Annotated in this window: 206 protein-coding genes, 3 pseudogenes, 1 riboswitch and 1 other annotated feature (2 of these 211 only partly in view); of the genes and pseudogenes, 34 read left to right on the top strand and 175 right to left on the bottom strand. The window is 60.7% G+C overall.

Going from position 1 to position 230,686, the window contains the following annotated elements; all coding sequences use genetic code 11:
- The 11 genes and pseudogenes from FE782_RS05490 to FE782_RS05440 form a co-directional block, all read right to left on the bottom strand.
- Positions 1 to 1,666: the 5' portion of an ABC transporter substrate-binding protein gene (locus tag FE782_RS05490; RefSeq protein ID WP_138193037.1), read on the bottom strand. 89 nt of this gene lie to the left of the window's left edge; 1,666 of the gene's 1,755 nt are visible here — the first part of the coding sequence; its start codon is at positions 1,664 to 1,666; the stop codon falls past the left edge of the window.
- A gap of 75 nt (positions 1,667 to 1,741) precedes the next feature.
- On the bottom strand, positions 1,742 to 2,638 hold the full coding sequence (locus FE782_RS05485) for a carbohydrate ABC transporter permease (RefSeq protein WP_138193036.1): 897 nt from the start codon (positions 2,636 to 2,638) through the stop codon (positions 1,742 to 1,744).
- 11 nt (positions 2,639 to 2,649) lie between these two features.
- The gene (locus FE782_RS05480; protein ID WP_138193035.1) at positions 2,650 to 3,609 is read right to left on the bottom strand and encodes an ABC transporter permease; all 960 of its coding nucleotides are present in this window, start codon (positions 3,607 to 3,609) and stop codon (positions 2,650 to 2,652) included.
- Positions 3,610 to 3,627: 18 nt separating this feature from the next.
- Positions 3,628 to 4,609: pseudogene (locus tag FE782_RS05475) on the bottom strand (beta-xylosidase family glycoside hydrolase).
- Positions 4,610 to 4,806: 197 nt separating this feature from the next.
- Complete coding sequence (locus FE782_RS05470) at positions 4,807 to 6,333, bottom strand: ABC transporter substrate-binding protein (protein ID WP_138193034.1); 1,527 nt, start codon at positions 6,331 to 6,333, stop codon at positions 4,807 to 4,809.
- Between the two features lie 56 nt (positions 6,334 to 6,389).
- Entirely contained in the window at positions 6,390 to 7,988 is a 1,599-nt protein-coding gene (locus FE782_RS05465) for a response regulator (protein WP_138193033.1), read from the bottom strand.
- The gene (locus FE782_RS05460) at positions 7,981 to 9,768 is read right to left on the bottom strand and encodes a sensor histidine kinase (protein WP_238392354.1); all 1,788 of its coding nucleotides are present in this window, start codon (positions 9,766 to 9,768) and stop codon (positions 7,981 to 7,983) included. Before FE782_RS05460 ends, FE782_RS05465 begins: the two co-directional genes overlap by 8 nt.
- Before the next feature lie 273 nt (positions 9,769 to 10,041).
- On the bottom strand, positions 10,042 to 12,579 hold the full coding sequence (locus FE782_RS05455; RefSeq protein ID WP_158299265.1) for a DNA internalization-related competence protein ComEC/Rec2: 2,538 nt from the start codon (positions 12,577 to 12,579) through the stop codon (positions 10,042 to 10,044).
- Between the two features lie 111 nt (positions 12,580 to 12,690).
- Positions 12,691 to 13,200 (bottom strand): deoxycytidylate deaminase, encoded by a 510-nt coding sequence (locus FE782_RS05450; RefSeq protein WP_138193031.1) that lies wholly within the window; start codon positions 13,198 to 13,200, stop codon positions 12,691 to 12,693.
- Complete coding sequence (locus FE782_RS05445; protein ID WP_138193030.1) at positions 13,197 to 14,492, bottom strand: homocysteine synthase; 1,296 nt, start codon at positions 14,490 to 14,492, stop codon at positions 13,197 to 13,199. The genes FE782_RS05450 and FE782_RS05445 overlap by 4 nt, the downstream gene beginning before the upstream one ends.
- 68 nt (positions 14,493 to 14,560) lie before the next feature.
- The gene (locus FE782_RS05440; protein WP_202914477.1) at positions 14,561 to 15,100 is read right to left on the bottom strand and encodes a ComEA family DNA-binding protein; all 540 of its coding nucleotides are present in this window, start codon (positions 15,098 to 15,100) and stop codon (positions 14,561 to 14,563) included.
- Between the two features lie 135 nt (positions 15,101 to 15,235).
- On the opposite strand from FE782_RS05440, the gene comER reads away from it, so the two are divergent.
- Positions 15,236 to 16,066: a late competence protein ComER gene (gene comER / locus FE782_RS05435; protein ID WP_138193029.1), complete on the top strand. Its 831-nt coding sequence runs from the start codon at positions 15,236 to 15,238 to the stop codon at positions 16,064 to 16,066.
- Positions 16,067 to 16,069: 3 nt separating this feature from the next.
- Here comER and leuS read toward each other — a convergent pair whose 3' ends face one another.
- From leuS to spoVAC, 15 genes are all read right to left on the bottom strand, one after another.
- Positions 16,070 to 18,514 (bottom strand): leucine--tRNA ligase, encoded by a 2,445-nt coding sequence (gene leuS, locus FE782_RS05430; RefSeq protein WP_138193028.1) that lies wholly within the window; start codon positions 18,512 to 18,514, stop codon positions 16,070 to 16,072.
- A 63-nt stretch (positions 18,515 to 18,577) separates the two neighbouring features.
- Positions 18,578 to 18,798, bottom strand: a binding site (T-box leader).
- A gap of 61 nt (positions 18,799 to 18,859) precedes the next feature.
- Entirely contained in the window at positions 18,860 to 19,660 is an 801-nt protein-coding gene (locus FE782_RS05425; RefSeq protein WP_138193027.1) for a class I SAM-dependent DNA methyltransferase, read from the bottom strand.
- Positions 19,657 to 20,601: a CvfB family protein gene (locus tag FE782_RS05420; RefSeq protein ID WP_138193026.1), complete on the bottom strand. Its 945-nt coding sequence runs from the start codon at positions 20,599 to 20,601 to the stop codon at positions 19,657 to 19,659. Before FE782_RS05420 ends, FE782_RS05425 begins: the two co-directional genes overlap by 4 nt.
- Positions 20,598 to 20,945, bottom strand: a complete 348-nt coding sequence (rsfS, locus tag FE782_RS05415) for a ribosome silencing factor (RefSeq protein ID WP_138193025.1) — start codon at positions 20,943 to 20,945, stop codon at positions 20,598 to 20,600. Before rsfS ends, FE782_RS05420 begins: the two co-directional genes overlap by 4 nt.
- Complete coding sequence (yqeK, locus tag FE782_RS05410) at positions 20,946 to 21,533, bottom strand: bis(5'-nucleosyl)-tetraphosphatase (symmetrical) YqeK (RefSeq protein ID WP_439116418.1); 588 nt, start codon at positions 21,531 to 21,533, stop codon at positions 20,946 to 20,948.
- Entirely contained in the window at positions 21,514 to 22,122 is a 609-nt protein-coding gene (locus FE782_RS05405) for a nicotinate-nucleotide adenylyltransferase (protein ID WP_138193024.1), read from the bottom strand. Before FE782_RS05405 ends, yqeK begins: the two co-directional genes overlap by 20 nt.
- Positions 22,119 to 23,012: a shikimate dehydrogenase gene (locus FE782_RS05400; protein WP_238392353.1), complete on the bottom strand. Its 894-nt coding sequence runs from the start codon at positions 23,010 to 23,012 to the stop codon at positions 22,119 to 22,121. Before FE782_RS05400 ends, FE782_RS05405 begins: the two co-directional genes overlap by 4 nt.
- 46 nt (positions 23,013 to 23,058) lie before the next feature.
- Positions 23,059 to 24,183, bottom strand: a complete 1,125-nt coding sequence (gene yqeH, locus FE782_RS05395; protein ID WP_138193023.1) for a ribosome biogenesis GTPase YqeH — start codon at positions 24,181 to 24,183, stop codon at positions 23,059 to 23,061.
- Positions 24,184 to 24,696: a YqeG family HAD IIIA-type phosphatase gene (locus tag FE782_RS05390; protein WP_138193022.1), complete on the bottom strand. Its 513-nt coding sequence runs from the start codon at positions 24,694 to 24,696 to the stop codon at positions 24,184 to 24,186.
- A 114-nt stretch (positions 24,697 to 24,810) separates the two neighbouring features.
- The gene (locus FE782_RS05385) at positions 24,811 to 27,063 is read right to left on the bottom strand and encodes a transglutaminase TgpA family protein (RefSeq protein WP_138193021.1); all 2,253 of its coding nucleotides are present in this window, start codon (positions 27,061 to 27,063) and stop codon (positions 24,811 to 24,813) included.
- Entirely contained in the window at positions 27,060 to 28,295 is a 1,236-nt protein-coding gene (locus FE782_RS05380) for a DUF58 domain-containing protein (RefSeq protein ID WP_138193020.1), read from the bottom strand. Before FE782_RS05380 ends, FE782_RS05385 begins: the two co-directional genes overlap by 4 nt.
- 3 nt (positions 28,296 to 28,298) lie before the next feature.
- On the bottom strand, positions 28,299 to 29,258 hold the full coding sequence (locus tag FE782_RS05375; protein WP_138193019.1) for an AAA family ATPase: 960 nt from the start codon (positions 29,256 to 29,258) through the stop codon (positions 28,299 to 28,301).
- Positions 29,259 to 29,555: 297 nt separating this feature from the next.
- Positions 29,556 to 29,906, bottom strand: coding sequence for a stage V sporulation protein AE (gene spoVAE, locus FE782_RS05370; RefSeq protein ID WP_138193095.1), 351 nt, complete (start codon positions 29,904 to 29,906; stop codon positions 29,556 to 29,558).
- A gap of 14 nt (positions 29,907 to 29,920) precedes the next feature.
- Positions 29,921 to 30,937, bottom strand: a complete 1,017-nt coding sequence (gene spoVAD, locus FE782_RS05365; protein ID WP_138193018.1) for a stage V sporulation protein AD — start codon at positions 30,935 to 30,937, stop codon at positions 29,921 to 29,923.
- Positions 30,937 to 31,422, bottom strand: coding sequence for a stage V sporulation protein AC (spoVAC, locus tag FE782_RS05360; RefSeq protein ID WP_138193017.1), 486 nt, complete (start codon positions 31,420 to 31,422; stop codon positions 30,937 to 30,939). Before spoVAC ends, spoVAD begins: the two co-directional genes overlap by 1 nt.
- A 124-nt stretch (positions 31,423 to 31,546) precedes the next feature.
- Here spoVAC and FE782_RS05355 point away from each other — a divergent pair, with 124 nt between their 5' ends.
- The gene (locus FE782_RS05355) at positions 31,547 to 32,152 is read left to right on the top strand and encodes a pterin-binding domain-containing protein (protein ID WP_138193016.1); all 606 of its coding nucleotides are present in this window, start codon (positions 31,547 to 31,549) and stop codon (positions 32,150 to 32,152) included.
- A 19-nt stretch (positions 32,153 to 32,171) separates the two neighbouring features.
- On the opposite strand, the gene FE782_RS05350 is transcribed toward FE782_RS05355, so the two are convergent.
- Both FE782_RS05350 and FE782_RS05345 read right to left on the bottom strand, forming a co-directional pair.
- The gene (locus FE782_RS05350; protein ID WP_138193015.1) at positions 32,172 to 33,077 is read right to left on the bottom strand and encodes a polysaccharide deacetylase family protein; all 906 of its coding nucleotides are present in this window, start codon (positions 33,075 to 33,077) and stop codon (positions 32,172 to 32,174) included.
- Complete coding sequence (locus FE782_RS05345; protein WP_138193014.1) at positions 33,074 to 33,964, bottom strand: ROK family protein; 891 nt, start codon at positions 33,962 to 33,964, stop codon at positions 33,074 to 33,076. Before FE782_RS05345 ends, FE782_RS05350 begins: the two co-directional genes overlap by 4 nt.
- Positions 33,965 to 34,145: 181 nt before the next feature.
- Between FE782_RS05345 and FE782_RS05340 the strand changes: the two genes are divergently transcribed.
- Both FE782_RS05340 and FE782_RS05335 read left to right on the top strand, forming a co-directional pair.
- Positions 34,146 to 34,610: a MarR family winged helix-turn-helix transcriptional regulator gene (locus FE782_RS05340; protein WP_138193013.1), complete on the top strand. Its 465-nt coding sequence runs from the start codon at positions 34,146 to 34,148 to the stop codon at positions 34,608 to 34,610.
- A complete protein-coding gene (locus FE782_RS05335) occupies positions 34,603 to 36,129 on the top strand; it encodes a DHA2 family efflux MFS transporter permease subunit (RefSeq protein WP_138193012.1) in 1,527 nt (508 codons plus the stop codon). Before FE782_RS05340 ends, FE782_RS05335 begins: the two co-directional genes overlap by 8 nt.
- Before the next feature lie 19 nt (positions 36,130 to 36,148).
- Here the strand turns inward: FE782_RS05335 and FE782_RS05330 are convergent, their stop codons facing one another.
- From FE782_RS05330 to FE782_RS05270, 13 genes are all read right to left on the bottom strand, one after another.
- Complete coding sequence (locus FE782_RS05330; RefSeq protein WP_138193011.1) at positions 36,149 to 36,865, bottom strand: cyclase family protein; 717 nt, start codon at positions 36,863 to 36,865, stop codon at positions 36,149 to 36,151.
- Between the two features lie 148 nt (positions 36,866 to 37,013).
- On the bottom strand, positions 37,014 to 41,576 hold the full coding sequence (locus FE782_RS05325; protein WP_138193010.1) for a chitobiase/beta-hexosaminidase C-terminal domain-containing protein: 4,563 nt from the start codon (positions 41,574 to 41,576) through the stop codon (positions 37,014 to 37,016).
- Positions 41,577 to 41,864: 288 nt separating this feature from the next.
- A complete protein-coding gene (locus FE782_RS05320; RefSeq protein ID WP_138193009.1) occupies positions 41,865 to 43,649 on the bottom strand; it encodes an extracellular solute-binding protein in 1,785 nt (594 codons plus the stop codon).
- A gap of 66 nt (positions 43,650 to 43,715) precedes the next feature.
- Entirely contained in the window at positions 43,716 to 44,636 is a 921-nt protein-coding gene (locus tag FE782_RS05315) for a carbohydrate ABC transporter permease (protein ID WP_238392351.1), read from the bottom strand.
- 23 nt (positions 44,637 to 44,659) lie between these two features.
- Positions 44,660 to 45,601: an ABC transporter permease gene (locus FE782_RS05310; RefSeq protein WP_138193008.1), complete on the bottom strand. Its 942-nt coding sequence runs from the start codon at positions 45,599 to 45,601 to the stop codon at positions 44,660 to 44,662.
- Positions 45,602 to 45,824: 223 nt separating this feature from the next.
- On the bottom strand, positions 45,825 to 47,669 hold the full coding sequence (locus FE782_RS05305) for a cache domain-containing sensor histidine kinase (protein ID WP_238392350.1): 1,845 nt from the start codon (positions 47,667 to 47,669) through the stop codon (positions 45,825 to 45,827).
- Positions 47,639 to 49,258, bottom strand: coding sequence for a response regulator (locus FE782_RS05300; protein ID WP_138193007.1), 1,620 nt, complete (start codon positions 49,256 to 49,258; stop codon positions 47,639 to 47,641). Before FE782_RS05300 ends, FE782_RS05305 begins: the two co-directional genes overlap by 31 nt.
- A gap of 98 nt (positions 49,259 to 49,356) precedes the next feature.
- Positions 49,357 to 50,187, bottom strand: a complete 831-nt coding sequence (locus tag FE782_RS05295; protein ID WP_138193006.1) for an MBL fold metallo-hydrolase — start codon at positions 50,185 to 50,187, stop codon at positions 49,357 to 49,359.
- A gap of 123 nt (positions 50,188 to 50,310) precedes the next feature.
- Positions 50,311 to 50,820: a hemerythrin domain-containing protein gene (locus FE782_RS05290; protein ID WP_138193005.1), complete on the bottom strand. Its 510-nt coding sequence runs from the start codon at positions 50,818 to 50,820 to the stop codon at positions 50,311 to 50,313.
- A gap of 82 nt (positions 50,821 to 50,902) precedes the next feature.
- Positions 50,903 to 53,338 carry a glycoside hydrolase family 95 protein gene (locus FE782_RS05285; protein ID WP_138193004.1) on the bottom strand — a complete coding sequence of 812 codons (2,436 nt, stop codon included), beginning with the start codon at positions 53,336 to 53,338 and terminating at the stop codon, positions 50,903 to 50,905.
- Between the two features lie 15 nt (positions 53,339 to 53,353).
- Complete coding sequence (locus FE782_RS05280) at positions 53,354 to 55,759, bottom strand: glycoside hydrolase family 31 protein (protein ID WP_138193003.1); 2,406 nt, start codon at positions 55,757 to 55,759, stop codon at positions 53,354 to 53,356.
- Between the two features lie 16 nt (positions 55,760 to 55,775).
- On the bottom strand, positions 55,776 to 56,636 hold the full coding sequence (locus FE782_RS05275; RefSeq protein ID WP_138193002.1) for a creatininase family protein: 861 nt from the start codon (positions 56,634 to 56,636) through the stop codon (positions 55,776 to 55,778).
- 19 nt (positions 56,637 to 56,655) lie between these two features.
- On the bottom strand, positions 56,656 to 57,624 hold the full coding sequence (locus FE782_RS05270) for an aldo/keto reductase (protein ID WP_138193001.1): 969 nt from the start codon (positions 57,622 to 57,624) through the stop codon (positions 56,656 to 56,658).
- Between the two features lie 239 nt (positions 57,625 to 57,863).
- Between FE782_RS05270 and FE782_RS05265 the strand changes: the two genes are divergently transcribed.
- From FE782_RS05265 to FE782_RS05250, 4 genes are all read left to right on the top strand, one after another.
- Positions 57,864 to 58,793 (top strand): phytanoyl-CoA dioxygenase family protein, encoded by a 930-nt coding sequence (locus FE782_RS05265; protein ID WP_158299264.1) that lies wholly within the window; start codon positions 57,864 to 57,866, stop codon positions 58,791 to 58,793.
- A gap of 134 nt (positions 58,794 to 58,927) precedes the next feature.
- Entirely contained in the window at positions 58,928 to 59,509 is a 582-nt protein-coding gene (locus FE782_RS05260) for a TetR/AcrR family transcriptional regulator (RefSeq protein WP_138192999.1), read from the top strand.
- 13 nt (positions 59,510 to 59,522) lie between these two features.
- Positions 59,523 to 59,873 carry a DMT family transporter gene (locus FE782_RS05255; RefSeq protein ID WP_138192998.1) on the top strand — a complete coding sequence of 117 codons (351 nt, stop codon included), beginning with the start codon at positions 59,523 to 59,525 and terminating at the stop codon, positions 59,871 to 59,873.
- Positions 59,873 to 60,187: a DMT family transporter gene (locus FE782_RS05250; protein WP_138192997.1), complete on the top strand. Its 315-nt coding sequence runs from the start codon at positions 59,873 to 59,875 to the stop codon at positions 60,185 to 60,187. The genes FE782_RS05255 and FE782_RS05250 overlap by 1 nt, the downstream gene beginning before the upstream one ends.
- Before the next feature lie 54 nt (positions 60,188 to 60,241).
- On the opposite strand, the gene FE782_RS05245 is transcribed toward FE782_RS05250, so the two are convergent.
- Both FE782_RS05245 and FE782_RS05240 read right to left on the bottom strand, forming a co-directional pair.
- Positions 60,242 to 60,439 (bottom strand): hypothetical protein, encoded by a 198-nt coding sequence (locus FE782_RS05245; RefSeq protein WP_138192996.1) that lies wholly within the window; start codon positions 60,437 to 60,439, stop codon positions 60,242 to 60,244.
- On the bottom strand, positions 60,432 to 60,842 hold the full coding sequence (locus tag FE782_RS05240; protein WP_138192995.1) for a MerR family transcriptional regulator: 411 nt from the start codon (positions 60,840 to 60,842) through the stop codon (positions 60,432 to 60,434). Before FE782_RS05240 ends, FE782_RS05245 begins: the two co-directional genes overlap by 8 nt.
- 235 nt (positions 60,843 to 61,077) lie before the next feature.
- Here FE782_RS05240 and FE782_RS05235 point away from each other — a divergent pair, with 235 nt between their 5' ends.
- Positions 61,078 to 61,593 (top strand): SRPBCC family protein, encoded by a 516-nt coding sequence (locus tag FE782_RS05235; RefSeq protein ID WP_138192994.1) that lies wholly within the window; start codon positions 61,078 to 61,080, stop codon positions 61,591 to 61,593.
- Between the two features lie 66 nt (positions 61,594 to 61,659).
- On the opposite strand, the gene FE782_RS05230 is transcribed toward FE782_RS05235, so the two are convergent.
- From FE782_RS05230 to FE782_RS05215, 4 genes are all read right to left on the bottom strand, one after another.
- Entirely contained in the window at positions 61,660 to 62,526 is an 867-nt protein-coding gene (locus FE782_RS05230) for an AraC family transcriptional regulator (RefSeq protein WP_138192993.1), read from the bottom strand.
- A gap of 30 nt (positions 62,527 to 62,556) precedes the next feature.
- On the bottom strand, positions 62,557 to 63,378 hold the full coding sequence (locus tag FE782_RS05225) for a carbohydrate ABC transporter permease (RefSeq protein WP_138192992.1): 822 nt from the start codon (positions 63,376 to 63,378) through the stop codon (positions 62,557 to 62,559).
- A gap of 2 nt (positions 63,379 to 63,380) precedes the next feature.
- Positions 63,381 to 64,253: a carbohydrate ABC transporter permease gene (locus tag FE782_RS05220; protein ID WP_138192991.1), complete on the bottom strand. Its 873-nt coding sequence runs from the start codon at positions 64,251 to 64,253 to the stop codon at positions 63,381 to 63,383.
- Between the two features lie 108 nt (positions 64,254 to 64,361).
- A complete protein-coding gene (locus FE782_RS05215) occupies positions 64,362 to 65,744 on the bottom strand; it encodes an ABC transporter substrate-binding protein (RefSeq protein ID WP_158299263.1) in 1,383 nt (460 codons plus the stop codon).
- Between the two features lie 226 nt (positions 65,745 to 65,970).
- On the opposite strand from FE782_RS05215, the gene FE782_RS05210 reads away from it, so the two are divergent.
- Both FE782_RS05210 and FE782_RS05205 read left to right on the top strand, forming a co-directional pair.
- Entirely contained in the window at positions 65,971 to 67,821 is a 1,851-nt protein-coding gene (locus tag FE782_RS05210; protein WP_158299262.1) for a sensor histidine kinase, read from the top strand.
- Between the two features lie 29 nt (positions 67,822 to 67,850).
- Positions 67,851 to 68,633 carry a response regulator transcription factor gene (locus FE782_RS05205; protein WP_138192988.1) on the top strand — a complete coding sequence of 261 codons (783 nt, stop codon included), beginning with the start codon at positions 67,851 to 67,853 and terminating at the stop codon, positions 68,631 to 68,633.
- A gap of 397 nt (positions 68,634 to 69,030) precedes the next feature.
- Here the strand turns inward: FE782_RS05205 and FE782_RS05200 are convergent, their stop codons facing one another.
- Positions 69,031 to 70,050, bottom strand: a complete 1,020-nt coding sequence (locus tag FE782_RS05200; RefSeq protein WP_138192987.1) for a zinc-binding alcohol dehydrogenase family protein — start codon at positions 70,048 to 70,050, stop codon at positions 69,031 to 69,033.
- Positions 70,047 to 71,018 carry an aldo/keto reductase gene (locus FE782_RS05195; RefSeq protein WP_138192986.1) on the bottom strand — a complete coding sequence of 324 codons (972 nt, stop codon included), beginning with the start codon at positions 71,016 to 71,018 and terminating at the stop codon, positions 70,047 to 70,049. The genes FE782_RS05200 and FE782_RS05195 overlap by 4 nt, the downstream gene beginning before the upstream one ends.
- Positions 71,019 to 71,121: 103 nt before the next feature.
- Here FE782_RS05195 and FE782_RS05190 point away from each other — a divergent pair, with 103 nt between their 5' ends.
- The 3 genes from FE782_RS05190 (at position 71,122) to FE782_RS05180 (ending at position 73,625) form a co-directional block, all read left to right on the top strand.
- Positions 71,122 to 72,060, top strand: a complete 939-nt coding sequence (locus FE782_RS05190) for an AraC family transcriptional regulator (RefSeq protein ID WP_238392349.1) — start codon at positions 71,122 to 71,124, stop codon at positions 72,058 to 72,060.
- Between the two features lie 76 nt (positions 72,061 to 72,136).
- Entirely contained in the window at positions 72,137 to 73,141 is a 1,005-nt protein-coding gene (locus tag FE782_RS05185; protein WP_138192985.1) for a DUF3231 family protein, read from the top strand.
- 16 nt (positions 73,142 to 73,157) lie between these two features.
- Complete coding sequence (locus tag FE782_RS05180; protein ID WP_238392348.1) at positions 73,158 to 73,625, top strand: hypothetical protein; 468 nt, start codon at positions 73,158 to 73,160, stop codon at positions 73,623 to 73,625.
- A gap of 91 nt (positions 73,626 to 73,716) precedes the next feature.
- On the opposite strand, the gene sigK is transcribed toward FE782_RS05180, so the two are convergent.
- A complete protein-coding gene (gene sigK / locus FE782_RS05175) occupies positions 73,717 to 74,415 on the bottom strand; it encodes an RNA polymerase sporulation sigma factor SigK (RefSeq protein WP_138192983.1) in 699 nt (232 codons plus the stop codon).
- 296 nt (positions 74,416 to 74,711) lie between these two features.
- Here sigK and FE782_RS05170 point away from each other — a divergent pair, with 296 nt between their 5' ends.
- The 5 genes from FE782_RS05170 to FE782_RS05150 are packed head-to-tail and all read left to right on the top strand — an operon-like array spanning position 74,712 to position 77,261.
- Positions 74,712 to 75,020 (top strand): PadR family transcriptional regulator, encoded by a 309-nt coding sequence (locus tag FE782_RS05170; protein WP_274388705.1) that lies wholly within the window; start codon positions 74,712 to 74,714, stop codon positions 75,018 to 75,020.
- The gene (locus FE782_RS05165; protein ID WP_138192982.1) at positions 75,017 to 75,364 is read left to right on the top strand and encodes a DUF1048 domain-containing protein; all 348 of its coding nucleotides are present in this window, start codon (positions 75,017 to 75,019) and stop codon (positions 75,362 to 75,364) included. Before FE782_RS05170 ends, FE782_RS05165 begins: the two co-directional genes overlap by 4 nt.
- A 9-nt stretch (positions 75,365 to 75,373) precedes the next feature.
- Entirely contained in the window at positions 75,374 to 75,724 is a 351-nt protein-coding gene (locus FE782_RS05160; protein ID WP_138192981.1) for a DUF1048 domain-containing protein, read from the top strand.
- Between the two features lie 14 nt (positions 75,725 to 75,738).
- On the top strand, positions 75,739 to 76,497 hold the full coding sequence (locus FE782_RS05155) for an ABC transporter ATP-binding protein (protein ID WP_138192980.1): 759 nt from the start codon (positions 75,739 to 75,741) through the stop codon (positions 76,495 to 76,497).
- Positions 76,498 to 76,499: 2 nt separating this feature from the next.
- A complete protein-coding gene (locus tag FE782_RS05150) occupies positions 76,500 to 77,261 on the top strand; it encodes an ABC transporter permease (protein WP_138192979.1) in 762 nt (253 codons plus the stop codon).
- A 160-nt stretch (positions 77,262 to 77,421) separates the two neighbouring features.
- Here the strand turns inward: FE782_RS05150 and FE782_RS05145 are convergent, their stop codons facing one another.
- Positions 77,422 to 80,757 carry a hypothetical protein gene (locus FE782_RS05145; protein WP_138192978.1) on the bottom strand — a complete coding sequence of 1,112 codons (3,336 nt, stop codon included), beginning with the start codon at positions 80,755 to 80,757 and terminating at the stop codon, positions 77,422 to 77,424.
- Positions 80,758 to 81,027: 270 nt separating this feature from the next.
- On the opposite strand from FE782_RS05145, the gene FE782_RS05140 reads away from it, so the two are divergent.
- Positions 81,028 to 82,431, top strand: a complete 1,404-nt coding sequence (locus FE782_RS05140; protein ID WP_138192977.1) for an extracellular solute-binding protein — start codon at positions 81,028 to 81,030, stop codon at positions 82,429 to 82,431.
- Positions 82,432 to 82,497: 66 nt separating this feature from the next.
- On the opposite strand, the gene FE782_RS05135 is transcribed toward FE782_RS05140, so the two are convergent.
- The 13 genes from FE782_RS05135 to FE782_RS05075 all read right to left on the bottom strand — a co-directional run bounded on the left by FE782_RS05135 (position 82,498) and on the right by FE782_RS05075 (position 106,076).
- Complete coding sequence (locus FE782_RS05135) at positions 82,498 to 84,177, bottom strand: extracellular solute-binding protein (RefSeq protein ID WP_138192976.1); 1,680 nt, start codon at positions 84,175 to 84,177, stop codon at positions 82,498 to 82,500.
- 4 nt (positions 84,178 to 84,181) lie between these two features.
- On the bottom strand, positions 84,182 to 85,846 hold the full coding sequence (locus FE782_RS05130) for a response regulator transcription factor (RefSeq protein ID WP_138192975.1): 1,665 nt from the start codon (positions 85,844 to 85,846) through the stop codon (positions 84,182 to 84,184).
- A 1-nt stretch (position 85,847) separates the two neighbouring features.
- Positions 85,848 to 87,668 carry a sensor histidine kinase gene (locus FE782_RS05125; protein ID WP_138192974.1) on the bottom strand — a complete coding sequence of 607 codons (1,821 nt, stop codon included), beginning with the start codon at positions 87,666 to 87,668 and terminating at the stop codon, positions 85,848 to 85,850.
- A gap of 50 nt (positions 87,669 to 87,718) precedes the next feature.
- Positions 87,719 to 88,603, bottom strand: a complete 885-nt coding sequence (locus FE782_RS05120; RefSeq protein WP_138192973.1) for a carbohydrate ABC transporter permease — start codon at positions 88,601 to 88,603, stop codon at positions 87,719 to 87,721.
- A 13-nt stretch (positions 88,604 to 88,616) separates the two neighbouring features.
- On the bottom strand, positions 88,617 to 89,513 hold the full coding sequence (locus FE782_RS05115) for an ABC transporter permease (protein WP_138192972.1): 897 nt from the start codon (positions 89,511 to 89,513) through the stop codon (positions 88,617 to 88,619).
- 72 nt (positions 89,514 to 89,585) lie between these two features.
- Positions 89,586 to 91,295: an extracellular solute-binding protein gene (locus tag FE782_RS05110; protein WP_138192971.1), complete on the bottom strand. Its 1,710-nt coding sequence runs from the start codon at positions 91,293 to 91,295 to the stop codon at positions 89,586 to 89,588.
- 114 nt (positions 91,296 to 91,409) lie between these two features.
- Entirely contained in the window at positions 91,410 to 93,644 is a 2,235-nt protein-coding gene (locus FE782_RS05105; RefSeq protein ID WP_138192970.1) for a glycoside hydrolase family 2 protein, read from the bottom strand.
- Positions 93,645 to 93,719: 75 nt separating this feature from the next.
- Positions 93,720 to 98,078, bottom strand: coding sequence for a golvesin C-terminal-like domain-containing protein (locus tag FE782_RS05100; RefSeq protein WP_138192969.1), 4,359 nt, complete (start codon positions 98,076 to 98,078; stop codon positions 93,720 to 93,722).
- Between the two features lie 241 nt (positions 98,079 to 98,319).
- The gene (locus FE782_RS05095) at positions 98,320 to 99,915 is read right to left on the bottom strand and encodes a glycoside hydrolase family 3 protein (RefSeq protein ID WP_138192968.1); all 1,596 of its coding nucleotides are present in this window, start codon (positions 99,913 to 99,915) and stop codon (positions 98,320 to 98,322) included.
- Positions 99,909 to 102,371: a hypothetical protein gene (locus FE782_RS05090; RefSeq protein ID WP_138192967.1), complete on the bottom strand. Its 2,463-nt coding sequence runs from the start codon at positions 102,369 to 102,371 to the stop codon at positions 99,909 to 99,911. Before FE782_RS05090 ends, FE782_RS05095 begins: the two co-directional genes overlap by 7 nt.
- A 17-nt stretch (positions 102,372 to 102,388) precedes the next feature.
- Positions 102,389 to 103,831 (bottom strand): L-fucose/L-arabinose isomerase family protein, encoded by a 1,443-nt coding sequence (locus FE782_RS05085; RefSeq protein WP_138192966.1) that lies wholly within the window; start codon positions 103,829 to 103,831, stop codon positions 102,389 to 102,391.
- A gap of 254 nt (positions 103,832 to 104,085) precedes the next feature.
- A complete protein-coding gene (locus FE782_RS05080; RefSeq protein WP_138192965.1) occupies positions 104,086 to 105,075 on the bottom strand; it encodes a Gfo/Idh/MocA family protein in 990 nt (329 codons plus the stop codon).
- Positions 105,072 to 106,076: a Gfo/Idh/MocA family protein gene (locus tag FE782_RS05075; protein WP_138192964.1), complete on the bottom strand. Its 1,005-nt coding sequence runs from the start codon at positions 106,074 to 106,076 to the stop codon at positions 105,072 to 105,074. The genes FE782_RS05080 and FE782_RS05075 overlap by 4 nt, the downstream gene beginning before the upstream one ends.
- Before the next feature lie 133 nt (positions 106,077 to 106,209).
- Here FE782_RS05075 and FE782_RS05070 point away from each other — a divergent pair, with 133 nt between their 5' ends.
- Positions 106,210 to 107,100 carry a helix-turn-helix domain-containing protein gene (locus tag FE782_RS05070; RefSeq protein ID WP_138192963.1) on the top strand — a complete coding sequence of 297 codons (891 nt, stop codon included), beginning with the start codon at positions 106,210 to 106,212 and terminating at the stop codon, positions 107,098 to 107,100.
- Positions 107,101 to 107,157: 57 nt separating this feature from the next.
- Here the strand turns inward: FE782_RS05070 and FE782_RS05065 are convergent, their stop codons facing one another.
- Positions 107,158 to 108,105, bottom strand: a complete 948-nt coding sequence (locus tag FE782_RS05065) for a nucleoside hydrolase (protein ID WP_138192962.1) — start codon at positions 108,103 to 108,105, stop codon at positions 107,158 to 107,160.
- A gap of 68 nt (positions 108,106 to 108,173) precedes the next feature.
- Between FE782_RS05065 and FE782_RS05060 the strand changes: the two genes are divergently transcribed.
- Positions 108,174 to 108,362, top strand: a complete 189-nt coding sequence (locus FE782_RS05060) for a hypothetical protein (RefSeq protein ID WP_138192961.1) — start codon at positions 108,174 to 108,176, stop codon at positions 108,360 to 108,362.
- A gap of 281 nt (positions 108,363 to 108,643) precedes the next feature.
- Positions 108,644 to 109,693 (top strand): LLM class flavin-dependent oxidoreductase, encoded by a 1,050-nt coding sequence (locus FE782_RS05055; protein ID WP_138193090.1) that lies wholly within the window; start codon positions 108,644 to 108,646, stop codon positions 109,691 to 109,693.
- A gap of 244 nt (positions 109,694 to 109,937) precedes the next feature.
- Here the strand turns inward: FE782_RS05055 and FE782_RS32220 are convergent, their stop codons facing one another.
- The 27 genes and pseudogenes from FE782_RS32220 to FE782_RS04935 form a co-directional block, all read right to left on the bottom strand.
- Positions 109,938 to 110,099 (bottom strand): hypothetical protein, encoded by a 162-nt coding sequence (locus tag FE782_RS32220; RefSeq protein WP_158299261.1) that lies wholly within the window; start codon positions 110,097 to 110,099, stop codon positions 109,938 to 109,940.
- A complete protein-coding gene (locus tag FE782_RS05050; protein WP_138192960.1) occupies positions 110,096 to 112,267 on the bottom strand; it encodes a Sip1-related alpha-galactosidase in 2,172 nt (723 codons plus the stop codon). The genes FE782_RS32220 and FE782_RS05050 overlap by 4 nt, the downstream gene beginning before the upstream one ends.
- Before the next feature lie 33 nt (positions 112,268 to 112,300).
- On the bottom strand, positions 112,301 to 115,465 hold the full coding sequence (locus tag FE782_RS05045; protein WP_138192959.1) for an alpha-mannosidase: 3,165 nt from the start codon (positions 115,463 to 115,465) through the stop codon (positions 112,301 to 112,303).
- 21 nt (positions 115,466 to 115,486) lie between these two features.
- Entirely contained in the window at positions 115,487 to 116,452 is a 966-nt protein-coding gene (locus FE782_RS05040) for an ROK family protein (protein WP_138192958.1), read from the bottom strand.
- On the bottom strand, positions 116,449 to 117,087 hold the full coding sequence (locus tag FE782_RS05035) for a D-sedoheptulose-7-phosphate isomerase (RefSeq protein WP_138192957.1): 639 nt from the start codon (positions 117,085 to 117,087) through the stop codon (positions 116,449 to 116,451). Before FE782_RS05035 ends, FE782_RS05040 begins: the two co-directional genes overlap by 4 nt.
- Entirely contained in the window at positions 117,084 to 117,884 is an 801-nt protein-coding gene (locus FE782_RS05030) for a DeoR/GlpR family DNA-binding transcription regulator (RefSeq protein WP_138192956.1), read from the bottom strand. Before FE782_RS05030 ends, FE782_RS05035 begins: the two co-directional genes overlap by 4 nt.
- Positions 117,885 to 117,901: 17 nt before the next feature.
- On the bottom strand, positions 117,902 to 119,191 hold the full coding sequence (locus FE782_RS05025) for a four-carbon acid sugar kinase family protein (RefSeq protein WP_158299260.1): 1,290 nt from the start codon (positions 119,189 to 119,191) through the stop codon (positions 117,902 to 117,904).
- A complete protein-coding gene (locus FE782_RS05020) occupies positions 119,188 to 119,850 on the bottom strand; it encodes a class II aldolase/adducin family protein (RefSeq protein WP_138192954.1) in 663 nt (220 codons plus the stop codon). The genes FE782_RS05025 and FE782_RS05020 overlap by 4 nt, the downstream gene beginning before the upstream one ends.
- 207 nt (positions 119,851 to 120,057) lie before the next feature.
- Positions 120,058 to 120,981 (bottom strand): aspartate carbamoyltransferase, encoded by a 924-nt coding sequence (gene pyrB, locus FE782_RS05015; RefSeq protein ID WP_138192953.1) that lies wholly within the window; start codon positions 120,979 to 120,981, stop codon positions 120,058 to 120,060.
- Positions 120,982 to 121,123: 142 nt separating this feature from the next.
- Positions 121,124 to 121,294, bottom strand: coding sequence for a hypothetical protein (locus FE782_RS32215; protein WP_158299259.1), 171 nt, complete (start codon positions 121,292 to 121,294; stop codon positions 121,124 to 121,126).
- A 66-nt stretch (positions 121,295 to 121,360) separates the two neighbouring features.
- Positions 121,361 to 121,447: riboswitch (cyclic di-GMP riboswitch) on the bottom strand.
- Between the two features lie 286 nt (positions 121,448 to 121,733).
- Positions 121,734 to 122,882 (bottom strand): galactonate dehydratase, encoded by a 1,149-nt coding sequence (gene dgoD, locus FE782_RS05010; protein WP_138192952.1) that lies wholly within the window; start codon positions 122,880 to 122,882, stop codon positions 121,734 to 121,736.
- The gene (locus FE782_RS05005; RefSeq protein ID WP_138192951.1) at positions 122,883 to 123,560 is read right to left on the bottom strand and encodes a FadR/GntR family transcriptional regulator; all 678 of its coding nucleotides are present in this window, start codon (positions 123,558 to 123,560) and stop codon (positions 122,883 to 122,885) included.
- Positions 123,561 to 123,690: 130 nt separating this feature from the next.
- A complete protein-coding gene (locus FE782_RS05000) occupies positions 123,691 to 124,365 on the bottom strand; it encodes an MgtC/SapB family protein (protein WP_138192950.1) in 675 nt (224 codons plus the stop codon).
- Between the two features lie 51 nt (positions 124,366 to 124,416).
- Positions 124,417 to 126,294, bottom strand: coding sequence for a bifunctional diguanylate cyclase/phosphohydrolase (locus tag FE782_RS04995; protein ID WP_138192949.1), 1,878 nt, complete (start codon positions 126,292 to 126,294; stop codon positions 124,417 to 124,419).
- Positions 126,295 to 126,780: 486 nt separating this feature from the next.
- Complete coding sequence (locus FE782_RS04990) at positions 126,781 to 127,371, bottom strand: DUF5317 domain-containing protein (RefSeq protein WP_138192948.1); 591 nt, start codon at positions 127,369 to 127,371, stop codon at positions 126,781 to 126,783.
- Positions 127,372 to 127,606: 235 nt separating this feature from the next.
- Positions 127,607 to 128,371: a sugar phosphate isomerase/epimerase family protein gene (locus FE782_RS04985; protein WP_138192947.1), complete on the bottom strand. Its 765-nt coding sequence runs from the start codon at positions 128,369 to 128,371 to the stop codon at positions 127,607 to 127,609.
- Between the two features lie 120 nt (positions 128,372 to 128,491).
- Complete coding sequence (gene corA, locus FE782_RS04980) at positions 128,492 to 129,445, bottom strand: magnesium/cobalt transporter CorA (RefSeq protein ID WP_138192946.1); 954 nt, start codon at positions 129,443 to 129,445, stop codon at positions 128,492 to 128,494.
- A 16-nt stretch (positions 129,446 to 129,461) separates the two neighbouring features.
- A complete protein-coding gene (locus FE782_RS04975) occupies positions 129,462 to 131,168 on the bottom strand; it encodes an ATP-binding protein (RefSeq protein ID WP_158299258.1) in 1,707 nt (568 codons plus the stop codon).
- An 87-nt stretch (positions 131,169 to 131,255) separates the two neighbouring features.
- A complete protein-coding gene (locus FE782_RS32210; RefSeq protein ID WP_158299257.1) occupies positions 131,256 to 131,429 on the bottom strand; it encodes a hypothetical protein in 174 nt (57 codons plus the stop codon).
- Positions 131,426 to 132,715, bottom strand: a complete 1,290-nt coding sequence (locus FE782_RS04970; protein WP_138192944.1) for a Ger(x)C family spore germination protein — start codon at positions 132,713 to 132,715, stop codon at positions 131,426 to 131,428. The genes FE782_RS32210 and FE782_RS04970 overlap by 4 nt, the downstream gene beginning before the upstream one ends.
- The gene (locus tag FE782_RS04965) at positions 132,624 to 133,748 is read right to left on the bottom strand and encodes a GerAB/ArcD/ProY family transporter (protein ID WP_138192943.1); all 1,125 of its coding nucleotides are present in this window, start codon (positions 133,746 to 133,748) and stop codon (positions 132,624 to 132,626) included. Before FE782_RS04965 ends, FE782_RS04970 begins: the two co-directional genes overlap by 92 nt.
- Positions 133,745 to 135,403 (bottom strand): spore germination protein, encoded by a 1,659-nt coding sequence (locus FE782_RS04960; RefSeq protein ID WP_138192942.1) that lies wholly within the window; start codon positions 135,401 to 135,403, stop codon positions 133,745 to 133,747. Before FE782_RS04960 ends, FE782_RS04965 begins: the two co-directional genes overlap by 4 nt.
- 60 nt (positions 135,404 to 135,463) lie before the next feature.
- Positions 135,464 to 135,856 carry a spore germination protein GerPE gene (locus FE782_RS04955; RefSeq protein ID WP_138192941.1) on the bottom strand — a complete coding sequence of 131 codons (393 nt, stop codon included), beginning with the start codon at positions 135,854 to 135,856 and terminating at the stop codon, positions 135,464 to 135,466.
- Positions 135,857 to 135,915: 59 nt separating this feature from the next.
- Positions 135,916 to 136,092: pseudogene (locus FE782_RS04950) on the bottom strand (spore germination protein GerPD); the annotation flags it as partial.
- Positions 136,089 to 136,721 carry a spore germination protein GerPC gene (gene gerPC, locus FE782_RS04945; protein WP_158299256.1) on the bottom strand — a complete coding sequence of 211 codons (633 nt, stop codon included), beginning with the start codon at positions 136,719 to 136,721 and terminating at the stop codon, positions 136,089 to 136,091. The pseudogene FE782_RS04950 and the gene gerPC, both read right to left, overlap by 4 nt.
- 59 nt (positions 136,722 to 136,780) lie before the next feature.
- Positions 136,781 to 136,996, bottom strand: a complete 216-nt coding sequence (locus FE782_RS04940; protein ID WP_138192939.1) for a spore germination protein GerPB — start codon at positions 136,994 to 136,996, stop codon at positions 136,781 to 136,783.
- Positions 136,993 to 137,232 (bottom strand): spore germination protein, encoded by a 240-nt coding sequence (locus tag FE782_RS04935; RefSeq protein WP_138192938.1) that lies wholly within the window; start codon positions 137,230 to 137,232, stop codon positions 136,993 to 136,995. Before FE782_RS04935 ends, FE782_RS04940 begins: the two co-directional genes overlap by 4 nt.
- 167 nt (positions 137,233 to 137,399) lie before the next feature.
- On the opposite strand from FE782_RS04935, the gene FE782_RS04930 reads away from it, so the two are divergent.
- A complete protein-coding gene (locus FE782_RS04930) occupies positions 137,400 to 137,879 on the top strand; it encodes an Hsp20/alpha crystallin family protein (protein ID WP_138192937.1) in 480 nt (159 codons plus the stop codon).
- Between the two features lie 4 nt (positions 137,880 to 137,883).
- Here FE782_RS04930 and FE782_RS04925 read toward each other — a convergent pair whose 3' ends face one another.
- A complete protein-coding gene (locus tag FE782_RS04925) occupies positions 137,884 to 138,693 on the bottom strand; it encodes an aspartate dehydrogenase (protein ID WP_138192936.1) in 810 nt (269 codons plus the stop codon).
- Between the two features lie 104 nt (positions 138,694 to 138,797).
- Between FE782_RS04925 and FE782_RS04920 the strand changes: the two genes are divergently transcribed.
- A complete protein-coding gene (locus tag FE782_RS04920) occupies positions 138,798 to 139,118 on the top strand; it encodes a 2Fe-2S iron-sulfur cluster-binding protein (RefSeq protein ID WP_138192935.1) in 321 nt (106 codons plus the stop codon).
- A gap of 135 nt (positions 139,119 to 139,253) precedes the next feature.
- On the opposite strand, the gene FE782_RS04915 is transcribed toward FE782_RS04920, so the two are convergent.
- The 27 genes from FE782_RS04915 to cymR all read right to left on the bottom strand — a co-directional run bounded on the left by FE782_RS04915 (position 139,254) and on the right by cymR (position 166,175).
- On the bottom strand, positions 139,254 to 139,556 hold the full coding sequence (locus FE782_RS04915; protein WP_138192934.1) for a hypothetical protein: 303 nt from the start codon (positions 139,554 to 139,556) through the stop codon (positions 139,254 to 139,256).
- Between the two features lie 31 nt (positions 139,557 to 139,587).
- A complete protein-coding gene (locus FE782_RS04910) occupies positions 139,588 to 139,875 on the bottom strand; it encodes a 2Fe-2S iron-sulfur cluster-binding protein (RefSeq protein ID WP_138192933.1) in 288 nt (95 codons plus the stop codon).
- A 38-nt stretch (positions 139,876 to 139,913) separates the two neighbouring features.
- Positions 139,914 to 140,594 (bottom strand): GntR family transcriptional regulator, encoded by a 681-nt coding sequence (locus FE782_RS04905; protein ID WP_138192932.1) that lies wholly within the window; start codon positions 140,592 to 140,594, stop codon positions 139,914 to 139,916.
- 86 nt (positions 140,595 to 140,680) lie between these two features.
- Positions 140,681 to 141,154 (bottom strand): GlcG/HbpS family heme-binding protein, encoded by a 474-nt coding sequence (locus tag FE782_RS04900; RefSeq protein WP_138192931.1) that lies wholly within the window; start codon positions 141,152 to 141,154, stop codon positions 140,681 to 140,683.
- Positions 141,155 to 141,200: 46 nt separating this feature from the next.
- Complete coding sequence (locus tag FE782_RS04895; RefSeq protein WP_138192930.1) at positions 141,201 to 142,688, bottom strand: aldehyde dehydrogenase family protein; 1,488 nt, start codon at positions 142,686 to 142,688, stop codon at positions 141,201 to 141,203.
- A gap of 40 nt (positions 142,689 to 142,728) precedes the next feature.
- Positions 142,729 to 143,439, bottom strand: a complete 711-nt coding sequence (locus FE782_RS04890; protein ID WP_138192929.1) for an iron-containing redox enzyme family protein — start codon at positions 143,437 to 143,439, stop codon at positions 142,729 to 142,731.
- 71 nt (positions 143,440 to 143,510) lie between these two features.
- On the bottom strand, positions 143,511 to 144,896 hold the full coding sequence (locus tag FE782_RS04885) for a hypothetical protein (RefSeq protein ID WP_138192928.1): 1,386 nt from the start codon (positions 144,894 to 144,896) through the stop codon (positions 143,511 to 143,513).
- A gap of 2 nt (positions 144,897 to 144,898) precedes the next feature.
- Entirely contained in the window at positions 144,899 to 145,645 is a 747-nt protein-coding gene (locus FE782_RS04880) for a creatininase family protein (RefSeq protein WP_138192927.1), read from the bottom strand.
- A gap of 37 nt (positions 145,646 to 145,682) precedes the next feature.
- Positions 145,683 to 146,540 carry an ABC transporter permease gene (locus tag FE782_RS04875; RefSeq protein ID WP_138192926.1) on the bottom strand — a complete coding sequence of 286 codons (858 nt, stop codon included), beginning with the start codon at positions 146,538 to 146,540 and terminating at the stop codon, positions 145,683 to 145,685.
- On the bottom strand, positions 146,521 to 147,300 hold the full coding sequence (locus FE782_RS04870) for an ABC transporter ATP-binding protein (protein ID WP_138192925.1): 780 nt from the start codon (positions 147,298 to 147,300) through the stop codon (positions 146,521 to 146,523). Before FE782_RS04870 ends, FE782_RS04875 begins: the two co-directional genes overlap by 20 nt.
- A 4-nt stretch (positions 147,301 to 147,304) precedes the next feature.
- Positions 147,305 to 148,390, bottom strand: coding sequence for an ABC transporter substrate-binding protein (locus FE782_RS04865; RefSeq protein WP_138192924.1), 1,086 nt, complete (start codon positions 148,388 to 148,390; stop codon positions 147,305 to 147,307).
- 24 nt (positions 148,391 to 148,414) lie between these two features.
- A complete protein-coding gene (locus FE782_RS04860) occupies positions 148,415 to 149,458 on the bottom strand; it encodes a Nif3-like dinuclear metal center hexameric protein (protein WP_138192923.1) in 1,044 nt (347 codons plus the stop codon).
- A gap of 356 nt (positions 149,459 to 149,814) precedes the next feature.
- Positions 149,815 to 150,168, bottom strand: coding sequence for a Na-translocating system protein MpsC family protein (locus FE782_RS04855; RefSeq protein ID WP_138192922.1), 354 nt, complete (start codon positions 150,166 to 150,168; stop codon positions 149,815 to 149,817).
- 146 nt (positions 150,169 to 150,314) lie between these two features.
- Positions 150,315 to 151,670, bottom strand: coding sequence for a polysaccharide deacetylase family protein (locus FE782_RS04850; RefSeq protein WP_138192921.1), 1,356 nt, complete (start codon positions 151,668 to 151,670; stop codon positions 150,315 to 150,317).
- A gap of 132 nt (positions 151,671 to 151,802) precedes the next feature.
- On the bottom strand, positions 151,803 to 153,599 hold the full coding sequence (locus FE782_RS04845) for a peptidoglycan D,D-transpeptidase FtsI family protein (RefSeq protein WP_138192920.1): 1,797 nt from the start codon (positions 153,597 to 153,599) through the stop codon (positions 151,803 to 151,805).
- Positions 153,600 to 153,723: 124 nt separating this feature from the next.
- Entirely contained in the window at positions 153,724 to 155,748 is a 2,025-nt protein-coding gene (locus FE782_RS04840) for a methyl-accepting chemotaxis protein (protein ID WP_158299255.1), read from the bottom strand.
- A gap of 232 nt (positions 155,749 to 155,980) precedes the next feature.
- Positions 155,981 to 157,042, bottom strand: a complete 1,062-nt coding sequence (gene mltG / locus FE782_RS04835) for an endolytic transglycosylase MltG (protein ID WP_138192918.1) — start codon at positions 157,040 to 157,042, stop codon at positions 155,981 to 155,983.
- A gap of 68 nt (positions 157,043 to 157,110) precedes the next feature.
- Entirely contained in the window at positions 157,111 to 157,434 is a 324-nt protein-coding gene (locus tag FE782_RS04830) for a DUF1292 domain-containing protein (protein ID WP_138192917.1), read from the bottom strand.
- A 9-nt stretch (positions 157,435 to 157,443) separates the two neighbouring features.
- Positions 157,444 to 157,758: a DUF1292 domain-containing protein gene (locus FE782_RS04825; RefSeq protein ID WP_138192916.1), complete on the bottom strand. Its 315-nt coding sequence runs from the start codon at positions 157,756 to 157,758 to the stop codon at positions 157,444 to 157,446.
- A 51-nt stretch (positions 157,759 to 157,809) separates the two neighbouring features.
- Entirely contained in the window at positions 157,810 to 158,223 is a 414-nt protein-coding gene (ruvX, locus tag FE782_RS04820; protein WP_138192915.1) for a Holliday junction resolvase RuvX, read from the bottom strand.
- Entirely contained in the window at positions 158,223 to 158,483 is a 261-nt protein-coding gene (locus FE782_RS04815; protein ID WP_138192914.1) for an IreB family regulatory phosphoprotein, read from the bottom strand. The genes ruvX and FE782_RS04815 overlap by 1 nt, the downstream gene beginning before the upstream one ends.
- Positions 158,484 to 158,558: 75 nt before the next feature.
- The gene (gene alaS / locus FE782_RS04810) at positions 158,559 to 161,192 is read right to left on the bottom strand and encodes an alanine--tRNA ligase (protein WP_138192913.1); all 2,634 of its coding nucleotides are present in this window, start codon (positions 161,190 to 161,192) and stop codon (positions 158,559 to 158,561) included.
- A gap of 909 nt (positions 161,193 to 162,101) precedes the next feature.
- Positions 162,102 to 162,773: a DNA-binding response regulator gene (locus tag FE782_RS04805; protein WP_138192912.1), complete on the bottom strand. Its 672-nt coding sequence runs from the start codon at positions 162,771 to 162,773 to the stop codon at positions 162,102 to 162,104.
- 265 nt (positions 162,774 to 163,038) lie between these two features.
- Complete coding sequence (locus tag FE782_RS04800) at positions 163,039 to 164,112, bottom strand: AI-2E family transporter (RefSeq protein WP_202914475.1); 1,074 nt, start codon at positions 164,110 to 164,112, stop codon at positions 163,039 to 163,041.
- A 134-nt stretch (positions 164,113 to 164,246) separates the two neighbouring features.
- The gene (locus FE782_RS04795) at positions 164,247 to 164,447 is read right to left on the bottom strand and encodes a YrzR-like zinc ribbon domain (protein WP_138192911.1); all 201 of its coding nucleotides are present in this window, start codon (positions 164,445 to 164,447) and stop codon (positions 164,247 to 164,249) included.
- 120 nt (positions 164,448 to 164,567) lie between these two features.
- Entirely contained in the window at positions 164,568 to 165,728 is a 1,161-nt protein-coding gene (locus tag FE782_RS04790) for a cysteine desulfurase family protein (protein WP_138192910.1), read from the bottom strand.
- Between the two features lie 21 nt (positions 165,729 to 165,749).
- Positions 165,750 to 166,175: a cysteine metabolism transcriptional regulator CymR gene (gene cymR, locus FE782_RS04785; protein ID WP_138192909.1), complete on the bottom strand. Its 426-nt coding sequence runs from the start codon at positions 166,173 to 166,175 to the stop codon at positions 165,750 to 165,752.
- Positions 166,176 to 166,449: 274 nt separating this feature from the next.
- Between cymR and mnmA the strand changes: the two genes are divergently transcribed.
- A complete protein-coding gene (gene mnmA / locus FE782_RS04780; protein ID WP_138192908.1) occupies positions 166,450 to 167,601 on the top strand; it encodes a tRNA 2-thiouridine(34) synthase MnmA in 1,152 nt (383 codons plus the stop codon).
- Positions 167,598 to 168,536 carry a DNA-3-methyladenine glycosylase family protein gene (locus FE782_RS04775; RefSeq protein ID WP_138192907.1) on the top strand — a complete coding sequence of 313 codons (939 nt, stop codon included), beginning with the start codon at positions 167,598 to 167,600 and terminating at the stop codon, positions 168,534 to 168,536. The genes mnmA and FE782_RS04775 overlap by 4 nt, the downstream gene beginning before the upstream one ends.
- A gap of 63 nt (positions 168,537 to 168,599) precedes the next feature.
- Here the strand turns inward: FE782_RS04775 and FE782_RS04770 are convergent, their stop codons facing one another.
- From FE782_RS04770 to FE782_RS04760, 3 genes are all read right to left on the bottom strand, one after another.
- The gene (locus FE782_RS04770) at positions 168,600 to 169,742 is read right to left on the bottom strand and encodes an RCC1 domain-containing protein (protein WP_138192906.1); all 1,143 of its coding nucleotides are present in this window, start codon (positions 169,740 to 169,742) and stop codon (positions 168,600 to 168,602) included.
- A gap of 196 nt (positions 169,743 to 169,938) precedes the next feature.
- Positions 169,939 to 172,062: a YhgE/Pip family protein gene (locus FE782_RS04765; protein ID WP_138192905.1), complete on the bottom strand. Its 2,124-nt coding sequence runs from the start codon at positions 172,060 to 172,062 to the stop codon at positions 169,939 to 169,941.
- A gap of 48 nt (positions 172,063 to 172,110) precedes the next feature.
- Positions 172,111 to 172,680, bottom strand: a complete 570-nt coding sequence (locus FE782_RS04760; protein WP_138192904.1) for a TetR/AcrR family transcriptional regulator — start codon at positions 172,678 to 172,680, stop codon at positions 172,111 to 172,113.
- 204 nt (positions 172,681 to 172,884) lie between these two features.
- Here FE782_RS04760 and FE782_RS04755 point away from each other — a divergent pair, with 204 nt between their 5' ends.
- Positions 172,885 to 174,051: an RCC1 domain-containing protein gene (locus tag FE782_RS04755; RefSeq protein WP_158299254.1), complete on the top strand. Its 1,167-nt coding sequence runs from the start codon at positions 172,885 to 172,887 to the stop codon at positions 174,049 to 174,051.
- A 68-nt stretch (positions 174,052 to 174,119) separates the two neighbouring features.
- On the opposite strand, the gene FE782_RS04750 is transcribed toward FE782_RS04755, so the two are convergent.
- The 10 genes from FE782_RS04750 to FE782_RS04705 all read right to left on the bottom strand — a co-directional run bounded on the left by FE782_RS04750 (position 174,120) and on the right by FE782_RS04705 (position 185,829).
- A complete protein-coding gene (locus FE782_RS04750) occupies positions 174,120 to 174,491 on the bottom strand; it encodes a hypothetical protein (RefSeq protein WP_138192902.1) in 372 nt (123 codons plus the stop codon).
- Between the two features lie 68 nt (positions 174,492 to 174,559).
- Complete coding sequence (locus FE782_RS04745) at positions 174,560 to 175,876, bottom strand: replication-associated recombination protein A (RefSeq protein ID WP_138192901.1); 1,317 nt, start codon at positions 175,874 to 175,876, stop codon at positions 174,560 to 174,562.
- 74 nt (positions 175,877 to 175,950) lie between these two features.
- Positions 175,951 to 177,126, bottom strand: a complete 1,176-nt coding sequence (locus tag FE782_RS04740) for a copper amine oxidase N-terminal domain-containing protein (RefSeq protein ID WP_138192900.1) — start codon at positions 177,124 to 177,126, stop codon at positions 175,951 to 175,953.
- Between the two features lie 90 nt (positions 177,127 to 177,216).
- Positions 177,217 to 177,528 (bottom strand): DUF2642 domain-containing protein, encoded by a 312-nt coding sequence (locus FE782_RS04735; RefSeq protein WP_138192899.1) that lies wholly within the window; start codon positions 177,526 to 177,528, stop codon positions 177,217 to 177,219.
- Between the two features lie 129 nt (positions 177,529 to 177,657).
- Positions 177,658 to 178,413 carry a tRNA threonylcarbamoyladenosine dehydratase gene (locus tag FE782_RS04730; protein ID WP_138192898.1) on the bottom strand — a complete coding sequence of 252 codons (756 nt, stop codon included), beginning with the start codon at positions 178,411 to 178,413 and terminating at the stop codon, positions 177,658 to 177,660.
- A 66-nt stretch (positions 178,414 to 178,479) separates the two neighbouring features.
- On the bottom strand, positions 178,480 to 180,270 hold the full coding sequence (gene aspS, locus FE782_RS04725; RefSeq protein WP_138192897.1) for an aspartate--tRNA ligase: 1,791 nt from the start codon (positions 180,268 to 180,270) through the stop codon (positions 178,480 to 178,482).
- Positions 180,271 to 180,303: 33 nt separating this feature from the next.
- Positions 180,304 to 181,548, bottom strand: coding sequence for a histidine--tRNA ligase (hisS, locus tag FE782_RS04720; protein ID WP_138192896.1), 1,245 nt, complete (start codon positions 181,546 to 181,548; stop codon positions 180,304 to 180,306).
- A 538-nt stretch (positions 181,549 to 182,086) separates the two neighbouring features.
- Positions 182,087 to 184,048: an FAD-dependent oxidoreductase gene (locus FE782_RS04715; RefSeq protein WP_138192895.1), complete on the bottom strand. Its 1,962-nt coding sequence runs from the start codon at positions 184,046 to 184,048 to the stop codon at positions 182,087 to 182,089.
- Positions 184,045 to 185,595, bottom strand: coding sequence for a coproporphyrinogen III oxidase (locus FE782_RS04710; RefSeq protein ID WP_138192894.1), 1,551 nt, complete (start codon positions 185,593 to 185,595; stop codon positions 184,045 to 184,047). The genes FE782_RS04715 and FE782_RS04710 overlap by 4 nt, the downstream gene beginning before the upstream one ends.
- Positions 185,596 to 185,649: 54 nt before the next feature.
- On the bottom strand, positions 185,650 to 185,829 hold the full coding sequence (locus FE782_RS04705; RefSeq protein WP_138192893.1) for a hypothetical protein: 180 nt from the start codon (positions 185,827 to 185,829) through the stop codon (positions 185,650 to 185,652).
- 378 nt (positions 185,830 to 186,207) lie between these two features.
- Here FE782_RS04705 and FE782_RS33260 point away from each other — a divergent pair.
- Both FE782_RS33260 and FE782_RS04700 read left to right on the top strand, forming a co-directional pair.
- Positions 186,208 to 186,336, top strand: a pseudogene (locus FE782_RS33260) (transposase family protein); the annotation flags it as partial.
- A gap of 36 nt (positions 186,337 to 186,372) precedes the next feature.
- Positions 186,373 to 187,014, top strand: coding sequence for a hypothetical protein (locus tag FE782_RS04700; protein WP_238392347.1), 642 nt, complete (start codon positions 186,373 to 186,375; stop codon positions 187,012 to 187,014).
- A gap of 234 nt (positions 187,015 to 187,248) precedes the next feature.
- Here FE782_RS04700 and dtd read toward each other — a convergent pair whose 3' ends face one another.
- Both dtd and FE782_RS04690 read right to left on the bottom strand, forming a co-directional pair.
- Positions 187,249 to 187,692, bottom strand: a complete 444-nt coding sequence (dtd, locus tag FE782_RS04695; protein ID WP_138192891.1) for a D-aminoacyl-tRNA deacylase — start codon at positions 187,690 to 187,692, stop codon at positions 187,249 to 187,251.
- An 11-nt stretch (positions 187,693 to 187,703) separates the two neighbouring features.
- Complete coding sequence (locus FE782_RS04690; RefSeq protein ID WP_138192890.1) at positions 187,704 to 189,926, bottom strand: RelA/SpoT family protein; 2,223 nt, start codon at positions 189,924 to 189,926, stop codon at positions 187,704 to 187,706.
- Positions 189,927 to 190,126: 200 nt separating this feature from the next.
- Here FE782_RS04690 and uraA point away from each other — a divergent pair, with 200 nt between their 5' ends.
- Positions 190,127 to 191,395 (top strand): uracil permease, encoded by a 1,269-nt coding sequence (uraA, locus tag FE782_RS04685; RefSeq protein ID WP_138192889.1) that lies wholly within the window; start codon positions 190,127 to 190,129, stop codon positions 191,393 to 191,395.
- 74 nt (positions 191,396 to 191,469) lie between these two features.
- Here uraA and FE782_RS04680 read toward each other — a convergent pair whose 3' ends face one another.
- From FE782_RS04680 to FE782_RS04655, 6 genes are all read right to left on the bottom strand, one after another.
- Positions 191,470 to 191,988: an adenine phosphoribosyltransferase gene (locus FE782_RS04680; RefSeq protein ID WP_138192888.1), complete on the bottom strand. Its 519-nt coding sequence runs from the start codon at positions 191,986 to 191,988 to the stop codon at positions 191,470 to 191,472.
- Positions 191,985 to 194,390: a single-stranded-DNA-specific exonuclease RecJ gene (gene recJ / locus FE782_RS04675; RefSeq protein WP_138192887.1), complete on the bottom strand. Its 2,406-nt coding sequence runs from the start codon at positions 194,388 to 194,390 to the stop codon at positions 191,985 to 191,987. Before recJ ends, FE782_RS04680 begins: the two co-directional genes overlap by 4 nt.
- A 29-nt stretch (positions 194,391 to 194,419) precedes the next feature.
- Positions 194,420 to 195,379 (bottom strand): cation diffusion facilitator family transporter, encoded by a 960-nt coding sequence (locus FE782_RS04670; RefSeq protein WP_138192886.1) that lies wholly within the window; start codon positions 195,377 to 195,379, stop codon positions 194,420 to 194,422.
- Positions 195,376 to 196,266: a protein translocase subunit SecF gene (gene secF, locus FE782_RS04665; RefSeq protein ID WP_138192885.1), complete on the bottom strand. Its 891-nt coding sequence runs from the start codon at positions 196,264 to 196,266 to the stop codon at positions 195,376 to 195,378. Before secF ends, FE782_RS04670 begins: the two co-directional genes overlap by 4 nt.
- Positions 196,256 to 197,488 carry a protein translocase subunit SecD gene (gene secD, locus FE782_RS04660; RefSeq protein WP_138192884.1) on the bottom strand — a complete coding sequence of 411 codons (1,233 nt, stop codon included), beginning with the start codon at positions 197,486 to 197,488 and terminating at the stop codon, positions 196,256 to 196,258. Before secD ends, secF begins: the two co-directional genes overlap by 11 nt.
- Before the next feature lie 126 nt (positions 197,489 to 197,614).
- Positions 197,615 to 197,902 (bottom strand): post-transcriptional regulator, encoded by a 288-nt coding sequence (locus FE782_RS04655; RefSeq protein ID WP_238392346.1) that lies wholly within the window; start codon positions 197,900 to 197,902, stop codon positions 197,615 to 197,617.
- A gap of 168 nt (positions 197,903 to 198,070) precedes the next feature.
- Between FE782_RS04655 and spoVB the strand changes: the two genes are divergently transcribed.
- Positions 198,071 to 199,630 (top strand): stage V sporulation protein B, encoded by a 1,560-nt coding sequence (gene spoVB / locus FE782_RS04650; protein ID WP_138192883.1) that lies wholly within the window; start codon positions 198,071 to 198,073, stop codon positions 199,628 to 199,630.
- Between the two features lie 2 nt (positions 199,631 to 199,632).
- On the opposite strand, the gene FE782_RS04645 is transcribed toward spoVB, so the two are convergent.
- Complete coding sequence (locus FE782_RS04645; RefSeq protein ID WP_138192882.1) at positions 199,633 to 200,322, bottom strand: DUF421 domain-containing protein; 690 nt, start codon at positions 200,320 to 200,322, stop codon at positions 199,633 to 199,635.
- 198 nt (positions 200,323 to 200,520) lie between these two features.
- On the opposite strand from FE782_RS04645, the gene FE782_RS04640 reads away from it, so the two are divergent.
- Positions 200,521 to 200,913, top strand: a complete 393-nt coding sequence (locus FE782_RS04640; protein ID WP_138192881.1) for a TIGR04086 family membrane protein — start codon at positions 200,521 to 200,523, stop codon at positions 200,911 to 200,913.
- Between the two features lie 72 nt (positions 200,914 to 200,985).
- On the opposite strand, the gene yajC is transcribed toward FE782_RS04640, so the two are convergent.
- The 16 genes from yajC to FE782_RS04560 all read right to left on the bottom strand — a co-directional run bounded on the left by yajC (position 200,986) and on the right by FE782_RS04560 (position 215,776).
- Positions 200,986 to 201,282, bottom strand: a complete 297-nt coding sequence (gene yajC / locus FE782_RS04635; protein ID WP_138192880.1) for a preprotein translocase subunit YajC — start codon at positions 201,280 to 201,282, stop codon at positions 200,986 to 200,988.
- A 30-nt stretch (positions 201,283 to 201,312) separates the two neighbouring features.
- Positions 201,313 to 202,452, bottom strand: a complete 1,140-nt coding sequence (gene tgt, locus FE782_RS04630) for a tRNA guanosine(34) transglycosylase Tgt (protein WP_138192879.1) — start codon at positions 202,450 to 202,452, stop codon at positions 201,313 to 201,315.
- A gap of 28 nt (positions 202,453 to 202,480) precedes the next feature.
- On the bottom strand, positions 202,481 to 203,533 hold the full coding sequence (gene queA / locus FE782_RS04625) for a tRNA preQ1(34) S-adenosylmethionine ribosyltransferase-isomerase QueA (protein ID WP_138192878.1): 1,053 nt from the start codon (positions 203,531 to 203,533) through the stop codon (positions 202,481 to 202,483).
- Between the two features lie 5 nt (positions 203,534 to 203,538).
- On the bottom strand, positions 203,539 to 205,653 hold the full coding sequence (locus FE782_RS04620; protein WP_138192877.1) for a SpoIID/LytB domain-containing protein: 2,115 nt from the start codon (positions 205,651 to 205,653) through the stop codon (positions 203,539 to 203,541).
- The gene (ruvB, locus tag FE782_RS04615; RefSeq protein ID WP_138192876.1) at positions 205,650 to 206,663 is read right to left on the bottom strand and encodes a Holliday junction branch migration DNA helicase RuvB; all 1,014 of its coding nucleotides are present in this window, start codon (positions 206,661 to 206,663) and stop codon (positions 205,650 to 205,652) included. The genes FE782_RS04620 and ruvB overlap by 4 nt, the downstream gene beginning before the upstream one ends.
- Positions 206,664 to 206,684: 21 nt before the next feature.
- Positions 206,685 to 207,332 carry a Holliday junction branch migration protein RuvA gene (gene ruvA, locus FE782_RS04610; protein ID WP_138192875.1) on the bottom strand — a complete coding sequence of 216 codons (648 nt, stop codon included), beginning with the start codon at positions 207,330 to 207,332 and terminating at the stop codon, positions 206,685 to 206,687.
- Positions 207,329 to 207,838, bottom strand: coding sequence for a crossover junction endodeoxyribonuclease RuvC (gene ruvC / locus FE782_RS04605; protein ID WP_138192874.1), 510 nt, complete (start codon positions 207,836 to 207,838; stop codon positions 207,329 to 207,331). Before ruvC ends, ruvA begins: the two co-directional genes overlap by 4 nt.
- Before the next feature lie 132 nt (positions 207,839 to 207,970).
- The gene (locus FE782_RS04600; protein ID WP_238392345.1) at positions 207,971 to 208,603 is read right to left on the bottom strand and encodes a BofC C-terminal domain-containing protein; all 633 of its coding nucleotides are present in this window, start codon (positions 208,601 to 208,603) and stop codon (positions 207,971 to 207,973) included.
- Between the two features lie 146 nt (positions 208,604 to 208,749).
- Positions 208,750 to 209,847: a hypothetical protein gene (locus tag FE782_RS04595; protein WP_138192872.1), complete on the bottom strand. Its 1,098-nt coding sequence runs from the start codon at positions 209,845 to 209,847 to the stop codon at positions 208,750 to 208,752.
- 154 nt (positions 209,848 to 210,001) lie between these two features.
- Positions 210,002 to 210,379, bottom strand: a complete 378-nt coding sequence (gene mnhG, locus FE782_RS04590) for a monovalent cation/H(+) antiporter subunit G (RefSeq protein ID WP_238392344.1) — start codon at positions 210,377 to 210,379, stop codon at positions 210,002 to 210,004.
- Positions 210,351 to 210,647 (bottom strand): Na(+)/H(+) antiporter subunit F1, encoded by a 297-nt coding sequence (locus FE782_RS04585; protein WP_138192871.1) that lies wholly within the window; start codon positions 210,645 to 210,647, stop codon positions 210,351 to 210,353. Before FE782_RS04585 ends, mnhG begins: the two co-directional genes overlap by 29 nt.
- Positions 210,647 to 211,123, bottom strand: coding sequence for a Na+/H+ antiporter subunit E (locus FE782_RS04580; protein WP_138192870.1), 477 nt, complete (start codon positions 211,121 to 211,123; stop codon positions 210,647 to 210,649). Before FE782_RS04580 ends, FE782_RS04585 begins: the two co-directional genes overlap by 1 nt.
- A gap of 6 nt (positions 211,124 to 211,129) precedes the next feature.
- Positions 211,130 to 212,602: a Na+/H+ antiporter subunit D gene (locus FE782_RS04575; RefSeq protein ID WP_138192869.1), complete on the bottom strand. Its 1,473-nt coding sequence runs from the start codon at positions 212,600 to 212,602 to the stop codon at positions 211,130 to 211,132.
- A complete protein-coding gene (locus tag FE782_RS04570; protein ID WP_138192868.1) occupies positions 212,595 to 212,933 on the bottom strand; it encodes a Na(+)/H(+) antiporter subunit C in 339 nt (112 codons plus the stop codon). Before FE782_RS04570 ends, FE782_RS04575 begins: the two co-directional genes overlap by 8 nt.
- Position 212,934: 1 nt before the next feature.
- Positions 212,935 to 213,357, bottom strand: coding sequence for a Na(+)/H(+) antiporter subunit B (locus tag FE782_RS04565; protein WP_202914474.1), 423 nt, complete (start codon positions 213,355 to 213,357; stop codon positions 212,935 to 212,937).
- A complete protein-coding gene (locus FE782_RS04560; protein WP_238392358.1) occupies positions 213,347 to 215,776 on the bottom strand; it encodes a Na+/H+ antiporter subunit A in 2,430 nt (809 codons plus the stop codon). The genes FE782_RS04565 and FE782_RS04560 overlap by 11 nt, the downstream gene beginning before the upstream one ends.
- Positions 215,777 to 215,903: 127 nt before the next feature.
- On the opposite strand from FE782_RS04560, the gene FE782_RS04555 reads away from it, so the two are divergent.
- Positions 215,904 to 216,152 (top strand): hypothetical protein, encoded by a 249-nt coding sequence (locus tag FE782_RS04555; RefSeq protein WP_138192865.1) that lies wholly within the window; start codon positions 215,904 to 215,906, stop codon positions 216,150 to 216,152.
- A 58-nt stretch (positions 216,153 to 216,210) separates the two neighbouring features.
- Here FE782_RS04555 and ilvE read toward each other — a convergent pair whose 3' ends face one another.
- The 17 genes from ilvE to FE782_RS04470 form a co-directional block, all read right to left on the bottom strand.
- Positions 216,211 to 217,089: a branched-chain-amino-acid transaminase gene (gene ilvE / locus FE782_RS04550; RefSeq protein WP_138192864.1), complete on the bottom strand. Its 879-nt coding sequence runs from the start codon at positions 217,087 to 217,089 to the stop codon at positions 216,211 to 216,213.
- A 24-nt stretch (positions 217,090 to 217,113) separates the two neighbouring features.
- Positions 217,114 to 217,989, bottom strand: a complete 876-nt coding sequence (pheA, locus tag FE782_RS04545; RefSeq protein ID WP_138192863.1) for a prephenate dehydratase — start codon at positions 217,987 to 217,989, stop codon at positions 217,114 to 217,116.
- A complete protein-coding gene (gene thrB, locus FE782_RS04540; protein WP_338016881.1) occupies positions 217,986 to 218,978 on the bottom strand; it encodes a homoserine kinase in 993 nt (330 codons plus the stop codon). The genes pheA and thrB overlap by 4 nt, the downstream gene beginning before the upstream one ends.
- Complete coding sequence (gene thrC / locus FE782_RS04535; RefSeq protein WP_138192862.1) at positions 218,971 to 220,041, bottom strand: threonine synthase; 1,071 nt, start codon at positions 220,039 to 220,041, stop codon at positions 218,971 to 218,973. The genes thrB and thrC overlap by 8 nt, the downstream gene beginning before the upstream one ends.
- Before the next feature lie 48 nt (positions 220,042 to 220,089).
- A complete protein-coding gene (locus tag FE782_RS04530) occupies positions 220,090 to 221,376 on the bottom strand; it encodes a homoserine dehydrogenase (RefSeq protein ID WP_138192861.1) in 1,287 nt (428 codons plus the stop codon).
- 52 nt (positions 221,377 to 221,428) lie between these two features.
- Positions 221,429 to 221,908 (bottom strand): ACT domain-containing protein, encoded by a 480-nt coding sequence (locus tag FE782_RS04525; protein WP_238392343.1) that lies wholly within the window; start codon positions 221,906 to 221,908, stop codon positions 221,429 to 221,431.
- 134 nt (positions 221,909 to 222,042) lie between these two features.
- Positions 222,043 to 223,350 (bottom strand): GTPase ObgE, encoded by a 1,308-nt coding sequence (gene obgE / locus FE782_RS04520; protein WP_138192859.1) that lies wholly within the window; start codon positions 223,348 to 223,350, stop codon positions 222,043 to 222,045.
- A 10-nt stretch (positions 223,351 to 223,360) separates the two neighbouring features.
- A complete protein-coding gene (locus FE782_RS04515) occupies positions 223,361 to 223,969 on the bottom strand; it encodes a Spo0B domain-containing protein (protein WP_138192858.1) in 609 nt (202 codons plus the stop codon).
- 183 nt (positions 223,970 to 224,152) lie between these two features.
- Complete coding sequence (rpmA, locus tag FE782_RS04510; RefSeq protein ID WP_138192857.1) at positions 224,153 to 224,464, bottom strand: 50S ribosomal protein L27; 312 nt, start codon at positions 224,462 to 224,464, stop codon at positions 224,153 to 224,155.
- A 14-nt stretch (positions 224,465 to 224,478) separates the two neighbouring features.
- Positions 224,479 to 224,814: a ribosomal-processing cysteine protease Prp gene (locus FE782_RS04505; RefSeq protein WP_138192856.1), complete on the bottom strand. Its 336-nt coding sequence runs from the start codon at positions 224,812 to 224,814 to the stop codon at positions 224,479 to 224,481.
- A 12-nt stretch (positions 224,815 to 224,826) separates the two neighbouring features.
- Complete coding sequence (rplU, locus tag FE782_RS04500) at positions 224,827 to 225,138, bottom strand: 50S ribosomal protein L21 (protein WP_138192855.1); 312 nt, start codon at positions 225,136 to 225,138, stop codon at positions 224,827 to 224,829.
- Positions 225,139 to 225,272: 134 nt separating this feature from the next.
- The gene (locus FE782_RS04495) at positions 225,273 to 226,517 is read right to left on the bottom strand and encodes an Rne/Rng family ribonuclease (protein ID WP_138192854.1); all 1,245 of its coding nucleotides are present in this window, start codon (positions 226,515 to 226,517) and stop codon (positions 225,273 to 225,275) included.
- A gap of 44 nt (positions 226,518 to 226,561) precedes the next feature.
- Positions 226,562 to 227,443 carry a M50 family metallopeptidase gene (locus FE782_RS04490; protein ID WP_138192853.1) on the bottom strand — a complete coding sequence of 294 codons (882 nt, stop codon included), beginning with the start codon at positions 227,441 to 227,443 and terminating at the stop codon, positions 226,562 to 226,564.
- Positions 227,427 to 228,221, bottom strand: a complete 795-nt coding sequence (locus FE782_RS04485; RefSeq protein ID WP_138192852.1) for a peptidoglycan DD-metalloendopeptidase family protein — start codon at positions 228,219 to 228,221, stop codon at positions 227,427 to 227,429. The genes FE782_RS04490 and FE782_RS04485 overlap by 17 nt, the downstream gene beginning before the upstream one ends.
- 135 nt (positions 228,222 to 228,356) lie before the next feature.
- A complete protein-coding gene (locus tag FE782_RS04480) occupies positions 228,357 to 229,517 on the bottom strand; it encodes an FtsW/RodA/SpoVE family cell cycle protein (protein WP_138192851.1) in 1,161 nt (386 codons plus the stop codon).
- Positions 229,518 to 229,541: 24 nt separating this feature from the next.
- Positions 229,542 to 230,330: a septum site-determining protein MinD gene (gene minD / locus FE782_RS04475; RefSeq protein ID WP_138192850.1), complete on the bottom strand. Its 789-nt coding sequence runs from the start codon at positions 230,328 to 230,330 to the stop codon at positions 229,542 to 229,544.
- An 18-nt stretch (positions 230,331 to 230,348) separates the two neighbouring features.
- Positions 230,349 to 230,686 carry the 3' portion of a septum site-determining protein MinC gene (locus FE782_RS04470; RefSeq protein ID WP_138192849.1) on the bottom strand. Its footprint extends 319 nt past the window's final position, so the window shows 338 of its 657 coding nt (coding positions 320-657); its start codon lies off the right edge, out of view — the gene reads right to left on this strand; the stop codon is at positions 230,349 to 230,351.

Here is a 230,686-nt window from a genome sequence, read left to right as displayed (position 1 = left end):
GCAATTCTTGCTGATATTCGTCCCAGATTTTGTCGAATTCCTCCGGCTTCGCCATGACGGCTTGCGGGATCCGCTTCCATGTAATATCCTTCATGCGTTCCGCAAGGATAGAAACTTCGTCGCTGCCTGGAATCTGGATGTTCCAACCTGCCCCGTAGGTTTTCTCCTTGAATTCGTCCTCTTTCGGGAACAGATCCTTCCATGTCGTCGCGCCGTAAGCCGCCAGCACTTCCTTCTCGACATCGCTGTATCCGAGCGGAATTTGATCCGGGTTGTTCTTCGTGTAGTAGTTGCCGGTCGGGTCCTTCGCGCCGTCGCCGTAATGAACCATCATGTTCCAGTAGAACCCTATTCCGGATTCCTTCGTGAAGGCCGTATTGTCCTTGTTGATGCGCTCCTGCACTTCCGCCGGAACGACGCGTTTGCCGTTTTCCATTACATAATGCTTGCCTTCGACGCCCCAGTTGTTGAGGATCTGGAACTCGTCGGAAGCCATGTAGTCCAGGAACTTGATGATGCGGACCGGATCCTTCGCCGTGCTGGAGATCGAGATGCCGTACCCGCCCATGAAGCCCGTCGGCCAGAAGTCGCCTTGCTTGAAATCCTTATTCAGGGTAACCGGATAATTGCCGTACGTCTGCTCGAACTTGCCTGCCGACGCCAACGCCTTCTCGCCGTCGCCGTAATCCCAGTCTTGGTCGATTAAGCCGAGGACCCGACCGGAAGCGATCTTCGCTAGGTATTGGTCATACTTATGGACGAAGCTGTCCGGATCGAGCAGCCCTTGAGCGTTCATGCCGTTCAACCAGCGGAAGTATTCCTTCTCGACCGGACGGCGGAAATGATAGATCGCTTCATACGTCTCTTGGTCGACATAGTACTCGCCGTCGTAGGTACCGCCTGTAGCGGCAGCCGCCGGGTCCGTGACGGAGATATACATGCGCCAGTCGTCGGAGTTGAGCGAGAGGCCGATGTTCTTGTTCCCGTTCTCATCGGTCGGATACTTGGCGAGATAGTCCTTGATGGCCTTCTCGAAATCCTCGACCGTGCGGATTTCCGGGAAGCCGGCTTCCTTCACGACGCGGTGCTGCAGCTGGAAGCCGCCGCCTGCCACGAATTTCGTCTCGTTCACGGCCGCCCAGGTCGGAATCGAATAGATGGACTGATCTTCCGTCGTGTACTTCGCTCGGTTCAAGTACGGACCGAGAACGCGCTTGATGTTCGGCGCATGCTCGTTGATCAGGTCCGTCAGGTCGATCACGCCGCCGGCGTCCACCAGCTTGCCGATATCGCCCTTCGCGGAGATGATGTCCGGGTACTGGCCGGAAGCCGCCATGAGCGATATTTTCTGCGCCGGATCGGAGATGCCGAATTCCGCCTCGAGCGTGACGCCCGTCTTTTCTTTAAGTATCTTAGAAACATCGTCCTGCATGTTGCTCCAGTTCGGGTTCGGATCCGAGAAGAACGCCGTGAACGTCACGGGTTCGAGCGTTTCGGGCGCCGCATTCGTTCCCGTATCGGCGGTTGCGTCGGAACCGGCAGCATTGTCGGGTGGCGTTGTTTCGTTACCGCTGTCTTGGGCGCCGCCGCAGCCGGCCAGGAGCCCGATCCCGAGCGCGGATGCCGTCAGCAGCGCTGCGGCTTTGCTTTTCTTACCTTGGAACATATTGTAGACCTCCCTTAAAATGTAAGGCTTTATTGTATGAACAGGAAACCTGTCGATACCGAGTGGGTTGCCCGGCTACGCCTTGACGGCGCCGAGCGTCATGCCTTGCACGAAATACCGCTGCAGGAACGGATAGACGACGAGGATCGGCACGGTGACGACGATCGTGATGGCCATTCGGACCGATTCCGGCGAAATCCGGCGCATGACCTCGTTCATGTTCTGGCCGCGGAACTGGTCGACGTTCAATTGCGTGCTCTGCAGCACTTTCATCAGTTCGAATTGCAGCGTCGTCAGGTGGTGCGCCATCCCGTTGTACAGGTACGTGTCGAACCAGGCGTTCCATTGCCCGACCGCGAGGAACAAGGCGATCGTCGCGAGCGCCGGCTTCGTCAGCGGCAGGATCACCCGCCAATAGATCGTCCAGTCGTTCGCTCCGTCCAGCTTCGCGGATTCCTGCAGCGCGAACGGGATGCCGTCGATGAACGAGCGGATGATGAATACATTGAACGCGCTCACAAGGCCGGGCAGTACGTACACCGCGAAGGTGCCCATCATGTTCAGGTCCCGGATCAGGATGTAGAACGGTATTAACCCGCCGGATACGTACATGGTCATCGCCAGGAACGTCGAGACGAACCGGCGCGCTTGGAATTCGACCCGGCTGATCGTGAACGCCAGCATCGAAGCGGCGATCAAGCCGAGCAGCGTGCCGACGACCGTTCGCAGCACCGAAATCTTCAGGCCCGTGATCAAGCCGCTGAAGGCGAAGATCGTCTCGTAATTGTTCAGCGTGAATTGCCGCGGGAAGATCGTGAGGCCGCCTCGCACGCTGTCGGTCGAATCGTTGAGCGAGATCGCCAGCACGTTCAAGAACGGGTACAGCGTAATTACCGTTACGAAGGCGAGGACGACGTAGACGACGATGTCGAATAGGGACCAGCGCGCGGATAACATTTGCCGTATTGTCATGTGCGTCCCCCTTAGAAAATGCTTTCTTTCGTCATACGCTTGAATATTCCGTTCGCCGCCAGCAGCAAAGCGATGCTGATCGCGGAGTTGAACATGTTAATCGCCGTACCGAACGAGAATCGGCCCATGCTGAGGCCATAGTTCAGCGCATATAGATCAAGCACCTGAGAATAGTCGCTGACCAGCGTATTGCCGAGCAGGAACTGCTTCTCGAAGCCGATGCTGATCAGGTGGCCGATCGACATGATCAGCAGGATGATGAACGTCGTGCGGATGCCCGGCAGCGTGACGTGCCAAATCTGTTGTATCCGGTTCGCGCCGTCGACTTTCGCCGCCTCGTACAGTTCGGGCGAGATGCCGGCGATGGCCGCCAGGTAAATGATCGCGTTCCAGCCCATCTCTTTCCACAATTCCGCTCCCGTGACGATAAACCAAAACAGGTTGCCCTTCGCCAAGTATTGGATCGGCTCGTCGATCAGGCCCAAGCTCAGCAGCAGGTCGTTCACTGTGCCGTCGGTCGCCAGCATCTTCGAGACGATGCCCGCCACGACGACCCAGGAAACGAAGTGCGGCAGGTACGATATGGTCTGAACGAACCGTTTGACCGCCATCTGCCGGACCTCATTGAGTAAGATGGCGAACAGGATCGGAACGGTGAAGCCGGCGATGAGACCTAGGACGCTCATGGCCAGCGTATTTCGCAGCACCTGGTAGAACATCGGATCCTCGAACAGCATGCGGAAGTTGTCGAACCCGACCCACTCCTGCTCGAAGAATCCCCGACCCGGCCGGAATTTCTGGAAAGCCATCGTCCAGCCCCACAGCGGCAGGTAACTGAATACGAACGCCCAGATGACGAAGGGGATCGACATAAAATACAGGTATTTCTGCTGGGCCATGACCCGGAAGAAGCTTCCCTGCTTTATCTTCTTGGGTGGATCGGTTGAAACCCTCGCGGTTACGTTGGTCATGTTTTTATAAACCTCGCTTCATAAATCGTCGTCACGCGAATATTCAAACCAGTCGAAGTGCGCAGGCGACATCGACCAAGCGCCGTTCCCCGTTGCATACATCGCGATCATGACGCCGGTAAAGCCGCCGGCGACTTCCGTAGCCAGCATGGCGCACTCCCCGAACCCCAGCCAGATCGGCTCCGACTCGCCGACGGAGAAACCGAAGCTGTAGGTCGTCTCGTCCGCTTTCACGGTCAAAACGACCTCTTCCGAGGCCCAGGGGATCTCGTGGTCGACCTTCCACAACGAACCCAGCCTTCTGCGAAACAACAACTTTCGCTCGCCGACCGTCTGCGCGATCGCGATCTCATAGTGGAACTTCTCGTTCATGTACACGGTAAGCCCGGCCTCTTCCCCGTCGCGGCTCGGGGCGAACGACAGATGCGCCGAAGCCTGACACGCGAAATGTTGCTGCCGCCTGCCGACGAACGCGGGAGCGCCGCCGTCGTTCAACGTGACCGGCGTACCGCGCAGTGTGAGGCAACTAGCCTTCTCGTCGAGCGACCAGCGCTCCCGGTCGGGCGTACGCAGGAAGTTCCATTCCGATGCAAGCGCCGCCCCCTCGAACTCGTCTCTGGTCGGATGCGCTGACGTCGATTTCAGCGGCAAATGACCGGAAGGCATCGTTTCGGCGACACGCCCGTTATCGCCGATCGACGGCCACCCGTCATCCCTCCACGCGACGGGGGCTAACAGTGGTATAGTAGAACGTTCCGTCGCGGAACCGAATCGTCGGCGCGTAAATGCCTGCCGAGCTGCGCGCTTCGGACAAATCCAGCTGCGATACCCGCGTCAGGCAATGTCCGACCTGCCGCCAATGGACGAGGTCCTTGCTATGGAACAAGGGAACGCCAGGAAAATATTCGAACGAACTCGTAACCAAGTAATAGTCGTCGCCGACCCTGCATACGCTTGGATCGGGATGAAATCCGGGAATGACCGGATTGCGATACTTCATAGGAATCTACTAGCCCCCGTCTGTGAAAATTGTCGAATCTGACTTCATTGTACGATTCGACCTAGCCGATCACTACCCAGAACTCGACCTGTTTGTTGCACCTGTTCGACTTTACGGCCGCACGTCTGTAAGACGAAAAAAGCCGGCCCCGCGAGGGACCGGCTGCATTGCTTTCTTTCGAATATGATTTGTCACGCCTATTTCACCCCGTTGGAAGCGGCCCAAGCGTCTAGCTGCTTTTGCTTCTCCGCGACGATCTTGTCGATACCGGCATCTTCAAGCTTCTTAAGAAACTCGGGAAGCATCTTGTCGACATTCACTTCCCCGCTCTCTATCACTCTCCGGTATTGCTCCAGAACGGCGGTGCACGCTGCGACTTCGTTCTTAACCGCATCCCCGTTGAACGTGAAGCCGAGAGCCTTCGACTTCGCAGCCGACTTGTTGAATTCCTCCATTTTCTTATAAACATCCGGATCGTCGCCTTCGAACACGTAAGATAAGAACTGGTTGCCCTGCATCCAGCTGTAGTTTTTGTATCCTACATTCTCGCCCGTGACGCCGTCCGGGTACGTAATCACATTGTCCCGACCATCGACTTTCACATAGTGTTTGCCTTCGATGCCCCAGTCGATCAGGTTCACGATCTCCTTATCCGTATACATCAAGTTCAGGAATTGAAGCGTCTTGGCCGGATTTTGAGAGCTTGTCGCGACGCCGATCGTTACGTTCGTAACCGTATCCGTCTTCGCGACGGCTTGCGCCGTGCGAACGGCTACCATCTCCGTACCGACGCCCCGGCTTTCCTGCGCTTCGAAGCCGGGCTTCATCGCCGACAACCACCCTGCCGCCATGCCGGACTTAACGACGGCTTGATTCATCTCGGGATTGGTCGCGGCATCTTTGGGCAGGTAACCCGCAAGATACCACTCCCGGAGCTTGCGCACGATCCGTTCGTATTGTTCCGATGCGAACCAGTTCACGACTTTCAGATCGTCGAGACCGTGATTGAGCAGCACGCCGAGATCGTTGCCGAGCGGGTCGTTAAACCGGTAAGTGGACAGGATCGAGCCGTTCCCTAGATTGGTTGCGCCGACCATTCCCGGCTCTTTCTCTTTAATCACTTTGAAAATTTTCTCGAAATCGTCGAAGGCGCGAACTTGGCTTAGATCGATCCCATGCTTGTCCACTACATCTTTGCGCAATACGAAGCCAAAATCTTGCGCCAAATCCCGAATACTGGGTACTCCGTAGCTCATGCCGTTTATTTTGGTCGCGTTATAGTACTCCTCGCCAAGCGCGTCGATGATGCCTTGCGCGTTCTCCTCCATGATGTTTCCGATCGGATACAGGGCGCCTTTGGAAACCTGGTTGCTATAATTCCCCAGCATGACGATCATATCCAGCTTCTCTCCGCCCGACATCATGAGGTTGATTTGATTTGTGAAAGCGCTGTTGCTGATCGGAAGCAGCTTCACGGTTGCGTTTATTTTTGCTTGGATCACTTTATTCATCTCGTCTTGAACCGACTGGATATCCGCCGGTACGCTCTCGAAAATCGGGTAGGCATATACGATTTCATACGGCTCTTCTCCTGCGGCGGCCGCGCTCCCGGTCTCGTTGTTTACGTTCGAAGAATCGTCGCCGCTCGGCGCGATCCCGTCGCAGGCAGTCATTACGAGCGTTAGTAAAAACGGCATAACGACCCAGCCGCATTTTCTCTTCATGCTCCATCCCCCGTAACCTGTAGGTTCCGATTCGCCTGCCGATCGATCCATCCTGTTCACCGATTCGATCGCAGCAGCCGATAATCATGCGGACTTACGCCGGCGAATTTTTTAAATCTCCGGGAGAAGTGGGCGAGATTGGAGTACCCCGCTTGTCCGGCGATCGTACCGACCGGCAAATTCGTTCTTTCAAGCAATTGTTGCGCCAACAACATCCGTTTCCGAACGATGAATTCCGTCACCGAGCAGCCCGATTCCTTCTTCAGGATCCGATCCAAGTAGTCCGCATTGAGAAATACGTGATTCGCGACGTCTTCCCTCGTAAGCTTCTCCGTTTCGATTCGTTGCGAAATGTATTGTTCCACGCGCCGAATAACGGACGGCGAATGCTGTATGGTCCCCATGTACTCCATGGCTTTGTGTACGGTATGCCTCGCCCATTCGATCATGTCCTCGACGGAAAGAACCGCGCGTTGGAATCGATCGACGGAATCCGTATCGTCGAATAAGAGATGCCCTTCGATGCCCTTTAACTTCAAAACGTAAAATACCGTCTGCAGCAGGTTATGATGGAATCGGTGCAAGTTCTCCGCATCCATCCGTTCCGATCCGATAAAGCCCGACAGGAACGCTTCCACTTCGCTGACGACTTGACCTCCTCGTCCCTCTTTAAGCATGACGGACCATACGTTCATATCGGGGAGAGCGATTTCTTCGGGCGAAGCGCGCCTTCGTTCCCACAGAAACACCTTGTTGCTCACGGCCACATTGCGCTTATCCCACTCCAACAGCCGATCCACCATTTCGCTCAGCTCATGGCCGTATACCTCTCTTCCGATATACACAGATAAGTCGCAGTAAAAATACTGCAGGCAAGACGCGACGAACGCTTCGCAGCGCGCCTTACATTCCTCAAGCCATCTCCCCTCGTCTCGCTCCACGGGCATTAGGGCCAGAAGCTTGCGATCCGCCAGCCTGATCAATAATCCGTTCCCTTTTACATTCAGCATCTCTTCTCCGCTGTTCGTCAATGCATATTCCATGATCTTTTCGTCGCGGATCGATAACGATTTGCGGTAACGATCGACGCACAGAAGAATCGGAAGAAGGCGCATCCGCTCGTCGAACGGTATGTTTCGCTCCTCGGCTTCCTTTTTAATGGCGGTCGGGTTCGCAGGGATCGCCTGTTTGATAATATCAAGCCATAGACGCTCGGCAAGCAAAGGCTGATGGCGGGACCAGAATTGACCGATTCGGCTGTACTGATTCCGTTCATTTTCCTTTCTGATTTTGTCCGCCGCGCGGCCGATGACGCGGGACAATTCATCGTAGGGGACCGGCTTCAGCAAATAATCGAAGCTGCCGAGCTGCATCGCCCGTTGCGCGAGTTTAAATTCCGCATGGCACGTCATAAAGACCGATTCCGTTCTCGGGTGGTTGTCTCTTACCCAAGCGAGCAGCTCGAGTCCGCTGCCTTGCGGCATCTCGATGTCGCAGAGCATAAGGTCGATCGTCTCCTTTTCGAACACGGCCTTCGCTTGTCGGGAATTGTAAGCCGTATGCACGGAACCGATCCCGAGCGCTCCCCAATCGATCTCCATCTTCAGCGCGTCCGTTAACAATCGTTCGTCGTCCACGATCAACAGGTTAATCATGATGCGTACCTCCCCGAATCAGTGTCGTTCCCGTATCGGGAGCCAAAGGCAGCGTAACCCGCACGACTGCGCCGTTCGGCTCCGCGTTGCGAAGGACGACCGAAGCCTGCTCTCCATACAGCAGTCTAAGGCGCTGTTTTACGTTCCATATCCCGATATGCTCGCCTTCGTCATCCACGACGCGCCTATCGCGTTCCAAATTTTCGATGACGCCCGGCTTAAAGCCCGGCCCCGTATCCTGAACCTGGATGAGCAAAACGGTTTGCGGCGTTTCTATCATTTCGAGACGAACCTCGATTCTCACCGGATCGTCCAGCGTAACGCCGTGTTTTACCGCGTTCTCGACGAACGAATGAACGACCAGCGGCGGAACCGGCGTACGAAGCAGGAAATCGGGCGCTTCGAAGTCGAACGCGATCTGGTCGGGGTAACGCAGCTCCTGGATCCGCATGTAATTGCGCACGTGCTGAAGCTCGTCCCTTAACGTTACGAAGTTCAAGTTGCTTTGGAACATATACCGGAAGTACCGCACGAGACAAAGCGACAGCTCTTCCATTCGTTCCAAGTCCTTCATCCTCGCCAACGTATGCATCGTGTTTAATGTATTGATAAAGAAATGAGGCTTGATTTGCAGCTGCAAATGTTGGAGCTCCACCTTCTGTTTATTTAATTGCTCTTCATATACGCTAATGCGCAAATCTTTGATCTCGGACATCATGTGATTGAATGTATCGTTCACGACCTGAAATTCGTGCGACGTCGGAAATTGCTTGATCTGCATATCCAGGTTCCCTTGACGAATCCGATTCATCGTCTGGACAAGCCGATTGATCGGCACGAGAAGCGTCTTTCGAAGCAATAAGAACCCCAGAAGCAGGATCAAAACCGAAGCGAACGGAAGCAGGAACGATATGATTCTCAACGTCGGCAGATGCTGTAAAATTTGATCCTCCGGGATAAATGCGTAAAGGCCGAACTCGCCTTCGCCCGACGGTTCCCCCACCGCCAAAAACCGCTCGTCTTCCCCGGTCAAATAGAAGGTAGAGGCGGCGGGGCGGATCTCAATGTCGTTCTCCTTCACGAAGTTTCGATTGACGATCGCATTCCCTGCATCGTCACCCAATACGGCCGCCCCCGTTTCGCCGATTCCAAGCAAATCCAGAGGCGTTAAAAACGAATTCGCGTTGATCCACGCCCCGATGATCGAGGCGTCGTTCAGCATGAACGCTCTAACGAGATAGATTTGATCGCCTCGTTTCGTGATATACCACTTGCGGAGATTCTGTTTGTCGGGGACCGGCCTCAGGCTAACCTCCTGAGTAATATGCGCTTTCATATTCATGCGATCGTTCATCGTGGAGCGGTCCCTGTAGGCGTACAAATACCGCTCGTCCGCGGGTAAATAGACGAAGAGGCCGTCAATGACGGGGAAACGCATGATGGCTTTCGAAATCTCGAGCGTTAAACGATGGGCGGCAAACACGCGCTCGTCCGGGCTCGTAAGGAACGTCATGTCCGACAAATCCGTATCCGACATTAAGCCGAACAAGTAATTGTCGACTTCGTTCAGCCTCCCGTCGAGTTGGTCCCGGTATAACGTTAATAGATCCTTGTTGGACTCCGCCACTTGATGGCGGACGACTTCAATGGCGTACACGTTCGAATAGATAATAAAGCCGATTAACGGAACGACGATGAGCAATAAGCTGGCCATCATCTTCACGCGAATGGTACTTCGAGCCAGCTTCCCCAGCGGAACGAGGTTCGAAATCGAAATCACCGCCGATCCCACCCTATCAGTAAAATCCTTCCGGACTGCCGTTACTCTTAGGTATATTTATTTCTTCATACTAACCCTTCCGGAACTCGGTGACGACAACCTTTTTTGACGCGACATCCGGCGCATTGCCGAGTCCCCCTATGGTAGTCCCGCTTCCGCGGCGGCGCAAGCCTCAATCTCGACTTCTTACTTGACCGTTTTCGACTTTGGTTCTCGCCCATCCGTAGGAAAGCCGGATCCAGTATTGATTCGTCTTCCCCCCTCGTTCGCCGCCTACGGCGTCAGCTTCGTTCGCGCTTCCCAGCCTTCCGGCGTAATTCGGAACTGAACCTCGCCATGTCGATCCGTCCGGAACGTCACGATTCCAGCTTCTCGCAGCCGCTCCATCACCGTCGGATGAGGGTGCCCATAGACGTTGTTCCGCCCGGCGGAGACGACTGCGATGCTCGGCTTCGTCGCCTCGAGCCACGCTTCCGTCGTGGACGTCTTGCTCCCGTGATGAGCGACTTTCAACACGTCGATGCCCGATGGAGAGGAGGGGAACGCGGCTCGTTCGCTTCGCAGCGCCTCGGCGATCGCCGCTTCCTCGGCCGCCCCGATATCGCCCGCGAACAGGAACGTCTTCTCGTATACTTTCATTAACAAGACGACGGAGCGTTCGTTCTGATCGTCCAAGACGAAGAGTTCGGTTCCTTCAGACGGCTTCGGATACAGGATGCGCAGCTCCGTCGCAGGGTCCGCCCGAACGATCATTCCTTCGTACGCCGCGGTTAACGGAATTCGCTTCGCGACGATCGCGCGAAACAGCGCCTCGCTCGTCTCCCCTTCCTTCGCCGTGCCGTTGAAGAAGACGCGCTTCACCGGTATGCTATCGACGACCGCCCGCAAGCCACCGATATGGTCCGCATCCCCATGCGACATGAGTAATGCGTCGATGCGCTGCACGCCTCGCTTGCGCAGCAGCGGCACGACGACGTCCGCGCCGACCTCGAAAGGGTCCTTCCGAAGTCTCCACTCCTCGCCGGGCTTCCCGAAGCGGACCGTTCCGCCACCGTCGATCACGATATGTTTCCCGTACGGAGTACGGATATAAATTGCATCCCCTTGCCCGACGTCGAGGAAGCTGACGACGGCGGTTCGGTCGAAGGCGTTCGGCGCGTAAGCGTACAGCAGCGCTCCGGCATACGCGGCGGCGCATGCCGGAACGAGAACGGTCCGACGCCGGAAAATAGCCGTCAGCCGTTCGAGTACGCCTCTTTCGAAGCCAAGGCCGGGGCCGCGTCCATTGCCGAAGGGAAGCTTGTCCGCCGCGGCCGCGAGCAGCGTAAACAAGGACGCGTAATAAACGCCGATCCACCAGAGCGGAGGCGTGGCCCAGATCGAGGAGGCGTCGTCGTACCCGGACATCCACGTCACGAGCCTGAAGCTGAGCGACGTAAGCAGCTCGGCGACGTAGGCGAGCGCCCCCGCCCCTCCCGGCCATAGGTAGGAAAGCAGCATCGCGATGGAGCCCAGCGGCATGATGCCCAGGCTGAATAACGGCACGATAACGAAATTCGCCGGGAACGACAAGACGGAAAATGCGTTGAAGTAAGCTACGGTGAGCGGAAAAGAGATGCATTGCGCGATCACGGTCACCGAGACGGCGGACTGCAGCGCCGGCCGGTCGATGCGAACGAGCCGGTTCATCAGCGGCGTGCCGAGCATAATGCCTGCCGTCACCGCGAACGACAGCTGGAAGCTGACGTCGTATAAGAAGTACGGATTCCATGCGAGCATGACAAGCGCCGCGGCGGCCAGTACGTTCATCCCGTCCTTCAGCAGCCGCCTTCTCGCCGCATATAAGGCGATCATCGCCATAATGCCCGCCCGTACGACGGAGGGGGACGCCCCGGTGAGCAGAACGTAGACGGGAACGGCGGCGATCGCCGCGACGAGCCGCGTCTCCCGCGTAAGCGGCAGCCTCCCCAGCAGCCATAGGATCGCGCCGACGTAGATGGCCACGTTCAGCCCCGAGATCGCCAAAATATGCGTCAGGCCGACCTGCGAGAACGCTTGGTACTTGGCCGGGTCCAAATCTTCGCGTATGCCGAGGACGAGCCCCTTCATAAACCCGGCGACCGGTTCGTCGTACGCCGCCGCAATGCGTGCGCCCATCCCGTCCCTTACGCGATCCACGTAGGAGAGGACCCGAGGCACGGACCAATCCGCGGCTTCGAAGCGCTCCACGGACGCGAGCCCTTCCGCCGTCGCCGTCCAATGAATATGCTGGCGTCTCAAATATTCCCGATAATCGAAGCCGCCGAAGTTGACGGCCGGCAGCGGCCGGCGAATCGTGCCGGTCACCGTCGCGCGGTCGCCTCTCGCCCACCCCGCCGCTCGGTTGCGTTCTTCTTCGGTTTCGAAGTATACGTAAACCTTCACGACTTCTTTCGGCAAGGCCGCGGTTTGGCCGCGCGCCGTCATCCGTTCGACCTTCAAATCGAATGTCGCCCGGTCCCCGTCCGTCTCCGGCTTCGTCCGGATGACGCCGGACAATACGACGTCCTCTTCCGCCTTGTCCGGGAACGGAATCGCCGTCGTATTGCTCGCATCGTACCGCTCGAACCATCCGCCGCCGATCGCGAAGGCGGCGGCGACGGCGCAGGCGGTCAGCACGTTTCTCCTATGGTGCGTTCCCGCCCAGAGCAGAACGAATAACGCCGTCGTCAGTCCGCCGAACGCGATCCACCCCGCGTCGAAACGCGAGGCGATCGTCATCCCTCCCAGCCAGCCGACGCAAATCCATAACAGCGGACGTCTAATGTGCATCCTGTCCTCTCCTCCTTCCGCCGAACGACGCCGGTACACGAAAAAGCGCCGCCTCCGATCCAAGATCGGAAGACGGCGCATGTGCTTCATGCCCTTAAGTTTACGATTCGATTACGACGTTACCCGCTCCGTCGGGACGCCTGGAGGCGGCGTATACGGCTCCAACCGGCGGAACCGGATGCCAAGCTGATCCATCAGCTTCTCCACCTTCTCGGCGTCCTTCGGATACGAGCGATGATATACGATTTCCTTGACTCCGCTGTTCGCCAGCATATTCGCGCACGTCCAACACGGTTGGTCGGTAACGTATACCGTCGCGCCGTCGCGGTCGTGCAGGTCCGTGAACAACAACAGATTTTGCTCCGCATGAATCGTCCTTACGCAGCGCTGCTTCTTCACCAGCTTCTCTTCCCCGTCCACAGGCGCAAGCTCGTACTCTTCGACGATCATGCACCCGGCTTCCGAGCAGTCCGGCACGCCCATCGGCGCTCCGTTATACGCCGTGCCGAGCAGCTTCTTGCCCTTCACCAGAACGGCGCCGACATGGCGACGGGAACACTGCGACCGCGTGGAGGCCATGTAGGCGATATCCAGGAAGTAGGTGTCCCAGTCCTTCCTCATGATTGCTGGCTGGCCGCTAACGCTTGGTCGAGGTCCGCGATAATGTCGTCGATGCCTTCGGTGCCGACCGACAACCGCACCATCCCCGGCGTAACGCCGGTCGAGAGCAGCTCCGCGCCTTCCAGCTGCGAGTGCGTCGTGCTGGCCGGATGAATGACCAACGACTTCGAATCGCCGACGTTCGCCAGATGCGAGAACAGACGCACCGAGTTGATCAGCTTCTTGCCGGCTTCGATGCCGCCCTTCACCTCGAACGTCAGAATCGCGCCTTGGCCCTTCGGCATATAGCGCTGGGCGAGCTTGTACGACGGATGCGTCTCGAGACCCGCGTAGTTGACGCTCTCCACCGCCGGGTGGGCGTCGAGATACTTCGCGACCGCCGCCGCGTTGGCGCTGTGACGCTCCATGCGGAGGTGCAGCGTCTCGAGCCCTTGCAGCAGCATGAACGCGTTGAACGGGGACATCGCCGCGCCCATGTCGCGCAGCAGCTGCACGCGAGCTTTAATGATGTAAGCGATCGGGCCGACCGCTTCCGTATAGACGACGCCGTGGTAGCTCGGATCCGGCTCGGTCATGCCCGGGAACTTGCCGCTCGCCTTCCAATCGAACGTGCCGCCGTCGACGATGACGCCGCCGATCGACGTGCCGTGGCCGCCGATGAATTTCGTCGCCGAATGAACGACGATATCGGCCCCGTGCTCGATCGGGCGCAGCAAGTACGGGCTCGGCAGCGTATTGTCGACGATAAGGGGCACGCCGTTCGCGTGCGCGATGTCCGCGATGGCGCGAATGTCCATGACGTCGCCGCGCGGATTGCCGACCGATTCGACGTACAGCGCCTTCGTCTTGTCGGTAATTGCGGCGCGGAACGCTTCGGGATTCGTCGGGTCGACGAAGCGAACCGTGATGCCGAGCTTCGCTAGCGTATTCGCGAACAAGTTATAGGTTCCGCCGTAGAGGCTGGACGCCGAGACGATCTCGTCGCCCGCGCCGGCGATATTCAAAATCGAGTACGTAATCGCGGCTTGTCCCGAGGCGACGGCCAACGCCGCAGGCGCTCCCTCGAGGGCGGCGACCCGCTTCTCGAACACGTCGGTCGTCGGGTTCATGATGCGAGAATAGATGTTGCCGAATTCCTTCAAGGCGAACAGGTTCGCCGCGTGCTCCGTATCGCGGAAGCCGTACGACGTCGTCTGATACAACGGGACGGCGCGCGACATCGTGGTCGGATCAAGCTCCTGCCCCGCGTGTACGGCAAGCGTATCGAGCGACAGGCGTTTCTCGTTAGACAAAACAATCCCTCCCAGGACAAGTTAGGTTCTATCGAAATTTTCGCACATCGGACGCCGGAAGGAAAGCATTATTTTCCATCTTCGGCGGCGGGCCCGGCGACGATCGACGGCCGGATTTTCGCGAAGATGGCGGGTCCGATCCCTTTCACGTTCATGACGTCTTCCGGACGCGCGAACGCTCCGTTCGACTCCCGGTAATCGATGACGGCTTGCGCCTTGGCGCGGCCGATCCCGGGCAGCGCGTCCAACTCCTCCAGCGTGGCGCGGTTAATATCGACGACGCCCTCCGCGCTCCGCTCATGCGCTTGCGGCTCTACCGCCGCGCGCGCCGACTCCTCCGTCGTACGTGCCGGCGAGGCCGGCGCCGCCGCGGCGGGAGAGCCGGCATCCGCCGCGGCGGCCGGGGCGGGCGGGCTCTCAGACGCCTCGACGCTCGTCGTCGGCGGCGATTCGACGCTCGCGCCGTCCAGCCAAGCCTCGACCTCCGCGTTCATGTCGCGCCAGGACGACGCGTCCGAGTCGCCGGCGCCGCCGAAGACGGAGGCGAGCCATAAGAAGGCGCCGACCGAAGCAAGCCCTCCGGCCATGCGAATGTAATGGACATTCATGGATTTTCACCTCGAAACGGGCATTCGTTCATTCCGAAAGCATAAGACAATGCGTACGATTCATATAGTTTACAAACTACGACACCCTCGTCGGTAACGCCGACGCTTGCCATCGGGAACAGAAGGAGGATTACGATGAACGTCGGATTTATCGGAACCGGGAGTATGGGTAGCATCCTGATCGAGTCTATGATTAAGACGGACGCGCTAAAGCCGGATCAAATCGTCGCGACGAACCGCACGTTCGCGAAAGCGGAACGGCTCGCCGAAGTCTATACGGGGCTGAAGGCCGTGCCGAGCAACCGGGAAGTGGCGCTCGCCGCCGATATGATATTTCTCTGCGTGAAGCCGAAGGAGTTCAAGAACGTCATCGACGACATTAAGCCGTACGTAACCGCGGCCCAGACGGTAGTATCGATTACGAGCCCCGTCCTGATTCGCCATCTGGAAGAGCATATTCCTTGCAAAATCGCGAAAATCATTCCGAGCATTACGAATTACGTATGCAGCGGCGCGACGCTAACGATGTACGGAAGCCGCATGGAAGCGGAAGATATCGAAACGTTGGATCGGCTCTTGCAGCGCATGTCGAAGCCGTTGGTCGTGTCTGAGGAGTATACGCGGATAAGTTCGGATATTTCGAGCTGCGGGCCGGCGTTCTTGGCGTTCTTCGTCGAGCAGTTCGTGCAAGCGGCCGTGACGTACACGGGCATCTCGAAGGAGGAAGCGACGAAGCTCGCCTCGGAGATGGTGCTCGGAACCGGATTGCTGCTGACCGCTGGCGGATTCTCTCCCGAATCGCTTCGGGAGAGAGTGACCGTCCCCGGCGGGATTACGGCGGAAGGCCTTCGCATGCTGTCGCTGGATTTGGACGGCACGTTCGAGCGGCTCATCCGCACGACCCATCATAAATACAAAGAAGAGTTGGATAAGGTGGAAGGCCTGTTTTATAACCCCCAATCCTAAAACTTATCCGACGACGATATTCACCAGCTTGCCTTTCACGGCGATGACCTTGCGGACTTGTTTCCCGGCCATCGCCTCTTTCACTTTGTCCAGGGACGTCGCGAGCGCTTCGAGCGCCTTCTCGTCCGCGTCGGCCGCCACGTTCGCGCGGTCGACGATCTTCCCGTTCACTTGAACGACGATTTCGACTTCGTCGTCCACCGTCCAAGCCTCGTCGTACGACGGCCATGGCACGTAAGATACCGAGCCGGCGCCGCCGAGCTTCTCCCACAGCTCCTCCGCGATATGCGGGGCGATCGGGGAGAGCAGCTGAACGAAATGCTTCATGCCCTCGAGCGGAAGCGCGTCTTGCTTGTAGGCCTCGTTCACGAAAATCATCATCTGAGAGATCGCCGTATTGAATCGAAGCGCTTCGTAATCCTCGGTCAGCTTCTTGATCGTGCGATGCCATGTCCGCTTGAACGCGTCCGTGCCGCCGTCCGGCTTGATCTTCGGCTGGAGCGTCCCTTCTTCGGTCATGAACAACCGCCATACCCGATTGAGGAAGCGATAGACGCCTTCGACGCCGTTCGTATTCCACGGCTTCGTCTGCTCGAGCGGCCCCATGAACATCTCGTACATGCGCAGCGTATCCGCGCCGTACTCCCGCACGATGTCGTCCGGATTGATGACGTTGCCGCGCGACTTGCTCATCTTCTCGCCGTTGTCGCCGAGAATCATCCCTTGATTGACGAGCTTCTGGAACGGCTCCTTCGTCGATACCACGCCGATATCGTACAGCACCTTATGCCAGAAGCGGGCGTACAACAAGTGGAGCACCGCGTGCTCGGCGCCGCCGATGTACAGGTCTACCGGCAGCCAGCGCTCTTGCGCTTCCTTGGAGCACAGCTCCCGATCGTTGCGCGGGTCGATGAAGCGCAGGTAGTACCAGCAGCTGCCCGCCCATTGCGGCATCGTGTTCGTCTCGCGGCGCGCCTTCATGCCCGTCTCCGGATCGATCGTGTTCACCCATTCGGTCACGTTCGCGAGCGGCGATTCGCCGGTGCCGGAAGGCTTGATTTCGTCGACGTCCGGCAGCAGCAGCGGAAGCTCCGATTCCGGAACGGGCTTCATCGTGCCGTCCTCGAGGTGAAGAATCGGAATCGGCTCGCCCCAATACCGCTGGCGGGAGAACAGCCAATCGCGAAGACGGTAGGTGACCTTCTTTTCGCCCTTGCCGTTCTTCTCCAACCATTCGGTCACAGCCGCAATGGCGTCCGCCGTGTTCAAGCCGTTCAAGAAATCGGAGTTGACGTGCGCCCCGTCGCCCGCGTACGCTTCCGCGCTTACGTCGCCGCCTTGCACCACTTCGACGATCGGCAGGTCGAACTTCTTCGCGAATTCCCAGTCGCGTTGGTCGTGGCCGGGCACCGCCATGATGGCGCCCGTGCCGTAGCCCGCCAGCACGTAATCGGCGATCCAGATCGGCACCTTCGCGCCGTTCACCGGATTGATCGCGTATGCGCCGGTGAACACGCCGGATTTATCCTTCGCAAGATCGGTCCGCTCGAGGTCGCTCTTGCGGGACGCCGCGTCTTGATACGCTTCTACCGCGGAGCGCTGCGCGTCCGTCGCGATCTTGCCGACGAGCTCGTGCTCCGGCGCCAAGACGCAATACGTCGCGCCGAACAGCGTATCCGGCCGCGTCGTGAACACGACGAGCGATTCGTCCGTCCCGTCGACCGCGAAGCGCACCTCCGCGCCGGTCGACTTGCCGATCCAGTTGCGCTGCATATCCTTGATGCTCTCCGACCAGTCGAGCTCCTCCAGATCCTCGAGCAGCCGCTCGGCGTATGCCGTAATGCGGAGCACCCACTGGCGCATCGGCTTCCGGATGACCGGATGGCCGCCGCGCTCGCTCTTGCCGTCGATGACTTCTTCGTTCGCGAGCACCGTGCCGAGCGCCGGACACCAGTTGACCGGCAGCTCCGCGACGTATGCGAGGCCGCGCTTATACAGCTGGATGAAAATCCACTGCGTCCACTTGTAATATTCCGGATCGGTCGTGCTGAATTCGCGGTCCCAGTCGTAGCTGAAGCCCAGCGACTTGATCTGGCGGCGGAAGTTGTCGATGTTCTTGAACGTAATTTCCCGCGGATGCTTGCCGGTGTTCAGCGCGTGCTGCTCCGCCGGCAGGCCGAACGCGTCCCAGCCCATCGGATGAAGCACGTCGTAGCCGCGCATGCGCTTGAACCGGGACACGATGTCCGTCGCCGTATAGCCTTCCGGATGGCCGACGTGGAGGCCGTCGCCGGACGGGTACGGGAACATATCGAGCGCGTAAAATTTCGGTTTGTTCGGGTCGTCGAGCACCTTGAACGTCTTTTGTTCGTCCCAATACGCTTGCCACTTCGGTTCGATCGCCTGCGGGGAATAGCCCCCGGACGATTGCTTCGTCGTCTCTGTCATGAATACCGTCCTCCTGATCCATTCGTAAATCGTTAAAAAAAGCCCCCGTCCCTAGCGAGATTCGCTAGGGACGAGAGCTTTGTCTCCCGTGGTACCACCCTAGTTAACGGCCGCGGTGCTTCCTCGGTCCGTTCACTTGACCTCTTAACGCGAGGGCTTCGCCGCGGATTTCTCTTCCGCGGTGCTCCAAGGCGAGTTCGCCGATCCGCCGTGCCGACTTCCACCAACCGTCGGCTCTCTGAAGTACGGGGTTCCCGGGTACTAATCCTTATCGTTGCTCGAAAAAGTGTTCAATTTCCCAAATTATACGCGGAAAAAGCGGCGGAAGTCAAGCCGAACGCGGCTTCAGCGCTTCGTCGCCGCGAAAAACATCCGCGTCGTCTCGTCGTCGTCGATCGGGTCGAACGTAAAGTCGGCGTACGTCTCGATCCCGGAGAAGCCCGCGTCGGCAAGCAGCTTGCGGATCGTCGCCTCCGAATAGACGCGCTGACGATGCGTCTCGACCGAGCGGTCGTACCGGCCGTCGGCGCCGCGCACGAAGAACGTCAACCGATGCGCGATCGTCGACGTCTCCTCGTCCAACTCGCACGTCCATATGTAGGAGGCCTCTTCGTCGTCGTGGCAGAACGGCTCGTTCGCCATGTAAGCGTCGAGCTGATTCGGATGATGCATGTCGAACAGGAACGCGCCGCCGGGCTTCAGCGCCGCGAAGGCCGAACCGAACGCCCGCGCGACGTCGGCTTCCTCCGTCAAATAATTCAGGCAATCGCACAGCGAGACGACCGCGTCGACGGGCGCCGGCGCGCGCCATTCCCGCATGTCGCCGACGACCCACTCCAGCTCGCCGGGCACCGCCAGCTCGCTTCGAACGGCGGCTTCCTTCCGCCGAGCGACCTCGATCATATCGGCGGACAAGTCGACGCCGGTCACGCGCGAGCCCTCCCGCGCGAGCGGGATCGCAAGCGTGCCGGTGCCGCAGCCGAGATCGACGACGTCGCTCGGCCTTCCCCCGCGCGCGGACCAATACGCGTCCAGCCAACCGAGCCATTCGCCGTACGGCATGTCCGCCATCAGACGGTCGTACACATAAGCGAAAGCGCCGTACGGCCCTCCGGAGGCGTGCGGCGCTTCGTTCGTCTTCGTCATCCTTCCGCCTCGTCTCCGGAAGACGCGAGCGCCTTCCCCTTCTCGGTCAGGTGCGTCCAGCTGCCCTTCTGCTCGATGTACCCGTCCTTGTATAGCTTGCCGATCGCCCGCTTGAACGCCGACTTGCTGATGCCGAACCGCTTCGAGATCGCGTCGGCGGGCGACTCGTCGGAGTACGGCATCGCGCCGTCGGGCCGACGCCGCAGCTCCGCGAGCAGCTTGTCCGCGTCTTCGCCGCGGCCGACTTCTTTCTGCTTGCGCATCGACAGATTGACGTGCCCGTCCTCGCGAACGAACGTCACGCGGGCGTTCACCTTCTCGCCGATGCGCAGCGGCCGCGGTCGATCGTGCGACGGAATGAAGCCGATCGCGCCGAAGCCGAGCACCCCGCCTTCGACGACGACGAGCGAGCCGGCCGTCAGCGAACGGTATACCCACGCGTCCATCCATCGGTTGCGCCACGCGTCCGGCGCCTTGAAGGCGTAAGGGGCGAGGTCCGCCTCCTTCACGGAGCGGGCGAGCAAACGCCCCTCCTTGTCGCGGTCGACGCGAACGTACACCTCGTCGCCGACGAGCGGCCATACGGATTTCTCGCTGGGCAGCTCCTTCAGCGGCAGCAGCATGTGCCGGGACAAGCCGATATCCAGGAACCAGCCCAAGCGCGGATTCATGTCCGCGATCTTCAGCCGCGCCACCTTGCCGAACCGCGCCAACGGCTCGCGAAGCGTCGCGGTCATTCGGTCTTCGCTGTCGTGGTACAAATACGCCTCGACCGAAGCGCCTCGCTTCAGCGGCTGTCCGAGCGCCTCCGGGAACGGCAGCAGCACGTCCTGCTTGCCGTTCGTGAGCGTGAAGCCGTGGGCGTTTTCTTCCGAAACCTTAAGCGTCTGCACCGTGCCCGAGGCGAGCGGCGCGACGCGAACGATGTCCCTGCCCGTCATGCGAGCTCGACGGACTTGGCGTCCGACCACAGCCGCTCGATATTGTAATACTCGCGCTCTTCGCGGTGGAACACGTGCACGACGACGTCGCCGATGTCGAGCAGCACCCAGCGCGCGGTATCGAAGCCTTCGACGCCGCGCACGCGCACGCCCGCCTCCTCCGCTTTCTTGCGGATTTCCGTCGTGATCGACTGCACCTGAGTATCCGAATTGCCGTGGCAGATGACGTAATAATCGGCCACCGGCGAGATGCCGGTCAGGTCGAGCGCGACGATGTTTAGAGCTTTCTTGTCTTCCGCGGCTTCCACCGCGAGTTGGAGCAATGCGTCAGGGGATACGGTCATTCAAAAACCTCCAGGTCGAATTTGGGTCAATAAATCGTTGCGGGTCAGTACCGTCAACGGGTAAATGCGTTTGCCTTGTTCGATCAAAAATCGGAGCGTCCCGTCGAAGCCGGCGACGAGCGCCTCCTCGAGACTCTTCTCGGACAGCTTCCGCAGCGCGTCGACGCCGGGGAAGTCTCGACCCGGCTCGATGTAATCGGCGAGGCAGACGATCTTCTCGAGCTTCGTCATGCCGGGGCGGCCCGAGGTATGGTACCGAATCGCGTCGAGCGACTCGGCGTCGTCCAGGCCGAAATCGCGCCTCGCGACGAACGCTCCCGCATGCGAATGCCACAGCTCCTTATCGAAGAGCAGGGTATCGAGCCCGGCCGCGTCGCCGTCGTCGAGAATCGCCTGGCGCTGCTTCTCCACGGGCCAGAACTTAGCGACGTCGTGCAAAATCGCCGCGATCCGCGCCTTCTCCGCGTCGGCGCCGAATCGCTCGGCGAGCGCGACGCTCGATTCGACGACGCCCAGCGTATGGCGCCACCGCTTCGCGGGCATCTCCCGCTCCACGAGCGCGCAAGCTTCATCGATGCTCATCCGCATGAACGTAGAGCCCCCTCTCCTCGATGTACCGGCGCACCGGCTCCGTCACGACGTACCGGATCGACAGCCCCCGCTCGCGCCGCTCGCGGATGTCCGTCGACGACACGTCGAGCGCCGGCATGTCCGCGAGCGTCACGCGCGTCCGCAAATACGGCGGCAGCTGCTCGATCGCGACGGGATACCCGGGACGGGTCAGGCCGAGGAACGTTACCTGCGCCGCGACGTCCTCGATGCGGTGCCACTGGGGCAAATACAGCACCATATCGCCGCCGACGATCCAGACGAACTCGCGATCCGGCTCGCGCGCCGACAGCGCCGCCGCCGTCTCGACGGCATACGAGACGCCTCCGCGGTCGAGCTCGATCGTCTCGAGCCGGAACCTCGGATTGTCTTGAATCGCGAGCTCGACCATCTCGCGCCGTTCCTCCGGCGTCCCGCCCAGGCGCGAAGACTTATGCGGCGGGCGGAACGTCGGCATGAAGCGCACCTCGTCGAGACCGCCGGCCTCGATCGCGCGCTCCGCGGCGACCAAGTGACCGACGTGCACGGGATCGAACGTGCCGCCCATCAGTCCGACGCGCCGCTTCATGCGCCTTTACCCGCCGCCGGCTCGAACGTCTCGAGCACCGCCTCGCGCATCGCCGCGACCGGCGCCGGCAAGCCGGTCCAATACTCGAACGCGTACGCGCCCTGATAGACGAACATGCCGAGACCGCCGTGGACGACGAGTCCCGCCGCTTCCGCTTCGACGAGCAGCTTCGTCTTCAGCGGGTTGTAAATCAAATCGCTGACGACCGTCCCGCTTCGGATCGAGGCGGGATCGATCGGCGTCGCGTCCGTGTTCGGATGCATGCCGATCGGCGTCGTATTGATGATAATATCCACGTTGCCTATAATATGGTCGATTCCTTCCCAGCCGATTCCTTGCGTATCCGCGACGGCGCCGAGCTCGCGTGCGAGCTCGGACGCCTTGCCTTCGGTCCGATTCGCCACGATCAGACGAGCGGGTTCCTCCTTCGCGAGCGCGTATCCGACGCCGCGGGACGCCCCGCCCGCGCCGAGCAGAAGAATGCGGGCGCCGCGAAGCGATCGGCCGGTCTCTTCCTTAAGCGAACGAACATAGCCGATGCCGTCCGTATTGTAGCCGACGAGACGGCCGTCCCGGTTGACGATCGTGTTCACGGCGCCGATGACCCGCGCCGTCTCGTCGATCTCGTCGAGATACTGCATGACCTCGACCTTATGCGGTACCGTGACGTTCACGCCCCGTAGACCGAGAGAGCGAACGCCGCGCACCGCGTCCCCGAGCGCCTCCGGCTTGACATGGAACGCGACGTACGCCGCGTTCGTGCCCGTCTCCGCGAAGGCGCGCCCGAGCATGATCGGCGAGCGCGAATGCCGGACCGGATCGCCGAACACGCCGTATAACGCCGTGTAGCTGTCGACGCGCAAGCCTTGCGTAATGTGCTCTTTCTCCAACCGCCGTCTCCCCCTAGCTCTCCCTCGCCCGCCCGACTCGAATGAATCAAATCAACGCGGGTCTCATAATCGTCTTGACGCCCTTCGGCGCGTGCACGTCCACGATCGCGCCGCTCTTGCCGTTCGCGCGGATCCAGCCGAGGCCCGAAATATACAAATCTACCTCTTCGCCGGGCTTAATCCGGAAGCGGTGCTTCGTCAGCGGCGGCATCGATGCGAGGTCTTCCTTCGTCGGCGGCTGCAGCAGCTCCCCGGCGTGGTCCGCGTACAACGCGTCCGCTCGCGCGAGCTTCGTTCGATGAATCGTCAGCGAAGGGCTGACGTAACACGTGAACGACTGATGCGCCCCCTCGACGAAGTCGAACCGGGCGAGCGCGCCGAAATACAGCGTCTGCTCCGCGTCGAGCTGGTACGTCGCCGGCTTCACCGGCTTGTTCGGCACGATCATGTCGAGGTACGCTTTCGGCACGCGCTCCGTCAACCGGGTATCGTAGACGATTCCGGGAGTGTCGATGACGCTCGCTTCGTCGTCGAGCGGAATATGTATGAGGTCGAGCGTCGTGCCCGGATACGAGGACACCGTCACCTCGGCGTCGAGGTCGCTGTAATCGGAGATCAGCCGATTGACGAGCGACGACTTGCCGACGTTCGTCGCGCCGACGATGTAGACGTCCCGCCCCCGGCGGTGCGACTCGAGCGTCTCCGCGAGACGCTCGAAGCCGGTGCCGCGCTTCGCGCTCACGAGCAGCACCTCGACGGTGCGAAGCCCTTCCTCCTTGGCGCGCTGCTGCACCCAATTGCGGATGCGGTTCGGATTGATGCCCGGCGGCAGCAGGTCGATCTTGTTGACGACGAGCACGACCGGATTCGCGCCGACGAACCGCTGCAGGCCGCCGATCAGGCTGCCCTCGAAGTCGTAGATGTCGACGATGTGGACGACGAGACTGTCCGTGCCGCCGACGCCGTTCAACAGCCGCAGAAATTCGCCTTGGTCGGGCGTCACGCTGGACGCCTCGTTATAATGCTTCATGCGGAAACACCGCTGACATACGAGCGGAGAGCGTTCGAGCGCCGCCTTCGGCACGTAGCCGAGCGCCCCTTTGTTTTCCGCCTGTACCGCGATGCCGCAGCCGGCGCATCGCGGTCCGGCCGCCGCGTTCGGTTTCGCCACTTAGGGTAGCCACCCTTTCTTCCGGAGCCTCGCGAGGAAGGCTCGTTCTAAATTTCGATTGACGTTACGCGTCACCCAGCTCTCGTCGGACTTCGCGATCGGCTCGACGAGAATCGTAAACAGACCGAGCCGGTTGCCGCCGAGCACGTCGGTCATCATCTGATCGCCGACGATCGCCGCTTCGTGAGGGCGCAGTCCCATCATGCCGAGCGCCTTCGCGAACGCCGCGTTCAGCGGCTTCTTGGCCCGCGAGACGAACGGCAGCCGAAGCGGCTCCGCGAACGCCCGAACTCGAGCTTCGTTGTTATTGGAAACGACGACGACCTGAAAGCCTTGCGCGCGCACGCCTTCGAGCCAAGCGCCGAGCTCCGGCGTGGCGAGCGGCACCTTCGCGCCGACGAGCGTGTTGTCGAGGTCGGTCATGATGCCTCGAATGCCGCCGGCCCGAAGCGCCGCCAGGTCGATATCGTAAATCGTGCGAACCGTCTGCTTCGGCAGCATCAACTGTAGCAAAAGCGTTCCCTCCGAGCATGGTTTCTTGCGACACATCATACCATAATTTGCCCCCACGCGCCAAAAACGAACCGCCCCGAAGCCATGGCGGCTCGGGGCGGTTCTCGCAAACGATTATAAGCTTTCCCGGAGCTTGCGGATGCGAAGCTCCGCATGCTGATATTCCTCTTCCGTCAGCCGCGCGCCGCTGTACTTCGCTTTCTCGAACGCGGCGAGCAGCGACTCCAAGTCTTTCTGCAGCCACGTATGCTGCGTCTTCCAACGCGCGGTCATCTCCCGGAACGTCTCATGCTCCGACCAAGACAGCCCCTTGCGCTTGAAGCGCGCCATCAGCCGTTCGACGTCGGCGAGCAGCTTTACGTTGTAGTTCGGCGACTTGCGGAACGCCCGCGTGCGCAGCAGCGTCAGCCATTGGTACCGAATCGCGAAGTATACGACCGCCCCCGCGGCTGCGGCCGCGACGATCGCCGCGACGATCCAACCGCGAGGGCCGGAGCCGGATTCCGCTTCCGCGACGGGAGCCGCCGCTTCTACAGCCGGCAGGTCCTCCGGCAGCGCGACTTCGGCTTCGTTCTCGACCTGTACGATCGGCAGGGAGAAGCCGGACGTCGGCTCGAACGGAATCCATCCGTAGCCTTCGAAATACACCTCCGCCCAAGAGTGGGCGTCGGAATTCCGCACCGTGAACGTGCCGGGTCCGTCGAGATCGACGTCTTCGCCGGGCAAATATTGCTCGAAGATGACGTCGTTGCTCGATTGCCCCGGCGCGTAGCCCTTCACCCAACGGGCGGGGAGGCCGAGCGTGCGCGCCATCACGACCATCGCCGTGGAGAAATAATCGCAGTAGCCTTCTTGGACCTCGAACAGGAAGCTGTCTACGAAATCCGCGCTTTGGCGTTTGGTCAAGTCGGGCTCGTTCGTGTACGGGAACGTAAGGGACAAGTAGGTCTCGAGCGCTCTCGCCTTCTCGTACGGGCTAGGCGCCTCCGCGGTCACCTGCGCGGCCAAGTCGGCGATCCGTTGCGGCAGCTCCTCCGGCAATCGCAAATATTCCCGAAGCTCCCGCGTCGGCTCGACCGGCGGCGCCGTCTTCAGCTTCTCTTCGTCGATGACGGGCATCGAGGACGTCACCGAATACGTCAGCGGGTAAGGGAAGTCGTCGCGCTCGGCCCAGAGCATCGTCTGATTATCGGTATCCCAGAACCCTCGTCCGAGCGACACCGTCTCGCCGTTGAACACGCCCGGCTCCACCTTCTGCGGATACGGAGCGCCGAACAGCACGGGGAACGACTTGCCCTCGAGAATGCGGTACGTCTGCGTCACCTCGATCGTGTCGAGCCCGCCCGCCGCCGGCGCTACCGGGTAGTCCGGCTCCATCGCGAGCGGCACCAGGTTGTTCCGCTCCGTGAACGTCGACGGCTCCCAGCCGCTGCCGGTATACAGCGAGCGGGTTTCCCCGCGCCAGTAGCTTCTTCGCGAAGCGTCGACGGTGAACACCGGCGTGTAGTCGAAGTTGAACGCGCCGCCGAGCGATGAGTCGTTGCGGCTGTAGCCCGACGCGGAGCTCCCGAGGCTCAGCGCCGCGAAGCCGGGGCCGCTGCTGAACGCCGGCACGACCTCGCCCTGCGCCGTCTTCCACGCGGTATACGGGTCCATGACGATCGGCCGGATGCTCGGCGCCAATACGCCGAGCGCCAGCGACGCGGTCACGATCGTCACGATCATGACCGTAATCGGCACCGGGTAGCTGACGAGGTTGTCGTAGCCGTCCGGATCGCGCTCCTTAAGCTGCTTCAAGTGGAATACGACGAGCATCATGAGGCCGCAGCCGATCATGATCGCGACCTGCTCCCACAAGCGGAACAAGCTGAACGAATCGACGACGCAAAACAGCACGACGCTGCAGCTCATGACGGAAAACAGCCGCCACTTGCTCTTGATATACCAATGAACGAACGTATACGCCGCCCATGCCCCGAGCGCGAACCAGAGAAACGGAGTGAGCCGCAGCAAGTATTCGACCGCGCCGAGCGCCCAGCCGAGCCAATGGTCGGGAACGTCTCGCACCGGCTCCGGGCGTACGACGCGCGCGGTCAAATAGATGCAGGCGGCGAGCGCGAGAAACCCGCGAACCCAGACGTACTTCGGCACGAGCCAAGCGATCAAGAGCGTCGCGACGAACGCGCGGCCGACGACGGTCACCGTCTCGTTCAGCCAGTAGAAGTCGAACCAGACGACGTATTGATACAGGAAGATGCCGAGAAACAGCTGCAGCGCCTTGTCGTGCCAATCGGCGAGCAGCCAACGCGAGATCGCGGCGCCGGGACGCAGCGGACGCCGCTCCGCGGGAAAGCGCCATAACGTCATGCGCCCTTCCCCCCTAACAACAGCGGCAATTCGTCGAGCTGCTGCACGGTATAAGACGCTATGCCGACCGAGCGTAGCGCGGCGGACCAATCGTCCTTGCCCTTGCCGTTCCCATCCGAGCCGATCCGCAAGTGGCAGGCGCTGACGCCGTTAACGTCCAGCCACTTCAGCGCCTTCAAGATCGACTCGCCCCGCTGCGGGCTGACCAAGAGGACGAGACCGCCGCTCGACGGAAGGCGCGAGCGATCGCGCAGAGCGCGGGACGGATCGCCGTTCGGGTCCGGCTGCACCTCGATCAGATGCTTCTCGATGCGCCCCCGCGTCTCGTAGCCACCCGGCGTCTCGTGGAAGACGCGACCGCCGCCGACGGACAGGAAGCCCGTCGACATGCCGCGCTTCGCCGCGAACTGCAGCAGCGAAGCCGCGACGGATACCGCGAGCTCGAATTGCTCGCTCGACCGATAGACGTTCGTTTGGCGGTCGAGCACGATCGTCAGCTTCGGCAGCGACTCCCGCTCGAACTCCTTGGACTTCCAATGCCCCGTCCGCGCGGTCGCCCGCCAGTGCACCTTCGCGAGCCGGTCGCCGTAGATGTATTCGCGGACGCCGTTGATTTGCGTCGTCTCCCGCTGCGAGCCGTTCACCGACGATTGCTGGTGGTTGCCCTTGAACAGCGTGCGCAGCTGCCGCCACTCGGGGATGGCCACCGTACGCGGCAGCACGCTGAACGTCAGCGGCATCGAGATGACGCCCGCGTGCTCGAACAGGCCGAATATGTCCTGCGTCACGCATTCGACGTTCTCGAATTTATACAGCCCGCGGCCGAGGGGCGGCGTCACGTACGACAGCTCGCCGCGCCGCTTCCAATCCGGAACGAACGTGCCTTCGTACACTTGGCTTTCGCCCCCGAACTTCGTCAGCTTATCCTTCACGGTCACGTACGGAATCGGCCAGAAGCCCGGAATGTCCACATGGATGTTCGCTTTCAGCGCGCTGCCGGCCTGCAGCATCGCGCCGCCGGCGACGCCGCCGATCTCCCGCCGGCCTCGCGCCGAGGAGATGCCGCTCCACCGGCCGAGCAGCAAGTATACGGATAAACAGGTAATGATGATCAATAACATGAGACTCAGCTTGCCGCCTTGGAACGCCACGAAAAACAGACACGATACGACGCACAGCGCCAGTCCCCAAGCTTTCGCGGACCAGCGGATCGTTCTGGGGGCTCGCTGCATCCGTTATCGCTCCAATCGTACGGGCACCTTCGCGTCCCGGAAGATCGACTCGAGGATCGATTGCACTGTCACGCCTTCCAATCTCGCTTCCGTCTCCAGCACGAGTCGATGCCCGAGCACGTAAGGGGCAAGCCACTTGATGTCGTCCGGAATGACGAAGTCGCGCCCTTGCAGGAACGCGTACGCCTTCGAAGCGGACAGCAGCGCGAGCGTCGCGCGTGGGCTGGCGCCGAGCAGCAGCTGGCGATGTTCGCGCGTGCGCCGGACGAGTTCTACCGCGTAATGTCCGACGGCGTCCTCGATATGGATCGTTTTCGCGCGGTTCTGTAATTCTAGCAATCTAGCGCCGTCCGTTACAGGCTGCAGCTCGTCGATCGGACGGGACACCGTCTGCACCTGCGCCATGCGCCGCTCCGTATCCTCGTCCGGATAACCGAGCGCGAACTTCAACATGAAGCGGTCCATCTGCGCCTCCGGCAGCACGTACGTTCCTTCGAAGTCGATCGGGTTTTGCGTCGCGAGCAGCAGGAACGGTTCTGGAAGCGGATACAATTCGCCGTCCACGGTAACGTGCCGCTCTTCCATCGCTTCGAGCAGCGCGGATTGGGTTTTCGTCGTGGCGCGGTTGATTTCGTCGATGAGGAGAATGTTCGTCATGATCGGTCCCGGACGGAACTCGAACGCTTCGGTCTTCGGGTGGTAAATCGAAACGCCCGTAATATCGGTAGGCAGCAGGTCGGGGTTGCACTGGATGCGGCGGAATTGGGCTTGCACCGACTTGGCGAGCGCCTTGATCAGCACCGTCTTGCCCGTCCCCGGAACGTCTTCTACCAAAACATGCCCTCCGGCGAGCAGCGCCGTCAGCATGAGATCGATTTCGGCACTCTTCCCATAAATGCACGACTCCAAGTTCCGCTTTAATTCCGTTACGATGCGGACGTCGTCTTCCAAACGCGTTTGCATGTCCGGTGCCTCCTCTATTGTGCATACTATAAATCAATATTACTAAAAGTAAGGAGACCGGTACACCTTTGATTTCTCTAATTTTTTTTGTAACGATTTCCATATGCTTGGTTGATATTGGGAAAACGACTCCGCCACGAAAATCGAGGCACGCATCCCGCCAGTGTTCGTAGAAAAACGACCCTTCCGAATGAAAGGGTCGTCATGTTTCTAACAAGCGAATGATGTTTCGCGCGAAAAAGGAAGCGCGTCTTAAGCCGCGGACGGGGCTTCCTCCTGCCGGCCTGTCGTCTCGCCCTACCCCTTCGGGCGGACGAGCAGCGCGGCGAAGAAGGAAAAGACGATCGCCGCCGAGATGCCGGCGCTCGTATAATGATAGATGCCGCTGACGAGACCGACCGTTCCCGTCGTGTTCAGCTCGGTGAGCGCCCCGTGCGCGAGCGAGTTGCCGAAGCTCGTAATCGGCACCGTAACGCCGGCGCCGGCGAACTCGATGAGCGGGTCGTACAAGCCCACCCCGTCGAGAATCGCGCCGGCGACGACGAGCGTGACCATCGTATGCGCCGGGGTCATCTTCAATACGTCGAACATCAGCTGCCCGACGACGCAAATCGCGCCGCCGACCAGGAACGCCCAGACGAAGGGCATGAACGCTTCCAACATTACCGCGCACCTCCGCTTTCGATCGCCACCGCGTGGGCGATGCAAGGAATGCTTTCTTTTTGCTGGACCGTCAACGGGGACAGGAGCGAACCCGTCGCGACGACGAGAATGCGATTCAGCTCTCCCCGCTCCAGCCGCTTCAACAGATGGCCGTACGTCACGGCCGCGGAGCAGGCGCAGCCGCTGCCGCCGGCGAACACCTGCTGCTTCTGCCTGTCGAACATGAGAAGTCCGCAGTCGTCGTATACCGTCTCTTCGATCGGCACGCCGTTCTTCTTGAACAGCTCCCGCGCCATCGCGAGGCCGACGGCCGCGAGATCGCCGGTCACGATCAGGTCGTAATGGCCCGGAGACACTTCCAGGTCGTTCAGGTGCGCCGTGATCGTGTCGACCGCCGCCGGGGCCATCGCGGCGCCCATATTGAACGGGTCCGTAATGCCCAGATCGATGACCCTCCCGATAGTGGCCGACGTGATTCGAGGACCTTCCCCGTGCCGCCCGACGAGCGCGGCGCCTGCGCCGGTGACCGTGTTTTGCGCCGTCGGCGGCTTCTGCGAGCCGTATTCCGTCGGATAGCGGAACTGCTTCTCCGCGGTGCAGTTATGGCTGCTCGTGCCGGCGAGCACGCGGTCGGCGTTGCCGCTAGAGACGGCCAGCGCCGCCAGGGCGAGACTCTCCATCGACGTGGAGCACGCCCCGAAGACGCCTAGATACGGAATGCCGAACGTACGAGAGGCGAATGTGGCGCTCACGATTTGGTTCAGCAGATCGCCGCCGATGAACAGGTCGACCTCGTCGATCCGCACGCCCGCCTTCTGCACCGCGAGCAGGGACGCTTCCTCGAGCAGCTTCCGCTCGGCTTTCTCCCAAGACTTCTCACCGATGAACAAGTCGTCGTGCACGATGTCGAAGTCCGCGCCGAGCGGTCCCTCCCCTTCCACCGGACCGACGACGGCCGCCCGCGATAAGATGACCGGCGGCTCTTCGAAACGCCAGGTCTGCTTCCCTCGTTTCATCAGGATTGACCTCCCGTCCCTATGATCCAATGGACGAGCGCGACGACGAAGGCGGCGACGGTGCCGAAGACGACGACGGAACCGGCCAGCTTGAACATGCGCGTGGCGACGCCGAGCACGATGCCTTCGCTTCGATGCTCGATCGCCGCGGACGACATCGAGTTGGCGAAGCCGGTGACGGGAACCGCGGTCCCCGCGCCCGCCCACTGGGCGATCTTGTCGTACACCCCGAGGCTCGTCAGGATGACGGACAGCAGGATCAGCAGCACGACGGTCGGCACGCCGGCCTGCTCCTTCGTCATGCCCGCGTATTCGACGAACAGCGTCGCGATCATCTGACCGATGACGCAAATCGTCCCGCCGGCTACGAACGCCCGCCAACAGTTGACGAAAACCGGCCGCGCGGGCTCCTTGCTTTTCGCGAGCGATTGATATTCCTTAGGCGTAAGATTGAACCGTTTTTTCGCAGCGCTGGACACAAGCATTCCTCCGTTTTTCCGTATGCTTGTCTAACAGTATTTCCAGTTCGGTCCGCGATATGTTGAACACGCTCGGTAGGAATTGTTGGGAGAATATGATACGTTGGGTTCGGCAGAGGAGGCTGCGAAGATGGAGATCGTTCCTTATTATTCCGAAAACGACGGCGCGACGCCGCCCGACGGCTCCTGCGTACGTCTGCGTCCCGGCGACGCGCCGCGCCGGCTCGAAGGAGCCGAAGACGTATGGCTCGAATCGCCCGATCCCGCGCTCGCGTCGGCCGCGGCGCGCGTCGTTCGCGAGCCGGTCTTAAATTCATTGCCCGCGGACGAGGCGGCCTGGGCGTCGTTCGGCCCTGAGGCGCTTAAGACGTTCGCCCGCATCGTCCTGCTCCCGTTCGCGCCGGGCGCAAGATCGCAGTCGTTCGAAGCGAACTTGGAAGCCGTGCTATCGCTGGCGGATCGCTACGGCGTGCCGGCGGATCGCCGCATCGTCGACGTCTGCGTGCTGCCCCGGCGCATCGAGCCCGACCCGGCGCCGTACGCGGCGCGAATCGCCTCCTTGCGGGCGCGCGGCTTCGCCGCATGCGCCGGGCTTCCCAATTTCGTTCACGACGACGACGAGACCTTGCTGCCGGCCTTCGCGCATCGGCTCGCGGCGGCCGGCTTGGCGTACGCCGTCGTCAGCGCGAGATTCCTGCGCAAAGAAGGGGGCGTCCTCCGGTCGTTAGACGACTAAGGACACCCCCTTCTTATTCTTATCGTTCTCCTCGCTGCAGAGCTCGCAGATCGGACCAACGAACGCGGCGAATGCTCGCTTCGTTCATGGCTTGAAGGACCTCCGCGTCGCGGAAGATGTCCATCTCCCACCCGCGCTTCTCCCAATGCGGGTTGATCGCCTTCAGTTCGTCCGTCACGAGCGACGGGTGGATGATCAGCTCGGTGACGCCGGGCGACAGGCTGCGGAGCAAGGCGATCATGTCGCGCTTGAAGCTGTCGTACGTCTCTCCGGGCAGCTTCTGGAACGGAAGGCCGACCAGATCGTCCAGGATCGAGACGCCCGTCGCATCCGCGATCGCGCCGATTTGGGCGGCCCTCGCCTGCAGCTCCGGCGTCGCTCCGCGATTCGCGGGCGCCTTCCGCGGCAAGCGAAACGGCAGACGGTACCGGACGCAAACCTCGAACACCTCGCGCAGGAAGTCGCGTCCGGTTTCGAGACCGTACACGGAGCCCATATGGTTATCGAGATGCGTCGGCTCGAGCCCGGAGGCGATCGCCATCTCGATCTGGGCGATCAGCTCCGCGCGCACCTGAGCCGGATCCGCGGTCGACTCGACCGTCCGGACGTCGGCCGGGAACCAGCCTTCCTTCGTCGCGAGCGACGTCGCGTCGCCGACGCGGCCGACCGGACCCCACTTGTAGCCTTCCCATTCGCTCGTCAGCGTAAAGTGGACGCCGACGTTCAGCTCCGGCCGCGCCGCGCTCCACCGGAGCGCCTCGCGCGCCCAGCCGCACGGCATCATGATCGTCGCCGAATCCACGGCGCCTTCCTCGAGCAGCTGGAAAATCCCGAGGTTCGTCGAATGACACATGCCGAAGTCGTCGGCGTTCACGATCAAGAGCCGTTCGTCCGCGCCGAAGCCTAATCGCTCCGCCCCGTTCATCGCGCCGCCGCCTCCCGCTCCCATGCCGCTCGACCGAGCGCGAGCGCGCCGCTAAGCCCCGCGTTGTCGCCGAGTCCCGGCGGAACGATGTACGCGTCGATGCCGTCCGCGATCGCTTCGGCCCGTACGTAGCCGGCAAGCAAACGCCGAACCTCGGCGCGGACGAGCGGGAACAGCTGCTCCTGCTTCATGACGCCGCCGCCGAGAATGACGCGCTTCGGCGACAGCAGCAGAATCGCGCTCGATACCGCTTGCGCGATGTAGAACGCCTCGATGCCCCACGCCGGATGATCCGCGCCGAGCTCGGCTCCCTTCGCGCCCCAGCGCTTCTCGAGCGCGGGACCGGCCGCCATGCCTTCGAGGCAATCGCCATGGTACGGACATACGCCCGCGAAGTCGTCCTCCGGATGTCGCCGCGTCAGCACATGGCCGCCTTCCGGATGGACGAGGCCGTGCACGAGCCGTCCTTCCGCGTATACGCCGACGCCGACGCCGGTGCCGATCGTGTAATAGACGCAGCTGTCCAAGCCTTGCGCCGCGCCCCAGGTCGCTTCCCCGAAGGCGGCCGCGTTCACGTCCGTGTCCCAGCCGTAAGGGACGTCGAACGCCCGCTTCATCGCGCCGAGGAAGTCGTAATTCCCCCAACCCGGCTTCGGCGTCGTCGTAACGAAGCCGTACGTCGGGCTCGCCGGATCGATATCGATCGGGCCGAAGCTGCCGATGCCGATCGCTTCGACGTTTTTGTCTTGGAAATACTCGATCACCTGCCGCAGCGTCTCTTCGGGACGCTCGGTCGGGAAGCTTACCCGATCCTCGATGTCGCCCCGCTCGTTGCCGATGCCGCAGACGAACTTGGTGCCGCCCGCTTCGATTGCGCCTATACGCATACAACTCTCCCCTTCGCCGTTCGCTTGCAATAACCGAATCCATGATTCGCTTCAATTGTATCTCTTTTCCCTCCTAGGAAACAACCGTCTTCCATTGACCTGAGGTTCGTCTCGGCACTATAATAGTTCGCATGCGAAATATTCGAGAGCGAAATACTTTTTCCGAATAGGAGGGTTTCGAATGCCGTCGAAGGAAGATCGGGAGCGAGTGCAGCTCTTATTTCAATCGTTCCGCAACGTAAATATCGCTTTCCACCGAATGCTGGTGAAAGCCGCGACGCCGCACGGCGTCACCCCGGTACAGGTGTTGGTCATGCGGGTGCTGTCGGAGCGCCCTCGCATCGGACTCGCGGAGCTGGCGCAGCGCATCCAAATCGGGAACAGCACCGCCAGCGGCATCGTCGACCGGATGGAGAAGGCGGGGCTCGTCGTCCGCGAGCGCGGTACAGAAGACCGCAGATCCATCGTATTGTCGCTCACGGAGCGCGGCGTCGACGTCTGGCGGAAGACCGACTCTCGGCGCATGGAGCTGCTTGAGCCGCTGCTCGCGCTCCCGACCGAAGATATAGAACACTTGGTGCGCATTAACGAACGGATTACGGAAATATTCAATACCTACGGAGAGGATACCCCACAAGATGAATAACGCGACGACCGCCCCGCGAAGAGGGCCGATCTTGGCCGCCCTCATTATCGGCGCCTTCGTGGCGCTTCTCAGTCAGACGCTGCTCAACGTCGCCCTGCCGAAGATGATGGAAGATTTGGAGATCAGCGCGAACACGGTGCAATGGCTGTCGACGGGCTATATGCTCGTCAACGGCGTGCTCGTCCCGATCAGCGCCTTCTTGATTCAACGTTTTACGACGAGAGCCTTGTTTCATTCCGCCGTCGTATTGTTCCTCATCGGTACGATCGTCTGCGCCGTCTCGCCGAACTTCGGCTTCCTGCTTACCGGCCGCCTCATCCAAGCCGCCGGCGCCGGCATCCTGATGCCGCTCATGTCCATCGTCGTCCTTACCATCTTCCCGGTCGCGGAACGCGGCAAGGCGATGGGGATGATGGGCCTCGCCATGATTTTCGCCCCGGCCGTAGGGCCGACGTTGTCCGGTTGGGTCGTGGAACATTACTCGTGGCGCGTCCTATTCTATATCGTACTTCCGATCTCCTTGTTCTCGCTCGTCTTCGGTTGGTTCGCCATGAAGAACGTCGCGAAGACGTCTTCGCCGAAGCTGGATACGCTCGGGGTCGTCCTCTCTACGCTCGGGTTCGGCGGGCTGCTGTACGGCTTCAGCGACGCGGGCAACGACGGCTGGGACAGCCCGCTCGTCATTACGAGTCTCGTCGTCGGCGTCGTCTCCTTGCTGCTCTTCGTCTGGCGCGAGCTCGCGGCGGAGAAGCCGATTCTCGAATTCCGCGTGTTCCGGTACGGCATGTTTTCCTTGACGACGCTCATCAACGGCATCGTCACGATGGCGATGTTCTCGGGAATGATTTTGCTCCCGATCTACCTGCAGACGCTCCGCGGCTTTACGCCGCTCGAGTCGGGTCTGCTGCTGCTGCCGGGCGCGCTGCTCATGGGCGTCATGTCGCCGATCACCGGGGCGATCTTCGATAAGATCGGAGCCCGCTGGCTGGCCGTCGCCGGACTCGTCATCACGACGATAACGACGTACGAGTTCAGCACGCTGACGCTCGACACGACCTACACGAAGATCATCTGGATTTATACGATCCGCATGTTCGGCATGTCGCTGCTGATGATGCCGATCCAAACGGCGGGGCTCAATCAGCTGCCGCAGCGGCTGAACGCGCACGGCTCCGCGATGTCGCAGACGCTACGCAACGTCGCCGGCGCGCTCGGCACGGCGCTGCTCGTGACGATCATGACGCACCAAGCCGAGGTGAAGGGCGCGGAGCTCGTCGCCGCGGGCGGCATCGACCCGCAGGATGCGGCGGCCATGGCCGGCGTCACAGCGCAGGCCGCCGTGCACGGCATCGACTATGCGTTCGTCGTCGCGACGTGGATGACGGTCGCCGCCCTGGCGCTGGCTTTCTTCATTAAGAAGGTGAAGCCGCAGGAGGAACGTACCGGTCGTCGCCCAAGCCGCGGAACCGAACGCCGTCGCCGGCAAGTAACGAACAAGGTCCGTCACCGAGCGCCTTGAGCGCGGGACGGACCTTGTTTTATTTGGAGACGAACGCGAGCGCGCGGAGCGGCGAACCCGAGCCTCGCTTCACCTTCAGGGGAGCGATAAAGACGACGCTCTCGCCTAGAATTCGGTCAAGTTTCGTTAAATTTTCCACGATGTTCACGCCGTTCCCCAGCAGCGCGTAATGCGCGGGCGCGCCTTCGGCGGCGCTACCGTCGATCGCGATGACGTCGCAGCCGACGACCTTGACGCCCTTCTCGACCAAATAGAAGGCGGCGTCCTCCGCGAGGCCGGGCCATTCCTTGGCGTACTTCAAGTCGACCGAGCGAGGCACCCAATACCGGTCCCAGCCGAAACGGAAGAAGACGATATCGCCGGATTCGATTCGCTGATGCGTCCGTTCCCACGCTTCGACGACCCCGCGGGATACGCTGCCGGTTTCGTCGAGGAACGAGACGTCGATCGTGAGCGCCCGGCCGAAAAACTGCGTCGTCGGCGTTTCGTCCATATACCGATGCGCCTCATGCCCCTCCCGAAGGAAATGCGCCGTCGCGTCCATATGCGTCCCGCAATGCTCGTTCATGACGAGCTGATACGCGAGCGCGATGCTGCCCGTGTCGAACGAATCCCAGAGCGTGTGGAAATAACGCGAATGCGACAAGACGACGGGCATATCCTCCTCGTATGTATGCGAGAGGTCGATGACTTGCATGCCGGACAACAAATTCGCCAATTGTCTCGCTTCGGTCATAGGGAGCCACCATCCGTTTCGATGTAATAAATTTCGCCTGTAATAGGAATACGGCGTTCGCGCGGGGATTCCTCCCTCCCTTGCCGGATCCGGAGCGAAAAGGGCGGTTTCAAGCGCGCAACGACGCTTGGAACCGCCCTTCTTTTCGTTATTGCTCCGAAACCCTAACAATCGTCGCCGCGTCGAGGAACGCGGTACTGTCTCCCGTCGCCGCCGTGCCGACGAAGCGGATCGTGCGGCTCGACCCGGAGGAAACCGTGAACGGCTCCGTGACGAACGTTTGGAATTCGGTCGAGGACGCCGGCGCGAACGTGCCGATCGTCGTGTCGCCCGTTCGCACCTCGATCGTCTGTTGACCGCCGAAGGCGCGTCTTGCCGCTTGGAATTGAATCATATAAGTCCCTTTCGGGAAAAAGAGCGTCTGGCTGATCTCCCCGGCCGCGCCGTCCTTGTTTTGGATGAGCCCCGTCTGCACGCCTTCCGGCGCCGGCGCGGCCCCGAAGGCGCTGCCGTTGCGCTGTACGCCGGCGGTCGCGTTGAACGTCCAGCCGTCCGTCATGTTGCCGCGGACCCCCGTCACGGCCGGCGATTCGAAGCCCGCGTTCGCGAAGATCGGTACGGCCTGCGGAGCCGGTTCGCCGATCGTAATCGCGTCGATGAACGCCGTATTGTCGCCTGTCGTCGTCGTCGCCGCGAACCGGATCGTATGGTGGCCCGTCTCGACCGCGAACGCGTCCGTCGCGAAGGAAGCGTACGCCGTGGAAGCCGGCGCGTACGAGCCGATCAACGTCTCGTCGAGGTAGACGTCGAACGATTGCGCGCCGCCGAACGAACGCTTCGCCGCCTGGAACGAGATCGCGTACGTCCCGCCCGGCAGGAAGACGGATTGGCTGAATTCGCCCTGCCCGTTATTCGTATTCAGGTACGCCGCCTGAATGCCCGACGGAGCGGGTGCTTCTCCGAACACGCTGCCGTTCTTCACCAGCCCCGAGCGGGAATTGAACGTCCAGCCGTCCGCAGCGCCGCCGACCTGCACGCCGGTCGACGCCGTCACCGGCGGCGACTCGAAGCTGCCGTTCGGAATCGCAGGACCGGAAGGCGGCGTATACGGCACGAGGTCGATCGCGTCGACGAACGCCGTGTTGTCGCCCGTCGTCGTCGTCGCCGCGAACCGGATCGTATGCCGGCCGGGTTTGTCGATGACGAAGCCGTCCGTCGTATACGCTTGGTAGCTGCCCGACGTCGGCGTGTATGAGCCTAAAACCCGATCGTCGAGGTACACGGCGAACGATTGCTGCCCGCCGAAGCTGGTGCGTTTCGCCGCTTGGAAGCTGATCGCGTACGACCCCGCCGGGAACACGATCGTCTGGCTGATCGCCCCGGCGACGCCGCCGTTCGTCTGCAGCAGCGCGGACTGCGTGCCCTCCGGCGCGTCGGCCGCCCCGAAGGCGCTGCCGTTGCGCTGCATGCCCGACCGTTCGTTGAACGTCCAGCCGTCGCCGCCGCCCAGAACGCCGTGGCTCGTCGTGATCGTCGGCGATTCGAAGCCGGCGTTCGCGAGTTCCGGCCATTCCGGAATTTCAATGCGCTCGATGGACACCGCATCGACGTACGCCGTCCGTTCTCCGTCGGCCGTTACCGAGACGAACGAGACGTCATGGGCGCCCGCTTCCACCGTAAAGAAGTCCGAATCGAAGTCGGCGTAGCTCGTCGCGGTCGGCGAGTACGTACCGACGACTTGGTCTCCGACGCGCACCTCGAACGTCTGGGCGCCGGAAGCGCCGGACGCCGCGGCGCGGAAGCTAAGGACATACGTTCCGGCCGGAAACTCGACCGGTTGCGAGAAGCGCCCGGCCTCGCCGTCCACGGTTCGCAGCGCCGCCGCCTGCATGCCGAGCGGCGCGTTCGGCGCGCCCGGTGCGCCGTTCCGCGCGACGCCGGACGTCTCGTTGAACGTCCAGCCCGCGGAAGCCGAGGCCGAAGCCGCGGCGCCGAGCAGAACGCCGCCGTCGTTCGTCGCGGCCGGCGATTCGAAGCCGGCGTTCGCGACATGCGGCGCGTCGAACGGCTTCGGATGCGTAATTCGAACGTCGTCGAGGAACGCCGTGTTGTCGCCGACCGTCGTCGTCGCGACGAACCGGATCGTGTGCCGGCCTCCCGACGTCTCGAACGGCTCCGTACGATAGATGACGTACTCCCCGGACGTCGGCGCGTACGAGCCGATGACCGTGTCGTCGAAATACACGTCGAACGTTTGCGTGCCTCCGAAGCTGGTGCGCTTCGCGGCTTTGAACTCCATCTGATACGCGCCCGGCTTAAAGTTGATCGACTGGCCGATGACGCCGGAGACGCCGCCGTCGGTCTTGAGGTACGCGGTCTGGACGCCGAGCGGCGCCGGGGTCGCGCCGAACGGGCCGGCGTTATGCTGCACGCCCGCGCGGGAGTTGAACGTCCAGCCGTTCGTCATCGGACCCGGACGCGCCGTCGTCGTGCCCGGCTTCTCGAAGCTGGCGTTGAAGAACGTAACGACCGGCACTTCCTCCGGAATGTCGTAGCTGACGAAGCAGCGCTTCGCATGCTCCGGGCTCGGATCGCCGCCGAACTCCGCGGCCGCGCAAGCGACTCCGCCCGTATGGACGGCGTAATTGAACAATCCGTCCGCGCCGAAGGCGACGATCGCCTCGCCTTCGAAGTGACATTCGCCCCCCTCGTACGCGCAGAACGCATAACCGTCCGGCGAGTTGCTCACTTGATTCGTCTGATACAGGGCCGACGTAACGCCCGAAGACTTCAGCCCGGATTTGAACGCCTTCGCCTTCAGCAGCGCCAGCGTCCCGTCGGCCAAGATGATCGGCCGCTCGTACAGCGGGGACGCCGCCGTCGGCTCGCTGCCGTCCAGCGTGTAGCGGATGTCCGCGCCCGGCGTCGCCGTCGTCAGCGTCACCGCTTCGGCGGAAGGATAGACGCCCGGCGCCAAGCCGAACGACACCGGCTCGACCGTGTTGGGCAGCGCCATCGGCAGCACCTTGATCAACGCGACGCCGTAGGCGCCGGGATCGCTGTCGCTGGTCGCTTTCACCGCGATCAGCGTCTCGTCCGTCACCTGCGGCGCGTGGTAGACGCCGGTGTTTTTGTTGATCGCGCCGTTGTTCTCGCCGACGATGCTCCACGTCACGCCGCCGGTATTGTCGATGACGGTCGCGGACAGCTGCAGCTTGTCGCCGGAGCGCACCGTAGGCAGAAGCGGCGACACCTCGACTTGCGTCTGCGGCGGCTCGGTCGTGTAGACCGCGAAGTGGTACGCCGACCCTACGTTCGGATCCCGGAACGACGCGCCCGCTTCGAAGCTGGCCGACGCCGGCGGCAGAATCGCGTTCCCGGTCCGAACGACGTCGTCTTGATAGACGTGCTTGCGGAACGTCTTGCCGATCTCGACCCCGCCGAAATCGAACGTAACGTCCTTCGGCAAGCCCGCCTTGCTCTCCAACAAAATCGAATAGTTCCCGTCCGCCGTCTTGAACGCGGCCGCGCGCAAGTCCGGCGTTCCCGTATCCACCGCGAGAACCGAGCTGTGCTCCGGTATGTACCGGTTGAGCAAGCCCGCGCTGTAGAACGTCTTGCGCGGCTCCATCCCGAGCACGATCGAATCCCACATCGTGTAGACGCCGTTCGTCCCGCCGAACGGATCGGGACTCCAGACGCCGTTCAGCTGCCACACGAGCGCGGATTTCACGCCCCCGTTGGCAACGGCGACGACGGAATTCGCGAAGCCCGCGTCCCAATTGCTGGCGTTGTCGTCGCCCCAGCCGAACTCGGTCAGATGGACCGGCTTCGGCGCCACGTAATCGCTGCGCTGCTTCAGCGCAACGCGAAGCCCTTCGTACGCTTCCCCGTAGACGTGGAAGCTGTAGCCGTCCATATGCTCGTCGATATGATCCTTCATGTATTGCGTCCAGCCCGGAGCGCCCGTCTCCTCCGGCCCCCAAATTTCGATGCGGTCGCGGAGGCCGTCCGCCGCGAGACGCTCGCTCGCCTTGCGCACCATCTCCGCGTAGTACGCCTGTTGGTCGCCGGGCGCTTCGAAGTCCCAGCTGCCGTTCGGCTCGTTGTAGAACGTCAGATATTTCACGTTGTCGTATCCGCGAACCTCGATCAACTCGCGCAGCGCCGCCGAAGTCGAGGCGGCGTACGCGTCCAAGTCCGCCGGCGCGCTCGTCCACGGATCGACGCCCGGAATGTTGAACCACTCGTGCGCCGCGGAGCCGATCTTCCAGCCCATATTCAGCTCGATTTCCGTACCGGCTTCCTTGAAAACGTCCAGATACTTGTAGAACGCCTGCATTTGAGGGCTGTCGAACGTATAGACGCCTTTCGCCGACTCCATCCAGTCGATCTGAAACCACACCCGCGCCACCTTCGGCCGGACCGTCAGAATGCGCTTGCGATCCATCTCCCAGTGCGCCTCCGTATACCCGAACCGGGTCGTTCCCTCCATCAGCGCCGTCGGAATGACGTTCACCCCGATGCCGAGGAAATCCGATTGGACGACCTCGTTCGGATCGATCCGTACCGTGTGCGGCGCGGGAGCGGCCGAGTCGTCCGAATCGGCCGCTTCGACGGGCTTCGCCCCTGCCCACGAGGACAGCGCCAAGGACGCCGCCAACGCGAGCGCTCCGAAGCGATGCAGCGAGTTCCTGTTCCTTCTGTTCATTAGCGATTCTCCTTTCGTATGGGTACAGCAACATCGTACCTTCAAGTAACCGCTTCCAGTTTGAAGATTCTTAGGAAACGATTGAATAGTTTTCCGATGACGGCGCGAGCGAGGTTGAAAGATTTTATGATCGGTTGAACAAGTTCGATCCGCACGGTTCTCTTACGGCACCGATTCGATGCGTCTTCGGAAAATGATATCGCGCCGCCTGCGAAACCTGCCGAAATAAGAAACGAGCCAAAGTCGGTTTCGGCTTTGGCTCGTTGTCCTTGTTCGTATTCGATTGGATTACAATCCGTGCTCCGTGCGCAGTCTCTTGACTTCGTCGTTGTAGAACTTCGTGAACTCTTCGGCGCCGCCGTCCTTGAACGCTTTGATCGCTTCTTCTTTATTCTTCTGGAACTCTTCCTCGGACTTCGAAAGAATGATCTTCGCCGCTTGACGCGCCGCAAGCTCCTTCAAAGCGGCTTCCGTCTTCTTGTGCTCCTCGGTGAGCGTGACGCCCGGAACCGTGTTGCGCTTCAAAATTTCATCGTCGGACATGCCGTTCATCCACGTCGTGAACGTGTCGAGCTTGCCTTCTTCGATCAGCTTCTCGAACACTTCGCCCGAGTACGTCGCGCCGTAATGGGCGGCGAAATCTTTCTCGAGCGGCGTAGCGGCCTTCGAAAGCGCCTCGCCGGCGTTGAACAGATTGACCGGTTGGCCGTCGTTCGGGTTGACGAGATCGCCGCCGAGACCGATGATGTTGCGGTCGAGCGACAAGCCCGTCTTCTCGAACTCCGTACCGCCCGCCGACTTGAGCGCGAGCGTCTCTTCCGTCAGCGTCGGAACGCCGTTCACCATGTTCCAGTGCGTGCCTTCCACGCCGTTGTACATCGTTCTTGCGCCTTCGTAAGAGAAGATGTAGTTCAGGAATTCCATTGCTTTCTCCGGGTTCTTCGAGCTCTTCGAGATCGAATACGACTTATCCACCCAGCCGAGCGGATTGACGCCGCCCGTCCAAGCGAGCTTGCCGGCCGGAACGACGATATATCCCTTGTCGCCTTCCGGATGCTGCGCGTTGAAGTCTCCCATCGCCCATGTCGCCGGGCCGACGACGATTTGGCCTGCCGTCGCTTTCGCCATATAGTCGTTGTTCTTCATCGTGAGGGAGTCCGGATCGAGCAAGCCTCTGCGCTGCGCTTTGTTGAAGAAGTCCATCGCGACCCAGAAGTTGGACGTTTCGTCCGTCAGCACGCTGATGAAATTATGATCGCCGACTTGCGCCGCCGTCAGGTCGCTCGTCGCGCCGGACGACTTCGTGAAGACGAGCGGCGTAATCGTGTACGGCCAGAGGCCCCAGTCCTGCCACATCGATACCCCGTACACCGGCTTGCCTTCGTCGGTCTTCGGATGGTTCTTCACGATTTGCTCGACGGCGTCCAGCATCTGGTCCATCGTGTCCATCGGCGGCGCGCCGATTTCCTTGTACCAATCCCAGCGAATCGTTGCGCCGATCGTAATCGGAGCGACGGATTCCCCCGGCTTCGGCTGCACCTGCGGCGGCAAGAAATACGCCTTGCCCGTGCCGTTGCTCCAGTTTTTCTTGCCGTATTCCACGACCGTGCCGATGTTCGCGGTAATATCTTTCCCGTGACTCGCCAATAGATCGTCCATCGGGATGATCAAGTTGCCCTCGATAAGCTGCTTCTGAAATTTGTTCGGGTCCGCGCGAACGATATCCGGCAGCTCGCCGCCGGCGAGCAGTACGTTGAATTTATTTTCGTCCGCTTCGACGTATTCGATTTTCACGCCGAGCTTCTCCGCGAGTTCCTTCGCGATCACGCTGTCCTGCTGCACCGAGTTCCACTTCGTGCCGGGCTCCATAACGAGTACGCGCAAGGTGACGAGCTCTTTCGGTCCCTCGTTCGTCGCCTTGGTATCCGTACCGCCTTCGGCCGTTTGGCCCGCGTCGCCGGTCCCTTCGTCGTCCTTCGCGTTATCGGAGCCGCCGCCGGAGCAAGCCGACAGCACCAGCGCCAGGATCATCGTCATCATGATCGCAAGCTTCCAAGTCCCTTTCTTTTTCATTGCTTTACCCCTCCCACATCGAATAAGGATCTATAATTATCGGCCGTCGGCCGGATAATCCGTCGCTTAGCCCTTAACGGCGCCGAGCATGATGCCTTTGACGAAGTACCGCTGCAGCAGCGGATACACGAGCACGATCGGCAGCGTGACGAGCATCGTGATCGTCATGCGGATCGATTGCGGCGTCAGCGTGCGGACCAAGTCGCCGCGGTTCAGCTGCTCCGTCGTCATGTTGGACAAATTGCTGGATTGATTCAAGAAATTATAGAGCACGAGCTGCAGCGTCTGCAGTTTCGGGTTTTCCACGAGAAAGAAGTTGTCGAACCAAGTGTTCCACTGCCCGACGGCGGCGAACACGGCGATCGTCGCGATGATCGGCATCGACAGCGGGAAGATGACGCTCGTGTAAATTTTGAAATACCCCGCGCCGTCGATCTTCGCCGATTCCTCGAGCGACGCCGGCAGCTGTTCGATGAACGTCTTGATCAGGATGACGTTGAAGGCCGAGAGCGCGGACGGAATGATGTAAAGCAAGAAGTTGTTCTGCAGGCCGTACGCCTTCATCGTCAAATACCAAGGGATGAACCCGGCGTTGAAATACATCGTGACGAGCACGAAACGATAGATGTACTTCCGGAACGGCATCTCGTCCTTCGTGATCAGGTACGCGAAGAAGGAGCAGCAAAATACGGTTACGATCGTTCCGAGCACGGTTCTCGACAGCGAGACGATCGCGGAGTCCGCGATGCCCGGGAGACCGATCGTCGTCCGGTACGCCTCGAGCGAGAAGCCCGCCGGCCATAGATACACGCCCTTCTGGGCTTCGATCGAGTCGCTGATCGAGTAGATGAAGATATAGTAGAACGGATAGATCGTGACGATGACGAGCAACGCGAGAACCAAGTAGTTGATCGTATCGAACGTAAGATCCTTCAAGTGAATAGGCCGCTTGCGGCGAACCGCCGGCGCGTTGGCTTGCATGCTCATGGCGAAACTCCCTTCCCGGCTGCTTATACGATACCCTGCCCGCGGATTTTCTTAGACATAAAGTTGACGCTGAATAACAGAATGATGCTGATGACCGACTTGAAGATGCCTACGGCGGTGGAGTACGAATAATCGCCGGTCACGAGTCCGAGCCGGTATACGTACAGATCGAGCACTTCGATCCGGTCGGCGACCATCACGTTGCTAAAGACGAGGTATTGCTCGAAGCCGGCGGACAACAGATTGCTGATCGACAGCAGCAGCAGGACGATGAAGGTCGGCATAATGCTCGGCAGCGTAATGTGCCAAATCGTGCGAAGCCGGCCCGCGCCGTCGACGCGCGCCGCGTCGTACTGTTCGCTGTCGATGCTGACGATCGCGGCCAAGTAGATGATGGCGCTCCAACCGACGCCCTTCCACAGCAAGAGCAGCGTCTGCACGGTCCATACCCGTTCGTAGTTCCCGAGGACGTTGACCGGCGTATCGCTCAGCCCCAGCTTGAACAGGATCCCGTTCACGGCCCCTTCCGTGCTGAACATGCTGAACGCGAGGGAATACACGATGATCCAGCTAATATAATGAGGCAGCGTCGAGGTCGTCTGCACGATCCGCTTGAACCATTCGTTTTTCACTTCGGACACCATGATCGCGAACAGCATCGGGATCGGCGCCGTCGCGATCGACAGCAAGCTGAGCGCCAGCGTGTTGATCAGTACGGGGCCCATGCGGGGGTCGCTTAGCATGGCCGTGAAATTTTCCAAACCGATAAACTCGGACTTGCTGAGCGGAATGCCCGGACGATAGTCGAAAAAGGCGTAAATCCAGCCGAACAGCGGTACGTAACTGAAAGCGAAGGCGATCGCCACGAAGGGCAGCGCCATAAGCAACAGCTTCATTCCGTCTTTCCGGAAGAGCTTCGACTTCTTGGCGGCCTTCTGTTTATTCGCTGCGTACGTAATTTCCATAGCTCTTCTCCTTTGTCTTGCAGTCTCTCTTCTCTCTCCACCTGTCTCTATGATAGCGGTTCCTCGGTCGCCTCCGAATGAAGGATCTTTCGACTATATTGAAAATTTACCGGCGCGACGCCATGCCGAATTGAACGATTTAACGATTCGCTTGAACTCGAACGCCGTCTTCTCCGAACGAAAAAGGACAGCGCGGGCGCTGTCCGGAAAAACTTGAACGATTTTATTCTCCGACTTGCGACGCCGGAATGCGCATGACGACTTCCGCCCCCTTCTCCCTCGCCTCGAAGTGCAAGCCGTATTGCGGACCGAAGTACAGCCGGATCCGCTTGTTCACGTTGTTCAGCCCGATGCCGCTGCCGTCGCCGGACGACTCGTAGCCCTCGCCGGCCGCGAGGCTCCGGTTCAGCGCCTCCATACGCCCGGGTTCGAGTCCGATGCCCGAGTCGGCGATGCGGATGACGAGCTCGCCGTCCGCGACTTCCGCCCGAATGGCGATATGAATGACGTGGCCTTCGTCCTGGCGTCCCGACGCGATCGAATTTTCGACGAGCGGCTGCAAAATAAAGCGGGGAACGCGGCAGTCCAGGTCCGACTCGTCGATGTCGATATCGAAGATGACGTTGTTGTCGAACCGCGTATTGATGATCTTGATATAGTGCTGCAGGTAACTGATTTCGTCGCGAAGCGAGCACATCGGGTCCTTGCTCGAGAAGACCGGCCGCAGGATGTTGCCGAGCGCGACGATCGTGCTTACGATGTTGTCGGCTTTAATGATCGAAGCCATCCAGCGAATGCTGTTGAGCGTGTTATACAGGAAGTGCGGATTGATCTGGTATTGCAGCGCTTCGATTTCCAGCTCCCGCTTCTGCTCCTGCATCGCGTTGTTTTTCTTGATCAGGTCGACGATGCTGAGCGACATCTCGTTGAACCGCCGGATGACCGTGCCGAATTCGTTGCTCGGCACTTCGTCGAACGTGACCCCGAGCTCGCCTCGGCTCATGTCCTTCATCTTGCCGGAGAGCAGATGCAGCGGACGGATCATCTTGTTGAGCCAAAAGTACGATACGATCAAGATGACGATTAAGCTCAGCAGAAAGACTAGAAAAATCATGCGCTGTACGGTATAAATTTGCGATGAGTACACATTCAGAGGGATTTCCTTCATTAAATACCAACCGGTGTCCTGCAGCTTGCGGTACACGATCTGAACCCGATCGCTGCCGTCGACGATATCGTGGCTTCCGTACACCGGGCCGTCGGCGCCGTCCGGCGGCATATAAGGACTCATCGAACCGATGCGGTCTTGACGGCTCGCGGAGACGATGCGGCCGTCCGCGTCCGCGATGAACATCTCGCCGTCGTTCGCGTCGAGCGACGCGGAATATATCGAAGCCAAGTATCGCTCGTCGATGTTGAAGATGAGCGTCGCGCTGATTCGCGGATCGAATATGGCCCGCGTCCCCCGCATAACGCTAACGAGCGCGCCGTCGTTGTCCTCCGTCATGTACGGGTTGAAAAACGACTTCGTCAAGCTGCCTTCGATGACGATTCCCGGATATTGCTCCTTCGAGCGGCGGAACGGCTCCGATCGGAAGAAGGTCTTCGACCATTCCTCGACGGGATGCACGAGCGTCGTGTCGCCGCTGCCGCCGACCGCGCCTTGATTTTCCGCCGTGACGTAGATGGAATGCACATAGCTGTAATTGCCGATGAATCTCGTGATCCGGGCGTGGAGCATATTTTTGTAATTCAAAAACTCCAGCTCGCTCTTCTCGGTTAAGTTGAGCAGCAGCTCCTGCATGCCGTCGTCCTGCAGAAACAGCTTCTGCAGCCGATCCACTTCGGATATCAAATTATGAATGTTATGGTCGAGCTGCTGGAACTGCTGGAACAGAAGGCGTTCGTTCTGATCCTTCACCATGCCGAGCATGAACGAATAGATGTAATACGACGCTCCCGCGAGCACCGCGATGCTGATGACCATGAACACCAAGATGAGCTGCGTCCTAAGGCTTTGAAACCAACGGAGCCGCTTCATGCGTCGCCACGCGCCCCGGCCACCCATTGCTTCCGGTACTCGTTCGGGTTCAGGCCCGTTACCTTCTTGAACACTTTGCTGAAGTACGTATATTCCGGCGAAAATCCGACCTGCACCGCGATGTCGTACGACTTCAGCTGCGTGCCGATCAGCAGCTCCTTCGCCCGCTCGATTCGGTACCGGTTGAGATAATCGACGAACGAAATTTGCAGTTCCTTCTTGAAGAGATTGCTTAAATAGCTGAGGCTGAGGCCGACGTGGTCGGCGACAGACTGCAAGGAAATGTTTTCGGTATAATGCCGCTTGATGTACTGCAGCGCTTTCGTAATTTCCCCGCTCATGTTAAGTTGACTGCGCGCCTTCTCCGCGATGTCCGATAAGTAGATTAGCGTCTGTTCGAGCATGTCGGGCAGGTTGTCGCTATTCTCCAGCTTGTCGGTCACCGAGACGAGCAACGTCAATTCGTTCTGATTGTCGTCGTACACGTTCGTGCTGACCCATTGGACGAATTGGAACAGCAATATTTCGATCGACTTCCGATCCTCGCCGAGCGCCCCGTCGAACGAATCCATGTAATGATCGTATTCCTTCTGCTTCATCGGCGACAGCAGCGCCCGCAGCGCGGGCGCGGCGCGGAGCGCGGACAACGTCTCGCGCGCCGGCGTCGGGTCGGGCGCCCCCCTCCCGTCGTGCAGCTGTCCGGGGCCGGACAAAAACTTGTGCTCGAGCGCGCGCGACGCCTCCGCGTACAGCTTCGGCAATGACTTATAGCCGTTCTGAATGCCGCTGATCCCGAACGAGACGGAGCCGTTGAAGTAGGTGCGGATCACCTCCTGCACGTGGAGCAGAAGTCCGCGAGTTTCCTGGACGATCGCTTGTTCCGAATGCATGTCCTCGAACGACAGCACGATCGCGTACCGCGTCTCGTCGATGTGGAACGCTTCCCCGCGCTTATGGACGGCGACGATCTCGTTCAAGATGTTCAGGAGCGTCATCTTGATCAGATGGCCGTGCTCGTCCCGGAATTTCTCCTTCAGACGGGGGTATCGGTCGACCTCCATCAGGCAGGCGACCAGCCGTACCGGCGACAGCCGCAGCCCGTGGCGCAGCGCGAACGACTCGAATTCGTCCGCGGAGAAGATGTTATAGAACAGGAAGTCCTTCAGCATCTGCTCCTTCAGCAAATCTTTGTTTTGCGACGGAAGCCGCCCTTCCTCGGACGTCCCGCGTCCGCCCTGCTCGAGCAGCTCCCTTCGGACGCCCTCGAGCACCGTCTCGATTTCCTCCTCGGTCATCGTCAGCTTCAATATATAGCTGGATACGCCGTACGTCATCGCTTTGCGCGCCAGCTCGAACTCCTCCAAGCAGGACAGGACGACGAGGCGCGTGCTCTTGTCCCGCCCGCGTACGTTCGCGATCAGCTCCATGCCGTCCATCTTCGGCATCCGGATGTCCGTAATGACGACGTCGGGCTTCTCCCGTTGGTAATACTCCCATGCCGCTTGCCCGTCGGGGAAGTCCGCGACGACCTCCATGTCGAACTTCTTCCAGTCGACCGAATTTTTCAACCCGAGGCGGACGAGCATCTCGTCCTCGACGATCATGACTCGAAACACGGCGGGCCCTCCATTCGTTGTCGTTCGTTGTTGTAACTTATTATATTTTATCGATTTTTCGGATGATTAACAACAAAAGAAGAGCATCCCGCGCGAAATTATTTAAAAAATACGAACCGTTCGCCCATTCGCATCAGGTGGAACGACAGCTCGGGGTACGTCTGGTACGCGTAATCCGCGAAATACGCCGGATTTTCGTCGTTGTGCTTGAAGACGCCGTAATGCATCGGCAGCGCGAGACGCGCGCCGATGTCATGGGCGAGATCCGCCGCCTCGCGATAGTTCATGTTGCCGACGATGCCCGCGGCCGTACGCTTGTAATCTCTGCCGTTGATCGGCAGGAACGCCGCGTCGACGTTCTCCGCGCCGATCCATTGCGGCAGCTCGGGGAAGCCGACCGTGTCGCCCGCGTGGTAGACGACGACGTCTCCGAAGCGGAGCACGTAGCCGAGATAGAAGTGATTGCCTTCGGCGTCCTTCTCGAACTCGTCGTGCTTCGCGGCGAACGCCTTGATCTCGACGCCCGCAAGGCGCAGCGTCTCCCCGTGGTTCATGCCGCCGAGGCGCGCGTCGTCGAACCCCCATTCCCGAAGGAGCGGCAGATGCGCCCGCGGCGCGACGAGCGGCGCGCCGTCCTTCAGTCGCAGCGGGACGAGCGACCGCTTGTCCATATGGTCCTCGTGATGGTGCGAGCACAGCACCGCGTCCAACGGCGGCAGCGCCTCCGGCGCCACCGGCGGCGGCGCGATTCGCGACCATGGCTCTCCGGCGAGCTCGTTCACCCAATCCGATATATACAAGTCGATGCCGATCGTGCAGCGCGAGCTCTTGAAGACGTACCCGCATTGGCCGAGCGACCAGATCGCCAAGGCGTTGTCCGGCACCGTCGTCGCGGCGATTTCCGCGGCGATGTCTCTTTTCCCTATCATTCCTTCCGGCTCCCTTCGAATCTCGATTCTATGTCATAGAAACATTAAAACATAAAAAACGCCCGCCGGGGACGACAATTTTCGTCGTCTCCGGCAGGCGCGCTTATCGCCCTCGGCATGTCGTCAATCGATATTCGACCGATCGAGCACCGCCTGCAGCAGCTCTTCCTCCATCTCGAAATGAAGCTTCAGATGACGCGCGGCTTGAAGCAAGGAGCCCGCCATCGGCTTCGCCGGCCCCGGCTGCGACGGAGCGCGATCCGCGGCTTCGAGGAACGCGCGCAAATACCGCTCCGCCAGTTCGTGCTCCTGTTCGATCAACATAAACTGGATCGGTTCATCCTCCAGGTACCAGGCGATCATCGGGAATAACGTCGCTTCCTCCCACTTCGCGTGACGTTCTACGTCTCTCTGGAACGCTTGCACGGCGTTCCGCACTCGTTTCAGCAGCGCAGGGTCGTCCGGGAATCGATCGTCCCGCTCCGACAGACGTCCTGACATCCGAACGATGGACTCGAGCTCCGATTGCAGCGCATCGTGTTCGTCTTGCAGCTTCCGCACCGCTTCGTTCAGTCGGAAGATCGGATGGCCGAGCGGCGGCGGAACGGGCGGGAACGGCGTCGTGCGGTACATGCGGCATCCCTCCAAGAAGTCGAGGCCGGGCCTCGGTTTCCCCCATTGTATCCGGACGGCGGACGGACGGCTGTGAACCGCGTCACAACGACGGCGCGCGATTCGCACTGCTCGCACGAGATGCGCGACCGAAGATGAGCCGGTATGTGCCGCCCGCTTCGGTCCGAAACCGCGAGATGCCGTCGGCGTCGACCTCCGTCGTTACGTTCGCTCCGTCGCGCTCCGCGGCGAACGGCGCTGCGGACGCGCGAATCGCGCAGACGCCGCTTGATTTCGCTCGAACGACCGCCTCCCGCGGCGCGCCGTCGGTCCAGCGGAGGTCGATCTCGAAGCCGCCTCTCGCGCGGAGTCCGGCGAAGCGCCCGTTCCTCCAAGCGTCCGGCAGCGCCGGCAGCAGACGGATCTCGCCGTCATGCGACTGCAGCAGCATCTCGGCGATGCCGGCCGTCGCGCCGAAGTTGCCGTCGATCTGGAACGGCGGATGCGCATCGAACAGGTTCGCGTAGACGCCGCCGCGATGGAAGTCCATCCCGCCGTCGTCCTCCACCGGCGTCAGCAGCCGTTCGATGAGCGACAGCGCCCGGTTGCCGTCGCGAAAACGCGCCCACAGATTGATCTTCCATCCGATGCTCCAGCCGGTGCCGCCGTCGCCGCGCGACTCGAGCGAGGCGCGGGCCGCGCGGAACAGCGTCGGCGTTCGCGCCGCCGTCATCGCGTCGCCCGGGAATACGTCGTAGAGGTGCGAGACGTGGCGGTGGAATCGATCCTCGTCGCCGTACGGCGCAGACCACTCGAGCAGCCGGCCGTCTTCGCCGATCCGCGGAGGTCTAAGGCGCGCGCGGGCCGCCTCCAGCTCGGCGCGCAGCGGTTCGTCGACGCCGAGCGTGTCCGCCGCCGCGAGCACGTTGCCGAACAGCTCGCGAATGAGGCTCATATCCATCGTCGTCGCGACGCCTAACGCCGGGGTCCGGCCGTCTTCGAGGCGGAACCGATGCTCCGGCGACGTCGACGGGGACGTGATCAGCCCGCCTCTCCCGTCCTCGACGAGCCAATCGAGACAGAACAACGCCGCCTCCCGCATAACGGGATACGCCCGTTCCCGCAAATATTCGATGTCGCCGCCGAAGATATAGTGTTCCCATAGATGCCGGCACAGCCAGACGCCGCCCATCGGCCAATTCGCCCACAGCGGATTGCCGTGGCCGTCGTCGCCGGGCGGCCAGGATTGCCGCCACACATCCGAATTGTGATGGGCGGTCCAGCCGCGGCAGCCGTAGTGGATTTCGGCCGTCTTCCGGCCGTTCTCCGCGAGCTCGCCGACGAAGCGCAGCAACGGCTCGTGGCATTCGGCGAGGTTGCACGTCTCGGCGGGCCAATAATTCATCTGCGCGTTAATGTTGAGCGTATAGTTGCAGCTCCAGACGGGACGCGCCTCATGGCTCCAGATGCCTTGTAAGTTAAGCGGCTGCGCGCCGGGTCTCGAGCCGGCGATCATCAGGTAGCGCCCGTAGTGGAACAGCAGCTCGACGAGCCGCGGGTCGCGGCCGCCGAAGGCGCGGATGCGCGCGTCCGCGGCGAGTCCGTCCGGCGCGGGGGACGGCGCGTCGAGCTCGAACGCGACGCGGTCCATCAGCGACCGGTGGTCGGCGACGTGCGCCGCGAGCAGCGCGGCGTACGGCTTCGCCGCGGCCGCCTCGAGCGCGCGCGCCGCGAGGGCGCCGGGCTCGAGGCCGCCGTCGCCGGGCGGCCGATCGAAGCCGGCGAAGCTCGTCGCGCCGGCGAACAGCAGCGTCGCGGCGGTCGCCCCCTCGACGTGCAGCCCGTCGGCGTCGATCCTCGCGGAGCCGCCGCCCTCGAGCCGGACGGCCAGCCGGCCTTCGAACCGCATCGCGGTCGTCGTCGCCGGGTCGCCGTACCGCAGCGGTTCGTCCGTGTCGTAGTAGCTCGGATCGACGTTCTCCGGGCAATAGCCGCGCAGCGCGAGCGTTTCGCCGTCGGCGGGCGCTTGCGTATGCCGCAGCGGGCTGCTCAGCGTCGCGCGGAACGAGAGCGCGCCGGCTCGGTCGGCGGCGAGCCGCACGACGAGGACGTCGTCCGGCGCGGACGCGAACGTCTCCCGCATGTAGGAGACGCCGCCGATCCGGAAGCGCACGCGCGCGACGCCGTCCGCGAGATCCAGCTCGCGCCGGTACGCCGACGCCAGCTGGCCGTGCCAAAACCGGACGTGCAGGTCGCCGAACGGCAGGTACGTCTGCGTGTACGGCCCCATCATCGATTGCTTGCTGAGCGCCTCGGCTTCTTCGTACCGCTCCTCGGCGATCAAGCGCCGGATCCGGGGCAGCGCCTCCCGCGCCTTCGGGTTGTTCCCGTCCCGCGGGCTCCCGGACCACAACGTATCCTCGTTCAGCTGAATCCGCTCCAGATCGACGCCGCCGAACGCCATCCCCCCGAGCCGCCCGTTGCCGACGGGCAGCGCCTCGGTCCACAGCCGCGCCGGCTTGTCGTATTCCAGCTTCATCGGCAGCCCCCCCTCTTATAATGCTAGGTCGCGCGGCGCGCCCGCGTGCTCGACGACGACGGCGTCCCCGGCGGCGAGCGACGCTTCGAATCCGCCTGCCGCGAGCCGGACCCGGTACGTCCGCCGGCCCGAATCCCCCGGGAACGGTGCGCCTTCCCTCGCGCCGAATCGCAGCCGCCGCGACGCGTCGTCCCAAACGACGGACGTCCGCGCGAAGGCGCCGCGCTCGTAGCCGTAGCCGTCGCCTTCGTCCTCGTACAGCGTAATGCCGCCGTCCGCCCCCGGATAGACGAGCACGTCCCAAGGCGCGTCGAGCGCCTCGCCGCTCCATTGCACGTCCGGTCCGATCGGCAGCACGGAACCGGCTCGCACGTACAGCGGAATCGTCTCGAGCCCGCAGTCCGCCGTAACCCAGGAGCCTCCCGCATGCCGCTCGCCCGTCCAGAAGTCGTACCATTCCGTCCCGGCCGGCAAGTACACCCGCCGCGTCGAACGCCCGCCGACGGAAGGCGAGACGATCGGACAGACGAGCAGCGCCGGTCCGAACGCATACTGGTCGTCGATGCCGCGCACGACCGGATCCGCCGGGAAGTCGAACGCGAGCGGCCGCATCATCGTGCCGTGCTCGTGCGTCACGGCGCCCGCCAGCGAATAAATGTATGGCAGCAGCCGATACCGCAGCCGGACGAACCGAACGAGCGTATCGTAGATCGTCTCTCCCGGTTCGCCGAAGCGCCACACCTCCCGCGGCGTGTCCGTGCCGTGCGAGCGGAACATCGGCAGGAACGCGCCGTATTGGAACCAGCGTAAATACAGCTCCCGATACGCCGGATCCTCGCAGCCGGCGTCATAGTCGCCGTCCCAGAACCACTGCTCCTTCTTCGCGACGAAGAACGCGCCGATATCCGACGTCCAATACGGCGCGCCCGTCGCGACGAAGTTGAGCCCCGCCGGAATTTGCCGGCGCAGCGTCTCCCACTTCGCCGCCGTGTCCCCGGACCAGGTGATCGTCGCGTACCGCTGCTGGCCCGAATACGACGATCGCGTCAAATTGACGACCCGCTTCGCGGACGTAACCGCCCGCTGTCCTTCGTAGATGCCCTTCGAATGCTGCAGCGAGTACGCGTTAATATATTCGGGGTCCAAGTATTTCTTGGACTGGCCGGTATTGACGAGCAGCCGCTGCTCCGGCTCGAGCCGCACGGAGCCGTTCCAATCGGCTTCGAACGGCTCCGTGCAGTCGCACCACCAGGCGTCGACGCCGTGGTCGAACAATCCTTCCTTCGCTTGTTTCCAGTACAGCGCGCGCGCCTTCTCGCTGAAGGCGTCGTACGTCGCCTGATTGCCGAGCAGCCCCTTCTCGCGTTTCATCTCCAGATGGTTCGGCCCGTCGTTGTTCATGATCGGCCAGATCGACACCATCAGCCGCGCGTGCATCGCGTGCAGCGTCTCCGTCATCGCCGTCGGGTCCGGGAACCGCTCCGGATCGAACGACTTCTGTCCCCATAGATTGCCCGTCCAAGAGCACCAATCGAGGATGATGAGATCGAGCGGAATGCATCGCTCCCGGTATTCCCGGACGACCTCGATCAGCTCCGCCTGCGACTTGTACCGTTCCTTCGACTGCGCGTAACCGTACGCCCAGCGCGGCAGCAGCGGGGCGGCGCCGGTCAGCTGACGGTACCCCGCGACGACGCGATCGAGCGCCGGACCGTGGATGAAATAATAGTCCATCTCGTCGTCGACCTCGGTCCACAAGTAGGAGCCGTGCGCGTCGTCGCGGAAAATCATCAGTCCATAACTGTCGAACAGGACGCCATACCCGTTCGTAGAAACGAGTACGGGCACGACCGCTTTCATATTTTGCTGATACAAATATTGAAACGAGCCGCGAAGGTTCATAACGCCTTCTTCATGCGAGCCGAGGCCGTACAACGCTTCTCCTTCGCTCCATTCGAATTCGAGCTTCGTATGGTACGCCCTTCGCCGAATCGTCTCCTTCGCTTCCGCCGCTTGGGCGCGCATGCCGTCGACCGACATCGTCGTCGCCACCTCGGCCGACTCGTCGTAGACATTCACGACCGCCTCGGCGGCGACGAGCGTCTTCCCGCCGCGCGCCGGCTCCCGCGTCAGCAGCCGCCCGGCCGCGTCGCGGTAGACGAAGGCGCCGGTCGCCTTCGTCACCGTGAGCGCCAGCTCCGACGTCCGGAGCTCGACCGCGTCGTCCGTCTCCGCATACGTCCAAGCCGTTTCCCGCTTCGCATCGGGCACCGCGGCGAGGCTCGTCTTCGCGCCGAACTCTTCCTCGAGCGTATAGACGACGCGAAGGATCGACGGCGCGTACGGTTCGATCTTCATGCGGCCCGACGTCGTCGTCAGCACGAGCGCTTCCGGGGTTGCAACTACGCCTGTCACTTTCATCGCGATAGGTTCCTCCTCACAAATATTCATACGGCTTCCACCGAGAGTCCTCGGGAACGCCGCGCTGGCCCGGGTACGGCGACGCGGTGCGCCATGACGCCTTCGCGGCGAGCGTCTCGGCCCAGGCGTCCTCGACCGGCGCGTACGAGATCGGGCCGACCGGCGAGCGAGGAGCCGCGGCCGCCAGCGTCTCGACGATGCCGCCGAGCCGCGCGAGCGACGCCTCCAGGATACGTTCGCCGAGCTCCGCCGACGCCTCCTCGGCGTCCGCGCCGAGCGCCAGCCGTCCGCCGGCGCCCGGCTCCGTCTCGAGGCGGCGCAGCGAGAAGTCGACCAGCTCCGGCCGCAGCGCCATCAGCTGCGAAATTTCGTATTTGCCCGCATGGTCGCCGGCATACGTCCCTTCGACCAGCTCCGGATCGCTGCCGACCCACATCGGCACCTCCGCCCGCCGCCGGAACGCGTCCGCCGCGAGCCGCAGGTCGGCCTGGTTGCCGCCGCTGTGCCCGGTGACGACGACGCCGCCGCGGAACCCGGCGTTGACGAACGCGCGAAGCTGGTACAGGAAGAAGTAGAGCAGCGCTTGCGGCGGAACGCCGGTCATCGGCGCCTCCCCTTCCCCGACCTCGGAGACGAGCCACGGCGCGTGATAGCCCGCCTCGTGAATTTGGTACCCGAGCGTCGGCGCGACGATGCCGCCGTACCGCCGCGCGGCTTCCTCGCATAAATAGTCCGCCTTGATCGAATCGAGCCCGTATGCGGCGATCTGCCCGTGCGGCTCGCAGATGCCGAGCGGCAAATACGCGATCGGCCGCGCCGCGAGCCGTTCGCGGAACTCTCGGGGCAGCAGCTCCGCCCAACGCACCTTCGTTTTCATAGGCCTCTAGCAGCTCCTCTTATTTGTAGAAGTTACGCGGCCAGGCGTGCTTCTTCAGCTTCCGGACCTGTTCCTCCGGCAACCCCCGGCCGTCGCCCAGCGCGCAGTTCATCTCGACCTCGCGCCGGCGCAGCATGCCCGGAATGACGGTCGAGACGCCCGGGTGCGACAGGATGAAGCGCAAGGCGATCTCCGGCGTCCGCTCGAGCGTCGCGCCGAGATCGTCGGCGATGGCCGTCACGCGCTCGAACACCTCCCGCTTCCGGTCGTCCCGGAAGTAGCCGTTCCGGAAGTCGCCCTCGGGGAACGTCGTATCCGGCCGCACCTGGCCCGTCAGCCCGCCTTCGTCGAGCGGCACCCGCACGATCGTGCCGACGTTCATCTCCATGCAGAGCGGCAGAAGCTTTTCCTCCGGAGCTTGATCGAACACGTTGTAGATGAACTGCACCGCGTCAACGACGCCCGAACGGATCGCTTGCAGCGCGTTATCCGCGTCATGATCGTTGATCGAGATGCCGAACGCGCGTATCTTGCCCTGCTCCTTCAGCCGTTCGACTCCCTCCAGCCAGTCGCCTTGGTCCGTCCAATCGTCAAGCCACACATGCGTCTGCAGCAGGTCGATCGTCTCCGTTCCGAGATTGCGCAAGCTGTTCTCCGCGCAAGCGATCATGTGCTCCTTCGTGAACGCGTCCTGAACGGCCGTGCCGGCCGGGGCCGGCCATTTCAGGTTGATCGGCGATACCTTCGTCGCGACATAGATTTCCTCGCTGCGCGACTTGACGACCTCTCCGACGAGACGTTCGCTGTGTCCGTTGCCGTAGCCCATCGCCGTGTCGATGAAGTTGAGGCCGAGATCGATGGCGAGATGGAGCGAGCGAAGCGACTCGTCGTCCTCCGCCCCGACCCAGCTCGTCTTCCCGATTCCCCACGCGCCGAAGCCGACTTCCGAGATGCGAAGGCCCGATTTTCCCAATACGCGATAATGCATGTGCATAACTCCTTTTATCGTCCCGTTTCCTCTGAGTATATAGAAAAGGCTCCAGCCGAACTTACCCATCCCCCGGCTCGAATTTGCGATTTTGTTCACGGCGTTCGAACGGGCCCGCTTCGCGAACAAAATTGCAACTTTCCGTCGGCCCGCGGGTAAGAACGCCGGCCCGGCCCTATGCTACGATGAACGCAACGGAACGGAATCCACCATTTTCGCAAACGAAGGAGCTGGGTCGAATGCTGACGCAAGATCAAATCGATTACTTCCATCAGAACGGCTACTTGATCATGAGAGGGCTGTTCAAGGGCAAAGAGCTGGAGCTGCTGCAGCGCGCGGCGGACGAAGTGCAGGCGCAGGGCGTCGCGCGGCAGGGGCAGAACCATCGATATTACAAGAACCGCGACGGCAGCGAGACGTACTGGCGTTCGGAGGATATGTGGAACCGCGGGGACATCTTCAAAGCGGCGACGGTGAAGCAGGAATTGCTGGAAAACATCGGGCAAATCATCGGCCATTCCTTCTATCCCTGGAACGACTCGCTCGTCGTGAAGCTGCCGCATTCCGGCGCGCCGGTGCACTGGCACCAGGACCCGCCGTACGGAGCCAAGGCGCGCGACAAGACGTTCGGCATTCCGAACTTCACGACGGACATCTACCTCGACCACTCGGGTCCGGACAACGGATGCGTGTATGCGATTCACGGCCGCCATCTCGTCGGGCACGTCGATCTGAAGAAGGTATCCGAAGAAGACTTGTACACGAAGTGCGGCGCGGTGCCGCTCGAGATGGAAGCCGGCGACGTGTTGTTCCACTGCTTGTCGACGCCTCACGGGTCGTCGTACAACCACTCCGACATCCAGCGCCGCATCTTCTACGTTCATTATTTAAATGAAGAGGTGTATCAGGACAGCTACGCGCCGGAGCCGTGGGCGAAGGAGCTGCCCGGCTGGAGCGAGAAGCGACGCGCGCAAATCGCCGAGATGCTCGACGTGCGCAAGGCGATGGGCTTCGAAGAGACGAAGCTCGACGGCACGCTGCGGTTCGACGAGAACGGCATCTCGTTCGCCGGAGGAGGTCCGGTCACGCCGCCGCGATACTGGGAGACGCTCGCGTCGGACATTACCGCCGAGCAATGGGCGGAGAAGAAAGTCGTACAACGCATATAAGCACGGCACGCGAACAGGGGCTTGCCCGCGATCGGAGGATTCGTTCTCCTTTCGGGGCGGGTCTTTTTTTGTGCTTGCATAAGAAATTGCTTTGTGCTTTAATGTACTGACGAACGTTCGTCAGGGAGGTTAGTATGACAGCAGAGAAAATCAAAGAAACCGCGCTGCGGCACTTCGCCAAGAACGGGTACGAAGGCGCCTCGCTCGCCGATATTTCCGGCGAGGTGGGGATCAAGAAGCAATCCATCTACGCGCATTTCCAAGGGAAAGACGACTTATTTTTAGCCGTCTTCCGTACCGCCGCCGAGAATGAGCTTCGCTTCGTCGAGCGCTATTTGGATCATGCGAAGGAGCTGGCGTTGGAAACCGTGCTATACGAATTTCTGCTCCGCTACAAGGAACGATACGAACGGGAAGACCATACGAAGTTCTTCTTACGGATGGCCTTCTTTCCGCCTAAGCACCTATACCGAGAGGTCGTAGAGTACGGCAACCAGTACGTGGACCGGATCGGCAGCCTGCTCCACCCGATCTTCGGTTCGGGCGCGGCCTCCGGGCAGCTCCATCCCGACGTGTCCGTCGAACGGGCGGTCGCCGCCTTCGCGGCGCTCGTGGACGGCATGTTCGTCGAGATGCTCTACGGCGGCTCGGAAAGCTCGATGAGGCGGTTGGATGCGTCTTGGTTCGTATTCTGGCGAGGGGTTAAGAACGACTAGAGGAGGCATCGCGATGAACCGCAGCTGGATTTATATATTTATCGGGGTTTTGTTCGAAGTGATTTGGGTGACGGGTTTTAAGCATGCGACCGATGTATGGACGTGGGCGGCGACGGTCGTTTCGCTGATCGTGTCGTTCGCGCTCATCATCTCGGCGTCGGCGAAGCTGCCCGTCGGGACGGTGTACGCCGTGTTCACGGGCCTGGGAACCGTCGGGACGGTCGTCGTCGAGATGGTCATGTTCGACGAGCCGGCGAGGCCGCTCAAGCTGGTTCTGATCGCGATCCTGCTCGCGGGCGTGATCGGGCTGAAAGTGATCGGCGGCGAATCTCCCGCCGATCATCCGAAGGAGGCGAAGGGGTAATGGCCTGGGTATCTTTATTTATCGCCGGGTTGTTCGAGATCGTCGGCGTCATCGGGATGAACCGCATCAAGCGGGATAACAACGTACTGGCGTACCTTCTGTTCGGGATCGGCATCGCGATGAGCTTCTTGTGCCTGAGCTTCGCGATGAGAAGCCTCCCCATGGGCACGTCGTACGCGATCTGGACCGGCATCGGGACGGCCGGCGGCGCGTTGGCGGGCATGTTGTTTTACAACGAATCGAAGGATAAGCGCCGCATCGCGTGCATCGGCATGGTATTGTTCGCGGCCGTCGGGTTAAAACTCATCTCGTAGCCGCATGAAGCGAACGGCCCCTTCCAATGCAGGAAGGGGCCGTTCGCGTTCCGTTCATGAGCGAGCGAGCAGCTTATCGACGTCGATCGGCTTCCCGTCCATCCGGACCGATAGAGCCGAATGTTCCGCATCCTCTCCCGCGCCTTCATGCACCACGACTTCGCATTTCGGACAAGCGAGCCTCTTCACGGCCTCGACCAACGTAACGCCGCGGGCGCTTCCATCCGTAAACACTTCGATTTTTTTACTCATTCGATCGTCCTCCTTCGTTCACGGCTCGAAGGACCGGACATGACGCAAGCGACGCGTCGGCGCGGCCCGCCGCGCTCTCCAGGAGCGCCTTCATGCGCCGAAGCCGCTCGATATTCGCTTCGATCTCGGCGATCTTCTCCTCGGCGTACCGGCGAAGCTCGTCTTCCGGCAGCGCCTCTCCGGCCCGAAGCGCCTGCAGCTTGCCGATTTCCTGCAGCGTAAACCCGATCGCCTGCGCCTGCCGAATCCAACGAATGTCCTCGACGTCCGTTTCGTCGTACATCCGGTACCCGGCCTCTGTGCGCGGCGGCTCCCGCAGCAATCCGCGCTTCTCGTAATACCGCAGCGTCTCCAAGTGAACGCCGGCCCGTTCCGCCGCTTCCCCGCTCTTAAGATGCGTCAACTCCGTTCCCTCCTCGGATCTATCTTACGCCCCGTAGGTAGGTACGGAGTCAACACCTTCCCGGTCGCTCTTTCGAAAGGAATACTACGGGATAACGGCTCGTTTATCGTATCTCCCTATCATATCAAAACTCAAGCGACTCGATTCCCAATATTTTAATAGTATTCCTTGACAGGAATATTCCTTTAGGTGTATATTACTAAATATCACGGATGATTTTAAGGAGGAATTTATAATGGCTTACAACGCAATGGTATCGAGAGTAGAGGACGAACGGGTCCTAATCTTGGAGCGCGTCTTCGACGCCCCTCGCGAGCTCGTGTTCAAGATGTTCAAGGAGCCGGAGCATCTTAAGGTTTGGTGGGGGCCGGCCGGTTGGGAGCTTCCGGTCTGCAAGATCGACTTCCGTCCGGGCGGGGTATGGCACTACTGCATGAAGTGCGTCGATCCGAATCAAGGCGAATTTTTCGGAATGGAATCGTGGGGCATCGCGTTATATAAGGAAATCGTCGAACCGAAGAAGATCTTATACACCGACTCTTTCTCCGATGCCGAAGGGACCTTCGTCGACACGATGCCGTCCACCGATGTTACGCTGGATTTCATCGACGTCGACGGCAAGACGAAGCTGGTCAATCGTGGCGAATACATATCGCCGGAGGCGCTCAAGACCGTTATGGACATGGGCATGCTCCAAGGCATCACGGAAACGTGGGATCGTCTGGAACAGCGCTTGAAAGAGCTCCAATAAGGAAAATGGAAACGGCCGCCGGACGATGCTTCCGGCGGCCGTTCGCGCGCGGGGCGAATCCCCGATTTATCTTCCGCCTCCGGCGACGTTCGCCGCTCCTTCGCGCCGCGATTGGTTGCGGTACTCCCGAGGCGAAACCTGACGGTACTCCTTGAAGTGTTTATTGAAGTAATGGATCGAATGGTAGCCGCAGTCGAAGGCGATGTCGGTGACCGACTTATCCGTCGTCTTCAGCAGATGCATGGCGATCTGCATGCGCAGCCGATGAATGAACCGGTTCGGCGTCACGCCCACCGCTTGCTTGAAGGTCGAATAGAAATACGTCTTCCCCCGGCCGTACAGATCGATCAAGTGCTGCACGTCGATATCTTCGGTAATATGCCGCAATATATACTCGACCGCCGACACGATGCCCGCGTCGATCTCGACGTCCCCGTCGCGCCGCGCCTGCTCCAGCGTGTACCGATACGCGGAAACGAGAATGTCGACGAAGTGCATGAACTGCTTGGACTCCCAGCCCGGCAGCCCCTTCTCCTGCTCCTCGTACGCGGCGGCCGCCGCGGCGTGGATGGCGCGCGCGTACGGAGACGCCGCCGGAATATGCGGCGTCGCCGCCGCCGTGTAGAACGGGTACAGCAGCTGGTAGCCGTAAGGGATCATCCGCACGATCGACGGCGAGAACAGCACCATCAGCCAATGAATCGGCTTGTCTCTCCGGACCGCCAGATTGTAATGCGGCTCGTACGGCCGGAACAAGAAGACGTCGCCCGCCTGCCCGGAGAACGACCGGTGGAGCAGGCGGAATTCGGCGTCGTTTTCCAATAGGACATTGATTTCCAGCAGATCGTGCATGTGCAGCTCGTGGTCGGTATCGGCGTCGATCCGCTTCTCGATTTTCAGCTCCCGCTCCAATCGCAGGTCATGGAAAAACATCGAACGTCCCCCTTCCTAAACTCCCTCCGCTTATCCCTTCACCGATCCGGACGTCATGCCCGCGATAATGTAGCGTTGGCCGAGCAAGTAGATGACGATCACCGGCAGCGTCGTCATGACGATATCGGCGGAGACGAGGTTCCAGTTGACTTGGAACTGTCCGAAGAAGTTGTAGACGGCGAGCGTCATCGGCCACTTCGAAGAATCGTTCAAATAGTACAGCGGCAGGATGAAGTCGTTCCAGGCGCCCATGAAGTTCAGAATGCCGACCGTCACGAGCACCGGGAGCAGCAGCGGAAACACGATGGAGACGAACAGCCGGATCGGCGAGCAGCCGTCCACGACGCCCGCTTCGTCGAGCTCCCGCGGCACCGAACCGACGAAGCCGTACATAAGGAATACGCTGAACGGAATGGACATGACCGCCAGCAGCACGACGATGCCGATCTGGGTGTTGATGAGCTGCGTCCACTGCATCACCTTCGTCAGCGTCACGAAGTTGACCGGCATCGCGATGCCGAGGATGACGAAGAAATATAGGAAGCGGTTCAGCTTCGAGCCGTTGCGGGCGAAGACGTATGCGGCGAGCGCCGCGAGCGCGATGCCGAGCGCCGTCGAGGCGGTCGCGTACAACAAGCTGTTGAAGAACGATTGGACGAGGCGCCCCTGCTCGATGACGACCGCGTAATTGCTCCACTCCAGCTTCGTAGGCAGCGCCATGCTCATGGAGGCGGCGCCGAGCCGGTCCTTGAACGAGTTGATCAGAACGAGCAGGAGCGGCACGAAGAAGAACAGGCTGAGCAGCCAAGCCAGCGCGTTCTGAGCGATCCGGAGCGCTAGATGCTTTTTCATAGTCAATGCTCCTCCCCCTGCCTCGACATCAATCGGATGACGAAATATCCGGCCACGGTCATGACGAGGAACAAGAGCGACGATAACGCGGTGCCGACGCCGTAACGCCCCATCGAAAACTCCTTGAAGATGACCGTATACAATACGTCCGTCGACCATCCGGGGCCGCCGTTCGTCAGGACGTAGACGACCTCGAACACTTTCAGTCCGTGCAGCAGGTTCAGCACCGTCGTGACGACGAGCGCCGGCATGAGCAGCGGGATCGTAATATGGATGAATCTTCCCCAGGCGCTCGCGCCGTCGATCTCGGCAGCTTCGTAATACGTCTTCGAGATGGACTGCAGCCCGGCAAGCAGGATGATCATAATGTAACCGACGCCCTTCCACGTATCGACCGCGATGATCGACTTGAACGCCCAGGCGGCGTCGACGAGCCACTTCTGCGCCAGGAAGCCGAGGCCGAGAAACCGCAGCGTCTCGTTCAGCAGACCGGTGGCGGGATTGAGCACGGATTTGAAAATGAGTCCGACGACGAGCATCGGCACGATCGCCGGCATGAAAATCATGACGCGATGGAAGCCCTTCATCCGAATGCCTTCGTTCAGCGCCAACGCGAACGCCAGTCCGAGCGCCGTCTTCAGCACGACCGTCGAGACGGTGAAATTGAGCGTGTTGACGATAAAATCGACGTAGTTTTCGTCGGGCGAAAACATCTCCTTGAAGTTGTCGAACCCGATAAAGTTGATTTCGTCGGAATAACTGTTCCAATCGGTGAACGAATAATAGAAGCCCATGACGCCGGGTACGACGAAAAATACCAGGTACAAGAGAATCGTGCCCCACGCGAAGTAGGAAGGGTAAAGTTTGTTCCGCATCGACTTGCTCCTCGCTGCCGGAACCGGAACGGGGGCGGCTCGGCGGCCGCTCCCCGCGTTTCCGTATCCGTTATTCTGCTTGCGGTCTCGCGGCGGACGTTCCGCGCGTTACCAGTTCGGGTCTTTGGCTACCTGCGCCATGTCTGCGCGGCGCTTGTCGATCGTCGAGAGGACGTCCGCCGGCTGCGCCGCCCCGCCGAACATCGCGGCGATGTCTTTGCCGATATCCATCCACTGCGGGTTGACGTAGTTGACGTAGTTCTGGATGTCGGTGCCCTTCTTCGGATACATCTCGAACAGTTCCTTCTGCGCAGGCGTGTACTTGTCCTTAAGGCCCGGGAAGTTCAGATTCGTGATTGTCGGGTCGTTATCGATCATGTACTGCAGACTTTCCTGCTTCGCGAGGTAAGCGAAGTACTGCTTCGCTTCTTCGATATGCTCGGAGCCCGAATAGATGAATTTGCTCGGGCCGCCCGGATGGATGTAGTAAATTTGGTTGTCGGCGATCGGAATGACGAAGTATCCGAAATCGGTCGCCTTCAGCTCCCCGCCGATCGCTTCGACGTCATTGACGATGCTCTGATTCGCGAGCGCCATCGCGAATTCCCCGGAGGCGAGCTTCGTCGCCGTGTCGGCGCCGGTGTCGGAGAACGTGTTGTCGCCGAAAAATCCAAGATCGTACATCTCCTTCAGCTGGGCGAGCGCGTTCAGCATCGTCGGATCGTCGGCGAACTTCTTCTTGTTCGCGTTCAGATCGTCGTACAAGCCCGGCGTCACTTCGTCGTAACGCGGACCCGGCTCCGCGAACCAGAGGACGTGGTGCCAGCCGTCGGCGATCGGCTCGTAGATCGGCGTGACGCCGGATTCGAGAATTTTCAGGGAGAGCGCCTTGAACTCTTCGTACGTCTTCGGAACGGAGAGGCCGAGGCTTTCGAAAATTTTCTTGTTGTACGTCACGACGAAGCTGTTCGCCGTGTCCCAAATCGTAAGCGCGTATATTTTGCCGTTCACGGTCACTTGCTCGAGCGACAGCGGGTCCTCTCGCTGCGTCCACTCTTCGCCCGACAGATCGACCGCGTTCTGTTCGACGTTATAGTTGAGCGTCACTTCGCTGATGCCGCTCTGCCCGCCGAAGATGTCGGGGCCTTCCTTCGCGTTCAGCTTCGTCTTCAAGACGTTGAAGTATTGGTCCGCCGGAACGATCTGGTAGTCGATGCGGATGCCGGTCTCTTCTTCGAACTTCTTGGCCAGCTCCATCTCCGCGTCCTTGATCCAGCCCTGGCTGGCGATATAAGTCAGCGTCACGTCTTTCTTCCCGGTCGATGGCTCCGCCGCCGGTTCGTTCGCCGCTGGCGTCGCCGCCGCAGGCTCGTTCGCCGCTCCGCCATTCTCCGTCGTCGCGCCGCTCCCGCCGCCGCATGCCGCAACGACCAACATCGTCGTCAGCAGCGCCGCGGTCAGCGTCCATCCTCTTTTCAACCTCTTCGTCACCGTCATCGCTCCCCTTGACTTTGGATTCGAGTTTGCATTTTATGAATCCGCTTTCATTGTCGGATTTGAACACATTATATCGTGCGCCTTCCCCTCTCGCCATGGACTAACAGGACTCGTTATTTGTATTTATTTTACCAGTATGCGCTTTCAAAAATCTTTTGACAAACGACCGCAGGCGGCGGAGAATGGAGAAAAACCGTACACCGGCTTGTCGGAGGACCGCATGCGCGAGCGTATCGTCAAGACATCAGGCAATATCCAAACGATCCTCTTCTCGACCTACACGCTGATTATCGTTATCGTCTTTACGATCTTGGTGGTTTGGTTTTATCTTTGGGCGTCCGACCGCATCCGCTCCAACGCGGAGGACTCGCTCGAGGGCATGGGCCGGTCGATGCAGGAGCGCATCGACTCCGAGCTCGGCAAGATGAACGACGTGTCGCTGAACGTCTTGTACTCCAATCTGGTGAAGAACCGGTTTCAGGAGTACCTCGGCAATGCGAAGCAGCGGGAGACGGACGCCCAAGCGGCCGCGAACGCCGTGAAGGCGGCGAAGGAACTCGCGGACATCTTGACCGCGGCGATCGGGCCGTCGCGGCCTGTCGAACAGCTCTACCTATACGACTTCGAAGGGAAGGTGTACGGCAACGGCTTCGACAACGGCGAACAGAGCTACCGGCCCGAGGAGATGCCTTGGTACGACGCGGTCCTCGCCGAGACGGGCGGCAAGTACATTTCGCTTCCCGTGCTGGACGAACCGATGTCGCGCTTCATCTCCTCGCGGGAGATGCAGTATTCCGTCTCGTTATACCGCTTGTTCTACGGCAGCTACAACACGCCCATGGGCATCGTCGAGGTGAAGCAATATTTCAACCGCATCTTCGACAGCGTCATCGACTTCGCGGAGACGAATCCGTACGGCGCCCGCGTCGTCATTTACAATGCTGCGGGCGACATCGTGTATCCGCTGCGGGCGTCGAGCGCCGACTTCGCCTACCTCGCGGCCGTGGCCGCGGCGCCGGTCGGCGAAGGCTTCCGGCCGTTCGTCGATCCCGCCACCGGCGATCGGGAGCTCATCTCCGTGCACCGTTCGGGCTTCACCGGCTGGAGCACGGCGATCGTCGTCTCCGAGTCGAAGCTGCTGGCCCCCGTCTCCGTCTTCGCCGCCCGCACCGTATTCGTCGGCATCGGCATCCTGCTGTTCGCGATCCTGTTGTCGTACGCGGCCGCGAACCGGATCACGCACCCGATCCTGAAGATCCATCGGACGATCCGCAACATGAGCCTGCAGGATCTGGGCTCCGGCCGGATCGGGTCTAGCCGGCTTCGAAGCGGCGTCATCGAGATCGATCAGCTGCACGAAGCGTTCGTTCAGATGAACGATCGGTTGAAGCATTCGATGGACGAACTGCTGCTTTCTCAATCGCAGGAGCTGCAGGCGAAGCTCGTCGCGCTGCAATCGCAGATGAACCCGCATTTTCTGTACAACACGCTTGCCACGATTCACGCGATGGCGGAGGAAGGCATGTCCGAGCAGATTATGGACATGACGGAAAACATGTCCAAGTTCCTTCGATATTTCTCTTCCGACGCCTCCGCCGTATCGTTGGAGGAAGAGATCGTGCATACGGAGAAATATCTCGAGATCAATCGGATTCGACACGGCAGCAAGTTGGATTTCCGGTTCGATGTCGACGCGCGGCTGCTGCCGCTCGAAATTCCGAAGCTGATCGTCCAGCCCCTCGTGGAAAACGCGCTCAAATTCGCGACCCGCGGCGAACCGCCGTGGCGCATCGTCGTGACGGGTATCGCGGACGGGAACCGTTGGCGCCTCGAAGTGTCCGACAACGGTCCCGGCTTCGCGGCGGACAGTCTCGCCGCCTTGCGGGAGCGCATCCGGGAGGTCGACGAGACGGGCGTCATTCCCGCGCTTAAGCTCGGCGGGATGGGGCTCTTGAACATCTACATCCGCCTGAAGCTGACCTACGGGAAGGATATGGTATTCGACGTTCGGAACGCGCCGGACGGCGGCGCCGTCGTCGCGCTCGGCGGCAGCTTCCGGAACTTGACTTGAACGAAGCGAGCGGAAGGAGGTGCGTTGGCATGAGCACGGAACGCAGATATGCCGTTACGGTCGTGGTCGCGGAGGACGAAGAGCTGATCCGCGGCAGCCTCGTCCGGAAGATCGAGGGCGTCGACGCGTCCATCGGCGTCGTCGCCGCCGCGCAGGACGGGAAAGAAGCGTTGGAGGCCGTCGAGCGTTGGCAGCCGGACCTCGTCGTCACCGACATTCGCATGCCGATCATGGACGGGATCGAGCTGATCAAGTCGCTGCATCTGTATCATCCGCGGGTCCGGAAGGTCATCGCGACCGGTTATGCGGACTTCGAGTACGCCCGGGAGGCGTTGCGTTACAACGTCAGCGAATACTTGCTGAAGCCTACGTCCGCGAAAGACTTGTCCGCCGTGCTGCTCCGGCTGAAGACGGCGATCGAAGGGCAGCGCGAGGCGGAGGGCGGTTCGCTTCGCGCGCTGCCGCGCGCCGCGGGCGACGGTCCGGACGACATCGTGCGGGCGGTGTGCGACTACATGCGCGAACACTTCAACAAGGAGCTTAGCCTCGAGCAGATCGCCCGGCATTTCAATTTCAACGCGTCGTATTTAAGCAAAATCTTCGTCAAGCATACCGGCGAGCCGCCTTCCCGGTACCTCATGTCGCTGCGGATCAACGAAGCGAAATATTTGCTCTCGCAGCATCGGTCGCTCAGCGTCAAGGAAGTCGGGGAGCGCGTCGGGTATCCCGATCAATTTTACTTCAGCCGCGTCTTCAAGCAGGCGGCGGGCATGACCCCGAAGGAGTTCCAAAGCTCGCGCGCGCAAGAGTAAACGGGGGCTGTCCCAAAAGTCGTAAAATGACTAAGGGGCGGCTCCTTCTTTTTACAATCATGCTCTTAGCGGGAGGGGGTACGGGTTCCGGCTCGCGCTTCTGTATAACCGAATGAGCCGCCTGTCGTCATTACACCCAATTGGAACAGCAAAGAGGTCGGGCGGCTTTCACTCGCCCATAACCTCCTTAAGCGAACAGCAATAAGCCAAAAAGTAAAAACGGTCGGTCAGGAATAGACCAATCCTGACCGACCGTTTTCAAGTTTTTCATAGGGGGATGGCTGCCCGTTAGTGGATTTTACCCACTTATGGGACGGCCCCTTCGTGCGTACCCGTGCCGCCCTGTTGCGCTCGCCTGCATTCATGCGGGTAGTTCCCCCAGCCGATCTCTGCCCGGCTATAGCTCCAAGACCGCCTTCACGACCTTCGACTCCGGCCGCAGCCACTCGTCGAACCGTTCGATCGTCTCGCCGAACGCGGCGCGATGCGTAATGAACCGCTCGATGTCGACATCCCCCGCTTCGACGGCTTCGACGACCCGGGCGAAGTCGTCCCGCGTCGCGTTCCGGCTCGCAAGGAGCGTCAGCTCGCGCTTATGGAATTCGGGATCGCTGAACGCGAGATCGTCCTTGACGAGCCCGACGAACACGAGCGTTCCGCCGTGCGCGACGTACCCGAACGCGCTCTCCATCGACGCCGCGTTGCCCGTCGCGTCGAGAACGACCGTCGGTCCGTCGCCGCCGGTGAGCGCGAGCAGCCGCTCCGCCGCCCCGTCCCCCGCGGTCAACGTCGCGTCCGCCTTCGCCCAATCGCGGCCGAACGCCAGACGCTCCTCGTTGACGTCCATCGCGATCACCGTCGCGCCGGCGTATTTCGCGAACGCCATGACGCCTAGCCCGATCGGCCCGCCGCCGATGACGAGCGCCGTCTCCCCGCGGCTCAGTCCGGAGCGGCGCACGGCATGCGCCCCGATCGCGAGCGGCTCGATCATGGCCGCCGCATCGAACGACAGCCCGTTCGTCCGAATCAGATGCGACGCGGGGACCGCGATCCGCTCGCGCATCCCGCCGTCGACGTGGACGCCGAGCACCCGCATCGACGTACAGCAGTTCGTCTTGCCTCTCCGGCAGGCGATGCATTCGCCGCAATGCAGGTAGGGGATTACCCCGACCTGGTCCCCCGGCGTCAATCCGCTCGCGCCGCCGTCGTCGATCGATTCGACGACGCCCGCCAGCTCGTGGCCGAGAATGCGCGGATACGAGAAGAACGGCTGACGGCCGCGGAACGCATGATAGTCCGTTCCGCAAATGCCGACGCGCCGGATCCGGACGACCGCCTCGCCCGCCCGTCGTTCGGGCTCCGGCAAGTCGTCCCGGAAGACAAGCCGGCCTACTTGATCGCATACGATGCCTTTCATTCGTTCCCCGCCCCTTCCTTCCGATGAATCCGTTCGTTATATTCCGGACGTCCGCTGACCCACGATTCCCCGCGGACCGGCTCGAGCAAGTCCAAGACCTGCGCGAGCAGCGCTTCGTCGATCGGCTCGTCCGTCCACGCCGCGTTCTTGACGATATTGTCCGGATTCGCCGTGCTGACGAGCGTCGTCGGAATCGCAGGGTTCGCGGTGGAAAACTGCACCGCCAGCTTCGCGATGTCCGCTCCCTGCGCGGCGCAAAACTCCGCCGCCCGTTTGCAGGCCGCCTTCAGCTCCGGGCTGGCGGGATGCCACGCCGGCGTCCCCCGCGTGCCGAGCAGCCCCATGGACAGAGGCGACGCGTTGACGAGACCCGCGTCCTTCGAGGCGATCAACGGCAGCAGCTCGAGCAGCGAAGCATCGTTCAGCGAGTAATGGCAATACGAGATGATCGCGTCGACGTCGACGTCCGCGCGCGGCAGCAGCTTCTCGAACAGCTCGAGCGGCAGTCCGCAGATGCCGCCGAAACGAATCTTCCCCTGCTCCTTGAGCCGGCGCAGCGTCGGGATCGCCTCTTCCAAAATGATGTCGGCCGGCACGAATTCGATGTCGTGCAAAAATAATATATCAACGTAGTCCGTATGCAATCGCGCAAGGCTCTCCTCAAGGCTGCTTACGATGCGGCCTGCGCTGAAGTCGAAGTCGTCCACCCCGTAGCGTCCCGCCTTCGTCGACAAATAGAACTTATCCCGCGGCAGCTCCCGGATCGCCCGGCCCAACACCGTCTCCGCCTTCGTCAGTCCGTAATAAGGCGATACGTCGATATAGTTGATGCCCGCGTCGACGGCGGCATGGACGGCGCGAATGCCGTCGCGGTCGTCCGTCTCGCGGAACACCGACCCGAGCGACGAGGCGCCGAAGCTCAGGACCGATACGTCGAGGCCGGTGCGGCCCAATCGGCGGTATTGCATGACAACATCCCTCCGTTCGGATGAAATACTCAAGTCTACTCCCCATTGTATCCGCTCAAAATCGGCAAGGGAATAATGGCATATTGCGAAAATGTACCTTATTTTGATATCTTCATCTCAAAGTAGCACATCCCATTCCCCCGAAAGGAGCCGAGCGAACCTGAAGCCGTACCGTAAGCCGTTCTTCGGCGACCCGCTCTTCCCCGTCGACATCGTGTTCCAAGGCCTTAAGAAACCGGAGAACGAGCTTCCGGACCATCTGCACGACCGCTACGAGCTTGTCTACGTTCATCAGGGACGAGGCACGTTCTTTATCGACGAGACGTTCTATGAGAAGACCGCCGGCGACTTGTTCGTCATCCCCGGGAACACGATTCACCGGTCGTTCCCGGACGAGGCGGACCCGATCGTCTCCACCGCCCTGTTCTTCGCGCCGGCTCTCGCCGCCGAGGCACCGTCGGAAGAGGACGGATACCGTCCGCTGCGGTGCTTCGAGTCGGCCCGGAAGCGGAAGCGATACAAGCTCGAGCTCGCAGCCGACGCAAGAGACGACGCGGAGCGAATGCTCGGGCGGATCCACGAGGAGCTGGAAGGTCGGCGGCTCGGCTACCGCGAGGCCGTCCGCTTGCTGCTGCGCGAGCTGCTGCTCCGGCTGAACCGCTTGGCGCCGGCCGAAGGCCGAAGCGACGGCGGGCCGGACCTCCGCATCGCTCCGCCGTGGATGGATGCCGTCCTGCGGGAGCTGGACCTGCGGCCGGGCTCCGCGTCCGGCTTGTCCGAGCTGTCCCGCCGGGCGAACGTCTCCCCGGCCCACTTCTCCCGCGTGTTCAAGCGGCTGACCGGCATGAACGTGACCGACTACTTGAACGCGAAGCGAATCGTTCGGGCCAAGGAGCTGCTGCGGGATTCGAGCGAGCAAATCGGCGAGATCGCCGAGGGCTGCGGCTTCGACAGCATGCCCCATTTTCACCGCGTGTTCAAATCGTTGACCGGCCTGACGCCCGGCGCGTATCGCAAGGAGCATTCCGGACTGGCCGATTGAAATAAAAACATAGCTATGGATAATACAACTGGGTTTACCAAATAATGATTTCAAACAAATGTTTTGGGGGATCTTTATGGACAAAGGGGATTTCAAACTCACCTCCGCTGAAATCGGGACACTGTGGGGCGAATATATTAACGGAACGGCCGTTGATGCTGTAAATCGATACATGTTACGTATTGTAGAAGATGAAAACATAAAAACGCTGTTTGACGAAGCGGTAACGACATATGGGAAACAAAAACAGCAAATCGCAGCGTTTCTGGAGAAAGAAGGGTTTCCGATCCCCATCGGATTTAACGAATCCGACCTGAATCCAAGGGCTCAAAGACTGTTTTCGGACGCCTTCTGTTTGCAGTACCTGCACATCATCACGCTTCATGGGTTGTTGGGACATATCACGTCGCTTTCCGCTTCGGTACGGAAGGATCTGCGGGAATTTTATGACGGGTGCGACAACGACGGGAAGAACATGTACCACAAAACCATAGAGTTGCTGTTGGAAAAGGGACTGTTCCAAAGAGATCCTTACTTCTATCCCGGGGAAACCCCCGAATACGTGCAGGGTCAAACGTTTTTACATGGCTTCTTTGGCGACAAACGCCCTTTAGCCGCAACTGAAATGATCGCCCTCTCCTTTAATTTGAAAAAGAAAATACTGGAGAAGACGCTCTCCATTGCATTTAGCCAAGTCACGCAACAAGAAGACGTGAGGAAGTTTTTTATGTCGACGCAGGAAGTTTCCAATGCTCAAATTCAAACGCTTAGCGACATTTTGCGCGGCGACCATTTGCCCGTTCCTACGTCGTGGGAAACCGAGATAACAACTTCGACCGTGTCCCCTTTCTCGGACAAATTAATGCTGTTCCACATCGGATTTTTAATGCAAGCGTCGCAAGCCTATCATGGCACAGGCCTGGCATCCGCGATGCGAATAGACCTTGCAGCCCAGTACGAGAAAATCATTCTAAGAAACCTCATGGTCACGAAAGAATGGTTTGATCTTATGACAAAGCATCAATGGTTAGAGCAGCCGCCGCTTGCACCCAATCGAAACCTGATTGCGAATGGAAAGTGAGGAAAGAGAACTTCCCTTGCAAAAAACAGAGGCACCAACGACGAGTAAACGCGTCGAGGTTCTGTTATGGTGTATCGCATTGCCGGGCTTCGGTCAACTATTAAACCGCAAATATGTAAAAGCCGTTTTGTTCCTTGGATTGGAGTTTCTCGTTAACCTGCAGTCTAATTTTAACGCCGCGATTCAGTTGAGTTTTAGGGGGCAAATCGATAAGGCTATCAGCCAAACCGATTATCAATGGCTAATGTTTTACCCCTGCCTCTATCTGTTTTCCTTGTGGGATGCTTACAGGGATGCAGGCGGCGGAGGTGCTCCCTATGCTTTTCTCCCTTTTGTGTTGTCCGCCTTTTTTACGACCGTCGGGCTCATCTACTCCTCGAATGTAATTCTGTTCGGGAGCTTATGGGGTCCTGTTTGGCTGCCGATTTTATTTTGTATCATTGGTTTTGGTCTGGGATGGTTGCTTAAAGGATTATTGAGCTGAGGATCCCAGGGCGTTGCGCGGTGCCCGTATCGCGGAACAAGGCCGCCGATCATTTCTCGGCAGCCTTGTTCCGGATACTGTTCGATAGTCGTTACTTCTTCACTTTATAGAACTCATGATACAGCTTCATGAGCGCCCGCTTCTCGATTCGCGATACGTAGGAACGGCTGATGCCGAGCTCCTTGGCGATTTCCCGCTGCGTCCGCTCGTCCCCGCCGGTCTCGAGGCCGAATCGCGCCTTGATGACTTCCTGCTCCCGTTCGTCCAATACGTCGAGATGCTTATAAATTTTCCGCTTCTCGATCTCCAGCTCTACCTGTTCGCCGACCGTATCCGGATCCGTCCCCAAAATGTCGATCAACGAAATCTCGTTGCCCTCTTTATCCGTTCCGATCGGGTCGTGGAGCGACACGTCCTTCTTTTGCTTTTTCATGGAGCGCATATGCATGAGAATCTCGTTCTCTATGCAACGAGCGGCGTACGTCGCCAGCTTCGTCCCCTTCCCGGCGGAATAGCTTTCCACCGCCTTGATCAATCCGATCGTCCCGATCGAGATGAGATCCTCGGGATCGCCGGCGTTGTCGAACTTCTTCACCACATGGGCGACCAAGCGCAGGTTATGTTCGATCAACATATTCCTGGAGTCCTGATGTCCCTCCGCCATAAGCTTAAGGTGCTTTGCCTCTTCGGCCTCGGACAGCGGCTGCGGGAACGCGTTGTTTTTGACATAAGACACCAAGAGCATTAACTGTTTAATGAAAATCGCAATCATTGCAAATAAACCAGGCACGTTCGAACACCCCCTGAAGTTTTGCACGCCCCGTCCTCCGGAAAAAACAGGGACGTCGCATCCCTACATTGTATGTGGGCGTTCGCCTATTCGTGCATGTACACGCTCGAGGCGCCCCCGTTCGCCGGCATGAAAAGTATTCGACAATTGTACAATGTCGTTTGTTAAAATCCGAGTCGGAGCGAACGCCCTTGACATACCACCTACTACGTGTTACTTTATAGCAGTAGTAAGTAATACTGCATACATGTGATACAGAATAGCAAAGGGTGATTGTGCTGGAAAACCTAACGGAAATGCTCAAAGGGGTGCTCGAGGGCTGTGTCCTTGAAATTATTAGCCGCAATGAAACCTACGGCTACGAAATCACGCGACGGCTGAACGCCCTTGGCTTCACAGATGTTGTGGAGGGAACGGTGTACACCATCCTGATCCGGCTTGAAAAAAACAAGTTAGTGGAGATCACCAAGAAGCCCTCCGACATGGGACCGCCGCGAAAGTTTTTCGCGATCAACGACGCGGGGCGCGAGGAACTGCGTAAGTTCTGGGACAAATGGGAGTTCGTATCGTCAAAAATGAACGAGTTAAAGGAGAAAGAATTATGAACTTTTGGGAAAAAATCACCGGCAGCGACATGACTAAAGAAATGAAAAAATTCGAATCGCGAGCCGAAAAGCTGCCCGCCGATTATCAAGCTGCATGGAAAAAAATCAATGCCAATCTTTGGGCGCACTCGGATTTCACCGGTCGCAACCTCATGCCGATTCTTGACGGCGTGCTTGGCCTGCTCGAAGAAACGGCGGCGGACGGTCAGAGCGTCCAAGAGGTATTGGGCGACGACATCAATGGTTTCTGTTCAGCGCTGGCCGGCGCAGAAGGGGCAAAGTCTTTTCGCGACAAGTGGCGCGAGCAACTCAACAATAATATCGCTAAAAAATTAGGCAAATAGGAGGATAACATGAGAATACGAGATATCATCGAAGGCAAAAAAGAATGGCGAGCGCACGTGACGCGCGTCAAAGCGCTCCCGCAAGATTATCAGATTGTTTATAAAGAGATTCAAAAATATCTGTTTAAGGTCGGCCCTGTCGAGCTAACCGACGGGACGGGTTTGCTCTTGGGGATTGTCGATCTTTTTGAAGAAGGCGCGGCTTTGGGGAAAGGCGTGCTCGAAGTGACGGGCAGCGACGTTGCGGCTTTCTGCGACGATCTAATCAAAGATTCAAAAACGTACGCTGACATCTATCAAGAATCTGTAGACCAAGAAGGTAACAAAACCATGAAAAAGTTTACGGATAAACCAAAGTAAAAGGGGATGTCGGGATGGAAGAAGCGATTGAAGTGAAGGGTCTGCGAAAGTCTTTCAAGGACACAGAAGTCCTAAAGGGCGTCGATTTCGAAGTGAAGCGAGGCGAGATCTTCGCCCTGCTTGGCTCCAACGGCGCGGGTAAGACGACGATTGTCAGAATCCTCACAACGCTGCTCAAACAGGACGGAGGCACCGCCACCGTAAACGGATTCGATGTCGCGACAAAACCCGAGAAAGTGCGGCAGGCGATCAGTCTGACCGGACAATTTGCCGCCGTGGACGAAATATTGACCGGGCGGGAAAATCTGATTATGATCGCCAAACTGCGCCATCTTAATCATCCGCGTCATATCGCGGATGATTTACTGAATCGCTTTGACTTGAACGACGCCGCCGACCGCAAGGTGTCCACCTATTCGGGCGGTATGCGCCGGAGGCTCGACATTGCCATGAGCCTGATCGGAAATCCGCAGCTCATCTTCCTCGACGAGCCGACCACAGGCCTTGACCCCGAGGGGCGCATCGAGGCTTGGAAGATTGTCAAGGAGCTTGCCGAAGGCGGCACAACGGTATTCCTGACCACTCAATATTTGGATGAGGCCGAACAACTTGCCGATCGAATCGCCATTTTGCACAAGGGCAAGATTATTGCCGAAGGCACGCTTGAGGAACTGAAAAAGCTGTTCCCGCCCGCAAAGACGGAGTACGTGGAAAAACAACCTTCGTTGGAGGAGATATTCCTCGCAATCATTGGCAAAAAGGAGGGAAAATAACAATGAATGAGTTTTTTTTCAGCGACATGAGCGTGATGCTTGGACGTTCCATGCGCCATATTTTACGAAGCATGGACACCATCATCACGGTTTGCATCACTCCGATTGCGATGATGCTGCTGTTCGTCTATGTATTCGGCGGCGCGATCCAAAGCGGTATGGATAACTATGTGAACTACCTGCTGCCCGGTATCCTGCTGATTGCGATTGCAAGCGGCATATCCTATACGGCTTACCGCCTGTTTTTGGATAAGCAACGGGGCATCATTGAGCGGTTCCACTCCATGCCGATTGCGCGTTCCTCCTTGCTGTGGGGGCACGTGCTAACCTCGGTGGTATCCAACCTCCTTTCCGTTATCGTCATCATTCTCGCAGCGCTCATTATGGGCTTTCGCTCGTCGGCGGGGGTTCTGTCTTGGCTTGCCGTGGCCGGTATACTCGTACTGTTTACGCTGGCTTTGACTTGGGTCGCGGCGATTGCCGGACTGTCCGCGAAATCGGTGGAAGGGGCCAGCGCGTTTTCCTATCCGTTAATCTTCCTGCCGTTTATCAGTTCGGCCTTTGTGCCGACCGAAACGATGCCGTCAGTCGTGCGCGCCTTTGCCGAAAATCAGCCGGTGACCTCGATCGTAGAAACCATCCGCGCTCTGTTGTCAAGTCAACCGGTAGGCAATGATATTTGGGTCGCTCTCGCGTGGTGCTTAGGGATATCGATCGTCGCATATCTATTTGCGGTGCGCGCATACCAACGGAAAGCAGCTTAAGTTTTGCTCATCGTATATACAGCGGTAGTCCAGGACTTTATTTTTCTGTCCAAGGCTACCGCTGTTTGTTTGTTCAAGCCGGTCTAACATTTCGACGCATCAATTCTATCCTTTATTTTCACTGCACGGCAGTCTCCGCAGAGACGGCTCCGCTTCCCCGTTACCGGTTCGGATTCCCCGGTTGACTAGGTTTGCCCGGATCGTCTCTCCCAGGTTTATCGACTTCGATCGTATAAGTCTGCTTCGATTTCCCGTCCGTCCCCGTCACATGGACGATCGCTTTCCATTCTTTCGGACGCAGATCCTCTACGTACACCGTTGCGCCCGGCTGCGTCGGAACGGCAGCGATGTCCGCCATCGGCAGCATCGACGTCTTGTAGTTCCGAACCCCCGGCGAGAAGCCCGCAAGCGGCCGGCCGCCGATCGCGATCGAGGCGAGCGTCGCGTCCGTCTCCGGCACGGCGATGCGGGACAGCTTCGAACCGGCCTCCGGCGCAAAGTAGATGCTGCCGTCGACGCCGAGCGTCATCAGGTTGACGAAGCCGCCGTACAGTTCCTTGTATCGGAGCGTCTCGGGATCGATCGCGATCAGCTTCCTCGACAAGGTCGTATACAGCATGCCGTCTGGCCCCCACTCGAGCTCGTACGGCAGCCACTTGCTGGAGTTGTACAAGCTTGGGCCGATCTGTTTGCTTTTCACGATCTCTTTCGTAGACGCGTCCATTGCGAAAATGGTTCCGTCCACGACGCCCCATAACAAGCCGTCGGGACCGAAGGCGATCGAGCCGATCATGCGCGGCGCTTCGTCGATCTCCAGATCGTCGAGCGTAAACTCGTCGATCTTCCGCTCGTTTTCGACGTCCCATACGAAAATTTTCGCCTCTTGCTCGGAAGGATCCTTCCCGAGGCCGCCCCACACGGTCGTACTGCCGTATAGCAATCCGTCCTTGTAGGCGAGACCGATAATGCTTTGGTTCGCGACCAGCTCCTCGTGATCGAACTGCTTCCATACGTTCGTCGCTTCGTCGTACACGGCGAGCGCGCCGCCGAGGAAGCCGTAATCCGGCACCGTGCCGACGAACAGCTTGTCGTCTCCCGACGTAATGACGAACGGGCGGTCTTGATGCTCGATGTCGAATACCGGCCTCGGGTTCTGATTCAGCGCGATTTCCTTCGTCGGGTCGTAGTCGTACATGATCGCCCCGACGTACGTACCGTAGTACACTTTGCCGTTCATGAAGCCGATGCCCTCCGGCTGCGCGAAGGAGGAAATATTTACATCGATATTGTTCGTGAACGGGTTATAGATGCTCATGCCCCGCTGATAGCCGCCCATGTAAATTCTTCCGTCGAAGCCGGTCTTGAGCGATTGGATGCCGACCGGCTGCGCTCCGATCTCCAGCTCGACGAAAGACATCCACTTGTCTTTCGGATCGATGAGAATATACTCCCCGTATTGGGTGATCAGGGCCAGCACGGTTTGACCGGCTTTCTCCCCGCTTCGCATCTCGATCCACGCGTAATCCTTCACGCGCGCCGTATCCGGCAGCTCGTAGGGGAGTACGATTTCGGTTTGCTGCTTTGCGGCGATATCGTACTTGTAAAATTTGGTGAGGTATTTGTAGTAGATCGCGTTCGGATCGTCCGGCGACGGCTCGGAAATCATCGCGCTATGCTGGAACGTACCTTCGACCTCGCCGGACGCGATGTCGATGACGACCATGTTCACCGTGCTCACCGACACGAACAGCTTGCCGTTCAGGACGAACACGTCCGCCATGATGCCGGCTTTGCCGGAATAGCCCGGCACGTCGATTTCCGTCTTCTCGCCGGTGACGCGGTCGATCTTGTACAGCCGCATCGTCGCGCCGAGCGCGGCATAAATGTACTGATCGTCTACTGCGATGCCGCGAACGTATTGCTGTCCGTTCTCGACCGTACCGTAATTGCGGAATGCGCCGGTCGTAAAGTCATACTCGAACACTTTACCGTACGACGTCGTGTTGAAGGTACCGCCGTACATTTTGTCGCCGATCGTCGTAAGCTCCCAAACCCAGTTGTCTGTTTGATTGTAGCCGAGATTTTCCACCCGTTTCTCGAGAGGCAAATAACGATACAGGTTGCCGGTTTCCGTACCCGAGAAGTAGACGTTCTTATCCGGACCGATCGTCATCGCCCAGGTGGCGATCGTGCCCGGGATGACTTCCTGGAACTTCAGCTCGCCCGTCTCGCCGTCGACGGCGAAGAACGTTCCGGGACTTCCGTTCGTAACGAAGTAAGCTTCGTTCTCCCCGGCCGCGTTCGTCTGAATCGCGCCCGCCTGCCCCAGGTTGACCTTCACCATGTCCCCGAGGGAGATCGGCGCTTGATACGTGCGATCGAGCGGAACCTCCGGCGGCTGGACCGTAATCGCGACATCGTCGAAGTACGCTTCGGTCAAGCTCGGCTCGCCGGAGCTGAGCCCTACTCTCGCGGACACGGCGCCCGCCGGCACCTTGGACAGCACTCTCATGGCGGACCACTTCCGCGTACCGAGCGAATTGCTGGAGAACAACGTCTCGTTCGCGCCGACCTGCGCGTTGTTCGCGCCGTAATAATACACCTGCAAGACGATGTTGTGCGTCTGCGACAACACGTACGCGTTCGCCGAGACGACGATCGTCTCTCCGGCCGTGACCGCCACCTTGTCGCTCATGGCGCGCGTCCAAGCGGTCGTAGACGAGTCCTTGAAATACAAGCTGTACGTTCCCGTAAGCGCCGCCGCATCGCTGCGCTCCAACGTTCCCGTCGTCAGCGCGCCCAGGCTCCAGCCCGGAATCGCGCCGCCGACCAAGTCGGCTTCGAAGCTAGGGTTCTGAACGCTTGTCGGCAACGGCGTCTCAGCCGGGACGACCGTAACGCTCGCATCGTCCATGTATACCTTCGTCAGGCTCGGGAAGCCGGAATACAGCCCCACCTTGAAGGAAGCCGTGCCGGCCGGCGCCTTCATCGACACGGTCGCTTGGAACCACGTACCGACGGGAACGGCGTCCTTCCCATAGTTCGTGAAAGCGTTCAGGCCGATTTGCGTGCCTGCCGCGTTGTAGAAGTGTATGACCGGCTGCACGCCGTGCGATTGATCCGCGGCGGCTGCCTTGTAAATATAGATGCCGAACGAGACGGTATCGCCCGCGCCGGCCGCAAGCGGCTCGCTCAACACGCGATAGCTGCCTATAGGCGACGCCCCGGCCGTCCGATCGTGAAACAGTAAGCTATGGCTTCCCGTCCTTGCGTACACGTCGCTGACGACCGTCGTTCCGTACGCGGCCGTCGCCGAATCGACGGTCCAGCCCGGAACCGCTCCTTCGGTCGATTCCAGCTCGAAGCCCGGGTTCGTCAACGTCGCGCCGAAGACGTCCGCGGCTTCGGCGACCTGATGTTGCGTCGGAAGCGTTTGCGCAAGTAAACAAAAACAAATCGTGAAGAGGGCCAGTAATCGAATGCTTTTGCGCCTCAATCGTTTCACTCCCCGTTCGTCGTTATAAGAATTGCAATAATTTTCTGACATGTAATGGCAAAAAAAGAGCAGCAACGTTCCGATTCCCCTTGGCATCTACCTCCATTTTCTGTATCATATCTATATCACATCTACGGGTTATTGTATTATTCACCCATCTGCCTGTCAATATGGCCGACGTATCGTTTGCCTGGTTTTGTGTTGTCTTTTTTTATTGCTGAGCTAAAATAACAAGAGATAGAAAAATAAGGGAGAGAGGAGAGTCGCCTAGTGGAGAATAAGCCGAGTCGCACGACGTTCCGCGAACGCATGGACGAGATGATCGGCGCCTTGCGGAACGATATCGTGTCGGGGAAACTTCAAAGCGGGACCTTCATCCCTTCCATCAATCAGCTAAGCAAGCAATACCGCCTCAGCATTAATTCCGTGCAGAAGGGATTGGACGAACTGGTCGCCGAATCGCTGATCGAACGCATCCCGCGCGTCGGCATTCGCGTGACGGATACGCGGGAACACAAGGCGGTATCGATCTCGGTCGGATATTATCCCACGCTCGTCGACGACGTCGACTTGAACCGCTTGACCGAACGCTTTCAGCTGCGATATCCGCACATTCGCGTGAAGCTCGTGCCGCTGCAGCTGTCCAATTACTTCGACGTCGCGGACTACTACCTCAAGAACGAAATCGTGGACGTCATCGCGATCAATCAGATTCACTTCCGCCAATTTTTCGACGCCGACGACGATCTCGAAGACCGGTTCGAGCCGCTCGAGGAAGACGACGGCCTCTATCCGTATTTATCGGATCCGTACCGGGCGAACGGCCGGTTGCTGGTGAAGCCGATCATTTTCTCGCCGGTCGTCTTATGTTATAACAAGCGGCATTTCGCCGAACGAGGCGTTCCCGAGCCGCCGATGGATTGGACATGGTCGGAATTCATGGAATGTTTGGAGCTGCTGGAGAGCGAACACGGGGACGTCATCCTTCCGTTTTACTTTTACCCGAGCACGTCGAACCGTTGGCCGATCTTCATTCTACAGAGCGGGGTCGACTTCGCGGCGCAGCGCTCCGGCAAGCTCGATTGGTCCTGCGCTCCGATTCTCGACAGCATTCAAACGTGCTACGACCTGATACACAGGCAGAAGATGTTCTCCGTTCTGCTGTCCGAGAACGACTTCGGCGTCGAGCGGCTGTTCGCGCAGCAGAAGGTATCCGTGATGATGACATCGTATTTTAACTTGAATCGAATGCGGAACGCGGACCTTACGTTCGACATCGCCCCGCTGCCGTACGTTCATACGCCCAAGACGCTTCTGCTGACGATCGGGCTGGCGCTCAATCGGCGATCGAAGCAGAAGGAGGCGGGACGCGCGTTCATCGATTTCGTCTCGTCTTTCGAATCGCAGCTGCACATCCGAAGGCATACGTACAGCATTCCCGCCCTGCGCCAGGCGGCGGAATGGGAAGGCGAAGAAGCCGGCTATCGTCCGTCTCGGTTCGGGATGTATCGCGACATCGTCCATACGTATGCCCAGTTATACGATCTAGAGCTCCGAGCCGGCGATCGCGAACGATTGTTGGCCGCCATGAACATGTATTGGATGGGCTTGCAGAGCATCGAGACGACGATCTCCCAATTGTCCGCGATCGGCGGATTCGCGCCGGCGAAGTAAACCTATGAAGACGCAAAACAAGGTGCTGTTCCCCGTCATCTCGAGCTGGGGGCGGCACCTTGCTTGTTACCGATCGTTGTTATGCGGTTGCGAGGCCCAACGGTTCACTTCCTCCGTCATCCGGTCTCCCCCGAAGCGGCGCCACTCCTCGACGTATCGGTCGAATTGTTCGAGAGGTCCCTCGCCCATGATGATCCGCGTGAAGGTTTCGTCTTGCAGCCGAAGCAAGGGCGCCAAGCGCTCGACCATCGTCGGCGTCGCCGCGCCTTGGAAAGCGTTGAAGCGCCCCCCTCCGCTATTGTCGTACGCGTCGATCACGCTGTACGAGCCCTCGGGCCCGAAGACTGCCGAGGAAAACCACATGTCTCGGTCGCCGGCGAAGTATTGCGTCAGCCGGTCGTAATGCAGACTGGCCGGAAACGGGAGCCCGTCGCCTTCTCCCGAAGACAAGGCCTCTTGTACCTGCCGATACGCTTCCAAGTTCACCGTGAGCGGGTCGATCGTGACCGGTTGGTACCGGCCCGGGAAGATGCCGTCGGGGCTGGAGACGAACGGGTTCGGCTCCGGCGCGTAATTGATCTCGTAGAAGTGCCGAAGATAGATGTTCGCCAGCTTGATCATCGCCTCCGGATGCCGCGCTCCCTTCTTAACGACGTAGAAGCTGTCCGCGGCGTCCATAAGCTGCGGCTTCGCGGGAGCCCCGTCGGCGGAAGCGATCGGATACGGTTTCCACTCCGCATTCGGGTCGTTGTCGACGTTCACCTTATGGATGTAGCCTCCGTCCGAGACGGAGCCGTAAGCCAATCCGAGCTTGCCCGACGCGATCTCCTCCGTCAGCTTCGTCCAAGGCTTGACCGCGAACTCCGGATCGATGACTCCCGCCGCGTACATGTTCCGGAGGCGGGCCAGCGCCGTCTTCATCTCCGGTTGGATCGACCCGAAGACGAGTCGACCGTCCGAATCCTCGATCCAGATTTCCGGGTATGCGCCGAAGCCGTTGAAAAACCCTTTGAGCGAACCGTGATACAGAAACAACTCGTTGTTGACGCCAAGCCCCGAGGTATCGTCGATCCCGTTCCCGTCCGGATCGTTCTTGGCGAACGCCGTCGCGATGTCGACGACGTCGTCGATCGTCCGCGGCTCGGGCAAGCCGAGCTTCTTTAGCCAATCGACGCGCACCCACAGCATCTCCGCCGTGCTGACGCCGCCGTTCACCATCATCTTCGGCAGTCCGGCCAGCTTGCCGTCGAACGTCGCGGCCTGCAGGCTGACGCCGTCGTCCTGCCGGAGCAGCTCTTTCAGAAACGGACTACCGTACTGTTGCAGCAAGCCGGACAGGTCCTCGAGCTGGCCGGCTTCGTGCAGCCGCTTCATCTCCTCCTTCGAGGCGAGGAAGAAGTCCGGCAGCTCTCCCGACGCGATCGAGATGTTCAGCTTCTGAGCATATTGCAGCGAATCGACGATCCATAAATTACGGACTCGGATGCCGTACCGTTCTTCGAAGATCCTCGTCCAGATGTTATCGTCTAGCGATTCCCCTTCGACGAATTTCATCGCTTGGTCGGTACTGCGAACGGTCGACACCTCGATCGGCGGGTCGTATCGATATAGCGGATCCGTCATGGACAAGCTTTCCTCCCGATCCAAGTCCGCATCGCCGGACCTCTCATTGCCGGGGCTTTCCCCTCCGATGCAGGCGGATAACGCGAGCAGCAGCGCGACCGCGGCGAATGTCATCCGCTTCATAACCCTACAGCGCCTCCATCCCTTTGCTGCTTTCCCTATACTCCTGAGGCGTTACCCCGACCTTCTTGCGGAACAACCGGGTGAAGTACGGCGCCGATTCGAGGCCGACCTCCGCGGCGATATCGTGAATTTTCTTCTCCGTCGTCTTCAGCAGCAGCTTGGCCTTCTGAATTCTCGTCTCGTTGATATACTCCAACAAGCCTTGGCCCGTGATCTGTTTGTACATTCTGGAGAAGTAAGGCGGACTCAAATACACGACTTCGGCCAGCTTCGTGAGCGACAGCTCCTCGTGCAAAAACTGATGGATGTATCGATGCGCCCGGTCGATGATATCGTGGGTGCGCTCCTTCTGCCGATGTCCGTTGTGCTCGGCGATCGCGGTCCCGAGTTTCCCGAAGAAGTCGATCATCCCGTGGAGTCCGGAATGACGGTCCGCGTTGTAGATTTTCTCGGTATGGACATGCTTTCCGATCGCCCCGAACAGCTCCCGCTTGTTCATATACGTCAGGAAGAACGCCGAGATGTGGGAAAATACTTCGAGGCCGAGCCATTTCCCGTCTTCATCGGAAAACAGCGTCTCGTCCACCTGGAACAACTCATCGTACAAGTCAACGAACGACCCCTTCATCCCGTTGTCCATATACGATTCCAGCAAGTCCAGCTTGTGAATGTTGGATCGGAGCCGGCCGATTTCGTGGAGCAGCCGGCTCGAACGGCGCGACGGCTCCTCCCCGGGCAGAGCCGTGAGGAGCACCTCCTCGCCGGCGCCCAATCGGAACGTAAGCTGCAGCTTCAGCTCTTCGATTCGGCTGGAGACGCTCTCCCACGCGACCGGTTCGCCGGACAACGCGATGGAGAAGGGGACCTTAAGCAAGCTCTTGCAGGCGGCTTGAATCCGATCGGCGCATACCTCCTGCGCGCCGCGGGCCGATTCCGCGGATTCCCCTTCCTTCGGCTGAATGAGCCAGACGGTGCGCGTCCGGTCGTATTGGAACGTGACGATGCGCACCGCCGGTTTGAAGTATTCCTCCGCGATATTATGGATGGAATAAAACAGCAGCACGCGGTCCGCCGGCGCGGCGAAGGAGCCCCATTCGTCGATCCGACCGAGCGCCGCGAACACGGGCGCGCCCGGATCGAGATCGATGTCCAGCTCCTCGAACCGCTTCCGCCGGGCGGCCGCGCCGTCGACGTCGCCTTGGAGAAACTCGACCAGGTAATCCCGGCGAAGCGACGGGAGCGCAAGGTGCACCTGCTGCCTCGCCTTCTGCAAAATTTGCTTCTCGTTCACCTCGGCTTCGATATCCGCGACGGCCTTCTCGATCGCGGCGACGATGACGGCGTCGCCTTCGGTCTTGAGCACATAGTCGACGCCGCCCTTGCGCAGCGCCGACTGAACATATTCGAAATCGTTGTAGCCCGTCAGGAAGATGACCCGACAGCGCGGATATCGCTTCAAGATTTCGTCGGCCAACTCCATTCCGTTCATGCCGGGCATGCGAATGTCCGTAAGCAGCACGTCCACGCCGCCGGAACCGAGCTTCGCGAGTGCCTCCTTCCCCGAATACGCCTTCGCGATGTCGAGTTGGAGATTCGGCGTCTCGAGCAGCGTCTCCACCAAGTAGTTCACTGCTAGCGGCTCATCGTCGACGATCAATAATTTCTGCATGTCAGGCTCCTCCTTCCGGTGCGCCCGTCTCCGGCGGCAGGTTCGCCGGAAGCGTAATGACGACGACCAATCCCGGCTCGCCGGAGGCGAGTCGAACGCCGGCGCGTTCGCCGTATTTCAACTTCAAGCGCCGATGCACGTTCAGCATGCCGGTCACCTCGCGGATCGGCTGATCGAGCCGGAACGCTTCCCGCCACGCCTCGAACTGCTCGTCGCTCATGCCCGCTCCGTTGTCCCGGACGACGATGGACAGCAGCGGTTCGTTCCCCGGCGACCGTTCGAGCGCGAAGCCGATCTGAAGACGGCAATCGTCCAAGTCGAGGTCGAACCCATGCTGGTAAGCGTTCTCCACGATCGGCTGCAGGATGAGGCGAGGCACCGGGACGGCGCGCGCCTCGGCCGGCGGATCCTCCAGCGTCACGCGGATACGGTCCGCGAAGCGGATCGATTGAATTTCCGTATACGCCCGCACATGCCGGATTTCATCCTCGAGGCGAACCTCTTCCTTCGCGTTCCTCGTGAGATATTGATAATAGTCGCCCAGGAATCGGGTGAACCGGGTCGCGTTTTCCACGTCGTGGGCCTTCGTCATCCGATACAGCAAATAGAAGCTGTTATATAGAAAATGGGGGTTGATCTGCGACTGAAGCTGCTTCAGCTCGGATTGCTGCAGATGGATTTTCTGTTCGTACACCTCGTAGATCAGCTTGTTCAGGTGGGCCACCATAAAATTGAACTTCTCGTACATATAGCGGAATTCGTCGTTGCTCTCGTGTCGGATGTCGACCTGCAGGTTACCCTGCTCGACTTTGCGGAACGCGCCGACCATCTTCCGAAGCGGACGGTGAATGACGCGGTAAATCCAATACGCGAAGACGAGCACGACCGACAGAGCGATGCCGGATATTAACCACATATACGTCCGGTATTTCTGCAGCGGCCCCATGACTTCTCGCTCCGGAACGTATACGATCATATGCGAATGGATCGACGGCGAGTAGACGCGCACCGTCAAGTAATGTTCATCCTGAAGCGTCAGCGTCGCCGTTCTGGCTTCGGACGGCCCGCCGACGACGGCGTCCTGCTCCGCCCACAGGGAGAGCTGCGCCTCCACTTGATCTTTAATCTTATCATAGGAAGCCGCATGCTTCTCGCTGACGATCGCGACGCGCTCCTGCACCAATACCGCGCCGCCGTTCTCGTAACCGGGCAGCTGTTCGAGGAACCGGTACAGCGCTGGCACCGACACTTGCAGCTCCAGGACGAAGTTCGGATCGCGCACATCCAAATTGAACGGGCTCGGGTAATATTCCCGAATGAACAATTCCCCGTCCTTATGGACGAAGGGCAGAGACGCAAGAATCGCATCCGACTTGAGCTCCTCCAGCCGGACCCGGTCGAGCGTATTGACCCCTCCGTTAGAGGAAATAATCCGCCCGATCGACGGGATGTACGCTCTGGCTCTGGAGATGTAGAGGCTGGACTCCTTAATCAGGCTGAGACGCGCTTGAAGCCGCCTCATCGCCATCACCCGTTCATACGTCGACAGCCGCTCTTCGAGCACGGAGAGCGACCCCAAATCTTCGTCGGCCATAAATTCGCGCTGTAGCGCCATCATCCGTTCGAATTCGGTCTCCAGCGACGTCGAGTAGAATTCGGCCTGCTGACGCAGCGACTCGGATATTTCTTGCTCGACGAATTTCGCCCCCCGGTCGTTGACGAACGCCCCAAGCGCATACAGCGGGGCGATCACCACGAGGAAGGCGAGAACAAGCTTGGTAAAGATCGAAAATCTTCTGCCGGTCGTTCCGAAGAAGCGCATGGCGGTGCTCCTTACTTGCGATTGATATCCACTTGCGGCTTACCCTATTATCACTCCTTCACACTGCCGAGGACAATCCCTTTCGTAAAATGCCGCTGCAGAAACGGATAAACGATCAACACCGGGAGCGCGCCGACGAACAGCTGCGCCGCCTTCGCGGTTCGGTCCGACACCATCTCGAGCAATTCCAGATCGGTCGAGCTGCTGATGATCGCTTGCATGCCTACTACGACGGTGTACAAATAGCTTTGAAGCGGATAATTGTCCGGCGAGTTCATGAATAGAATGCCGTCGAACCAAGAGTTCCAATGCATCACGATCGCGAACAGCGTGACCGTGGCGATCGAAGCCGCCGACAACGGGACGAAGATGCTCCACATGATCCGCCAATGGCCCGCGCCGTCGATTAACGCCGCTTCCTCCAACTCCTTAGGCAGGTTGCGGAAGAAGTTGAGCAGTATAACGACGTTGAATACCGGCACCGCGGCGTGAAGGACGAGCACCCACACCGTATCGAGCAGCCCGAGCAGACGCATCGTCATATACATCGGGATGATCCCGCCGCTGAATAACATCGTAAATACGAAAATCCATACGTAGACCGTTCTCCCCGTTAACGCCGACGCATCCTTCGACAACGGGTACGCCACGAGAATCGTCAGCGCCATATTGAGACTGACGCCGAGCAGTACGCGCAGCAGCGTTACGCCCATCGCCTTCATGAACGCCGATTCCGAGAGCACGAATTCGTACGACTTCGTCGTAAAGTCCACCGGCCAGAGAAATACCTCCCCCGCCGTGGCCGCGCTGTTGGAGCTTAACGAGATGGCGAACAGGTGAATCAACGGCAAGACGCAGACGATCGCCAACAGAGTGAGGAAGCTGTAGTTCATGATTTGGAAAATGCGCATAGACCAAGTGCCGCGTCCGACCATGTGTTGTCCCCCCTTAGAAGATGCGGTAGTTGGCGAAACGATACGCCAGGAAATAAGAAACCGAAATGAGAATGAGCGAGACGACCGATTTCAGCAGCCCCACCGCCGTAGCGAGACCGTACTGCGCTTCGACGAGGCCGATCCGGTAGACGAACGTGTCGATAATGTCCCCGCTCTCGTATACGACCGGGCTGTACAAGTTAAACACTTGCTCGAAGCCCGCGTTCAGAATGCTGCCGATGCTGAGCGTCGCCATCAACACGATGATCGGCGTCATGCCGGGCAGCGTAATATGCCAGATTTGCTTCCAGCGATTCGCGCCGTCCACGATCGCCGCTTCGTACAGCGAAGGATTGATGCCGGCGATCGCGGCCAAATAGACGATCGTGCTGAAGCCGAACTCCTTCCATTCGTTGGAGATGACGAGCGTGTACGGGAACCACTTATTGTCCCCGAGGAAAAACTGGGACTCGAAGCCGAGCCATTGGATGAACAGGTTGACGATCCCTTTGCTGGGCGACAAAATATCGATCAAGATGCCGCTTAAGATGACCCAAGACAAGAAATACGGCAAGTAAATGAGCGTTTGGATCGAACGCTTGTAAAACTCCTTGCGGATTTCGTTCAGCAATATCGCGATCGTCACGGGTACGACGAGTCCGGATACGATTTTCATCGTCGCGATGAAGATCGTGTTCCACACGATACGGTAAAATCCGGGGAGCTCCGTCATATACCGGAAGTTGTCGAGCCCGATCCACTCCGAGCCGAACAGCCCCTTGACCGGCATGAACTTCTGGAACGCGATGACGACCCCGACCATCGGAATGTAGCTGAAGATCAGAATCGCGACGAGGCCCGGAATCAGCATGAGATGCAGCGGCATCTCCAACCGCCATTTCGTAAGCATGTAAGTTTCCTCCGGGAAAAGGATAGGAGAAGGCGAATCGCTTCGCCTTCTCGATGGAGCGCTTTGTTACGTCTATAAGCTTGCATTAACTTCTTCGGTAATTTTGTCGCCGCCCAACTTCTTCCACTCTTCCACGAACTTGTCGAACTCGTCGATCGACGCCTGCCCCATAATGATCTTCGTGAACGTTTCATCCTGGAACTTCTTCAATGAGGACATCTTCTCCGTCATCGTCGGCGTCGCCGCGCCTTGGAACTCGCTGTATATGCCGAGCTTGTTCTTATCGTAATAGTCGATGACGCTGTAGGAGCCTTCGGCCCCGAAGACGATGGTGGAGAACCACATCTCCTGGTCGCCCGCCGCGTACTTCGTCAGACGATCGAAGTGGACGTTCGCCGGGAAGCCGAGGTGGCTGCCGTCGCCCGACGCCAACGCTTCTTGCACGAGCCGGAAGGCGTCGAGGTTGACGTTGAGCGGATCGATGACCGTCGGGTGGTATTTGCCCGGGAAGATGCCGCCGTCTCTGGAGATGAACGGGTTCGGGTCCGGCGCGTAGCTCGTCAAGTAGTAGTGCTCCAGATAGATATTCGCCAGCTTGATTATCGCTTCCGGGTGCTTCGCGCCCTTCTTCACGACGTAGAAGTTATTCGCCGTATCCGCGAGCTGCGGATGCACGGGACTGCCGTCAAGCGAGACGATCGGATAAATTTTCCACTCGGCGTCCGGGTTGTTGTCTTTATTCGCGCGGTGAATGTGACCGCCGTCCGAGACGGTTCCGTACGCGAGGCCGAGCCGGTTCGCCGCGACATCCTCCGCGACCTTGTTCCAGTCCTTGACGGCGAACTCGCGGTCGATGACGCCGTTCGCGTACAGCTCGGACAGCTTCTGCAGCGCCGTCTTCGTCTCCGGCTGGATCGAGCCGTGAACGAGCTTGCCGTCCGCGCCCTTCAGCCACATATCCGGATAAGCGCCGAATCCGTTCAGGAAGCCCTTCACCGTCCCGTGCGTCTGGAACAAATCCTTATTCATGCCGAGACCGTACGTGTCGGCGACGCCGTTGCCGTCCGGATCGTCCTTCGCGAAGGCGGTCGCGATCTTCACGACGTCGTCGATCGTCTTCGGCTCCGGCAGGTTCAGCTTCTTCAGCCAGTCGTAGCGAAGATAGATCATCTCGCCCGTGCTGACGCCGCCGTTCACCTGCGTCTGCGGAATGCCGACCAGCTTGCCGTCGAACGTAGCCGCCCGCAGCGCCGCGCCGTTATCTTGGTTCAGCAGTTCCTTCAAGTAATCGCTTCCGTACGATTCGAGAACGCCGCTCATATCCTCCAGTTGGTCGGATTCGTAAAGGCGCATCAGTTCTTCCTTGTTCACGAGCATGAAGTCCGGAATGTCGCCCGACGCGATCGAAATATTCAGCTTCTGCCGATACTGCGATTCGTCGACCGTCCACAGGTTTTTCACGTGGATGCCGTACTCGTTCTTGAAGATGTCGGTCCAGATGTTATCGTCGATGGACTTTCCTTCGTCGTATTTGAAGCTTGCATTGACGAACCGCACCGTCGTCACCTCGATCGGCGGATCGTATTTGCCGAGCGGGCCTTCCGGCGCCGCCGGTTTCTCGGCGGAGCTCCCGGCGCCTTCGCTCGTTTGTTCTTGGCTTTGCTTCGTTCCCTCCGGCGCGGTCGCGTCGTCGTTCCCGGCGCTTCCGCAGGCGCTTAACGCCAGGAATGCAGCCAACGCCAAGGCGAGCGCGGTCCGCCCCTTCTTCTTTTCGAAATTCATAGTTTCCCCTCGCTTGTTTGTTGGTTTCGCTTACATTTCGATTATATAAGGGGGGCGTTCCGGTTCGATACGAGACATTCTTGCGCTTCTTGCCTTATATTAATGGAATTCATTTTATAGATTCAGCACGGACCTAGGCTGCGGCGCCGGACGATTCTCGGATGTAAACAATAGGGTATAGACCGAGTCTCTCTCCGGCGCGTCGGGCATGACGAGTTCGAGCTTCATCCGTTCGTCGCTCGCCGCGGGGATCCGGAATCGCGCGGTCGGACCTCGGCGATTCTCGTTCGGTCCGGTCTCCGGTACATCCCAGGCGAGGAGCAGGTGCCTTCCTCCGGTCCCTAGGTCGAGGTACGCCGCCATGCGCCCTCCCGGCACCGTCGCCGGACTGTCGTTCAGCAGCCATAGCTCCGGCTCGAACCAGTCCCCCTCCTTCCATTCGAACTTCGGAATTCGCGCGCTGGCCAATACGGGCCTGTTCGACGACTGTACGGCATAGTATGCGGGTTTCGGCTCGGCCGGCCAGCAGACGATGCTGTTGTTCGCGGCGGTCGGCCAAGGCTCGTTGTAACACCAATTGAGCGCCATGGAGCATCGCGGCTTCTGTCTGCGAGCTTCCTCGAAGATGCATTTATACCCCTCGGATTGAAGCAGCTGCCCGCGTTCGACCAATTGCTCGAGCGTCTCGCTGGGACCGAAGTAGTCCTCGATCAAGCGCGGCATCAGCCACGTCTCCCCGACCCAGGCGTTGAACGCATGATGGCTCTCCCAAGACGTTCCGGGCTTCGGAGGGAACAGCTCCTCCGGCGGTATAAATCGCTTGAGCAGCTCCACCGGCGACGGCGAAGGCACGCCGAACTCGGTATACGCCGTGTTGTTCGCCTTCGGCATCGCTTGGAGCACGTCTTCGCCGTTCTGATAACGGAATACGTAATTGCCGTGCCCCATCCCTTCGACCGGGGACGTCATCAGGAACGGCGTCTTCGGGTCGAGCGCGTAGCAATTCGCGTTGAGAAGACGAAGCGGCAGCGATTGGTCCGTCATCCTGGACCAGGAATTGAACAACTCGTTGCCGCCGCACCACAAGACGAGCGAAGGATGCTTTCGAAGCCGGGAGACGATCGACCGCGATTCTTGGTCGAGCACTCGCAAATAGTCGGGTTTATCGGGATACAGATTGCAGGCCAGCGGGAACTCTTGCCACACCATAATCCCCATCTCGTCGCATTGCTCGAAGAAGCTCTCCTTATTGACGATGCCGCCGCCCCAGACGCGAAGCAGGTTCATATGAGCGTCTTTCGCGAGCTCGAGCAGCGTTCGGTAACGTTCTGCCGTGATCGTCCCCGGGAAGATGTCGGGATTGACCCAGTTCGTCCCTTTGCCGAATACGTTGCGCCCGTTGACCTCGAGCGTGATGGGCGGATGACTTCGGCTCTTCGGGAAGCCGACGGGCTCCCTCCAAGCGCCTTCGTGCATCGTTAAGCGCACGCGGCGGAAGCCGATGCGCTGGAGGCGTCGCGTCGAGGCCGAGTCCGAACGACTCCCGTCGGTCCACGACACTTCGGACAAGTACAACGGCTGCGGCCCTTGGTCATGCGGCCACCATAACCGCGGACGGTCGATCGTCGCATGGAGACTAATCCGCTTATCCGTCGTGTCGACGGTCCGCTCGAACACCGACTCGCCGTCGGGATCGGTCAACCGCCACGTCAACGCGCCTGCGGCGTACCGATTCAGTTCGACGTCGAGCCGCAGCTCCGCCGCGTCCAACCCGTCGTTTAAGTCGTAAAACGTCTCGGCGTTCGCAAGGTAAACGTCCGGTCGAATCTCCAAGTGCGTCTCGTCCCAGATCCCGAGCGGAATCAGCCGGGGATGCCAATCCCAGCCGTAGCTGACCGCGGGCTTGACGGAATGATCCGCTTCCGCTCGGGACCTATGCGCATCCGCGCGCTTCGGGGCGGGGTCGACGACGACTTCCAACACCGCGCCCGGGCGATACCGATCCGTGAGGTCCATGTCGACGGGCGTAAACATCCCCTCCTGTTTCAGAAGCTCGACCCCGTCCAACCGAATCGCGAAGCTGTAATCGATGCCTCCGGACACGAACGCCACCCGCTCCCCTTCTTGCGGGGACGGCGCCTGAAGGCGCGTGCGGTATACCCAATATTTGTCCTCCATCCATCCATACTCCCGCCAATTTTCCCCGTACGTATGGTCCGGCCAGCCTTCCGCTCTCGCCCAATCCAATTGGACCGCGCCGGGAACCGTCGCCGGTACGAACCGTGCGGGAGCCGCCGCGGCGGAGTCGCTCCAGCCCACTTCCCATTCGATCGCATGCTTCATTATCATTGCGCTCCACCTCGTGTATGTGTATTCGTTACAAGGCGCCGCCGTCGCGGGACGGGGGCGCCCTTCGGTTCGCCGCTAAAGTCCCTCGGCGGCTGTCAAATAGGCGAAAGGGACGCTCGGCACGTCGACGATCGGGGCGGCGGTCGTATCGAAACCTTCCCACACCCGCAGCGTCGCGTTCGGCTCCGGATCGGTCGATTGAAAGAGAAGCTGCACCGCGTAGCTCTCTTGACCGTGCCGTCCTTCCGCTTGCAGCGTATTCCCGCCGACCCATGTCCAACCGGTCGCCTTCAGCTTCGGTTCCAAGCCGTACTCCCTCAGATCGAGCGTCATCGTTCCGGTGAAGGCCGGGGGCAGCTCGTTTCGCCCTTCGGCTCCCGAGGGCCTTTGCGAGTTTTTCACGACGGCGAACGACAACGCGGGCTCATTCGCGACGAAGAAATCGTTCGCCTGCAGCTCGGCCTTCACAAGGTATAATCCGTCGGAGAGCTCCAGTTCGACCGTTGCGAGTCCCTCTTCGCTCGTCGTAGCGTAGACGTCCTCCGTCACCGACGTCCACGCGAAATCCTTATCCAACCGCCATAGCGACATCCGCACCGGCAGACCGCCGATGTTCGCGCGGTCGTTCGGTTCCGTCGGATCGACTTGCGCGGAGAGCGAGTGCGGTCCCGCGCCGATCTTCAGGGGATCTCCGACGACCCGCAGCGACGCGGCGTCCTTGACGGTAAACCGAATCTCCGCATCGGCGGCGTGTCCCGCCCGATCCGTCGCCGTCGCCTTCAGAACGTGCGGCCCGGGCTCTTCGATCGGCGCGCCCGGCGACCAGGGCGAGCCGTCCAACTCGAACGCCAAGCTTGCGACACCGCTCCAAGGGTCGGACGCGTTCGCCGACGGGGTAACGGCCCCGATATACGTCGCTCCCTCTTCCACGCCGAGCCATTCCAGCGACGGAGGGGTCGCGTCGATCGCGATCGTCGACGATTGTGGCGCTTCCGCGTTCCCCGCTTCGTCGATCGAGCGGAATTCGAGAAGATGCTCCCCTTCCTCCGTTACATGCAACGGCCCTTCGTACGTCTCCCAACTCCCGCCGTTCCAACGATATTCCGTTCGTTCGACGTCGGACAGGCTGTCGGTCGCGGTCAAGGTCACCGTCGCTTCGGCGACGTACCATCCATTGCGCTCTTCCCCCAACGCCTCGGCCGTCGTCACGGGAGCGATGTCGTCCACCTTCACGAACTTCACTGCATCCGCGATGACGTACTTGCCGTTCGCCCGGTCCGTGATCTCGACGTATCCCGAATCCCCCGCAAGGAAATCGAAGACGCCGAGCCGCTTCCATTCGCCCCCGACTCCTTGTTGATCGACGAGGAACGTCTCCGACCCGCCGTGATAATGGACGGTATACGGCGCGTTCGTCGAACGATCCGCATTGCCGTTCGGCAAGTTGTAATATACGGCGTAAGCGCCGGCCATCGGTAAGTTCGGCCTCCAGCGAAGCGAATGGTCGCCGGCGCCGGTCGAATGTACGGCGTAATTCGCTCCGATATAGTTCGGCAGACCGGCGCCGAGCGTCCATGCTCCGATTTTCTCCGCTTCCGGATTGTCGACCGTCGCCTCGAGCGACTTCGGCACGGCCGTCGCTCGGTTCGAGTGCAGACTTTCCTTGCCGCCGCGGACGGCGGTGACGACGTATTCGTACGTTGCGCCGCTAACGATCGAGAAATCGGCGTACTGCAAACCGACGACGCCGTCCGCGACGGTTTCGAACGGAAGGCGGGACGAGCTTCTCCGCTTCACCGTGTAGCCGTCCGCGTCCGGGACGGCGCTCCAGCTCAGCCGAACCCTCGCGCCGCCGGCGACGGCTTGCAAATTCGCGGGAGCTTCGACGGGGGACCGATCGGTATACACTCGAACGTTATCGAATTTCGTATCGATCGTATCCCCGCTCGCCCGCGCCTCCGCGCCCAAGATGATGCGCATATTGGAGTTCCATCCGACCGGCACGCTAGTTAGTTGGTGGCCGTCCACGAAGATATGCGCGCTTACGCCGTCGTGCACGAACTTCATTTTATGGTTCCCGGCGTCCTCGCCCGCGTACACGAGCGTATCTCCGCCCCCATTGTAGTTGTATACCCATTGTTTATTGCCCGAATATTGACTGAACCGGAGCGATTGGCTGCCGTTGATGTAAAGCCACAGCGCGCTGTTTTGCGCGGTGCCTTGCCCCTCCAACGACAATCGGTCCACCTCGACGATCAGGTGCCTCTCCGGCGTCGCGAAGAACGGGAAAGCGCTCTTCGCCCCTCTGCCGCCCCAGTAGTTCACGGTGCTTGTTCCCTGGAAACGCAGAGCGCCGTCCGTCACGTCGGCTTCGATCCCCGTCGGCAGCGTCGAGCGCAGCCCTTGATTCACGAGCTCCCACTGCGTCAAGTCGAGGTCTTTTCCGTCGAACGCGTCCTCCATCGAATTGGACGTCAGCGTCGCCGATACCGGCTTCGAATCCGCCGCCTCCCCATAGCCGTTCACGGCCGATATAACGTAATAATAGGTCTTGCGGTTTTCCAAGCCCGTGTCGACGTAAGACGTACCTGCGACGCCGGCGGCTACCGTCGTATATGGGCCGTTCGCGGTTTCGCTCCGCTTCACGTTATAGCCCTGGGCGCCGAGCGACGGCGCCCAAGTCAGACGCACTTCGGCATCGTCGCCGAATGCGGTCGCGCCGACGACCTGCAACCGGACGACGGCGAAGTCTCGGTCGTCCGGAGCCCCGGCGCGTTCCGCTTTGATAAGCGCCTGCGGCTCCGCCGGCAGCGCGAGCGGCGCCGTGTAGCCGCCCTCGGCATCGATCGTGCCGTAAGCCGGCCCCCCGACGACGGACCAGGCCATGTCGCCGTCCGTCCCGGTCATCGCGCCTTCGAAGTCGATGCCGGCTCCGAGCGCGGCCGACAGCTCGCCCGGGGCGATTTCGATCTGCGTCGGCTCGGGCGCGGTCGTATAGACGGCTACGCTGTTCGCCGGGACGGACGAGTCGAGAAATCCGGCGCTCACATCCGGCCAGGACGCGTCGCTCGGACGGATCGAAGCGCTCGCCGTGCGTACGGTTTCATCCGAGTAGAGATGTCTGCGGAACGTCTGGTTCACCGCCTCGGCGAATTGGATAGACACCTGCTTCGTTCCCGTCTTCGCCTTATTCACGACGAAGACGGCATAGTGTCCGTCAGGCCGCTTTACGGTCGCGACGTGCAAGTCGCCGTCGTTCGACGTCGACCGGACGACTTGGGAATGCGGCGCGGTGAACCACGTGAACAGGCTGAGCGAGTAATAGGTGTAACGCGGCAGCGCGGAATTCGGAAGCCACGACCAGGTGCCGAACTCGGCGCTGTCGAGGAAATTCAGCGGCTCGGGCAAATGCTGATCCGCGAGCCGCCACAGCAGCATGCCCGACACGTTGCTCCGCATGCCCGACACGATCAAGTCGGCAAGCTCCACCCCGTTCTGATAGGTCGTCTTCGTTCCGGGCGCGGCGAATTCCGTAATGACGAGCGGTTTCCCCGTCGGCCGGACATGTTGAAGCCTGTCGTTCGCCCAGGCGCCTAAGGAACTGTAATTGTACCCGTAGGCGTGTCCGTCGTACACATCCAAGATATCGTCCATGCGATCGACGGCGTACTGCGTCCAGTCGAGGCCCGAAGATTCGTCGGGGCCCGCCAGCTTGACGAGATGGCGCACCCCGTCCGTAACGAGGCGTTCATGAATTTTCCGATACATCTCCGCGTAATACGCCTTCTGATCGATGCCCGGCGGCGTTTCGAAATCGGCCAAGTTCGGTTCGTTATACGACATCACGTATCGGATATTGTCGTACCCCCGGTTGACGACGAGCTGCTGCAGCGTCGCCGACACCCACTCGGCCCATTCGTCGAGATCCGTCGGAGCGCTTGTCTCCGGCTTCGGCAAACCTTCGAAGCCAAGCCAGTCTTGGACTTCCTCGCTCATCTTCCATCCCGCGACGAGCATGACGTCGATGTCTTGCTCCTTCAAGAAATCCAAGACTTTATATACCGACTGCATCTTCGGGCTGTCCGTCCGCAAGTTGGACCAGTCGATCACGTTCGGGTCGGCGTTGTCGTTGACGGGCTCCATCCAATCGATCTGGAACCATAATCGAAGAATGTCCGGCTGCATTTTGGCGATTCGCCGTTTCTCGATCTCCCACCATTGTTCGTTGTATCCGTTTCCAACGCTCTCCGGCATGAAATGGAAGGGGTCGTATTCGGCGCCGATGCCAAGAAAGTCTTGCGTCACGACGGAAGACGGATCGATCTCGATCGTCGAGACGGTTTCGTTCGCCCGCGCAGGCGAAGCGACCGTAAGCGAACTCAGCATCATCAGGAAAGCGATCAAACCCAATGCCGCTCTTTTCCTCGTTTTCAATTGTTTTCGCTCCTTTTGTTTTGGATTCGCGATGCCGGATCCCTCCGGCTGCCGACGGATGCGCCCACCTCCCGAACATGTTCGTTTCCAACAACCCTAAGTGTAAATCGGACGTCACCATAACGATATTTCTCATTTTTGCGGTCGTTGTCCGTTTTTGCCTTTATTCGATGTTTTCCGGAGCATGTTATAAAACAGGCCCTGCGAGCGGGTTCGCAGGGCCTTGCTTTCTAGGAGACGGCTATTCGTCGTGCGCGTGCAGCGTCCGCCGAAGCGGCCTCCGTCCGAAGATGCCTTGCACAAGCAGTTCGGCCGTGCATTCGAGATCTCCGTATGTATTGATCATCGTTTCGATCGAAGCTTCGTACTCCTTATGCACGAAGGGGTGGAAGTGCGAAACGAACACGACGGGCGTGTCGAACTTCGTCCAGCCGCCCATCATGTTGCGCGCGACCTCGTCGTGCAGTCGCACGACGTTCAGGCCGTAGCTGAGCCGGCTGCCGATCGAGCAGACGATCAGGTCGTAGCGCCGTTCCGCCGCGGCCCCGAACAACGCGTCCGGACCCGGATCGACCCACTGGTCGACGACGCCCGCGCATTTCTCGAGCTCCCGCTTCATCCGCGCCAGCAGGTCGCCGTACCGATCGTGGTTGTTCATGACGACCGCGTGCAGCACCTTCGTCTCGAGTCCGGCGGCGAACGGGACGAGGCCGTTGCGATCTCGGACGACCGTTATGCTTTCCTCGACGACCCGCCGCGCGACTGCCGCGTGCGCGTCCGGATCGATGCGCTCCGGATGCGGCGCGGACGGGGCCGCATCGAATAAGCCCATCTGCCCTTTCAGCGCCACGATGCGCGCCGCCCGCTCGCGCATCGTCTCGAGCCGCAGCGCCCCCGCTTCGACGCGCCGCTCCATCTCCGCGTAAAATCGGTCGTCCATGCGCGGGAACAGCAGCATGTCGCAGCCGTTCTCGAGGGCGGCGGCGCACGCGTCGTAATAGTTCATGTAGCCGACGATGCCGCCCATCTCCATCGCGTCGGTAACGACCAATCCCTCGAAGCCGAGCTCTCCCCGCAGCAGATCGACGAGCAGCCGCTTCGATACGGTGGCGGGCGGGTACAGTCCGTTCGCGTCGGGCTCGTCGAACGCCGGCAGCGCGATATGGCCGGGCATGACCGCCATCGCCCCGCGCTCGATCAACTCCCGGAAGACGCGCCCCGGCCCTTCCCGCCACGCGGCGCGGCCGAGCGGGAGCGACGGCGTCGTCAAGTGTTGATCCCAGGACGTATACCCGTCCCCCGGGAAATGCTTGATCGTCGCCATCATCCCGTGCCGCTGCAAGCCGTCCATGTACGCGCCCGCCATCTTGACGACCTGTTCGGGATCGCTTCCCGCGCTGCGCATGCCGACGACCGGACTGTCCGGGTCGACCGCCAGGTCCGCCACCGGCGAGAACGTCCAATTGTAGCCGAGCGCCCCCGCTTCTACGGCGGCGATGCGGCCGGCCTCGTAGGCCGATTCCGGCGAATTCGTCTGGCTCAGTCCCATCATGTAGGGAAACTTCGTCGCGCCGAGGATCATGTTGCCCGGACCGCACTCGAGGTCGCTCACGATGAACGGGGGCACTTCGCAGCGCGATCGGAACTTCGAGATCGCCGCTTCCAACGCGTCCCGCTCCGTCGGATGGAAGAACATCGCGCCGAACTCTTCGAGACGCGCTTCGCCGATGCGGCCGAACGTCGGGCAGCACACTTGGTTCAGCAGGCGGCGGAAGTCCATCGCCCCGACCGCGCGGCGCGCCGCCTCCGTCGGAACGATCCGGTATTTGCCTACCATGTGACGCTCACCGTCCCCGAGACGCCGGTCGCGACGATGCGGTTCCCCTTCCGCTCGAACGGCACCGCCTCGCCCTCCGGGAAGTCCCGATTCAGCTCGACGCGGCCGGCGTCCAGCGCTTCGATCGGCGGATAGACGGTCAGCGTCGCGTCGTCGAGCCCCCCGACGGCGAAATGCCGGACCGAATGCTTCGCGCGGGTCGGCACCGGGCTCAGCTCGCGGCACCACGCCTGACTAGGGCGGTCCTGCGCCGCGAAGACGCGGCATTCGTCGTGGAACGTCCGATCCAAGGCGTACTCGGCCCCTCCTCGGCCCGCGACCGTCGTCTGCCCGATGACCAGCGGCTCGCCGTCCGGGAACGCGAGGCGGAAGCGCACCGACGAATCCTTCTTGCAGCCGACGAGGAACCAAGCGTTATCGCGGCGTTTCAGGAACAGCATCGCGGGCGTGGAGCGCTCCTCGTATTTGCGCTGCAGCAGCGTAAACCCGAAATCTTGCAGCGCATACCGCGCGAGAATCGACGCGTCCATCCACTCGAACGATTGCCGAACCGGCAAATGCGTGACGCCCGACGGCTCGAACGGCAGCGAACCGCGGACCCAACCGATGCGTCCGCCGTTCCATTCGGGCAGCGCCCGGCTCACGGCGAAGGCGCGGGTTCGCCCGTCCTGCCGCGCTTCGGCGCCGACGCGCGTATGCGGGTCCCCCGGGTCGCGCACCGTCTCGGCCAGTCCGCCGTCGCCGATCATCGACTGGTGGCGCAGCCGCCGCGCGCGCGTCGACGCTTCCTCGAGTTCGTCTTCTTCATATCGAACGTCGAGCTCGAAGTCGCCCTCGATCGGCTGCTCGAGGCGAAGATTCAGCAGCTCGAGCAGCGGTTCGCCGCGCGCCGCGCCGTATAGGAGCGCCTTGCCCCCGCGGCGAACGTGATCCGCGATGCGCGCCGCCTTGTCCTCCGTCAACCAGCTCGTCGCGACGAACAGAATCGTCCCGTCCAGGCCGCGCCGCGCTTCCTCGTCCATCGCGAAGAAGACGTCCGTGCCGACGACGGTGTTCAGCGGCAGTCCGGCGTTGACGGCGCCGCGCACGAACCAGTCGTGGAACAGCGCCGCGCCCGAAGCGTCGCTCGCCCCGGCGGCGGCTTCGTGCAGCTCCCGGAACGGATACAGCCACGTCAGCAGTCCCGGAGCGTCGGGACGGTCCCGCAGCGCGCGCCGAAGATGCGGTATCACCTCGGCCGGGGTCGTCTCGTCGAGCTCGCCCCTCTCCGTGTCGATGGTTAGAATTTCAATGATACCCGGGCTTTCGACGCCGCCCTCGCGATTGATCCGCGCCGCGGCGAGCGGACAATAGATGTCGTGCGGCTCGCGGTCGTACAGATCGTTCCACGGATTTTGCCAAAACCATGGGTCGTTCGGATAATAGCGGAACGGGTACGCGTCTCCCGGCAGCTCGGCGATGCGCGACATATAGCCGGTCATCTCGAGCCCGAAGTCGAAGTTGAGCGCCCCCCACGGCGAATTCGGCGCCGGATACTCGAGGTATCCCTTCTCGTATAAATCGAGCATCGGAATATGGTCCTTCGCGAGATCCATGCCGGTGCCGAAGTTCGTGCCCCGGATCTCGATTCGATAGCCCGGGCATTCGCGCTTGAACTCGTCCCAGAAGGAGAGGACCTTCGAAGAGAGCTCCTCGTAATCAGCCAGCGGCAGCGACGTGCCGTCGTAGTTGGCGCCGAGGTACGTCCACGGGAAATACGACAGCGCGAAGCCGTTGGAAAACCAAATGTAATCGAAGCCGAGCGCCGGCAGGAAGCTTGCGCACTGCCGTCCGAAGAAGCGCCCGAACGGCGTCCCTTCGGGGATGCCCTGCGGGTACGCCGCGTACGACGCGCCGTCCGCCTTCAGCTTGGACCACGTGCACACGACGGTGTAGTCGGCCTTCAGTCCGATATATCGGCCGCCGAGCTCCGCCCGATTGATCTCCGGATGCAGCTTGTATTTAAAGTCGGAATATGCGAATTCCGGTCCCGCGTCGAAGGTGGCGCCGACCTCGAGGCGTACGCCGAATCGATCCGCCGCGATCCGCTTGAAGGCGGCGACGATCCGCTTCAGATCTCCGTACGTCATGCGCACCGGATCGTCCGCGTACGGCCGCGCGATTTTCAAGCTGCTCTTGTCCTGAATATGGCTGAAGTACTCCTCGTTGGCGAAGCCGATATATTTCGCCCATTCGAATGCCGTCGATTCGTCGCCGTTCCACGTCAAGATTTCGCTGCCGTCCGATATCCACAGCAGCATCGAAGCGCTCTCCGCCATGTCGAGCAACGGCTTCCATTGGCGCAACGCTTCCTCGCACACGGCTTCGATCGCCGCCGGCTCGAGGCTCCGGAACGGCTTGAGGCTCATCTCGAGCGTCGCCCGCCGGAGCATGCGACCTTCTCCGATCGATTGCATACGTCCCTGGCCTCCCATTACACGATCTCCAGTTCGATGCCCATGACCTTCGCGACGTTCTTGATTTTCGCCCCGACATGGCCCACCCCAAGGGCGAAGTGATGCGTCGGTCCCGCGGAGCACCACTTCTCGATAAACTCCGCTACGCTTACGCCGAAGCTGCACCGCGTATTCGTATTGCCCGTCTGCGGAATTTCCCCTTTGATGGACTCGCCTTCGGTCGCGATCATCTTGAAGCGGCCGTCCGCCGTCTGCGAAATGCCGAGCAGCGTGACCGGCCCGGACTTGATGCTGAACTCGACGCCGATGCCGGAGCCGGCCTTGCCGTGAAACACCTCGAGCCCGCGAATGACCGGGCGGCCGTCCGCGATCTTGATGTTATGCGGCCCGTCGTGTCCGACGAGCACGATATCGTCGACGAAGTCGCACGGATGGAGCTCGGCGAAGGAGCCGCCCGCGTCCAGCCGGTCCATGATCAGCATCGCCGCGCACGTTTTCAGATCCGCTTCGCCCGCAAGCGGCACGCCCTTGCCCGTCAACAGCGAATTGCCGAGCACCATGTTGGATCCGATACGCTCGTACTCGTTGTTGTCGCGCCCGCGGTAATAATACGCCAGTCCCGTCAAGCCGTACTCCGCGACCAGCTTGTCGAGCCCTACGGCGACCTTCGCCGACCATTCGAGATCCTCCGGCCGGATCGGGCGCGTCACCGGATCGATGAACGGATCGGCGATCGTGAATACGCTCTTGATCTCTTCGATTTTCTCCTGCGTCTCGCCCGAAGTTACGTCGCCGACGAGCTTCGCGAGATCGCACATCTCGAGCATCTGCACGTGCGAGCCGAACGCCGCCGTGAACGCCGTCGGATCCGAGTTCATATCGTACATCCCCTCGTACGTATGCCCGAGGTAGCCGATCTTCGCATGCTTGAAAGCGCGCCGCGCGTTCGCGACCTGGCACCACGACCGCAGCTCCCGTACCGCCCGCTCGTCGTCGTGCAGCGTCCCGACGATCATGCCCGCCGCCGGCTTGCCCGCGCGGACGAGGACGCCGCCGATTTCCGGCAGCGAGCAGATGTTGTCGTTCGCAAGCTGCATATACGTCGTCGTATTCCGATAATCGAGGCGCTTGCGAGGCTGCAGCGCCACCAGCACCGTCGGCACGTTCAGGTTGAGAATCGCGGTCGCCGCGGAGGACGACGTGACGTACGTGCTTAAGAAACAAAATAAAAAGTCGACGTCCTTCGCTTTCAACGACGCGGACGCCGCGAACGACTTGTCGACGTTGTCGACGAAGCCGCCCGAAACGACGTCGACGTCGTTCGCCCGCAGCATCTTTTCGAACTCTCGTCCGTAGCCTTCAAGCTCTTCCTTCAACCCCGGGAATTGCCCCCAATACGGCTCATGACCGACCGTAATGACCCCTACGCGCGCCTTCGCCCGTTCGAACGTTCCTCTCATGCTCCCACTCCGCCTTCGTGTTTAGGTTTCGCCCCTACCTTAGCGAATCCGACCGGCGCATACAATGGATCGAACGCAAGTAGTAGAAAATGGACAACGGAGTAAAAAAAGTCTCGTATCTCCGACCTCTCTCAGGACCTACAATGGAAGCATCGAAGGAGGAATCGGCATGCCGAACTGTTCGCCGGCGGCGCGAAAATAGAAAAGCGCGCTCGCCCCGATCGTACAGGCGAACGCGCTTTATTCTTAGTATGCTACAACTTCACCGGCTGCCCCAGCTTCACGGAGGCGTAGCCGGCCAGCGCCACCTCGGCCGAACGGAGCCCGTCTTCGCCGGAGATCGGCGCCGGCTCGCCGTGAAGCAGCGCATCCGTGAACGACTTCATCATGTAGAAGTCCATGTTGTCGCCCCAGAACAGATGATGGCCCTTACCCGTCGCCTCGCTGTACAGCTCGTTCTTTTGCGCCAAGGCGTCCACGGAGATGCTCCCCTTCGTGCCGACGATTTCCATCGTTACGTCGCCCCAGGTCGGGAACGACTTCGGCCGCGACCAGCTCGTGTCGAGCACGCCGAAGACGCCGTTCTCGAACTTCACGTGAATCATGCCGGCGTCGTCCACCTGGAGCTCTTCATGGAACAAGGTGGCGGCGTAAGCGTACACTTCTTTCGCCCGGGAACCGGTAAACCAGTTCATAAGGTCCATGACGTGAACCGTATGATCCAGCAGCGCGCCGCCGCCGGACAACGCCGGGTCGACGAACCAGCCGCCCGGCATGGAGCCCCGGTTCGTGCCCTTGATCGCGACGATCGAGCCGATCTCGCCTCGGTCGACCGCTTCCTTCGCGCGGACGACGGCGGCCAAGTACCTGCAAGGGAACGCGGTCATCAGCTGCACGCCGTTGTCTCGGCAAGCGGCGACCATGCGCTCCATTTCCTCGACGGAGACGCCGAGCGGCTTCTCGCAGACGACGTGCTTCCCCGCCTTCGCCGCGTCGATCGTCAGCCGCGCATGATGAACGTTTTCCGAGCAAATAACGACCGCGTCCGCCGCGTCGTTCGCAAGCAGCTCCCGGTAATCCTCGTAATAGGCGAGCCCTCGCTCGCGCACGACCTTCTCGACCCGGGAAGCCGATTCGTCGGCGATCCCGACGACCTCGACGTCCGGCAGACGGAGCAGCGCATCCAGATAGGAGAAGGCGTGACCGTGCGCGAAGCTGATCATGCCTACCTTCAACTTGTTCATCTCAGACCCTCCCCCAGGTTTCGATCGAATACGACCGCCTTGCCGGTCTTGGCCGATTCCATGACCGCCAGCGCGAGCTCGAGCGCCTTATAGGCGTCCCGCCCGGTCACTTCGGACTCCCGCCCGCTGCGAATGCAATCGATGAAATCGCGCAGCTCCAGCTCGTAAGGCGAATGATATCCCGGGCTTTGCGGCACCTCGACGAACGTTCCGTTCTTCGCCTCGACGGCCGCTCGGCGAACGTGCAGCGAAGCGGACTCGAGGCTGTGGTTGCGAACGACCCCGCGGCTGCCGGCGATTTCGGCGGACGTGTGGAACGGTCCCGGATAGCCCCAATACGCTTCCGCGTTCGCCACCGCCCCGCTTTCGAACACGAGCGTCGCCGAAGCGTATTCCACCGTATCCTCCACGCGATGCAGCCCGTAGACGGAGCGCACCTCGCCGAGCGTCCACCGAAGGAAATCCAAATCGTGGATCATCAAGTCGAGGGCGACGCCCCCGCTCTGTTCGGCATCCTTGAACCAAGGACGCCGGTCGCCCGGATGCGCGCCCGCGCGCTTCGCGTGAACGACGCCGATCCGGCCGAGCTCGCCTGCCTCGACCTTCGCCTTCATCTGGGCGTATTCCGGAAAATACCGGACCACATGTCCGACGAACAGACGAACGCCATACCGCTCGCATGTCCGAATGACTTCCTCGGCGTCCTCGAGCGTGAGGGCGATCGGCTTTTCGCTGATGACATGCTTCCCGGCCGCCGCCGTCCGCACCGCGAACGCCTTATGCAGATGGCTCGGCGTCGCGATGCTGACCGCTTCGCAGCCCGATTGCTCCAGCATCTCGGCGAACGACGCGTAAGGCGTCGCCCCCGTCCGGTCCGACAGCGCGCGCATGGCGTCCGGATCGATGTCGTGCACTCCGACGACGGTAACGTCCGGAATGCTCTGATAGCAGGACGCATGGATCGTTCCCATGCCGCCGCAGCCGACGATCGCAACTTTCATAAGTCTCTCATCCTCGTTTCGTTGTATAATCGTTCCTGACACCACCTTACCGTCTTTCCGCGTCCGTGCCTATGCAACGATTTGTCCGTTTCTTATCCAATTTTGTCCTAGGCGACGAGAAGGGGCGACTCCCTTGGAGTTTTTTCAGGAACCGATCCTATATCAAAATCCTGCCTTGTGCCTGAAAGTATGGCAATTTACGAGCCAGCCGAAGAAGCCTTCTCCTTCGATGCAGGACATCCGCTGGCATTATCACAAGGAAGTCGAATTCCTGTACGTGCAGGAAGGCGTTCACGAAATATCGACGCCGAATCGAACCTATACGCTGAAAGCCGGAGACGTCATGGTCATCGGCTCGTCCCAGCTGCACCGCGGGCGCGTCGTCGGTCCGGATACGCTCGTGTATATCGTGTTTCACGTCGACCTGGAGCCGTATTTCGATCCGGCGATGATGATGTATTACCGCCGCTTCTCCGAAGTGCTGCATCCGCTCGAGGAATTGAATTATATGTTCGAGGAAAATGCCGCCGTGCGCGCCGAGGTCGCGCGAATCATCGAGAGCATCCATAAGGAAATCCTCGGGGAGTCCAAAGGCTACGAAATCGCGGCCAGCATGCATATTAAGCATCTGCTGCTGACGCTGCTGCGAGGAGATACCAGGGGGCTGCTCCAGGCGCACGAGCATGTGGACGCATCCGCGATGAAGCCGATCGTCGAATACGTGGACCGGCATCTCGCCGAGAAGATCGACATGGAACAAGTCGCGCGGCGGGCCGGGATGAGTTACTTTTATTTCTCGAAATATTTCAAGCGGGCGATGGGCGCTTCGTTCACGGACTACGTCAACCGCAAGCGGATCGCGAAGGCGGAGCGGCTGCTCGTGACGAGCGGGCGGAGCATCGCGGAGGTGGCGAGCGAGGTCGGAATCGGCAACATGGCGCATTTCTACGAGCTGTTCAAGCGGTTCAACGGCTGTACGCCGAAGCAGTATTTGAAGAGCTTGAATGCGGGTCCGGTCGGCTGAACGGAGGCGCACGACGAAGAAGAGGCTGTCCCGCGAATCGGGACAGCCTCTTCTTCGTTACCCCTTGTACGTCTTAAAGAGCGACGTCATATACGCGAAGAACGCTTCGGCGTCGATCTTCTCCGCGATGCGAATCGTTCTGCACCCATCCGCCTCTTCGATGCGTCCCTGGCTCGGACCGGAAGCATGCACCCGGCAAGCGACCTCCCGCAGCGTCGCGATCGGCGCGCCGCCGAGGTGGGACGTCGTAAGCAAGTCCCATAGGAAGTACGTATCGTTCGCGTGCACATGGACGAGCGGCGGGCACATCGCGTAGCACTGCGCCGCGAAGTCGAGCGCCGGATGCCGGCGCTCCCGAGCCCAGGCGTTGCGGCGCGCGACCGTCCAAGGCACCTGATCGGTCGCGAGCAGCGGATACGCGATAATGTCGATGCCCGAGCGCCAGACGTCGGCCGCCGCTTCGGGGTCCCAGAACGCGTTCCATTCCGCCGTCCCGTCATGCTCCGGCTCGATAATGTTGCCCGTCCCCTTGAACGACCCGCCCATCCAGACGAGCGACTCGATGTTATCTTCGATGTCGGGCGCGGCGAGCAGCGCGCGGGACAAATCCGTAAGCGGACCCGTGAACAGCAGCGTGACCTTGCGGTCCGCCTCCCGAAGCTTCCTCGCGAGATGAAGATGCGCGGGCTCTTCGACCAGCGGCGCCGAGGGCTCGTCCTTCTCGTTCAGCATCGGCAGCGCGTCCACGAAATACGCGTGCATGCGCCACTCCTTCGGGAACGGGTTTTTCGCCCGCGAATCCGAAGCGGCCGTCTCTACGTTCGCGCCGCTGCCGAAGACGTCGATGATTTTCCGCGATGCGCTTACCGCCGGTTCCAAGTAGCAGTCGCCGGGAATGACGCCGACGCCGAGCAGCTCCACGTCTTGCATCAGCAGGACGGCGGCGAGCGACACGAGATCGTCGACGCCCCCGTCGTGGTTCATATATACGAGCTTCTTGTTCATGTTCGTTTCTCCTTCCGTTCCGATGATGTTATGATACAGGAAAAGGAACCGAAGGAGAAGCGAACCGCATGCGCACCGAACAACAGATTAAGCGAAAGCTGAACGACCTCGCGATGCAGAAGCGCACGCTCGAATCGCGCCTCGAAGGCGACGCGGCGAAGGACGCCTCGTCGTCCGCGCAGCTCGAACGCCTGGAGGATTCGATCCTGCTGCTCGAGTGGGTGCTGAACGAGCCGACCGGCAAATACCACGTTTAACTTTTCTTACGAAAACGACGCGGGGTAAAAACTTCGCCCCAAATTGATCCTCGCAAGACTTTTATTTTTGCTTTCACTCAGGAAGCCGGAAAAGGCGATTTTCGCGTAGGTAAAGAAAAGCTGCCGGCAATGGACTCCTGAGTTAAGGAAAAAACCGAAAATCCCGACGACAAGCATAAATTTCAAATTTGAGGCTTTTCGTGATACAATGGGGTACACTGTAGGAATATAAGGAGGATCTTTCGAACATGTCCGATCAAACTTTATCCGCAACGCCCCATATGGAAATCGGGATCAGCACCTTCCTCGAGGCGACGCCGAACCCGGCGAACGGCGATCCCGTCAGCCACGCCGAGCGCATTCGCCAAGGCGTCGAGGAGATCGTCGTCGCGGAGCAGGCCGGCCTGGACGTATACGCGATCGGCGAACATCACCGCCCCGATTATTCGGCGAGCGCCCCCGCCGTCATTTTGGCCGCCGGCGCGGCTCGGACGAGCAGGATCCGGCTGTCGAGCGCGGTCACCGTGCTGTCCTCGGACGACCCGGTGCGCGTCTATCAGCAATTTTCCACGTTGGACGCCATCTCGAACGGCCGCGCGGAAATTATGGCCGGCCGCGGCTCGTTCATCGAGTCGTTCCCGCTGTTCGGGTACAGCCTCAACGATTACGACGAGCTGTTCGAGGAGAAGCTGGAGCTGCTGCTGAACATCCGCGCTTCGGAGAAGGTTTCCTGGCCCGGCGGTCACCGCCCCGCGATCGATAACCGCGGCGTCTACCCGCGCTCCGTGCAGCAGCCGCTGCCGGTCTGGATCGGGAGCGGCGGCAACCCGGAATCTGTCGTTCGCGCCGGCATGCTCGGACTGCCGCTCGTCCTCGCGATCATCGGAGGGCAGCCGGAGCAGTTCGCGCCGCTCGTGCGGCTGTATAAGGAAGCCGCCGCGCAAGCCGGCCACGATCCTTCGAAGCTGCCGATCGCCACGCATTCGCACGGCTTCATCGCCGACACGGCGGAGCAGGCCGCCGAGCTGTTCTTCCCGCCGACGCAGCAGATGATGAACGCGATCGGCCGGGAGCGGGGCTGGGGCCACTACGGCCGCGCCGCGTTCGACGCCGCTCGCAGCCTGCGCGGCGCGCTCTACGTCGGCGATCCGGAGTACGTCGCGGAGAAGATCGTGCTGCTTCGCAAAAACCTCGGCCTCACGCGCTTCCTGCTCCACGTCGACGTCAGCGGCGTGCCGCATCGCGAGCTGCTGCGCACGATCGAGCTGCTCGGCACGAAGGTCGCTCCGATCGTACGCAAGGAGCTCGCGCGAATCGAGGCGTCGGAGTAACCGGAAATCCTCCCTCTAATTGGCTTCGCAACGCCGCTTTTAGCCAACTTAGAGGGAAATCCTCCCTCTAATCCGGACCTTTCCCCACATTTCCGGACGATCGGGGCGAATTAGAGGGATGTTTTCCGTCTAAGCGATCCGAGTCCAACCGATCCGACGAATTAGAGGGAAGTTTTCCAGGTAATCCCCGATTGCACCTCCTAACAAAACGCGCCCGCCGGGATTCCCGGCGGGCGCGTTGTCGTTATTGTTTTCCTTCGTGGATTGCCGCGCCGGAGTACCCCCAGCCTTCCTTGTCGCCGACGTTCGCGTCGTCGAAGGCGAAATCCCATTCGCCGTTCAGGTTGACCCAGGCGTCCCGCGCGAACTGCGGGCGCGGGTATTCCGCGCGCGGTATCGTCGTCATGCGTTCGCCGCTCCTTCGAGTTCGATATCGATGACGACCGCGCCGGCTTCGCCGGCGCAATCGATCTCGTACCAGCCGTCATGCGACAGCACCTCGACGCCGCGGCCGTTCGCCGTCGCGCGAGCGACGCCTTGCGACGCGGCGAAGCCGAAGCGGCCGCCCTCGCGCAGCGTCACCGACGTCTTCGCGCCCGCGTCGACGATTCGCTCGACCGCCGCCGTCGGCACGAGCTTGTTCACGAGACCGATCGGCGTGACGCCGGCGCGCTCCGGTACGAATGTATACATCGCCGTCGCCGCATTCTCGAGGCGCAGCGGCAGCCGCTCGGCACTGCCGACGCGAACCGCCTCGCGGGAGAAATATTCGTACAGCACGAAGCTGTCACCGGGGAGGCCCGGCACGTCGGACGGGCCGACGTCGCCTTCGGCGGCCGACTCGCTCAGGCCGAACGCCGCGACGACGCCGCTGTCCCCGACGCGGTTCCACAGCTTCAGCGGCACGGCGGCGGACACCGGATCGAGCGTCAGGCAATCCTCCGTCGGTACGCCCGGCCGGTCGCACCGAATGATGCGGCCGTCGTTGTAGACGAGCGGCAGGATGTGATCCGGGTTCGTAATGCCGAGCTTATCGCTGACGTACACCGGGCCGCCGCTGACGGCGCGCAGCGCCATATTCTGCACGTCGTCATGGTTCGAGCTCCAGAACATATCCCAGTCGCCCCAATAGAACGGGCCGTGGAAGTACGAGTTATACGCATTCTGCAGCGCGTGCTCGCGGAAGCCGGTCGCTTCCTCCGGCACGAAGTCGTCGCTGTTGCGGGATACCGCGGACATCGGTCGTTGCCATACATTTTCCGAAGCCATGCCCATGCAGTTGATGATCGTGCCGCCGAAGTGCAGTCCGACCGACGCCTCGAGCGCCGTATGCGCCGCCTTCGCGGCCGCGCCGATCGGCTTCAAGTCGCGGAAGAAATTGAGCACCGCGCTCTGGCTGTCGACCTTGACGAAGTCGATGCCCTGCTTCTTCAGGTACCCGTGCCAGTCGTTCCAGAAGCCGAACGCGGCGGCCGCATCCGGCGCGGGCACCCACACGCCGCCGTTCGTCTCGAACAGATGCGCGCGATTCCGCTCGAACAGCTCGCCTTCCGGATCGATGCCGCCCCAATAGCCGGCGATCGTATGCCAGACGCCGACCCAGCGCACGCCGAACCGCTCCTTCATCTCGCGCACGACCGGGGCGAGGCCGTTCGGGAATTTCTCCCGCACGGCGTCGTACGACCGCAGCCGCTTGTCCGGGCTAATTTCGGACCAGCCGTCGTCGATCATGACCCAGCGGACGGGCAGACCCGCTTCCGCGAGCTCGCCGGTCTTGGCGAGCAGCCCTTCCGCGTCCACCTTCTGGTAGAACGCGTCCCAGCTGCACCAGCCGAGATAATCGAGCGGCTCCGGATACGTCTTCTCGGCGCGCGGCTTCTGGAGCGCGTCGACGGCGGCGAGGCCGAGCGCGACGTTGCCCTCGACGAGCGCGTACGGATCCGCGCCGCACGAGACGACGAACGCGGCGGTCGACACGGTCGCGAAGCCGCCCTGGAAGGCGGAGACGCGCGCTTCGAAGCCGCCGGCCGCGAGGCCTTGCAGGTCGGTGCGGAACGCGTCGCCGGTCGTCGGCAGCAGGTGCGCGTACGCACCGTCGCTCGTGCGCCAAAGGAGCGACAGCGTCCGCGGCGGCAGCGCCGACAGGTTCGGGTCGACGTGCGGACGCGTCCACCAGTCTTTATGCTGGTAGTTCGCAAGCAGCGACGCCAAACCCGGCGCGCTTCCGAAGCGGATCGAGACGCCGCCCGACGCCGCGAACGTCACGCGGTCGCGGAACAGCTCGCGGTTCGCCGCCGTCGCGACGACGTACAGCGCGGCCGCTTCCCCGCAGACCGCGAGCTCGAGCCGCGCCTCGACGCGGCCGTCCGCGTCCGCGAACACGGCGCGCTGCACGCGCTCCGCGCGAAGACGAGGCGGCGCGGCCGAAGCCTCGGGCGCCTCCTCGAGCGACGCGAACGCGAGCGACGGCTCCGCGCCGTCGTACAGACGGGCCGAGACGCCGATATTTTCAAGAATCGTGCGCGAACCGTCGACGAGGCTGACGATTCCGCCGTTTACGCTAAGTTGCAACATGATGGGCCTCTCCTTCCCGCTCCTAAACCGCTCTTAAAACCACACTTTGAACGTCTTCACTTCATACGGCGTCAAGCCGAACGTCAAGCGGTCGCCCGCGAAGTCCGCATCGCCTTCCTCTTCCTCGACGAGGTTGCACTCTACGGCCTTCCGGATCGGACGGTCGAACCGGATCGCCGCGTCCTCGGTCCGATACTGCATGTACTCGTACACCCGCACGACGACCGCGTCGTCGTCCTCGGCCTTCTTCACCGTCTCGAGCATCGCATGAGCGCACTCGAGCGACGCGAAGCCGCCGACGGCCGGAAGCTCGCCGTCCGGCTGCGCGGCGATCGGCGTCGCCGTCAGCGGCGCGTTCAGCTCGTACGCGGCCTTCGGAACGTTCGCCTCGCGCCAGCCTCCGACATGCGGCAGCAGCGCGTACGTGAAGACGTGGCGGCCGCGGTCGGCCGTCTCGTCCGGCTCGATCGGGGACTTGAGCAGCGTGAGGCGCATGACATTGTCCTTCGTGTCATGGCCGTACTTGCCGTCGTTCAGCAGCGCGACGCCGTAGTTGCCTTCCGACAGGTCGGCCCACTTATGCGCGCACACCTCGAACTTCGCGTAGTCCCAGCTCGTGTTCCAATGCGTCGGCCGTTCGATGTTGCCGAACTGGATATCGTACGTCGCCCGCGTGGAGCGGACGGCGACCGGGAACGCGGCCTTGAGCAGCACCTGCTTTTCGTTCCAATCGATGTCCGTGCGGAAGTCGATGCGCGGATCGTCCGCATACAGCGATACCCGCTGCGTAATCGTCGAATCGAGGAACTTCCAGACGAGGCGCAGCGTGCCCCGCAGCGGTCCTTCCTCTTCGACGACGGCTTCGACGAGATCGTCGATGACGGTCATCTTCTCCTGGTAGTACACGTCGATGTCCCATGCGTCGAAGTTGATCGGCTTGTCCTCGAACGCCTGCAGCACGTTCGCGAGCTGTCCTTCGGCGATCGCCTCGCGACGGCCGCGCTTATCGTAGATCGATGCGATCTGGCCGCGGTCGTTCAAGCGAATGACGTAGAAGTCATTCTCAAGCGCGTCCCGCGATACCCGAATCGACCCTGCACCCGCGGCAGCGGCCGCGGCCGCGTCCGCCGGCACGAAAGCCATCGCCTTATAGCCGAGCGACGGCACCGGCGCCGCCTTCAGCAGCACCGTCTTGCGCCCGTCCCGCATCGACGGCTGCGATACCGCCGCGCCTTCGAGCGCGGCCCCTTCGAGCTCCGGCGTCCAATCGAGTTCGAGCAAGCCGCCCCGCTCCCAGCCGAGCGCGTTCCAGACGACGAGGCCGGCCGCGTCCGCGCGAAGCAGCGAAGCGACCCGCGTCTCCGCCGCCCGCAGCGCGTCCGTCCCGATGCGCTCGATCTCTGCGAAATCCTTCCGCGCGTCTTCGTACACCTGGCGAATCGACGACCCCGGCAGGATGTCGTGGAACTGATTGAGCAGCAGCATCTCCCAGCCTTCGTTCAACGACGCCTGCGGATACGCCTTGGAACCCGTCAGCGCGTCCGCGTACGCGCTCAGCCACTCGGCCGCGTGGTACAGCCGCTCCGCCTGACGGTTCGCGCGCTTCAGCCACGCCTGCGACGTATACGTGCCGCGGTGATATTCGAGGTACAGCTCGCCGTCCCATACCGGCAGATCCTCCGGCTTCACCCGCTGGCCGAGTCGCTCCAGGTACGGCTCCAGCTTGCCGAGCTCGAACCGCGGCAGCCCCGGCACGTCCTTCAGCACTTCCGCCGCCTCCAGGAAGTCCTTCGTCGGCCCGCCGCCGCCGTCGCCCCAGCCGTACGCCATGACGAGCTCCTCGTTCACGTTCTTCTGCTTGTACTGGTCCCACGTGCCCTTGACCTCGTACGGCCGCACGAGGCCGTTGTACGTGTACGACTTCCCGCTCCCGTCTTCCGGCGTCGTAATGTAATGCGTCATAATTTCCGTGCCGTCGACGCCGCGCCACATGAACGTATCGTGCGGGAAGCGGTTATATTGATTCCAGCTGATCTTGCTCGTAATGAAGTAATCGATGCCGCTGCGCTTAATGATCTGCGGCAGCGCCCAGTTATAACCGAACACGTCCGGCAAAAATACGACGTTCGTCTTCTGATTGAATTCGTCCCGGATGAACCGCTTCCCGAACAAAATTTGCCGCACGAGCGACTCCCCGTTCGGCACGTTCATATCGGGCTCGATCCACATGCCGCCCGTGATTTCCCATTCGCCCGAAGCGATCCGTTCCTTCACCTGCGCGTAAATTTCCGGATAGTCTTGCTTTAAGTACTTGTATAACTGCGGAGACGTATGCAGAAAACGGTACTCCGGATACTGCTTCATCAGATGCAGCACGGTCGAGAACGTCCGCGACGCCTTCTCCCGCGAATGCGCCAGCCGCCACAGCCACGCCATGTCGATGTGGGAATGGCCGAAGCCGATCACCTTCGGCTTGCGCGCCTCCGGCTGCTTCCACGAGGCGATATCCAGCGCGAGCCGTTCCCGCGCCTTCGCGATCGACGCGTAATACGTCTCCGAACCCGGCTTCATGAAGTCGATCGTCAGTACCGCGCGGTTGATCGCTTGCAGGATGACGCCCCGATGCAGGTCCGTCTCCGGAAGCTCCTTCACCGCCTTAAGCAGCGTGTCGACCATGAAGTACAGCTTCTCCGCCGCTTCGTCGATGACGACGAGCTGCGCCAGCTTGAAGCGGCGCACGTCCGGCACCCGAAGCACGCTGCTCCACGCCTTCAGCGCGATGAACGCATACCCTTTCTCCACGAACTCCGGCGGCAGCCACGCGTCCTCGTGCCAGATGTCGATCCCCTGCAAAGGCCTCCCGTCGACGTACAGCAGCGTCTCGGCCGTCGAACCGCCGCCGTCGCGCGGGCCGACGAGGAAGCGCAGTGCCAGCTTCTTCCCGCGCCACGCCTCGGGAATCGTCACCTTCGCGCGGAAGTACGCCGTCTTGTCGTACCCGCCCCACGTCGAGCCGACCTCGAACGGCTTCCAGCCCGAATCGTCGAATTCGGGCTTCCGCCAATCGTCGGAAACGCTCTGCATCTCGTCGAAGTCGCCTTCGATATACGTAAACGCCGGGATCTCCTGTACCTCGCGGTAGATCGCGGACTTCAGTTCCTCGACGCGCCGCCCCAGCTTCTCTTCCGTTAACCACATAGGTGCTCGATGTTCCTCTCGTTAGTGGATTTCGTTCAGCGCCACCGACAACGACGCGAGGTCGCCCACGCTCTCGCCGAGCGCCGCGGGCACGATGTCGCACGCGCCCGCCGTAATCGGGAGCGCTTCCTTCGCCAGCACGTCCTTCACGATCGGCTCGAGCAGCGCCTGCTGCCGGCCGTAGATGCTGCCGATGACGATGCGCTCGGGGTTCAAAATATCTGCGAGCATAGCGAGCCCCTTGCCGAGCTTCTCCCCGACGATGCGGTAAATGTCGAGCGCCAGCGGATCGCCCGCCTGCGCCGCGAGACCGACCGTCTTCGCGGTAATCGCGTCGAGCTCCGCCTCCGAAGCGCAGAAGCTCGGCGGCTCGCCGCCCGAACGCAGCCGTTCGGCCGTCATCGTCCTAGCCAAGACGGCGATGCCGCCGCCGCTGCAGAACCCTTCGAAGGAGCCCGCCTTGCCGTAGCCGATCGGCCCGTCGTCCTCGAGGCGGACGTGACCGACCTCGCCGGCCATGTCGTTCTTGCCGACGTACAGCCGGCCGTTCAGGATGAGGCCCGCGCCCATGCCGGTTCCGAACGTCAGGAACACCATGTGTTCCGTCCCCTGTCCGGCGCCCCACTTCCACTCGGCCAGCGCGCAGGCGTTGGCGTCGTTCTGCAAGCCGACCGGCACGCCGTACCGCGCCTTCAGCGGGCCGACGACGTCGAGCCGATCCCAATCGGGCAAGTTCGGCGGCGACAGGACGAGCCCGCGCTTGCTGTCGAGCGGACTGCCGCAGCTGATGCCGATCGCGTCCGGACGGTCGACGCCCGCCGCGGCCAGGAGCTCGTCCAAATTCGCGATGAAGGACGCGACCGCCTCCGCCGGCGGCGGGGTCGGATACATGCGCTTGCTCAACACGTCGACCGCGCCCTCGCGGGCGCGGCCCAGTACGACGGCGCATTTCGTGCCGCCGATATCGATTCCGGCGAGGTACGTCATTTTCCGAAAAACTCCTCTTCCAGCATGATGCAAATCGCGTGGTAAATCGGCAGATGCCGCTCCTGAATGTCCGGCGTCGAGTCCTTCGGCACGCGGATCGTCACGTCGCACGCCTCGGCCATCTTCCCGCCGGCGCGTCCCGTCAACCCGATCGTCTTCAGCCCCCGCAGCTTCGCCACCTGCACCGCCCGCATGACGTTCGCGGAATTGCCCGAGGTGCTTAAGCCCACGAGCACGTCGCCCGGCTTGCCGTACCCGTAGACTTGCTGCGCGAACATCATGTCCGCGGCGACGTCGTTAATGAACGCCGTCAGCAGCGCCGTATGGCTGACGAGCGAAATCGCGGGCAGTCCGCCCTGCAGATGGTCGGCGAGGTAACGGCCTTCTTCCTCGCCGTACGCTTCGATCCAGCGGGCCCGCTCCTCGTCCGAAACCGGACGCCGCGACATGAAGCCCTTCATCAGCTCGCCCACGATATGCTCGCTGTCGGACGCGCTGCCGCCGTTGCCGCAGAACAGCGCCTTGCCGCCGTTCGCGTAGCTCTCCCGCATGATTTCGTAGGCCGCGACGATATCGTCCTGACACGACGCGATGTCGGGGTACTTTTCCAATAACGCTCCTAACGCCTGATTCATTCTTCTTCCTCCCGCAGCTCGTGCTTCACCGGACAGACGACGACCTTCACGCCGACCTCTTCCATCTCCCGGATGTACGCCGGCTCGACCAGATCGCTCGTAATGACCATATCGACGTCCTGCAGGCTGCTGAACGACACGAGCGCCTGGCGTTGAAATTTGCTGTGATCCGCCAAGATGACGACGCGCTGTCCGGCGGCGATCATCGCCCGCTTGATCTCGGCTTCGTAGATGTCCGAGCTCGTGAACCCTTTGCGCGGGGAGATGCCCGACGTGCCGAGGAAGACGAAGTGGGCGTTATACTTCTGCAGCTCCATCTCCGCCTGCGGGCCGACGACGCTCATCGATTTCTTGATCAGCTTGCCGCCCAGCAGGAAGATGGCCGCCTCTTCGTTCTGGCTGCATTCCTCGGCGACGTTGATGCCGTTCGTCACGACCGTGAGACCGGTCGTCTGCTTCAGATGGCGCGCCATGCACCAGGTCGTGGAGCCGGAGTCGAGGATGACGATTTGTTGGCCCGTCACAAGCTCCGCCGCCTTTTTCCCGATCGCGTTCTTCTCTTCGAAAAACTGAAACTTCCGCTGCTGTACCGGAGGAATCGCGACGTTCTCGATATCTTCGATCAGAATGGCGCCGCCGTAATTTTTCTGAATGAGTCCTTCCCGCTCCAGCTGATTCAAGTCCCGGCGGATCGTCTCCTCGGATACGTTGAACTCCTTCACGAGCTCGGACACCTTGACGCTCCGTTGCTGGAAAAGCTTCTCTTTTATCTTATGCCTTCTTTGGACAACGATCATACGCTTCCCCCCGTCGGTTATGGTTCGAGTAAGTGCTGCAATGCGTCATACAAGAAGCTTGGTTTCCCGAAGCTGCCGGATTTGAGCACGAGCATGAGCGGCTCCTCCGACAACGTGATGCAGGACGGCACGCCCGGCTCGATTTCTTTCCACACCCTCATGCCGGAGACGCCGAGCTTATCGCAGATCGATGCGGACGTCTCGCCGCCCGCCGTGACGAGCCGATTCTGCCCCGTGCGCGCCATGACGGCGCTCGCGACGTCCGCCAGCGCGTCGGAGACGAGCCGGGACGCTTGCTCGCCCGTCATGCCGAGCGTCGCGCCGATGCGCTTCGTCTCGGCGACGCGAACCGGATCGTTCGTCGAGTGCACCGCGGCGTGGGAGCCCGCGCGCAGCACGCCGACCAGCGCGTCGGTCAGCCGCTCAAGCTCCGCGGCGCGCTCTTGCGGCGAGAACAGACGCAGCGTATCCATCTCGTAGATCGGAACGCCCTTCTCCTTCAAATAGTCGATCTGCCCGGCGGTTTGCGGCATGAGGCTGCCGGCGGCGCACAAGATTCCGACGCCTTCGACGAGCGGCAGCGGCTTCGCTTGCGCGCTGCCCCGCGTCCCCGGGAGCGTAAGGGCCAGCTCCTCCGATAACGCCGAGCTGCCGCAGAGCACGTAGTCGTCCCGGACCGCGAGCGCGATCGTACGAAGATCGTCCTGAGACTCTACGTCGAGGATGACGTACCCCCCGCGCGATTCCGCTTCCTCAAGGCGGGCTCGGAGCCCTTCCGGCGTCAGCCCCGCCGTCCGCTCCCCGAGCCGCTCCACGCGCCGCTTCGTCTGCCCGCGCAAGATGTCGACCAGACTCGACGTCGTCATCGGATGCACCGGATCGTTCCGGAACTCGGATCGCTCGAGCGGCAGTCCGCGAACGTAATGCATGCCGTCGACCGTCGTGCGGCCGTTCTTCGGGAAGCCGAGCGCGACGACCGCGAACGAAACGCCGAGCGCGTCCAGCATCGCGTCGAACTCGGCGCCGACGTTGCCCCGGAACACGGAGCACGTCTTGTTGATCCAAAGCCTAGCGCCCGCCGCCTTCAACCGATTCGTGGCGTTCTCGACCTTCCCGTAGGCGATCCCCGGCGCGTCCAATCGGGACGCCGTATCCAAGATGACGACGTCGGGACGCTCCGCCGCCGCGGCCGCCGCCGACGGATCGAACGCCTCGAACGGATATACATGCGTAACGTATCCGGCTTTCGCGAACATCGTGCCGATGTCGTTCGCGCCGGTAATGTCGTCCGCGACGATGCCGATCACGACTCCCACTTCCTTCTAGGTTTATACCCCGCGTTCGTTAGAAAATCTTTGACGACCGCCGGCTCCAAATTCCGCAGCTTCACGCCGGCCGCTCCCGCGGTCACCAGCATGCGGCACGCCATCTCGAGCGTCTGCAGCGCCATCCGCGCTTCCCGGACGCTCGTATCGAAGACGAGGACGCCGTGATGCTCGAGCAGCAGGACGTTCGCGTCCTTCGCATGAGCCGCGACCGCTTCCCCGAGGGCGTCCGAGCCCGGATGGCAATACGGCACCCGCGCCACGCGCTCCAAATAGTACATCGTCTCTACGAACCAATCCGACGGAAGCGCTAAGTCCGAGCAAGCGATCATCGTACTATAGAAAGGCGACGCATGCAGCACCGCGTTCACCTCGGGCCGGAGCTCGTAGACGGCGCGATGCATCGGCAGCTCCTTCGACGGCTTCTTGTCGGATTCATGCAGCCGCCCCCCCGCGAAGCTGCATTCGACGAGATCGTCGTCTTCCAATTCTCCGAGGAACGTGCCGCTTGCCGTTATCAAATAGCGGTCCTCGCCGGTCCGGGCGCTGATATTGCCCGCGTTGCCCCAAGCGAGGCCGTTCGTCATCATATACCTGCCAGCGTCCTGCAGCTGTCGTCTGGTCTCTTCCACCGTCGGCATCGAGCTCCCTCCGCTTCCAATTAAAGTGTTGTGGTTTTCCCGAAAATGATAGTTGGTTTTGTTGGTTCTTGAACGATTTACCTCTAATTCTGACGAATACCCCACACCATGTCAACCTTTTTTCGTAAATCGGTCATGGCATTGAGGGAAAAAGAAACCACGCGAGCGCCGTCTCCGGCTCCGCGTGGTTCTATTGTTCCCATTCTCTTATTGTAAACATTTTTCGATGAGCGCCATTCGCAAATACAACCCGTTCTGCGCTTGACGGAAGTACGCGGCGCGCGGATCGCGGTCGACCGAAGGCTCGATCTCGCCGGCGCGCGGCAGCGGATGCAGAATGATCGAATCGGGGCGCAGCACGCCCAGCAGCGCTTCGTCGATCGTATACTTGCCCGACGCCTTCTCGTATTCTTCGAGCGACAGGAACCGCTCCTTCTGAATCCGCGTTTGGTAGACGACGTCCGCCGTCGCCGCCACGGCCGTCAAATCCGTCGATTCCTCGTAGGAGACGCCTTTCTCGACCAAGTACCGCTTGACGTCGATCGGGATGCGCACGTTGTCCGGCGCGACGAAGTCGATGTGCACGTTCTTGTAGTTCGCGAGCATGTAGCTCAGCGAATGAACCGTCCGGCCGTTCGCCAGATCGCCGATCATCGCGATGCGGATGCCGTCGATGCGCCCGAGCTCCTTCCGGATCGAATACAGATCGAGCAGCGCCTGCGTCGGATGTTCTCCCGCGCCGTCGCCGGCGTTGATGACCGGCACCGTCGCCACCGACGCCGCTTGCTTCGCCGCGCCGATCTCCGTGTGGCGCATGACGATCAGATCGCTGTACCCCGAGACGATGCGGATCGTATCCTCCAGCGTCTCCCCTTTGATCGCGGAAGAAAATTGCGCGGCGTTCTCCGTTCCGATCACCCGTCCGCCCAGCCGGTGCATCGCCGCTTCGAACGACAGCCGGGTCCGCGTGCTCGCCTCGAAGAAGAGCGTCGTTAGAATTTTGTTCGCGAACCGGTTCGACCCTCCCTCGGCGACGACCCGCTCCATTTCGCCGGAAGCGGCGAACAGCTCGTCCAACGTCGGACGATCGAACTGCTTCGCGCCCAACACATGATACAACGAATGCGACATCCCCGTTTATCCCCCTGAACAACCGTTTCCCTCATCCTATCTCATCGCAACGCCTACATCAAGGCGGCCGGATAGCCGTACCTTCTCCCGAGAATAAAGAAACGGCCGAGAGAGTTCTCCCGACCGTTCCGCTACACCATCGTTAACGCGCGACCGCGACGGCCGGCTCTAAGAACGCTCCTAACGATTTCCGGATTTCCCGCAAATCCGAATCCGAAGCGCGAACGAATCCGACGATGATGTCGTTCGCCAATTCTTCGCCCAACAGGTCCTTAAGCTCTTGCACCACGCGTGTGCACGATTTCTTCTCCATCCTCGCACGCCTCCGTAATCGTTGGTTGATTTCCGCACCAAAAGGAGGCTCCTCTCGCCTCTTGCTTTCGGCAGCTGGCTGACTTGGGTTCGCGAACCGGTAGTCCCTGTAGCTTTGCGTCCCTGATTTTCAACAGGTTTGCCCTTCTCGCTGTAAGAACAAGAATTACTTAATAGTATAACATATTTTACCGAAAAGGGTAGGACGATTTTCGCGATACTAAACGCCTAGAATACGCCTGTCTGCTGCCATACGAGCCAGCCGTAAGAAAACTCGTCTGTCGACGAGTCCTTAGGGTTCGAGCGTTTGCATGATCCAGCTGAGCGAAGGTCAATCCAGGAGAAGGAGCGCCGGAACAAACGCGCCTCCTCCCTCAACGAAAGCTTCAAACTTTCATGAAAAAAACACGCCCGTTTCCTAAAAGAAACGGGCGTGCCTCTTACCACTCCGACAGCGAGCCGTCGGCGTTGCGCCAGATCGGATTGCGCCAGCGATGGCCGATCGCGGCCATCTCGCGCACCTTCTCCTCGTTGACTTCGATGCCGAGTCCCGGCGCCTCCAGCCGCCGGACGTAGCCGTCCTCGTATTCGAATACGGTCGGATCCGCAAGATAATCCAATAAGTCCGAGCCTTGATTATAATGAATGCCTAAGCTTTGCTCCTGTATGAACGCGTTCGGCGTGCAGAAATCGAGCTGCAGCGAAGCCGCGAGCGCGATCGGACCGAGCGGGCAATGCGGCGCGACGGCGACGTCGTACGCCTCGGCCATCGCGGCGATCTTCCGCGTCTCCCAGATGCCGCCGGCGTGGCTGAGATCCGGCTGAATGATATCGACCGCGCCGCTCGCGAGCGCATGCTTGAAGTCCCAGCGGGTGAACATGCGCTCGCCCGTCGCGATCGGCACCGTCGTCGCGCGGGCGAGCTCGAGCAGCGCCTCGTTGTTTTCCGGAAGCACCGGCTCCTCGATGAACATCGGCTTATACGGCTCCAGCTCCTTGATGAGCGCCTTCGCCATCCCCTTGTGCACGCGGCCGTGGAAGTCGATCCCGATGCCGATCCCGTACCCGACCGCTTCGCGCACCGCCGCGATATTCGCGACGGCGCTTTCGATCTTCGCGTTCGAATCGATCCACTCCATCTCCGCGGTGCCGTTCATCTTGACCGCGGTGTACCCGGCGGCGACCTTCTCCCGCGCCGCTTCCGCCGTCTCCGCCGGCTTGTCGCCGCCGATCCAAGCGTAGACGCGCATCTTGTCGCGGACCGACCCGCCGAGCAGCTCGTAGACCGGCACGCCGAACCGCTTGCCCTTAATGTCCCACAACGCCTGCTCGATGCCGGAGATGGCGCTCGTCAGAATCGGCCCGCCGCGGTAAAAGCCGCCTCGATACATGACTTGCCATAGGTCTTCGATATTGCCCGCTTCCTTGCCGATGAAGTAATCGCTCAGCTCTTGGACAGCCGCCTTCACCGTCTCCGCCCGCCCTTCGACGATCGGCTCCCCCCAACCGATCAATCCGTCGTCCGTCGTCACCTTCAGGAACAGCCAGCGGGGCGGTACCGTAAACAGTTCGATGCTGCGAATTTTCATTTACCGATCCTCCTTAAGATTACGTCGATATTGCGCCAAAATATCTTCCAGATGCGAGCGCATCTGGCTTCGCGCCGTCTCCGCGCGGCCTTCGGCGATCGCGTACGCGATCAACTGATGATGCGCGATCGTCTTCTCGTCCATGCCTTCCCATTTCATCGTCCGCCGGCGACTGTCCAGAAGCAAATCCGACGCGACGGACATCATCTCGCGCAGGACGACGTTGCCCGCGGCGACGGCGATCAACCGATGGAAATCCAAATCCTCGCGAAGAAACTCCTCGCCTCGCGCCATCTTCTCCCGCATCGCCGACGCATTGTCCAGAATCGCCCGCTTGGCGTCCGCGCCGCCGTGAACCGCGGCGAGCGCGGCCAGTTCAGGCTCGACGACGAGGCGCGCTTCCGTCAGCTGCAAGAGCGTCGCGTTCTCTAACGCGTCCAGCCGCTCTCCCGACGCCTCCTCCAGGCTTTGCGCCACGAACGTACCGCGCCCTTGTTCGATGCGAAGCACGCCTTGCTTGCCTAGAATCTTCACCGCCTCGCGGACCGAAGAGACGCCGGTGCCGAACTCGCGGGACAGCTCCTCGATCGTCGGGATGCGGCTCCCGACGCTCCAGTCGCCGCTAGCGATGCGGTAGCGAATTCCGTCGTACACCGCTTCGTACGCCAGCTTTCTCATGTCGGCCTCCTCCCAGTCCATGCGAAACAAAATTCATCATATCTATTTAAGAAAATAACATAATTCATATGATGTTTCCACCATTTTCTCCATAAAAAAAACGCCGCCGCGTTCAGCGACGGACGTCTTCCTATAAAGAGCGAACATCGAGTTTGCTAACATGCTCTTCGGTCCGAATATCCTTAAAGATATCCGCGATCGTGCTATGCTCGTGCACTTGCGCCCGCAGCTCGATTCGTATCGTTCGCTCGTCGAGCTCCGACACCTTCGTCGCCTTCACCTTCACCTTGTGCCGGACGAGATGCGACTTCATGGCGTCGAAGTGTTCCATATCCGTTAGGATGAACGAAATTAATATTTCCTTCGAGGTGAGGACGTCCGGCCCCCACTTCCGCATCAAGAACGGGATCAGGTCGACCCCGACCAAGACGAACAACAGCGCGACGGCCGCTTCGATATAATACCCCGCGCCGACGGCGATCCCAAGGCCGGACGCCCCCCAGATCATCGCGGCGGTCGTAAGGCCGCTGATGACGTCGTCGTTGCGCTTCAGGATGACCCCGGCGCCGATAAAGCCGACCCCGGATACGATCTGCGCCGCCAGACGCATCGGATCCATCACCATGTGATCGAGCTTCGGGAAGTCATAGGCCGCTTGAATGGAAACGACCGTAAGCAAGCAGCTGCTTACCGCGAGAACGAGACAGGTCTTCATGCCTAGAGGTTTCTTCTTTAACTCCCGATCGATCCCGATGATGAGACCGAACACGGCGGATAGTCCGATCTTCAGAAGTACGGCGCTCATCGGTCGCCCCCCTTTCGCTAGTAGTTCATATGTATTCTCGGCCGCGTCGACTTATCCCGCCGCGGGATTCGTCGGGGAAGCATCGCGCCCGTCCCGCTCCTCGTCCTCGCTCCAATCGAAGCCCCCGCGTTCGATCATCGCGATGAACGCTTCCGCGAACTCCGGATCGAACTGCTTGCCCGCATGGGCGCGCAGCTCGACGATCGCCTCCTGGAACGTCTTCGTACGTTGATACGGACGTTCGGTCGTCATCGCGTCGAACGAATCGATGACGCACAGCGCTCTGGCGAGCTTCGGAATTTCCTCGCCCTTCAGTCCGCGCGGGTACCCCTTGCCGTCGTACCGTTCGTGATGCAGCTCGATAAGCGGCAGAAGCGGCTTGAACTTCTCGTTCGTAGAGGCGATCTCCTTGCCCCACAGCACGTGCTTCTTGACCATCTCCCACTCTTCGTTCGTCAGCTTGCCCTTCTTGTTCAAGACGTCCCTCGGAATTTCCAGCTTTCCGATATCGTGGATGAGCGCCCCGAGCACCAGCGTCTTCTTCTCCGCGTCCGTCAGCGTAAGCCGATCGCTCAGCTCCATCGCATAACGATACACTCGCTTGCTGTGCTGGAACGTGTACACGTCCTTCGACAAAAAGATATTCAGCTGCTGCTCGATTTCCCGAATGTCCTGTTCGATATCGAGCGTCCGCTGCAGGATGGAATCTTCGTTATAAATATGTACGACGTTCTTTCCTTGAGCCTTCGCGTAATACATCGCTTGATCCGCCCGGTCGACGAGTTGGTTCTTGTCGTAAATATCGAGCGTATATTGGACGATGCCGGCCGAGAACGACAAGCACCCGTGAGGGAACAGCTCGACGCCCTCGAAGTACGTATCGTTGATTCGCTTGCGAATGTGGTTCGCGTACGCGAGCGCCTCTTCCGCGCCGACGTTCGGGAGAATGACGGTGAACTCCTCGCCTCCGTATCTCGCGACGACGACGCCCTCCCGGTCGCACAGATGCTTCAGCTGCGTTCCGAAAAATTCCAACAGCTGATCGCCCTTCAGATGACCGTAGACGTCGTTGTATTTCTTGAAATTATCCAAGTCGAGCAGTACGAGGGAGAACACGTCCCCCGTCTTCTTCGACGCGTTCAGCCGGCTTTCCAGCGCTTCCTCGAAATAACTATGGTTATACAAGCCCGTGCGTTGATCGACGATCGCCCGCTCGGACAAGGAATGGTACAGCTCGAACAGCAGCTTGAACGATTTCGAGATGAGGACCGCGATCCCCATGAACAGGAACAACCCGAAGAAGGGAGAACGCTCGAACAACATCGTAAGCACCAGCGAAAGCAGCAGCGTGCTCGCGTACGCCGAGATCGATTCTTTGAATACGCCGTTGAACACCTTGATCGCCGGCTTGCCCTGAATGACGTGGAAGCCGCCGAAGATGCTCGTGTTTACGAAGAAATACACGGCCAAGGACAGCAGATAAATGTAAACGCTTGTAACCTCAAGCGTCCCGATTCGCCCCCCCGTCCAAGCGAATACGCTCGACGTGGCGACGATCATGATGACGTACATCGAGAAATTCGCGAGATGCTTCCAGAGCGCGACCTCTCTTCGAATCGCGGCTAGAATGCCGTAGCTGAGCAGCAAGACGTACAACACGATGTCGAGCCCGTGGACGAAGAGCGCGGCTAAGATGACGGAGGAATCCATGGACTGCTTCGTGCCGCTCGGCGGAAGCTGGAAGTCCAGATGGTTCAACACGACGACGGAGGCCACGAGCGCGTACAACAGGACCCACTCGTTCAGAGAAAAGGAAGGCGCGTTCACGAACGCCGCGAACAACGCGACGCCTAAGGCGCATACGCTAAACACATATAAATTTTGACGTTCTCGAAGCGAGTCGATGTAAGCCTTCGTTCTCTGGAACATCCTGCAGCACCTGCATTTCCGAGTAGTCTGACGTTATTATACACGAAATATACGAAGGTTAATATAATGAAAGAAGGACGAGCCTCGCCGGGCGTATCGGCAGCCTCGGGAAAAGAAAAAAAGCCGTCCTAAAGGCGTTACGCCTCAGGAACGGCTCTCGTCGGGTTCCGATTAGCCCCACTTATAACCGGAAGTCAATGCCACGATCACCGAAGCGACGATGGCTGCGTTCACGATCAACTTGCCGAACTGGATTCCTTCTAAACGTTTCTTCATTACGAATTCCTCCTCGAGAATGGATTGAATTAGGTTATAAGATTCGAATTAGCCCCACTTGTAGCCGGAAGTCAATGCGACGATGACGGATGCGACGATTGCGGCGTTCACGATCAACTTGCCGAACTGGATGCCTTCGAGCTTCTTCTTCATAGCGGAACCCTCCCATAGTTTTCGAATGAATTCGATAGAGTATGTATGTTTACATCATTATGCTTGCGTGGATACCGCTCCGCTCGGGAGCCCCTTCTTCTCGGCCGTCATGATCTTCTGCAGGAACATAAAGATTCCTACGTTCATCACGATGTCGCCGATGCTGATAATCACCTGCCGCGGGTAAGGCGCGACGATCGGGATAATGTCTCCCAGGAAGGGCAGCCTCGTGTCCTCCATCAGCTTCGCGTGTTTATACACGACGTCGTTGTTCTGCAGCATGTCCGCGTAATACGATCCCAACGTCGACGCCGCTTCGAGCGACACCGGCATCGCCCCGCCGTTCAGAACCATGACGAGGAAATTCAGGAACACGCCGACGAAAATTGTCTTGAAACCCGGCTGTTTGTGGTTCAATCCGACGAACAAAAGACCGATAACATAAATAACCATGATCGAAATGCCCGTATATTGCTGCAGCGCTTCGTTCCTGCCTTGGAAATAGAAGTACACGAACTGAAAGACCAGCAGCGCCGGGAAAACCCAACCGGCCACAAGCTTCAACCGAGACAATCCGCGCAATGCGCCGAAGACGCCCCCTCGGATCAACCCGACGATGAGTCCGATTACGATACCGTCATAAATCATGTCGTCTCTCCGCTCGTTCTTGGCTTGTAACTGCTTTCAATATATCATAGATATATTGAGTTGTCTAGCAGGTTTTAGTAGAAAAGTTAAATTAATATAATTACGCCAAGTTTTACCGCGATAATCGGGGAAAGCGGGCCGGTTTGCAATTTGCGAATGCGCCCGAACACGCAAAGAAGCAACCCGCCGCGGGGTTGCTTCTTTCGCTTTAGTCTTATTCTCCCATTCCTTCGAATTACCGAAGGCCGTTGCTCTTGAGCCAAGCGATGCTGGTCGCCACGCTTTCGAGCGGCGGGTTTTGGCATACGTCTTGTTCGACGATCAGCCATTCCGCGCCGGCTTCCTTCGAAGCGGCGGCGATCGCAAGCAGATCCACTTCGCCTTTCCCGAGCTCGACCGTGTTCGCCTTGTCGCCTTCGCGCATCATGTCCTTCAAGTGAACGAGCGGGATGCGGCCCTTGTACTTACCGATATATGCCGCCGCGTCGATGCCGGCGTTGTGGACCCAGCAAGAATCCAGTTCCACCTGCAAGCGGTCCGCCGGCACGCTGTCGAAGATGTAGTCCAGCATCAGTTTGCCTGCGAACGTGCGCTGCAGCTCGAAGGAATGGTTATGGTAGCCGAACGCGATGCCGCGCTCGGCGCACTTGGCGCCGATGGCGTCAAGCTGCTTGCACGTCTCCGCGAGCGCTTCTTCGGTCGCGTATTTCTCTTCGCCCATCCACGGCACGACGAGATATTTGTTGCCGAGCGTCAGCGCGTATTCGATCTCGTCGTCGGCCGCTTCCAGCATCCGCGCGAGCGATACGTGGCTGCCGAGCGACTTGAGCCCCATGCCGTCCAATTCCGCGCGAAGCGCCTTCGCGTCCAAACCGCCGTAGCCGGCGAATTCTACGCCTTCGTATCCAAGCTCCGCCACCTTCCGAAGCGTGCCCAAGAAGTCCTGAGCCGTCTCGTTCCGAAGCGTGTACATTTGCAATCCGATCGACAATCTCGTCATCTCTGCTTCAACTCCTAGTTATAAATATGTATTGAATGTACCCCGATTCGCCTCGATCGTCCATATACGATATCGCCTGCACATGAACTATCCGGCTGTCATTCTAGGACGAGCCCGTCCTTAGTCGAACCAGCCCTTCCGCTTGAACCACCAAAACATCGCGAATCCGATCAGCGCCATCGCCCCGAGCGCGATGAAATATCCGCCCTTCATGTCCAACTCCGGCATATAGGAGAAGTTCATCCCGTAGATCCCTGCCAAGAACGTCAGCGGCATGAAGATCGTCGTTATGACCGTCAGCGTCTTCATGATACCGTTCATCCGGTTCGTATTCAAGGAGACGTAGCTGTCGCGGATGTCGGCCGTCATCTCCCGGTTCGATTCGATCATCTCCGACAGCTTGAGCAGATGGTCGTGGACGTCGGCGAAATACGCCCGATGCTCGCCGCCCATCCCTTGAATTCTCTCGCTGTTCAGAATGCGATACAGCAGCTCCCGCATCGGAAACACCGTGCGCCGCAGCTGCAGCAAATCCGAGCGGATGTCGAACACTTGATCCATAATCTTGTCGGTCAAGTCCGACGACTTCCGCTGGTCCATATCGAAGAGGGCGTCTTCGATGCGGTAGACGGACGGGAAATATTGATCGACGATCTTGTCCACGACCGAGTACAACGCGAAGAGCGGCCCCTTCTTCCCCGCTTCGTCGAACGCGACCCACTTGGCGAACGCGTCGTCCAGCTCCGGCAGCGGCGTCAGATGGAACGTCACGATATACCGCTCCGAGAGGAAGACGTCCAGTTCGACCGCCTCGAGCGTCGTCGGGTGAAGCGTATGGAAGACGAGAAAATGGAACGCCTCGTAATGGTCCAGCTTCGGCCGCTGCAGCAGCTGCAGGCAGTCCTCGATGGCGAGCGGGTGGAACCGGAACCGAGTTTCGAGCAGCAGAATCTCTTCTTCCGTCGGTTCCGCGAAGTCGACCCAATACCATTCGACGTCGTCCCGATCGAGCGAATCGATCGGGACGCCGCGAAGCGTCTCTCCGTGTTTCGTTACGGCGATCGTCTGAATCATGCTGTCCTCCGCCTTCCTACGCCGTCGCGTCGCGATCCGCCAGCGGCAGGCGGATCGTGAACGTCGTGCCGATCCCCACCTTGCTTCTGACGGAAATATATCCGCCGTGTTCGTTGATCAGCTTCTGGCTGATCGACAATCCGAGTCCCGTCCCCTTCGACTTCGTCGAGAAGAACGGTTGAAACAGTCGCATCAAGTGCTCGTCGGTGATGCCGCCGCCCGTGTCGGTCACGTCCACGAGACCGAATTCGCCCCGCGGGTAGACGGCGATCGCGAGCGTGCCGCCCCCCTCCTCCATCGCTTCGATGCCGTTGCGGACGACGTTGACCAATACCTGAATGATCTTGTCCTTCTCGAGGAGCGCCATGAGCGGCATCTCTTCCGCCTGCAGCTGAAGCTGGTGGCCGTTCCTCGTAATTTCCGATTCCGTCAGCTGTACGGCCGCCTGGACGCACTCTTGGATGGAGATGAGGCTCGGACGATGCGCGGACGGCTTCGAGAACTGTAAAAATTCGACCGTCAAATCGCTCATGCGTTTGATTTCGTGCATAATGATGTCGTAATACTCGGACACGTTGTATCCGTTCTGCTTCGAAACCTGCAGAAATCCCTTCACCGTCGTCAACGGATTTCGAATTTCGTGAGCCATGCCCGCGGCCAGCTCCCCGACGGCCATCAAGCGTTCGTTATGCAGCCAATGCGCTTCGCGCTCCAGCCACAGCCGCCGTTTCGTCTCGAGCATGCGCCGCTGCACGAGCGCGATGAAGGCGCTCGGGTCCTTCGCCTCGTCGGGGTAGACGGCGTAACCGTACGAGAGCTGAATGTCCGACAGCTCTTGGATTTGCGTCTCGAGCGTCTTCTCGAGTCTCGCCGGCAAGTCGTCGGGCATCGGGAAGACGACCGCGAATTCGTCCGACCCGTACCGTCCCATCAACAGAGCGTCGGGGAAATACGCCCGGAGCAGGTTCGCTACGTTCCTAAGCGTGCCGTCCACCGTGTGGAAGCCCTGCTCGGTATTCAACGACTTCACGTCGTCGCAATCGATCAAGATGAAGCACACCCGATTGCCTTCGGCCAGCAACGGCTGCAATCTCGCTTGGAACGTCTGGAAGTTGAGCAGCCCCGTCAACAGATCGTGCTGCGTCAAGTACGTGTATTCCGTCATCAGCGCTTTCCGTTCGCGTTCCTTGCGAATGAACGAATCCGCGCCCCATAAGACGAGCAGTATGCCGCTCGCGAAGACGACGGCTTCCCACCATCGCCCTTCCCGCGGAGCGCCGTCCAAGACGGCTCCGACGAGCTGCGAGCCGGCGACGAGAGTCGCCGTCCACGCCCAGGCGGAGGCGCGCCGCTTGGCGACGGCCGCGATCGCGGCGGCGCCGAGACCGACGACGGCCGTCTCCAGGGCGACGCGCGCGTCCAAGCCCACTCCCGGCAGCGCCCAGCCGAGAAGCAGCTGGAAGCCGGCCGCGATCGCGGCCGCCCGCGGTGAACCGTGCAGGGCGGCGATCGCGACGGGCACGAGATGAAAGCTTCGGGAGCCGTCCCCCGCTCCCTCTTGGTTGAACGCGAGCAGCGCCGCCGCGACGACGCCGTAGTACAAGCCGAACGACATGGACGTTCGCCATGACGCCATCGACTGCGGCGTCAGCCGAAACAACAACGATCCGATATACAAGCCGGAAATCAACAACGAAGCGTTAACGACCAGTTCCCGAACCACAGTACACCGCCCCATCTATCGTAGGAGTGTTAAGTTAGGTAACGTATTCGCTTCCGCATCGGCGATTTCCTCCCGCGATTCTCGGAATTACCTCGAAAATAAGAGGTACGCGAACGCCGCCGCATTGGCGGCGCATAGGACGAGCGCGCCCAAGAGGCCAGGCTGGCGTTCCTTGAGGCAAGACAAACCGAACAGAATCGTGTGGAGGAGGACGACGCCGATCGCCAATCCCATCGTCGCCACCGATAATAAACGGGTCACGAGTTCCCTCCTCTCACCGTATCCAGCTGCTTGCCGGTTCTTCGAATGTGGGTTTTAATTTCGACCTCGACTTTCGCATCGGAATACCGTTCGCGCCAACGAACCCGATCCCAGCATCGTTCGGTAAAACATCGCTGCCGCGCCGTTTGGTAAAACCCGAAGAAGTCGCAGCGGAACTGTTCCTGCGATTTTCGAACGACCTCCTCGATTTGCTTCGTCAGCCGTTCGTCCGCTGCCCGCTGCAAGCGTTCGATATATGCGTTCGAGGTGACGCGGCGATTCGGATTTTGTTGGCCGGTTAAGTCCAAATCCAAGTCGATCGCGACGTCGATGCGAATCGGGTCGGCGAACGGATCGATGCGGATGTCCGGCCGACGCTGCTGCCGAACGAGAAGCGCGACGATCTTGTCCTCTTCCTCGGGATCCGGCACGAAGGCGTTAAATTGTTTCACCTTCCCTCGAACGAGCTGCGCCATTCGGGTCTCTCGACCGGTCAACAGGCCGATCAGCTTCTGATCGTTGTACACGGCCGAGCCGAGGAATTGCACTTTATTTTTCCCTTCGATGCGAAGCTCGCCGGCAAGCAGATCGTCCAGCTCCTCGGTTTGCGCCTCGCGGTCGTCGTCCTCTCTGACGCCGGCGAGCATCGTCAAAGCGGAACGGTCTCCCCCTTCGGACGACACGATGAAGTCGTGAAGCTGCGAATCGGGCACGAGTCCGCTCGCGGAGTCCGTCTGCGTGATCAATTCGTAATATCGATACGGCGCCTTCTCCAGCTGCGGTCGGTTCGATCGGATGAACTCTTCCGCTTTCCCCCTGCACGTAATGAGGATGATGTCCCGACGGAAGTCCCGCTCCCGGACGAGCGATTCCAGCTCCAACAACAGATTGCCCTTTTTCGCGAACGCCTCGGAGACGATCAGCACCTTCGCCTGCACGAGCGTCAACACCCGGCTGGTGCCGGCGTTAATTAAGTTTCTGGACGCGTAGAGCGACGGCGTGTCGATCGAGACGATCTCGGTCGCCTTGTCCGCCGTCGTCGCGGACTCCTTGCTCGCGAAGTTTCGCGGCTTCGAAATTTGGTACGTGACCCGGATCGTGTCGTCCCGTTCGCCTACGTCGACGCCGACGACGGTGACGAACGCGTATTCTTCCAATTCGTGGGCGTCCCAGCAGCCGGCCAGGAGCAGTCCGCTAATCGCCGGCAGCAGCGCCGCTAGACACGTCTTCGCCGCCCGTACCGCGTCGAAACCACGATGCCGCCCAGGCCAGCAGGAATCCGCCATAGATGACCGCCCCCCCGATTTGAATGAGATAGACGTCTTTCCATACGATCGTTTCGTAAAAATAACTCGGCATCAGCGCCAGCATCATAAACAACGCGGCCATCGGGAGAAGCAGCGGTCGAAATCGCTTCATCGCAAACGTCTGCGAAAACAAAAAGGTCGCGAGATACAAGTCGATCGCGATTTGCGTAAAGGCGATCAACAGCCAGATGGCGGAGTACACGCCCTCCAGATGCTGTACGAATCGATTGAGGTAGATCATCCTCGACAGCTCCAAATACGGGAAGGCGATCCGTTCCGAGCCGGGGCTGCCGAGAATGAGCTGCACCTCCATGATGACCAGCGTGGCCGCGGCCAGCGCATAGAACGTCCCCCTCCACAACCCTCGCCGGAAATCGCCCTGCGTCCGAACGAACAACGCCAGCGTCGTCAACGCGAACGGCTCGCCGTAGTACAGCGCGTGACGCGCTCCGTCCCAAGCGACCTGAGGCAGTCCCGGCCCGAACCAAGGGGCGAGCAGATGGACGTTATATCGGTTCATCATCAGCACCGCGACGGAGACGATCGCGCCGAACAACCAGGGCAGAAGCACCCGGCTGAGGCGGGAAAGCGTCTCGATGCCCTTGTATGCCAAGTAGACGGCTAGAAGCAACGAGCAAATCATCATGACCGAGACCGGCGTTTGCGGCAGCGTGACGATCTTCGCTTGGTCGACGAGCAGCCGCAGATTGATAAAGCCGTTCCCTGTCATACCGATGCAGAGCGCGAAGGCGTACCCCTTCGCGAGCCATCGGCCCGACCGTTCGGCGATGACGTCGAGCAGCCCTTTCCCCGGATAGGACCGCATATATCGAATCACGAGGAACAAGAACGCGAAGTTCACCGCGCCGGCCGCGAACGACAACATCCAAGTCGCTTCCTTCCCGTACTGGGTAAGCACGACGGACGACGGATTTAAAATTTTCGCCCCCGTCGCCATCAGCACGAACGCCGCCCATTCCCGATATCCGATATGCCCGTCCCTTACCGTCATGGCGAGCGGTCCTCCCAGAGGTTCTTCCACACCCGGATCGCCCCCCGCACGCGACGCAGCTTCTTCGGCCGCGTGAACTGACCGTATTCTTCCTGCTTCCACAGCTGCTTGCGGAAGATGAAGTCGCGGTTCGAGCTCATATGCGGGTACAGCGGCGCGAGGAACGGCACGCCGAACGATTGCAGCGACACCATATGGCCCAACATGAACACGACGCCGAGCGAGATGCCGAAGAAGCCGAGCAGCGATCCGAGGAACAGGAAGAGAAATCGTCCGAGTCTGACGGCGTATGCCAGGTCCTGATTCGGCACCGCGAACGACCCGAGACCGGTAATCGACACGAGGATGACGAGCAGCGGCGATACAAGGTTCGCCTGCACGGCCGCTTGTCCCAAGATCAGCGCGCCGACGATCCCGATCGTCGATCCGATGACCGACGGAATGCGAATTCCCGCCTCTCGGATCAGCTCGAACGCCAATTCCATCAACAAGATCTCGACTAGGGTGGGAAAAGGAAGCAGTTCGCGGTTGCCCGCGATATGGAACATCAGGTCGGTCGGGAGCATCTCCGGCTGGAAGTTGACGAGCGCGATATACACGCCTGGCGCGAACAACGCGAAGAACGTCGCGAACAGGCGTACGAACCGCACGAAATTCGCGTACGCCGTGCGCGTGTAAATTTCCTCCGACGTGTGGAACAGCGTCCATAACGTCGTCGGGCATAGAATCGCGAAGGGCGCGTGCCCCGACAACACGATGACGCCGCCGTCGATGATCGCGCCCGACGCCCGATCCGGCCGTTCGGTGACCGACAGCGTCGGAATGAGCGAATTGGGCTTGTCCTCCAACAGCTGCTGGAGGACGAGCGTATTCGCGATCGACTCCATCTTGATCCCTTCCAACCTAAGTTTTACCTCTTCGACGAGCTTCTCGTTCGCAAGATCGGATAAATACATGACGGCGGCTTTCGTTTGGTAAAACTCCTGTAGCGGAACGTATTCCGTAACCAAATTCTCGGAGCGGAGGATCTTGCGGACGAGCGAGATGTTCGTCTCGAGCGATTCGACGAACCCTTCGTGCGGGCCGCGAATGACGAGCTCCGTCTTGGCGTCCCCGACGGCCCGATGCTCGACCTTCGTGGCCTGCACCAGAACGGCTCGCCTTACGCCCGGGGTCAAAATGGCGACCGCTCCGTCCAATATCGCTTCCTTAATGCGCGCATGAGACGTCGCCGTCGCTGTCGGGGTCGCGTGCACGAGGAAGTCTGCCAACGTCTCCGGCTTCACGCGGTCCGTCTGCAGCGCGGCCTCCAGCAGCGGACGGACGATCTTGTCGTCGATCTTCCGGTTGTCCGTCATGCCGCGAAGGAACAATAGGCGGACGGAGAACGACTGTCCGCTCCGATTCGTGAGCCGGATTTCCGACGAGAGGAAGTCGCCGTTGCGCGGCGCGCCGAACAGCGATTGCAGCGCTTCGGCGTCCTTCGCCGGATCGCCGGTCAAGTCGGGCGGATCTTCGGGCGGGTCCCGCAGCCGAGTCGAATCGAGATGCGGCGACGAACGTTCTCCCAAGCTGAAGCGATCGGTCCCGGCGGCCGGATCGAACATCGCCCGCTTGACTTGCTTGAAGAAGGAGTGCATTTTCTTTCGTTTCATAACATCCGCCAACTTTGCCTTTTTCGGGTAGCGTTCCCAATCGGGACCGAACCTTATTCGTCAGTCTTGCGCGGCCGCCGACTCGGGCAGCAGCTGGCGGAATTGCTTCTGACGCGATTCGTTCGCCAGATCGCCGTTCGAGCCGATCTGTATGATGGCCGAGCTCGACGCCGCCAAGACGTCGATGCGGCCGACGACGATTCTCGTCCGTTCGGGGACGAACCGAATATCGGCGGGAAACAGCGTCGGCGGCTCGGGGATCGCTGCGCGGAACAGCGCATAGCGTTCGAAGCTCCCCTCGTCGCCCCTATAGATCGGGTATTCCCGTTTGACGGCGATCGCGCGGGCGCGGCTGTTCCCGATGCGTCCGTCGCCGATCAAGACGATGCTCGAGAGAGCGACGCTTGCGACGAACAGCTCCCCGACTACGGAAGTTCGCGGTCGTCCGTTCATGGCGCGGGCGGTTCTCCCGCGTCTTCTTCCCCCGTTTCTCCCGCCGCCTCGGATGCCGTCTCCGGCGGCAGCGGCTGCAGCGGCCCGACGATGACCGATTCGGGCGGCGTATCGAAAATACTGGAATTGCGAATCGTCTGGACGTCGCCGACGAGCAGCACAGAGGCGCTCGCCAAGCCGACGACGCGAATCGAACCGACGGACACCCCTCGGTTCGCGACGGTCATGTGAATCATTGGCCTTTCTCCTCCTCATCGATCGGGGGCGGACGCTTGCCCGAGACGAAGTTCCGGATCGCCGTATCGACGTCGCGGATCGTAAGGCGCGTCACGGACGCTTCGAACGCGGCCGGCTCCCGGGTAGCGTCGTATTCCGACAATTTCATATAATGAGCGATCCGGGCGTCGACTTGCGCGCGAAGATCCGCGACGACGCGGTCGATCTCCTCCGGATCGATATCGTATTCCGCGGCCTCGCATAATCGGATCAAAAGCGGGGGAACCGCTTCGTCCAAGTGACGGTGCACCGCGCCGCGAATGTCGAGGAAGGGCGACGGCGGCGACGGCGCCGCGCCCGTCACGATCGTCGGTTCGGGAACGGCCGCTTCGCCCAGCGACCAGATCGGCTCCCCCGCGGCGTCCTCCGGACGGACGCCGATATGAAGCGTGCCTTGCAGCGTATCGATCTTCAGCTGATCGAATCGATATTCGATGCGCTCGATCGTCGGCGCCGGCTTCCGTTTCAACCGATCGACTTCGTCCTCCAGTCGCTCCAGTCGCTCCGTCAGCCGGCGCACTCGATCGTTCAATTCCACATTTTCGGCGTGCAGCCTTGCCAGCTGTTCCGCCCATTGTCTGGCGTCCACGGTAAACACCCCTCCTCCGTCCCCCTATGTATATGCGGGAGGAAGGCGGGATAATCGGCTTACCGCGCCCCCGGCGCGGGCGACGGCAAGGGCACGATCGGTCCCGTCTGGGTGCCGAGCGGCTCCGGCGCCGGTTCGGTGAACCCGCCCGTGTTATATAGATTGGACAATGAGCTGATTTGCCCCGACGTTCCGATCTGGATCACCGAAGAGTTGGAGACGTTCTCGACGCGAAGCTGATGAATGACGATGCTCTGATGTACCGTCCAATTCACGCGCCGATCACCCCGCCTTGATCGCCGCTGCTGTTCGAATCGGCGATGTCCGCGTCGTTCGTGTTGGTGCTGCTGATCAGCTGACGCGTGCCGGACAAGTCGCCCGTGACGAACGACCCCGCGCCTGCGAACGTTTTGGACGTGCTGTGGGGGCTCATCTGGTACGTGTCCCCGAAGTTTACGATCGAGCTCGGCCCGACGGTCACAATTTTCACGTTGCCTACAATCGATGGCATGGGTCGACACCCTCCCCGCCGGAATATACCGCATCATATGTGGGGATCCGCCCGGAGGTGCCTACCGACGGTTCGCGCGGCAATCCTGCAAATCGGGTCACCTACCCAGCATCGCCCCCATATACTGAACCAACGACATCGAGCGGCGGCGGAAGGAGGAACGGATCGTGAGCGAAGGCCAATGGAACAAGGAGAGCTGGGACACGTTCAAAAAGTGGATGCAGGACAGCCTGTCGTTCGGCGCCCCGCAGGACGACTTCCGCTGGGTGACCGAATACGTGGACGGCATCTTGAAGGAGGCGCTGGCCGCGCCGGAACGACAGCAAGAGAAGGTTTCGGGTAAGGCCCCCCGCTCCTCCGGCGTCGGCAAGCCGCTTTCGTACGAGCTGTTCCAGACGCATCGTCACATCATCGTCCGGTTCGTCGTGCCGGAGCGGATCAAGCCGCGGCAGCTGCGCGTCTATGCGGCCGTCCAGCGGCTTCGGATCGAAGGGCTGCCGAACGGCGCGAAACAGACGGTAGCTTTGCCGGCGCTCGTATACTCGGATACGGCGCGCGCTCTGTTCAAGGACGGAGTGCTGCAGGTCAAACTGATGAAACGGCCTTCGAACGAACGGTTCGAGGAAGTGTTCATTCGGTTCGAATGACAACCTACGTACCGATGACGAACGGGCTTGTCCGATCCTTAATGTTTTTGACGACGCTCATCGCTACGATATAACCGGTCTTCGGATTTCGATCGGACGGCGTATTTCGAATCTCTAGTCGGATGCGTCCGAACAACCCTTGGGCCGCGATTTCATGGGTGTTATGTTCGATGGTCGGATCGGCGAACACCTTCACCTTCGTCGCGTCGAAGCCGATGCCGGCCAAGCTGAGCGCTGCGGAGACGTTGACGCTCTCCGGAAACCGCTTCGCCGCGTCCCGGGCCGCGCCTTCGAACGCAAGGTACGGTTCGGACAAGCCGGCAAGATCCACTTGCCTCTCTATGACCGTGCCGTACCATGCCTTCGGCGGCTTTCGCGTCGTGAGCGTCACCTCTTCCATCGGTCCGACGCTGCCGGCCGCGATTCGATCCAGCCCTCCGATCGCGGCGGACGGTACAATGATTTTCCGACCCGCTTCGGCCGCCTTCGCGACGAGCCGGCGAAGCAGTCCGTCCTCCGCGAAAGCGCCGACGCTGACGACCATCAAGTCGGCTCCGCTGCGCAGCGCCGCTTCCCCGTACATGCGCACCGCTTCGTGCCCTGCGCACTCTACGACCACGTCATGATCTCGGAGGAAGAACGTGTCCGGATCGTCGATGAAGTCGAACGGGCGATTTCTTCCTTGTTCTACGTATTTCCTCTTATCCCTGACAAGGACGGAAGCGACGGACGCGTCTCCGGCCTTCCCCGCGCGAACGGCCTCCGCGACGTCCTCTCCGATCGTGCCGTACCCGATAATGCCTATGCGGATCATCCGCGTTCGCCTCCCTATTCCTATCTTTTATAATATTGTATTTGGTATACCAAAAACCAAGCCCATATGCTATACTCGAGCTATTCTGATGAGGAGGGATCCTTATGCCGACGGTGCGTTTTGTTACTTCCGGGAAGTCGATCGAGGTCGATCGGGACGCCAATCTGCTGCGCGCCTCCATCCGATACGAGGGGGCCGTTCCCTATAAGTGCGGGGGCGGACTCTGCGGAACCTGCAAGGTATTCGTCGTGGAAGGCCGCGACACCTTAAGCAAAGTAATGAAGAAGGAAATCGACCGCCTCGGCCAGGAAAGAATCGAGCAAGGCTTCCGGCTTGCCTGCCAGACGTTCGTCGCCGGCGACGTAACGATCGCTTGGGGCGAAGAGGCAAGGCAACGGTCGAACGACGCCGCACAGGTCGGATAATCCGAAAGAGGTGCAAGGCCCTCGGGTGTAGGAACCAGGGGGCCTTGGCGCAGCGCTCCGCTCGCATCCGACGCTCCCCCTCCGAAAAAAAAGGCAAGCCAGCGGAACATAGCCGCGCGCTTGCCTCCTTTGGAATTATCCCGCCTTTACGACTTTGCTCTCCTCGTCGATATCGAGCTCCAAGATTTCTCTCACGATCTCCTCCGGCGTGTCGAACTTCGGGAACACCTTCAATGGAATGCTATTGTCGGGAAACACCTCGCCTACGCCTTGGATCACGATGCGCGCATTCTCGGGGTGCTTGATTTTACAAATGGTGAACGTCGTCTTCTTTTTGCCGAAAAAATAGTATTCGTAATCGGCTACCTTCTCGAGACAAGGATTGTCGACGACGGTTCGGTACCGATCGGTCGTCGACAGCAGGATGAATTCGCTCATTTCGTTCTCCTCCTTTACAGTGCATCGAATATTATGAATCTTGTTTGATTTCGATATCGTCGGAAATATGGAGCTGGCATGCCAACCGGTAACCGGCGACCAGCTTATCGCCTAACATCTTCCGTTCCTTCCAATTCGGTTCCGTCAGCCGGTCGCCTCCGGCGACGACCTCGACGGCGCACTTCGTGCACTTGCCCATTCCGCATCCATAGTTAAGATATGGGAACTTCCTGATCCCGGCGAGCACGACAAGGTTGCTGCCGGCGTTCACCTCCTGCCGGTACACTTGACCGTTCCGGCGTAACGTCACATACGGCATACGACCAAACCCTCCGACCTCCGACGAACCCTGTCGGGTTACTTCTTAATCAACGCTTCCAAATACGCCTTTTTGGATTGATCCAAATGAATTTTCGTAAGGTTCTCCGCAAGCTCCGCCTCGCCGTCCCGCACCGCTCTCGCGAGATCCCGATGCTCCTCCGTCGCTTTCCGAAGCCGGCCGGGAAGCTCGTACCCGACGTTCGCGAACGCGCGGATATAATCGGACAAGCCGTCCAGCATTTGCGTCAGCCGCGGACTGCGCGCCGCGCGGCATACGACGTCGTGGATGACGAAATGCGCCTTGCGGCATTCCTCGAGGCCGCCGTCCGACGCAAGCGCCGTATCCAGCTCCGCGATAAACCGGGACAGCTCTTCGCGTTCGCCGGGCTCGGCCTTCTGCGCCGCCAGCTTCATCGTTAAGCTCTCCAGCGAGGCCAGAATCGTGAAGATTTCCACGATTTCCTCCGTGGAAAGCTTCGATACGACGACGCCTTTGCGCGGCATCGTCTTAACGAAGCCTTGAGATTCCAATCGGAAGAGCGCCTCGCGGATCGGCGTTCGGCTGACGTTCAGCCGATCCGCGAGCTCCCGCTCGACGATGCGCTCTCCGGATTTATAAACGCCTTGCACGATGGCTTGCTTAATATATTGGTACACTTTGTCGCGGATCGGACTTAGTTCTTCGTCCCTCCATACGAGCTCCTGCAAATCCGGCATTTGGTATACCCCCGATGAGTGTTTCTCTCAGTGTAATTCATCGATTAGCCGGGTTCAACACTCATGGAAAAGGGGGCCCCCCGCCGTTATTTCTTAATATCCGCCTGCGTCGCGACCTCGTATTCGGGGCCGAGCGCCTCTTGCAGCGCGCGCAGGGCGGCCGTGCCGACCGCCGTGTCCTGTTCGCCGTTCCCGCCGCTGACGCCGACTCCGCCGACGACCTCGCCGTTGACGACGATCGGGAAGCCGCCGACGAAAATCGCAAACTTCCCGGGCATCATGGCGTGGATGCCGAACGCTTCCCCGGTCGTGGTCGCCGGACCGCCCGGCTGATTGAACAGATGCGTGGAGCGCTTGTGCCCGCTCGCGGTGAACGCCTTCGCCACGGCGATCTCCGGTCCGGTAATCCGCGCGCCGTTCATCCGCTCCATCGCGACGACGTAGCCTCCGTCGTCGACGATGCAGATCGTCTCGAGCGCCTTCGCCTCCGCCGCGGCCCGCTTCGCCGCTTCGATCATCGCTTTCGCTTCTTCCAGCTCCAGCTTTAGGACAGATCTCATTCGTTACCTCCTCCTATCTTGCTTGCCGCCGATGAACGGAATGCTGTCAGCGGCGTGCCCCGATCGGCATTGCTCCGTGGTATACCGTCTTTACCTGCGTATAAAACTCGAGCGCCGCGCGACCCGACTCGCGGAAAGTCCCGGTGCTGGACATCTTCAAACCGCCGAACGGGGCGTTATAGGCGTTGCCCGTCGTAGGGCGGTTGATTTTCACCATTCCGGATTGGCTGTGTTCGACGAAATACCGCATCCGCGCTTCGTCCGTCGTGCAGATCGAAGCGGACAGACCGTATTCGACGTCGTTCGCGATCCGAACCGCGTCTTCGAAGCCGTTCGCCCGGAGGACCGCGATGACCGGTCCGAAAATCTCCTCCCGGGCGATGCGCATCGCCGGCTTCACGCCGGTAAACACGGCCGGCGTTACGTAATAGCCGGATGCGTATTCCCCTTCGGTCAGCCGTTCGCCGCCGCAGACAAGCTCGGCTCCCTCTTCCTCGCCGAACGCTACGTAACTCAGCACGGTATCGAGCTGACTCGCGTTCGCCAGCGGTCCTACCTCGGTACCGGGCGTCAGCCCGTTGCCGATCTTCAGCGCTCTCGCCTTCGCGACCAGCTTCTCGACGAACGCGTCGTGCACCGCGTCCAGGACGATGACGCGGCTCGTGCCCGTGCACGCCTGGCCCGTCAATTCGAAGCCGCCCTTGACGGCGAGCTCCGCGGCGTATTCGAGGTCGGCGTCCTCCAGCACGACGAGCGGATTTTTGCCGCCTAGCTCGAGTTGAACGCGCGTCGATAGCCGCACCGATCGGTGAATCGCTTCGCCGGCGGACGTCGATCCCGTGAAGGTGACCGCCCTCACGGCCGGATGCGCGACGAGCGGAGCGCCCGTCTTCGAAGCCGGGCCGGTGACGAAGTTCAGCACGCCTGGCGGAAGTCCGGCTTCCTGCAGCGCTTCGACGAGCCGGAACGCGATCAGCGGCGTATCCGACGCGGGCTTAAAGACGACCGTGTTGCCGGTGACGAGCGCCGGGGCGATCTTCCGCGCAGGAATCGAGATCGGGAAATTCCATGGCGTAATGACCGTCACGACGCCCAACGGCTCTTTCTTCGTATAGACGAACGTCGTCGGATCGTCCGAAGGCAGCGTGTCGCCGGACACATTCAACCCTTCGTAAGCGTAATACCGCAGCGTCTGCGCCGAGCGCTTCACCTCCATCCGGCTGCTCGCAAGCGGCTTGCCCTCTTCTCTCGTCAGCTCCGCCGCATACGCTTCAAGATTCGCCTCCAGCAAGTCCGCCGCCCTGTTCATCATCTCGGCGCGCTTGCTCGGGGCGACCGACTTCCACGACTCGAACGCGTTCTCGGCCGCTTCGATCGCGGCGACCGCGTCCTCCGCGATCGAGGCTTGGAATCGACCGACCGCGTCGGAGACGTCCGCCGGATTGACGCTGTCGAAGGTGAGACCGCCGGCCGAGGCGACCCACTCTCCGTTAATGAGGTTTTTGTACGTACGCACGGACGTATCGACCGTCATCTCGGTTGGTCCTCCTTTTCGCCATTCAAAGTTCCGGGGCTTATTTGCCGACGAACTCCCGGGAAATCGCCGCGATGTACATTCTCCGCATCTTGGTCGCTTCTTCGACGATCTGGATGCAGCGCTGCTGCTCTTCGGCCGTCTTCGCATATTCAAGCACGATCTGATATCCTCGTTCGCCGTGAATTTCATCGGAGACGATATGGAGATCGAAGAATTCCACTTCCTCGTCCGTAAAGCCGTATTTTTCGCGCAGCGTCGGCGTCTGACGGCGGTAAATCGCAGGCACCTGCGACTCCAATCCGACGACGAGCGCGGCCGTCGCGTACAAGTAATTTTCTTTGAATGCCATTCGGTAACACCACGATTGGAGACCGATCGTTTCCGGAAGCAGTTCCTTCATACCGACGATGCGCTCCCGCGTCGTCCCGCACGCCTCCCCGAAGCGGATGAGCAAATCCGTGTGACGATCGCCGCCGAGCTCCTCCTCCCACATGTTTTGGAGCAAGAAGTCTCTAGCGTCCTCATGAGGACAATTCGCGTAGATGTAAGCCAAATATTCCGCGAAGGGACCGACATATGCGTAATGCTGCTCAACCCACCGGGCGAAATGTTCCTTCTGCAGCTCTCCGTTCGCCCACATCGTCGTGAAAGGCGCCTTCGCTACGGCATTTCCTTCGATGGCTTGCTCCAGTGCGCGGCGAAATTCCTCTTTGTTCATAAATTGCGGCTTCGTTGCGATAAGTGTCATCGGGAAAACGCTCCTCTCGAATATTGAATGGATTAATTCAGAATATTGAAATTTCGTATATTGTATACCATTTATTGAATAAAGAATAAAGCGATCATGCTCAGGAGCAGAAAGACCGAAGCGAACGGAAGATTCCAATTCGATACTCGGTACGTGCTGCGATCGACCAGGCTCGACATAATGGCGATCGTAGCGTTGTATGGCCCTACGAGGAACGATCCGGCCGCTCCGAGCAGCATCGCCACCGCGATCGGCTCGACGGGAATGCCGAGCGTATCCGGTTGGAGCGAGCCCGCCGCAATCGCCAACGCGACCGCCGGATGTATGCCGACGAACGCTAGGACGAAAGGCAGCAGCGGAATCAAACAAAGAAACAGCTCCGGTCCGACAATGTCCTTGAATTCGTTCAGCCGAAGGCTGACGACGCGGTCGGCTCCCGTCGCCTGGAACGCCGCGATCATGAACCCGGCGCTTAAAAAGACGAAGAACTGATCCTTCATTTTCAAGAGCTGATCCGGCAACGCTGCTCTTCCGCGAGCCGCGAACTCGCGCGTCTTCCCGATGAGAGCCGCCCATACGAACGCGAACGGGATAACGGCAAGCGTCACGAGCACGAGAAAGCTCAAGTCGGTATAGTGTTCTAAGGCGGATATGACAAGATTGAAGGCGAAAATGACGACGAGAACTTGGACCGGGTGCTTCCCTCTCGTCTCTTCGGTGTCGCCTTCCGCTCCGCTTTCGCGGGCGGCCGCCATTTCCTGCATAGCCTCCCGTTCGATTTGCCGTCTTCTGCGGTTCGAGAGCCAAAGCCCCGTCACCCCGTCCAACACGAGCCCTAGGACGCTTAAAGGAATGACGATCGGCAATAAGGCGGTCCACCTTGCCCCCGTCATCTCGACGACCATCCCCACCATCGGGGTTACCGGCGTCCAGACGAGCGGCATGGCGAAGCCATGGGTCACGGCCCGACTGAGAAATCGCTCCTTATACGCGATCGGATACAGATCGACGGAGGAACGAATCGTGTGATACACCATCGGCAACGCCGCCACGCTCATGAACGAGCTGAACGAGTACGACATCGCGGACGTGATCGCATACAGCGCGCCGGAATGGCGAACGCGGCGTCGAATGATCGTCCGCACCCGGTCGGCGTATCGTCCGAGCTGAATCGGAATCGCGACGAACGGCACGAGCGCGAACAGGCTCAAGATGTCCAACATGCTTCCGAACGACAGCAGATAGCTGTCCCAAGAAGCGCCGTACGCCGCGAACAACGCGCAACCGATCGCTAAGAACGACCCGCCGAGAATCCGAACGAACGGCTTAATGGAGAAGAAGACGACGACGACGATAAGTGCGCATATTGCGGAGACGACTCCATCGAGCGGCAGCCGCGGAAACAAGGTTTGAAATAGATACGCGGCGATCGCGGCGAGGAACAGCGCCGACTTCATAGCTACAACACTTCCCGTACCGCCTCGGCCAACCGAACCAACGCGGTTTCGACGATTTCCTCGCCGATGGCGCGACTCGCTTGGGTGGCGTCTCCGATGCACCCGTTGCGGGTCATCTCTTCGTAATAATAGAAGCCTTGAAGCGGACTGCCCGGGCGCAGCTTGCGCCAGCGCCCTTCTTGGATGTCGCCCTTCTCCAAGCGATCTTCCCGCACGAGGCGCGGCGCCAAATAGAGCGCTTCGGACACTTCCCGTTCGCAGCTGTGTCCGTACAGCTTCGAAGAAATCGTGCGATCCATCACGTCTTTGGCGGAGGCTGTCGTCTTGGCGTAGTAGAAGCGTATGCCAAGTTCTTGCGTAATCGTCTCGGCCGCGACCGCGAGCGTGTTTTGGTTGCCGCCGTGCGCGTTCAGCACGAGCACGTTTTCGATACCGTGCCGCTTCAGCGAATGGACCATGTCCCGCAGCACGGCGATCAGCGTAGACGGCTGCAGCGAAATCGTTCCGGGAAAATGAAGATGATGAGGCGAGACACCCATATTGATCGTAGGCGTGACGATCGCGACCGGAAACAGCTTCGCCGCGAGCCGTACCGCCATCTCCTCCGCCAGCACCGCATCGCAGCTCTCGTTCATGTGAGGGCCGTGCTGCTCATGAGCGCCGAGCGGGATGACGGCGATACGAACCGTTCGCAACGCCTCTTTCACCTCAGGCCAAGTCATTTCCGTCAACCGATACGCCGTCGTCATGTCGCATAACTCCTTTCGTCCAAGGAACGATGACGCCTTAGGTTTCGAAATGATTTTTCTTGAGAGCGTAATGTCCCGCGATCGTTACGATGCCGTACAGCAGCACGGACAGCAGCGCGAGCATCATAATGCTGACCATGACGAGGTCCATCTGAAACACCTGGCCGCCGTAGATGATCAAATACCCGAGCCCCGCCTTCGACGACAGAAATTCGCCCATCACGACCCCGACCAGCGTAAGACCGACATTCACTTTCAGCGTCGCAATCACGTTCGGCACGCTTGCGGGCAGCAAAACCATCCGCAGCATCTGGAATCGACTCGCTCCGAGCGATTCCATCAGCTTTAGCTTCGTTCGGCTGATCTCCTTAAAGCCGCTTTCGATCATCATGATCGTGACGATGATGGAAATCGCGATCGCCATGCCGTATACGGAAAACCGATCGCCAAGCCAGATATAAAAGATCGGGCCGAGGGCGACCTTCGGGAGCGCGTTCAGCACGACGACGTACGGCTCCAAAACTTTGGAAGCGAACGTCGACCACCAAAAGACGACCGCGATCGCCGACCCGAGAACCATCGAGACGGCGATGCCGATCATCGTCTCCAGACTCGTCACCCATGTATGATGGAACAGCGAGCCCTCGAACGCTAACTCCTGGAACGACCTCATTAGCCTCGACGGCTGACTCGTCAGCATCGGATCGACCCAACGCCGCTCCGCAGCCAGCTCCCATAACGCCAACAGCACGGCGAATACGGCCAATCGAGCGAGTCGGATCGCCCTTTGATTCCGCTTCTGCGTTCGGAGATACGCTTCATATTGCGGCGATGCGGACGGCTTCCGGACGGCTTCGGCGGTAACGTTCGGCTCGCTAACCGGCAGAGACGACATGACCCTCCAGCTCCCTCCATATTTCGTTGAAATATTGGTTGTACCGGGCCGCGCTCCGTTTGCGCCAAGGCGGCAGGCCTTCGCCCTCGTCGAACCGGATCGAATAGATCGAAGATATCGTACTTGGGCGCTTCGACATGACCATCACGCGATCCCCCATTCCGATCGCTTCCGAAATATCGTGCGTAACGAGCACGGCCGTCTTTCCCTGATCTTTGATAATGTTGAAGATTTCATCGGACAGCGACAGGCGGGTTTGGTAATCCAACGCCGAGAACGGTTCGTCGAGCAGCAGGATGTCCGGCTCCGTCACGAGGGTGCGAATGAGCGCGACCCGCTGGCGCATTCCGCCCGACAGTTGAGCGGGATTGTGACGGGCGAAGCCGTCGAGCCCATACCGGCCAAGCAGCTCGAGCGCCTTCCGTTCGGCCTTCTTCAAGTCCATCCGTCGTACCTCCGCTCCGACGAGCAAGTTGCTCAACACGTCTCGCCACTCGAACAGATGGTCGTGCTGCAGCATGTAACCGACCTTCGGCGATACGCCGGATACCTCCGTCCCGTCGATCAGCACCTTCCCCTTCGTCGGCCGGATCATGCCGGAGACGAGGGAGAGCAGCGTGCTCTTCCCGCAGCCGCTCGGTCCCACGATGCTAATGAATTCTCCGGCTTCGACGGATAACTGAATATCCCGCAGCGCTTCCGTCTCCTGCTTCGTCGTAAAATAGTGTAAACTGATGTCCCTCAACTCGATTTGCGCCATCGGATCACTCCTTCATAGCGTTTACGAACGTCATGTCGACGACTTCGCCCATGTCCGCGATTTTTTCTTCCGGCTTCAGAACGCCGTTCTCGATTAGGACGCTCTGGAGCGTCTCGAACGCTTCCGGCGTCAGCTCCGGCTTCGCCGGCCAAGTGTCTTGGGCCATGTACCGCTCGACGGATTGAAGGATCAAATCCTCGGGCGTCCCTTCGAAGAACGGCATCAGCGCCGCGGAGATGTCTTCCTTGGAAGCCGTTTTCAGCCAAGCCGCGCCTTTCGCCACCGCATTGACGAAGCCTTGAACGACCTCGGGATTGTCTCTGATATAATCGGACGTCGCCACGTAGGACGTCTCCGGGAAGGCGCCGAACGACTCGCCCATAGAGGCTACGTAATACGCTTTTCCTTCCTTCTCCAACGTGGAGGCGACCGGCTCGAACAGCTGAATGAAATCGCCTTGACCGCTGGCGAATGCTCCCGCCATCGCCGGGGAAGCCACGTTCGTGATGACTTCGGCGGCGATGTTCTCCTGGATCAGCTTCGAATTCATGACCATCTGCGGCGCGCTTCCCGGGCGCCAGCCCAAGACCGATTTCCCTTCCAGATCGCTCCACTCGAAGGAATCCAGCTTTTCGCGAGAGAGCAAGAAGGACCCGTCCTTCATCGTCAGCTGATGGAAAATTTTCAGCGTCTTGTCGCCCTTTTGATTATAGATATAGATCGCCGTCTCCGGGCCGACGAGCGAAATATCCGCGACGCCCGCAATAAGGGCGGCAGCCCCTTTATCCGAGCCTTGCGCCGTATTCATGTCGACGACGATGCCCTCTTCCTCGAAGAAGCCCTGCGACATCGCCGCATAGTGCGGCGCATAGAAGATGGAGCGGATGACCTCCGAGAAGCGTACGGTCACCGGCTCCTTCGGCGCCTCCGCCTTCGGCTCTTCTGCGGGCGTTTCCGCGGGCGCTTCGGCCGCGGGTTCGGCGGCGGGCGGTTGACTTGAGCTCGTCGTCGGCTCCGCAGACGCACAGGCGGTTAATACAAGCAGCGTTGCCGACAGTACAGCGATTGCGGTTCGAATTCTCTTCCCCATGGTTCTCTTCCTCCCAATAATTGTTTATATGTACACGGCTCGACTGACGCCGGAGACGAGATGCGTCTCCGCGATCGCCTTGCCGTACTCCACCATCTTGGCATGACCGATATTCCGAAGCGGCACGGCCGTCATGCGCTCCCGCAACAAGACGACCTCCGTCTGCGGCAGCAGCATCTCCAAGGCGTAGGCCAGCGGCAGCCCATTCTCCCAGATTTCTACGGAATGGGGGTTACCGACGATGAAAGTCAGACCTCTTCGCCGAGCCAGCTTAACGAACTCGTGATCTTCCCGAACCCGGCTGATGCTGACGATAATCGTGTCGGTTTCCGGGTACATCGCGAGCGCCGATTCCAGATGCTCTAAGGAAAAGCCGGTGTGCGGGAAGAAATGAAGCACATGCTTCACCGGACTGTCCGGCGTCCCGCTCAGCAGCTTTGCCGGATTGGAGAGCGTCGCTTCTTCCAATGCCGACTCTCCCCTGATCGCCCTTTCGGCCTCCAACAGATCGCGATCGATCTCCCTGCCCATCCACTCCCCGATCCGGTTCAAAATATCTCCGGCCGTCCGAACCTCCTCGAACGCGACCCCTTTATGAAGCACATTGCCGGGGATGCCGCCGAACGAGGTGTCGGTCTTCAACTTCCGATGTCCGTGAAGGAAAGTGAGACCGGGATGCAAACCGTGAAACGCCTCGTGCATTTCGATAATGGACAGACCGTACAACGGCAAATAATCGGCGAACGGCACGCCTCCCGAGTTAGCCGCTTCCGCAACCGGATGATGTACGACCAGCACATCCAACCGAAGCGCGGAGGCCAGCTCGATCATCGACTCCGTCAGCGTCATTCCGACGCCGATCCGCGATACCCGCTTCCGCTTGTCGCCGAAGATGAGGCCGGGAATTTCTATGACGCTCTTGCCCGGAATGTTCGACGTTTTCGTCACGACATACGGGTTCGATCCCGAGGTAACCTCGTTCCAATCCATCACCATCCTTCCTCTGGAAATGTGATTCAGCGCCTGCAAGACGCTCGTTACATCGGTTTCCGACCGTTCGACGGTCATTCGCTCTCACCTCTCGTCGGTAAGGCAACAAAGAATGCAAAAAAACCGCACAATCATGAGCATACATGGGCCATGAATGCCCCAGATATGTCACAATCAGCGGTTTTAAAGCTCTCCTGCCGGAGTTCTCTATTACCTGCTATGGTTTATTGCGTGGCTGCGGCTGAGATCCCGTCTCTCCTATTTTCAGAAGGATGAAACCCCTGCAATCGCCAACGTCGGTTACCTATTCGCAAGGTAATCATTACCTTGTTGTTAGATAATATAACGCTTTGTTTTGTGGTAGTCAAGCTTATTGTATTATTTTCTTAAATTTACGTTATATTATTTAACGTATTGTTCCCATTGTTTTCTCGTCATTCGATGGATTCTTTAAACATAATGATCGTTCCGGATATTTCCGACTTCGGATCGTAATCCTTTAATACCGAGAGCACCTCGAGTCCCAACTGCCGTTCGAGCTGATCCTTCAGCATCCGTTTGTTCGCCTCCATGACGAGCATATCCACGCTGGCCGTGAGACTGCGATGTTCGGCATCGAGAATTTTCAGAGCGGGAATCCGCTTATGCGTAGCGAAAATATACACTTTGTCGCCGACGATGTCGATACGTTGAGATTTGATGCCGATGCCGAAAATTTCTTGATTAATGGAGTTGTATATTTTTACGATCTCTTGTTTCAACACGCCCGCCCCGTACTTCGGCTTCATCGCGAATCCTCCTCGGCCCCCATGATCGGCAACTTATTTTCCAAATTGTTCTACATCATGTCCCATGATTCCTTTACTCACACGAAATGTTATATAAAAAAGAACCATCAGGCTTTCGCCCAACGGTTCTATTCGTTCTCTTTCGCTTATGCCATATGCCCGTTCGTCGCTTCGACCTCTCCCGCAGCGACCTCGCTTACCGCTTCGCCGTAGCGGCGGATCAGCTCCGTCGAAGATAGAGCGATCATCTTGGGGATCAGCATCTCCGAGCGTTCTCCGAGTCGGTCTTTGCCTTGCGGATGAATAACGGAAAGAAGACATTTCAAGTACAGTCTCGTCGCGGAGGCGAACAGTCCCTTCGGCAACTCCACGACCGTAAATCCGAATTGTTCTACGCCCCGATTCACCATCGAGGTGCCGACGACCGCCTTGATGCTCGGAGCATCGCTGCGTTGAAGCACCGAAGCCGCCAATTGCGGCATCGTGCGCTCCATCGCCCGAATGAGCTGGATCGCCAGCTGCAGCGTCGATCTGGCTTTACGGCCGAACTCATATAGCAGCTCGTTGTTCATATGCAGCTCCACGATTTTGTCGCCGGATCGCAGCGTCTCCCCACCGGGAAGCGGCACCGTCTGGCCGTGGTACGCCGTCACCCGATAGAAGAGGAAACTCTTCGAATCGCCGGGGATCGCAGACTCTAACCGGAACAGCGCGTGGAACGCCCGCTCCCAGAGCAGCCATGCGCCGACGATCGTCTTGCGGATCGGCCCGGCCTCCCGCTTCGCCTTCGACTTCGCCTTCGCGGTCGATTGCATCAGGTCGTCCACTCGGACGAACGAGAAGCCTCGCTCCAGCGCGGCGGGGATGAAACGCTCCAACGCCTCGATCGTGTTGCGCGGCGCCTCCCGATCCGCTCCGAACGTGTTGCCGCAATCGTGCAGCAAGTATACCTCACCGCCCTTAAGGGACTTCATCATCCGGTTCTCGATTTTCTTCGCGCCGGTCGAAACTCGCCAATCGCCGGGCATCGCCGACCAAAGCACGACCTGCATGCGGCTGCGGCTCGCGAAGTCGAACAAATTCATAATGCCCCACGGAGGCCGATAAAACTTAGGCTTTTCGCCCGTCATGCGCTCGATCGCCTCCGACGTCATCCGCACATGGCGCGCCACCGACTTCGGCCGCATCACCCAATTGCTCCGGTGCGAATAGTTATGGATGCCGATGGAATGCCCCTCGCGATGCATCCTTTCGACGATGTCGGGCTGCGCCTCCGCATGCTTGCCGACGACGAAGAACGTCGCCTTCACGTCATGCTTCTTCAGCAGATCGAGCAATCGAGGCGTGTGCTCCGGATCCGGCCCGTCGTCGAACGTCAGACTGATTTCGGTATCGGACAAGCCCCGCTTAAACACGCGAAAGCCGAACAAACGGCTGATAATCCCCGGAAGAAACGCGTAAAACGTAAAAAAGTAAAATAAGTACAATATAATATTGCTCACCCACGTTCCCCCTAGCCGAACTCTCCCTTGACCGCGGTCTCGTTAGCGTAACTCAACCGCATGAAGATTATTATAACATTGGAAATGGCAGTTTTCAGCAAATAACTGCTTTTCCAATGCCAAGCGGCGCCCCTACTCCGGGAGCGCCGCCAGCGCCTCCATAACGGCCTTGAACACGGCCGTCGCCCGGTTCGCGGAACCGAGCGGACGGCTCTCCGCCAGCACCGCGACCGCGTACCGCGGCCGATCGACCGGGCCGTAGCCCGCGAACCACTGGTGCACGACATCCCGGCCGCCCGCCGTCGCCTCCGCCGTGCCGGACTTGCCCGCAAGCGGCCACGACGCGTTCCGGAGCGACGCGCCCGTGCCGCTTTGCACGACGCCTTCGAGCATGCCGCGCACCAAGCGCGTCGTTCGGGGCGAGATCGCGGCCGCCCCGCCCGGCAGCGCCTTCGCGGCGTATCGCTCCACGGCGTGGCCGTCCGCGTAGCGCAGCTCCGCCGCCGCCCGCGGCGAAGCCGGCGCGCCGCCCCGGGCCAGCGTCGCCATCCAATTGGCGGCCGCGAGCGGCGTCCAGCGCGTATCGCGCTGCCCGATCGCGGTCTGGGCGAGGATGCCGCCGTCGGCGTCCGAGGGAGACGCGGCGAACAGACGGTTCGCCTGCTCCTCAGGCAGCTGAGACAGCGGCCGGCCGTCCACGTCGGAGACGCCTTTCCAACCGACGGTCCCGATCACGCCTAGCGCGCCTGCATACCGCTGAAGCGTCTCCCCGTCCAGCCGCTCGCCCACCTCCGCGAACGCGATGTTGCACGACGCCGCAAGCGCCTCGGCGAACGTAATATGCCCGTGCCCGCCCTCCTTCCAGCAGGTTAGGCCATAACGGCCGTACGTGCCGTCGCAATCGAACGTCTCGTCGGGTCGGACGACGCCCTCCTCCAGCGCCACCGCGGCCACGAACGACTTCATGATCGAGCCGGGCGCGACGGCGCGAATCGCTCGATTGGCCCAGTCGTCTCCCTGCGGAGACAGCCGCTCGGCTTCGTACGCCGGCCGGCTCGCCATCGCGACGATGTCGGACGTCGCCGCGTCCAGGACGACCACGGCGCCTTTGTCCAAGCCGGCGGCGTCCGCCGCGGCTTCGACCGCCCGCTGCGCCGCCGCGTCCACGGTAGTGATCAAACGCAGCGGATAATACGGGTTCGACGAGCCGACCGTCTTGACGCCGAGTCCGTCGAGTCCCGCGCCATGGCCGTCGATATACGACACGATCCGCGATTCCCCCGCGCCATGCAGCAGCCTGTCGAACGCGAGCTCGAGGCCCGCGGCGCCGATCGGCGTGGATAACGAAAGCTGGCCGTCGACGAGCTGCTTCTCGTATAACGCCGTCATCCGCTCCGGCTGCTCGGCGACGAAGCCGACGAGATGCGCCGCGATGCGCGCCTCCGGATACCGCTTCACCGCGGAAGCGACCGTCGCCCCGGCGAGTCGAAGCCGGCGAATCGCCTCGGCCTGCTCCCGCGTTAGCGGGGCGGGCGAAGCTCCCCCGTCGCGGGCGCCCGGATTCCACCACGTCGGCCGGTCCGCCTTCCGCCATTCGTCCGACAGCCGCATCGGAGAGACGTTCAAGATGCGCGCCAGCTGTCTCCGCTCGGACTCCGTCAGGCGTTCCGCTCCCCCCGGCAGCAGCAGCAGCCCTTCCACCGTCACGCCGGTCAACGGCTCGCCGGATCGATCGGCGATATGCCCGCGTCCGGGATCCAAGGTGACGCCTTGCGCCCGTTGGCGGACGGACATCGCCGTCGCGTCCGCCGCGGCGCTCCCCCTGGGGGCAGCGCCGCCCCAGGTTTGCAGCCAGAGCAGTCGGCCGGCGAGCAGGCCGATGCCGAGCGTGAACGCCAGCAAGACGTGAAATAACCGATGCAAGCGCATAAGGCGCGACCTCCGAGGACATTTTCCGAAGAAAATAGGACTTTATCCCCAGTATACGCATCGCCCCGGTCGCGCAAACGCCGCCCCTGCGAGCGCAAGGGCGGCGTGGAACGTCGTGTCGAAATTACAATCGGAACTTATTCAGCGTGTCGCGAAGACGCTTCGATACGTCCTCGAGTCGTCCCGCCAACCCGACGAGCGACTCGCCGACCTGCAGCTGGTCCGTGCTGAGGCTCGCGACCTCCTCGGTCGTGGCCGACGACTCCTCGGCGACCGCGCTGACGCTCGACATCGCTTCGGACAACGTCCGCTGCGTCGTCTCGAGCTGCAGCACCGCGTCGGACACCGCGTCGAGCTGCGTCGTGAATTCGGCCATCCGGTCGTTCACCGACAAGAAAATTTCGTTCGACTGCTTCACCGACGCGATCTGCTCTTGGAACAGCGGATACGCCCGACCCATCAAGCCGACCGTCTCCTCGATCTCCGAGCGAATCCGGTCCGTAATCGTGGCGACCGTCTCGATCGACTGCTTCGATTGATCCGCGAGCTTGCGAATTTCGTCCGCGACCACCATGAAGCCTCGTCCGGCTTCTCCGGCGCGCGCCGCCTCGATCGTCGCGTTCAGCGACAAAATATTCGTCTGCTTCGTGATGTTGTTCAACAACGCCAAAATATCGCGGATCGACGCCGTGCTCTTCTGCAGCTCTTCCACCTTGCTTACCATCGATACCGTTAGCTGCTCGGTTTCGGCCGTCTTCTCGCTCAGCTCGCGCATATACTCCGCGCCTTGGCGGCTCGACTCGCGAATGTCCGCCGCGGCGGAAGCCATATGCTCGTTCGCTTGGACGGTGGTCGCCATCTTGCTGCCCATGTCGCTCGTCACGTCCGTGACCTTCTCGGCTTCGACCGCCACGTTGGAGGCGCCGATGGCGATCTGCTCCGTCGCGATGGCGATCTCCTTCGCCGACGTCGCCGTTCGGCGGGACGCTTCGCCGAGCTCCTCCGCCGTGCTCATTACGTCCCGCACCGAAGCGTGCGAATCCTCGACGAGCGCGCGGATGTTCGCTAGCATCTCGTTAAAGCCCGTCGCCAGCGTTCCGATCTCGTCCCTGCGCTTCGCATATGGGGACTGTACGGCTAAGTCGCCGCCCTCGGCCTGCTTCATCAGCCCGCTCATGCGGCGCAGCGGCGTGCCGATCTGTCGGGCGACCATGAACCCGATCACGATCGCGGCGACGATGCCGGCGACGAGCATGCCGATCGTTACGTTCCAGATCGTCTGCGTGCCGGCGACCAGAGGCGCGAACGGCTGAACGCCGACCAACCGCCAGCCGCCGGTCAGTTGGCTGTGCGCGATGAGCATCTCTTGCCCTTCGATCGTCTCTTCCAATGCGGCGCTGTCGCCTTGCAAGGGGATCGCGAACGGCGTACCGATCTCGGCTTTGTCGTCGGAAGACACGACGTTGCCCGAAGCGTCCAGCAGATACATCCGAGCCCCTTCGCCCAGCGCTCCTGCGACGACCTCTTGCAGTCGGCTTTCGCGAAGCTCCATCAGGTAGACGTAACTGGCGTTGAACGTGCCCTGATCTTTAATCACGCGGGCATACCCGAACGCGACCGACGTCAGCGTGCCGGACGGGCCATCCGCCGTCGAAGGGATCCAGACCCCCTTGCCGTCGTTCTGCAAAGCCGCTTGAAACCAAGGAGCCTCGGAGATGTCCGACGGCGTCGGACCGCCGATCGACATCGAGGGCATCACGTCATCCAAGGACAATAGATGGACGGACGCGATCGAGCTGTCGGAGAACGTATATGTGTTCAATCTCGTTTCCAATTCGCGCCGGACTTCCAGCTGTCTCATAATATCGTCCGGGTACAGCCGGTAAGACGTGGACAATTCGGCGATTTCGGGAAGCAGCATTATCTCGAGCGACGTATCTTCGTATTGCTGCAGCACGAGCTCCATCTTGTCCGCGGCTTGAACCGCGGTCAACCGCTTCGCGTCCTCGACCTGCGTCTCGATCAACTGGCGGGAGCGGTCATAGGAAAGAAAACCTACGCAGGATACGGATACGACGATAACCAGGAAAAAATAAAGAAACAGTCGCATCCCGATCGAACGAGTCGGATCGATGGTAGTCTTGTTCATCCGCTCCGGCGATTTGGAGCTTCCCGGTTCGTTCGACTTGCTCCTCTCTAGGAAAGTTAGCATTTTCGGCCTGTTCTTCATTAGTTCCACCCTTTCGGAGTATGCCGAAGGTCACCCTTCGAGTCGTCTCGACTATATTCGACACCCCCGACTGGAAACCCTTCCACCTTCGAAAAAATGTGAATAAAACGTAAAAAGAAGCAAGCGCCGCTTGCTTCTTCGCCGCTTGCTCCTATGATTTCTTGCTTTTCTCGATGTTCTTGAGATGCTCCTGATACGTCTTACCGAAATAATGCTCGCCGGTTCCGTCCTTCTTGGTGACATAAAACAAATATTCGGACGCCTCCGGATATAGGGCGGCTTCGATCGACGCCAGCCCCGGGCTCGCGATCGGTCCCGGCGGCAAGCCCGCGTTCAAGTACGTATTGTACGGGCTCTCGATTTGCAAATCCTTCTCGAGCAGCCGTTCCTTCTGTTCGTCGAACAAATATTGTACGGTCGCGTCGATCTGCAGCGGCATGTTCGCCGCGATTCGATTGTAAATGACGCCCGCCACCAACGCGCGTTCCGAATCCGCCACGACCTCTCGCTCGACGAGCGACGCGATCGTCATCAGCTCGTGGAACGTCACGCCGTTCTTCTCGAGCTGCGCCTCCCAGCCCTCGGGCAGCGCGGCCAATTTCCGGTCGAGTTCTCCAGCGATGCGCCGCAGCGCGTCGAACGCCGTCACGTCTTTCCGGAATTCATAGGTTTCCGGAAATAAATACCCCTCGAGCGGGAACCGGTACAGCTCGCTCTGCGGAATTTGTCCCGCTCGCATCGGCGCCTCGCCGGACGAGACGGCCGCAAAGACGCCCGGATCGTTCGCCACCTCGAGCAGCGCTTCCTCCGAGAAGCCTGCCTGGACGAGCGCCGCGATCGCCTGCCGCACGGTGTAGCCTTCCGGGATCGTCACCCGGATCGTCTCCTCCGCGACGGTGTCTCCGGCGTTCAGCCGCGCGATAATGTCCTGGATGTCGGTGCCCGGCGTCATCGCGTACGTGCCCGCCTGGAAGCCGGTGCCGATGTTCTTGTATTTCAAGTAAGCGGAAAAAATAAGTGCGTTCCGAATCAATCCGTGTTCTTCCAAAATATTCGCGATTTCCGCCGACGACGTGCCCGCCGGGATCGTGAACTCGACCTCTTGCGCCGACGCCGCGGGTTTCAGCTGCTCCATGACGTAATACCCAAGCCCCGCCGCCGCCCCGACCGCGATCACGACGAGCAGCAGCAAGACCTTAAGTAGCTTCCACATACGTTTCTATAGTCCCCCCTGAAAACAGGAAAAAGAGCGACGGATTCGCCGCTCATCTTCCTTCCGATCTATTCTTTGGAAAACGAAACCGTCATCTCGTCGACGAGCTCGGAGACGTTCTCCCATTCCTCGTCGTCCTCGATCGTTTCGATCTCGAACTCGCCTTCGCCCGCGGGCGTCACCCGGAAGACCGACGTCTCGTCGTCTTCGTCGGCGGCGGCGTCCTCGGGACGAAGCACGACGTAGGAGCGATCGCCGAGATCGAATTCCAACACGATCTTATGCACCCGCTCGCCTTCCGCGTCGTCGTCCTCGAACAGAACGATGTCGTCCCCGTACGTCTCCCGCAGCCGATTCGCGCGAACGACGTTGTCTAGCGTGTATTCGGACATGGTTGCCTCCTAGGATTCCGCGCCTTCCATTTCCTCAAGCAGCGTATTGAACGTCTCTTCGACCAAGTTCCATTCCTCTTCGTCGTCGATCGTGTACAGCTTCAGCTCGTCGCCTTCTTCTTCGTAGCGGAACGCGTACACTTCGTCGGTGTCCTCTTCGCCGCCTTCGAGCGGAACGACCATCATGTACTTGTGATCCGAGCCGTCGACCTCGAACTTCATAATGACTTCGAACTCTTCCTCGTTGCCTTCTTCGTCCGGAATATAAATGATTTCCGGCTCCAGCGCTTCCGCGTCGTCATGCTCGTGCTTCTGATCTGCCATTCCAGTCACCTCTTCAGCGTTTTTGTCGGATTTGATCCATGCTCGCCCTCGTTAGCGTCTCCGGGAATCCATGTAATTTTGCAAAATGAGCGCCGCCGCCATTCGGTCGATGACTTCCTTGCGCTTCTTCCGGCTGACGTCCGCTTCGATCAAGGTACGCTGCGCGGACATCGTCGTCAGCCGTTCGTCCCACATCGTAACGGGCAAGCCGGCCGTCTCGCCGAGGTCGCGCGCGAACGCTTGCGCAAGCTCGCCCCGCGGACCGATCGTGCCGTTCATGTTCTTCGGCAGTCCGACGACCAGCTCGGTCACGCCGTATTCCTTCGCCAGCTTCGCGATGTCGTGCAGCACCCGTTCGTCGCCGGAGTTGCGGAGCGTGGTCACCCCTTGCGCCGTGAGAAACAGCTCGTCGCTGACGGCGACGCCGATCTGGCGGTCGCCGTAATCGATGCCCATGATGCGCATCAGCGGTGATGGCCGACGTAAAACCGAACGAGCTCTTCGATGAGTTCGTCGCGCTCCCGCTTGCGGATGAGGCTTCGGGCGTTGTCGTGACGCGGTATATACGCCGGGTCGCCGGATAATAAATATCCAACGATTTGGTTGATCGGGTTATACCCTTTCTCTTGCAGCGCGTCGTAGACGGCGAGCAGCACTTCTTGCGCAGACGCCTCTTGCGCGTCGGGCTGGCGTTCGTACTTCATCGTTTTGTCCATGGAATTCATACCGGCACCCCCGTTTGCAATTGGAATTGTTTATTATATTCTGTGCGCGAAGCGGAAATCCTTTTTCGACAAGCCTTACGATTGCAATTGTTTTGCCAGCAAGTCCTCCGCCGACTTGAGCGCCTCCGGCAGCTTGGACGCGTCCTTCCCGCCGGCTTGCGCCATGTCGGGACGGCCGCCGCCGCCGCCGCCGCAAATCGCGGCCGCCTCTTTCACAATCGCGCCTGCCGAGATGCCCCGCTTCACCAGATCGGGAGTGACGGCCGCGACCAGGTTCACCTTGCCGTCGTTCGCGGCGCCGAGCAGGATGACGACGGAGCCGAGCTTCGCCTTCATCGTGTCGGCGATGCCGCGCAGCGTATCCATGTCCGCGCCGTTCACCGCGGCCGCGAGCAACGGCACGTCGCCGACGCGGCGCACTTGGCTCTCGAGGCTTCCCGCCTCGAGCGAGCCGATCTTGCCGCGAAGCGCGTCGATTTCCTTCTGCGCGTCGCGCAGCTGGCCTTGCAGCGCTTCGATGCGCTTCGGCAGCTCCGCCGGGCTCGACTTCACGAGCGCCGCGCCGTCCCGCAGCAGCTGAAGCTGACTGTCGAGGTACAGATACGCGCCCTTGCCGGTCACCGCTTCAATACGGCGAATGCCGGAGCCGATGCCGCTCTCGCTGACGATCTTGAACAGCCCGATCTGCGACGTGCTCTCGACGTGGCAGCCGCCGCACAGCTCGATGCTGTAGTCGCCGACTTGCACGACGCGGACGACGTCGCCGTACTTCTCGCCGAATAGCGCCATCGCGCCCATCGCTTTCGCTTCGGCGATCGGCTTCTGCTCGATGACGAGCGCCGTGCCCTTCCAGATCTGCTCGTTCACCTTGCGCTCGATGACGGCCAGCTCTTCCGCCGTAACCGCCGCGATGTGCGAGAAGTCGAACCGGAGCCGATCCGGCTGCACGAGCGAGCCGGCCTGATTGACGTGCTCGCCGAGCACTTCCTTGAGCGCCTTATGCAACAGGTGCGTCGCGGTATGATTTTTGATCGTTGCTTCCCGGTCCGAGCTCGCGACGGCCGCTTGCAGCTCGTCGCCGACGCGGAGAACGCCCCGTTCGATCGTCGCGTAGTGGACATGCTGTCCGTGCGGCGCCTTCGACACCTCTTCGACGGATACGGAGACGTCCTTGCCGGTCAGCGTACCTTTATCTGCCGCCTGACCGCCGCTCTCCGCGTAGAACGGCGTCCGGTCGAGCAAGACGGCGACCGTCTCGCCGGCGCCGGCCATGTCGACCAGCTCGTCGCCCTGGACGATTCCGATCACTTTAGCAGACGTTACCAAGTCAGTATATCCAACAAACTCGCTTTTAACCGTGAAGTCGGCGAGAGCGCCGCCCTGCACCTTCATGCTGCCGGTCTCTTGGCGAGCCGCCCGCGCGCGCTGGCGCTGTTCGTCCATCGCGCGATCGAAGCCTTCGCGGTCGACGCCGAGCCCTTGCTCCGCGGCGAAGTCCTCGGTCAGGTCGAACGGGAAGCCGTACGTATCGTACAGCTTGAACGCTTCCGCGCCGTCGAGCGTCTTGCGGCCGGCGCCCTTCGCCGATTCGACCAACGTCGTCAGAATCGCGAGGCCGTCCGTCAACGTCTCATGGAACCGTTCCTCTTCCATGCGGATGACCTTTTCGATAAACTCGCGCTTCTCGACGACTTCCGTGTAATACATGCCCATCACGTCGCCGACGACCTTCGTGAGGCGGTACATGAACGGCTTCTCGACGCCGAGCGTCGCCTTGCCGTAGCGGACCGCGCGGCGGAGCAGGCGGCGAATGACGTAGCCTCGGCCTTCGTTGCCAGGGAGAACGCCGTCGCCGACGGAGAACACGACCGTGCGGATATGGTCCGCGACGACCTTCAGCGCGACGTCGACGTCGTTGCTCTCGCCGTACCGGACGCCGGCGATTTCGCACGTCGCGTCGATGATCGGACGGAACAGATCCGTGTCGAAGTTCGAGTCGACGTCCTGGAGAATAGAGGCGAACCGCTCGAGGCCCGCGCCGGTATCGATGTTTTTGTTCGGCAGCGGCGTGTACGAGCCGTCCTTGTTATGGTTGAACTGCGAGAAGACGAGGTTCCATACTTCGAGGAAGCGCTCGTTTTCCCCGCCGGGCACGCATTCCGGATCGTTCAGATCGCCGTATTTCTCGCCGCGGTCGTAGAAAATCTCGGTGCAAGGACCGCAAGGGCCTTCGCCGATGTCCCAGAAGTTGTCTTCAAGCTTGTAGATGCGCTCCGCCGGGATGCCCATCTTCTCGTTCCAAATTCGGAACGCTTCGTCGTCCTCCGGATGGATCGTGACCGACAGGCGATCCTTGTCGAAGCCGATCCACTCGGGCGACGTGAGGAATTCCCACGCCCACGTAATCGTCTCTTCTTTAAAATAGTCGCCGATCGAGAAGTTGCCGAGCATCTCGAAGAACGTATGGTGACGCCGCGTCTTGCCGACGTTCTCGATGTCGTTCGTGCGGATGCACTTCTGCGCGTTCGCGATGCGCGGATTTTCCGGCACGACGCGGCCGTCGAAGTACTGCTTGAGCGGCGCCATGCCCGCGTTGATCCACAGCAGCGTCGGATCGTTATGCGGCACGAGCGGCGCGCTCGGCTCGACCTTATGCCCTTTGCTCTCGAAAAATTGCAGCCACTTGCTTCGAATTTCGCTTGCTTTCATGACGAACACGCCCTCCGATGGAATGTGAATGCAACAAAAAATCGCCCCTGAATTCAGGGACGATAATGTTCGTTATCGCGGTACCACCCTGGTTGATCCCGTTCCGCTCGCAATCGGCCGTTGTGGCCGCTGGCGCTCGCTTCCGCGGGAAACCCTCGCATGAGAAGATAACGGCTCTCGACCGGCGAAGTTCGTTCGCGCTCCGAAATTAGCGTTCGGCCGTTCGCCCTGTCCGGCAGGCTCTCTCAGCCGGAGCGCGGCGGATATCCGCGTCCGAAGCCTGTTCTCTGATCCGCGGCGAGGCGGCGTACTCGATTTCATCGTCGTTTTCGACATATGTTGGATAAATTATAGCGCCTCGCCCCGCGAAAAGTCAATTCGCGCTGGCAAATCGGGCTTTGGGTCGAAATTGCGCCGCCTCGCCGGCTTCGCCCGCCTCAATTGCCGTCACTTCGCCTCGGTCCCGCCTAACTGCTCAAAATTTGATACCATTCTCGCGAACTGCTCAGATTTTGACACCATTTCGGTGCACGAGCCCATGTTCCAGCTTGTCCATGCCCCATCGTTCGCCGTCACTCCGCCTCAGCCCCGCTAAACTGCTCAAAATTTGAAACCATTCTCGCGAACTGCTCAGATTTTGACACCATTTCGGCGCACGAGCCCATGTTCCAGCTTGTCCATGCCCCATCGTTCGCCGTCACATCGCCTCTGCCCCGCTAAACTGCTCAAAATTTGATACCATTCTCGCGAACTGCTCAGATTTTGACACCATTTCGGCGCACGAGCACATGTTCCAGCTTGTCTATGCCCCATCGTTCGCCGTCACATCGCCTCGGTCCCACCTAACTGCTCAAAATTTGATACCATTCTCGCGAACTGCTCAGATTTTGACACGATCGCCCACACACGTTACAAACCAATTCCTCGGCCGCGTTGCGTGACTTCGTATGCTCTAGCGACCTTCGCATGTGGATTCACGGGACGAATCAAGCTGCGCTCCGCCAGCTCATGAACCGCCTTCCGTACCGTATTAGGGCTCTTGCCTAGATGCGCGATGATGTCCTTAGGAGCTGCGACGCCCCCCTGACGTTTTAAGAAACGCAGCACCTCCCTCGCTTCCAACGAAAGTTCTTCTCCGCTGCTCCTCCCCTCCCTTCCCCACACGATTTGCCGCAGCAGCTGCTGGGCTTGCCGAGAACGGTACTTGATCACGTCCGAAGAGAAATGCAGCACCGTCCAGCCGTCGGCCGTCAAATGCAAGTCCCTTAACACATTATCCGCATGATCCCACCGCTCGATGTCGCGGATATGCGGGTTGAACCCGTCCGCTTCTAACGCCAGACGGAGCCCGTTGGGCTTGTATGCGTGATCGATATACCGTCTTCCGTCATTGTAGTCGCTTACCTCGTACTCCGGATGCAGATCGTCGAGCGTACCGAATGCCGGCCACCACACCTTCTCAAGAAACGCTTTCTCTAAATACGCATGCCCATCGACGAGCCGCCTTAACCGCTCCCCCTCCCTCGATTGCTTATGCTGTTCCAGCCATCGTCCGTGCGCCTCCGCGAAACCTTTGTCCATCCCAATAAAATCCTCCTCCACGTACGCTCGCCCCGGAAAAACAAACACGCCGCCCGCCCCGAAGGGCGAACGGCGTGTGCTTCACGGCGCGCAGCTTTTTCCTATTATAAAACAAGACCGGTCGGCTTGACAAAACGAAACACGCATAGTAAATTATAAACATCCCTTTGATAATGATTTTCATTATCCCTGATTTCGAAACCGATCGTTGCAAACCTCGCAAAGACCCCCGAAGCCGTCGCGGCCTCGGGGGTTTTTGCGTGCGTCACGTCACCGGCTTCCGGTTCTTATAATATAACCGCACATGGTGGTAGATGACTTTCCCTACCGCGAACGTCGGCACCGCGAGGATGAGTCCGACGACGCCGCCGAGCTCCCCGCCGACCAGCAGCGCGAAAATAATTAAGAGCGGGTGCATATGAAGCGAACGTCCGACGACCTGCGGCGAGACGATATTGCTCTCGATCAGCTGGCAGGCGAAATTGACGACGATGACGAGCATCACCATCTTCAGCGATACGGTCGATGCCACGACGATCGCCGGCGCCGCGCCGATGAACGGACCCAAGTATGGGATAATGTTGAACAACGCGACGAGCGCCGCCAGCAGCAGCGGATACGGCACGCCGATCAGCCAATAGCCGACGTACGCCAGGACGCCGATAATGACGCACACGATCAGCTGCCCGCGGATGTAATTGCCGAGCGCCTTGTCGATGTCGGTGACGAGGCGGATCGTGCGGCGCTTGTGGTTCGTGGGTACGAACGTAAGCACCGTTTTCTCGATCAGCTGGAAATCCTTCAACATATAAAACGCCAAAAAAGGGATCACGAACGCGACGAACAACGCGCCGACCGTCGCCCCGAGCCGGCCGATCACGTCCGCGATCGACGCCGCCAGCTGCTGCTCCGCCTCGTATAACGCGTTATTGATTCCCATCCGCACGCCCTCCGGCAGGAAGTCGTTCCGGTTCATCTCGACGATCATGCTCTGCGCCCGCATCGTGAACTCCGGCAGATGCTCGTTCAGCTCGTTCAGCTGCTTTACGAACATCGGAATGACGTTCATGAGCACGACGGTCACCGATAAAATAAACACCGCGTAGATGAGCAGCACCGCGATCGTTCGCGGCACCTTGCGGCGGTTCAACGCCCCGACGATCGGGTTCAGCACGTACGAGACGATCAACGCGACGACGAACGGCAGCAGCACCGTCTTCAGAAAGCCGAACACCGCCGCGATCGCCGGACCGATCAGAAGAATCATATAGACGACGCCGAGCGACAACAGCGCGAAGACGAGCGCGGCGAACCATTTGCTTCTGACCCATTGCTCCACCGCCAGACGCCCCCCACTTGTCCGAAAGTTGGTTTGGGTAACAGTATATGTAGGCGCGGACGAAAAAAAACCTCCCGCGGCAAGCCGAGAGGCTTGTCCGCGAGAGGCGGGAACGACTATCGCGAGCGTCGCCGTCAGTTCGCGTGAACTTCGGGCATCTCTTCTTCCGGGAAAAACAAATCGTCCAGCGAGCTGAGCGTGCCGTCCTCTTCCACTTGGTAGACGGACATCTTCTCGCCGTTCACGGTCAGTTCGATGAAGCAGCCCCAGCAATAAAATTGATGGGAGCCGATCTTCCCGATATCTTTCGAATTGCAATTCGGACAACGCATCATATGGATACCACCTTCTGCCAACAAAGTATTGATTCTATTTATTCCCAACGGGACATGGATTTAATCGTTCCGAAACGTTCGTTGGAAAAAGGATTCGCAAGCGGAGCGCGCGGCCTTGCATCACTTATACGTAAGTCGTTTCGCGAGCGTTGCGACTTTTTCCGCGGCAAATGTTACAGAATTGAGGCAATTGCCCATGCCGAAGCTGAACCGAACCGCGGAGCGAAGCCGCTCGTCCGGCACCCCCATCGCGCGCAGCACGTGAGACGGCTGCAGCGAGCCCGACGAACAGGCGGACCCGCTCGCCGCCGCGATCCCTTCGAGGTCGAGGTTCATCAGGAGCGACTCGGAGCTCGCCCCCGGGAAGCTGACGTTCAGCACATGCGGAAGCGATTCGGACGGGTGCCCGTTCACGACGAAGCCGCCGTCCGGGAGCAGCCGCTCGAACGTCGCCAGCATCGCGTCGCGAAGCGCCGCGAGCTCGTCCCGGCGGCGCGGCAGGTCGGCCAGCGCCAGCTCGGCCGCCTTGGCGAAGCCGACGGCGCCGGCGACGTTCTCGGTGCCGGCGCGTCGGCTCCGCTCCTGCGAGCCGCCGAACGCGCGAGCGTGCAGCTTCACGCGCCGATTGGCGTACAGCAGGCCGACGCCCTTCGGGCCGTTGATTTTATGCGCGGAGAAGCTCATCAGGTCGACCGGCAGCCGCGACAGGTCGATCGACTGCGTGCCGAGCGCCTGAACGGCGTCGACATGAAACACGGCCCCTCGCTCTCGCGCGAGGGCGCCGATCGTTTCGATCGGCTGCAGCGTGCCGACCTCGTTATTGGCGTACATGACCGACACAAGCGCGGTCTTCTCGTCGATGGCGGCGGACAGCGCGTCGAGGTCGACTCGCCCCGTCTCGTCGACAGGGGCATAGACGACCTCGAATCCGAGGCGTTCCAGCTCGGCCGCCGCATGCAGCACGGCATGATGCTCTACCGCCGTCGTCACGACGCGGCGGCGTTCCGGTGCGGCCGCGAGGGCGGCGCCGAGGAGCGCCAGATTATCGCTCTCCGTGCCGCCGCTCGTAAAGACGAGCTCGGCCGGGGAGCACCCGAGCCGAGCCGCAAGCGAGTCCCGCGCCGCCGTCAAACCCGCCTTGGCCTCGCGGCCGAAGCGGTGCACGCTCGACGGGTTGCCGTACGACGACATGAAATAAGGCAACATCGCCTCCAGCACCTCGGGGTGCATCGGCGTCGTCGCCGCGTGATCGAGATAGATCGGTTGTTGGTTCGTCGTCATGTCGGTCCGGTTCACCTTCGTCTAAATATAGAACATGTAGCTCGGAGCGGCTTGTCCTTCATCGTCCTTGTAGGAGATGAGGCCCGCCAGCGTCGTCGAATCGAGCACCGAAGCGATCGAATCGCGAATGCGAATCCACAGGTCGCGCTTCGCGGGATCGTCTTCTTCCGTGAAATCCACAGGCGAGATCGGTCCTTCGAGCAGCCGAATGACGCGGCCCGCGGTCACGTCCTCCGGCGGCTCGGACAAGACGTAGCCGCCGTAGGCGCCGCGGACGCTCTTCACGAGACCCGCGTTGCGCAGCGGCGCGACGAGCTGCTCCAAATAATGTTCGGACAAGCCGTGCTTCTCGGCGATCGACTTCAGCGAGGTCGGCCCCTCGCCGTATCGAACCGCCAATTCCATCATGATCGTAAGACCGTAGCGGCCTTTCGTCGATATTTTCAAAGGGTTCCCCCCATTTATTCGCGCGAAAAAAACGCTTCGTTCATTAGAATTGACGGAAAATCCGCAATCCAAACTATGCCGATAACGTTTATATGTTATCACATGGGAGAGGGTTTGGTAAGGAAAACCTTTACGTTTTCATAAAATTGTCGAACCTTTTCTATATTCATCAAACAAGTGAGCAAGTTTACGAAAGCCACAATTCTTTATTTTCATAGCGCGTATGTTACAATACATTCAATTCGAAATTATAAGCAAAGCAGGTGAATTTCACATGACTTCAAATAAGAAATCCCCTTCCGAAACCCGCGTCGTCGTCGGCATGTCCGGCGGCGTGGACAGCTCCGTGACGGCGTTGCTGCTGAAGCGGCAAGGGTACGACGTCATCGGCATCTTCATGAAAAACTGGGACGACACCGACGAATTAGGCGTCTGCACCGCCGAAGAGGACGCGGAAGACGTGCGTCGCGTCTGCGCGCAAATCGGCATCCCGTCATACACGGTCAACTTCGAGAGGGAATATTACGATAAAGTGTTTCAATATTTTCTGGACGAGTACCGGGCCGGCCGCACGCCGAATCCCGACGTCATGTGCAACCGCGAAATCAAGTTCGGCGAATTTCTGTCGAAGGCGATCGAGCTCGGCGCCGACTACGTCGCGACCGGACATTACGCGCGCGTCGTCGAAGAAGACGGCGAGTTCAAGCTGCTTCGCGGCGTCGACCGAAACAAGGACCAAACGTATTTCTTGAACGCGCTGAACCAACGCCAGCTGTCCAAGGCGATGTTCCCGATCGGCGGCTATACGAAGCCGGAAATTCGCGCCATCGCGGAAGAAGCGGGCCTCGCCACGGCCAAGAAGAAGGACAGCACCGGCGTCTGCTTCATCGGCGAGAAGAACTTCAAGGAGTTCCTGAGCGGCTATTTGCCTGCGCGCGGCGGCGAAATCCGCACGTTCGACGGCGAAGTGAAGGGCCGGCACGACGGCCTTATGTATTACACGCTAGGCCAACGCCAAGGGCTCGGCATCGGCGGCAGCGGCACGGGCGAGCCGTGGTTCGTCGCGGACAAGGATCTGGAGCGCAACATCCTGTACGTGGTGCAAGGCGAGTCGGATCCGCGGCTGTATTCGCATCGTCTCGAAGCGACGGGCGTCAGCTGGGTCGCGGGGCGTCCTCCGGCGGACGGAACGTTCTCCGTCGCCGCGAAGTTCCGCTACCGCCAGCCGGATCAGGCGGTGCGCGTGACGATGACCGGCGCGGACGCCTGCGTCGTCGAGTTCGAGACGCCGCAGAAGGCGATAACGCCGGGCCAGGCGGTCGTGTTCTACGACGGCGAGACATGCCTCGGCGGCGGCACGATCGACCGCGTGCTGAAGGATAGCGGCGAGTCGCTGCTCATGGGCGCGGGGCTGAAGAACGTATGACGGATGTTCTTACCGCCTCGGAGACGCCGGTACGCATTCCGATCCCGATCGTGCCGCCCTACGACGCGAAGCTGCTCTTCGAGCGGTACGAGCAGGTCGGCAACCGCGCCCGGCTCGTCCGCCTCGAGCCGGAGCGGATGCGCTTCGCCCGCGCGATTCGCGCCGGCGGCGGGGCGCTTGCGGTCGCCGTCGAATTCGGCGGCGACGCGGAGGCGCCGACCGCCGACGCCGTGCTGCCGGCGGGCACGCCGCCGGCAGCCGCCGCGGAAGCGGCGCGCGCGGTCGCGCATATGATCGGCGCTAACGTCGATCTCGCCGCGTGCTACGCGGCGCTCGGCGGCGACGCCCGCTTCGCTTCGCTGTTCGAGCGGCTGCGCGGCTCGAAGCTGCTGCTCGATCCCGACCCGTTCGAATGCATGATGAAGACGATTATCACGCAGCAGCTGAACCTGTCGTTCGCGGGCACCTTGATCGAACGGCTGGCCGTGCTCGCCGGCGAGACGCTCGAGCATGAGGGGAAGCCGCTGCTCGTGTTCCCCGACGCGGAGGCGGTCGCGCGGCTGTCGTACGACGAGCTGCGCGCGCTGTCGTTCTCGCAGCGCAAAGCCGAGTACGTCATCGATACGGCGCGCGCCGTCGTCGACGGACGGATCGATTGGTCCCGCGTGGAACGGATGAGCGACGACGAAGCGATGCGCGACCTGACGCAGCTGCGCGGCATCGGTCGTTGGAGCGTCGAATGTCTGCTCATCTTCGCGTACGGGCGGGCCGATCTGCTGCCCGCCGCCGACATCGGCCTGCGCAACGCCGTCCGCAACGTCTACGGCCTCGACGCGCAGCCGTCCGCGGCGGACATCGACGCGATCGGCGCGGCCTGGGCGCCGTGGCGCACCTACGCGACTTATTATTTGTGGGAGTCGCTTCGACTCAAATAAAAATCCGGATGCTTGCGGCCCTTGTGTTTCGGCCGCAGCGCATCCGGATTTTTTATGATGGATTTACTTTTTCGGCAGCGTTAGTAGCACCGGAACTTCCTTGTGGTTGAGGCCGAAATCGCCGACGAACCCCCACGTCCAGATCTCGCCGGCCGAAGTCGCGGCGATCGCATGGAAGTCGCCGAGCGCGACGGATACGACGTCGGTCAGCCCCTCGATCTGCTCCGGCTCGTACGCGTTGCGCTCCAGATCGGGATTCGCTCCGATTTCCATGCCGAGTCTCCATACGGTGCCGTCCGTCTTGACGATAAGCGTTTTGTATGAAGCCGTTTCGATCGCCGCGACGTTTGTCAAGTTCGGAATGAGCTGCGGCTTGGATACCTCGCGGGTATTTTCCAGCCCAAGATTTCCCGAGCCATTATTGCCCCATCCGTAGACGGAGCCGTCTTCCTTGATTGCGAATATATGATTGCTTCCGACCGAAGACCGCGACAACGCGACAACCTTGCTCACGCCTTCGACCCGGGTCGTATTCGCGCTCGCGTTCGCCTGAGGCAACGAGCCCCAGCCTCCGCCGAAGTACGCCTTCCACTGCCACACGGTGCCGTCGGTCGCCAAAATATACGCCGTTCCTCCGCTGAACGAGATTTCCTTCGCCTTCCGGGTTTCCAACTTCATCGGCTTCGTAGGCGAGGGCAAGGTATGCCATACCCATACGGAACCGTCTTCGTCGATCGCCCCGAATACCCCGCTCGAGGGAAATGCTTTCACGATGCGCTCCAAACCGTCGATCCGTTTAGGCTCGATCAACTGGGAGAAGCCGTTGCTTCCATCGGTATAGGTGAATTTCCTGCCCCATTCCCAAACGCTGCCGTCCTTCTTGACGATTATATCCGTCGAGTGACCGGCAGTTACGGATGCGACGTCCTTCAAGCCTTGCATTATCTTCGGCCGATTGTCTTGAAATTTGATCTGCCCTTCGACGAGATCGACAAGGCCTCCCCAGTACCACACTTGCCCTTTCTCGTCGTAAGCGATATTATGACTGTCCTCTGCGGAAATGACGTAGGGCGGGATAGGTTTCGGCTCCTCCGCTTTTTTCTCCTGCACGGCTGCGGAGGCATGCGCGCCGAACGCCAGCGTCATGGCAACCGCGAACGCGGCGGCTCTTGCGGCCGACCTCGCGAGCTTGGGTCTAACGACCATCCTTTCATCGCTCCTCTCTGGAAAATGAAAACTAGATTCGTAGACTTGTGACCAAATTATTCCATAATGCTACCATCATTTTCCATGTGGATCAAGGCTTCCCACTAAACTTCATATAAAAATAAAAAACGGCGACCGCGTCCACGTTGCAAGACCGTGGAGCATGTCGCCGGTAGAATCGATGAGTACGCCTAAGTCACGCCGGCACGGCCGTCGCTTCGACGTCCATGTTCGGTTCGCCGTCGCCGTCGCGCTCCCGCAGCATGAAGTAGCCGAACGTCGCGAACGCCCCGAGCGCTGCCACCGCCGCGAGCAAGAACGCTTGCTGCCACATGACCCCGAAGTCGCCGCCGGCGATGACCGCTCGGAAGCCTACGATGCTGTGGGTCATCGGCAAATACGGATGGATCGCCTGCATCCACGTCGGCAGCAGCTCTAGCGGGAATGTACCCGCGCTGGACGCCAGCTGCAACACCATGACCAAGATGACGAGAAAACGGCCGACATTATCGAACCAAGCGACCAACGCTAGAATCGTAAACGAAAAAGCCAACCCCGTAATCGTCGTGTATAAGAAGAAATAAGGCACGTTCGTCACTTCGAGACCGATGCCGTACACCATGACGGCCGAGACGATGGTCGATTGCAAGACCGCTATGAGCAGCATCGTCAGCGCCTTGGCGACGAATTTCCCCCACCGCGTCGCCGACCTCGCCGCGACGAGCCGCACGGGGAAGATCGTCGTGAAGACGAGGCCGCCGACGAACAGCGCCATCGACAGGAAGTAAGGCGCGATGCCTCGGCCGTACACGTCCACTTTCCGGTCGGCATTCTCCGTCAGCTTGACCGGCTCGGCGAACATCTTCGCCGTCTCGTCCGCCGAGCGGAGCGACGGCACCTCGTCCGAGGCGGCCGTGAGCGCGTCCGCCAGCTCGCCCGCGCCGTCCGCGACGTCGGCGGCGCCTGCGGACAGGTCTCCGGCGCCTGTCGCGAGCCGCTTGCCGCCGCCAGCGATCGCCGCGGCGCCGTCCGCCGCCGAAGCGGCCCCCGTCGCCAGCGACGCCGCGCCCGTCGCCGTGCGGGCCGCCCCGTCGGCCAGCGCGGCCGTCGACGCCGCGGCTTCCGCGACCCCGTCGCTCAGCGAGCCGAGCCCCGCCGACAGCCGCTCGGCGCCCGCGGCGAGCTCGGCCGAGCCGGACCGCAGCGCCTCCAGCCCGTCCCCGAGGCCGGCGCTCCCGGCCGCTAGCTTCGCCTCGCCTTCGCTTAACGCGCGGGCGCCTTCCGCGGCGGCCTCGCTTGCGGCGACGAGCCGCTTCACGTCCTCCCGCTCCGCCGCCCCCGGCACGCCTGCGACGAACGCCTGCAGCCCTTCGGCGACTCGGGCGGTTCCGTCCGCCAACCCCGCGCTCGCTTCCGCCGCATCGGCCAGGCCGACGCGAAGCGCGTCCGCCGCCTCCGCCGACGACTGCAGGCCGGCCGCGAGACGCGCCGCCCCTTCCTCCGCCGCGGCGGCGCCGGACGCGGCGGATGCGCTCGCGTCGGACAAGCGGGACAGGCCGTCCTTCAGCGCCGAGGCGCCCTCCGAGACGGCGAGCGTCCCCTTCGCCAAGTCGGTCGCGCCGCTCGCGAGCGGCTGCAGCCCCTGCTTCAGCGTCGCGGCGCCGCCCTGCAGCTCGTCGAGGCGCGCGCGCAGCTCTGCGGCGCCGGAAGCGACCTCCGCCGCGCCGTCCCGAAGCCGGGTCGCCCCGTCGCCCGCGTCATCCAAGCCGTCGCCCAGCGCGTTCACCTGCTCGAGCAGCGTTCGAGCGTACGCCTCCGTAATGCTTTCCGACAGCTTGGCGCGCAGCTCCTTCGCCGCGTTCGCGCCGATCTGTCCCGCAATGAAGTTATAACTGCCGTTCGGCTCGAAGACGAGCTCCGCTTGCTGCGGCTCATCGTAGAGCAGCGTCGCCGCCTTCCGGGAGAAATCTTCGGGCACCGTAATCGCCATATAATATTCGTTATGCCGGATCCCGGCCGCGGCGGCCTCGGCGTCCGCTACCCGCCAATCGAACGCGTCGCTTTCGCGAAGCTCTTCGACGAAGTCGTCGCCGAGGCGGACGGGCTCCCCGTCCATCTCCGCGCCTTCGTCCAGGTTGACAACGACGACCGGCATCCGATCGAGGTGCCCGTAGGGATCCCAAGCGCCGGCGATCAGAAAGCCGCTGTACAGAACGGGAATCAACGCGATCGCCGCGAACGTCGCGGCGCGCATCGGATGGGAAAATAGGTGTTTCAGCTCTTTTCGGAACGTCCGCTGCCGTTTTCTCGTTTGTCTCATGATGTTCGTCAGTTCCTCTCTCGCTTCTCTTCGATTACCTTCTACTCGCTACTCGCGAATTAAACCCTCGGTGAGCAGCAGCTGCATATTGTCGATGATTTGCCGTTTGGTAAGCGGCGGAGCGGTCTTCCCCCACTCCATCGTCAAGTCGATATACATCCGCAAGATCATGAACGCCACGATATCCGAATCGCAGGGACGCAGCTCGCCCGATCGCATTCCGGATTCGATGGATCGCCGTAAATAAGCCCTTGCCTCAAGCTCCAACCGACGGATGCCTTCGAGCGCCTGCTGCGTCCCGACGTCGCGCACCTCCTGCGCCAGCTTCACGAACAGCTCATGGTCTTTCCGGAAATCGAGCAAGGCGTCCAAGGCGCGAACCAATCGGTCGAAGAACCGTCCGCCGGTTTCTTCGGTCTTTTCCAAAATCGCCCTCATTTGCCCGAGCGCATGCTGCAAAATTTCCTCGAACAGCTGCTCCTTCGTCGCGAAGAACGTATAGATCGTTCCTTTGCCGACGTTCGCGATTTTCGAGACGAGCTCCATCGTCGTCGCCTTATAGCCATATTGCGCGAATGCGGTCGTCGCCGCCTCCATAATCCATGCCCGTCGATCCATGAACTCACCCCATAATCGTACCGAATGACCAATATCGTTTTACGGTCAGTCAGTCATAATGTACTACTATACTTCGCCGGGACAAAAAAATCAATGCGTTTCGAACTTCCGCCGCAAACCGCTCTTGCGCCAAAAGGATTTCCATTGTATGGTAAACTGATTGGTAATATTTGGACATCTATACTCGAAAGGCGGAACAACGCATTGCAAAACCCGGGAAAGCTGACCAGAGACATCGGAAGGGCTGCCCTGATCGCTGCGGCGCTTTCGCTTACGTTCGCGCTGCAAGCCGCCGCAACCTCCGAAGAAACGCCGAAAAACAAAGCCGAAACGGTACGGGAACCGTCCTACGCGATTTCCGCGGCGCACAGACATAATGTCATGTATGACGATCAGGGCAGAGTTTGGTATTGGGGGGGTCTCGAGAAACTCGTTAACGGGGTCAGGAGCTTCGAGGAATACAAACCGAAACTCGTAAACGGGCTGGAGGATGTCGCCTCCGCGCATGCCGGACACACGACGGATCTCCTCATTAAGAAGGACGGCACCGTATGGGAATGGGGGTACGAATACACCGCGATAGACGGGAAGAACGGCGGCTTCTCGTTCGCTCCTCCCCGAAAAATCGAAGGACTGGAACGGATCGTCAGCGTTTCCTCCATCTCGAGCGTAGGCGGCGCGATCGACGAAGACGGATCCGTCTGGGTATGGCATATCGTGCCGGACGGTCCGGAGCTTATGCCAACGAAGCCGATGAAGCTGAGGGACATCCAAGCGGTCGATCTATCGGTCGACGACAAGGTTCATATCTTGAAAGCGGACGGCACCGTATGGAAATGGGATGCCTACGTCGGCAACAACGGCAACGGCTCCTATGCCCGGCCGAATACCGCCGATTCCGTGACCAAAGTGGAAGGATTGCGGGATATCGCCGCGATTTCGCACACGACGGAAGGCGGTAAAACTTATTTCGCTATCAAAGAAAACGGCACCGTCTACGGCTGGGGACGGAACGATCACGGCAATCTCGGTCGATCGGATTACAAGCCGGTTTCGAAACCTGCCGTCATCCCGGAACTGAAAGACGCGGCGTCCATCGTCACGGGATACGGCTCGACGCTGATCGCGAAGAAAGACGGTACGGTATGGACGCTCGGATTGGAAATCGGCCAATATTCGCCTACCCTGTATACCGATAAACCGAAGAAGGTCGAGGGGTTGGAAAACGTCGTCTCCGTCGCATTAGGCAGCGATCATGCGCTCGCCGTAACGAAGGACGGAGACATCTGGTCCTGGGGGTACTGGGGAACGAGCAATAAGGAAAAACCGGTGCTCGTCTCTTCGGCCGACCGTCTCCGTTTTGAGAAATAAACGAAAAATGCCGTCGGGCCTCCCAATGGGAAGCCGACGGCATTTTCCATAATACAAGCCTATGCTCGTTACGATTCCGTCGCCGCGCTCGCCTCGAGACGAGCGGCATCGACCTCCGCCTCCGCCGCTTCCTTCGAGCCGGCGTCCGCCTCGCCGCGGACGAGCCTAAAGTCGATATGCTCGCACTTGCCTACGAGACAATCCCGTTGCACGCTCTCGATTCGCACCTGCTTCGTTCCGATCCCGGGAATGTCCAATTCTACGATGGAGTCGGCATGATACGCGAGAATCGGATGAAGCTTCTTCTCGTCGACGACGATCGGAACGTTCTCCTCCCCGTTCCCGTATACGATGCCTGGGACTTTCCCGTTTGCTCTAAGCTGTCTCAATTGGCCTTTGGTCTCGGTGACCCTTCGTTCCGCTTGCAGCGCCAGCGCCATAAGTACGATCCCTCCACGATATGAAATTGGATATTACCCTATTAATCTACCATATTTCGGAGACGCTTTCATCCTCGTCCGCGCCGGCGCTGTTGATTTTCCCGCATCTTCGCTTCCGTCCCTTGCGTCGATGCCTCGAAAAACACCTCGTTTCGAATCGGTCCCGGCAAATACTGCTGCTCGACGTAATGTCCCGGGAAATGATGCGGGTACTTATACCCGACATGTCCGAGCTGCTGCGAGCCCTTATAGTGTCCGTCGCGCAGATGCATCGGCACCTCCGCCGCCCCGAGCCGGTCGAACGCCTTGTACACCCGCTCCATCGCGAGACCGATCGAATCGGACTTCGGACTTTCCACCGCGAACAGGATCGCCTGCGAAATGTTGTACCGCGCCTCCGGCCAGCCGATCTTATGGTACGCGTCCATCGCGGACACCGCCTGCGTCATCGCCTGCGGATTCGCGAGGCCGATGTCCTCGCTGCAGGCGACGATGAGCCGGCGCAGAAACACCATCGGGTCCATGCCGAGCTTCTCGACCGCGTAGAGAAACCAAAACAGCGCCGCGTCGGACGAGCCGCGCACGCTCTTATGGAACGCGGACAATACGTCGTACTGCGTCGACTCGTCCGCCGCCACCGTCGGCTGGCGGATCGATTCTTCCGCGGCGGCGAGCGTCACATGAATCGTGCCGTCGCGATCCGCAGGCGTCGTCAGCGCCGCCAGCTCCAGCGCGTTGAGCGCGCGCCGCAGGTCGCCCCCGGCGACCGTCGCGATGTGCAGCAGCGCGTCGTCGTCGGCGCGGATCGTCAGCGCGCCGAGTCCCCGCTCGCGATCGAGCAGCGCCCGGCGCATCGCCTCGAGCGCATCGTCCGGCGTCAGCTTCTCGAGCCGGAACAACGTCGAGCGCGACAGAAGCGCCCCGTTGATCGAGTGGAACGGATTTTCCGTCGTCGCCCCGATGAACACGATCGTGCCCGCCTCGACCGCCGGCAGCAGCGCGTCCTGCTGCGACGTCTTGAAGCGATGCACCTCGTCGAGGAACAGGATCGTCTTCCGGTCGTATAACGATCGAAGCTCCTTCGCCCGCTCGATCGTCTCCCGTACGTCCTTCACCGACGCGTCGACCGCGTTCAGGCGGACGAATTCGCCGTCCGTTCGGTTCGCGATGATCGTCGCGAGCGTCGTCTTGCCCGTCCCCGGCGGCCCGAACAGAATGATCGACGTCACCTGATCCGCCTCGATCGCCCGGCGGAGCATCTTCCCCGGACCTACGATATGCTCTTGCCCGATATATTCGTCGATCGAACGCGCCCGCATCCGCTCCGCGAGCGGCTGCCGTCCCGGCGCCGCGCCCGATTCCGCTCGATATGTAAACAGATCCATCTGCCCCTCATCTCCCTCGTCCCATTATAACGCAAAAAGACCCGCGCAGCCCAAACGCGGGTCCCTGAAAACCATTATCGAGCGAGCGGAACCTCGACGTCTTGCTTCGCGTTCGGCTCCAAAAACCAGGTGAACGACAATTGCAGCTTATCGCCTTGCCTGCCTGCGACCTCGAGGCCGTCCCAATTCATAAAATCGAAGTCGTTCGGGCCGACCTTCTGCAGTTCCTCCAGCATGGCAAGCTTCTCTTCCGTCGCGACTTCGTCGATCAAGCGCTTCGTCTCGTTCGTCTCCCGGTCGATCAGCGTCAACCATCCGGTACTATGCGGGCGAACGACCATATACGCATCGTCGTACCATTCCACTTGGAACGCCTCGTCCTCGTAGCCGGTCAGCGCCCGCAAGTCGTGCGTCGACGTCGTCGCCCCGGCCGCGTCCACCTCGTACAGCGTCGCGCCGTCCATAAGCAGCGCATGGCCGTCGGGCAGCGTCGAGACGTTGCGGATCGGATGGACGCCCCAATAATGCGTCTTCGTCTCCAACGTCAGCTTGCCCGACGCGACGACAAACCGGTACACGTCGTTGTTGATGCCCGGCTCGCCATAGTTGTCTACGGCCGTGACGACGTCCGACGAAGGCGATAACGTCTCGACCGCCAACTCGACGTAGCGCTGAAGCTTGAATTCGGTATCCGCGACGAGCGCGGCGGCTTGTCCGTTCTCGCTCGCGTACAGCTCGCCGGTACTCCGATGAAGCCAGTAGCCTCGAGTCCCTTTCTCCGCGAACGAATACAAATTTTCGAACTGCAGCTCCACCCGGCGGTCATCCGACTTCCACTGCACGTCCGCGCCGAGCGCCTCGCTGACGAAGCGAACCGGCACGAAGACGACGCCGTTCACGTTTTTCGGCATGGCGGTCAGGGCGTACGGCTTGCCGTTGACCGTCGCCTGCCGGCTGCCGAGCGTCATCTCGATGCGAACCCCGGGGCGGTTGATCAGAATCTTCTTCCCATCCGCGATCCACGTCGTTCGACTGTTCAGCAGCGCGCCGGTTTCTCGCAGCGGCAAATAGACGGCTCCGCCCTCGAGCAGCGGCTCATGCTTCAGCTCGGCCGTCCCTTGATTCAAGGTCACGCTTACGATCGGCGCCAACGCCGCTTGCGCTCTATGTGCCCCCGCCGATATGGCGGGCATCGCCAAACACGCGGCCAACGCCGCGAAGGCGATCGTTTTCGTTAGGTTCTTTCTCATCTGCGCTTCCTTTCTCGCTCGGTTCTCTCGTACTCCTTAGACGAAAGAAACATGTCGAAAGTTGCGAGAGAAGGAAACGGCAAATCGTTCCTACGCTTTGGTGAAATAGACGATCTGACTCAAGCGGACGTGATGCGGAACGCCGTTCACGTCGATCTGCACGTGATCGACGGCGACCCCGGCCAGCGTGCCGGCAAGCGGTCCGGCGGCCGTCTCCAACCGAATCTTCTGATCGACGTGCATCAGCAGATGGTCCATGAACACCGGCTCGGTTACTACCCAATACGTGGGTCGCAGCGCTTGCATGAGATGCGGCAGCTCGGGGGTATACATATACTTCCCGGGCGGCACCGCCGTCGCGGAGGACATCGGCATCGTCGGCCTTCCAGCTTCGTAATACAAGACGATCACTTCCTTAGGCGAGATACCTATAGGTATGGGAAGTTCGCCCGTTCGGGCACGGCATTCGCCTACGACATCGCAAAAGGCGCCCCGCGAATCGCCCGCGGAGCGCCTCTTTTTGCTTTTCGATTACACTTCGATGCCGTGCTTCTTCAGCAGGTCGTTCACGATGACGCTCACCATGAAGAGTCCCGCCACCGGCGGCACGAACGCATTGCTCGCCGGCGGCTGCTGCGCCTTCCGGATTTCCGGCGCGTTCTCCGGCACGATGCGCTGCGTCACGTCCTCCCTCGGCTTCTTCGGCGTCTCCGTCGAGAAGACGACCTTCACGCCCTTCGTGACGCCCGCTTCTCGCAGCTTGCGACGTACGACGCGCGCCAGCGGATCGGTGTGCGTCTTCGAGATGTCGACGACCTGGAACTTCGTCGGGTCCATCTTGTTCGCGGCGCCCATGCTCGAGATGACGGGGATGCCGCGCGCCTTGCATTGCAGAATGAGATGCACCTTGTACATGATCGTATCGGAGGCGTCCAATACATAGTCGAGCGGATACTCGAACAGCTTCTCGTACGTCTCCTCCGTGTAGAACATGCGCAGGGCGACCGCATCGCATTCCGGGTTGATCAGCTTGATGCGTTCCTGCATCAGCTCGGCCTTCGGCTGTCCGACGGTCGTCGTAAGCGCGTGGATCTGGCGGTTGATGTTCGTCACGTCGACGACGTCCTTGTCGATCATGATAATCCGCCCGACGCCGGTGCGCGCGAGCGCCTCCGCCGCGATCGAGCCGACGCCGCCGATGCCGAGCACCGCCACGGTGCTGTTCTTCAGCGCCTGTATGCCTTCCGGCCCGACCGCCAGCTCCGTGCGGGAAAATTGGTTCAACATAAAGCGGGTTCCCCCTTATTGACGTCAGGTTAACGGCGGCCGTTTGATAATTGTCGGCTAAGCCGCTTAACCTTGCTTCACCGGCTCCGGCTTCTGCTGCGGCGCTACGCGAATCGACAGCTGCTGCAGCTGCTTCTCGTCGACCTCGGACGGCGCGCCCGACAACAGGTCCGATGCGCTCGCCGTCTTCGGGAACGCGATCGTCTCGCGCAGATTCGTGCGCCCCGTTAACAGCATAACCAATCGGTCGAAGCCGAATGCCATGCCGCCGTGCGGCGGGGTGCCGTAATCGAACGCGTCGAGGAAGAAGCCGAACTTCTCGCGCGCCTCTTCCATCGTGAGACCGAGCGCCGAGAACATCTTCTCTTGCACGTCGCGCTTGTAAATCCGCATCGAGCCGCCGCCGACTTCGTACCCGTTCAGGACAAGATCGTACGCTTGCGCGCGGATCGCGCCCGGGTTCGTCTCGAACAGCGGCAGGTCTTCATCGTGCGGACGCGTGAACGGATGATGCTCCGCCACCCAACGCCCTGCTTCCTCGTCCCAGCCGAGCAGCGGGAAGTCGACGACCCACGCGAAGCGGAACTCGCTCTCGTTAATAAGGCCGAGGTCCCGGCCGAGCTTGAGACGCAGATTGCCGAGCACGTCGTGCACGACCTTCGCCTTGTCGGCGCTGAACAGCAGCACGTCGCCCTCTTCGGCGCCGAGACGCTCGGTCAATGCCGCGATCTCCTCCGGGCTCAGGAACTTCACGATCGGCCCCTTCCACTCGCCGTCCTTCACGACGATGTACGCGAGCCCCTTGCCGCCGTAGCGAGCCGCGAACGGCGTCAAGTCGTCGAGCTCCTTGCGGCTCCACGTCGCGCAGCCCTTCGCGTTGATCGCCTTCACCATGCCGCCGCCCGCCACGACCGACGCGAACACCTTCACGCCGGACGACGACACGACGTCGGATACGTCGACGAGCTCGAGACCGAAGCGCAGGTCCGGCTTATCGGAGCCGTACTTGCCCATCGCCTCCGCATACGGCAGACGCTGGAACGGCGTCGGCACGTCGTAGCCGACCGTCTCCTTGAACAGCTTCGCGGTGAGCTCTTCCATGATCGTCAGCAGCTGGTCCTGCGACAGGAACGATGTCTCGATGTCCACCTGCGTGAACTCCGGCTGCCGGTCCGCCCGAAGGTCCTCGTCGCGGAAGCAGCGCGCGATTTGATAGTAGCGCTCCATGCCGCCGACCATCAGCAGCTGCTTGAAAATTTGCGGCGACTGCGGCAGCGCGAAAAACTCGCCCGGATGCACGCGGCTCGGCACCAAGTAGTCGCGCGCGCCTTCCGGCGTGCTCTTCGTCAGGATCGGCGTCTCGACCTCGACGAACTCGTTCGCGTCCAGGAAGTCGCGGAACACCTTCGCCGCTTTCGAACGGAGCATGAGCGTGCGCTGCATCTCCGGCCGGCGCAGGTCGAGGTAGCGGTACTTCAACCGCACGGACTCGTCGACTTCGACGCCGTCTTCGATGAAGAACGGAGGCGTCTTCGCGCCGTTGAACACTTCGATCTCCGTCACCTGCACTTCGATCTCGCCCGTCGGCAGGTTCGGGTTCACCGTCGACGGATCCCGTTCGACGACCTTGCCCTTCACCGCGACGACGTATTCGTTCCGGCACTTGTCCGCCGTCTCGAGCGCTTCGCCCGAGAACGCCGGGTTGAATACGATCTGCATGAGCCCGCTCCGGTCTCTCAGATCGATGAACAAGACGCCCCCAAGGTCCCGGCGGCGCTGCACCCAACCGTTCAGCACGACCGTTTCGCCGACGTTCGCTTTCGTCAACGTTCCGCATTTATGCGTTCGTAACATCATGTGTACCTACCCCTTTGTCCTTTTAGAAAATGATTACTTCAAGCTGTCGAACAAGCTCGCCAGCGCAACCGTCCGCTGCTCGCCCGTCGCGAGCGATTTCAATACGATCTCCCCGCGCTCTAACTCGTCGTCTCCGAGAATCGCCGCGTATTTCGCGGCCAGCCGGTCCGCCGACTTCAGCTGCGCCTTCATCTTGCGGCCGCCGTAATCCTTCTCGGCGACGATGCCTCTCGCGCGCGCCTCGTTCAGCAGCGGCACGATGCGCGCCTCCGCCGCTTCGCCGAGCGCTACGAAGTACACGTCCGGCGCCACCGTCGCCGGCAGCTCCACGCCCTGCTTCTCCAGCACCAGAAGCACGCGCTCGAGGCCGAGGCCGAAGCCGACGCCCGTCTGCTCGGGTCCGCCGATGTCGGACACGAGTCCGTTATAGCGCCCGCCTCCGCCGATCGTGTCGATCGACCCGATGCCGGCCGCCTTGAACTCGAACGCCGTATGCGTGTAGTAGTCCAAACCGCGCACGAGCCGCGGATTGATCGAGTAAGCGATGCCCATCGCGTCGAGGTGCGCCTTCACCTTTTCGAAGTGCGCGGCGCTGTCGTCGTCCAGGTTGTCGAGCAGCGACGGCGCGCCTTCGAAGCGCGCTTGGTCCACCTTGCAATCGAGCACCCGCAGCGGATTGCGGTCCATGCGCGAGCGGCAGTCCTTGCACAGGACGTCCCGCAACGGAGCGAGGAACGCGAGCAGCTTCTCGCGGAACGCCGCGCGCGTCGCCGGCGTCCCGACGGAGTTGATCTCGAGCGTGAAGCCCGTAAGGCCGATCTCGGTGTAAAACTGGCTGCCGAGCGCGATGACCTCCGCGTCCAGACTCGGATCGCTCGAGCCGAACGCCTCGATCCCGAATTGGTGGAACTGCCGGTACCGTCCGGCTTGCGGCTGCTCATAGCGGAACATCGGTCCGATATAATACAGCTTCGTAATATCGGGATCCCCGTACAGCTTGTTTTCGACGTAGGCGCGAACGACGCCCGCCGTCCCTTCCGGCCGCAGCGTCATGCTGCGATCGCCTTTGTCCATGAACGTGTACATCTCTTTCTCGACGACGTCCGTCGTCTCGCCGACGCCGCGCTGGAACAGCTCGGTCGACTCGAAGATCGGCGTCCGAATTTCCCGGTACGCGAATCTGCGGCATACCTCCCGCGCCTTCCCCTCGACGAACTGCCAACGCTCGACCGCGCCCGGCAAGAAGTCTTGCGTTCCCTTCGGTTTCTGAAAAGACATCTCCATCGACCCTCATTTCTTCTTTAACAATAAAAAACTCCCGCCCCCGACAGAAAGAAACCTGTCAGGGACGAGAGATTCATCATGAAATCGCCCGTGGTACCACCCGCATTCCGAAGGCAACGCCTTCGCTCTAACGATTAACGCTCGTTCCACGCATAGGGCTACTGATCCGACGCGATAAGTCGCGCCGCCGTTCGCCGTATGTTCTCGAGGAGGTCTTTCGTCCGTTCGTCGCAAAGACGCTTGCAGCCTAAGGCGTCTCTCTCTGGGTGCGAGCGGGAATCGGACTACTTTATCCCGTCACCGAATCAACGTAGTGCAATTGAAACTTTTTCACAATTTTACTTACATAACGCCCGAATGTCAAGTTACTCCCCGAAAAAACAAAGTACCTGCGGCGAGAACGCCGCAGGCAATAGTGAAATATATGTCAAAAAAGGGGGTCGAGATCATTGTATGCGATCAACATTAAGCGGACATGAAAGCTACATTACAGGTTGGTTACATTTTGGGAAACGTTTCCAACCCCTCCTCGTCAATTGACGCTCGAAGCCGCCGCGCGGAAGCCGAGCGCCGTCGCCACGTCCCGGAACACCATGTACGATTCGCCTACCGTCAAGGCGTTCGCGTTTTTGATGCCGGAGATCGTCACGTCTTTCAGGATTCCGCGGGCTTTCAGCGCGGCGAGCGCGCCGTTCGGCTGGAACTCGATCCCCAAAGCCGTCGCCGCGATCAACGCCGCGTTCTCGAGCGTGAGCGGCGAAGCGCGAAGCTGCTTCTCCAGCGTCTGGTCCGCCGGATACCATAGAGAAGGGTGCGTCGGCATCTTGTCGCCGAAATAATCGCGCGAGCCGGCGTACAACAGCCCGTACTCGACCGGGTTCGCCCGCTCGTCGAGCCGGAAGTCGTTGTCGTACTTCCCGGACACGAGCCCGAACGACAACACTGTCTTGAGCCCCGAATACGTCCGGTGCTTCTCGTAAGACTGAAGCGGCAGCGTATACGGCTTCAGATCCATGCCCTGCGCGTTCAAGCGGTTCTGCAGCGCGAGAATCGCCGCTTTATCCTTCGACATCGCCCGGAACGTGATGCCGCGCTCCTTCGCGACCTTGACCGCCGCGCCCGCCGCTTCGCCCGCCGCCATGCCGACCGGGATCGTCCGCGCGCTGCCGTGCGGCAGCGTATCGAACGAAGCGGCGCGTCCGACGACGAGCAGCCCGTCCACCTTTTGCGGCACGATGCTGCGGAACGGCACAGCGTATTTGATCGGCTTGAACAAGATGTTGCCGCTGTCGCTCGGAGACGTCGGCTGCAGGTCGATCGGGTACGAGCCGAAGGCGATGCGGTCCCACTTGTCTTTATTTTCGAGCAAGTCGATAATATTAAGTCTGTACTCGCCCAGCATATGCCGCGACTCCCGAATATACGGCTCGGGAGCGGTACCCCCCAGCGTCAGCTTCGACAGCTCCGGGAACCGGCTCTGCATGTACTTCACGACGAGCGGCAGTTCCTTCTTGCCCGCTTCGATGCCCGCCTGCACCGAAGCCGGATCGAGCGGGTCGACGTCGAACAGCAGCAGCGCGTTCACGAGCGCCGTATTGTCGTTCTGCCTTCCGATATTGAGACCGCGCATCTTCACCTGCGGCTGGCTCGGCACGTATTGGTAAAACTCTAAGTACCCCCAAGCCGACATCGTCGTCGTGCCGTAGCCCTTCTTCCCGCGGAGCCGTTCGCGAATGCCGCTCCATACGGCCGGCGTTACGCCGTTCAGCCGATAGACGAGCGTCACCGCCATCCGGGCGTCGGCTTGGCCGATATCTTCCCGGCCGAACGTGAACGGCACGCCAGCGGCCGCGAATACGTCGCCGTCCTGCGTCGCGTCGATGACCGCGTTCGCGCGGACGAACAGCTCCGTCCCGTCCTTCGTGGTCAACTCCATTCCTACGACCGTCTTCGTCTGCCCGAACGACTCCACGACGGGCTCCATGGATCGGACGGGCATCAGGACGTCGATGTTCGGTTCCGCGTCGACGAGCCGCTGGAACGCGCTAGCGGCCGTCTTCACATCGAAGGAATCGCCTTCGACCATCTTGTACCATTCGCTGAAGATGCCCTTGTTTAAAATCGAACCGTCCGGAGAATACCGGTTCAGGTCGATCGTATTCAGCCAGCCGAGCGTCATCAGGCCGCCCAGCGTCGTGCGACCCCGCCCGTCCGTCAGCAGCACGGACAAGCCGTTGCGCGCCGCGGACAACGCGGCCGCGATCCCTTCCGGATCCGTGCCCGCCACGATAACGTCGTACTCCGTCTTGATGCCCGCGAGCTGCGCGGGGACTTGCAGCGGAACCGGTCCGACCGGTTGTCCGGAAAACCATTCCGCGTGCTGCGACAGCGTCCCCGCCGACGCCACTCCCGCTCCGCCGGCGAAGACGCCGCCGGCCGCGACGAACGCGGCCATCGCCGTTGCGGCCGCGTTCCGTAACCATTTTCGAATCATAGCTTCATACTCTCCTTGCCGTAAGCCCGCTGCAGCAGCTCCAGCTTCTTCTCGGTATACTCCCGGAACGCTTGGTTGTAATGGTACGGCTCCTTCGGATTCGGGAAGCGTTCGACTAAATCCCGTCCCTCCGTCTCGTCCGGGTAGACGACCTTGCTCACGGCGCCGCAGCCGAGGCCGACGACCGTCTGCCGCTCCTCCATCATGAGAATATTATAGAGGCTCTCTTTCCCTTGAAGGCTGTAACCGACGTTTTCCAAGTTTCCGAGAATATTTTTTTGCCGGTACAAGTAGTAAGGCGCATACCCGTGCTTCGCCGTCCACTCGATCGCTTCCTCCATCATGGCGCGGATCTCGTCGCGTTCGGCGACCTCGTACTTATCCCGGTTCTTCGTCATCTTAGACGCGCGTTTGAACGATAAAGTGTGCACCGTCAAAGACTCGGGCAGCAACTTTTCCGTTTCGTCGAGCGTATGGCGCAGTTCCTTCAAGCCTTCGTTCGGAAGCCCGATGATCAAATCCATATTAATGTTGTCGAGGCCCATCGAACGCGACAGCTTAAACTTCTCGACCGTCTCTTCGACCGTGTGATGCCTGCCGATCGTATCCAATGTCCGCTGCGTGAAGCTTTGCGGATTGATCGAAATCCGATCCACGTTCCACTTCCGCATCACTTGCAGCTTCTCCGGCGTTATCGTATCCGGACGTCCCGCCTCGACCGTCAGTTCTCGCACGCGGTCCATGCCCGGGAACGACGCATGCAGCGTCTCGAACAAGGCGTCCATCTGCTCCGCTTCGATGCTCGTCGGCGTGCCGCCGCCCCAATAAATCGTCGTAATGCCGAGGCCCGCGGCTTTCAGCCAGCGCCCCGTCTCGCGGATCTCGTAATGCAGCCCTTCGAGGAACGCCTCCACCGAGCCGTTGTTGCCGCGGATGTCGTACGCCGGGAACGTGCAGTACGCGCACTTCGTCGGGCAGAAGGGTATCCCGATATAAACGCTGACTTCCTTCTCGTTGATCGTATATAAGTCAGGGATGACCTTCAGCTGCCGGACGGCGACTTCCGACAGCAAGGACGCCTTCTCCGCCGTCACGAAATATTCGTCCTGTAAGATGCGCTCCGCTTCTTCCGGCTCGTATTGCAGCAGCAAATTATGCATAAGCTTCGTAGGCCGTACGCCCGTCAACGTCCCCCACGGCTGCGCGAGCCCCGTCGCCTGTTCCAATACCTTCACGAGCCCCGCGCCAAGGGCGCGCTTAAGAGACCGTCTCGGGTCGTCGCCCGTCCGGCTCGACAGCGTCCGCTCATAGCTGCCGCTCCAGCTTCGTCCGCCCGCGGAATCGGACTCCGCCGCTTCCGCGGATACGCGGATGCGATCGTTCGCTTCGTCCGTCTCGAGTCCGATGCGAATCGTCAATTCCGGCTCGCCGTCCTCGAACGACCGGTCTTCGAACCGCACGTCCGCCTCGTCGTAAAACAATTTGCACAAATGAAATAAATCCATATCGAAATCGGCGAAGCCGACGCGTTCGATGCGAATTCTCACGTTCCATGCCTCCTAATGCGCGTTGCGTGTCACGTGGATAAGGATACCATAGTCTTACGATTTATGTACACGTTGGTTGCCGCTTCGCCCGCCTCCGGGCCGAAAACCCGGCTCCGCCGCGAACTCCGCCGTCAGGTCCGCCGCCGCCTTCGCCCCCCCTTTCGGCTCGACGCCGTCCTGCCCCCGCTCGGGTCCTCCCGTATGCAGCGCTTGCTGCTTTATCGTCATACGCATCGCGCGTTCCCGCTCCCTTCCGGCTTGTGGTCCTTCTTCCAGTTTCCCCACTCCCGGAAAGGATTAGTCCCGCATCCGCGTCCCGTATCCCGTCTCTTGTTCGGCCGTCCCTCTTCTTGTTCTGCCGTTCCTAATTCCGCCGACCCTTCCATGCTCATGTTCCTCCGTTGCTGGCTCTGCTGCCCCTTTTCCCCACATCGTCATTCTCATTACCGCCTTCCCTTTCCATCAATAGTTTCCATTTACTGGTTCGTGAAAAGTTCCGGTCTCTTTTCTATTCCCTTTCACACCTGATTTCCCTTACTCAGAAAAAAGATTTTGATTTACGTTGATATGCGAACATATGTTTGTTAAACTAAAAAAGGGAGGGATGATTGAGTGAATACAGACCTGCATGCATACTTTTTTCAGCGAAGGTGGCCGAACGGTTTCGAGTGTCCGAATTGCGGATTTGGTATGTTTTACACCATACGGACGAGACGTTTGCCTTTGTACCAGTGCGGTCTATGTAAGCATCAGACGACCGTGACCGCGGGTACGGTCATGCATCGCAGTCGTACTCCCCTCGAGAAGTGGGCCGCGGCGATGGATCTGCTTGCCTCCGAAGCCGGAGTCAACGCGGCCGAACTGGCCGCCTCCATCGGCGTCGCTCATTCGACCGCATGGGCCATCCTGCGGAAACTGCGAGCCGCGATCTCGGAAATCGAAGGCTCTACGCTTCTGCGCGGCTCCGTTCAAGCGGCCGTGTGTTGGCTCGCTCCTGGATATTTGTTCCTATCTACCTCCCATAAGCGATACCGCAAGGAAAGAATCGTCCTGATCGGCGGCTCCGTCGACGATGGCGGCGTGCCTCATGCATTAAAGCTGACGCTGGTCGACGACGAACTCCTCGAGCCCGGCACCAAAGAGTTGGCGAGAGAAGGAATTCCGGCCGCGTTCGGCAATATCGCCGTTCCTTTCGCGAATACCGCCCTGCTGATCGGCAAGCGACTCGTCCAAAGCGCTCTTCCGACTCGATTCAAGGAAGCCGAGCGTTGGCTGCTTCGGAAGTTTCACGGAATCGGAACGAAATACTTACAAAGCTATCTGCACGAATACTGCTACCGTTGGAATATAGCCGCTAGGGGAGCATGTCCGAGGACCGAGTGGGCACGCCTATTCTTTCGTACGCAGGCAGTAGTCTAGTCGATTGACGATTTTCCTTGTATGCAGCAGAACGGAGCAGAGCTGGCAGCGTTGACCGGATCCGTAATCGCGAATGGTTAAGGATGTAGGGTTTCTGACTTAAGCGAATTAGGTATGAAAGGACCCGCAGGAGAGAGTCTCCCCCTTCTACGCCGCGCAGCTTCAAAGGTACACCTGAGAAAAATCAAAAAGACGCCTTCCCCGGCGGAAAGCGGAGGAGACGTCTAAGAACCGTTATGCTTTGCTGTCGAGCCATAGGGTTACAGGGCCCCAGTTGACGAGCGACACTTCCATCATTTCGCCGAAGCGGCCGGTCTCGACGGCGAGCCCTCGCTCCCGCAACAGAGCGTTATAGCGCTCGTATAACGCGAGCGCCGCGTCTGGCCGAGCCGCGGCCATGAAATTCGGTCGCCGCCCCTTGCGGGCGTCGCCGTACAGCGTGAACTGCGAAACGGAAAGCACGGCCCCGCCGACCTCCCCGATCGACAAATTCATCTTGCCTTCTTCGTCCTCGAAGATGCGGAGTCCCGCCGTCTTCTCCGCCAAATAGACGGCATCCGCCTCGGTGTCTTCGTGGGTCACGCCGAGCAGGACGACGAGACCGCCGTCGATCGCGCCGACCGTCTCGCCGCCTACGCGGACGCTCGCCGCTTTGCTTCTCTGTAATAATGCGCGCATAGATCGTTCTCCTACTGCATGATGCGCTGTACGGAATAGACGTCCCGTACGCGCTTGATTTTCTCGACGACCGACTGAAGATGCTCCGTATTCCGGATCAGAATCGTCATATGAATCATCGCCACTTTGTTCTTATCCGAACGTCCGGAGACCGCGGACATGTTCGTCTTGCTCTCGGAGACGGCCTGCAGCACTTCGTTCAACAGCCCTCGGCGGTCGTGACCCGTGATCTCGATATCGACGCTGTAATTCGCTTCCGCCGCGGCGATCCACTCGACCTCGATGACCCGATTCGCATCGTCCCCGTTCTCGTCCGAGACGACCACGTTCGGACAGTCGCTCCGATGGACCGACACGCCGCGTCCGCGCGTGATATAACCGATGATATCGTCCCCCGGCACCGGATTGCAGCAGCGGGCGAAGCGGACGAGCAGGTTGTCGACGCCCTTGACGCGCACGCCTTGCGTCGACCGCGGACGCTTATGCGCCGCCGAAGCCGGCTTCAGCTCACGCACTTCGTTCGTCAGCTGCAGCTGCGCCGCTTCCTCGTTCTCCTTGCGCTGCTTCTCCGTAAGGCGCGTGACGATCTGAGCGGCGGTAATGCCGCTGAACCCGATCGCCGACAGCATATCTTCGACGTCGTTGAAGTTGAACTTCTTCGCGGCTTCCAGAAGTTTGTCTTCGGACAATACGTCCTGAGGATCGAAGCCGAGTCGCTTGACCTCGCGTTCGATCGCTTCGCGGCCTTTTTCGACGTTTTCCTCCCGCTTCTCCTTCTTGAACCATTGCTTGATCTTGCTTCTGGCGTGAGACGACTGCGCGATTTTCAGCCAATCTTGGCTAGGCCCGTAGGAGTGCTTGGAGGTCAAGATTTCGACGATATCGCCGGTATGAAGCTTATGGTCGAGCGGCACGATGCGGCCGTTCACCTTCGAGCCGATCGTCCGATTGCCGATTTCGGTATGAATGCGGTATGCGAAATCGAGCGGCACGGAGCCGGAAGGAAGCTCGATGACTTCGCCCTTCGGCGTGAAGACGTACACGAGATCGGTAAAGAAGTCCATCCGCAGCGACTCCATGAACTCCGCGGCGTCTTTCGCTTCTTGCTGCAGCTCGAGAATTTCCCGGAAGAATGTCATCTTCTCCTCGAAGGTGCCGATATTCGCCGCTTGAGAAGAACCGTCCTTGCTTTCCTTGTACGCCCAGTGGGCGGCGATCCCGAACTCGGACGTACGATGCATCTCGAGCGTTCGAATTTGTACCTCGGTCGGCTCGCCCTTCGGCCCGATGACCGTCGTATGGAGCGACTGGTACATGTTCGGCTTCGGCATCGCGATGTAATCCTTGAACCGGCCCGGCATCGGCTTCCACAGCGTATGAATGATGCCCAGCGTCGCATAGCAGTCCTTCACGTTCTCGACGATAATGCGAATCGCGAGCAAATCGTAGATTTCGTTAAACTGCTTGTTGCGGCTGACCATTTTCTTATAGATGCTGTAGATGTGCTTCGGTCGGCCGCTAATATCCGCGTCGATGCCCATCTCGGTCAATTTCTCCCGGATTTTATCCATGACCTCTTCGATGTGGCGTTCGCGCTCGGCTCTCTTCTTCTGCATCAGATTGACGATGCGGTAATATTGCTGCGGGTTCAGGTAGCGTAGGGAGATGTCCTCCATCTCCCAGCGAATGGCGGCCATCCCGAGTCGGTGGGCGATCGGACAAAAGATTTCAAGCGTCTCTTCGGAGATTCTGCGCTGCGCCTCTTCCGATTGATGCTTCAGCGTCCGCATATTATGAAGGCGGTCGGCAAGCTTAATAAGAATGACCCGAATGTCCTGGGCCATCGCGACGAACATCTTGCGGTAGTTTTCGTTCTGCTGTTCTTCCTTCGATTTGAAGCGGATTTTCTCAAGCTTGGTAAGTCCATCGACAAGTTCCGCGCACGTTTTGCCGAATTTCGCCTCGAGATCCTGCGTCGTGACGTTGGTGTCTTCCACGACGTCGTGAAGCAAACCCACGATGACCGTGGTCGCGTCCATCTGCATGTTCACCAAGATGTCGGCTACCGCCAGCGGATGAAGGATATATGGTTCCCCGGATTTACGGGTTTGGCCTTGATGCGCGGCTTCCGCATAATCGTACGCTTCCCGGATCCGCGTCAGGTCGGCTTCTTTGATGTATGAAGATGCCTTCTCGAGCAACTGCTCGATCCCCGTGGGCTGCCGTTCTTCCATAGACGCTTTAAACCCCTAAAATCATGAATTTTGCTTATCATTATCCCCTTGTTCCGAGGTTCCGTCAAGGTAACGCGGCATTTCAGAAAATTGACCGCTGACAAGCGAGGGAAGTTTTGCTAGGATAACCGTTAGGTCGAATCGTTCGGAATTTCGTCGAACCGTGTCGACCTACATTCGAAAAGGAGACGATATCGCTCATGTCCGCCGAATCGCGCACGATTGGAGTCAACGAAAAACCATCTTTTCTCGCCGGCCTTCCGCTTTCCTTCCAGCATCTGTTCGCCATGTTCGGTTCGACCGTTCTGGTGCCGGTGCTGTTTAACGTGGATCCGGCCACGATCTTGTTAATGAACGGGATCGGCACGATCTTTTATCTCATCTTGTGCAAGGGACGCATCCCCGCATACCTCGGCTCCAGCTTCGCCTTCTTGTCCCCCGTCGCCGTCGTGCTCGGGGCGTCCGGAGGCAGCTATGCGAAGGCGCTCGGCGGATTCGTCGTCGTCGGCGCGATCTTCACGATCGTTGCGCTTCTCGTATCCGCGGTCGGAACGAAGTGGATCGACGTCGTGTTCCCCCCTGCGGCTATGGGCGCGATCGTCGCCGTCATCGGCTTGGAGCTGGCACCCGTCGCCGCCGGGATGGCCGGCTGGATTCCGTCCGAAGCCGCGCCTTTCGATCCGAAAGCCGTAACCGTATCCGTCGTTACGCTGCTCGTTGCGCTGATCGGGTCTGTCGCTTTCCGCGGATTCCTGAAGATTATCCCGATTCTCGTCAGTATCGTCATCGGGTATGCGCTGGCCGCTCTGCTCGGAATCGTCACCTTCGAGAAGGTCGCCGAAGCCGACTGGCTGCGCCTCCCGACGTTCACCACGCCGGAGTGGGACGCCGCCAGCATCGCGATCATCGCGCCGGCCGCGCTCGTCGTCATCGCCGAGCATATCGGCCACTTGATCGTCACCGGCAACATCGTCGGGAAGGATCTCACGAAGGAGCCGGGCCTCGGCCGCTCGCTGCTCGGCAACGGCGTATCGACGCTCGTCTCCGGCTTCGTCGGGTCCACGCCGAACACGACTTACGGCGAAAATATCGGCGTATTGGCGCTGACTCGCGTCTACTCCGTCTGGGTCATCGGCGGCGCGGCGGTCATCGCGGTCGCGCTGTCGTTCGTCGGCAAGCTCGCCGCGCTGATCATGACCATCCCGAACCCGGTCATGGGCGGCGTATCCGTACTGCTCTTCGGCGTCATCGCCGCCTCGGGCATCCGAATGCTGGTCGAAGCGAAGGTCGACTATTCGAAGGCGTCGAACATGATTTTGTCCGCCGTCGTCCTCATTATCGGCATCAGCGGCGCCACGTTCTCCGTCGGCAACTTCTCGCTCAAGGGCATGGCGCTGGCGACCGTCGCGGCGATCCTGCTCAGCCTGTTCTTCAAGCTCCTCGAGGTGCTGAAGCTGCGCAGCGAATAAGGATGCGGGAATCAATGGAAAAAGGGCAGTCTCGTAAGGAATCGTTCCTTCGAGACTGCCCTTTTTTATCCGGGTTAATACGTAATCAACGATACGACGTCAATGCCGTTCATCTTCTGCCGTCCGGTCAAATACGACAGCTCGATGAGGAAGGCGGCGCCGACGACATCGCCGCCGAGCTTCTTCACGAGATCGATGCACGTCGCGATCGTACCGCCGGTCGCGAGCAGGTCGTCCGCGATCAGCACCTTCTGGCCGGGACGAATCGCATCCTTATGAACCGCCAGGCTGTCCTTGCCGTATTCCAGATCGTAGCTCGCTTCGATCGTCTCGTACGGCAGCTTGCCGGACTTGCGGATCGGCACGAAGCCGACGCCGAGGGCGTATGCGAGCGGCGCGCCGACGACGAAGCCGCGCGCTTCCGGTCCGCAAATGACGTCGATTTGTTTGTCCTTCACGAGCTGGCGAATCTGGTCGATCGCTTCGCGGTAGACGTTCCCGTCGCCGAGCAGCGTCGTTATATCCTTGAAGCGAATGCCCGGCTGCGGCCAATCCTCGATAACTCGAATATGATCTTTGAAATTTACGCTCATCCTACTGCCTCCGTCTTTCTGAGTTCAATGTCTTCGCGGCGGAAGGACGCTTGCGCGAGCAGACGCTCCTGCAGCGCTTCCGTCGTCATTCTCTTCCATTCCTGTCTCGCGGTTTCGGCGTGCAGCGCCATGGCGAACGACGCCGATTCCGATAAATCCCGTTTCGCCGGAGCGTTCGCGATCCGAACCGTACCCGAAGCGCCGCCTTCCTCGACGAAGCCTAGCTCTCGGAAGACGCGTACCGCGAGGCGAGCCGCTTCGAGACCGAGTCCGACCCGTTTCGCGACCGCCCCGATCCACTCTTCCGCGGGAGATTCGCCGAGCTCCCGCATACAGACGTACGCGCGCTTCATCGTCTCCCGATCGATGACCGGCGCACCGTCCAACGCTAAGGCGTACGTGCGGGACAACGAAACATTCTGTTTCAGTATAAGATGAAACCTCTCGAATGGGAAAGGGCAATTTACGAACCAAACGTCCGTCGCCCGTTCGAAGGGCGCGTCGAACGCATTGACGTTGACCGGAACGACAACCCTATCCCCTTCCGTCGTCAACCGATAGACCGGGACGGTCTTCCACCAAGCGGCGAGGGCGACCGGCGGTTCGTCGTAAGGCCCCAATAAGAACGCGGGGCGCCAATCGTCCGTTCGCGCCGCCTCCCAACGCTCGCGGAATGCGGAAGCGGTCGTAGCGGAGCGCCAATCGAACAGCTGGATATGCGGTACGGCGACGTCCTTCACGATGATTTGCGGCGTCTTGCGGCCGTTCCATTCGTTCACGGACAGCTCCCCGACGAGCGACAGCCGGGATCCGAGCGCCACGCGGCGAACGGTCTCCCCGATGCCGAAGCCGACCGCTTCGATTTTGTGCCCGCTTCCCTCGAGCCGGAACTTCGCATGACGTTTGTCTTTGCCGATGACGGTCGCTTCCCCGACGATTGCCTGGGAAATCGAAAACTTCGGCGCGGGATGCCCCATCCCGTAAGGCGCCAGCTTCTCCAGCTCCTGAATCGCTTCGATCGTAATTTCGGACAAGTCGAGCTCCGCGTCGACTTGCGTCATCGGCGTCTTCAACTCCTCCGTCAATCGGGAGGAAGCCTCGCTTCGGAACGCCTCGACGAAGGCGGCCAAGTTGTCGCTGTGGATCGACAATCCGGCTGCGGAAGCATGTCCGCCGAAATGCAGGAACATCGACTCGCAAGTCTTAAGCGCATCGTACAGATGGAAGCCCGGGATCGCCCGGGCAGAGCCTTTGCCGACGCTCGATTCGGCGTCCATGGCGATGACGACCGTCGGTCGGTAGTACGTCTCTACAAGTCTGGAAGCGACGATGCCGATAATGCCCGGATTCCACCGGTCCGAAGCGACGACGATGCCGTCTCCGGGGCCTCCCGCTCGCTCTACGAGCTCGATCGCTTCCGCGGCCGCTTCCTCCACCATACGCTGTCGCTCCCGGTTCAGCGCATCCATCCGGCGCGCGATCGCATCCGCTTCGACCGGATCGTCGGCGATAAGCAGCTTCACTGCCTCGTCGGCGTCGTCGAGCCGGCCCGCGGCGTTGATCCGAGGCGCCAAGCCGAATCCGATCGTGTTCGAGGACACCTCTTGGCGCTCGACGCCCGCCACGCGGAACAGCGCCGCGAAGCCGACCGGCGGCTCGTTCCGCAGCTGACGCAGCCCCAACTTCACGATCGAGCGGTTCTCTCCGACGAGCGGCATGACGTCCGCGATCGTGCCGAGCGCCGCCCAAGCGGCGAGCTCTTCCGGCACGCGGCCGAGCAGCGCGTGCGCGAGCTTGAACGCGACGCCGACCCCGGCGAGCCCCTTGAACGGATAAGCGCAGTCATCGCGCTTCGGATTGACGACGGCGAGCGCGTCCGGCAACGTCTCCGGCGGCTCGTGATGGTCGGTGACGATCAGATCGAGACCAAGACGACGGGCCGCGGCGGCTTGCTCCACGGCGGTAATGCCGGTGTCTACCGTAACGACGAGCGAGACGCCGCTTCGGCTCGCTTCCTCCAAGTAATGCGTATGTAGTCCGTATCCGTCGCGTACGCGATGCGGAACGCGGTAATCGAACTCCGCCCCCAGCATCCGGAACAGGCGGACAAGCAATGACGTACTGCTGACGCCGTCCGCATCGTAATCGCCGTAGATCAAAATTTTCTCCCGCTCCTGAATCGCGCGGCGAATGCGCGCGGCGGCGTCGGACATGCCTGCGAGCAGCGATGGATCGTGAAACGTATATTCGTCGGAAAGAAAAAATGCCGCCTCCTCCGCCGTGTGGCCTCTGGCGGCCAACAAGGCGGCAAGCAGCGGACGAATGCCGAATCGTTCCGATAATTCTCGAACGTACGCGGGGTCGGGCGAACCGACCGACCAACGCGTCTTCGGTGAGAGCATAGTCGCTCCTCCTTGCGATTGTCTATCGATTAATGCAGCAGCGACGGATAATCGTCCTGCGCGGCGTCCCCGTCGATCTTGTACGGGAACCCCGGGTCGTACGGATTGACGTGCACGAACACGTCGGACACGTGACCGAATTTGTTCATTAGCTCGTGTTTGACCGCCTTCGCGATATCGTGACCCTCGAGCACCGTAATCCTTGGGTTTACGCTGATCTTCGCGTCTACGATAACGTAGTGGCCGTGCTCACGCGCGCGAAGCTCGTCGACCGTGATAACGCCTTTGACGTTTTGCGCGGCGGTCACGAGCTCTTCCGCGTCCTCCGCGTGAAGCACGTGATCGAGCGTGTTGTGAATCGACTCCATGATCAGCTTGTAGCCCATCCGGAGCACGAGCGCGGCGACCAACAATCCGGCGACCGGATCGGCGTAAGCGAGCCAACCGATGCCGTATATCCCGCCGAGCACCGCGCCGAGGACGCCGATCAACGCCGCGCCCGAAGCCATGACGTCGCTGCGGTGATCCCAGGCGGTCGCGATGAGCGCTTGAGAATTCAACTGTTTCCCGAGTCGGAACTTGTACCGAAATAAAAATTCCTTCACGACGATCGCGACGGCTAACGCCCAGATGGCGTACGACTCCGGAATCGGAATCGGACCTTCGCTGAAGAAGATCGTCACGACGGCCGTTCTGGCCACCTCGAAGCCGACGAGCAAGAGCAGCACCGACACGATGATCGCCGCGATCGATTCCGCCTTGCCGTGCCCGTACGGGTGGTCCTTATCCGGCGGACGCTTCGCGGCGCGAAGTCCGATCAGCACCGCGAACGAACCGGCAACGTCGGAAGCGGAGTTGGCGGCGTCGGCGATCAACGCTTGACTGCCGGAGAGGAAGCCGACGACGCCTTTCATGACGGCTAACGCCAAATTTCCGAAGATGCCGAGCCAAGCGGCGAATTCCGCCTTGGCGAAACGTTGCTGCGTCATTTCGACCTCCCGAGGCTCCCTTTTTTCAATACGTACCAAATCGGCGACGCGATCCCTATGGAAGAATATGCGCCGGCCACGAGTCCGATGATGATCGCGAGCGAAAACAGGCGAATCGACTCGCTGCCGAAGATGAACAACGCGACGGCGGCGACGAGAACCGTTACGACGGTATTGATCGAACGGGTGAACGTCTGCCAAATGCTGTTGTTGACGACGAGCGCGAGGTCGCCGTCCGACTTCAGCTTCGCGAAGCGGAGGTTCTCGCGGATCCGGTCGAAGATGACGATCGTATCGTTAATCGAATACCCGATAATCGTCAAGACCGCGACGATGAACGTGAGATTCACTTCCAAACGGAAGATGGCGAAGATCGTGATCACGATGAACGCGTCGTGGAGAAGCGCGACGATGCCGGCGATCGCGAACCGCCATTCGAACCGGATGCTCACGTACAAGATGATGCCGATGCTTGCGACCAACACGGCAATGATCGCATGCCGCAGCTGCTCGCGCGCGAGCTCCGAATCGACGGAGTTCACTTCTCGCGATACTTGATCGCCGAATTGGGCCTTGAACAGGCCTTCGACTTTCTCCACCTCTTGCTGCGTCAGCGTAACCGGGAAGCGAATCGTCACGCGGTCCCCGTCGCCGCCGATCGTCGGACGCACGCCTTCGAAGCCGGCCTCGGCGACGATGCGTTCGGCTTGCTCGATCGTTATCGGCTTGCCGACTTCGACGTCCATATTCGTGCCCGATCGGAAATCGACGCCGTAGTTGAGCCCTGCGGCTGCAAGCATGACAATGCCGATGACGGTCAACGCGATCGAGAAAATAAAAAACTTCTTTCGGTGCTTGATGAAGTCCAGATGGATCTTATAACGCACTGATTTCGTCCTCCTTCACGCCGAAATATTTCGGATGTTCGACCGCTCTGCTCCGCACGAGGAGGCTAAGCAGCAAGCGCGAGAAGAAGACGTTCGTAATAATGCTCGCCACGATGCTCGCGATGAGGATGACGCCGAAGCCCTTCACCGAGCTCGAGCCGAGGAACAAGATAACCGCGGCGGCGATAATCGTCGTCAGATTCGCATCCATAATCGTACGGAAGCTGTTCTTCGAACCCGCCCGAAGCGCCGACGATACTTTCTTGCCGCTTCGAATTTCGTCTTTGATCCGCTCGTACGTAATGATGTTCGCGTCGACCGCCATTCCGATGCCGAGAACGAAAGCCGCGATGCCCGGAAGCGTCAAGGTTACGCCCATTAAGCGGAAAGCAAGCAGCAGCAGCCACGTGAACGCAAGGATCGAAACCGACGCGAGCAGTCCCGGAATGCGATATACGACTACCATGAATAATAGGATAACGATCAAGCCGACGACGCCGGCGAGCAGCGTCTGCTCCAGCGACTGCTGTCCAAGCGTCGCGCCGACGCTCTGCGTGTACTTCTCCGTTAATTTCAAAGGAAGAGCGCCTAAGTTAATGACGTCTGCGATTTCCTTGGCCTCGTTGAACGTATAGCGGCCCGTAATCGAGGCTTGTCCGTTCGCGATCACGCTTTGCACGATCGGCGCGGAAAGCTCTGTCTCGTCGAGATAGATCGCCAGAGGTTGTCCCAGCAGCTTCTCCGTCACTTGGCGAAACTTCTCGGCGTTCTTGACTTGAAGTTGAATATACGGCTGTCCGGCTTGGTCGAACTGCACCGACGCGCCGCCTTGAACGAAGTCGCTGCCGAGCATCTCCTTCTTGCCGTCCGGTCCGCGGAACGTCAATTCGGCCGGCTTGCTCAGAATTTCCCGAACCTCCGACTCGTTCGTCACGCCCGCGATCTTGACGCGAATGCGGTCCGCGCCTTCCGGCGTGATCTCCGGCTCGGTCGTCCCGAGCTTATTGACCCGCTCCTCCAGGCTGCGCGCCGTCTCGCGAAGCGAGTCCTTCGTCACTTCCGTCCCTTCTTCCAGCGGCGAAGCGACGTATAAAATCTCGAACCCGCCCTTCAAATCGAGCCCCAGCTTGATGCTCTGCGCGATCGGCAGGCTCGTCCCCGCGACGACGCCGAGCGTGACGAGCACGATCAGGATAAATGCCGTAAGTCGTTTCTTATCCATGGCAGCCTATCTTGCTCCCTTCCCTGTGTCCAATAGTCTCATTATACCCACCGTCAAAAAGCGAGTCAAAAAACCCTTACACGACAAAAGGCGCAGCCGAAGCCGCGCCTCCGGGCCCGGGCCGCGCTACGGCCGGGGCTCTCTCTCCGCTTGTTTCCATACGCTGAGCGTCATCCAATTCATCAGCCCCGTCGCCCGAAGCGACATAATGTCGTTCACGAGCCGATGCAATGGCGGCAATTCCTTGTATTTGGAGCTGACGCAATCCCATACGTCCTTGCCGGTGACGCTCTCGTAGCCGAGCATGTGGAACTCGTCCGCCTTGCTGTTGCAAATCTCCTCGATCATTGCGTTCAGGGCTTCCTCGCTCATCGGCTCAACGCCGGTCTCGTCGTCCCGCTCCCATTCGGTCATGCGCCAACGTCCCTCCGTAGGATCGAATACCTTTATCATAACACAAATCGCAACGTCGTGGGCGGGTCGTCCATATTCGGACGCATGACGGAGGGACACGCCTCATAACCATGTAAGGAACGCTTGTATAAGCGGCAGCTTTTCTATCGGGAAAGGGCGCGTGTTTCCATGACCAAGCAATCCTTTATCCGCGGCACGATGATCTTGCTCGCCGCAGGACTCCTCAACCGCATACTCGGCTTCGTTCCCCGCATTACGCTGCCGCGCGTCGTCGGCGCGGAAGGCGTCGGCCTGTACCAGCTCGGCTATCCGCTGCTCGTCGTTCTGCTGACGGTCATCACCGGCGGCATTCCGCTCGCCGTCGCCAAGCTCGTCGCCGCGGCCGAGTCGGAAGGCAACGAACGCAAGGCCAAGGACGTGCTCCGCCTGTCGCTCGCCTTAGCCGTTGCGCTCGCCGTCGTATTCACGGGAGCGCTCCTGCTCGGCGCCCGGTGGATGTCGCAGGAGCTGCTGAACGACGAGCGCGTCTACTACACGCTCCTCGCGATGAGCCCGATGCTGCTCATCGTCGGCGTATCGGCCGTGTTCCGCGGCTACTTCCAAGGCCGGCAAAACATGGTGCCCACGGCCCTCTCGCAGACGGCGGAGACGGTCGCGCGCATCATCGCGATGCTCGTCTTCGCCTACTTCTTGCTGCCTTACGGGGTCGCCTTCGCCGCGGCAGGCGCGATGTTCGGCGTCACCGTGGGGGAAGTGTGCGGGCTCGCCGTCATCGTATATCAATATTTCCGTACTCGATCGGCTTACAAAGCGTACCACACCGCGGCGATCGGCGTCTCCGGAGCGCCGAGAAGGCTGGCCGCATCCTTCAAAGAGATGCTGCGCATCGCGGTTCCGGTGACGGGCAGCCGCATGGTCGGGTCGGCTTCGTATTTCCTTGAGTCCGTCATGACGGTCAAGGCGCTCGCCATCGCCGGCGTCGCCGTCGCGGCCGCGACGACGCAGTACGGCTCGCTGCAGGGCATGGTCATTCCGGTGCTGCTGCTCCCCGGCGTGCTGACGTACTCCTTATCGGTGTCGCTCGTCCCGACGCTCGCCGAAGCGGCCGCGCGCGGCGACACAAGGTTAATTCACAAGCGGCTGCATCAGAGCTTGCGTCTCGCGCTCGTCAGCGGCGCGCCGTTCGCCGTGCTTATGTACGTACTTGCCGAGCCGATTTGCTTTTACCTGTACAACGACGCCGAGGTCGGCGGCATGCTCAAGCTAATGGCGCCGGTGGCTGTCTTCTTATATTTCCAAGGCCCGCTGCAGGCGACGCTGCAAGCGTTGGACCGACCTGGCACCGCGCTGCTCAATACGTTCTACGGCGCGGCGATCAAGCTGACGCTGATCTACCTTCTGGCGACCCAGCCGGAATTCGGCATCTACGGCGTGCTCGCCGCGATCAACGTGAACATCGCGCTCGTTACGATCTTGCATTGGAATAGCGTCGTGCGGCTCGTGAAGTATTATTTTCCGCTGGGAGACGTGTTGAAGACGGCCGTCGCGGCGGGAGCGTCCGGCTGGGCCGCGCATGCGATCTTCCTCGGCGAATGGCATCCGTCTCCGCTGCTTCGCTTTTTATCCGCCGGAGTCGGCGCCGTCGCCTTGTACCTCGTCTTCGTCGTGCTGCTGAAGCTCGTCGACAAAGACGACGTCGGACGACTGCCTTTTCCGCGCCGGAAATAACTTTATTTCTTATCGATAAACCAGCGGCCGCGATGATCGACCGTGCAGAGGAACACGTCCTTGGCGTCTTTGACGCCGCGCGACTCCAGCTCCCGCTTGAGCCAAAACCGGGTTTGTCCGATTTTCTCGAGCCCTTCCTTCTGTACCTTCCCGTCCATGATCAGCGGAACCGGCAGCCCGACGAACCGAAAGTCCGGCGGAGCCTTCCCGGCCCTCTCGCCGGAGGTATTGCCGGAATCGTACTCCTCCTTCTTCATCAACGCGAGCCGCCCGGTCGGCTCGAGCACCGCGAATTCGACGTCGGCGACATTCATCACATTCTTTTCGCGCAGCTGCAGCATCAAGTCGTCCAGGCTGTATCGCTGCCTCTTCATTTCGTCGCGGTCGAGCTTGCCGTTCGAGATGATCGGGCTCGCCTTCCCTTCGAACAGGAGACGCAACCGACGACTCTTGAGCGTGACGAAGGCGATGACGATCTGCAGCAGCGCGAGCAGCAGCATCGGGCCGATGCCCTCCCAGAGCGGGCGCTCGGGATTTTCGACGACGATGACGGCAAGCTCGGTGATCATGATCGAGATGACCAAGTCGAAGACGGACAGCTTTCCGATTTCCCGCTTCCCCATCATCCGGATCGCAAGGTAGATGACGAAATAGATCAACACCGTCCGAGAAAAGATCGTGACCGCCTCCATGCGTCTCCCTCCTTGAAATCTCTGCTGCGGCGCAGCGTGCATTGGGTATTGTCACCGCCGTCGCGCGGGCGCATGCAGTCGCGGGCGACGTAAGTTTTGGCAGCTTGGTCTATTTCGGGCGGCTTGGCCATATGGTGTATTAGGTGTATTCGACGAAGGACGAAACGTGAAAAAAACGTTGGCGGAGGTCGATGAAGAATGAATCCGATGAAAAGCGTGTCTTCCGGCGTGAAGGCGGGCTCCCCCGTCCTCCGGGGGTTGATGGTTTCGCTCGCATGCATGGCGGCGGCCACGGTGGTGGCGTCCGCGATCTACAAGTTTACCGGCGCGAAAGAAGGCACGATGGAGACGTCCGTGTACATCATTCACAGCCTCTCCCTCTTTATCGGAGGCTTGATCACGGGGAACCGCGCGGGCCGCAAGGGCTGGTACTACGGCGGCATGATGGGCGTGTTGTACAGCGCGATCGTCGTCCTCGTCGGCTTTCTCAGCTACGACGCGGCGTTCACGGTCTATACGCTCGTGCTGCTGCTTCTCTCGTTCGCGGCCGGCGCGCTCGGCGGCATGATCGGGGTCAATTTAAGAAGATAACGGCCGATACGGAAAAGGACGTAAAAAACCGCCCCGAGTTTCGACTCGGGGCGGTTTCATAATTTATGGGTCTTACGCGCTCGTTACGACCGTATCGATCGCGCTGCGGTTGAACGTCAATCTCGTCGTATCGTTCACGAGCAGCACCATCGTGTCGTCCGTCAGCTCCACGATCTTGCCGTGCATGCCGCCGACCGTTACGACTTTGTCGCCCTTCTTCACGTTCGCGAGCATCATGTTCCGCGTCTTGGCCCGCTTCTGCTGCGGACGAATGAGCAGGAAATAGAAGATGGCGAACATGAGCACGAACGGGAGCAGCGACATCAAGATATTCCCTTGACCTGCCGTATCCCCTGTCAACAAAAACATATGTACAATACCTCCTTCTATGTCGTCGGGTTAAAATCCCCGAGCGTTCTCGGCGTTGAGACCGTAGCGGTCGAAGAACTCTTCCTTGAAATCTCCGAGCCGGTCTTCGGCGATCGCCTGGCGCACCTGACGCATAAGGTCGATCAAGAAATACAGATTGTGATACGTCGTAAGACGGATGCCGAACGTCTCGTCCGCCTTAATCAGATGGCGTAGATACGCCCTGGAGTAATTGCGGCACGTATAACACGAACATGCCGGATCGAGCGGACCGAAGTCTCGTTCGAAGGCGGCGTTGCGAATGACGAGGCGTCCCCGGCTCGTCATGGTCGTCCCGTTCCGGGCGATCCGCGTCGGCAAGACGCAGTCGAACATGTCGACCCCGCGCATCGAGCCTTCGATGAGCGCGTCCGGCGAACCGACGCCCATCAAGTAACGAGGCTTGTTCGTCGGCAGCAGCGGCGTCGTCACCTCCAGCATCTCGTACATCAGATGCTTCGGCTCTCCTACGCTCAGTCCACCAATAGCATACCCCGGGAAATCCATGGAAGTCAAATCCGCAGCGCTCTGCTTGCGATACTCGGGATACATGCCGCCCTGCACGATGGCGAACAAGCCTTGATCGTCCGGCCGCGCGTGGGCCTTCAGGCACCGCTCCGCCCAGCGCGACGTCCGTTCGGTCGACTGCTTCACGTACGCTTCGTCGGCCGGCCACGGCGGGCATTCGTCGAATGCCATCATGATGTCGGGACCGAGCGCGTTTTGGATTTCCATCGCCTTCTCCGGACCGATGAACAGCTTGTCGCCGTTCAGATGCGAACGGAAGTGAACGCCTTCCTCGGTAATTTTCCGAAGCTCGCTCAGACTGAACACTTGGAAGCCGCCGCTGTCCGTCAGAATGGCGCGGTCCCAGTTCATGAACTTGTGCAGTCCTCCCGCTTCCTTGATCAGCTCGTGCCCGGGACGTAGAAACAGGTGGTACGTATTGCTGAGGATAATGCCCGCACCCATCTCTTTCACTTCTTCGGGGCTCATCGTCTTCACGGTCGCTTGCGTGCCCACGGGCATGAACGTCGGGGTGTCGAAGCTGCCGTGCGGCGTGTGCACGCGTCCGAGCCTCGCACCGGTTTGCTTGCAGGTTTTAATCAATTCGTACGTTATGGCAGCCATCGTCTGAATCCTACTTCCCTTCCCCTGCTTAAGATATGAACATCGCGTCGCCGAAGCTGAAGAAGCGATATTCCCGCTCCACCGCTTCCTTGTATGCGGCCAGTACCCGCTCCGTACCCGCGAGCGCGCCGATCATCATGAGCAGCGTCGACTTCGGCAGATGGAAGTTGGTGATCAGCGCGTCGACGACGCGGAACTCGTAGCCCGGATAGATGAAGATGCTCGTCCATCCGCGAATCCCGCCTTCGCCTTCGCCCTCGCCGGCGAGAATGCGCGCGCCCGTCGTCTCGAGCGTTCGCGCCGACGTCGTGCCGACGGCGACGACGCGGCCGCCGTTCGCCTTCGTCTCCCGCACGAGCTTCGCGGTTTCCGCCGGCACTTCGTAATACTCTTCGTGCATCACGTGCTCGTCTACCGTCTCGACCGACACGGGCCGGAACGTTCCGAGGCCGACATGCAGCGTGACGGGGGCGGTGCGGACGCCCTTCGCTCGAATCCGGTCGAGATACGACGCGGTGAAATGAAGCCCCGCCGTCGGCGCCGCCGCCGAGCCCGGATGCTTCGCGTATACGGTCTGGTAACGGTCCTTGTCGTCCAATCGTTCCTTGATGTACGGCGGCAGCGGCATCGTGCCGAGCCGCTCCAGCACTTCGAGGAAGATGCCTTCGTACCGGAAGGCGACGATGCGTCCGCCGCCTTCCGTCTCCGCTTCGACCGTCGCTTCGAGCAGCGGACGGTCCTCGCTCTCGCCGAATCGGATGACGCTGCCGGGCTTCAAGCGCTTGCCCGGGCGCGCGAGCGTCTCCCACCGGTCGCCGCCGAGATCCTTCAGGAGCAGCAGCTCCGCCTTGGCGCCGGTATCGGGCTTCCAGCCGTACAGCCGAGCCGGAAGCACCTTCGTATCGTTCATGACGAGCAGATCGCCGGGGCGAAGGTAATCGATAAGATCGGAAAATTGCTTGTGGCCGATCGCCCCCGTGCGCTTATCCAGCGTCATGAGCCGGGAGGCCGTGCGCTCCGCCAACGGCGTCTGCGCGATGAGCCGCTCCGGCAGCTCGAAATCGAACAAATCTACGTTCAATGGGTTCATTCCTTCGTCACGCTTGCGTCTTTATAGTAGTATAACAAGATTTTCCTGTAGTCATACCCGATCTCGGCGAGGCCGAACGCCCCCCACTGGGACAGGCCGAGGCCGTGCCCGAAGCCGGTGCCGTGGAAGCGGAACGCCGCGCCGCGCGTCGCCACGCGCGCCGAACCGTCGCCGTTCGAAATCAAATACGCTTCGGCCGACAGCGACTTCTTGACGCCGTTCGCGCCGGTCGCGGAGAGCGGCTGCGAGGCGGTCGACGACAGCTCCGTCCGTTTGCCGCCCGCGCCGAGCGCGGTCACCGCGCCCGTCTGTTCGACCTCGAAGCGGCTGCTGGGCAGGCCGAACAGCGTCCGATACTGCTCGGGACGCGTCACCGGAATGTTCTTCCCGTTCATGACGACCTCCGTCACTCGGGCGCTGGCCGCGCCCCGCCCGGTCACTTCGATCGAGGAAGGCGTCCCGAGGCCGGCGACGACGCCGGGCGCTACGCCGCTCGCATTCATCTGCAGCTGCAGCCGTCCGGCGTCGATCGGCCCTCGGATCCACTGATAAGCGGTGGATTCGATGTCGCGGTCGATGACGGTGACGCCAGCTCCCTTGGCGAGCGAAGCGATCGACGGATTCGTGTCGTTGTTGACGAACGGCGCGGTCCGTACGTTGACCGCGTCCTCCGCGACGGCGCCCAGCGGGAAGCCCGCCGCGTTCGTCGCGCCGGACAGCTTGACGAGGTCGGAGCGGATATATCCGATGCGCTGATCCGGCAGGACGACGCGATACCACATCAGCTTGTTCCGCTCGGCCGCGTCGTCCGGGCTCGGGATCGAAGCCAGCCCCGGGATCGGGGCGCCCCATACCTCTACCGGATCCGCGGTTCGACCGCCGGCGTTGCTCGAGTAGAACGCGTCGAGCAGCGCGCCGTTCGGCAGCGTCAGCCGCTCGCCGGCCGTCGCCTCCGCCGCGGCGAGAATGACCGGAAACTCCCGCTCGATGCCGCGGTACGCTTGATCGGCGGTCGTATCCGTTACGTTCGCGACGCCGTACTTCCAGCCTTGCTTCAAGACGTACGTCCGCGCGGCGACCGCTTGCGCCTTCAGCGCCTCGACCGGCCACGAAGCGTCGAGCTCCGCGCCGACGACGGCGGCGACGTACGATTCCAAGTCGACGCGGTTCACGACGGCGAGAGCGCCGTTGTGCGCGAAGACGTCGATCGCGCCGCGGTACGACCTGGCGAACCGTTCCGCGACGCGCACCGCCCCGCCGTCCTTCGCCGGGGTCGCCGTCAGCTTGGCGCCGTCGCCGCCGACGGCGGCGTGTCTCGTCGCAGGCGCGAGGTTGGCGTCGCCGACCCGATCGCTGCGCAGCAGCGCGTAGCGGACTGTCGGCGCGACCGGCATCGCCGAAAGACCCGGCTTCGCCGCGGCCGCCGCCGAGATCGCCTGCTGCAGCCCGGCGTCGTCCGCCGCGCCGCCGATCCACAGCTCGTAGCGGACGGCCCCGCCGCCCACGCTCGTCAGCGCCGGCACGGCGTAGACGCCCGCGTCCCACAGCGGCGCGGCGGCGGCAAGCGCCTCCGCCTCCGAAGCGTGCGAGCTCGCCCTCGCGTAGAACGGGCCGCGCAGCGTCATCGCCGCGCCGGCGAGCCGCGTCGCGACCGCGGCGTTGCCCGCGAGCGCCGTGCGCCCCGCTTCCGCCGCCGCCTTCGTCGCGTACGGCCCCGCCTCGACGGCGTACAGCGGCTTGCCGCCCTTCGTCCGCTCGAATACGGCGACCGGCTGAGCCGCCTTCTTCACGTCGGCGGCGAACGCCGCGGCCTTCGCCGCGTCGCCCGTCTCGACCACGACGACGCGGTAGCCGTCCGTCGTCGCCCGCACCGCGGAAGCGTCCGCCGTGCGCAGCCAATCGACGCCTGCGGCCGCGTCCGACAACACGAGTCCGCCTTCCGCGGACAATGTGACCGCGCCGGTCAAGGCGTTATAATTGTTCGTCTTCACATAGAGCGCGACATGGACTTCCGCCTCGCCGCCGTCCGCGAACGCGGGAGCGACGGGCAGCGCCGGTCCGGCGAGCAGCGCCGCCGCGACGACGGCCGCGAGCCAAAACTTAGGTTTCATCCTTCCGCCCCCTTCTTCGGCGGGTAGCCGAGATGGCGATACGCCGCCGGCGTCACGACGCGCCCGCGCGGCGTTCGCTGCAAGAAGCCGATCTGCAGCAGATACGGCTCGTACACGTCTTCGATCGTCCGGCTTTCCTCGCCGATCGACGCGGCGATCGTGTCGAGTCCGACCGGACCTCCGTCGAAGTTCGCGATCATCGCCCTCAGCATCTTATGATCGATCTCGTCGAGGCCGAGCGCATCGATGCGAATCATCCGGAGCGCGGTGTCGGCAAGCGCCTTCGTAATAACGCCGTCGCCCCTCACCTGCGCGACGTCGCGCACGCGCTTCAGCAGCCGGTTCGCGATTCGCGGCGTGCCGCGGGAGCGCATGCCGATCTCGGCCGCGGCGTCCGGAGCGATCTGCACGCCGAGAATGTCCGAAGCGCGGGAAACGATGAAGGTCAGCTCCTCCACGTTGTAATATTCCAGCCGGCTGACGACGCCGAACCGGTCGCGCAGCGGCGCGGACAGCATGCCCGCCCGCGTCGTCGCGCCGATCAAGGTGAACGCCGGGAGATCGAGTCGCACCGAGCGGGCGCTCGGTCCCTTGCCGATAATGATGTCGAGCGCGAAATCCTCCATCGCCGGGTACAGCACTTCCTCGACCGTCCGGTGCAGCTGGTGGATCTCGTCGATGAACAGGACGTCGCCTTCCTGCAGGTTCGTCAGGATCGCGGCGAGATCGCCGGGCCGCTCGATGGCCGGGCCCGACGTCGTCCGGATATTGACGCCGAGCTCGTTGGCGATAATGTTCGACAGCGTCGTCTTGCCGAGTCCCGGCGGCCCGTACAGCAGCACGTGGTCGAGGCTCTCCCGGCGAAGCTTGGCCGCTTCGATGTAAATTTTCAAATTTTCCTTCACCTGGCCCTGCCCGATATATTCGGACAAGTACCGGGGGCGGAGGCTGTATTCCACTTGCGAGTCTTCCATCATCAAGTGGGCCGAGATGATGCGATCGTCCTCCATGGTTGCCCTCTCTTCCGTGTATTACGCCTGATAGAGCGACTGCAGCGCAAGCTTGATCAGCTTGTCCGCGCCGTCGCCTTCGCCGGCCTTCCCTTTCACGTCGCGCCACGCGCGTTCCGTCTCCGCGTCCGTATAGCCGAGCGCCATGAGCGCGTCCTTCGCCTCCCGCCAAGCGACGGACAGGCCGGCGGATCCGGCGGCGGTCGAAGCGGCCGCCTCCGCGCCCGAGAGAGCCGCGGCGCCCGCGCCGAGCGCGACGGGGATGCCGATGCCGTCCAGCTTATCCTTCAAATCGAGCACGATGCGCTGCGCCGTCTTCTTGCCGATGCCCGGCAGCCGCGTCAGGAACGTCAGATCGTCGCTCTGAATGGCGGCGACGATCCGCTCGGGCGCCCCGCCCGACAAGACGCCGACCGCGACGCGCGGGCCGATGCCCGTCACGTCGAGGAGCTTGCGGAATAACGCCTGCTCCTCGCGCGTGGCGAAGCCGAACAGCTGCACCGCGTCCTCGCGAACGTGATGATGGATGAACAACGTAACCGTCTGCTCCGCCTTGCCGGCGAACGCGTACGGGTTCGGACAAAAGACGCGATACCCGACGTCGTGCACGTCGAGCACGACGAAATCGGTATCGACGACGACGGGCTTGCCCCGTAAAAAATCGATCATGGTTTATGGACTCCGTTTCCGTTCAATCGATCGTGGAATGTGGACGTATGCGCGTGGCATATGGCCACCGCGAGCGCGTCCGCGACGTCGTCCGGCTTCGGAATCGAAACCAGGTTCAGGAACATGCGCACCATCTCCTGCACCTGACGCTTCTCCGCCTTGCCGTAACCGACGACGGCTTGCTTCACTTGCAGCGGCGTATATTCCGCGATCGGCAGCCCCCGCTGCACGGCCGCCAGTATGAGCACGCCTCGCGCTTGCCCTACGGACAGCGCCGTCGTCACGTTCTTGTTGAAAAACAGCTTCTCGATCGCGACGGCATCCGGCTTATACTTCTCTATGAGCTGAACCGCAGATTCATAGATTTGTTTCAATCGAACTCCTTGATCCGTATCCGCCTCGGTCGTAATGCACCCGTACTGAATCGGCGACAGCTTGCTGCCGTTCTTATCGACGAACCCGAACCCGACGATGGCCAGGCCGGGGTCGATCCCCATGATACGCAAGAGTTCCTCTCTCCTTGTCCTGCAACCTTACGAACATATGTATTCCTAGAAGGTTATCATACCAAAAAAAAGACGAGAGCGTCCATCCTCTCGTCTTTCTCCGGCGATTCCGTTATGATCCTGCCGGGAACGTTACGCTTCCGGCTTCATGACCTTCTCCGTCTCGTCGATCGCGAAGTCGCTGAACGTCGACAAGACGCTGTTATAATCCGCGAGATCCGTAATGCGGATCCCTTCGCGCAGCTGCGTGACGACCTCGCTCGGCAGCGCGCTTTCGAGATGTTCGACATCCAGTTGGAAAAAGGTCTTCACCGCCTTCGCCTCGCGCGGCGGACCTTCGTACAGCGTCAAGCTGCCCGCCGCGTCGACCCCGATGTAGGCGTTCCGCTTGCACGCCTCGGACAGATCGTCCACATGCTCGGTGAAGACGACGGCTCCGTCCTTCGCGGCGCCGAATTCCCACTCCGGGTGCGCCGACGCCAGCTCGGCGATCCGCTCCGGCGGCAGGACGCCGAGCGGCAGGTCCTCCTCGCCGCACACGTACAGCCGCCGCACCGTCACCGACGCTTCGCGCTCGAGATCGCTCGGCGAAGCCGGCGCCTTCTCGCGGAACGAGAAGACGGACAGGCTGTCCCCGTTCCCCGGCGCCCCCAGCTTCGGACCGGCGTCCGCGTATATCCATGCGATTCCCGCGGCCAGCGCGAGCATGCCTAAGGCAAGCCAACGGCGGCCGACGCGGAATCGTTTTTTGAGTCGTTTTTTCATTTGACCGAAGAAGCCCATTGAACTTACGTTCACCCCTGACGAATGCTGCGATCGGTTCTACTCCCTATTCTAGCCAGCGGCGGTAGGGACTATACGCCGAACGCTTCGTCGGGCCCTTCGCAAGAATGGACTTCTTCGGCTTCGGATCAGTCGTTCACCCAGGGCTTCGACTTTCGGCGCGACGTCCGGCGAGCGCCGCTCGCGCGCTTTAAGAACGAGCGCAGCAGATCGTCTCGAGAGGAGATGCGCGCGTTCTTCTTGCGGGAGCGCGCTTTCTTCGGCTCGGCCTTCGCGGTCGGCGGAGCCGTCTCGGCCGTCGGCGCAGCATCGGGCGCTTGCCCTTGAGCCGCGCTCGCGTAGGCGCGCTCTTCGCCGCCGCGGAGCGGCAGCGCGTACGGCAGCCGCGGCGCGGCCGGGCCGCCGCAGCCGCAATCGTGCGACGCCTGCGACGGGTACCCTTGGAACGGCGACGGGAACGGCTCCGGAATGGCGCCGTACGTCGCGAACGCCGACGGATCCGTCGGACCGAAGGCGCCGTACGGCGGCGCGGCCGGTACGTGACCGTAACCGAACGGCCCCGGATAGAACGTCGGCGCGCCCGCCGGCACGACCGGCGTCGGCAGCGGCGCGAACGGATGCACCGCCGCGGGGCCGTCGTTCATGCCGCTCCACTGCACATGCAGCGGGGATTGGTCGCCGACGGCGGGCTCCGTCTTATAGTAGGACGGAAGCGACTCCGAACCTGCGGAAGCCGTCGTCGGCGATGGCGGCAACGGCGGCAAGGACGGCATCGACGCCATCGACGGCGTCGGCGGAGCGGAAGCCGCCGTCGGCGCGTTCGACGCCGACGGCACCGACGGCATCGACGCCATCGGCGGTGCGGACGGTACGGTCGGCATGTTCGGTACCGTCGGCATGTTTGTCGCGGTCGTCGCAGGCGTGGTCGCCGGCAAAGTCGGTTCCGGCAGCTCCGCCGCCGGCTCGGGGGCGGCCTGCGCTTCCGCCTCTTGGCGATGCCCCGCGAACGCCGCGACGGCATACGGCGCGATCGGCTCCGGCCGCTGCGTTCCGCCGGCCGCCGTCATGAATACCGGTCCCGTCGGGATTTTCACCTTCGCGCCTCGCGCGAGCGCCTCGGCTTCCCCGAGCTGCGGATTCGCCGCGAGAATGCGTTCTCGCGCGACGCCGTATTTTTCCGACAGGGCGTTAATCGAATCTCCGTCTTTCGCGATATGGAGTTTCATAGGTCCCCTCCTGTTCCTAGATGAGATGTAAGTATCCGAGCGACGCGTCGCGCCCGCGGGCGCTGTGCGTTCGCCTAGTGCACTACATCTTATGCAAGGAGCGGCGGTTTGACATCCGAAAAAACAATATTGGCCTGATTTCGGCGAAACGATATTACGCTCCCGTCCGTTTGTTTTCCGAACGAAGCTTCTTCGCCAAGTCGTCCTGCACGGAGCGCTCCGACAACGGCACGCCCGATCGGTACGCCGCGCGGCCGATCATATGGCCCGCGACGGGAGCCGTGGCGAACAGGAAGGCGATCGCGAGCAGCATCTTGGCGCTCGTCACCTGATGCATTAGGAGAAAATATAGAAAGGCTCCCAATAAAATGCTCATGACGCCCAACGTCGAGCTTTTCGTCGCCGCGTGCGAGCGCGTGTACACGTCAGGCATCCGAATGAGTCCGAACGAACTGACGGCGCACAAAACCGCGCCTAGTAAAATCAATGCCGCGACGAGCCATTCACCGATCATCCCCGCCGTCTCGCTCATATTCGATCGCCACCCCTCTTTCGATATATTTGGAGAAGGCCACCGTACCGAGAAACGCTACGATGCCGATGAGCAAAATAATGTCGGAGTACGACTCCGACCGGAGCATGACCGATACGATCGCCACGATCGAAAGCAGTTGAATGCCGATCATGTCGAGGGCGATGACGCGGTCCGGCATCGACGGGCCTCGAAGCACGCGATAGATCGCGCCCAGCACCGACAGCGAGATGATCGCCAGCGCGATCGGCAAAGCGGCGTCCAGCATTATCTCGTCACCTCCCGGATGGCCCTTTCGAACGAGCCCTTGATTTGTCGTTTCAATTCATCGGCGTCCCCGATGTCGATCGCATGAATGTACAGCGTGTCTTGCCCGGGGGACACTTCAAGCGTGAGCGTTCCCGGCGTAAGCGTGATGAGGCAGGCGAGAAGCGTCACTTCCCAATCCGATCGGAGTTCGGTGCGATACGCGAACACGCCGGGCCGAACGGTCAACCTCGGACGCACGATATGTCCGATGACCGCGATATTGGATAACACCAATTCCTTCAGGAATAAACCGAGCAGTTTTACGATCGCCCACACTTTACGCAAGTAAAACGGTTTTTTGAAAAATCGCCTGAGGCCGAAAAGAAACGCCATGCCGATGAAGTACCCGACGACGAAACCGACGAACGTCATATCGTTCGCGAGCAGCATCCAGATGAGCGCGAGCAATCCGTTCAATACGATCTGAAAGGCCATATGTCTCTACTCCTTTAACACGGCTTCGATATACAACTCCGGCCTCGCCAACACTTCGCCCGCAAGCGAAACGTACGCATTGACCCATTCCGCGCCGACGCCGAGCAACGCAACGATCGCGAGCAGCGAGGCGCAAGGCGCGAGCAGTCCCGACGGAACGACGGATGCGGGCTCGCCGGACTTCGGCTCGCCCCAGAACGCCGACATGAACAGCCTCGTCAGGGACAACAATACGAGCAGGCTTGTAGCGAGGGCGACCGCGACGCCGATGTAGCGCCCGCCTTCCAATCCGCCTTGCACGATGAGGAGCTTTCCGACGAACCCGCTGAGCGGGGGCACGCCGGCGATCGCCATGCCCGTCGCGAAGAACATCCATCCGAGCGCCGGCGCCTTTTCGATCAGTCCCCCCATCCGCCCCGACCTATCGGTACCCGCGAGCGTCATGAGCCAACCCCCAAGCAAGAAGACGAGCGCCTTGGCGACCATGTCGTGGAGCAAATAGAAGACGACCCCGTCGAGCGCCGCTTCCGTCGCCGCCGACAAGCCGAAGCCGATCAATCCGACCGCGACGACGATGTTGTATATAAGAATTCTCGGCACGTCCCGATAGGCGACCGCGCCAAGCGCCCCGAGCGTCATCGCTCCGATGCTCATCCATTCGATGAGCGGCTGCGTGAACCCCGGGTCATACGCGAAGATCAACGTGAACGTCCGAACGATCGCGTAGACGCCGACCTTCGTGAGCAATCCGCCGAACATGGCGGCGACGACCGAAGGCGGGGCCCCGTAGGATCCCGGGAGCCAGAAAAATAGGAACAAGCCCGCTTTGAGCGAAAAGACGACGAGCAGCAAAGCGGCCACTACGTTCAGCCCTCCCCCCTGTCCGGTTTCGGCGACGCGAACCGCGAGCTGCGCCATGTTCAGCGTGCCGAGAGCCGCGTACAAGTACGCCATCGATGCGACGAACAGGATGGAAGAGACGATGTTGATCAAGATGTATTTGATGGACTCCCGAAGCTGCCGCTTCTCCCCGCCGAGCACGATAAGCGCGTACGAAGAAATGAGCATCACTTCGAAGCAGACGAATAGGTTGAAAATATCGCCCGTCAAGAACGACCCGATCACGCCTACGGTCAGAAACTGGGCTAACGCATAGAAATGATGCCTCTCGCGTCCCTCCCCGATCGTTCGGAACGCGTAGAACAAGCAAGCTCCCATGACGACGGCCGACGTTAACGCAAGAAGCGCCCCCAGCATGTCGGCCACGAAGACGATGCCGAACGGCGGGAGCCATCCCCCCATATACAGCGTCTGGATCCCGTCCGTTCGCACCTGCTGTACGAGATAAGCGCACGCCGCCACGTTCAGAAGCGCGGCGAGGGCGCTGATCGTGCGCTGAGCTCGAACGTTCGAGAAGAAAACGAGAACGACGCCGGCGAGCAGCGGAATGAGCAGCGGCAGGACGACCGCGTTATTCATCGTCATCCCCCCTTAATAGTTCCATATCGTCCGTTCTCAGTTCCTGGTAGGCGCGGTACGCCAACACGAAGAAGAACGCCGTAACGCCGAAGCTGATGACGATGGACGTCAGAATGAGCGCCTGCGGAAGCGGATCCGTATAAGCGCCCGCCTCTTCTCCGAGCAAAGGCGCGGCGCCCCGCTTCAGACCCGCCATCGTCATCAGCAGCAGATGCACCCCGTGACTCAGAATCGCCGTCCCCAGCACGATACGGAGCAGACTGCGGCTAAGAATCAGATACGTCCCGACGCTGAACAATGCGCCGATCAAGATCGACATGATGAATTCCATGTTAGCGGTCCTCCCCGATCGACAGAATGATCGTCATCGTCACGCCGACGACGGCCAGGTAGACGCCGAGATCGAACAGCACGGCGGTGGCGAGCTCCTTCTTCCCCAAGAAGGGCAGCTCTTTATACGCGAACGTGTGGCTAAGGAACGGTTGATCGAACGCGAACGAGCCGACGCCGGTCAGTACGGCGACGAGCAAGCCGATCGCCGTCACGATGCGGAAGTCGACGGGTACGACCTTGCGTACCGTCTTCAAATCGAACGCGAGCGCGAGCAGCACGAGCGCGGACGCGGTCACGAGGCCTCCGATGAAGCCTCCGCCCGGATCGTTGTGTCCGGCGAAAAACAGATGCGCCGCGAAGGCCAATATGATGAAGACGACCAGCTTGGCCACCGTCCTCAGGATGACATCGTTAGCTTTCATTCGACGAATCCCCCTTCCTATCGACTTGCCGCGGTGCGCGGAGCTTGATCATGGCGTAGATGCCGAGCGAGGCGATGCCGAGCACCATGATTTCCAGAAGCGTATCGAAGCCGCGGAAGTCGACGAGGATGACGTTGACGACGTTCTTCCCGCCGCCCAGATGGTAACTTTCCTCGAGATAATAGTCCGCGATCGACTCGAACCCGTTCGTGCCGCTCGCCGCTAACGCCGCGATCGCGACGATCGCGCCGACGCCGACGGAGACGACCGCGTTCGTCAGCTTGAAACGGCGCGAGGTCGTTTCCTTCCGAAGCTTCGGCAGATGGTAGAAGCACAGAAGGAACAAGGCGACCGACACCGTCTCGATGATCATCTGCGTGAGGGCGAGATCGGGCGCGCGGAACAATACGAAAAACAGCACTACCATATACCCGACCGCGCCGACCAGGATGATCATCGTCATCCGAGAGCGGGCGAACGGGACGGACAACGTCGCCAGCAGCGTCGCCGTCACGAGCATCGCCTCGTAAATGCAGATCGGCGCATAGCCGGGGTAGCCCGGGTCGATCGCGCCGAAGGCGCCCGTGCGGTAAAGCGCATATCCGACGACAGCGATCAGAAACGTGAAAATATATAGAAGGTAATGGCGCACGGAACCCGTCATATACGCATTCGTCAATCGCGCCGAGCCGCGTTCGAGCCCTTCGAGAGCCCCATCGTACAGCGCGTTCAGCGACCATTGTCGAGGAAGCCTGCCATAGACGCCCAGCCAGCGCCGCAATTGCCAGAACAGCAGCGAGCCGACGGCGACGACGCCGATCGTCATGAACAGTTCCGCCGTCCAGCCGTGCCAGAAGGAAATATGAACATGGAAGTCGTCGCCCGGCGCGAGCAGCGACGGATAGATCGACGCGAGCGCCGGTTCGATCAAGTAATAGCTCGCGATGTCCGGAAACAACCCGAACGCGACGACGAGCGAAACCAACGCGGCCGGAGGAAGCAGCAGCCCCAGCGGCGCTTCGTGCGGCTTCGTCGGCAGCTGTTCCGGCTTCGCTTTCCCGAGGAACGTCTTAAAGACGAAGACGGCGCTGTAGACGAACGTGAAGACGCTCGCCGTCCAAGCGACGATCGGAAACAAGGCGCCCCACGCTTCCATCGAAAAGAAGTTCATCCGGGAAGCGTTCAGCACCCCCGTAAAGAACATCTCCTTACTGAGGAAGCCGTTGAACGGCGGCAAACCGGCCATCGACCCCGCTCCGACGACGGCGAACGTGAACGTAATCGGCATGATCGCCGCCAAGCCGCCGAGCTTGCGGATATCCCGGGTGCCCGTCTCGTGATCGACGATGCCGGCGACCATGAAGAGCGCGCCCTTGAACGTTGCATGGTTCACCAAGTGAAACACCGCCGCGGTCATCGCGAGCACGTATACGTCCGAAACGTTCCCTTCGAACGCAAGCGCCGCCGATCCGAGTCCGAGCAGGCACATGATCAACCCGAGCTGGCTGATCGTGGAAAACGCGAGGATCGCTTTGAGGTCGGTTTGCTTGACCGCTTGGAACGAACCCCAGAACAACGTCGCGAGACCGAACGCCGAGACCAGCCAAAACCACTCCGACGTACCGCCGAACAAGGGCGTCAGCCGAGCGACCAGGTAGAGGCCCGCCTTGACCATCGTCGCCGAGTGCAAATACGCGCTGACCGGCGTCGGCGCCTCCATCGCGTCCGGCAGCCAGATGTGGAACGGGAATTGCGCAGACTTCGCGAACGCGCCGACCAGCACGAGCGCCATCGCCCAGAAGAAGAGCGGCTGCGAGGCGAGGGCGCCGACTTGGGGAATCATCTCCCTAACGCTGTATGTACCTGTCATGATGTACAGCAATACGAATCCCGCAAGCATCGCGAATCCGCCGAGCACCGTAATCATCATCGACTTGAGCGCGCCGTACCGCGACCGCTCCCGTTGATGCCAGAACGCGATCAATAAGAACGAGGACAGGCTCGTCAGCTCCCAAAACGCATACAACGCGATCAGGTTGTCCGACAGCACGACGCCGAGCATCGCTCCCATGAACAGCAGCAGATAGACATAGAAACGGCCGATTCTCTCCTTCGTCTTGGACAAGTAGAAGATCGAATACAGCGTGACCAAGCCGCCTATGCCCGTAATGAGCAGGACGAACAGCAGGCTGAGCCCGTCCAGATGAAACGAGAGATCGATCCCTAACGACGGAATCCAAGAAAGCCGAGCTTCCTCGCCGACCCCGGAGCGGACGACGGCGAACCGAGACAACCAATAAGCGAACAGAGCGACAGGCAACGGTAGAACGAACCACCCGGTGTGTACGCGCGGGAACGACCGATGAAGCAGCGGAACGATCGCCGCGTAGGCGAAAGGCGCCGCCACGGCCAGATGCATGAAAGACAACCGCGTTTCCTCCCTTTTCTATAGCGATAATACGCGCATGGATGTATAAATCGGAGCGCGATAGTTCAACTTGTATAAAAAGACATTCCCATAATACCATTAATCGAGGTGTGGTTTCATGCTTGCGAAGAAGGTCGTCGTCTGCGCGTTGTTGTTCGCCGCGTTGCTTGCCTGCGGGAAGCTTGCGGAACGGGAGGTTCTGGAGCGACGAATGGCCGTGCCGTCGACCTATCGAACGTTCGAGCAAGGCCTCGCGATCGTTCGGGCGAACGCGTACCCGGCGTTCCGCTCTCGCGAATACGTGAAGATCATAAGGCAGTTGGAACGCCTCGATCTGGAAGAGCGTTCGCCTTACATCTCCCCATAACGCAAGGAAAGCCGCTGCGGAACGCATGTCCGCTGCGGCTTTATTGTATACAACTTTGCTATTCGAATACTTTCACGCCGTCGACCGTTACGATCTTGCGGAACTCCTGCAGCAGCGCCGTCGTGATCGGACCGGCTTTCCCTTCGCCGATGACGCGTCCGTCGACCTCGCGCACCGCGATGATTTCGGCCGCCGTACCCGTGAAGAACACTTCGTCCGCGACGTACACGTCGTGCAGCGTGAACGGTTCTTCCTTCAGCGTCAGACCCGTCTTCGCGCACAGCTCCATGACCGCCGCCCGCGTAATGCCCTCGAGCGCGCCGATATACGCAGGAGGCGTGAACACGACGCCGTTCTTCACGAGGAAGATGTTATCGGCCGAGCCTTCCGCTACGTAGCCTTGCGAGTTGAGCATGATCGCTTCGCCGACGCCGGCGAGATTCGCTTGAATTTTCACCAAGATGTTATTCAGGTAGTTGAGCGACTTGATCTTCGGATTGAGCGCGTCCGGCACGTTGCGTCGGGTCGACACCGATACGGTGCTTAGGCCGTTGCGGTACGCCTCCTCCGGATAAATCGAGAGCTTCTCGACGATGATGATAACGTTCGCCTTCGGCGAGCGGCGCGGGTCGAGCCCGAGGTCGCCCGGCCCGCGGGAGACGACGAGACGGATGTACCCGTCGCGCAGCTCGTTGCGGCGGATCGTCTCGATGAGCGTATCCTGCATCTCCTGCATCGACAGCGGGATATTCAGCATGATCGATTTCGCAGAGTCGTATAAACGAAGCAAGTGTTCCTTGCACTTGAAGATGTTGCCGTCGTAAATGCGGATCCCTTCGAAAATGCCGTCGCCGTACAAGAAACCGTGATCGTACACCGAAACCGTCGCGTTCTCTTTCGTTACGTATTCGCCGTTCAAATAGATGACTTGTGCCATGAGAAGTCGTCGCACCTCCGCGATTTAAGCTTTCTCTTCTGGAAATCCGTACGTGGGGTAAGACCCCATTACGCGCACGTCGCAGCCGACGGCGCGAATTTCTTCGACGGCGCCCCGAAGGAGCACCGATTCCATCGAAGCGTCCACGTCTACGTAGAAGTAGTATGTACCGAGCTGCCGCTTCGTCGGCCGGGACTCGATCTTCGTCAGGTTGAGCCGCCGCCATGCGAAGGCGGACAACAGCTGATGCAAGCCGCCGGGGAAATCCTCGCCGGGCATGAGCAGCAGCGTCGTCTTCCGCGCCTGTTCGCCTCGCCCCTCCGGCCGGAGCGGATCCATCGGCTCCTTGCCGGCAAGCACGAACCTGGTGAAGTTGTTCTTATGGTCCTGGATGGCCGGAGCGAGCAGTTTCAACCCGTATCGTGCCCCTGCCGTCGCCGGACCGATCGCGGCCGTGTACGGGTCTCCCCGTTCGCCGACCAGCCTCGCGCCCTCCGCCGTCGAACCGACCGCCTCGAGCTCCGCCTCCGGCAGATGCTCGTTCAAGAATCGCCGGCATTGCGCGAACGCCACCTGATGCGACAGCACCTTGCGAATGCGCCTCCACTCGCCGTCGAACTGCGGCAAGCTCATCAGGTTGACATGTATAGGATACACCCATTCGGTTTGGATCGGCAAATCCGCCTCGTTCACGAGCCAGTCGATATGCAGGCTCACGGAGCCTTCGAACGTATTCTCCACCGGTACGACGCTGAACGCCGTCCGGCCGGACAACGTCGACTCGAACACGTCTGCGATCGTCTTGCACGGCACGAGCCGCCAGTCCGTTCCTTGCAGCAGCCAAGCGGCCGCTTCTTCGGAGTAAGTGCTTGGTCCAAGCACCGCCACGGTTCGATTCATCGCGCGAGTCCCCCTTCCGAAAGCGCGTCCTGCAGCCGGTCCGACGCCGCTTCGACGACGAGGCCTTCCGCGGACGGCGCCAGCCAGCGCAGCTCCACGTCCCGGCCGTCGCCGGATACCGACATCGCTTCGCGCAGGAACGTCTCCAGCTCCGATTTGCGGCCGTTCGCCGACGCCTCGTCCACGAAGGCGATCGCCGTCGGTCCCGCGCCGGAGAGCGCGGCCCCGAGGGCGCCGCGCGCGGACGCCTCGCTCAGCACGCGGGAGAGACCCGGCACGAGCGGCGCCCGGTACGGCTGATGCAGCCGATCTTGCATGGCGTGACGCACGACGTCGAGCTTTCCCGTCGCGAACGCCGCCGTCAAGAGCGCCGCGCGGGACAAATTGAATACGGCGTCCGCGCGGCTGTACGTCTCCGGCAGCGCGGCTCTCGCCTTCGAGGTCAGCAGTTCGTACGTCGGAATCGCGACGAGCGTCGCGAGCCCCGCCGGTACGTCGAGTCGGATGTGGGAGGCGCGTTCGCCGTCCCAGATCGCCGTTACGATGCCGCCGTAAATCGCAGGCCCCACGTTGTCCGGATGGCCTTCGATTTCCGTTGCGATGCGAAACAGCTCGTCCCGCGGCAAGGGCTCTCCGATCAGCGCGTTCGCCGCGCCGAGCGCGCCGACGATCGCGGCGGCGCTGCTGCCTAGGCCGCGCGCCAACGGGATGTCGCCCGCGAAGGCGATCTCCAGTTCCGGCACGCGGACGCCGGCTTCGTCGAACACACGCTGCGCGATGCCGTACAAGAGATTCGATTTATCCGACGGCAGCCCTTCCGTGCCGTTCCCGAGCAAGGCGATGCTCGTTTCGTCGGCCGGCGCCATCTCGATCCAGGCGTACAACGATAACGCGATCCCGAGCGCGTCGAAGCCCGGGCCGAGGTTGGCCGACGTCGCGGGCACCTTCGCCCGTACGCGCTCCCGGCCGCCGGGCATGCCGCTAGCCACGGGCCGCTTCCGCCGAAGCGATGGCGGCGAGCACGGCGTCTTCCGTCGCCGGAATGACGACAGGCTCGGCGGCGACCGTCTTGATCGCGATGTTCGGGTCCTTGAGGCCATGGCCGGTCAGTACGCAGACGACTTGGCTGCCGGCCGGAAGCGCGCCTTCGCGGCGGCGCTTCATGACGCCCGCGATCGAAGCCGCGGACGCCGGCTCGGCGAACACGCCTTCCTTCGCCGCGATCGTCCGATACGCCTCAAGGATCTCTTCGTCGGTCACCGCCCAGACGCCGCCTTCGGATTCCGTATGCGCCGCTACGGCCAAATCCCAGCTCGCCGGGTTGCCGATGCGGATCGCCGTCGCCACCGTCTCCGGGTTCGGGAACGGCTTGCCGGCGACGAGCGGGCTCGCGCCGGCCGCCTGGAAGCCGATCATCTTCGGCACGGACGTCGAACGGCCCGCCTCGCGGTACTCCTTGAAGCCCTTCCAGTACGCGGAGATGTTGCCCGCGTTCCCGACCGGAATGGCGAGGTAATCCGGAGCATTGCCGAGCGCGTCGACGATCTCGAAAGCCGCCGTCTTCTGTCCTTCGAGACGGTACGGGTTCACCGAGTTGACGAGCGTGATCGGGTGCTTCGACGTAATGTCGCGCACGATGTCGAGCGCTTGGTCGAAGTTGCCGTCGATCGCGAGCACCGTCGCGCCGTAAGCGTACGCCTGCGCGAGCTTGCCGAGCGCGATGTTGCCGTTCGGGATGAGCACGACGCAGGCGAGTCCGCCGCGCGCCGCGTAAGCCGCCGCCGCCGCCGACGTGTTGCCCGTCGACGCGCACATGATCGTGCGGCTGCCTTCCTCCATCGCTTTGGCGACGGCCATAACCATGCCGCGGTCCTTGAACGACCCCGTCGGGTTCATGCCCTCGAATTTAAAATACAGATCGAGCTGCAGCTCCTCGGACAGCCGGTCCGCCCGGATGAGCGGCGTATTGCCTTCGTGCAGCGTCAACGCCGGCGTCTTCTCGTTCACCGGCAGCAAGTCGCGATATCGATCGATCAGTCCCATATATCTCATACGTTCGTAGGCCTCCCCGCCCGCTTTAGGCGCGCGCGCCGAATCGTCTTACCCGACGACCCGGTATACGCTTTTGATTTTGTTGACGACGTCCATCGAATCCAGCTCGTCGATGACGCGTTTCATGCCCGATAAGTTCGTGTCGTGCGTAATGATGATGATTTCCGCCTTCGGGTTTTCCTGATTCGGCTGCTGCAGCACCGACTCGAGGCTGACTTCGTGCTTCGCGAACGCCTGCGTGATCTGCGCGAGCACGCCCGCCTTGTCCTCCACGTGCAGGAGCAGGAAAAACTTGCCGAAGATACGATCGTCCGACTGAAGCTTCTTCTCCTTGTACGCCTTGCTCAGTCCTTGGCCGTTCACCTTCAGGCGCATGTTCTTCACGACCGCCACGAGATCCGCGACGACCGACGTCGCCGTCGGCATGCTGCCCGCGCCGGGGCCGTAGAACATCGTCTCGCCGACCGCTTCGCCGTATACGTACACCGCGTTGTAGACGCCGTTGACCGATGCGAGCGGATGCGACTTCCGCACCATCGCCGGTTGGACGCTGACGGATACGGAATCGCCGTCCCGCTCGGCGACGCCGAGCAGCTTCAGCTCGTAGCCGAGTCGCTTGCCGTACAAGATGTCTTCCTTCGTGACGGAGCTGATGCCCTTGGCGGACACGTCGCCGAGCGCCACGTTCATGCGGAAGCCGAGCGTCGCGAGGATCGCCATCTTGCGCGCGGCGTCCAGCCCTTCGACGTCCGACGTCGGATCGGCCTCGGCATACCCGAGCGCCTGCGCTTCCTTGAGCACGTCTTCGTAGGAAGCCCCTTCCCCGCTCATTTTCGTCAGGATGAAGTTCGTCGTGCCGTTCACGATGCCGAACATGCGCGTGATGCGGTCGGACGAGAAGCTCTCCGTCAGCGCGCGAATGATCGGAATGCCGCCGGCGACGCTCGCCTCGTAGAAAATATCGCAGCCGTGCTCCTGCGCGACCGCGAGCAGCTCCGCGCCGTGCAGCGCCATCAAATCCTTGTTCGCCGTCACGATATGCTTGCCGCCGCGAAGCGCCTTCTCCATCAATCCCTTCGTCTGAACGACGCCGCCCATCACCTCGACGACGACGTCGATGTCGGGCGCTCCGACGATGTCTTCCGCGTTCTGCGTCAGCAGCTCGGACGGGAGCGCGATGTCCCTGGCCTTCTCCTTGTCCTGCACGAGCACCCTGCGAATTTCGATGCGGGACCCGGTTTGCCGGGACAGATCGTCCTGGTGATCGTTCAAGATGCGCACGACGCCCGATCCGACCGTGCCGAGCCCCATGAGCCCGATGCGTATGGTTTCCATAGTAATCCTCCTTCGTATCGCGAGACGAGTCGTTCCGCTCGCTTCCTTCCGTTCATCCTTGACCGATGACGACCGCCTTCCGCACGCCGTCCGCCGAGCGGACCGCCGTCACGAGCGCGGTAAGCGCCTCCGGCTCGGCTCCCGTCTCGACCGTCAGCACGACGTTCGCGACGCCTTGCAGCGGGATCGTCTGATGGATCGTCAGCACGTTGCCTTCGTAAGCGGCGACCATCGAGAGCACGCGGGACAAGACGCCGGAACGATGCTCGAGATCGATCGAGATCGTCACGATGCGCTCCCGTTCGAAGCGGCTGAGCGGGAAGATGCCGTCCCTGTACTTATAGTAAGCGCTGCGGCTGAGGCCCACCTGCTCGGTCGCTTCGTGCACGGTGGCGGCCAATCCTCTGGCGAGCAGATCCTTGACCTGCAGCGTCTTGACCAGCGCTTCGGGCAAGATGTCGTCGCGCACGACGTACAACGTCGCGGGCCGTTCCGGTTTCGCCGGCCTCGACTCCTTCGACTCCGTTCCCAACGCTCCATACCGTCCTCTCGGAGTAGACTGTTGTTTACCCATAGTGGACATTATAACCGAGAGCGGCAAGCGGGGCAATAGGTGAACATGGCGAAAAAGAAAAGGCCGCCGCTCTTCTCGCGCGGCGACCGTCTCTACTCATGCTCGACGAATTCGAACTCGAAATCTCCGATCCGTACGTAGTGCCCGTCCTCCGCGCCGCGCTTGCGCAGCTCGCGGTCGACGCCCATGCGCCGCATGATCGTCGCGAATCGCTGCACCGCGTCGTGAGACTCGAATTTCGTTCGCTTCGCGAGCCGTTCGATCGCTTCGCCTTCCACGATGAAGACGTCGTTCTCCCGGCGAATCTTGAAGCTTTCGTCCGCGCGGTCGTTCTCGAGCGTATATACCTTGCGCTCTTCCTTCTCCGGCGTCTCCTCGACGAGCGGCGCGGCCGGAATCGACTCCACCATCTCCGCCAGCTTGAAGACGAGCTCCCGAATGCCCTGGCGCGTCGCCGCCGAAATCGGGAAAATCCGCATGTCTCCATGCCCGTTCTCCGCCAGCTTCGCGCGGAATTCCTCGAGGAACAGCTCCGCTTCCGGTACGTCCATCTTATTGGCGACGACGATCTGCGGACGTTCCTCCAGCTTCGCGTTGTACAGCTTCAGCTCTTGATTGATCGCGACCCAATCCTCGTACGGATCCCGTCCTTCGGAGCCGGACATGTCGACGACGTGCGCGATGACGCGCGTCCGCTCGACGTGGCGCAGAAACTCGTGGCCGAGCCCGACGCCTTCGTGCGCGCCTTCGATGAGCCCCGGCAAGTCCGCCAGCACGAACGACCGCCCTTCTTCGACGTCGACGACGCCAAGATTCGGAGTAATCGTCGTGAAGTGGTACGCGCCGATCTTCGGCTGCGCCGCGGATACGACGGAGAGCAGCGTCGACTTGCCGACGCTCGGGAACCCGACGAGACCGACGTCGGCCATCACCTTCAGCTCGAGCACGACCCAGCGCTCCTGCCCCTCCTCGCCCTTCTCCGCGATATGCGGCGCCGGATTGTTCGCCGTGGCGAACCGCATGTTGCCGCGCCCCCCGCGTCCGCCCTTCGCGATGACGACCTCCTGGCCGTGGCGCGTCATGTCGGCGATGATTTCCTTCGTGTCGTCGTCGATGACGATCGTCCCCGGCGGCACGCGTACGATCATGTCTTCCGCGCCTGCGCCGTGCTGCGACTTATTCCGCCCCTTCTCGCCTCTCGGCGCCTTGAAGTGACGTTGGTACCGGAAGTCCATCAACGTCCGCAGTCCTTCGTCCACGCGGAAGACGACGTCCCCTCCGGGACCGCCGTCGCCCCCGGAAGGACCTCCTTCCGGAACGTACAACTCTCTGCGGAACGTCGCGACGCCGTCGCCTCCGTCCCCGCCTTTCACATACACTTTCGCAAAATCGACAAACATCGTTGTCCTCCTATTTTCCCGACGCGCTTGGAAGCCGGACCGTGACGGACGCCTCGTCGGCGCCGAACGACGCTTGCAGCGAGCTTGCGGGCGCGAGCGGCCGCAGCTGCTTCTTCAGTTCGTTCACCGTAAGCCGAAGCGCGCCCTCGGAATAAGCTCCTTGATATGTAAATACGATCGCCGTATCCGCCTGTTCGTTCGAGAACGCGCAGGCCAGCGCGTTCTCCGTGCCGCGTTCGCCCTTCTCGGACGCCGCCTCGAAGCCGGCGATCAGCGACCTCACCGCGAGCTCGGCCGCGTCGGCGCCGGAACGTAGCTGGAACCGTTCGTCGATCGCAAGACGGAAAGCGAACGACCGCGCCCGAGCGCGCACCGTCAAGAGCGCTTCGACGAGCCCCGGCGAGCCGAGCTTCGACGTGCGGCTCTCTTCGGTCATCCTTTGTTTTAGCATATCCACGCAGGCCGCTAATTTATCATATTTTCGCAATTGCATATATCCGACGATCATCTGAAGGTCGTTCAGCCAATCGTGTCTCGCATGGCTGAACGCGTCGATCCATAGCTGCCGATGCTCGTCCAGCAGTCGGCTATGCCGGTCTTGCTCCTCCGCGTGCTTCATCGCCAAGGCTCCTCGCCATCCCAATGGTTTCTCTGGTTTCTCTCCAGTATACCAAACTATTCCTCTTCGAACAGTAAGAATCAGGAAACTCGCGACGACGAACGAAACAGGCCCGTAACAGTAAGAAAACCCCGGCCGTTGGGCCGGGGTTCCATCGTATTTCTCTACAGGTCGAGGGAGCGATTAGCGCTCCACCGTCGCCGCTACCGGAGCGGTTTCGACCGGGTATACGCTGACCTTCTTGCGGTCGCGACCCCAGCGTTCGAACTTCACGACGCCGTCGATCTTGGCGAACAACGTGTCATCGGAGCCGATGCCTACGTTATTGCCCGGGTGAATCTTCGTGCCGCGTTGACGAACGAGAATGCTGCCGCCCGTCACCGTCTGGCCGTCCGCGCGCTTCACGCCGAGACGCTTCGCGATGCTGTCGCGACCGTTCTTCGTGGAGCCTACACCCTTCTTCGAAGCGAATAACTGAAGGTTCAATTTCAACATGGTGTCAACCTCCTTCATTCGTAATTTTGTTTGAGCCTTATATGTTTACCGTACGATTGTTCAATCGTCTGCAACATGACGACCATCGATTCCAACACCAGCTGCAGGGAAGCCGACTTCGGTTCCGGAAGTCCCTTCGGCACGGTTACGTCCAGCAGGCCCGATTCCATCAACGCCGTTAATTCGACGCCGACGACCGCTTCCGCCGCGTTCACCGTTCCGACCGTCACCGCCGATACGCCCGCGCATACGATATCCTTGCCCGACTCCGCGAAGAGGGCATGCCCTTCGACCCGAAATCCGGTAATTCGTCTCGTATCCCGATCCCTGTCCACTCTCACGCGGATCAACGAGAAATCCTCTTAGCCTTGGATTTTCTCGATCGTAACCTTCGTGTACGGTTGGCGATGACCTTGCTTGCGGCGATAGTTCTTCTTCGCCTTGTACTTGAAGACGATGATCTTCTGACCGCGGCCGTTCTTCTCTACCTTGCCGGTAACCGAAGCGCCCGCTACGAGCGGCTCGCCGAGCTTGATTCCTTCGCCGTTGCCGACTGCCAGAACCTGATCGAACGTAACCGAATCGCCTTCGTTCGTGTCGAGCTTCTCGATGTAGATCACATCGCCCTCTTGCACTTTGTACTGCTTTCCGCCTGTTTCAATAATCGCGTACATCCTTGCACCTCCCTCGTATTGTAAGACTCGCCTCGTCTCAGGTGGTTCGCCGCGAAAAGCGAACGCTTCGAGTACCCGACAAGCGCGGTGGTCGTCAGACGACGCACTCGAAGAGTATATCACAGGGCTAGTATCTACGTCAACGTAGAAGTCCTGATTTTCCCTCGTCCCCCGCAAGCCTTGCACGGAACGAAGAACATCATGTCCTTCTGCTCCCGCACCTTCTTGCGCGTCATCTCCAGCAGCCCGAGCTTCGTCCAACCGACGATGTGCGCTTTCGTGCGATCCTTCTGCACGGCGGTCTCGAGCGCGTCGATGATGCGCCGCCTGTTTTCCTCCAGCTCCATGTCGATGAAGTCGATGACGATAATGCCGCCGATATCGCGCAGCCGCAGCTGTCTCGCGATCTCCTCGGCCGCCTCCACGTTCGTCGTCAGCACGGTCTCTTCCAAATTCGTAGATCCCGTGTATTTGCCGGTATTGACGTCGACGACGGTCAGCGCCTCGGTCTGGTCGATGACGACGTATCCGCCGCTGGCGAGCCACTGCTTCGGCTGCAGCGCCGCTTCCAGCTGCTCCTTCACGCCGTACGCCTCGATGGCCGACTTCTTCCCGTCGTGCAATCGGACGCGCTCCGTCAGCTGCGGCGCGATCGAGCGCAGCATTCGCTTCGCTTCCTCCATCAAGGCGGGTTGATCGACGACGATCTCGTCCATCTGCTCGGTTACGATGTCGCGAATGAGGCGCGGCAGCAGCTCCACGTCGGCGTACACCTCGCTCGGCGCCTGAGCCCGCTTCGCCTTCTCCTCGATGCGCCTCCACCGCTCGCGCAGCATGTCCATGTCGCCGGCGAGCGCTTCGTAGCCTTCGCCGTTGGCCACGGTGCGCAAAATGACGCCTTCTTTGTCCCGGCACAGCCGCTCGCCGAGCGCCCGCAGCCGCTTGCGCTCTTCTTCGTCGTCGATCTTCTTCGACAGCGCTATATATCCGGCTTCCGGCATGTACACGAGCCAGCGGCCCGTCAACGCGTAATGCGTCGTGACGCGGGCGCCCTTCGTGCCGACCGGCTCCCGCACGATCTGCACGAGCAGCTCGTCCCCCGCCCGCACGAGCGTATCGATCGACGGCTTCACCTTCGGCTGATGCTCCAAGTGAGCCGGCAGCAGATCGTCGATGTAGAGGAAGGCGTTCTTCTCGATGCCGATGTCCACGAACGCCGCTCCCATGCCCGGCAGCACGTTGACGACGCGGCCCTTATAGATGTTGCCGACGAGCTTGCGAACATTCGGCCGTTCCACGAAAAATTCGGTCAGCTTGCCGTCTTCGAGCAGCGCTACGGTCGTTTCGTCCCGGTGACCGTGAACCACGATTTGTTTCAAGGAACACGTTCCCACCTTTATGTTTTGCGAATATCCATTTTATTCTACATGAAAAGTTCGGTCACTGCACGGTTTTGCTCTTCCGTGGCGTAACGCGGCGCCCAGCGCTCCTCGGGCACGACCGCGAGCACGCGTCCCGCGCGAGTCGCCACCACGAATCGATGCAGCCGCTCGCGCCGCAGCAGCCGCGATACCGATTGCAGCGTGTCCTCGGGCTCGACGAAAATCGGATGCTCCTTCGCGCCGCGCATCGTCCACTGCCTCACTCGCGCCGCCCGTCCCAGAAGGAATCTCGTGAACCGATACGGCGCCGTTCGATACTCGTACCAATTCGCGTACAGCAGAAACGCGCCGATGACCGCGGCGCTCGTCATCGCGCCTTCCCCAAGCCGCGTCGAGGCGACGCCGACGAGCGCCGCGCTGGCGATCAGCGACCAGAACGTCGTCGCCTTCAGCGTCTTATAGAACGGCAGCGCATACCCGACGGCTACGCGAAGCAGCTTGCCGCCGTCGAGCGGGAGAATCGGCGCGAGATTGAACAGCATCAGCGTCAGGTTCGCCTGCGCGAAATACGACGTCCAGGCATGAGTCCAGACGCCCGCCGCCGTCATGGCGTACGCGAAGCCGATCATCGCGAGATTCATCGCTGGGCCGGCGATCGCGACGAGCGCCTCCTCCCGCGCGGGCATCGATCCGTCCTCGTCGGTGACCGCTACGCCGCCGAACGGCGTGAGCAGCACCTCGCGCACCCGCCAGCCGAGCTGCTTCGCCATCGCCGCATGTCCGATTTCGTGAATGAGCACGATGCCGAACAAGGTGACGATTTCGAGAAACCGTCCGGTCGCCGCCGACAACAGCAGCAAGAGGACGAACAGCGGATGCAGGCGGAAGCGGACGCCCAGCCAACGATCAAAGCGCGACGACATCGGCCGGATCGACGAAGCTGTTTCCTTTTTTCACCGCGAAATACAACAAGCCGCCGACTTCCCCCGCCCCCGACGAACGAACCGCGCCGATGCTGTCGCCCGCCTCGACCCAATCGTCCTTCGCGACCTTAATTTCTCCGAGATACCCGTATACCGTCTCCACGCCGTCCGGATGGCGCACGACGACCGTCTGTCCGGTCTCTTGCGTCTCCCCGGCGTAGATGACGAGTCCCTCGTCCATCGAGGCGACCGACGATGCCGACGCCCTCACGACGACGCCCGCTCCCGAGCGGATGCCGCCGAACGGCTCGACGACGCTGCCGGTCACCGGCGCGATATACGCGCGGCCGATCCCGGCGCCGACATGCTCCGCCTCCGCTTGCTGACGATCCATCGCCGGAACGAACGACGGCAGCTCGCCGAATCGGTCCTCGTACCACGCGTACACGTCGTCGAGCCGCTGCTCTTCGGTCAGCGCCGCCCGGACGAACGCCTGTCCCTCGGCCACGACCGGATGCTCCCATTGAAACATCGCCCATACCGAAGCGAACAGCACGACGGCGGCGACCGCTTGGAACTTGATCGTCCCGTCCACGCGGGAAGACGAAGTCCTCCAAGGATTCCCCCGGATGTGCCATGCGTATTCGGGATCTTCTTGCATCCGACGCTCGTGCTCGAGCTGCTCCAGCCAGTCGGAATTTCGCCGGCCTTCGCCGGGGTCTTCCCCGTTCAAAATATGTTGAATGCGCTGCTGCCTTCTTTTTCGCAGATCGTCCATGCCGTTCTCCCCCGTTTCCTTCCTCTCCCCAGCGGAAAAGACAAGTTGGTTTGTACTATATTTATGAGTTGTCCCACCCGGATATGAAAAAAACGCCCGAATCCCCTAGGGGACCCGGACGTTCCGTCGATTCAGTCAAGCCATCTCGTCGAGCGGTTGATCGGCATGCACGCGGATGCTGAGCGCGAGTCCGATCGACAACATGTTGATCAATAGGGAGGAGCCGCCGTAAGAGACGAACGGCAGCGTAATGCCCGTCAGCGGCAGGATGCCGAGAAACATGCCGATGTTCTGGAAAATTTGAAAGACGAACATCGAGACGATGCCGATGATGATATATGCTCCGCCCGCGTCGCCGCTTTGGATCGAAATCAAGATGAGCCGGTATATGAGCAAAAAGTACAGCAGCAGAAGCACCGAAGCGCCCATGAAGCCGAACTCCTCCCCTACCACGACGAAGATCGAATCGGAATACGTGTACGGAATGAAATTGTTGTGCACGGACGTGCCCTGTAAATACCCTTCGCCGAACAGCGCGCCGGAACCGATCGCCCGCACGGAATTGTCCACTTGGTACGTCTGGTCGTCCGAAGCGTTCTCCGGATCGAGGAACGCGTCGATGCGGTCCATCCAATGGCCTGAGCCGTGCTCTTGGAGGAACGTCTCGATCGGATCGTGGTACGTCTCGATCAGGGACATCGCCCCCGCCGCGGCGCCCACGGCGAGCGCAAGGCCGAGCAGCACGTGAAGGTATTTGATGTTCGCGATCCACAGCATGCCGACGAGGATGACGACGTAGATGATCGCGTTGCCGAGGTCCGGTTGAATGACGACCCACACGAACGGAATGAATACGATCAGGCCGACGGGAACGACGTCCCTCCACAAATCCAACGGCTCGCCCTGCTTGCGAGAGAGAAAGTACGCCACCATGACGATAATGGACAGCTTCGCGAATTCCGCCGGCTGCACGCTCTGTTCGATGCCCGGGATAATGAACCATCCGCGGGCGCCGTTGATGACCGCGCCGAAGAAATACACCGCGGCGAGGCTGGCGACGCCGATGCCGTATATATAGATGGCAAATTTCAGAAGGATGCGGTAATTGAGCATCGCCGTTCCGAGCAGCACCAGCAAGCCGAGTCCGTAAAACTGCAGATGGCGCAGATGCATGCCTTCGAACGCCGGCTTGCTGTGCACGGCGCTGTAGACGATGAACGTGCTGAACGACATGAACGCGATCAGAATGGCGAAGATCGCCCAATCGACGCGCTTTAATTTCTTTAATAAGATCATCTGTTCCCGCTTTCGTTCTTCGCCTTAACCGGCGAAAAACTTCTTAATGCGTTGAAGGACGCCTAGCTTCTGCTGAAGCGGCATAAGCGGCACCGTATCTCCGAGAATGCGGCGGGCGATATTGCGGTACGCGATCGCGGCGCGCGAGTCGGGATTCATGACCGTCGGCTCTCCGTTGTTCGCCGCCTTAATGACGTATTCGTCGTCCGGCACGAGACCGAGCAAGTCGATCGCGAGCACCGCGCACACTTCGTCGATGTCGAGCATGTCGCCGTTCTTCAACATATGAGGACGGATCCGGTTGATGATCAGCTTCGCGTCGAGCTTGTCCTTCTCGAGCAGTCCGATGATCCGATCCGCGTCGCGGACGGCGGACTTCTCCGGCGTCGTCACGACGATCGCCCGGTCCGCGCCGGCCACGGCGTTCTTGAAGCCCTGTTCGATGCCGGCCGGACAGTCGATGATGACGTAATCGTGCTCCTTCTTCAACTCGAGCACGACGTCCCGCACCTGCTCCGGAGACACGGCGTTCTTGTCCTTCGTCTGCGCAGCGGGGATCAAGTACAATTCATCGAAGCGCTTGTCTTTAATCAGCGCTTGATTCAGCCGGCAGCGTCCGTCGATGACGTCGACAAGATCGTAGATAATTCGGTTTTCCAGGCCCATGACGACGTCCAGGTTTCTCAGTCCGATATCGGTGTCGAGCATGCACACCTTCTTCCCGAGCAGCGCGAGCGCCGTGCCGACGTTCGCCGACGTGGTCGTCTTGCCGACGCCGCCCTTCCCCGATGTGACTACGATCGCCTCTCCCATGAGGATCACTCTCCTTCGCTAGTGCTTCAGTTGCGGCCGGATGCGGTGCAACTGGTGAATCTTCTCGATTTCCATGACGCCCTCGCGCAAATACGCGAATTCCATGAACGCCTCTTGGAAGCCCCATTCGTCCGGCGGCCGCGAGACGACCCCGGCGATGCGCAGCTGGGTCGGCCGCAAATACGAGGCGGCGATGATCGCGCCGTCGTCCCCTTCGACGCCGGCATGCGCGAGCCCGCGAAGCGAACCTAAAATCAAAATGTGGCCGGTCGACGTAATCGTGCCTCCCGGATTGACGTCCCCCAACAGCAGCACGTCCCCGTCGTGATGCAGCGTCTGGCCGGAGCGAACGATGC

The sequence above is a fragment of the Paenibacillus antri genome (genome assembly GCF_005765165.1).
GTDB lineage: Bacteria > Bacillota > Bacilli > Paenibacillales > YIM-B00363 > Paenibacillus_AE > Paenibacillus_AE antri.
Note: the sequence above shows the minus strand (reverse complement) of the source record. Positions and strands in the feature narration are given on the sequence as shown.

Coding starts and splice junctions, on each gene's coding strand:
- FE782_RS05485 (WP_138193036.1), bottom strand. CDS start 2,638: ATGACAATACGGCAAATGTTATCCGCGCGCTGGTCCCTATTCGACATC.
- FE782_RS05480 (WP_138193035.1), bottom strand. CDS start 3,609: ATGACCAACGTAACCGCGAGGGTTTCAACCGATCCACCCAAGAAGATA.
- FE782_RS05470 (WP_138193034.1), bottom strand. CDS start 6,333: ATGAAGAGAAAATGCGGCTGGGTCGTTATGCCGTTTTTACTAACGCTC.
- FE782_RS05465 (WP_138193033.1), bottom strand. CDS start 7,988: ATGATTAACCTGTTGATCGTGGACGACGAACGATTGTTAACGGACGCG.
- FE782_RS05455 (WP_158299265.1), bottom strand. CDS start 12,579: ATGCACATTAGACGTCCGCTGTTATGGATTTGCGTCGGCTGGCTGGGA.
- FE782_RS05450 (WP_138193031.1), bottom strand. CDS start 13,200: ATGAGGAAGGACTGGGACACCTACTTCCTGGATATCGCCTACATGGCC.
- FE782_RS05440 (WP_202914477.1), bottom strand. CDS start 15,100: ATGAATGTCCATTACATTCGCATGGCCGGAGGGCTTGCTTCGGTCGGC.
- comER (WP_138193029.1), top strand. CDS start 15,236: ATGAACGTCGGATTTATCGGAACCGGGAGTATGGGTAGCATCCTGATC.
- leuS (WP_138193028.1), bottom strand. CDS start 18,514: ATGACAGAGACGACGAAGCAATCGTCCGGGGGCTATTCCCCGCAGGCG.
- FE782_RS05425 (WP_138193027.1), bottom strand. CDS start 19,660: ATGACGAAGACGAACGAAGCGCCGCACGCCTCCGGAGGGCCGTACGGC.
- FE782_RS05420 (WP_138193026.1), bottom strand. CDS start 20,601: ATGACGGGCAGGGACATCGTTCGCGTCGCGCCGCTCGCCTCGGGCACG.
- rsfS (WP_138193025.1), bottom strand. CDS start 20,945: ATGACCGTATCCCCTGACGCATTGCTCCAACTCGCGGTGGAAGCCGCG.
- yqeK (WP_439116418.1), bottom strand. CDS start 21,533: ATGCGGATGAGCATCGATGAAGCTTGCGCGCTCGTGGAGCGGGAGATG.
- FE782_RS05405 (WP_138193024.1), bottom strand. CDS start 22,122: ATGAAGCGGCGCGTCGGACTGATGGGCGGCACGTTCGATCCCGTGCAC.
- FE782_RS05385 (WP_138193021.1), bottom strand. CDS start 27,063: ATGACGTTATGGCGCTTTCCCGCGGAGCGGCGTCCGCTGCGTCCCGGC.
- FE782_RS05380 (WP_138193020.1), bottom strand. CDS start 28,295: ATGCAGCGAGCCCCCAGAACGATCCGCTGGTCCGCGAAAGCTTGGGGA.
- FE782_RS05375 (WP_138193019.1), bottom strand. CDS start 29,258: ATGCAAACGCGTTTGGAAGACGACGTCCGCATCGTAACGGAATTAAAG.
- spoVAE (WP_138193095.1), bottom strand. CDS start 29,906: ATGCCCTTCGTCTGGGCGTTCCTGGTCGGCGGCGCGATTTGCGTCGTC.
- spoVAD (WP_138193018.1), bottom strand. CDS start 30,937: ATGAAACGAGGGAAGCAGACCTGGCGTTTCGAAGAGCCGCCGGTCATC.
- spoVAC (WP_138193017.1), bottom strand. CDS start 31,422: ATGCTTGTGTCCAGCGCTGCGAAAAAACGGTTCAATCTTACGCCTAAG.
- FE782_RS05355 (WP_138193016.1), top strand. CDS start 31,547: ATGGAGATCGTTCCTTATTATTCCGAAAACGACGGCGCGACGCCGCCC.
- FE782_RS05350 (WP_138193015.1), bottom strand. CDS start 33,077: ATGAACGGGGCGGAGCGATTAGGCTTCGGCGCGGACGAACGGCTCTTG.
- FE782_RS05345 (WP_138193014.1), bottom strand. CDS start 33,964: ATGCGTATAGGCGCAATCGAAGCGGGCGGCACCAAGTTCGTCTGCGGC.
- FE782_RS05340 (WP_138193013.1), top strand. CDS start 34,146: ATGCCGTCGAAGGAAGATCGGGAGCGAGTGCAGCTCTTATTTCAATCG.
- FE782_RS05335 (WP_138193012.1), top strand. CDS start 34,603: ATGAATAACGCGACGACCGCCCCGCGAAGAGGGCCGATCTTGGCCGCC.
- FE782_RS05330 (WP_138193011.1), bottom strand. CDS start 36,865: ATGACCGAAGCGAGACAATTGGCGAATTTGTTGTCCGGCATGCAAGTC.
- FE782_RS05325 (WP_138193010.1), bottom strand. CDS start 41,576: ATGAACAGAAGGAACAGGAACTCGCTGCATCGCTTCGGAGCGCTCGCG.
- FE782_RS05320 (WP_138193009.1), bottom strand. CDS start 43,649: ATGAAAAAGAAAGGGACTTGGAAGCTTGCGATCATGATGACGATGATC.
- FE782_RS05315 (WP_238392351.1), bottom strand. CDS start 44,636: ATGAGCATGCAAGCCAACGCGCCGGCGGTTCGCCGCAAGCGGCCTATT.
- FE782_RS05310 (WP_138193008.1), bottom strand. CDS start 45,601: ATGGAAATTACGTACGCAGCGAATAAACAGAAGGCCGCCAAGAAGTCG.
- FE782_RS05305 (WP_238392350.1), bottom strand. CDS start 47,669: ATGGGTGGCCGGGGCGCGTGGCGACGCATGAAGCGGCTCCGTTGGTTT.
- FE782_RS05295 (WP_138193006.1), bottom strand. CDS start 50,187: ATGATAGGGAAAAGAGACATCGCCGCGGAAATCGCCGCGACGACGGTG.
- FE782_RS05290 (WP_138193005.1), bottom strand. CDS start 50,820: ATGTACCGCACGACGCCGTTCCCGCCCGTTCCGCCGCCGCTCGGCCAT.
- FE782_RS05285 (WP_138193004.1), bottom strand. CDS start 53,338: ATGAAGCTGGAATACGACAAGCCGGCGCGGCTGTGGACCGAGGCGCTG.
- FE782_RS05280 (WP_138193003.1), bottom strand. CDS start 55,759: ATGAAAGTGACAGGCGTAGTTGCAACCCCGGAAGCGCTCGTGCTGACG.
- FE782_RS05275 (WP_138193002.1), bottom strand. CDS start 56,636: ATGAAAACGAAGGTGCGTTGGGCGGAGCTGCTGCCCCGAGAGTTCCGC.
- FE782_RS05270 (WP_138193001.1), bottom strand. CDS start 57,624: ATGCATTATCGCGTATTGGGAAAATCGGGCCTTCGCATCTCGGAAGTC.
- FE782_RS05265 (WP_158299264.1), top strand. CDS start 57,864: ATGCTGACGCAAGATCAAATCGATTACTTCCATCAGAACGGCTACTTG.
- FE782_RS05260 (WP_138192999.1), top strand. CDS start 58,928: ATGACAGCAGAGAAAATCAAAGAAACCGCGCTGCGGCACTTCGCCAAG.
- FE782_RS05255 (WP_138192998.1), top strand. CDS start 59,523: ATGAACCGCAGCTGGATTTATATATTTATCGGGGTTTTGTTCGAAGTG.
- FE782_RS05250 (WP_138192997.1), top strand. CDS start 59,873: ATGGCCTGGGTATCTTTATTTATCGCCGGGTTGTTCGAGATCGTCGGC.
- FE782_RS05245 (WP_138192996.1), bottom strand. CDS start 60,439: ATGAGTAAAAAAATCGAAGTGTTTACGGATGGAAGCGCCCGCGGCGTT.
- FE782_RS05235 (WP_138192994.1), top strand. CDS start 61,078: ATGGCTTACAACGCAATGGTATCGAGAGTAGAGGACGAACGGGTCCTA.
- FE782_RS05230 (WP_138192993.1), bottom strand. CDS start 62,526: ATGTTTTTCCATGACCTGCGATTGGAGCGGGAGCTGAAAATCGAGAAG.
- FE782_RS05225 (WP_138192992.1), bottom strand. CDS start 63,378: ATGAAAAAGCATCTAGCGCTCCGGATCGCTCAGAACGCGCTGGCTTGG.
- FE782_RS05220 (WP_138192991.1), bottom strand. CDS start 64,253: ATGCGGAACAAACTTTACCCTTCCTACTTCGCGTGGGGCACGATTCTC.
- FE782_RS05210 (WP_158299262.1), top strand. CDS start 65,971: ATGCGCGAGCGTATCGTCAAGACATCAGGCAATATCCAAACGATCCTC.
- FE782_RS05205 (WP_138192988.1), top strand. CDS start 67,851: ATGAGCACGGAACGCAGATATGCCGTTACGGTCGTGGTCGCGGAGGAC.
- FE782_RS05200 (WP_138192987.1), bottom strand. CDS start 70,050: ATGAAAGGCATCGTATGCGATCAAGTAGGCCGGCTTGTCTTCCGGGAC.
- FE782_RS05195 (WP_138192986.1), bottom strand. CDS start 71,018: ATGCAATACCGCCGATTGGGCCGCACCGGCCTCGACGTATCGGTCCTG.
- FE782_RS05185 (WP_138192985.1), top strand. CDS start 72,137: ATGGACAAAGGGGATTTCAAACTCACCTCCGCTGAAATCGGGACACTG.
- FE782_RS05170 (WP_274388705.1), top strand. CDS start 74,712: ATGCTCAAAGGGGTGCTCGAGGGCTGTGTCCTTGAAATTATTAGCCGC.
- FE782_RS05165 (WP_138192982.1), top strand. CDS start 75,017: ATGAACTTTTGGGAAAAAATCACCGGCAGCGACATGACTAAAGAAATG.
- FE782_RS05160 (WP_138192981.1), top strand. CDS start 75,374: ATGAGAATACGAGATATCATCGAAGGCAAAAAAGAATGGCGAGCGCAC.
- FE782_RS05155 (WP_138192980.1), top strand. CDS start 75,739: ATGGAAGAAGCGATTGAAGTGAAGGGTCTGCGAAAGTCTTTCAAGGAC.
- FE782_RS05150 (WP_138192979.1), top strand. CDS start 76,500: ATGAATGAGTTTTTTTTCAGCGACATGAGCGTGATGCTTGGACGTTCC.
- FE782_RS05135 (WP_138192976.1), bottom strand. CDS start 84,177: ATGAAGCGGATGACATTCGCCGCGGTCGCGCTGCTGCTCGCGTTATCC.
- FE782_RS05130 (WP_138192975.1), bottom strand. CDS start 85,846: ATGCAGAAATTATTGATCGTCGACGATGAGCCGCTAGCAGTGAACTAC.
- FE782_RS05125 (WP_138192974.1), bottom strand. CDS start 87,668: ATGCGCTTCTTCGGAACGACCGGCAGAAGATTTTCGATCTTTACCAAG.
- FE782_RS05120 (WP_138192973.1), bottom strand. CDS start 88,603: ATGGTCGGACGCGGCACTTGGTCTATGCGCATTTTCCAAATCATGAAC.
- FE782_RS05115 (WP_138192972.1), bottom strand. CDS start 89,513: ATGCTTACGAAATGGCGGTTGGAGATGCCGCTGCATCTCATGCTGATT.
- FE782_RS05110 (WP_138192971.1), bottom strand. CDS start 91,295: ATGAATTTCGAAAAGAAGAAGGGGCGGACCGCGCTCGCCTTGGCGTTG.
- FE782_RS05105 (WP_138192970.1), bottom strand. CDS start 93,644: ATGATAATGAAGCATGCGATCGAATGGGAAGTGGGCTGGAGCGACTCC.
- FE782_RS05095 (WP_138192968.1), bottom strand. CDS start 99,915: ATGGTAGGCAAATACCGGATCGTTCCGACGGAGGCGGCGCGCCGCGCG.
- FE782_RS05090 (WP_138192967.1), bottom strand. CDS start 102,371: ATGCAATCGATCGGAGAAGGTCGCATGCTCCGGCGGGCGACGCTCGAG.
- FE782_RS05085 (WP_138192966.1), bottom strand. CDS start 103,831: ATGAGAGGAACGTTCGAACGGGCGAAGGCGCGCGTAGGGGTCATTACG.
- FE782_RS05080 (WP_138192965.1), bottom strand. CDS start 105,075: ATGAACAAGTTGAAGGTAGGCATGATCAGCTTCGCGCACGGTCACGCC.
- FE782_RS05075 (WP_138192964.1), bottom strand. CDS start 106,076: ATGAAAGTTGCGATCGTCGGCTGCGGCGGCATGGGAACGATCCATGCG.
- FE782_RS05065 (WP_138192962.1), bottom strand. CDS start 108,105: ATGAACAAGAAGCTCGTATATATGAACCACGACGGGGGCGTCGACGAT.
- FE782_RS05060 (WP_138192961.1), top strand. CDS start 108,174: ATGCGCACCGAACAACAGATTAAGCGAAAGCTGAACGACCTCGCGATG.
- FE782_RS05055 (WP_138193090.1), top strand. CDS start 108,644: ATGGAAATCGGGATCAGCACCTTCCTCGAGGCGACGCCGAACCCGGCG.
- FE782_RS32220 (WP_158299261.1), bottom strand. CDS start 110,099: ATGACGACGATACCGCGCGCGGAATACCCGCGCCCGCAGTTCGCGCGG.
- FE782_RS05050 (WP_138192960.1), bottom strand. CDS start 112,267: ATGTTGCAACTTAGCGTAAACGGCGGAATCGTCAGCCTCGTCGACGGT.
- FE782_RS05045 (WP_138192959.1), bottom strand. CDS start 115,465: ATGTGGTTAACGGAAGAGAAGCTGGGGCGGCGCGTCGAGGAACTGAAG.
- FE782_RS05040 (WP_138192958.1), bottom strand. CDS start 116,452: ATGACGTACCTCGCCGGAATCGATATCGGCGGCACGAAATGCGCCGTC.
- FE782_RS05035 (WP_138192957.1), bottom strand. CDS start 117,087: ATGAATCAGGCGTTAGGAGCGTTATTGGAAAAGTACCCCGACATCGCG.
- FE782_RS05030 (WP_138192956.1), bottom strand. CDS start 117,884: ATGATCGTTGTCCAAAGAAGGCATAAGATAAAAGAGAAGCTTTTCCAG.
- FE782_RS05020 (WP_138192954.1), bottom strand. CDS start 119,850: ATGCCGACGGTGGAAGAGACCAGACGACAGCTGCAGGACGCTGGCAGG.
- pyrB (WP_138192953.1), bottom strand. CDS start 120,981: ATGTCGCATTCGTTGTATCATGTGTTGGGCGCGAAGCAGTTCGATCGT.
- FE782_RS32215 (WP_158299259.1), bottom strand. CDS start 121,294: ATGGAGAAGAAATCGTGCACACGCGTGGTGCAAGAGCTTAAGGACCTG.
- dgoD (WP_138192952.1), bottom strand. CDS start 122,882: ATGAAAATTCGCAGCATCGAACTGTTTACGGTACCGCCCCGCTGGCTG.
- FE782_RS05005 (WP_138192951.1), bottom strand. CDS start 123,560: ATGAGAAAGCTGGCGTACGAAGCGGTGTACGACGGAATTCGCTACCGC.
- FE782_RS05000 (WP_138192950.1), bottom strand. CDS start 124,365: ATGAGCGCCGTACTTCTGAAGATCGGACTATCCGCCGTGTTCGGTCTC.
- FE782_RS04995 (WP_138192949.1), bottom strand. CDS start 126,294: ATGTTCCAGAGAACGAAGGCTTACATCGACTCGCTTCGAGAACGTCAA.
- FE782_RS04990 (WP_138192948.1), bottom strand. CDS start 127,371: ATGATTTATGACGGTATCGTAATCGGACTCATCGTCGGGTTGATCCGA.
- FE782_RS04985 (WP_138192947.1), bottom strand. CDS start 128,371: ATGACGAGATTGTCGATCGGATTGCAAATGTACACGCTTCGGAACGAG.
- corA (WP_138192946.1), bottom strand. CDS start 129,445: ATGATTCAGACGATCGCCGTAACGAAACACGGAGAGACGCTTCGCGGC.
- FE782_RS04970 (WP_138192944.1), bottom strand. CDS start 132,715: ATGGCGGATTCCTGCTGGCCTGGGCGGCATCGTGGTTTCGACGCGGTA.
- FE782_RS04965 (WP_138192943.1), bottom strand. CDS start 133,748: ATGACGGTAAGGGACGGGCATATCGGATATCGGGAATGGGCGGCGTTC.
- FE782_RS04960 (WP_138192942.1), bottom strand. CDS start 135,403: ATGAAACGAAAGAAAATGCACTCCTTCTTCAAGCAAGTCAAGCGGGCG.
- FE782_RS04955 (WP_138192941.1), bottom strand. CDS start 135,856: ATGAACGGACGACCGCGAACTTCCGTAGTCGGGGAGCTGTTCGTCGCA.
- FE782_RS04935 (WP_138192938.1), bottom strand. CDS start 137,232: ATGCCATCGATTGTAGGCAACGTGAAAATTGTGACCGTCGGGCCGAGC.
- FE782_RS04925 (WP_138192936.1), bottom strand. CDS start 138,693: ATGATCCGCATAGGCATTATCGGGTACGGCACGATCGGAGAGGACGTC.
- FE782_RS04920 (WP_138192935.1), top strand. CDS start 138,798: ATGCCGACGGTGCGTTTTGTTACTTCCGGGAAGTCGATCGAGGTCGAT.
- FE782_RS04915 (WP_138192934.1), bottom strand. CDS start 139,556: ATGAGCGAATTCATCCTGCTGTCGACGACCGATCGGTACCGAACCGTC.
- FE782_RS04910 (WP_138192933.1), bottom strand. CDS start 139,875: ATGCCGTATGTGACGTTACGCCGGAACGGTCAAGTGTACCGGCAGGAG.
- FE782_RS04905 (WP_138192932.1), bottom strand. CDS start 140,594: ATGCCGGATTTGCAGGAGCTCGTATGGAGGGACGAAGAACTAAGTCCG.
- FE782_RS04900 (WP_138192931.1), bottom strand. CDS start 141,154: ATGAGATCTGTCCTAAAGCTGGAGCTGGAAGAAGCGAAAGCGATGATC.
- FE782_RS04895 (WP_138192930.1), bottom strand. CDS start 142,688: ATGACGGTCGATACGTCCGTGCGTACGTACAAAAACCTCATTAACGGA.
- FE782_RS04890 (WP_138192929.1), bottom strand. CDS start 143,439: ATGACACTTATCGCAACGAAGCCGCAATTTATGAACAAAGAGGAATTT.
- FE782_RS04885 (WP_138192928.1), bottom strand. CDS start 144,896: ATGAAGTCGGCGCTGTTCCTCGCCGCGATCGCCGCGTATCTATTTCAA.
- FE782_RS04880 (WP_138192927.1), bottom strand. CDS start 145,645: ATGACGACGGCGTATCGGTTGACGGAAATGACTTGGCCTGAGGTGAAA.
- FE782_RS04875 (WP_138192926.1), bottom strand. CDS start 146,540: ATGTCGTCTCTGCCGGTTAGCGAGCCGAACGTTACCGCCGAAGCCGTC.
- FE782_RS04870 (WP_138192925.1), bottom strand. CDS start 147,300: ATGGCGCAAATCGAGTTGAGGGACATCAGTTTACACTATTTTACGACG.
- FE782_RS04865 (WP_138192924.1), bottom strand. CDS start 148,390: ATGGGGAAGAGAATTCGAACCGCAATCGCTGTACTGTCGGCAACGCTG.
- FE782_RS04860 (WP_138192923.1), bottom strand. CDS start 149,458: ATGACCGTCGAACGGTCGGAAACCGATGTAACGAGCGTCTTGCAGGCG.
- FE782_RS04855 (WP_138192922.1), bottom strand. CDS start 150,168: ATGAAGCCGAAGTACGGGGCGGGCGTGTTGAAACAAGAGATCGTAAAA.
- FE782_RS04845 (WP_138192920.1), bottom strand. CDS start 153,599: ATGCGCTTGCATCGGTTATTTCACGTCTTGCTGGCGTTCACGCTCGGC.
- FE782_RS04840 (WP_158299255.1), bottom strand. CDS start 155,748: ATGAACAAGACTACCATCGATCCGACTCGTTCGATCGGGATGCGACTG.
- mltG (WP_138192918.1), bottom strand. CDS start 157,042: ATGTGGAAGCTACTTAAGGTCTTGCTGCTGCTCGTCGTGATCGCGGTC.
- FE782_RS04830 (WP_138192917.1), bottom strand. CDS start 157,434: ATGTCCGAATACACGCTAGACAACGTCGTTCGCGCGAATCGGCTGCGG.
- FE782_RS04825 (WP_138192916.1), bottom strand. CDS start 157,758: ATGGCAGATCAGAAGCACGAGCATGACGACGCGGAAGCGCTGGAGCCG.
- ruvX (WP_138192915.1), bottom strand. CDS start 158,223: ATGCGCATCATGGGCATCGATTACGGCGACCGCCAGATCGGCGTCGCC.
- FE782_RS04815 (WP_138192914.1), bottom strand. CDS start 158,483: ATGAATTCCATGGACAAAACGATGAAGTACGAACGCCAGCCCGACGCG.
- alaS (WP_138192913.1), bottom strand. CDS start 161,192: ATGAAAGCAAGCGAAATTCGAAGCAAGTGGCTGCAATTTTTCGAGAGC.
- FE782_RS04805 (WP_138192912.1), bottom strand. CDS start 162,773: ATGGACAAAGGTTTCGCGGAGGCGCACGGACGATGGCTGGAACAGCAT.
- FE782_RS04795 (WP_138192911.1), bottom strand. CDS start 164,447: ATGATGCGTTGTCCGAATTGCAATTCGAAAGATATCGGGAAGATCGGC.
- FE782_RS04790 (WP_138192910.1), bottom strand. CDS start 165,728: ATGACGACGAACCAACAACCGATCTATCTCGATCACGCGGCGACGACG.
- mnmA (WP_138192908.1), top strand. CDS start 166,450: ATGACTTCAAATAAGAAATCCCCTTCCGAAACCCGCGTCGTCGTCGGC.
- FE782_RS04775 (WP_138192907.1), top strand. CDS start 167,598: ATGACGGATGTTCTTACCGCCTCGGAGACGCCGGTACGCATTCCGATC.
- FE782_RS04770 (WP_138192906.1), bottom strand. CDS start 169,742: ATGGTCGTTAGACCCAAGCTCGCGAGGTCGGCCGCAAGAGCCGCCGCG.
- FE782_RS04765 (WP_138192905.1), bottom strand. CDS start 172,062: ATGAGACAAACGAGAAAACGGCAGCGGACGTTCCGAAAAGAGCTGAAA.
- FE782_RS04760 (WP_138192904.1), bottom strand. CDS start 172,680: ATGGATCGACGGGCATGGATTATGGAGGCGGCGACGACCGCATTCGCG.
- FE782_RS04750 (WP_138192902.1), bottom strand. CDS start 174,491: ATGGCGCTGGCGCTGCAAGCGGAACGAAGGGTCACCGAGACCAAAGGC.
- FE782_RS04745 (WP_138192901.1), bottom strand. CDS start 175,876: ATGGATCTGTTTACATATCGAGCGGAATCGGGCGCGGCGCCGGGACGG.
- FE782_RS04740 (WP_138192900.1), bottom strand. CDS start 177,126: ATGAGAAAGAACCTAACGAAAACGATCGCCTTCGCGGCGTTGGCCGCG.
- FE782_RS04730 (WP_138192898.1), bottom strand. CDS start 178,413: ATGTTGAACCAATTTTCCCGCACGGAGCTGGCGGTCGGGCCGGAAGGC.
- aspS (WP_138192897.1), bottom strand. CDS start 180,270: ATGATGTTACGAACGCATAAATGCGGAACGTTGACGAAAGCGAACGTC.
- hisS (WP_138192896.1), bottom strand. CDS start 181,548: ATGTCTTTTCAGAAACCGAAGGGAACGCAAGACTTCTTGCCGGGCGCG.
- FE782_RS04715 (WP_138192895.1), bottom strand. CDS start 184,048: ATGATTCGAAAATGGTTACGGAACGCGGCCGCAACGGCGATGGCCGCG.
- FE782_RS04705 (WP_138192893.1), bottom strand. CDS start 185,829: ATGCGTATGACGATAAAGCAGCAAGCGCTGCATACGGGAGGACCCGAG.
- FE782_RS04700 (WP_238392347.1), top strand. CDS start 186,373: ATGCATCGCAGTCGTACTCCCCTCGAGAAGTGGGCCGCGGCGATGGAT.
- dtd (WP_138192891.1), bottom strand. CDS start 187,692: ATGCGCGCATTATTACAGAGAAGCAAAGCGGCGAGCGTCCGCGTAGGC.
- FE782_RS04690 (WP_138192890.1), bottom strand. CDS start 189,926: ATGGAAGAACGGCAGCCCACGGGGATCGAGCAGTTGCTCGAGAAGGCA.
- uraA (WP_138192889.1), top strand. CDS start 190,127: ATGTCCGCCGAATCGCGCACGATTGGAGTCAACGAAAAACCATCTTTT.
- FE782_RS04680 (WP_138192888.1), bottom strand. CDS start 191,988: ATGAGCGTAAATTTCAAAGATCATATTCGAGTTATCGAGGATTGGCCG.
- recJ (WP_138192887.1), bottom strand. CDS start 194,390: ATGCTCTCACCGAAGACGCGTTGGTCGGTCGGTTCGCCCGACCCCGCG.
- FE782_RS04670 (WP_138192886.1), bottom strand. CDS start 195,379: ATGACGCAGCAACGTTTCGCCAAGGCGGAATTCGCCGCTTGGCTCGGC.
- secD (WP_138192884.1), bottom strand. CDS start 197,488: ATGGATAAGAAACGACTTACGGCATTTATCCTGATCGTGCTCGTCACG.
- FE782_RS04655 (WP_238392346.1), bottom strand. CDS start 197,902: ATGACCGAATGGGAGCGGGACGACGAGACCGGCGTTGAGCCGATGAGC.
- spoVB (WP_138192883.1), top strand. CDS start 198,071: ATGACCAAGCAATCCTTTATCCGCGGCACGATGATCTTGCTCGCCGCA.
- FE782_RS04645 (WP_138192882.1), bottom strand. CDS start 200,322: ATGGAGGCGGTCACGATCTTTTCTCGGACGGTGTTGATCTATTTCGTC.
- FE782_RS04640 (WP_138192881.1), top strand. CDS start 200,521: ATGAATCCGATGAAAAGCGTGTCTTCCGGCGTGAAGGCGGGCTCCCCC.
- yajC (WP_138192880.1), bottom strand. CDS start 201,282: ATGTTTTTGTTGACAGGGGATACGGCAGGTCAAGGGAATATCTTGATG.
- tgt (WP_138192879.1), bottom strand. CDS start 202,452: ATGGCTGCCATAACGTACGAATTGATTAAAACCTGCAAGCAAACCGGT.
- FE782_RS04620 (WP_138192877.1), bottom strand. CDS start 205,653: ATGAAACCTAAGTTTTGGCTCGCGGCCGTCGTCGCGGCGGCGCTGCTC.
- ruvB (WP_138192876.1), bottom strand. CDS start 206,663: ATGGAGGACGATCGCATCATCTCGGCCCACTTGATGATGGAAGACTCG.
- ruvA (WP_138192875.1), bottom strand. CDS start 207,332: ATGATCGATTTTTTACGGGGCAAGCCCGTCGTCGTCGATACCGATTTC.
- FE782_RS04600 (WP_238392345.1), bottom strand. CDS start 208,603: ATGAAAAAACGACTCAAAAAACGATTCCGCGTCGGCCGCCGTTGGCTT.
- FE782_RS04595 (WP_138192872.1), bottom strand. CDS start 209,847: ATGAAACTCCATATCGCGAAAGACGGAGATTCGATTAACGCCCTGTCG.
- mnhG (WP_238392344.1), bottom strand. CDS start 210,379: ATGAGCGAGACGGCGGGGATGATCGGTGAATGGCTCGTCGCGGCATTG.
- FE782_RS04585 (WP_138192871.1), bottom strand. CDS start 210,647: ATGCTGGACGCCGCTTTGCCGATCGCGCTGGCGATCATCTCGCTGTCG.
- FE782_RS04580 (WP_138192870.1), bottom strand. CDS start 211,123: ATGGCCTTTCAGATCGTATTGAACGGATTGCTCGCGCTCATCTGGATG.
- FE782_RS04575 (WP_138192869.1), bottom strand. CDS start 212,602: ATGAATAACGCGGTCGTCCTGCCGCTGCTCATTCCGCTGCTCGCCGGC.
- FE782_RS04570 (WP_138192868.1), bottom strand. CDS start 212,933: ATGGAATTCATCATGTCGATCTTGATCGGCGCATTGTTCAGCGTCGGG.
- FE782_RS04565 (WP_202914474.1), bottom strand. CDS start 213,357: ATGAAAGCTAACGATGTCATCCTGAGGACGGTGGCCAAGCTGGTCGTC.
- FE782_RS04560 (WP_238392358.1), bottom strand. CDS start 215,776: ATGCATCTGGCCGTGGCGGCGCCTTTCGCCTACGCGGCGATCGTTCCG.
- FE782_RS04555 (WP_138192865.1), top strand. CDS start 215,904: ATGCTTGCGAAGAAGGTCGTCGTCTGCGCGTTGTTGTTCGCCGCGTTG.
- ilvE (WP_138192864.1), bottom strand. CDS start 217,089: ATGGCACAAGTCATCTATTTGAACGGCGAATACGTAACGAAAGAGAAC.
- pheA (WP_138192863.1), bottom strand. CDS start 217,989: ATGAATCGAACCGTGGCGGTGCTTGGACCAAGCACTTACTCCGAAGAA.
- thrC (WP_138192862.1), bottom strand. CDS start 220,041: ATGAGATATATGGGACTGATCGATCGATATCGCGACTTGCTGCCGGTG.
- FE782_RS04530 (WP_138192861.1), bottom strand. CDS start 221,376: ATGGAAACCATACGCATCGGGCTCATGGGGCTCGGCACGGTCGGATCG.
- obgE (WP_138192859.1), bottom strand. CDS start 223,350: ATGTTTGTCGATTTTGCGAAAGTGTATGTGAAAGGCGGGGACGGAGGC.
- FE782_RS04515 (WP_138192858.1), bottom strand. CDS start 223,969: ATGAAGCACGCGGAGGAGCAAGACCGGCATAGCCGACTGCTGGACGAG.
- rpmA (WP_138192857.1), bottom strand. CDS start 224,464: ATGTTGAAATTGAACCTTCAGTTATTCGCTTCGAAGAAGGGTGTAGGC.
- rplU (WP_138192855.1), bottom strand. CDS start 225,138: ATGTACGCGATTATTGAAACAGGCGGAAAGCAGTACAAAGTGCAAGAG.
- FE782_RS04490 (WP_138192853.1), bottom strand. CDS start 227,443: ATGTCGTCGCGCTTTGATCGTTGGCTGGGCGTCCGCTTCCGCCTGCAT.
- FE782_RS04485 (WP_138192852.1), bottom strand. CDS start 228,221: ATGGACGATCTGCGAAAAAGAAGGCAGCAGCGCATTCAACATATTTTG.
- FE782_RS04480 (WP_138192851.1), bottom strand. CDS start 229,517: ATGATCTTATTAAAGAAATTAAAGCGCGTCGATTGGGCGATCTTCGCC.
- minD (WP_138192850.1), bottom strand. CDS start 230,330: ATGGGAGAGGCGATCGTAGTCACATCGGGGAAGGGCGGCGTCGGCAAG.